Annotated in this window: 181 protein-coding genes, 3 tRNA genes and 1 pseudogene (2 of these 185 running past the window's edge); 149 read left to right on the forward strand and 36 right to left on the reverse strand. The window is 44.1% G+C overall.

The genetic code is table 11. The features are described from left to right. From CI595_RS13115 to CI595_RS26920, 14 genes are all read left to right on the forward strand, one after another. Positions 1 to 172, forward strand: partial view of an NAD-dependent protein deacylase gene (locus tag CI595_RS13115; RefSeq protein ID WP_095173790.1) — the end only. The gene continues 554 nt to the left of window position 1, outside the view; 172 of the gene's 726 nt are visible here — the last part of the coding sequence; its start codon lies off the left edge, out of view; its stop codon occupies positions 170 to 172. Positions 173 to 204: 32 nt separating this feature from the next. Further along, positions 205 to 393: a DUF951 domain-containing protein gene (locus tag CI595_RS13120; RefSeq protein WP_018598535.1), complete on the forward strand. Its 189-nt coding sequence runs from the start codon at positions 205 to 207 to the stop codon at positions 391 to 393. A 101-nt stretch (positions 394 to 494) separates the two neighbouring features. After that, a complete protein-coding gene (gene rpsF, locus CI595_RS13125) occupies positions 495 to 782 on the forward strand; it encodes a 30S ribosomal protein S6 (RefSeq protein WP_018598534.1) in 288 nt (95 codons plus the stop codon). 100 nt (positions 783 to 882) lie between these two features. Continuing rightward, the gene (locus CI595_RS13130; protein ID WP_095173792.1) at positions 883 to 1,347 is read left to right on the forward strand and encodes a single-stranded DNA-binding protein; all 465 of its coding nucleotides are present in this window, start codon (positions 883 to 885) and stop codon (positions 1,345 to 1,347) included. A gap of 34 nt (positions 1,348 to 1,381) precedes the next feature. Then, positions 1,382 to 1,645 (forward strand): 30S ribosomal protein S18, encoded by a 264-nt coding sequence (gene rpsR, locus CI595_RS13135; RefSeq protein ID WP_065540893.1) that lies wholly within the window; start codon positions 1,382 to 1,384, stop codon positions 1,643 to 1,645. A 177-nt stretch (positions 1,646 to 1,822) separates the two neighbouring features. Further along, entirely contained in the window at positions 1,823 to 2,524 is a 702-nt protein-coding gene (locus tag CI595_RS13140) for a response regulator transcription factor (RefSeq protein ID WP_095173794.1), read from the forward strand. Next, positions 2,511 to 4,115, forward strand: coding sequence for a sensor histidine kinase (locus CI595_RS13145; RefSeq protein WP_095173797.1), 1,605 nt, complete (start codon positions 2,511 to 2,513; stop codon positions 4,113 to 4,115). The genes CI595_RS13140 and CI595_RS13145 overlap by 14 nt, the downstream gene beginning before the upstream one ends. A gap of 206 nt (positions 4,116 to 4,321) precedes the next feature. Continuing rightward, entirely contained in the window at positions 4,322 to 6,367 is a 2,046-nt protein-coding gene (locus CI595_RS13150) for a DHH family phosphoesterase (protein WP_095173799.1), read from the forward strand. Continuing rightward, the gene (gene rplI / locus CI595_RS13155; RefSeq protein WP_095173802.1) at positions 6,364 to 6,810 is read left to right on the forward strand and encodes a 50S ribosomal protein L9; all 447 of its coding nucleotides are present in this window, start codon (positions 6,364 to 6,366) and stop codon (positions 6,808 to 6,810) included. Before CI595_RS13150 ends, rplI begins: the two co-directional genes overlap by 4 nt. A gap of 31 nt (positions 6,811 to 6,841) precedes the next feature. Continuing rightward, the gene (dnaB, locus tag CI595_RS13160) at positions 6,842 to 8,170 is read left to right on the forward strand and encodes a replicative DNA helicase (protein ID WP_095173804.1); all 1,329 of its coding nucleotides are present in this window, start codon (positions 6,842 to 6,844) and stop codon (positions 8,168 to 8,170) included. A gap of 429 nt (positions 8,171 to 8,599) precedes the next feature. Next, positions 8,600 to 9,241: a DUF3796 domain-containing protein gene (locus tag CI595_RS13170; protein ID WP_095173809.1), complete on the forward strand. Its 642-nt coding sequence runs from the start codon at positions 8,600 to 8,602 to the stop codon at positions 9,239 to 9,241. A 1-nt stretch (position 9,242) separates the two neighbouring features. After that, positions 9,243 to 9,449, forward strand: coding sequence for a helix-turn-helix transcriptional regulator (locus CI595_RS13175; protein ID WP_330397280.1), 207 nt, complete (start codon positions 9,243 to 9,245; stop codon positions 9,447 to 9,449). Between the two features lie 155 nt (positions 9,450 to 9,604). After that, positions 9,605 to 10,225, forward strand: a complete 621-nt coding sequence (locus CI595_RS13180; RefSeq protein WP_162291876.1) for an L-2-amino-thiazoline-4-carboxylic acid hydrolase — start codon at positions 9,605 to 9,607, stop codon at positions 10,223 to 10,225. A gap of 256 nt (positions 10,226 to 10,481) precedes the next feature. Further along, positions 10,482 to 10,565: a hypothetical protein gene (locus tag CI595_RS26920; protein ID WP_334293488.1), complete on the forward strand. Its 84-nt coding sequence runs from the start codon at positions 10,482 to 10,484 to the stop codon at positions 10,563 to 10,565. Between the two features lie 376 nt (positions 10,566 to 10,941). On the opposite strand, the gene CI595_RS13190 is transcribed toward CI595_RS26920, so the two are convergent. Genes CI595_RS13190 through CI595_RS13220 form a run of 7 tightly spaced genes read right to left on the reverse strand, consistent with a single transcriptional unit; the run spans position 10,942 to position 15,831 of the window. Next, positions 10,942 to 11,997: a type IV pilus twitching motility protein PilT gene (locus CI595_RS13190; protein ID WP_095173813.1), complete on the reverse strand. Its 1,056-nt coding sequence runs from the start codon at positions 11,995 to 11,997 to the stop codon at positions 10,942 to 10,944. A 19-nt stretch (positions 11,998 to 12,016) separates the two neighbouring features. Continuing rightward, on the reverse strand, positions 12,017 to 12,502 hold the full coding sequence (locus CI595_RS13195; protein ID WP_095173815.1) for a hypothetical protein: 486 nt from the start codon (positions 12,500 to 12,502) through the stop codon (positions 12,017 to 12,019). An 18-nt stretch (positions 12,503 to 12,520) separates the two neighbouring features. Then, positions 12,521 to 12,961: a hypothetical protein gene (locus CI595_RS13200; RefSeq protein WP_095173817.1), complete on the reverse strand. Its 441-nt coding sequence runs from the start codon at positions 12,959 to 12,961 to the stop codon at positions 12,521 to 12,523. Between the two features lie 21 nt (positions 12,962 to 12,982). Continuing rightward, a complete protein-coding gene (locus CI595_RS13205) occupies positions 12,983 to 13,465 on the reverse strand; it encodes a DUF4860 domain-containing protein (RefSeq protein ID WP_095173819.1) in 483 nt (160 codons plus the stop codon). Beyond that, positions 13,462 to 13,803 carry a hypothetical protein gene (locus tag CI595_RS13210; protein ID WP_095173821.1) on the reverse strand — a complete coding sequence of 114 codons (342 nt, stop codon included), beginning with the start codon at positions 13,801 to 13,803 and terminating at the stop codon, positions 13,462 to 13,464. Before CI595_RS13210 ends, CI595_RS13205 begins: the two co-directional genes overlap by 4 nt. A 13-nt stretch (positions 13,804 to 13,816) precedes the next feature. Further along, the gene (locus tag CI595_RS13215) at positions 13,817 to 14,854 is read right to left on the reverse strand and encodes a type II secretion system F family protein (protein WP_095173823.1); all 1,038 of its coding nucleotides are present in this window, start codon (positions 14,852 to 14,854) and stop codon (positions 13,817 to 13,819) included. An 11-nt stretch (positions 14,855 to 14,865) separates the two neighbouring features. Then, the gene (locus tag CI595_RS13220; RefSeq protein WP_095173825.1) at positions 14,866 to 15,831 is read right to left on the reverse strand and encodes a transglutaminase-like domain-containing protein; all 966 of its coding nucleotides are present in this window, start codon (positions 15,829 to 15,831) and stop codon (positions 14,866 to 14,868) included. A 196-nt stretch (positions 15,832 to 16,027) separates the two neighbouring features. Between CI595_RS13220 and CI595_RS13225 the strand changes: the two genes are divergently transcribed. From CI595_RS13225 to holA, 6 genes are all read left to right on the forward strand, one after another. After that, complete coding sequence (locus tag CI595_RS13225) at positions 16,028 to 16,714, forward strand: ComEA family DNA-binding protein (protein ID WP_095173826.1); 687 nt, start codon at positions 16,028 to 16,030, stop codon at positions 16,712 to 16,714. 48 nt (positions 16,715 to 16,762) lie between these two features. Continuing rightward, positions 16,763 to 17,452, forward strand: coding sequence for a response regulator transcription factor (locus tag CI595_RS13230; RefSeq protein ID WP_095173827.1), 690 nt, complete (start codon positions 16,763 to 16,765; stop codon positions 17,450 to 17,452). Positions 17,453 to 17,473: 21 nt separating this feature from the next. After that, a complete protein-coding gene (locus tag CI595_RS13235) occupies positions 17,474 to 18,907 on the forward strand; it encodes a sensor histidine kinase (RefSeq protein WP_095173828.1) in 1,434 nt (477 codons plus the stop codon). A 6-nt stretch (positions 18,908 to 18,913) separates the two neighbouring features. Then, complete coding sequence (locus CI595_RS13240; protein ID WP_243135162.1) at positions 18,914 to 19,864, forward strand: GerMN domain-containing protein; 951 nt, start codon at positions 18,914 to 18,916, stop codon at positions 19,862 to 19,864. After that, positions 19,857 to 22,070 carry a DNA internalization-related competence protein ComEC/Rec2 gene (locus CI595_RS13245; protein WP_162291877.1) on the forward strand — a complete coding sequence of 738 codons (2,214 nt, stop codon included), beginning with the start codon at positions 19,857 to 19,859 and terminating at the stop codon, positions 22,068 to 22,070. The genes CI595_RS13240 and CI595_RS13245 overlap by 8 nt, the downstream gene beginning before the upstream one ends. A gap of 194 nt (positions 22,071 to 22,264) precedes the next feature. Further along, positions 22,265 to 23,242, forward strand: a complete 978-nt coding sequence (gene holA, locus CI595_RS13250) for a DNA polymerase III subunit delta (protein ID WP_095173830.1) — start codon at positions 22,265 to 22,267, stop codon at positions 23,240 to 23,242. 216 nt (positions 23,243 to 23,458) lie between these two features. On the opposite strand, the gene rpsT is transcribed toward holA, so the two are convergent. Next, on the reverse strand, positions 23,459 to 23,719 hold the full coding sequence (rpsT, locus tag CI595_RS13255; protein WP_095173831.1) for a 30S ribosomal protein S20: 261 nt from the start codon (positions 23,717 to 23,719) through the stop codon (positions 23,459 to 23,461). Between the two features lie 403 nt (positions 23,720 to 24,122). On the opposite strand from rpsT, the gene gpr reads away from it, so the two are divergent. The 17 genes from gpr (at position 24,123) to CI595_RS26645 (ending at position 46,545) form a co-directional block, all read left to right on the forward strand. Continuing rightward, on the forward strand, positions 24,123 to 25,028 hold the full coding sequence (gene gpr, locus CI595_RS13260) for a GPR endopeptidase (protein WP_095173832.1): 906 nt from the start codon (positions 24,123 to 24,125) through the stop codon (positions 25,026 to 25,028). Between the two features lie 149 nt (positions 25,029 to 25,177). Continuing rightward, entirely contained in the window at positions 25,178 to 26,500 is a 1,323-nt protein-coding gene (locus tag CI595_RS13265; RefSeq protein ID WP_095173834.1) for a stage II sporulation protein P, read from the forward strand. A 145-nt stretch (positions 26,501 to 26,645) separates the two neighbouring features. Next, on the forward strand, positions 26,646 to 28,460 hold the full coding sequence (lepA, locus tag CI595_RS13270) for a translation elongation factor 4 (protein WP_095173836.1): 1,815 nt from the start codon (positions 26,646 to 26,648) through the stop codon (positions 28,458 to 28,460). A gap of 28 nt (positions 28,461 to 28,488) precedes the next feature. Continuing rightward, complete coding sequence (hemW, locus tag CI595_RS13275; protein ID WP_095173838.1) at positions 28,489 to 29,631, forward strand: radical SAM family heme chaperone HemW; 1,143 nt, start codon at positions 28,489 to 28,491, stop codon at positions 29,629 to 29,631. Positions 29,632 to 29,959: 328 nt separating this feature from the next. Beyond that, the gene (locus CI595_RS13280; RefSeq protein WP_095173840.1) at positions 29,960 to 30,409 is read left to right on the forward strand and encodes a CBS domain-containing protein; all 450 of its coding nucleotides are present in this window, start codon (positions 29,960 to 29,962) and stop codon (positions 30,407 to 30,409) included. Between the two features lie 570 nt (positions 30,410 to 30,979). Next, positions 30,980 to 33,820 carry an excinuclease ABC subunit UvrA gene (gene uvrA / locus CI595_RS13285; RefSeq protein ID WP_095173842.1) on the forward strand — a complete coding sequence of 947 codons (2,841 nt, stop codon included), beginning with the start codon at positions 30,980 to 30,982 and terminating at the stop codon, positions 33,818 to 33,820. 109 nt (positions 33,821 to 33,929) lie between these two features. After that, positions 33,930 to 34,922 (forward strand): rod shape-determining protein, encoded by a 993-nt coding sequence (gene mreB, locus CI595_RS13290; protein ID WP_095174341.1) that lies wholly within the window; start codon positions 33,930 to 33,932, stop codon positions 34,920 to 34,922. 160 nt (positions 34,923 to 35,082) lie between these two features. Beyond that, positions 35,083 to 37,317, forward strand: a complete 2,235-nt coding sequence (gene recD2, locus CI595_RS13295) for an SF1B family DNA helicase RecD2 (protein WP_095173844.1) — start codon at positions 35,083 to 35,085, stop codon at positions 37,315 to 37,317. 17 nt (positions 37,318 to 37,334) lie between these two features. Then, a complete protein-coding gene (locus CI595_RS13300) occupies positions 37,335 to 38,024 on the forward strand; it encodes a ComF family protein (RefSeq protein ID WP_095174342.1) in 690 nt (229 codons plus the stop codon). A gap of 196 nt (positions 38,025 to 38,220) precedes the next feature. Continuing rightward, positions 38,221 to 38,652: a hypothetical protein gene (locus tag CI595_RS13305; RefSeq protein ID WP_095173847.1), complete on the forward strand. Its 432-nt coding sequence runs from the start codon at positions 38,221 to 38,223 to the stop codon at positions 38,650 to 38,652. Further along, entirely contained in the window at positions 38,649 to 39,707 is a 1,059-nt protein-coding gene (locus CI595_RS13310) for a hypothetical protein (RefSeq protein WP_095173849.1), read from the forward strand. The genes CI595_RS13305 and CI595_RS13310 overlap by 4 nt, the downstream gene beginning before the upstream one ends. Positions 39,708 to 39,752: 45 nt before the next feature. Continuing rightward, positions 39,753 to 40,637 carry a diadenylate cyclase CdaA gene (cdaA, locus tag CI595_RS13315; RefSeq protein ID WP_095173851.1) on the forward strand — a complete coding sequence of 295 codons (885 nt, stop codon included), beginning with the start codon at positions 39,753 to 39,755 and terminating at the stop codon, positions 40,635 to 40,637. Continuing rightward, positions 40,615 to 41,934: a CdaR family protein gene (locus CI595_RS13320; protein WP_095173853.1), complete on the forward strand. Its 1,320-nt coding sequence runs from the start codon at positions 40,615 to 40,617 to the stop codon at positions 41,932 to 41,934. The genes cdaA and CI595_RS13320 overlap by 23 nt, the downstream gene beginning before the upstream one ends. 25 nt (positions 41,935 to 41,959) lie before the next feature. Further along, positions 41,960 to 42,223, forward strand: coding sequence for an HPr family phosphocarrier protein (locus tag CI595_RS13325; protein WP_065540924.1), 264 nt, complete (start codon positions 41,960 to 41,962; stop codon positions 42,221 to 42,223). A gap of 201 nt (positions 42,224 to 42,424) precedes the next feature. Then, entirely contained in the window at positions 42,425 to 43,129 is a 705-nt protein-coding gene (locus tag CI595_RS13330) for an AzlC family ABC transporter permease (RefSeq protein WP_095173855.1), read from the forward strand. Next, complete coding sequence (locus CI595_RS13335) at positions 43,126 to 43,431, forward strand: AzlD domain-containing protein (RefSeq protein ID WP_095173858.1); 306 nt, start codon at positions 43,126 to 43,128, stop codon at positions 43,429 to 43,431. The genes CI595_RS13330 and CI595_RS13335 overlap by 4 nt, the downstream gene beginning before the upstream one ends. A 174-nt stretch (positions 43,432 to 43,605) precedes the next feature. Further along, positions 43,606 to 46,545, forward strand: a complete 2,940-nt coding sequence (locus CI595_RS26645; protein ID WP_095173860.1) for a L,D-transpeptidase family protein — start codon at positions 43,606 to 43,608, stop codon at positions 46,543 to 46,545. Positions 46,546 to 46,610: 65 nt separating this feature from the next. On the opposite strand, the gene CI595_RS13345 is transcribed toward CI595_RS26645, so the two are convergent. The 3 genes from CI595_RS13345 to CI595_RS13355 are packed head-to-tail and all read right to left on the reverse strand — an operon-like array spanning position 46,611 to position 49,806. Then, a complete protein-coding gene (locus CI595_RS13345) occupies positions 46,611 to 47,870 on the reverse strand; it encodes an ATP-grasp domain-containing protein (RefSeq protein WP_243135163.1) in 1,260 nt (419 codons plus the stop codon). Continuing rightward, entirely contained in the window at positions 47,867 to 48,847 is a 981-nt protein-coding gene (locus CI595_RS13350) for a hypothetical protein (protein WP_095173862.1), read from the reverse strand. Before CI595_RS13350 ends, CI595_RS13345 begins: the two co-directional genes overlap by 4 nt. A 29-nt stretch (positions 48,848 to 48,876) precedes the next feature. Then, complete coding sequence (locus CI595_RS13355) at positions 48,877 to 49,806, reverse strand: glycosyltransferase family 2 protein (protein WP_095173864.1); 930 nt, start codon at positions 49,804 to 49,806, stop codon at positions 48,877 to 48,879. Positions 49,807 to 49,997: 191 nt separating this feature from the next. Between CI595_RS13355 and CI595_RS13360 the strand changes: the two genes are divergently transcribed. Continuing rightward, complete coding sequence (locus tag CI595_RS13360; RefSeq protein WP_095173867.1) at positions 49,998 to 50,363, forward strand: EamA-like transporter family protein; 366 nt, start codon at positions 49,998 to 50,000, stop codon at positions 50,361 to 50,363. Next, positions 50,356 to 50,694, forward strand: a complete 339-nt coding sequence (locus CI595_RS13365; protein ID WP_095173869.1) for an EamA family transporter — start codon at positions 50,356 to 50,358, stop codon at positions 50,692 to 50,694. The genes CI595_RS13360 and CI595_RS13365 overlap by 8 nt, the downstream gene beginning before the upstream one ends. 39 nt (positions 50,695 to 50,733) lie before the next feature. Here the strand turns inward: CI595_RS13365 and rffA are convergent, their stop codons facing one another. Then, complete coding sequence (gene rffA / locus CI595_RS13370; RefSeq protein WP_095173872.1) at positions 50,734 to 51,870, reverse strand: dTDP-4-amino-4,6-dideoxygalactose transaminase; 1,137 nt, start codon at positions 51,868 to 51,870, stop codon at positions 50,734 to 50,736. A 191-nt stretch (positions 51,871 to 52,061) separates the two neighbouring features. On the opposite strand from rffA, the gene CI595_RS13375 reads away from it, so the two are divergent. Beyond that, positions 52,062 to 55,601 carry an N-acetylmuramoyl-L-alanine amidase gene (locus tag CI595_RS13375; RefSeq protein ID WP_095173874.1) on the forward strand — a complete coding sequence of 1,180 codons (3,540 nt, stop codon included), beginning with the start codon at positions 52,062 to 52,064 and terminating at the stop codon, positions 55,599 to 55,601. Positions 55,602 to 55,650: 49 nt separating this feature from the next. Here CI595_RS13375 and CI595_RS13380 read toward each other — a convergent pair whose 3' ends face one another. Further along, a complete protein-coding gene (locus tag CI595_RS13380; protein ID WP_095173876.1) occupies positions 55,651 to 59,364 on the reverse strand; it encodes a hypothetical protein in 3,714 nt (1,237 codons plus the stop codon). 162 nt (positions 59,365 to 59,526) lie between these two features. Here CI595_RS13380 and CI595_RS13385 point away from each other — a divergent pair, with 162 nt between their 5' ends. The 16 genes from CI595_RS13385 to CI595_RS13460 all read left to right on the forward strand — a co-directional run bounded on the left by CI595_RS13385 (position 59,527) and on the right by CI595_RS13460 (position 82,993). Next, the gene (locus CI595_RS13385) at positions 59,527 to 60,393 is read left to right on the forward strand and encodes a LicD family protein (RefSeq protein WP_162291878.1); all 867 of its coding nucleotides are present in this window, start codon (positions 59,527 to 59,529) and stop codon (positions 60,391 to 60,393) included. A gap of 11 nt (positions 60,394 to 60,404) precedes the next feature. Beyond that, on the forward strand, positions 60,405 to 61,397 hold the full coding sequence (locus tag CI595_RS13390) for a glycosyltransferase family 2 protein (protein ID WP_095173880.1): 993 nt from the start codon (positions 60,405 to 60,407) through the stop codon (positions 61,395 to 61,397). Positions 61,398 to 61,419: 22 nt separating this feature from the next. Then, on the forward strand, positions 61,420 to 62,649 hold the full coding sequence (locus CI595_RS13395) for a lipopolysaccharide biosynthesis protein (RefSeq protein WP_147737722.1): 1,230 nt from the start codon (positions 61,420 to 61,422) through the stop codon (positions 62,647 to 62,649). 12 nt (positions 62,650 to 62,661) lie between these two features. Next, complete coding sequence (locus CI595_RS13400; RefSeq protein WP_095173885.1) at positions 62,662 to 63,450, forward strand: glycosyltransferase family 2 protein; 789 nt, start codon at positions 62,662 to 62,664, stop codon at positions 63,448 to 63,450. Between the two features lie 16 nt (positions 63,451 to 63,466). Beyond that, entirely contained in the window at positions 63,467 to 64,153 is a 687-nt protein-coding gene (locus CI595_RS13405; RefSeq protein WP_095173887.1) for a glycosyltransferase family 2 protein, read from the forward strand. A 10-nt stretch (positions 64,154 to 64,163) separates the two neighbouring features. Continuing rightward, positions 64,164 to 64,523: a DUF2304 domain-containing protein gene (locus CI595_RS13410; RefSeq protein WP_095173889.1), complete on the forward strand. Its 360-nt coding sequence runs from the start codon at positions 64,164 to 64,166 to the stop codon at positions 64,521 to 64,523. Between the two features lie 5 nt (positions 64,524 to 64,528). Continuing rightward, positions 64,529 to 65,647, forward strand: a complete 1,119-nt coding sequence (locus CI595_RS13415) for an acyltransferase family protein (RefSeq protein ID WP_095173891.1) — start codon at positions 64,529 to 64,531, stop codon at positions 65,645 to 65,647. Then, positions 65,640 to 68,009 (forward strand): DUF2142 domain-containing protein, encoded by a 2,370-nt coding sequence (locus CI595_RS13420; protein WP_095173894.1) that lies wholly within the window; start codon positions 65,640 to 65,642, stop codon positions 68,007 to 68,009. The genes CI595_RS13415 and CI595_RS13420 overlap by 8 nt, the downstream gene beginning before the upstream one ends. A 59-nt stretch (positions 68,010 to 68,068) precedes the next feature. Next, positions 68,069 to 69,169, forward strand: a complete 1,101-nt coding sequence (gene glf, locus CI595_RS13425) for a UDP-galactopyranose mutase (protein ID WP_095173896.1) — start codon at positions 68,069 to 68,071, stop codon at positions 69,167 to 69,169. A gap of 259 nt (positions 69,170 to 69,428) precedes the next feature. Beyond that, on the forward strand, positions 69,429 to 70,739 hold the full coding sequence (locus CI595_RS13430; RefSeq protein WP_095173898.1) for a D-alanyl-D-alanine carboxypeptidase family protein: 1,311 nt from the start codon (positions 69,429 to 69,431) through the stop codon (positions 70,737 to 70,739). Positions 70,740 to 70,770: 31 nt separating this feature from the next. Then, a complete protein-coding gene (rfbC, locus tag CI595_RS13435) occupies positions 70,771 to 71,337 on the forward strand; it encodes a dTDP-4-dehydrorhamnose 3,5-epimerase (RefSeq protein WP_095173900.1) in 567 nt (188 codons plus the stop codon). Positions 71,338 to 71,350: 13 nt separating this feature from the next. Next, positions 71,351 to 72,160: an ABC transporter permease gene (locus CI595_RS13440; RefSeq protein WP_095173902.1), complete on the forward strand. Its 810-nt coding sequence runs from the start codon at positions 71,351 to 71,353 to the stop codon at positions 72,158 to 72,160. 13 nt (positions 72,161 to 72,173) lie between these two features. Then, positions 72,174 to 73,442: an ABC transporter ATP-binding protein gene (locus CI595_RS13445; RefSeq protein ID WP_095173904.1), complete on the forward strand. Its 1,269-nt coding sequence runs from the start codon at positions 72,174 to 72,176 to the stop codon at positions 73,440 to 73,442. A gap of 22 nt (positions 73,443 to 73,464) precedes the next feature. Continuing rightward, positions 73,465 to 79,044 carry a glycosyltransferase gene (locus tag CI595_RS13450; RefSeq protein WP_095173907.1) on the forward strand — a complete coding sequence of 1,860 codons (5,580 nt, stop codon included), beginning with the start codon at positions 73,465 to 73,467 and terminating at the stop codon, positions 79,042 to 79,044. A 15-nt stretch (positions 79,045 to 79,059) separates the two neighbouring features. Then, positions 79,060 to 81,513: a glycosyltransferase family 2 protein gene (locus tag CI595_RS13455; RefSeq protein WP_095173909.1), complete on the forward strand. Its 2,454-nt coding sequence runs from the start codon at positions 79,060 to 79,062 to the stop codon at positions 81,511 to 81,513. A 55-nt stretch (positions 81,514 to 81,568) separates the two neighbouring features. Then, entirely contained in the window at positions 81,569 to 82,993 is a 1,425-nt protein-coding gene (locus CI595_RS13460; RefSeq protein ID WP_095173912.1) for an ArnT family glycosyltransferase, read from the forward strand. Positions 82,994 to 83,066: 73 nt separating this feature from the next. Here CI595_RS13460 and CI595_RS13465 read toward each other — a convergent pair whose 3' ends face one another. Further along, positions 83,067 to 84,017: a glycosyltransferase family 2 protein gene (locus CI595_RS13465; protein ID WP_095173914.1), complete on the reverse strand. Its 951-nt coding sequence runs from the start codon at positions 84,015 to 84,017 to the stop codon at positions 83,067 to 83,069. Between the two features lie 303 nt (positions 84,018 to 84,320). On the opposite strand from CI595_RS13465, the gene CI595_RS13470 reads away from it, so the two are divergent. The 7 genes from CI595_RS13470 (at position 84,321) to CI595_RS13500 (ending at position 91,978) form a co-directional block, all read left to right on the forward strand. After that, complete coding sequence (locus tag CI595_RS13470) at positions 84,321 to 86,147, forward strand: glycosyltransferase family 2 protein (RefSeq protein WP_187144022.1); 1,827 nt, start codon at positions 84,321 to 84,323, stop codon at positions 86,145 to 86,147. A 54-nt stretch (positions 86,148 to 86,201) separates the two neighbouring features. Beyond that, positions 86,202 to 87,152 (forward strand): glycosyltransferase family 2 protein, encoded by a 951-nt coding sequence (locus tag CI595_RS13475; protein WP_095173919.1) that lies wholly within the window; start codon positions 86,202 to 86,204, stop codon positions 87,150 to 87,152. A gap of 82 nt (positions 87,153 to 87,234) precedes the next feature. Next, positions 87,235 to 88,641: an exopolysaccharide biosynthesis polyprenyl glycosylphosphotransferase gene (locus tag CI595_RS13480; protein ID WP_095173922.1), complete on the forward strand. Its 1,407-nt coding sequence runs from the start codon at positions 87,235 to 87,237 to the stop codon at positions 88,639 to 88,641. Between the two features lie 11 nt (positions 88,642 to 88,652). Next, complete coding sequence (locus CI595_RS13485) at positions 88,653 to 89,411, forward strand: glycosyltransferase family 2 protein (RefSeq protein WP_095173924.1); 759 nt, start codon at positions 88,653 to 88,655, stop codon at positions 89,409 to 89,411. Beyond that, positions 89,412 to 90,410: a glycosyltransferase family 2 protein gene (locus tag CI595_RS13490; RefSeq protein ID WP_095173926.1), complete on the forward strand. Its 999-nt coding sequence runs from the start codon at positions 89,412 to 89,414 to the stop codon at positions 90,408 to 90,410. It begins immediately after the preceding gene. Position 90,411: 1 nt separating this feature from the next. Next, a complete protein-coding gene (locus CI595_RS13495; RefSeq protein ID WP_095173928.1) occupies positions 90,412 to 91,209 on the forward strand; it encodes an ABC transporter permease in 798 nt (265 codons plus the stop codon). Between the two features lie 13 nt (positions 91,210 to 91,222). After that, entirely contained in the window at positions 91,223 to 91,978 is a 756-nt protein-coding gene (locus CI595_RS13500; RefSeq protein ID WP_095174344.1) for an ABC transporter ATP-binding protein, read from the forward strand. Positions 91,979 to 91,980: 2 nt separating this feature from the next. On the opposite strand, the pseudogene CI595_RS13505 reads toward CI595_RS13500, so the two are convergent. Next, positions 91,981 to 92,349, reverse strand: a pseudogene (locus CI595_RS13505) (IS110 family transposase); the annotation flags it as partial. Positions 92,350 to 92,560: 211 nt separating this feature from the next. On the opposite strand from CI595_RS13505, the gene CI595_RS13515 reads away from it, so the two are divergent. From CI595_RS13515 to glf (CI595_RS13530), 4 genes are read left to right on the forward strand one after another with little or no spacing between them, the layout of a single operon-like run. Continuing rightward, complete coding sequence (locus CI595_RS13515) at positions 92,561 to 94,420, forward strand: glycosyltransferase family protein (protein WP_095173932.1); 1,860 nt, start codon at positions 92,561 to 92,563, stop codon at positions 94,418 to 94,420. Between the two features lie 14 nt (positions 94,421 to 94,434). Next, positions 94,435 to 97,617, forward strand: a complete 3,183-nt coding sequence (locus CI595_RS13520) for a polysaccharide pyruvyl transferase family protein (RefSeq protein WP_095173934.1) — start codon at positions 94,435 to 94,437, stop codon at positions 97,615 to 97,617. Positions 97,618 to 97,626: 9 nt separating this feature from the next. Then, a complete protein-coding gene (locus tag CI595_RS13525; RefSeq protein ID WP_162291879.1) occupies positions 97,627 to 98,817 on the forward strand; it encodes a polysaccharide pyruvyl transferase family protein in 1,191 nt (396 codons plus the stop codon). After that, on the forward strand, positions 98,814 to 99,911 hold the full coding sequence (gene glf / locus CI595_RS13530; RefSeq protein ID WP_095173938.1) for a UDP-galactopyranose mutase: 1,098 nt from the start codon (positions 98,814 to 98,816) through the stop codon (positions 99,909 to 99,911). Before CI595_RS13525 ends, glf (CI595_RS13530) begins: the two co-directional genes overlap by 4 nt. 222 nt (positions 99,912 to 100,133) lie before the next feature. Here the strand turns inward: glf (CI595_RS13530) and CI595_RS13535 are convergent, their stop codons facing one another. Next, a complete protein-coding gene (locus CI595_RS13535) occupies positions 100,134 to 100,910 on the reverse strand; it encodes a hypothetical protein (protein ID WP_095173940.1) in 777 nt (258 codons plus the stop codon). After that, complete coding sequence (locus CI595_RS13540) at positions 100,907 to 101,962, reverse strand: DUF6077 domain-containing protein (RefSeq protein WP_095173942.1); 1,056 nt, start codon at positions 101,960 to 101,962, stop codon at positions 100,907 to 100,909. Before CI595_RS13540 ends, CI595_RS13535 begins: the two co-directional genes overlap by 4 nt. Positions 101,963 to 102,329: 367 nt before the next feature. Between CI595_RS13540 and CI595_RS13545 the strand changes: the two genes are divergently transcribed. Both CI595_RS13545 and CI595_RS13550 read left to right on the forward strand, forming a co-directional pair. Continuing rightward, positions 102,330 to 111,035: an Ig-like domain-containing protein gene (locus CI595_RS13545; RefSeq protein WP_095173945.1), complete on the forward strand. Its 8,706-nt coding sequence runs from the start codon at positions 102,330 to 102,332 to the stop codon at positions 111,033 to 111,035. A gap of 230 nt (positions 111,036 to 111,265) precedes the next feature. Continuing rightward, entirely contained in the window at positions 111,266 to 113,182 is a 1,917-nt protein-coding gene (locus CI595_RS13550) for a GBS Bsp-like repeat-containing protein (RefSeq protein WP_095173947.1), read from the forward strand. A gap of 64 nt (positions 113,183 to 113,246) precedes the next feature. Here the strand turns inward: CI595_RS13550 and CI595_RS13555 are convergent. After that, positions 113,247 to 113,330 (reverse strand) — tRNA-Leu (locus tag CI595_RS13555). A 170-nt stretch (positions 113,331 to 113,500) separates the two neighbouring features. After that, positions 113,501 to 113,584 (reverse strand) — tRNA-Leu (locus tag CI595_RS13560). Positions 113,585 to 114,046: 462 nt separating this feature from the next. Between CI595_RS13560 and CI595_RS13565 the strand changes: the two genes are divergently transcribed. The 3 genes from CI595_RS13565 (at position 114,047) to CI595_RS13575 (ending at position 119,550) form a co-directional block, all read left to right on the forward strand. Next, positions 114,047 to 115,120 carry a carbamoyl phosphate synthase small subunit gene (locus CI595_RS13565; RefSeq protein ID WP_095173949.1) on the forward strand — a complete coding sequence of 358 codons (1,074 nt, stop codon included), beginning with the start codon at positions 114,047 to 114,049 and terminating at the stop codon, positions 115,118 to 115,120. Continuing rightward, entirely contained in the window at positions 115,120 to 118,317 is a 3,198-nt protein-coding gene (gene carB / locus CI595_RS13570) for a carbamoyl-phosphate synthase large subunit (RefSeq protein ID WP_095173951.1), read from the forward strand. The genes CI595_RS13565 and carB overlap by 1 nt, the downstream gene beginning before the upstream one ends. A gap of 360 nt (positions 118,318 to 118,677) precedes the next feature. Continuing rightward, a complete protein-coding gene (locus CI595_RS13575; RefSeq protein WP_095173953.1) occupies positions 118,678 to 119,550 on the forward strand; it encodes an undecaprenyl-diphosphate phosphatase in 873 nt (290 codons plus the stop codon). Positions 119,551 to 119,660: 110 nt separating this feature from the next. On the opposite strand, the gene CI595_RS13580 is transcribed toward CI595_RS13575, so the two are convergent. Continuing rightward, on the reverse strand, positions 119,661 to 121,640 hold the full coding sequence (locus CI595_RS13580) for an oxidoreductase (RefSeq protein WP_095173955.1): 1,980 nt from the start codon (positions 121,638 to 121,640) through the stop codon (positions 119,661 to 119,663). A gap of 206 nt (positions 121,641 to 121,846) precedes the next feature. Between CI595_RS13580 and CI595_RS13585 the strand changes: the two genes are divergently transcribed. The 33 genes from CI595_RS13585 to CI595_RS13755 all read left to right on the forward strand — a co-directional run bounded on the left by CI595_RS13585 (position 121,847) and on the right by CI595_RS13755 (position 158,932). Further along, positions 121,847 to 123,388, forward strand: a complete 1,542-nt coding sequence (locus tag CI595_RS13585) for a helix-turn-helix domain-containing protein (RefSeq protein ID WP_158661417.1) — start codon at positions 121,847 to 121,849, stop codon at positions 123,386 to 123,388. Positions 123,389 to 123,442: 54 nt separating this feature from the next. Next, positions 123,443 to 124,228 carry a threonine/serine exporter family protein gene (locus tag CI595_RS13590; RefSeq protein WP_095173959.1) on the forward strand — a complete coding sequence of 262 codons (786 nt, stop codon included), beginning with the start codon at positions 123,443 to 123,445 and terminating at the stop codon, positions 124,226 to 124,228. Further along, positions 124,225 to 124,692, forward strand: coding sequence for a threonine/serine exporter family protein (locus CI595_RS13595; RefSeq protein ID WP_095173962.1), 468 nt, complete (start codon positions 124,225 to 124,227; stop codon positions 124,690 to 124,692). The genes CI595_RS13590 and CI595_RS13595 overlap by 4 nt, the downstream gene beginning before the upstream one ends. A 320-nt stretch (positions 124,693 to 125,012) precedes the next feature. Beyond that, complete coding sequence (gene arcC / locus CI595_RS13600; RefSeq protein WP_095173964.1) at positions 125,013 to 125,942, forward strand: carbamate kinase; 930 nt, start codon at positions 125,013 to 125,015, stop codon at positions 125,940 to 125,942. Positions 125,943 to 126,755: 813 nt separating this feature from the next. Further along, the gene (locus CI595_RS13610) at positions 126,756 to 128,219 is read left to right on the forward strand and encodes a UDP-N-acetylmuramoyl-L-alanyl-D-glutamate--2,6-diaminopimelate ligase (protein ID WP_095173969.1); all 1,464 of its coding nucleotides are present in this window, start codon (positions 126,756 to 126,758) and stop codon (positions 128,217 to 128,219) included. A gap of 26 nt (positions 128,220 to 128,245) precedes the next feature. Further along, complete coding sequence (priA, locus tag CI595_RS13615) at positions 128,246 to 130,471, forward strand: replication restart helicase PriA (RefSeq protein ID WP_095173971.1); 2,226 nt, start codon at positions 128,246 to 128,248, stop codon at positions 130,469 to 130,471. An 18-nt stretch (positions 130,472 to 130,489) separates the two neighbouring features. Continuing rightward, the gene (gene def, locus CI595_RS13620; protein ID WP_095173973.1) at positions 130,490 to 130,969 is read left to right on the forward strand and encodes a peptide deformylase; all 480 of its coding nucleotides are present in this window, start codon (positions 130,490 to 130,492) and stop codon (positions 130,967 to 130,969) included. Continuing rightward, entirely contained in the window at positions 130,966 to 131,901 is a 936-nt protein-coding gene (gene fmt, locus CI595_RS13625) for a methionyl-tRNA formyltransferase (protein ID WP_095173975.1), read from the forward strand. The genes def and fmt overlap by 4 nt, the downstream gene beginning before the upstream one ends. Positions 131,902 to 131,913: 12 nt before the next feature. Further along, positions 131,914 to 133,266 (forward strand): 16S rRNA (cytosine(967)-C(5))-methyltransferase RsmB, encoded by a 1,353-nt coding sequence (gene rsmB / locus CI595_RS13630; protein WP_095173978.1) that lies wholly within the window; start codon positions 131,914 to 131,916, stop codon positions 133,264 to 133,266. A gap of 1 nt (position 133,267) precedes the next feature. Beyond that, positions 133,268 to 134,311: a dual-specificity RNA methyltransferase RlmN gene (rlmN, locus tag CI595_RS13635; protein WP_095173980.1), complete on the forward strand. Its 1,044-nt coding sequence runs from the start codon at positions 133,268 to 133,270 to the stop codon at positions 134,309 to 134,311. A gap of 17 nt (positions 134,312 to 134,328) precedes the next feature. After that, positions 134,329 to 135,075, forward strand: coding sequence for a Stp1/IreP family PP2C-type Ser/Thr phosphatase (locus CI595_RS13640; RefSeq protein ID WP_095173984.1), 747 nt, complete (start codon positions 134,329 to 134,331; stop codon positions 135,073 to 135,075). Further along, positions 135,069 to 137,198 (forward strand): Stk1 family PASTA domain-containing Ser/Thr kinase, encoded by a 2,130-nt coding sequence (pknB, locus tag CI595_RS13645; protein ID WP_095173987.1) that lies wholly within the window; start codon positions 135,069 to 135,071, stop codon positions 137,196 to 137,198. The genes CI595_RS13640 and pknB overlap by 7 nt, the downstream gene beginning before the upstream one ends. After that, positions 137,198 to 138,076: a ribosome small subunit-dependent GTPase A gene (gene rsgA / locus CI595_RS13650; RefSeq protein ID WP_095173989.1), complete on the forward strand. Its 879-nt coding sequence runs from the start codon at positions 137,198 to 137,200 to the stop codon at positions 138,074 to 138,076. The genes pknB and rsgA overlap by 1 nt, the downstream gene beginning before the upstream one ends. A 2-nt stretch (positions 138,077 to 138,078) precedes the next feature. After that, positions 138,079 to 138,750: a ribulose-phosphate 3-epimerase gene (gene rpe / locus CI595_RS13655; RefSeq protein ID WP_095173992.1), complete on the forward strand. Its 672-nt coding sequence runs from the start codon at positions 138,079 to 138,081 to the stop codon at positions 138,748 to 138,750. A gap of 172 nt (positions 138,751 to 138,922) precedes the next feature. Further along, positions 138,923 to 139,573, forward strand: coding sequence for a thiamine diphosphokinase (locus CI595_RS13665; protein WP_095173994.1), 651 nt, complete (start codon positions 138,923 to 138,925; stop codon positions 139,571 to 139,573). Positions 139,574 to 139,704: 131 nt separating this feature from the next. After that, positions 139,705 to 140,802 carry a redox-regulated ATPase YchF gene (gene ychF, locus CI595_RS13670; RefSeq protein WP_095173995.1) on the forward strand — a complete coding sequence of 366 codons (1,098 nt, stop codon included), beginning with the start codon at positions 139,705 to 139,707 and terminating at the stop codon, positions 140,800 to 140,802. Positions 140,803 to 140,817: 15 nt separating this feature from the next. Then, positions 140,818 to 141,684: a prolipoprotein diacylglyceryl transferase gene (gene lgt / locus CI595_RS13675; RefSeq protein WP_095173996.1), complete on the forward strand. Its 867-nt coding sequence runs from the start codon at positions 140,818 to 140,820 to the stop codon at positions 141,682 to 141,684. 2 nt (positions 141,685 to 141,686) lie between these two features. After that, the gene (locus CI595_RS26100) at positions 141,687 to 141,857 is read left to right on the forward strand and encodes a Spo0E family sporulation regulatory protein-aspartic acid phosphatase (protein WP_147737723.1); all 171 of its coding nucleotides are present in this window, start codon (positions 141,687 to 141,689) and stop codon (positions 141,855 to 141,857) included. 311 nt (positions 141,858 to 142,168) lie between these two features. Beyond that, positions 142,169 to 142,600 (forward strand): division/cell wall cluster transcriptional repressor MraZ, encoded by a 432-nt coding sequence (gene mraZ / locus CI595_RS13680; RefSeq protein ID WP_065540982.1) that lies wholly within the window; start codon positions 142,169 to 142,171, stop codon positions 142,598 to 142,600. Positions 142,601 to 142,622: 22 nt separating this feature from the next. After that, positions 142,623 to 143,561, forward strand: coding sequence for a 16S rRNA (cytosine(1402)-N(4))-methyltransferase RsmH (rsmH, locus tag CI595_RS13685; RefSeq protein ID WP_095173997.1), 939 nt, complete (start codon positions 142,623 to 142,625; stop codon positions 143,559 to 143,561). A 177-nt stretch (positions 143,562 to 143,738) separates the two neighbouring features. Beyond that, complete coding sequence (locus tag CI595_RS13690; RefSeq protein ID WP_095173998.1) at positions 143,739 to 144,221, forward strand: hypothetical protein; 483 nt, start codon at positions 143,739 to 143,741, stop codon at positions 144,219 to 144,221. A 28-nt stretch (positions 144,222 to 144,249) separates the two neighbouring features. Continuing rightward, positions 144,250 to 146,373 carry a peptidoglycan D,D-transpeptidase FtsI family protein gene (locus CI595_RS13695; protein WP_095173999.1) on the forward strand — a complete coding sequence of 708 codons (2,124 nt, stop codon included), beginning with the start codon at positions 144,250 to 144,252 and terminating at the stop codon, positions 146,371 to 146,373. Between the two features lie 132 nt (positions 146,374 to 146,505). Beyond that, positions 146,506 to 148,230 carry a peptidoglycan D,D-transpeptidase FtsI family protein gene (locus CI595_RS13700; protein WP_095174000.1) on the forward strand — a complete coding sequence of 575 codons (1,725 nt, stop codon included), beginning with the start codon at positions 146,506 to 146,508 and terminating at the stop codon, positions 148,228 to 148,230. 135 nt (positions 148,231 to 148,365) lie between these two features. After that, the gene (mraY, locus tag CI595_RS13705; RefSeq protein ID WP_065544602.1) at positions 148,366 to 149,325 is read left to right on the forward strand and encodes a phospho-N-acetylmuramoyl-pentapeptide-transferase; all 960 of its coding nucleotides are present in this window, start codon (positions 148,366 to 148,368) and stop codon (positions 149,323 to 149,325) included. A gap of 16 nt (positions 149,326 to 149,341) precedes the next feature. Then, positions 149,342 to 150,712: a UDP-N-acetylmuramoyl-L-alanine--D-glutamate ligase gene (murD, locus tag CI595_RS13710; RefSeq protein ID WP_095174001.1), complete on the forward strand. Its 1,371-nt coding sequence runs from the start codon at positions 149,342 to 149,344 to the stop codon at positions 150,710 to 150,712. Positions 150,713 to 150,740: 28 nt separating this feature from the next. Beyond that, positions 150,741 to 151,859, forward strand: a complete 1,119-nt coding sequence (locus CI595_RS13715) for an FtsW/RodA/SpoVE family cell cycle protein (protein WP_330397286.1) — start codon at positions 150,741 to 150,743, stop codon at positions 151,857 to 151,859. 75 nt (positions 151,860 to 151,934) lie between these two features. Continuing rightward, positions 151,935 to 153,182 (forward strand): UDP-N-acetylglucosamine 1-carboxyvinyltransferase, encoded by a 1,248-nt coding sequence (gene murA, locus CI595_RS13720; protein WP_095174005.1) that lies wholly within the window; start codon positions 151,935 to 151,937, stop codon positions 153,180 to 153,182. Positions 153,183 to 153,194: 12 nt separating this feature from the next. Beyond that, positions 153,195 to 154,184 carry a cell division protein FtsQ/DivIB gene (locus tag CI595_RS13725; protein WP_095174007.1) on the forward strand — a complete coding sequence of 330 codons (990 nt, stop codon included), beginning with the start codon at positions 153,195 to 153,197 and terminating at the stop codon, positions 154,182 to 154,184. A 370-nt stretch (positions 154,185 to 154,554) separates the two neighbouring features. After that, the gene (ftsZ, locus tag CI595_RS13730) at positions 154,555 to 155,742 is read left to right on the forward strand and encodes a cell division protein FtsZ (RefSeq protein WP_033139078.1); all 1,188 of its coding nucleotides are present in this window, start codon (positions 154,555 to 154,557) and stop codon (positions 155,740 to 155,742) included. A 117-nt stretch (positions 155,743 to 155,859) separates the two neighbouring features. Beyond that, positions 155,860 to 156,357: a cyclic pyranopterin monophosphate synthase MoaC gene (gene moaC / locus CI595_RS13735; protein WP_095174009.1), complete on the forward strand. Its 498-nt coding sequence runs from the start codon at positions 155,860 to 155,862 to the stop codon at positions 156,355 to 156,357. A 25-nt stretch (positions 156,358 to 156,382) separates the two neighbouring features. Continuing rightward, positions 156,383 to 156,874 (forward strand): MogA/MoaB family molybdenum cofactor biosynthesis protein, encoded by a 492-nt coding sequence (locus CI595_RS13740; protein WP_095174345.1) that lies wholly within the window; start codon positions 156,383 to 156,385, stop codon positions 156,872 to 156,874. A gap of 402 nt (positions 156,875 to 157,276) precedes the next feature. Beyond that, positions 157,277 to 157,771, forward strand: coding sequence for an RNA polymerase sigma factor (locus CI595_RS13750; RefSeq protein ID WP_242986856.1), 495 nt, complete (start codon positions 157,277 to 157,279; stop codon positions 157,769 to 157,771). A gap of 12 nt (positions 157,772 to 157,783) precedes the next feature. Then, positions 157,784 to 158,932, forward strand: coding sequence for a DUF4179 domain-containing protein (locus tag CI595_RS13755; protein ID WP_095174016.1), 1,149 nt, complete (start codon positions 157,784 to 157,786; stop codon positions 158,930 to 158,932). 541 nt (positions 158,933 to 159,473) lie between these two features. On the opposite strand, the gene CI595_RS13760 is transcribed toward CI595_RS13755, so the two are convergent. Continuing rightward, positions 159,474 to 160,340, reverse strand: coding sequence for a shikimate dehydrogenase (locus tag CI595_RS13760; RefSeq protein ID WP_095174346.1), 867 nt, complete (start codon positions 160,338 to 160,340; stop codon positions 159,474 to 159,476). A 158-nt stretch (positions 160,341 to 160,498) separates the two neighbouring features. Here CI595_RS13760 and aroD point away from each other — a divergent pair, with 158 nt between their 5' ends. From aroD to sigE, 3 genes are all read left to right on the forward strand, one after another. After that, positions 160,499 to 161,260 carry a type I 3-dehydroquinate dehydratase gene (gene aroD / locus CI595_RS13765; protein WP_095174018.1) on the forward strand — a complete coding sequence of 254 codons (762 nt, stop codon included), beginning with the start codon at positions 160,499 to 160,501 and terminating at the stop codon, positions 161,258 to 161,260. A 227-nt stretch (positions 161,261 to 161,487) separates the two neighbouring features. After that, positions 161,488 to 162,375 (forward strand): sigma-E processing peptidase SpoIIGA, encoded by an 888-nt coding sequence (locus CI595_RS13770; RefSeq protein WP_162291880.1) that lies wholly within the window; start codon positions 161,488 to 161,490, stop codon positions 162,373 to 162,375. A gap of 87 nt (positions 162,376 to 162,462) precedes the next feature. After that, positions 162,463 to 163,167 carry an RNA polymerase sporulation sigma factor SigE gene (sigE, locus tag CI595_RS13775; protein WP_225305410.1) on the forward strand — a complete coding sequence of 235 codons (705 nt, stop codon included), beginning with the start codon at positions 162,463 to 162,465 and terminating at the stop codon, positions 163,165 to 163,167. Between the two features lie 295 nt (positions 163,168 to 163,462). Here the strand turns inward: sigE and CI595_RS13780 are convergent, their stop codons facing one another. After that, a complete protein-coding gene (locus tag CI595_RS13780) occupies positions 163,463 to 164,218 on the reverse strand; it encodes an IclR family transcriptional regulator (RefSeq protein WP_095174022.1) in 756 nt (251 codons plus the stop codon). Positions 164,219 to 164,508: 290 nt separating this feature from the next. On the opposite strand from CI595_RS13780, the gene eda reads away from it, so the two are divergent. The 5 genes from eda to CI595_RS13805 all read left to right on the forward strand — a co-directional run bounded on the left by eda (position 164,509) and on the right by CI595_RS13805 (position 170,579). Further along, the gene (gene eda, locus CI595_RS13785) at positions 164,509 to 165,144 is read left to right on the forward strand and encodes a bifunctional 4-hydroxy-2-oxoglutarate aldolase/2-dehydro-3-deoxy-phosphogluconate aldolase (RefSeq protein WP_065540998.1); all 636 of its coding nucleotides are present in this window, start codon (positions 164,509 to 164,511) and stop codon (positions 165,142 to 165,144) included. Positions 165,145 to 165,416: 272 nt separating this feature from the next. Next, positions 165,417 to 166,442, forward strand: a complete 1,026-nt coding sequence (locus tag CI595_RS13790; protein WP_095174024.1) for a sugar kinase — start codon at positions 165,417 to 165,419, stop codon at positions 166,440 to 166,442. Positions 166,443 to 166,675: 233 nt separating this feature from the next. Then, entirely contained in the window at positions 166,676 to 167,698 is a 1,023-nt protein-coding gene (locus tag CI595_RS13795; protein WP_095174027.1) for a sugar kinase, read from the forward strand. A 752-nt stretch (positions 167,699 to 168,450) separates the two neighbouring features. Next, positions 168,451 to 168,705, forward strand: a complete 255-nt coding sequence (locus tag CI595_RS13800; protein ID WP_065544604.1) for a YlmC/YmxH family sporulation protein — start codon at positions 168,451 to 168,453, stop codon at positions 168,703 to 168,705. Positions 168,706 to 169,076: 371 nt separating this feature from the next. Continuing rightward, the gene (locus CI595_RS13805; protein WP_095174029.1) at positions 169,077 to 170,579 is read left to right on the forward strand and encodes an alpha-N-arabinofuranosidase; all 1,503 of its coding nucleotides are present in this window, start codon (positions 169,077 to 169,079) and stop codon (positions 170,577 to 170,579) included. 72 nt (positions 170,580 to 170,651) lie between these two features. Here CI595_RS13805 and CI595_RS13810 read toward each other — a convergent pair whose 3' ends face one another. The 4 genes from CI595_RS13810 to CI595_RS13825 form a co-directional block, all read right to left on the reverse strand. After that, on the reverse strand, positions 170,652 to 171,479 hold the full coding sequence (locus CI595_RS13810) for an undecaprenyl-diphosphate phosphatase (protein WP_095174031.1): 828 nt from the start codon (positions 171,477 to 171,479) through the stop codon (positions 170,652 to 170,654). Between the two features lie 69 nt (positions 171,480 to 171,548). Further along, positions 171,549 to 173,510: a threonine--tRNA ligase gene (gene thrS / locus CI595_RS13815; protein ID WP_095174033.1), complete on the reverse strand. Its 1,962-nt coding sequence runs from the start codon at positions 173,508 to 173,510 to the stop codon at positions 171,549 to 171,551. 385 nt (positions 173,511 to 173,895) lie between these two features. Next, a complete protein-coding gene (sigG, locus tag CI595_RS13820; protein WP_095174035.1) occupies positions 173,896 to 174,675 on the reverse strand; it encodes an RNA polymerase sporulation sigma factor SigG in 780 nt (259 codons plus the stop codon). Between the two features lie 211 nt (positions 174,676 to 174,886). Further along, a complete protein-coding gene (locus tag CI595_RS13825; RefSeq protein WP_095174038.1) occupies positions 174,887 to 176,062 on the reverse strand; it encodes a Gfo/Idh/MocA family protein in 1,176 nt (391 codons plus the stop codon). A 369-nt stretch (positions 176,063 to 176,431) separates the two neighbouring features. Here CI595_RS13825 and CI595_RS13830 point away from each other — a divergent pair, with 369 nt between their 5' ends. From CI595_RS13830 to CI595_RS13850, 5 genes are all read left to right on the forward strand, one after another. Then, a complete protein-coding gene (locus tag CI595_RS13830) occupies positions 176,432 to 177,763 on the forward strand; it encodes an ABC transporter substrate-binding protein (protein ID WP_095174040.1) in 1,332 nt (443 codons plus the stop codon). Between the two features lie 73 nt (positions 177,764 to 177,836). Next, a complete protein-coding gene (locus CI595_RS13835; protein WP_095174042.1) occupies positions 177,837 to 178,745 on the forward strand; it encodes a carbohydrate ABC transporter permease in 909 nt (302 codons plus the stop codon). Between the two features lie 11 nt (positions 178,746 to 178,756). Continuing rightward, positions 178,757 to 179,596, forward strand: a complete 840-nt coding sequence (locus tag CI595_RS13840) for a carbohydrate ABC transporter permease (protein WP_095174044.1) — start codon at positions 178,757 to 178,759, stop codon at positions 179,594 to 179,596. 152 nt (positions 179,597 to 179,748) lie between these two features. After that, positions 179,749 to 181,587, forward strand: a complete 1,839-nt coding sequence (locus tag CI595_RS13845) for a cache domain-containing sensor histidine kinase (RefSeq protein ID WP_095174047.1) — start codon at positions 179,749 to 179,751, stop codon at positions 181,585 to 181,587. Next, the gene (locus CI595_RS13850) at positions 181,584 to 183,086 is read left to right on the forward strand and encodes a response regulator (protein ID WP_243135164.1); all 1,503 of its coding nucleotides are present in this window, start codon (positions 181,584 to 181,586) and stop codon (positions 183,084 to 183,086) included. The genes CI595_RS13845 and CI595_RS13850 overlap by 4 nt, the downstream gene beginning before the upstream one ends. Positions 183,087 to 183,607: 521 nt before the next feature. Here the strand turns inward: CI595_RS13850 and CI595_RS13860 are convergent. Next, positions 183,608 to 184,003 carry an HIT family protein gene (locus CI595_RS13860; protein ID WP_095174053.1) on the reverse strand — a complete coding sequence of 132 codons (396 nt, stop codon included), beginning with the start codon at positions 184,001 to 184,003 and terminating at the stop codon, positions 183,608 to 183,610. Positions 184,004 to 184,262: 259 nt separating this feature from the next. On the opposite strand from CI595_RS13860, the gene CI595_RS13865 reads away from it, so the two are divergent. Next, positions 184,263 to 184,772 (forward strand): L-2-amino-thiazoline-4-carboxylic acid hydrolase, encoded by a 510-nt coding sequence (locus CI595_RS13865; protein ID WP_095174055.1) that lies wholly within the window; start codon positions 184,263 to 184,265, stop codon positions 184,770 to 184,772. Between the two features lie 140 nt (positions 184,773 to 184,912). Beyond that, entirely contained in the window at positions 184,913 to 185,863 is a 951-nt protein-coding gene (locus CI595_RS13870) for a GNAT family N-acetyltransferase (protein WP_095174058.1), read from the forward strand. A 124-nt stretch (positions 185,864 to 185,987) separates the two neighbouring features. Here the strand turns inward: CI595_RS13870 and CI595_RS13875 are convergent, their stop codons facing one another. The 3 genes from CI595_RS13875 to CI595_RS13885 form a co-directional block, all read right to left on the reverse strand. Continuing rightward, complete coding sequence (locus CI595_RS13875; protein WP_095174061.1) at positions 185,988 to 187,019, reverse strand: M42 family metallopeptidase; 1,032 nt, start codon at positions 187,017 to 187,019, stop codon at positions 185,988 to 185,990. Positions 187,020 to 187,086: 67 nt separating this feature from the next. Next, positions 187,087 to 187,821: a queuosine precursor transporter gene (locus CI595_RS13880; protein ID WP_095174063.1), complete on the reverse strand. Its 735-nt coding sequence runs from the start codon at positions 187,819 to 187,821 to the stop codon at positions 187,087 to 187,089. Then, complete coding sequence (locus CI595_RS13885) at positions 187,814 to 188,542, reverse strand: radical SAM protein (protein WP_095174066.1); 729 nt, start codon at positions 188,540 to 188,542, stop codon at positions 187,814 to 187,816. The genes CI595_RS13880 and CI595_RS13885 overlap by 8 nt, the downstream gene beginning before the upstream one ends. A 344-nt stretch (positions 188,543 to 188,886) precedes the next feature. On the opposite strand from CI595_RS13885, the gene nrdR reads away from it, so the two are divergent. The 13 genes from nrdR (at position 188,887) to CI595_RS13950 (ending at position 206,507) form a co-directional block, all read left to right on the forward strand. Then, entirely contained in the window at positions 188,887 to 189,336 is a 450-nt protein-coding gene (nrdR, locus tag CI595_RS13890) for a transcriptional regulator NrdR (protein ID WP_095174068.1), read from the forward strand. A gap of 467 nt (positions 189,337 to 189,803) precedes the next feature. Next, the gene (locus CI595_RS13895; RefSeq protein ID WP_242986851.1) at positions 189,804 to 191,375 is read left to right on the forward strand and encodes an ABC transporter substrate-binding protein; all 1,572 of its coding nucleotides are present in this window, start codon (positions 189,804 to 189,806) and stop codon (positions 191,373 to 191,375) included. 31 nt (positions 191,376 to 191,406) lie between these two features. After that, on the forward strand, positions 191,407 to 192,351 hold the full coding sequence (locus tag CI595_RS13900; RefSeq protein WP_095174073.1) for an ABC transporter permease: 945 nt from the start codon (positions 191,407 to 191,409) through the stop codon (positions 192,349 to 192,351). 15 nt (positions 192,352 to 192,366) lie between these two features. Beyond that, a complete protein-coding gene (locus CI595_RS13905; protein ID WP_095174075.1) occupies positions 192,367 to 193,179 on the forward strand; it encodes an ABC transporter permease in 813 nt (270 codons plus the stop codon). A gap of 1 nt (position 193,180) precedes the next feature. Next, complete coding sequence (locus tag CI595_RS13910) at positions 193,181 to 194,014, forward strand: ABC transporter ATP-binding protein (RefSeq protein ID WP_095174077.1); 834 nt, start codon at positions 193,181 to 193,183, stop codon at positions 194,012 to 194,014. Continuing rightward, complete coding sequence (locus CI595_RS13915) at positions 194,014 to 194,739, forward strand: ABC transporter ATP-binding protein (RefSeq protein ID WP_243135165.1); 726 nt, start codon at positions 194,014 to 194,016, stop codon at positions 194,737 to 194,739. Before CI595_RS13910 ends, CI595_RS13915 begins: the two co-directional genes overlap by 1 nt. 613 nt (positions 194,740 to 195,352) lie before the next feature. Then, positions 195,353 to 196,573, forward strand: a complete 1,221-nt coding sequence (locus tag CI595_RS13920; RefSeq protein ID WP_095174081.1) for an aminotransferase class I/II-fold pyridoxal phosphate-dependent enzyme — start codon at positions 195,353 to 195,355, stop codon at positions 196,571 to 196,573. Between the two features lie 48 nt (positions 196,574 to 196,621). Further along, positions 196,622 to 198,010, forward strand: a complete 1,389-nt coding sequence (locus CI595_RS13925) for an MATE family efflux transporter (protein WP_095174083.1) — start codon at positions 196,622 to 196,624, stop codon at positions 198,008 to 198,010. Between the two features lie 240 nt (positions 198,011 to 198,250). Beyond that, positions 198,251 to 198,685 (forward strand): MarR family winged helix-turn-helix transcriptional regulator, encoded by a 435-nt coding sequence (locus tag CI595_RS13930; protein ID WP_065541015.1) that lies wholly within the window; start codon positions 198,251 to 198,253, stop codon positions 198,683 to 198,685. An 18-nt stretch (positions 198,686 to 198,703) separates the two neighbouring features. Beyond that, positions 198,704 to 200,869: an ABC transporter ATP-binding protein gene (locus CI595_RS13935; RefSeq protein ID WP_095174086.1), complete on the forward strand. Its 2,166-nt coding sequence runs from the start codon at positions 198,704 to 198,706 to the stop codon at positions 200,867 to 200,869. After that, a complete protein-coding gene (locus CI595_RS13940) occupies positions 200,862 to 202,706 on the forward strand; it encodes an ABC transporter ATP-binding protein (protein WP_095174088.1) in 1,845 nt (614 codons plus the stop codon). Before CI595_RS13935 ends, CI595_RS13940 begins: the two co-directional genes overlap by 8 nt. Before the next feature lie 578 nt (positions 202,707 to 203,284). Then, a complete protein-coding gene (gene aroF / locus CI595_RS13945) occupies positions 203,285 to 204,295 on the forward strand; it encodes a 3-deoxy-7-phosphoheptulonate synthase (protein ID WP_095174090.1) in 1,011 nt (336 codons plus the stop codon). A gap of 4 nt (positions 204,296 to 204,299) precedes the next feature. After that, entirely contained in the window at positions 204,300 to 206,507 is a 2,208-nt protein-coding gene (locus tag CI595_RS13950; protein WP_095174092.1) for a DNA topoisomerase III, read from the forward strand. Positions 206,508 to 206,891: 384 nt separating this feature from the next. Here the strand turns inward: CI595_RS13950 and CI595_RS13955 are convergent, their stop codons facing one another. Then, positions 206,892 to 207,245, reverse strand: a complete 354-nt coding sequence (locus tag CI595_RS13955) for an ArsR/SmtB family transcription factor (RefSeq protein WP_065541021.1) — start codon at positions 207,243 to 207,245, stop codon at positions 206,892 to 206,894. 196 nt (positions 207,246 to 207,441) lie between these two features. Here CI595_RS13955 and CI595_RS13960 point away from each other — a divergent pair, with 196 nt between their 5' ends. The 3 genes from CI595_RS13960 to efp all read left to right on the forward strand — a co-directional run bounded on the left by CI595_RS13960 (position 207,442) and on the right by efp (position 210,120). Then, positions 207,442 to 208,800: a citrate/2-methylcitrate synthase gene (locus CI595_RS13960; RefSeq protein WP_095174094.1), complete on the forward strand. Its 1,359-nt coding sequence runs from the start codon at positions 207,442 to 207,444 to the stop codon at positions 208,798 to 208,800. 164 nt (positions 208,801 to 208,964) lie between these two features. Continuing rightward, positions 208,965 to 209,477: a YqeG family HAD IIIA-type phosphatase gene (locus tag CI595_RS13965; protein ID WP_095174096.1), complete on the forward strand. Its 513-nt coding sequence runs from the start codon at positions 208,965 to 208,967 to the stop codon at positions 209,475 to 209,477. Positions 209,478 to 209,562: 85 nt separating this feature from the next. Then, on the forward strand, positions 209,563 to 210,120 hold the full coding sequence (efp, locus tag CI595_RS13970) for an elongation factor P (RefSeq protein ID WP_065541024.1): 558 nt from the start codon (positions 209,563 to 209,565) through the stop codon (positions 210,118 to 210,120). A gap of 172 nt (positions 210,121 to 210,292) precedes the next feature. Here efp and CI595_RS13975 read toward each other — a convergent pair whose 3' ends face one another. Beyond that, entirely contained in the window at positions 210,293 to 210,973 is a 681-nt protein-coding gene (locus tag CI595_RS13975; protein WP_095174098.1) for an ImmA/IrrE family metallo-endopeptidase, read from the reverse strand. A gap of 17 nt (positions 210,974 to 210,990) precedes the next feature. Then, complete coding sequence (locus tag CI595_RS13980) at positions 210,991 to 211,311, reverse strand: helix-turn-helix domain-containing protein (protein WP_095174100.1); 321 nt, start codon at positions 211,309 to 211,311, stop codon at positions 210,991 to 210,993. Between the two features lie 549 nt (positions 211,312 to 211,860). Between CI595_RS13980 and CI595_RS13985 the strand changes: the two genes are divergently transcribed. From CI595_RS13985 to CI595_RS14000, 4 genes are all read left to right on the forward strand, one after another. Beyond that, positions 211,861 to 212,094 (forward strand): hypothetical protein, encoded by a 234-nt coding sequence (locus CI595_RS13985; protein ID WP_147737724.1) that lies wholly within the window; start codon positions 211,861 to 211,863, stop codon positions 212,092 to 212,094. Positions 212,095 to 212,411: 317 nt separating this feature from the next. Then, entirely contained in the window at positions 212,412 to 213,302 is an 891-nt protein-coding gene (locus CI595_RS13990; RefSeq protein WP_095174104.1) for a DUF5688 family protein, read from the forward strand. 125 nt (positions 213,303 to 213,427) lie between these two features. After that, positions 213,428 to 213,500 (forward strand) — tRNA-Arg (locus CI595_RS13995). Positions 213,501 to 213,567: 67 nt separating this feature from the next. Beyond that, entirely contained in the window at positions 213,568 to 214,488 is a 921-nt protein-coding gene (locus tag CI595_RS14000) for an SH3 domain-containing protein (protein WP_095174106.1), read from the forward strand. Between the two features lie 92 nt (positions 214,489 to 214,580). On the opposite strand, the gene CI595_RS14005 is transcribed toward CI595_RS14000, so the two are convergent. Further along, the gene (locus CI595_RS14005; protein ID WP_162291881.1) at positions 214,581 to 216,209 is read right to left on the reverse strand and encodes a polysaccharide deacetylase family protein; all 1,629 of its coding nucleotides are present in this window, start codon (positions 216,207 to 216,209) and stop codon (positions 214,581 to 214,583) included. A gap of 228 nt (positions 216,210 to 216,437) precedes the next feature. Between CI595_RS14005 and CI595_RS14010 the strand changes: the two genes are divergently transcribed. The 5 genes from CI595_RS14010 to CI595_RS14030 all read left to right on the forward strand — a co-directional run bounded on the left by CI595_RS14010 (position 216,438) and on the right by CI595_RS14030 (position 223,589). Then, complete coding sequence (locus tag CI595_RS14010) at positions 216,438 to 217,175, forward strand: pseudouridine synthase (RefSeq protein ID WP_095174111.1); 738 nt, start codon at positions 216,438 to 216,440, stop codon at positions 217,173 to 217,175. Between the two features lies 1 nt (position 217,176). Next, positions 217,177 to 219,132 (forward strand): NAD-dependent DNA ligase LigA, encoded by a 1,956-nt coding sequence (gene ligA / locus CI595_RS14015; RefSeq protein ID WP_095174114.1) that lies wholly within the window; start codon positions 217,177 to 217,179, stop codon positions 219,130 to 219,132. A gap of 17 nt (positions 219,133 to 219,149) precedes the next feature. Further along, positions 219,150 to 220,709 (forward strand): cardiolipin synthase, encoded by a 1,560-nt coding sequence (gene cls / locus CI595_RS14020; RefSeq protein ID WP_330397290.1) that lies wholly within the window; start codon positions 219,150 to 219,152, stop codon positions 220,707 to 220,709. Positions 220,710 to 220,740: 31 nt separating this feature from the next. After that, positions 220,741 to 221,661 (forward strand): homoserine O-acetyltransferase MetA, encoded by a 921-nt coding sequence (gene metA, locus CI595_RS14025; RefSeq protein ID WP_095174116.1) that lies wholly within the window; start codon positions 220,741 to 220,743, stop codon positions 221,659 to 221,661. A 251-nt stretch (positions 221,662 to 221,912) separates the two neighbouring features. Beyond that, positions 221,913 to 223,589: a S8 family peptidase gene (locus CI595_RS14030; protein WP_187144023.1), complete on the forward strand. Its 1,677-nt coding sequence runs from the start codon at positions 221,913 to 221,915 to the stop codon at positions 223,587 to 223,589. A 158-nt stretch (positions 223,590 to 223,747) separates the two neighbouring features. Here the strand turns inward: CI595_RS14030 and CI595_RS14035 are convergent, their stop codons facing one another. Then, positions 223,748 to 224,095 carry a sporulation initiation factor Spo0A C-terminal domain-containing protein gene (locus tag CI595_RS14035; protein ID WP_095174118.1) on the reverse strand — a complete coding sequence of 116 codons (348 nt, stop codon included), beginning with the start codon at positions 224,093 to 224,095 and terminating at the stop codon, positions 223,748 to 223,750. Between the two features lie 476 nt (positions 224,096 to 224,571). Between CI595_RS14035 and CI595_RS27155 the strand changes: the two genes are divergently transcribed. Further along, positions 224,572 to 224,655: a hypothetical protein gene (locus tag CI595_RS27155; protein ID WP_334293490.1), complete on the forward strand. Its 84-nt coding sequence runs from the start codon at positions 224,572 to 224,574 to the stop codon at positions 224,653 to 224,655. A 584-nt stretch (positions 224,656 to 225,239) separates the two neighbouring features. On the opposite strand, the gene CI595_RS14040 is transcribed toward CI595_RS27155, so the two are convergent. Continuing rightward, positions 225,240 to 225,557, reverse strand: a complete 318-nt coding sequence (locus CI595_RS14040; RefSeq protein ID WP_243135166.1) for a DUF6061 family protein — start codon at positions 225,555 to 225,557, stop codon at positions 225,240 to 225,242. A 364-nt stretch (positions 225,558 to 225,921) separates the two neighbouring features. Between CI595_RS14040 and CI595_RS14045 the strand changes: the two genes are divergently transcribed. The 3 genes from CI595_RS14045 to CI595_RS14055 all read left to right on the forward strand — a co-directional run. After that, positions 225,922 to 226,341, forward strand: a complete 420-nt coding sequence (locus CI595_RS14045; protein WP_095174120.1) for a YjdF family protein — start codon at positions 225,922 to 225,924, stop codon at positions 226,339 to 226,341. 300 nt (positions 226,342 to 226,641) lie between these two features. Beyond that, positions 226,642 to 228,150, forward strand: a complete 1,509-nt coding sequence (locus CI595_RS14050) for a catalase (RefSeq protein WP_095174123.1) — start codon at positions 226,642 to 226,644, stop codon at positions 228,148 to 228,150. 310 nt (positions 228,151 to 228,460) lie between these two features. After that, positions 228,461 to 230,686, forward strand: the 5' portion of a protein-coding gene (locus tag CI595_RS14055) for a pyruvate carboxylase (RefSeq protein ID WP_095174125.1). 1,218 nt of this gene lie beyond the right edge of the window; only the first 2,226 of its 3,444 coding nucleotides appear in the window; its start codon is at positions 228,461 to 228,463; its stop codon lies off the right edge, out of view.

A 230,686-nucleotide genomic window follows, 5' to 3' on the forward strand; every position in this document is an offset into this window, starting at 1 on the left:
GATCATCGGGGGAACGTCCCTGGCAGTCTATCCGGCAGCATCCCTGATCGATTATTTCACCGGGGAGTATCTGGTGGTCATCAACCGGGATGCCACACCTAGGGATAAAATGGCGGATCTTGTGATCAACGCGCCCATTGGCCAGGTGTTCTCACAGATCCGTGCGGAATAAACCAGAATAGACAGACAGAAAGGAAACCGGATATGGGTTACAATTATGAAGTTGGAGATATTGTAAAACTGAAAAAACAGCACCCCTGCGGAAGCCAGGAATGGGAAATCCTCCGGGTGGGTGCTGATTTTCGACTGAAATGCACAGGATGTGGTCATCAGATCATGCTGGCGAGGAGAATTGTGGAGAAAAATACCAAAGATTTGAAAAAAAAGGCTTGAATATCCAGGTGTGATGTGTTAGAATAAATCCTTGTGATATATTATTTATCCTTGCTCTCTGCTTAACAGAGGGCCAGAAGACCATAAGGAGGTAAAACAGCATGAACAAATATGAATTAGCATTAGTCGTTAATGCGAAAATTGAAGATGAAGCTCGTGCAGCAGTTGTGGAAAAAGCGAAAGGCTACATCACCCGTTACAACGGAGTTATTTCCGAAGTAGAAGAATGGGGCAAAAAAAGATTAGCTTACGAGATCCAGAAAATGCGCGAAGGATACTACTACTTCATCCAGTTTGAATCTGATGCAGCATGCCCTGCAGAAGTAGAACGCCACGTTCGCATCATGGACAATGTATTAAGATATTTAGTTGTCAGAAAAGACGCTTAATTTTTTCTGAAGGCACAAAACGCGGATCCATTTAGAGTTATGAAAGTAGATTTCTGATTCCCGATACTATGTGCAAGGTAAGAAATGATGAGGTAGAGATATGAACAAAGTAATTTTAATGGGTCGTTTAACCAGAGATCCTGAGGTGAGATATTCCGCAGGAGAAAACTCTATGGCAATTGCCAGATATACAATCGCTGTTGACCGCCGTTTCAAGAGAGACGGGGAAGCTACCGCAGACTTTATCGGATGCGTGGCTTTTGGAAGACAGGCTGAATTTGCAGAAAAATACTTCCGTCAGGGTATCAAGATCGCCATCAGCGGCAGGATCCAGACAGGCAGCTATGTGAACAAGGACGGCGTAAAAGTCTATACCACAGACGTTGTGGTTGAGGACCAGGAGTTCGCCGAGAGCAAAGCAGTCAGCGACAGCCATGCGGGACAGGCTGGCGGACAGGGAATGCAGGGCATGGGAATGCCTTCACCGACACCTGGTGCAGCATCCTCTGCAGACGGATTCATGAATATTCCGGACGGAATTGACGAAGAGTTACCGTTCAACTGATAAAGGACGGAATTTGATTAGGAGGTAAAAAATCATGGCTTACGAAAAAGGTAACAGACCGGATTCTCCGATGAAGAGAAGAGGCGGACGCAGAAGAAAAAAAGTTTGCGTGTTCTGTGGAAAAGAAAATAACGAGATCAACTACAAAGATGCAAATAAATTAAAAAGATATGTCTCTGAGAGAGGAAAAATCCTTCCGAGAAGGATCACAGGAAACTGTGCAAAACATCAGAGAGCTTTAACTGTTGAGATTAAGAAAGCAAGACATTTGGCTATCATGCCTTATGTTCAGGACTGATCTGCATACAGAAGCATAGAGAAGGAAGCGCCGCTGCGTTGTGCAGCGGCGTTTTTTGCCGTATAAAAAGCTTTGCGTCTGGGAGAGAGGCGCTTTTTGGTTTCATCGCACCTAAAAACGTGTTATAATGGGCACATCGGATGAGTTCGGTTATACAAAGGAAAGTGAGGCAGGTACATGGATTACAAGATTTTAATTGCTGAGGATGAACAGGACATTGCGGAACTTTTAAAACTCTATCTTGAGAATGAGGGCTACCGTGTCTTTTGGGCCGGCAATGGATTGGAAGCACTGAAGATCGTGGAGAGGGAAGATATCAGTCTGGCTGTGCTCGACGTTATGATGCCTAAGATGGATGGATATGAGCTTACCAGACGTATCCGGGAGATCAGCAATATTCCTATTTTGATTCTTTCCGCCAGAGATAAGAGCAATGACAAGATCCTGGGACTGAATCTGGGGGCTGACGATTACATGGCAAAGCCTTTTGACCCTCTTGAGATCGTGGCAAGGGTGAATTCCAATCTCCGACGGTTTTATCAGCTAAACGCAGAGAAGCCCAAACATGAGGAGACCTATATTTTGAAGGTGGGAGATTTGAGCCTGGACACGCAGACGCTGGTTCTGAAGAAAAAGGGCGAGGAGGTTCTCCTGACACCAATGGAATATAAAATCCTGGCTCTTCTTATGAAAAAGCCGGGTGCTATTTATACAAAGGTACAGATTTACGAGAGTACCAGCGGAGAATATTTTGAGAGCGATGACAACACGATCATGGTCCACATCTCTAATCTCAGGGATAAAATAGAAGATAACCCCAAAAATCCACGTTACATAAAAACCATAAGGGGAGTAGGCTATAAGATTGAAGACAGATAAGAGAAAAACGGGAAGCTTTCTGGCCCTTCTCATACAAAACTATGTGGGATTTACCTTGACCATACTCTGTATCCTGGCATTGATCTCTGCGATTATCAACAAAGGATTTGAAAGGCGGCTTGATCTGCCCAGTGTCGATGCCCTGGAAGCAAACGAGGGACTGCTGGAGGAAGGAAACTATGATGCGTTTCCATGCCGGAAAGTCCTGGGGCCAAAGGGGGATTTTGTGGTATTGGACGAGAACCTGCATACGGTTTATAAGAGCAGTGAGAAGATGGAGGAATCCTTCACTGCCACGGAATTATACTGTATTCCGGAAATGACACTGTGGGAATATACGGAGACCACCACATTTACGAATCAGGAGGGAAAAAAACAGATCCTGGTGAAACGGTATGGGGAAGTGATGTCAAAAGACGAGGAAACATATGAAGAGACAGAGAGCTTCATGATCTTGGATGAGAACTACAGAGTGCTGACCAATACCATGGATTTCCCGGCGCAGCAGCTTGGAGAGCGGGAACTGCAGTATATGACGGACTCCGTCTCCGCGTCCTACGGATATCAGAAACATGCTTTCACAGGGGAGGACGGCAGGAAATATACGGCAGTCTTCAAATACAAAAAAATAGATGATCCCAGTTACCGTCACATTGTCTCTGCTCTGGAACGGCTCTGGCTTCTGACAATTCCGCTGTATATTATTGTTGTGGCAGTCTTTGTGCTGAAGCTGAACCGGAAAGTAAAGGTTCCGCTCACATCCCTGAGCAGGACCATCACCCAGTACCAGCAGGGGGAGAAACCCAGCACAGAGTACAGAGGACCAAATGAGTTTGTGGAGATTGGAGATGATTTTGTCAGGCTTGCCGCCCGCCTCAACGAGAGTGAGGAGAAACGTCTGAAAGCAGATATGGACAAGCAGAAGATGCTGGCCGATATATCCCATGATCTAAAAACGCCTATTACCGTCATCCAGGGATATGCCCGGGCTATCTGTGACGGCATGATACCGGAGGACAGGAGGGAGCAGTATCTCAGAACCATCTATCTAAAATCCTCGGCGCTCAATGAACTCATCAATACCTTTTATGAGTACAGTAAGCTGGAGCATCCGGATTTCAGCCCGGTATTGAAAAGAGAGAATATCTGTGAATTTGCCAGAGAATACCTGGCGTCCAAGTACAATGAGATCGCGCTTGCCGGATTTGAACTGGAGGCGGATATTCCTGAAACGCCCCTGTACTGTCATATTGATTCCCAGCAGTTCAGCCGTGTCTTTGAAAACATCATTGCCAACGCGCTGAAGCATAATTCGGAGGGGACGGTACTGCGCTTTGCCATTGCTGCTGAGGGCAATAGTGTAAAGATCAGTATATCCGACAACGGGAAAGGGGTTCCGCCGGAGATCGCAGATGTTATCTTTGAACCTTTTACTGTGGGGGACGAGTCCCGCAACAGCAGGCAGGGAACCGGTCTGGGACTTGCCATCGCAAAAAAAATCGTGGAATCCCACAAAGGGTACATCAGCCTTTCCAAGCATCCGGAAGAAGGGATGTCCACGGAATTTATTATATGGATGAAATCGTCATAAGGTTTTCTCTGTTTTGAATGCAGCCTGTTTTTATTGGAACAGGCTGTTTTTTGTCTTATTTTCTGTTGTCAATTTGCACAAAAATGACGGCTGCAATTTAAAGTTGTGCATCCCCGCATTTGATGGTATAATGTTAAAGTACATTTTCATCCGGCAAGGCATAATAGGAGACCGGACAAAGTAGAGAAATTGGCAGGTAAGAGGATATGAATGGGAAAATTAAGATTAAAGGTCAGTTGAAGCTGTACATGCAGTGGCCGGTAATTCTGGCAGTCCTTCTGATTCTCATGGATATTAGTGTGTTCCGCATCAACAGGCGGGCTGGCGCTGTTGCCAGTGGATTTTTGGCTGTTTATTTGCTGATAGTTATTTTCTTATATCACCACAGCCGTGCCATCATCATGAATGAGCTGATCTCTTTTGCTACCCAGTACGGGCAGGTGCAGAGAAGCCTGCTGAAGGAATTTATCGTTCCTTATGCACTGCTGGACAGCAAGGGAAAGCTGATGTGGATGAATGATGCATTTTCCGCCTTGTGTGAAAAGCCACGGAAGTATAGAAAATCAATCACCACCCTGTTTCCTGAGATCACAGTGGACACTCTGCCGAAGGAGGATGCGTCTGAGGTAGTGTTCCAGTTCGCTGAGAAGGATTACCGTGCATCCATGCGCAGAATTTCCATCCAGAAACTTCTGGAAGATTCAGGCCTGGTGGAGGCGGAGGACGAGAATTTCCTCACAGCACTTTATCTCTTTGATGAGACGGAGATCAACCGTTACATCCGCAGGACAGAGGACGAAAAACTGGTTACAGGGCTTCTGTATCTGGACAATTACGACGAGGCACTGAATAGTGTGGAAGAAGTGCGCCGTTCGCTTTTGGTTGCCCTGATAGAGAGGAAGCTGAACAAGTATTTCAGTGAGGTGGACTGTCTTGTGAAAAAGCTGGAAAAGGACAAGTTTATTCTTGTTATGCGCCAGCGCTCTCTGGAGGAACTGAAGAAGAAGCGGTTCAATATCCTGGAGGATGTAAAGACGGTCAACATCGGAAACGATATGGCTGTGACGATCAGTATCGGTATCGGCATCAATGCGCCCAGCTATGCACAGAATTATGAGTATTCCAGGATCGCCATTGACCTTGCCCTTGGACGCGGCGGCGACCAGGTGGTCATCAAGGACAAAGAGAGCATGACATATTTTGGCGGGAAATCCCAGCAGATGGGCAAGAATACCCGCGTAAAGGCCCGCGTAAAAGCCCATGCACTGAAGGAGTTCATGGTTGCCAAGGATAAAGTGGTGGTCATGGGACACAAGATTTCGGATGTGGACTCCATCGGCGCCGGAATTGGTATCTACAGGGCAGCAAAATCCCTGAATAAGAGGGCACATATTGTTGTAAATAATCCGACCATGTCTGTGCGTCCGATCATTGAGAATTTTATTAATAATCCGGATTATGATGAGCATATGTTTGTGGACAGTGCAGAAGCACTTGACATTGTTGACAACAACACCGTTGTGGTCGTGGTGGATACCAACAAGCCAAGTTATACGGAGTGTGAGGAGCTGCTTTCCAAGACTAAGACGATCGTGGTTCTGGATCATCACCGCCAGGGTGCGGAGGTGATTTCCAACGCGGTGCTTTCTTATATTGAGCCTTTTGCGTCTTCGGCCTGTGAAATGGTTGCGGAGATTCTGCAGTATTTCTCTGACGATATCAGAATTTACAACATAGAGGCAGATGCTCTTTACTCCGGCATCATTATTGATACCAATAATTTCACGGCCAAAACCGGGGTGAGGACTTTTGAGGCTGCTGCGTTTTTGCGCCGCTGCGGCGCGGATGTGACCCGGGTGCGCAAGATGTTCCGGGATGATGTGGCTTCCTACAGGGCGAAGGCTGAGGCAATCCGTCATGTGGAGACTTACCGGAATTATTTTGCCATTGCAGTCTGCCCAAGCCAGGGCTTGGACAGCCCTACCATCGTGGCGTCCCAGGCAGCCAATGAACTTTTGAATATCAGCAGTGTGCGGGCATCTTTTGTGCTCACAGACTACAACCATACGATTTATTTCAGTGCCCGCGCCATTGATGAGGTGAATGTACAGCTTATCATGGAACGCCTGGGCGGCGGAGGTCATATTAATATGGCCGGAGCACAGTTAAAGGATGAGGAGATGGAGATCGCCATCATCAAACTGAAAGAGACCATTGACCAGATGATCAAGGAAGGAGACATAGAGATATGAAAGTGATTTTAGTAGAAGACGTAAAATCCTTGGGTAAAAAGGGTGACATTGTAAATGTAAGCGACGGATATGCCAGGAACATGCTGTTTCCCAAGAAACTGGGCCTGGAGGCTACATCCAAGAACATTAATGATTTAAAACTCCAGAGAGCCCATGAGGACAAAGTGGCAAAAGAGCAGCTTGACGCGGCACAGGCTTTCAAGGCAGAGCTGGAGACAAAAGAAGTGACGGTATCCATAAAAGTAGGGGAAAACGGCCGTACTTTTGGTTCTGTCTCAACAAAAGAGCTGGCTGAAGCGGCAAAAGAGCAGCTTGGATATGACATTGATAAGAAGAAAATGCAGCTTTCTTCCCCCATCAAAGAGCTGGGTACCACAAAAGTGCCCATCCGTCTGCATCCTAAAGTGACAGCAGAGCTGAAAGTCGTTGTGAAGGAAGCGTAAGCCTTCCAAAGGAAAGGAGCCATAACCTGTCATGGATGAAGCACTTATAAAGAGGATCATGCCCCACAGCATTGAAGCGGAGCAGTCGGTTATCGGTTCCATGATCACCAACAAAGATGCCATTGTGACCGCATCAGAGATCATTACAGGTGATGATTTTTATCAGCAGCAGTACGGCATTGTTTTTGAGGCCATGGTGGAGCTCTACAATGAGAACAAACCTGTGGATCTGGTCACACTCCAGAACAGGCTGAAGGAACTGGATGTGCCGCCTGAGATTTCCAGCATGGAATTTGTAGGGGAACTGGTGGCAGCAGTGCCCACCTCTGTGAACGTAAAGTATTATGCGGAGATTGTGTCTGAAAAGGCAATGCTGCGCAAACTGATCAAGACCACAGAGGAGATCGCCAATACCTGTTATCTTGGCAATGAGCGGACACAGGATATTCTTGAGATCACGGAAAAGAAGATTTTTGACCTGGTACAGAGGAAGAGCAGTGATGAATTTGTACCTATAAAAGATGTGGTCCTGAATGCCATTGAGAAGATTGAGAAGGCATCCAGGACAAAGGGGAGTGTTACCGGTATCCCCACAGGATTTATTGACCTGGATTACAAGATGTCCGGTTTTCAGCCATCAGACCTGATTCTGGTAGCGGCCAGGCCGTCCATGGGTAAAACGGCGTTCGTACTGAATATTGCCCAGTATATGGCATTTAAGAGTGGTGTTACCACGGCGATCTTCAGTCTGGAGATGTCAAAGGAACAGCTTGTAAACCGTCTGCTGTCATTGGAGTCAAAAGTGGATTCCCAGAGTATCCGTACAGGTAATCTGGAGGATGAGGACTGGGCAAAGCTGATCGAGGGTGCTAATATTATTGGGTCTTCCAATATGATCATTGATGATACACCGGGTATTTCCATTTCGGAGCTGCGGTCAAAGTGCAGGAAGTATAAGCTGGAGCAGAATCTGGGAGTTATTTTTATTGACTACCTGCAGCTGATGTCAGGAAGCGGCAGGAGCGAGTCCCGGCAGCAGGAGATTTCTGATATTTCCAGGTCCCTGAAGGCGCTGGCAAGGGAACTGAGCGTGCCGGTGGTGGCGCTGTCCCAGTTAAGCCGTGCCGTGGAACAGAGGCCGGACCACAGACCTATGCTTTCTGACCTTCGAGAATCAGGGGCGATTGAGCAGGATGCCGATGTTGTTATGTTCATTTACAGGGATGATTATTATAATAAGGATTCTGAGAATAAGAATATTGCGGAGATTATTATTGCTAAACAGAGGAATGGTCCGATTGGGACGGTGAATTTGGTTTGGCTGCCGAATTATACGAAGTTTGTGAATATGAAGAAATAGATGGGAAAGGTTCTGTGGCTGAGGCGGCCATGGGGCCTTTTTTGTGTAGGGGGAGTTGAGGGCGGACGGGAAATGAGAAGAGGGCCGGGAGGGTCCGGAGTGGGTTTGAGGTGAGCGAAGCGTTCCGCTGCCCCGGAGCTAACCTGCTCCCATTTACTAAATTCATCGGCAGTGGCCTCTTCATTAAGTAACTGGGGCAGGTGGATCTCCGTGACGCTCCACTGAAACATCGCTCACCTCAAACCCACTCCGGACCCTCCCGGCCCTCTTCCCATTTCCCTGGTGTTCATTGACCGCAGGGGTGTGGAGGGGATATTATATACTCTATTTGTCTATGATGTTTATTAGGTTAGGGTTGACAGGGGGAAGGTAAAGTGATATATTTGTCTTATTAAGAGATAAATATATCACTTTTAGGAGGATGGGATCATGAAGAGAAATTGGAGAGAGATTGTGTTGATGGGGTTTATATTGGCGGAGTTTTTGGCTGTGGGGTTTGATGTGGTTTTTAATGGGAGCAGGATAGTGAAACCTATTGATTTGGGGAGTTATGTGTTCCGATGGACGGATCTGCCTTTGATGGCTGTAACGGTGGGATTTGTTTGTTATGTGGTGTATTTGGTGGTTCGTATGGTGACTGCAAATTTTAGAAAAGACGGGTCGGCTGTTAAGGGGGTGACCAGGAAACTGAATCCAAGATATGGGTGGTTTGGTTTTTTTGGATTTGTCGGGTTTGTTGGGATCCCGGCCTATATGATACAGGGACAGGTTTGGCCGTTTTTCTTCTTTGTGTTTTTTGGGTTCTTTGGATTTTTTTATGAGGCAAAGATGAGCTGTACGTTGATGGATGAAAGATTTAAGGAGGAACAGACAAGAGCACAACTGGTTTCTTATAAGACTGGTTTTGGACTTCTGTGGGCGGTGGCCTGGTTTATAGGAATGGCGGGAAGCCATATTGGAATTACCTATGTGGCACTTATTTTTACAGTGTCCTCTTCCCTGATCATTGCCCTGGTTCTCTTTCTGAACAGCTATCTTCTGTACAAATATGATACGGAGGAAGCAGAGTAATATGGGCATAGAAGGATTTTCGTGTAACCTGAAAAAATACCGTCTGCAAAAGGACATGACTCAGGAACAATTGGCAAACGCCGTAGGCGTCCGCCGCGAAACTATCATGCGGCTGGAAAAAGCCCAGTATAACCCGTCTTTAAAACTGGCAATTGATATATCAAGAGTCGTAGAGACTCCCATAGAAGAACTCTTTATTTTTGATTGACCAGCCCCAATAAAGCCATTGATCTAATACAAAGTACGCTTATGGTTGTTGAGGGTCTTATAAAATTTCGTTTTATCTTGACAATTATTTTATCATTTAATATAATGAAACGTATGAGCAATTATTCATATGTTTCTGGCGAAAGGGTGATAAAAATGAAATACGATGTTTATGCAAAAGCCATTTGGTTTATCTTTTCTAAAGATTGTTCTAATGGTTTAGCAGAGAAAAATATTTTAATCAATCGACAATTCAAACACAGTTGTAAAAACGAATATAAAAATATGATCGAGAACACACCATCAATCGGTAGTATGAAAGAAAATACAATGTCTTTAATCTTATTGTTTGCATGTATGATTTTTTCAATTTATAAAACTTGTGATAATGATTTAACTTCAAATGATGTTAGAAATATGTTTCAAAAAATTGAACAAAATCCAATTATGATTAAATTTTCAAAGAAATCTGTGTTTACTGAAAAATGGCAATCTCGCAGACAAGCTATGGCAAAAAGGTCATTAAAGAATAAGTTTGAATATGACTGGCAATCTGAACTCATACAAGGTACTAGTATAAACGAATTTGAACTACGATTTTTCACATGCGGTATCTGCAAATTAGCTAGAAGAGAAAATGCTAATGACATTGTAAAAGAACTATGCAGATTTGATTATTGGATGGCTGAAAAAATGGGAGCAACACTGGTAAGAAATCAAACCATAGCAGATGGAAGTCCAACTTGCGAATTTAATTATCACAAAACGGAAATATAATTATTCTATTAGTGAACAACTTTTAATTTGTGTTATTTATCACTAGACATACAAATATATGGTGATCATATTTTGAGTTTATATGACAAAAGTAGTCAGAGGTTAATTGTTGTGGCTAAATTACAAAGAGGTATACAGTGAAACAACGACCACTTAGAGGAGGTGGTATTATGGGAATATATGACAGCGTACTGGGCTATGATCATGCTTTAGATGGAAAAAATCCGACCTCGTTTATACGGAAGTTAAGAAAAAAATTAAACCAGACCCAGACAATCCACAGTACATAATTACTGTTTGGGGTGTAGGTTACAAGTTCAGTAATGAAAAACGTAATTAAAAGAGAAGCTCAAAACTTTTTACAAGAAAAAGGTTGGACTTCTCTTTGCTTTGACAATACTTCATCATATGAAGGCTCATTCATTTGTGGTAAATTCGTGGTAAAACAAGTATCTTTTGTCTTTTATCTTTGATCTTTTATTTTTTGCTTTTTCTTTTCAACATTATCCGCAGAGAAAACCAGGGGAAGGGAGGGCGGGAGGGAAACTGGGGAGCGATGTTTTAGTGGAGCGTTCGGGAGATCCACCTGCCCCAGGCACTTAATGAAGAGGCCATTGCCGATGAATTTAGTGCCTGGGAGCAGGTTAGCTCCCGGACAGCGGAACGCTTCGCTCCCCAGTTTCCCTCGCGCCCTCTCTTCCCCGTCCGTCTCTCCATTATATCCTCTTCCCTAACATCTCCGGATTAGAAGCATGTCCCAAAGCCTCATGTCTGCTGATCCTGCCTTCTTTCACCAGCCGCTGCAGACTGGCATCCATAGAGATCATATCTCCCCCGGCCGAAGAATAAATAAGCCCATCAATCTGATGTACCTTATTCTCCCGGATCATATTTTTAATAGCCGGAGTAGTCTTCATGATCTCAAATGCGGGGATCAGCGTCTCATTTACATCAGGTACCAACTGCTGTGATACGACAGCCCGCAGCACGGAGGAGAGCTGCACAGCGATCTGACGCTGCTGATTGGGCGGAAAGACATCAATAATACGGTCTATGGTATTTGCAGCCCCCAGGGTATGCAGGGTGGACAGCACCAAATGCCCGGTTTCGGCGGCTGTCATAGCGACGGCCATCGTCTCATAATCTCTCATTTCCCCCAAAAGGATCACATCCGGACTCTGCCGCAGGGAGGCTCTTAAAGCCATAATATAACTTTCTGTATCCGTGTTGATCTCACGCTGGCTCACAATACTCTTTTTATGGCTGTGCAGGAACTCCAGAGGATCCTCCAGCGTGATAATATGCTTTTCCTGTGTCTTATTTATAGCGTCAATGATACATGCCAGCGTGGTGGACTTTCCGCTGCCGGCAGGACCTGTAACAAGGACAAGCCCTTTATTCATATTCCCCAGCTCAATGATGGAATCCGGAATCCCTAAATCCGATGGATTGGGAAGCTGGAATGTGATGACGCGGATGACAGCAGCCATGGAACCTCTCTGTTTGTAAGTGCTCACCCGGTAACGGGAAAGCCCTCTGACAGCGAAGGAAAAATCGTCATCCCCTGTCTCCAGAAAGCGATTGATATCCCTGTTGTCTGCCAATTGGTAGATCTCACGTATCATGGATTCCGACTGGGCCGGCATGATCTTGTCAGTTCCCATGGTGATAAGGGAGCCGTTCTTTTTGTATGAGAGCGGCAGACCTGCTACGATAAAAAGGTCTGAGGCACCGGTATTGGTGGTTTCAGTTAAAAATGTTAGTGCATCCATTGCTGTTTCCTTTCCTGAGTTATGTGTCGCTTCCGTATACAGGCAGTGTTTCATCCGGCTGCCATGTCTCTGTATTTACAAGCTTCCAGCGCTTGATTTGATAATAACTGTCCCCCTCCTTTAAATCTTCGGGCAGGAGAAGGGCTACAGACAATTCCTGTTTTGTTCCTGCAGGCACATGATATTCTATTTCCCTCTGGGAAGAAAATACGATTCCATCGGTATCTTCCAGAGCCGTTTTTACATGCTGCAGGTACGCCTCCGTATTTCCGTAAAGCGTATACTGTTCCTCCAGACATTTGTCAATGGTCATGAGGATTTCATTTGCCCTGCTTTCCGCTTCGTAGTAATCTTTGGTATGCTCCGCATTTTTTTGGCTCAAACGGTAATCCGAGCGGGCGCTGACAAGAGAGAGTACAGCAAAAGTTATCATGCAGAGCAGGACAAAGATCAGCAGGATAGAGGATGTGCCTACCCCCAGTATGGGTTTTCTGCTTTTTTCCATTTTGCGGACTCCTTTCTGTTAAGCTGTCCCGGCTTTGCGGGCTACGGGGATTTTGATAGACAGATGGTAAAGACTGTCACCGTCTAAGTCTGTAAAGTCAATCCGGGCTTCTCTGCTGTGTGGGGAGGCGGTCTGCTCGATATAGAGATAATAGGCTGCGTCCTTCTGGGCACAGGTTTCCCCGTTTTTGTCGTAACATAGGTAAATGATCCCGTCCGTTTCCATTGCTTCAGGCAGAAGTGCTTTCACTGCCTCATAGGAGCCGTCTGTGTGGGCCAGTACCTCAGCAGCACTGGAGGCATAGCTGGAGCCAAGGGTCAGTTCCTTTGCCGATTGACTCATAAAATGCGCTTTTACAAAAACCTGGATACACACAGCGCTGGCCAGGGAAAAGAATAATATTGCAAGGATCAGTTCGATCAAAAACAGACTGGACCTTGTATTTTGCCGTTCTCTCACTGGAATCTCCTTTCTGACAGATCACTCACTTTGTACATGGATCAGCAGGGACAGGGAATGTTTCTGCCTGTCTGCTGCCGTGAACCGAAAAAGGCCCTTGGATGCCTCCTGGATAGTAAAATCCGTTACTTCCAGTATGGATTCCCCCTGGGATTTCTTTGGCTCTTTCTCTTTTTGGGTAAAAAGTTCTTTTAAATATCCCTTATCCTCGTAGATGTAGGTGGCATATTCCTTATCTTCTATGGTCTCCAGAAAGATCAGGGCATCCCTGTCCTCGACTTTTCCCAGAAAAATGCTGCCGGATTCATCGTGCTGGCGTACTTTTTCGGCTATATAGGAGAGGGACGTGCGTGTGGTGTAATTGGCATCCATATCGGCGGCTGTGGTTTTGTATACATGTGCTCCTATGAGCACTACAGCCAGCGCAGAGGCGGCAAATACGCAGAGCAGCCCAAGGGTGAAAAGGACATCTATAAAATGTTTCTGGTTCCGGCTGGGATTCATGGTGCCACCTCCCTGTTGTTTAATGGTATGACATCCACATCCGGCATCAGGTTGGAGCCAACCACCTCATATGTGACCAGGTATTTGTCATGGTCATAAGTGATCCCGTAATGCTCTTCCAGGTAAGTGAGGCTCTCCGGGTAACTCCCCTCCACGGCGTAGCAGTGCACAGCGCTTTTGATGACAGCCTGTTTCAGGCTTCGTTCCTCCTCCTTTTGTGTGGCGGAGGAGACAGAGGACATGCCGTAGAACAGAAAACACATCAGACATAGGAATACGAGGGCGGGCAGAAGCAGTCTGTGTAAGGGACGGCGCTTTTCAGTTTGAAATCGGTTCATATGACGGCCCCCTTTATCCGATGCTGGACATGATTCCCATGAGCGGGAGCATGACAGACAGAAGGATCATGCCAACCACCACAGACAGAACAGCAACCAGAGTCGGCTCCAGTTTGGAGACGATACCGGATATCCGTTCATTTACTTCCTCGTCGTACTGGACGGCAATCTGACGCATCACATCATCCATGGCACCTGTGCGGAACCCGATATTGACCATGCGCGCATAAAGCCCGGAGAAGATCCCGGCATTGGAAAGTGCTTCCGAAAATCCAGTGCCCTCCGAGATCAGGTCCCTGGCCGTTTGGATCTTTTCCTGCATGACAGGGTGGTCCGTGAGGCGCGATACCATTTCAAGACTCTGGTCTGTATCCAGGCCGCTGCTAAGAGCCAGGGACATGCCGCTTGCAAAACGCGCAGCCGCTATTTTTTCCGAAAGGCCTTTGGTCAGGAAAAATCGTCCGGCAAAATTTTTAAGAGACTGCCGCCCTTTGCTGGTGCAGGAAAAATAGAAAAACAGCACGATCACTACAGCGGCAAGCAATAGGAAAACCAGAGCATACCGGTTCAAAACCTGCCCCAATCCCATAACGCTTCTGGAGATGCCGGTAAGGCCGGTTCCAAGCTGTTCAAATACCTGTTCAAAGATAGGCATGACCTTTGTGACCAGCACCAGTACAACGGCCAGCATCATGAGGATCATAACCAGAGGGTAGGTGACAGCGCTTTTAATATTTTTAGAAATGGCATCCTCCCGCTCATAATGTTCGGAAAGGGCTGACATGACATCATCCAGACGGCCTGCCTGCTCTCCAATCTCTACCATATCGCACAGATATTTGGGGAAGACCTGCGCTTCCTTAAGGGAGGACCAGAGACAGCCTGTCTGTTCTATCTGCTCCAGGACTGTTTTGAGGATCTGCTGCCCTTCCTCCTGGGGTGCATCCTCCAGCATAATGGTAAGCCCCTCAGTGGAGGAGATGCCGGAGCGGAGAATGAGAGCCATCTGGCTGCAGAAGGTTGAGAGTTCATTGTTGGATAAAACTTTCATGCTGCTCCTTTCTAACGGGTATACCGTACGGTATAATTAGTTCCGTCACCAATGTATTTTAATATCTTTTTGCTGTTCTTATTGCTGGAGGCAAAGGTGGGATCCATGCGCTTCCAGCTCTTTCCGTCAAATTCAATGATATTGTCGATCCATCCCACATCCTTGATGTATACACTGATCCACGCGTGATATACCTTGCCGGAATAGCCGATCTCCAGCTTTGTGGGAATATCCTGGGAGCGCAGCATTGCGGTCATCAGGGAGGCATAGTCAAAGCAGATGCCTTTGCAGGAGGAAAGGGTTTCGTCCAAATCCGGCAGATATCCGTTTGGGACGGTCTTGGCTTTCTCCTCGTCGTAGGATATGGTCTCTATGACATAATTGTAGATATCCGCCACAGCATCCAGATCGGAGGAGGCTGTCTTGACCTGTTCCTGAGCGGTTTTCACAGCCTGGCTGTCCGGGGTGAAATCCACATACTGGTTAGGATACAGGTAGGGAATAAAGTCGCTCTCCAGCTTTACATCAATGGTTTCGCTGTAGAGTGTTGCATATTTGTCACCTGTTATATTTTCATATGTGCTTATGGTGTATGAACCGTCCCCGGAAGTGAGGGGCATGGTCACATAGGGACCGGAGGTTATGAAATATTTGTAATTAATGCCGTCAGGGCCGTCTATCTGGATATTGGCCTTGGCTGCATCCCCTGTATACCGGGCCATAATGTAGCCCTGGTCTGTGTGGGAAACGTCGATGATCAGGGGTTCTGCCCCAAGTACGGCGGTTCCTGACGCCTCGGGCACATGGACATTCGGCGTATTGGGGCGTACCGTTTCTTTTTTCTCTGCTTGGGAAGTGCTGGATTTTTTTGTGGAGCCGGACGATGCGCTGGCCGCGGAACAGGAGGCCAGGATCAGTACGGGACACAGAACAGCTAAAATGCCGCATAGCAGATGGAATATACGGTTGTGAGTCATACGGGACCCTCCTCGTGTCTGCTGCTTCTTTCGTTCTGAATAATTGTTTTAATCATATCATTTTTTCCTTCATAAAGCAATATGAGGGAAAAGTTATGGAATTTGATATTGTAATATGGGACTAAATTCGATAAAATAGAAATAGTTATGCATACTGGGAACCTTTTAGCCTACTGCTGAGAGGAGATATGCTGTAATGAATAAGAAGATATGTTTCGGACTGCTTGTGCTGTCCGTGTTGTTTATGTCATCCTGTCAAAAACAGGAGGAAACACTTCTGCTGTCCGGGGACCGGCCGGAGCAGGAGGAAAGTGTACCGAAGGAGTCTGCAGAGCCAAAAGGAAAGGAAGATTCCGAAAAAGAACCGGATGTTCCCAAAGAGGAGGCGGCTCCACAGCAGATCTGTGTATTCCTGTGCGGCGCTGTAAACCAGCCGGGTGTGTATTACCTGAAAGAAGGAGCACGGCTCTATGAAGGGATCGCTGCTGCCGGAGGTTTTGCTGAGGCGGCAGATGAGGACTGGTGGAACCAGGCGGCTGTCCTGTCGGATGGCAGCCGGGTTCAGATCTATACCAGGGAGGAGACAGAGGCATTCCGGCAGGCCGGACAAGACCCGGGAAGAGACGGGGGAGATATGGATCTGCCGGCAAACGGTGCAGCGCCCGATGCAGCGGATTCAGCGGAAGCCCAAGGCACAGTAAATATCAACACAGCAACCCAGGAGGAACTGCAGACAGTTCCCGGCATCGGGGAGGTAAAGGCAAAAGCAATTCTCGCCTACCGGGAAGAACACGGGGAGTTTTCATCTGCGGAGGATATCCAGCAGGTGCCCGGCATCAAAGGCAAGACCTACGAAAAAATAAAAAACTATATTTCTTACTGAGATATAGTCCGGCATAACGGGCAAACTTAAGGATGAGGAGATAATTAAATGAGTAAAAGAGTTTTAGTTGTGGATGATGAGAAATTGATCGTAAAGGGAATCCGTTTCAGCCTGGAGCAGGATAATATGGAAGTGGACTGCGCGTACGATGGGGAGGAAGCGCTGGAGAAAGCCAGGGAGAACAATTATGATATGATCCTTCTGGATATTATGCTTCCCAAGATGACCGGCCTGGAGGTCTGCCAGCAGATCCGTGAATTTTCCCAGGTACCCATCATTATGCTGACTGCCAAGGGCGAGGACATGGATAAGATACTGGGGCTTGAATATGGTGCGGATGACTATATTACCAAGCCGTTTAATATTCTGGAGGTGAAGGCCCGCATCAAGGCCATTATGCGCCGGACCAAAAAGGACGAGAAGCAGGCAGAGCGCACCGGTTCCATCACAGTGGGAGACCTGCGTCTGGACTGCGAGAGCCGCAGGGTTTTCATAAGCGATAAGGAAGTCAATCTGACTGCAAAGGAATTTGACGTTCTGGAACTTCTTGTAAAGAATCCAAACAAGGTTTACAGCAGGGAGAATCTGCTGAATCTGGTGTGGGGTTACGAATATCCGGGGGATGTGCGCACGGTTGACGTCCATATCCGTCGTCTGAGAGAGAAGATCGAGGAGACTCCCAGTGAGCCAAAGTATGTACATACCAAGTGGGGTGTGGGATATTATTTTCAGGTATAAGGAAAAAGGGAGTCTGTGAAGTTGTTTGGAAAAAAAATAAAACATACATTTTTTAAGAGTCTGCGGTTTCGGATCCTGCTGATCCTCATTGTCATCGGCATTGTTCCCAGTATCATTGTGGAAAATGTCATTGTGAACAGTTATGAGAACCGGGCTGTGGATATCAGGATCGTCAATGTAAAGAACCAGTGCGATATTCTGGGGAACCAGCTCATGAAGGAGGACTATCTGAATCATCCGGAATCGGAGGTGATCAATAATGAGCTATCCATGCTGTCTGCTATTTACAATGGCAGGATCCTGATCATCAATGAGGATTTCAAAGTCGTCAAAGATACGTTTGATATCGACGTGGGAAGATATGTGCTCTCAGAGGAGGTGATCCGGTCCTTTGAGGGGGAGAAAAATACACCGCATTATGATAAGAAGAACTCTTATATTGAACTTACAAGCCCTCTGACCGTACCGGGAAAGAAAAAAGTCAAGGGTGTAATGCTCATGAGTATTTCCACCAGCGAGATCGCAGACAGTGTTGATATGCTGGAACAGAGGGGGAATCTCCTTCTCATTGCCATCTGTCTGCTTGTGGTGGTGTTCGGATACTTTCTTGCCGGTGTTTTAGTGAAGCCATTCTCCAGGGTCACCAAATCCATTGAGGATTTGACGGACGGATATCTGGATGAGGAGATCTCGGTTCCTGATTATACAGAGACAGAGCTGATAACCAATGCCTTCAACAAGATGTTAAGCCGTATGAAGGTTCTGGATGAATCCAGGCAGGAGTTTGTATCTAATGTGTCCCACGAGCTGAAGACGCCCATGACTTCCATGAAGGTTCTGGCGGATTCCCTGGTAGGGCAGGAGAATGTACCTGTGGAGTTGTATCAGGAATTTATGCAGGATATCGCTGTGGAGATAGACAGGGAGAATAAGATCATTACAGACCTTCTTTCCCTGGTGAAGATGGACAAAAAAGCCTCTGACTTAAACATTGCCGAGGTCAACATCAACCAGCTTCTGGAGAATATCCTGAAGCGGTTAAAGCCGATTGCTGAGGCAAAACAGGTGGAACTGATCCTGGAGAGTTACCGGCCGGTAGTGGCTGAGGTGGATGAGGTGAAACTGAGTCTGGCCCTGTCCAACCTGGTGGAGAATGGGATCAAATACAATACGGAGGACGGCTGGGTACGAGTGACGCTGAATGCTGACCATAAATATTTTTATGTATCTGTTGCGGACTCCGGCATTGGTATTCCTGAGGAGAGTATTGACAGGATATTTGAGCGCTTTTACCGGGTGGACAAATCCCACTCCAGAGAGATCGGCGGCACAGGCCTTGGTCTTGCCATCACCAGAAATGCCATTGTTATGCACAGGGGCGCCGTAAAAGTAAAAAGTGAAGAGCATAAAGGAACCACCTTCTCTGTGAGAATTCCTTTGACCTATATTGCTTAAAAGGAGGTGGCAGCATTGAGAAAAATAGGATTGATGGGAATTCTTCTGCTGGCAGTATGCGCTCTGGCAGGGTGCGGGAAGCAGAAGATGCCGGATAATACAGAGAAAGCTGAATACAGGATGTATTACCTATCCCCCACAGAGGAAGCTCTGGTTGAGGATGACTATGTACCGGAAGAGCGGGTGACTGCCAGCATGGTGAGCGAGATGGCAAAAAAGCTGACGGAGCCTGTGGACAGCGATGATTATATAAAACTGCTTCCGGATGATGTAAAGATTCAGGAGTATGAATTTGACGGACGAGGTGTCGTGCTGAATTTTAATGAAGCCTATACCAAGATGAAGAATACCAGGGAGATCCTTGTGCGGGCGGGGATCGTAAAATCCTTCACCCAGATTCCGGGAGTCATCAATGTGACTTTCCTGGTGGGCGGTGAGCCGGTGACAGATTCAAGCGGCAATGCCTACGGTGCCATGGACAAGGACACCTTTGTGGAAAATGAAGGTGAGAACCCCAATTCGTATGTCTATGCGGATGTGAATCTGTACTTTGCCAATAAGGCCGGTGACAAGCTGGTGAAGGTGACAAACGGCGGCGGGTATTACAGCATAAATGTGCCGCTGGAGAAAAAAATCGTGGAGTTACTGATAAAAGGTCCGCCCAGCGATTCGGATGCCCAGCCCACCATTGCAAAGGATACCAAGATTTTGGGAGTATCTATTGTGGAGGGGGTGTGCTATGTGAACCTGGACAAGACCTTTATGAACCAGAGTATGAATGTACAGCAGGAGCTGCCTGTTTATTCCATTGTCAATTCCCTGATGGATGCGTGCAAGATACACGGCGTGCAGATTTCCGTGGAGGGGGAGACAAAGGTCACGTTCCGGGAGAGCATGAGCCTGGATAAACTTTATAAGGCAGATTACAGCTTAGTGGAGGATGCATCAGATGAGTAAACGGCCTCTGTGTGCCTTTGCCCTGCTTTTTATGGCAGTCATCTGGTGTCTGAACCTGGCGGGAGTTCCCTTTTTCGGGAATGCTCCCCCGGTTCTGCCAAACGGCTGCAGCCCGGACCATGCGGTGCTTGAGGGCAGGGTTTATGAGACAAAAAGCAATTCTTTTTATACCACTCTATATATCAGACAAGTAAAAATTCTAAGTGATCCTAACAAATATTCCATAGAACAGGTAAAAGTAAATATCAAAAATGATCTGGCAGACAATACCGTCAGGCCGGGCAGAAAAGTGCGCCTTACCGGAGATCTGCAGCAGATTCCTCTTCCTTTTAATCCGGGGCAGTTTAATGAAAGGAGCTATTATTATGCCAGGAAGATCAAATGGTATCTGGAGGGCAGCAGTATGAAAGCATTTCCCCCGGATGCCTGGTCTTTTGAAGCACTGCGCTGCCAGGTGAAGAGTTTCCTGAGTGACAAGATACTGGAGCTGGCACCTTTTGACACAGGAGGGATTTTCTGCGCGATGCTGCTGGGGGAAAAGCAGGAGATCGGTAAGGAGGACCAGCTGCTGCTGAAGCTGGACGGAGTTCTTCATATTGCTGCCATCAGTGGTACCCATCTCTCTTTTCTGGGATGGGGGTTGTTCCGGTTGCTGCGGAAACTGCGTGTGCCGGTGGCGGCTGCAGGGGGGATCTCTGTCATGCTGATGATGCAGTACGGGATATTTACAGGGAGCAGTGCCTCTGCGATGCGCGCGGTGATCATGTTTTCTCTTGCAGTGGGGGCCATGGCGGCAGGCCGGACATACGATCTGCTCTCCGCTCTGTCGCTGTCGGCAGTGCTGCTGCTTCTGGAAAGTCCGGGATATCTGTATGACAGCGGGTTCCTATTGTCCTTTGGGGCTATTCTGGGGCTGGCTGTGGTCTATCCGGCGTTTTCGGAAAAGAAAGAAAAAAGAAAGACGGCAATGGCACTGAAATCCGGCCTGGCTGTGCAGCTTGCCACAATTCCTATACAGATGTATTTCTTCTATGAACTGCCTGTATTTGGGATTCTGGTGAACCTGCTGGTGCTGCCTACAGTGGGGATCGTGCTGGGTTCCGGGGTATTCGGGTGTCTGGCAGGTCTGGCAGTTCCGTTTTTGGGAGAGCTTTTCATGCTGCCCGGAGCCTTTTTCCTAAAGATGTATCTTTTTATGGGACAGATTTTGAGACAGATCCCTTTTGCTTCCGTGATAACAGGCAGGCCCGCAATGTGGAAAATTCTGCTGTATTATATTTTATTGGCAGTGTGGGCGGCGCGGGGGAGAAAGGAGGAGAAAAAGCGGCATATTCTGCTGCGGTATCTTCCCCTGATTCTGGGGGTTTTTCTGCTCTTCGTAAGGATACCGGACAAAAAACTGAGGATCACCTTTTTAGATGTGGGCCAGGGGGATTGCTCTGTGGTTATGTATGAGGGAAAAACCTATGTCGTCGACGGCGGGAGCAGCAGTGTGTCCGGTGTGGGGAATTACAGGATCCTGCCTTTTTTTAAATGCATGGGAATCCGGAAGGTTGACGCTATTTTTCTTTCCCATATGGATGATGACCACATAAATGGTATCGGAGAGCTGCTGAAGGCCATCAGAAACCGGGAGACAACTCTGCGGATAGAAAAGCTTTTTTTATCAGAGTGCAATGACAAACAGGAGAAGCGTAAAGTAATAGAGAAGACCGGGCGTGAGGCAGGATGTCGGATTTTATATCTCTATGGAGGGGATAGGATCAAAAGCGGAGAGTTGGAACTGCGCTGTCTTTATCCCTATGAAAATACAGAGGGAGACAGCAACGAAGCCTCCCAGGTCCTTCTTCTGTCTCTGGGGGATTTTAGGGCGCTTTTTACCGGGGATATGGAGGGCGCAGGGGAAACAGCAGTCACAGAGGCTCTGGAGCAGAAACAGATAAAGGCGCAGGTACTGAAAGTGGCGCATCACGGCTCAAAGAATTCCACATCCCTGCGTTTTTTGGAGGCGCTGAAGCCTGCTGCAGGCATCATATCCTGCGGGGAAGATAACCGCTACGGACATCCCCACAGAGAGCTGACCGAAAGGCTTTTAGAGGAAAAGGTGAAAATATTTCAGACAAAAGAACTGGGAGCCGTGTTTCTGGTCACGGACGGAAAAAGATCAGAAGTATCTTTTCAGCATAAAAAATCCATGGTAAACTAGAGGGTATCTAATCGTAACAATTCAGACAGGTCTGCGCATTTACTGCGCTGACCGTATGAAAAAGTAGTGCCGGCAGGCATCCGGCCCATGGCGAAGCGATTTTTAATGGCTGGATGCGTAACGGTTCAGCTTGTCTGAACTGTTACATCTAATCTGCACGGGAGTTTGAAAGCGCAGCAAAAGGAGTAACTATAATGGAAAGTTTACAGGAAGACATAAAAAACCAGGATTTCAAAAAGGTCTATCTTTTCTGCGGGGAGGAGGCCTATCTGAAACAGCAGTATAAACATAGAATGAAGGCAGCCCTGCTGCCGGAAGATGACAGCATGAATTTCTCCCTGTTCGAGGGCAAAAAGACAGAGCCTAAAAGTGTGATTGACCTGGCGGAGACCATGCCCTTTTTTGCTGACCGCAGAGTGATCATGCTGGAAGACACGGGATTTTTCAAAAGTCAGTGTACGGATCTGCCGGAGTACATGGCGGAACTGCCGGATTACCTTTGTATGATCTTTGTGGAGGATGAAGTAGATAAGCGCAGCCGGATGTACAAGGCAGTAAAGAAGTACGGAAGAGTCGTGGAATTTGCAAAACAGGATTCCCAAACCTTGATCCGGTGGGTGTTAAATATGATGAAGCGGGAAGGAAAGAAGATAACCCAGGGGGATATGGAACTTTTTCTGACAAAGACAGGGACAGATATGGGGAACATAGAAAAGGAGCTGGAAAAGCTTCTCTGTTACACCATGGGTCGGGATGTCATCACTGCAGGGGATATAGAGGCTGTGTGCACCACACAGATCACCAATCATATTTTTGACATGATCAAAGCCGTGACGGAGAAAAGGCAGAAGAGAGCGCTGGATCTGTATTATGACCTGCTGTCCTTAAAAGAGCCGCCCATGAGGATCCTATTTCTGCTTGCCCGCCAGTTTAATCTGATCATGCAGGTGAAAGAGCTTTCCAAAGAAGGATATGACCAGTCAGCCATCGCCAAGAGAACAGGACTCCAGCCTTTTGTAGTGAGAAATTATGCCGGTTATGCAAACAGGTACAGCACAGAGGATCTGCGGGCCACGGTGGAGGAATGTGTACAGACAGAGGCGAAAGTAAAGACAGGCTATATGAATGATGTGATGAGCGTGGAACTTCTGCTGGTGAAATTCAGCAGCTAATACAGCGCTGCATAAGTCTTGCAGTAAACAGTGCCTGATATCCGCGTCAGGCGTGCACCCGGAGTGGATAGCGGGAACTGGTGCTCCATCCCGGCAGAATCACACGGCAGAGGCGTGTATCTGAAAATAGTGTTCGGTATTTGGAGACCGAAAAGGGGTATAAAAAGATCCCGGCTGATGACGGGCAGCCGGGATCTGTAAATTCTGTCTATAGGATTAGAGTGCGTTTACAGCTTTGGATAATCTGGAAACTTTTCTTGCTGCATTGTTTTTGTGGTAAACACCTTTGGATGCAGCTTTGTCGATTGTAGAGATAGCATTCAGCAGTGCTGCTGCAGCTGCCTCTTTATCTTTTGCTGTAACTGCTGCTTCTACCTTTTTGATAGAAGTTTTCACTGCTGATTTGATAGATTTATTTCTATCAGCCTTTGTTTTGTTCACTAAAATTCTTTTTTTTGCGGATTTAATATTTGCCAAACCGTACACCTCCAAAATTAATTTCTTCTATAATTATTTTTATTCGTTACAATAAAAAGCCTGCGAACCCTGCTTTCTACCGTTTGTTATGGTTTTGTACCGGTTAGACACGGACACGCCGGTACCACATGCTTTTTTATTCTAGTTGATTTAAATGTAAATGTCAATACATAAAATCCCCCAAAATGCAAAAAATAGGCATAAATGTTACTGTTCACAGCTCTGTCAGGACAGAACTGCGGACAGCAGCAGGCTTCGCGGTGCACAGTTCTGCCCTTAAGGGTGCAAAATGCAATAACTTGCATTTGGGCGCTGGCTAACCCGGGATTTTGCTTTGCAAAACACTTCCCGGGACAGTACCTGTGAATAGCAGCATATAAATATCTGGAAAGGAAAGATTGATATGGCTTTAGGAAGAATACGCACGGACCTGGCACTGGAGACGAAAGAGAAATTCGAGGAGGACAATGTGGAGATCCGAGGTGTGATCATCGAGGAGGACTACAATGAGGAGAAAGATATCCGCACCACTACGGTGAAGATAGAGACAGAAAACGGAGCGAAAGCTATGGGACGTCCTCAGGGAGTTTATATTACGCTGGAGGCACCCAACATGTCTGTGCCGGATGAGGATTATCACAGGGAGATTTCAAAAGAACTGGCAAAGCACATTAAAAAGCTGGTACCTGTGGAAAAAGAACTGACTGCACTGGTGGTAGGGCTTGGCAACCGGGATGTGACGCCGGATGCCCTGGGTCCTGATGTGGTCTCCAATCTGCACATCACCAGACATGTCATCCAGGAATACGGTGTGCAGAGCATGGGGAAAGAGTATGCCAACAGTATCAGCGGTCTGGTTCCCGGCGTTATGGCCCAGACCGGTATGGAAACTCTGGAGATCATCCGCGGGGTGGTGGATGAGACAAAGCCGGACGTGGTGTTTGCCGTGGATGCCCTGGCGGCGCGCAGTACAAAGCGCCTGAACCGGACCATCCAGATCACAGACACGGGCATCAATCCCGGCTCCGGCGTGGGAAATCACAGAAACGGGCTGAGTGAGGAAACCCTGGGGGTGAAAGTGATCGGCATCGGTGTGCCCACCGTGGTGGATGCCGCCACGATCGTGCAGGACTCCATGGCTCACCTGCTGGATACACTGGAAGAATCAGAGAAAAAAGAATTTCTTGAAGAAATGATCTCCCCTTCCTTGCACAGTATGTTTGTGACCCCAAAGGATGTGGATGAGACCGTAAAACGCCTGTCTTATACTATTTCCGAGGGGCTGAACATGGCATTCGAGCAGGCTTGACAACATCCTGCACTCCATCCGTCCCATGATCCCACTGATACACGAAAGTGGGATCGTAAGGGGACAGCAGCCGGAAACACGTCCTTGTTTTTTTCTTCCGGACGCATAATTCATGTAAGTTGTCTCATATATAGATATGAGGTGATAGGGTGAAGAAGATGGATGATGGAAAGCTTCTGCGGATCGTGTTGTGGCTGCTCTTATGTGCTGTTGGAGCATATATTCTCATAAAAGGAATGTCATTAGATAAAAAAACGCTGGTGAATATGTGCAGGGACGCCCAGGAGAAAGCCATCGAAGCGTATCTGCCGGGAATCCTGGAGACGGAGGGGGTGAAGACCCAGACGCCTGTGGAGTGGCTCTGCAGCAAGGTGGAGGAACAGCTTCCGTTTCTGGGGACTATCCAGGCAAAAGAAATGGAAGAGACGGAGAAAGACCAGGAGACAGACAAGAAGATCATGGAGGAGAATTCCGATTTTCTGGAAGCGAAGCTGCTGGAGGAAAACCAGGAGGCAGGACCGGTCGGTTCCGGTGAGGAAAATACAGGAGGCGTGGATGCCCAGAGTGAGAACGGGGAAAGCGCCGGGAACACAGAGGGCGGGAGCCAGCAGGAGGCCGGGACAGGCAAAGACAATACACAGACAGCAGACGCGGGAGACGCAGGGCAGCAGGAGGCCTCTGCCGCCAATGCTATAGTGAATCCTATTTCACTTGATATGTTCCAGGATTTTGACTATGTGATAAGCAACTTTTATACGATAGATAAGACGACCAGCATCAACAGTGACCAGCTCAATGCCCCGGCACTTGTGTCGGAGGATTTAAAAATGACAACAGGCAGCGACCAGCCTCAGATCCTGGTGTACCACAGCCACTCCCAGGAGGAATTTATTGATTCCAATCCCGGCGATCCCAGTACCAGCATTGTGGGAGTCGGGGAGTATCTGGTTACGCTGCTGCGGGATACATACGGCTACAATGTGCTTCATGTGACGGATACCTTTGACATTGTGGACGGAAAACTGGACAGAAACAAAGCATATAATTATGCACAGGACAAAATCAGCCAGGTGCTGGAGGAGAACCCCAGCGTGGAGGTAGTCATTGATTTACATAGAGACGGCGTGCCGGACGATAAACACCTGGTCACAGACGTGAACGGCAAGCCAACTGCGAAGATCATGTTTTTCAACGGATTGAGCCGTACCAACCAAAACGGGGATATTGAGTATTTGCCAAACCCTTACATTCAGGATAACCTGGCATTTTCCCTGCAGCTCGCTCTCCAGGCAAAGCAGTATTACCCGGAATGGCTGCGCACCATATATCTGAGAGGATACCGCTATAACCTGCATCTGCGGCCAAAAGCCCTCCTGGTGGAATGCGGTGCCCAGACCAATACCGTGGAGGAGGAAATGAATGCCATGGAACCCTTGGCGGATGTGTTAAATAAAGTTTTAAAAGGGGAGTGATCATCATAAGAAATGCTTGATTCCCCCCAAACCTTCGTGCTATACTAACATGGGCTTGCTGTAAAATGCAGGAAGCCCATTTAAAATGTAAAAAGAACTGATAATTTGAGAAAAGATAGAGATAAACAACAGGAGGAATCAAGCAGTGGCAGGAGTTGACCAGAGCAAAATCCGTAATTTTTGTATCATCGCACATATAGACCATGGAAAATCCACCCTGGCGGACCGGATCATTGAAAAGACCGGTCTTTTGACTGAGAGGGAAATGCAGTCACAGGTCTTAGACAACATGGATCTGGAGAGGGAGAGAGGCATCACCATCAAGTCCCAGGCTGTCCGTATTGTCTACCAGGCAAAGGACGGGGAGGAATATATTTTTAATTTGATCGACACGCCGGGCCATGTGGACTTTAATTATGAGGTGTCCAGAAGCCTGGCCGCCTGTGACGGCGCCATTTTGGTGGTGGATGCTGCACAGGGGATCGAGGCCCAGACCCTTGCAAATGTCTATCTGGCGTTGGACCATGACCTGGATGTATTTCCGGTCATCAATAAAATCGACCTTCCCAGCGCGGAACCGGACCGGGTGAAGAACGAGATCGAGGACGTTATAGGCATAGAAGCCCAGGATGCGCCGTTGATCTCTGCAAAAATGGGACTGAATATTGAGGAGGTTCTGGAGAAGATTGTGGAGAAGATACCTGCTCCAAAAGGAGAAGCCCAGGCGCCTCTGCAGGCTCTTATTTTTGACTCTGTCTATGATTCTTATAAAGGGGTCATTGTATTTTGCAGGATCAAAGAGGGTACCGTGAAAAAGGGAACGAAAATCCGCATGATGGCAACAGGCGCTGTGGAGGAAGCGGTGGAAGTGGGATATTTCGGGGCAGGACAGTTTTTGCCTTGTGAGGAGTTGTCTGCCGGCATGGTAGGCTACATCACTGCAAGTATTAAAAACGTGAAGGATACCCGGGTGGGTGATACCATAACCGACGACGAGAATCCCTGTGCAGAACCCCTTCCGGGCTACAAAAAGGTAAATCCCATGGTATACTGCGGCGTATATCCTGCAGATGGTTCAAAATATCAGGATTTGAGAGATGCCCTGGACAAGCTTCAGTTAAATGACGCCTCCCTGCAGTTTGAGCCGGAGACCTCGGTGGCGCTGGGATTTGGATACCGCTGCGGCTTTCTGGGTCTGCTTCATCTGGAAATCATTCAGGAACGTCTGGAACGGGAGTACAATCTGGATCTGATCACAACTGCGCCGGGCGTTGTCTACAAGGTACACAAAACAAACGGTGAGATGATAGAGCTGACAAATCCCTCCAATCTTCCGGACCCCTCTGAGATTGAGTACATGGAAGAACCGATGGTGAAAGCGGAGATTATGGTGACCACAGAGTTCATCGGTCCGATCATGGATCTGTGCCAGGAGCGCCGCGGGCAGTATCAGGGAATGGAATATATGGAGACTACCCGTGCGCTGCTGAAATACCACCTGCCGCTGAATGAAATAATCTATGATTTCTTTGATGCCCTGAAATCCCGTTCCAGAGGGTATGCGTCCTTTGATTATGAGATGCTGGGTTACGAGCGCAGTGACCTTGTAAAACTGGATATCCTGGTGAATAAAGAGGAAGTGGATGCACTGTCATTCATTGTGTTTGCAGGGTCCGCCTATGAGCGCGGCAGGAAAATGTGTGAGAAGCTGAAAGAAGAGATTCCGCGCCAGCTCTTTGAAATTCCCATCCAGGCAGCCATCGGCAGCAAAATCATTGCACGTGAGACCGTGAAGGCCATGAGAAAAGATGTACTTGCCAAATGTTACGGCGGTGATATTTCCCGTAAGAGAAAACTTCTGGAGAAACAGAAGGAAGGAAAGAAGCGTATGCGCCAGGTCGGAAATGTAGAGATTCCGCAGAAGGCCTTCATGAGTGTCCTGAAGCTGGACGATAAATAGGATTTGGGAGATTACAGGAGAAGATAAGATGAAAAAAGATTTGGGGCTGTACCTTCATATCCCCTTCTGCATGCAAAAATGCGGATACTGTGACTTTTTATCCGCAGCAGGCAGCGGGGAGGAGAAAGAGAATTATGTACAGGCTTTGGAAAAAGAGATCCGAAGCTACGGTGATTTTGCGAAAGGATACAGGGTTTCCACTGTTTTTGTGGGAGGGGGAACCCCTTCCTGTCTGGAAGCAGACCAGACAGAGCGGATATTTGGGGCGATCAGGGATACCTTTGAAATAGAAAAAATGCCGGAGATTTCCATGGAGATGAATCCCGGCACCGTAACGGCCGGGAAACTGCAGGCATACAAAAACTGCGGCATCAACCGACTGAGCATGGGACTGCAGTCAGTCAGAAACAGCAATTTAAAGTTGCTTGGAAGGATCCACACGTTTGAGGAGTTCCTGGAAAGCTTCCGTCTGGCAAGAGAGGCCGGTTTTCAAAACATCAACCTGGATTTGATCTCCTCCCTGCCGGGGCAGACAAAAGAGTCCTGGGCAGAGGAACTGGAAACAGCAGCAAAACTCTCCCCGGAACATATCTCCGTATACCAGCTGATCCTGGAGGAAGGCACCCCGTTTTATGAAGCGTATGCAGGACATCCTGAACTGCTTCCGGACGAGGAGATGAGCAGAGCTATCTATGAGACGACGGAAGAGGTGCTGGGAGAGTACGGATTTCACCAGTATGAGATCTCAAATTATGCGAAGGAAGGCAGAGAATGCCGGCATAATCTGAAATACTGGGAAAGGGGGGACTATCTGGGGCTTGGCCTCGGCGCTGCATCCATGGTGAGGAACATGCGTATGAGCAATACCAGGGATATGAATACATATCTGGAAAAATGCAAAGAGCCGAAGACCATGCGCACAGATGTACAGTTTTTGGAGGAACCGCAGCAGATAGAAGAATTTATGTTCTTAGGGCTTCGCAAAACAAGGGGTATATCCAAAAAAGAATTCCGCCGTATTTTTGGCAGAGATATAGAACTGGTCTATGAAAAAGCTCTGGAAAAACTTTTGTCAAATGGAATGCTCCTGGAGAAAAAGGACAGGCTGTATCTGTCAGAAGAAGGGGTGCTCCTCAGCAATACAGTCCTCTCCGAGTTCCTATTTGACTGACCTGTACAGATTTCTGCAGGCAGTGACTTTTAATGGTTACTGTTTACAGGCCACTGTACCGGGAGGCGTTTTCATGCCGGAAGCATGAAAATCCTGAGGCAGGCAGCGCGATATGGGGTAGAATGCTCCATATCTGTGCGTCGTGAAGCGTGTTACCGGACACGGAGTGAACAGTAATATTTTATGAACATAGGTTATAGAAATTTAATAAAGTTTTACAGTTTATCTCTGGAAAATTAATATAGAATGTGTCAGAATAAAGGAAGGTAATATATGATGAAACGGCGGGGATCTCTGACCGTTTTGCATGACATTTTGGGAGGGTATAATGAATATTTTATTTTTTCTCACTCCGAAGAGTGATGTGGCCTATATCTATGACACCTACAGTTTAAGGCAGGTCTTGGAAAAGATGGAATATCACCGGTATTCGTGCATTCCGATTATCGGGGAGAATGGTAAATATGTGGGGACAATTACAGAAGGGGATTTACTTTGGGGACTAAAGAACCGCGGCGACCTGAATCTGAAAGCTGCGGAGGAGATTCCCATCACAGCATTCAAGCGCCGGGCTAACTATACACCCGTTCGCGTGGATTCCGATATGGAAGATTTGCTGGACAAGGCCATGCGGCAGAATTTCGTACCGGTTATTGATGACCAGAAGAATTTTATAGGTATTGTCACAAGAAGAGACATCATGCAGTATATCTGTTCTGAGCATCAGAATAAAAATAAAGAAGAATGCAGAACCTATGTACAGCATGCGTCTGTATGATAAAAAGTAAAAAGGCTTGCCGCGTTTGCGGGGGCCTTTTTTGTACGCAATTGGTTTAGACAGGGGTCCTGCATGTAGAATGTAGTTTGCTTTTAGTCTTTCTAAAAGCAGAACCTATGCATTTTATATCTGTCGGAAGAGAAAACCAGGGATGTTGGGGGAGTCTGCGGGCCTCCTCTGGCAGACATTGCGGTAGAGAGCCTGAAAATCCAGCGCTTATGGAGACTTGGCGCGAAGCCTTTGCTGAGCGTCTTAGTCGGAGTTAGCGCTTAGTTGAAGGGGAACGAAGCTGGCTGCCAGAGGAGGCCCGCAGACTTCCCCAACATCCCGTCCCCCTTGCCGTAACCCGGCCCAGAAAATCCCTGTTTTCCCCCAACATTTCCTAAAAATCTCTCTGAACATATGTTTGCAAATACACATAGCCTGTGATATAATGGCAGATAGCATAAAAACAAACATACATTCCCCGAAAACCGCATCCCCAATCTGCCGAAAGGCAGAAGCTATGGTGCTTTTCGGAATGAGAATCCTATAGAAACTGTTGCGCTGATCAAAAATAAGGAGATAGAAATGGCAGTAAGAACACACGACAACCAATTTATCAAAATACGCGGAGCAAACGAGAACAATCTGAAAAATCTGGATGTGGACATCCCCCGCAATGAGCTGGTGGTTTTAACCGGGCTGAGCGGTTCAGGAAAAAGTTCCCTTGCATTCGACACCATATATGCGGAAGGACAGAGAAGATATATGGAATCCCTGTCATCCTACGCAAGGCAGTTCCTGGGACAGATGGAGAAACCGGACGTGGAAAGTATTGAAGGCCTTTCCCCGGCTATCTCCATTGACCAGAAATCCACCAACCGGAACCCGCGTTCCACAGTTGGCACCGTTACGGAGATATACGATTATTTCCGTCTTCTTTACGCAAGGATCGGTATCCCCCACTGTCCGAAATGCGGAAAAGAGATTAAAAAGCAGACCGTTGACCAGATGGTTGACCAGATCATGAGCCTGCCCCAGCGGACAAAACTGCAGCTTTTGGCACCTGTGGTCAGAGGCCGGAAAGGTACCCATGCAAAGCTTCTGGATCAGGCAAAGCGCAGCGGTTATGTGAGAGTGCAGATTGACGGCAATCTCTATGAACTCAGTGAAGAGATAAAACTGGATAAGAACATTAAGCACAATATTGAAATCGTTGTGGACCGTCTTGTGGTGAAAGAGGGGATTGAAAAACGACTTACAGATTCCATCGAAAACGTTCTGAATCTGGCTGACGGACTTCTCATTGTGGACACTATGGATGGAAACCAGATGAATTTCAGCCAGAGCTTTTCCTGTCCGGACTGTGGTGTCAGCATTGACGAGATTGAGCCTCGGATTTTTTCCTTTAACAATCCCTTCGGTGCCTGCCCTGCCTGCTTTGGACTGGGGTATAAGATGGAGTTTGACGTGGATCTGATGATACCGGACCAAAGCCTGAGTATTGCAAAGGGAGCCATTGTGGTTCTTGGCTGGCAGTCCTGCACGGATAAAGGCAGCTTTACAAGGGCCATTTTGGATGCCCTTGCTGAGGAATACCATTTTGAACTGGATACACCGTTTCAGGATTATCCTGACAAGATCAAGGACGTGATCATCAACGGAACCCGCGGCAAAGAGATAAAGGTACACTATAAAGGCCAGCGCGGCGAGGGTATATACGACGTGGCTTTTGAGGGGCTTGTTAAAAATGTGGAGCGCCGCTACAGAGAGACCGGTTCGGAGTCCAGCAAACAGGAATATGAATCCTTTATGCGCATCACACCATGTCCTACCTGTAAGGGCCAGCGTCTGAAAAAGGAAGCCCTAGCCGTCACTGTGGGAGACAAAAATATACATGAGGTTACGTCCATGTCTATCCGTAAACTGCAGGTGTTTTTGCATGAACTGCAGCTCACTCCCACCCAGCAGATGATTGGCGAACAGGTATTAAAAGAAATCCGTGCCAGAGTGGGCTTTCTGATGAATGTGGGACTGGAGTACCTGACACTATCCCGTGCAACAGGTACCCTGTCCGGCGGGGAAGCACAGAGGATCCGTCTGGCAACCCAGATCGGCTCAGGTCTTGTGGGAGTTGCCTATATATTGGATGAGCCAAGTATCGGCCTGCACCAGCGTGACAACGATAAACTGCTTGCCACATTGAAACACCTTAGAGATTTGGGCAACACCCTGATCGTCGTGGAGCATGACGAGGACACCATGCGGGAAGCAGATTGTATTGTGGATATCGGTCCCGGCGCAGGGGAGCACGGCGGCCAGTTAGTGGCGATCGGTACGGCGGATGACTTGATGAAAAATAAAGATTCCATCACCGGCCAGTATTTAAGCGGTGCCATGAAAATCCCTGTACCAAAGGAGAGAAGAAAACCCACAGGTTTTCTCACCATCCGGGGAGCTTCGGAAAACAATCTGAAAAACATTGATGTGAAAATACCCCTGGGAATTATGACCTGCGTTACCGGTGTTTCCGGCTCGGGCAAGAGTTCCCTGATCAATGAGATCTTATACAAAAGCCTGGCAAGAAAGCTGAACCGGGCCAGAGTGATTCCCGGAAAACATAAAGGGATTGACGGTGTGGAGCAGCTTGACAAAGTCATTGACATTGACCAGTCTCCCATTGGCAGAACACCCCGTTCCAATCCGGCCACCTACACGGGAGTCTTTGACCAGATCCGTGACCTTTTTGCAACCACTGCGGACGCAAAGGCCAGGGGGTATAAAAAAGGAAGATTCAGCTTCAATGTAAAAGGCGGAAGATGTGAGGCCTGCAGCGGTGACGGAATTCTGAAGATAGAGATGCACTTTCTTCCCGATGTGTACGTCCCCTGTGAGGTCTGCCAGGGAAAACGATATAACAGAGAGACTCTGGAAGTGAAATATAAAGGAAAGAGTATATACGATGTGCTGAATATGACCGTTGAGGAGGCGCTGACCTTTTTTGAACACCTTCCTTCCATCAAGAGAAAGATCCAGACCCTTTACGATGTGGGACTTTCTTATATCCGTCTGGGACAGCCATCTACGGAATTGTCAGGCGGTGAGGCACAGAGGATCAAGCTGGCAACAGAATTGAGTAAGAGAAGTACGGGAAAGACCATCTACATTCTGGATGAGCCTACCACAGGTCTGCATTTTGCGGATGTGCATAAGCTCATTGAGATCCTCCGCCGTTTGGCAGAGGGAGGGAACACAGTGGTTGTCATTGAGCACAACCTGGATGTGATAAAAACTGCGGATCATATCATAGATATCGGCCCGGAAGGCGGCGATAAAGGGGGAACCGTGATAGCTACCGGTACACCGGAGGATGTGGCGGCGAATCCTGTCTCCTACACAGGTCGTTACGTGTCAAAATATTTGAATTGATTGCCCCTTTTCATTTCGGGACAAGTTGGGTATAATGAAGGATATCAGTGGGCCCGGGACTAAAGTGCCGGGCAGAAGACTGATATCCAAAAATAGAAAGGGGTATTCTATGGCAGCGACAGATATTGGAATCGACTTGGGAACGGCCAGTATACTGGTTTACGCAAAAGGAAAAGGCATTGTACTGAAGGAACCATCCGTAGTTGCATACGATAAAGATAATAATAAAATAAGAGCGGTAGGAGAAGAGGCAAGACAGATGATCGGCAGGACCCCCGGCAACATTGTGGCAGTCCGCCCCCTGCGCCAGGGTGTCATTTCAGACTATGAGGTGACAGAAAAAATGCTGAAATACTTCATCTCTAAAGCTATGGGAAAGAAAGCTTTCCGAAAACCCCGCATCAGCATCTGCGTACCCAGCGGTGTGACAGAGGTAGAAAAGAAAGCAGTGGAGGAAGCCACTTACCAGGCAGGAGCCAGAGAGGTAAATATCATCGAGGAGCCCATAGCGGCAGCCATCGGGGCGGGTATTGATATCACAAGACCTTTTGGCAACATGATCGTGGATATCGGCGGAGGCACCACTGATGTGGCGGTGATTTCCCTCGGAGGAACTGTTGTCTCCACTTCCATCAAAGTGGCAGGAGACAATTTTGACGAGGCAATCATGCGTTATGTGAGAAAAAAACATAATCTGATGATCGGGGAACGTTCTGCGGAGGATGCAAAGATCCAGATAGGAACTGTCTATCCTCATCCCCAGCCTAAGACCATGGATGTGAAAGGGCGGGATACGATCACAGGACTCCCCAAAAGCGTTACTCTGACCTCAGAGGAGATCAGGGAAGCCTTAAAAGATGCGACTGTACAGATTATGGAGACCATACACGGAATTCTGGAGAAAACACCTCCGGAACTGGCGGCTGATGTTGCTGACAGAGGCATTGTTCTCACCGGCGGCGGTGCGCTCTTAGGAGGCCTGGAGACACTCATCGAGGAGGAGACAGGCATCAACACCGTGGTTGCTGAGGAGCCGGCCATGGCTGTGGCCATCGGCACAGGCCAGTACATGGAGCTTATGAGCAAGATAAACGGTAAATAAATCGGGAACTATTCAGCAGGTCTGCGCATACATTGTGCTGACTGTAAGAAAGCATTCCACAGCCAAGCAAAAATGCTGTCGCCAAAGGTGATCTTGCATGGATTTTTGCCTGTAACTGTGTGGGTACTGAACAGTGACAATAAAACAAAAGAGGTAAGATATGGAAGAAACCATAGAAGGATATGTGGACCATATTATCTTCCGGAATGAGGACAATGGGTACACGGTTATGGTTGTGATCGCTGAGGAGGAAGAGCTGACCTGCGTGGGCAGTTTCCAGTATCTGAGTGAAGGGGAAACCATCAAAGCCTATGGACATTATACGGAGCATCCGTCCTATGGCAGACAGTTCTCCGTCACCTCCTATGAGACCGTAGTGCCCCAGGACTCCATGGCTATGGAACGTTACCTGGGTTCCGGTGCCATCAAGGGAATTGGTGCAGCTCTGGCAGCCAGGATCGTCAGACGCTTCAAGGATGACACACTGCGTATTGTGGAGGAGGAGCCGGAGCGGCTGGCAGAAATAAAAGGGATCAGTGAAAAAAAGGCCAGAGAGATCGCAGCACAGGTATCTGAGAAAGCAGACATGCGCAAGGCCATGATGTTTCTCCAGCAATACGGCATATCCCTGTCACTGGGAGCTAAGATATTCAATCAATACGGACAAGAGATGTACGGCATATTAAGGGAGAATCCCTATAAGATGGCTGAGGATATAGACGGAGTGGGATTTAAGATGGCAGATGAGATCGCTGCCAGGATTGGAATCCACACAGATTCCGACTACCGTATCCGAAGCGGTCTTCTATACATATTACTGCAGGCAACTGCAGAAGGGCATGTGTTCCTTCCACAGCGCATACTGCTGGAACGGGCATCTGCCCTTTTGGGCGTTGCAGCCCCTTATATGGAAAAACATATTATGGATCTGGCCATAGACAGAAAGATTGTGATGAAAGAAACCCCACTCAGAGAGGGTGTGCAGCCCGAGCCTGTTATCTATGCCAGCCAGTATTATCAGCTTGAGCTGCATGTGGCTCAGATGCTGAAAGAACTGGCATTGGAGGATACTGTGGATGAGGCCGGGATGGAAGCAAAGCTTGCCAGACTTGAAAAGAACGGAAACGTCCAGCTGGATGAAAAACAGCGCCAGGCAGTCATAGAGGCTGTGAGAAACGGCCTCCTGGTCATCACCGGCGGTCCCGGTACCGGAAAGACCACCACGATCAATGCGATCATCCGCTACTATGAGCTGGAAGGTCTGGATATCTGTCTGGCGGCCCCTACGGGAAGGGCAGCAAAGCGCATGACAGAGACCACAGGTTATGAGGCCAGAACCATACACAGGCTCTTGGAACTGAGCGGAATGCCGGATGATTCCTCAGCCAGTATCCATTTTGAAAGAAACGCACAGAATCCGCTGGAAGCGGATGTTGTTATCATTGACGAAATGTCCATGGTGGACATTTTTCTTATGCACGCGCTGCTCCTGGCTATTACGCCGGGTACACGCCTGATCCTGGTGGGAGATGTAAACCAGCTTCCAAGCGTAGGACCGGGAAGTGTACTCAAAGACATCATCCGTTCCGGAAAATTTCCGGTTGTAGAGCTGGTTAAGATTTTCCGTCAGGCTTCCCAGAGTGATATTGTAGTGAACGCACACAAGATCAACCGGGGTGTCCCTGTTGTCCTGGATAACAAGAGTATGGATTTCTTCTTTCTGAAGCGGTATGATGCAAATGTGATCATCAGTGTTGTCATTACCCTGATCCAGAAGAAGCTGCCAAAGTTTGTGGATGCCACTCCCTATGACATTCAGGTCCTGACTCCTATGCGGAAAGGTCTTCTGGGTGTTGAACGGCTCAATGGTATCCTGCAGCAGTATCTGAATCCCCCATCCCCTGATAAAAAAGAAAAAGAACACGGCAATGGCCTGTTCCGTGAGGGGGATAAGGTCATGCAGATCAAGAATAATTACCAGACCGAGTGGGAAGTCCGGGGTAAATACGGCATTCCCGTGGAAAAAGGCGTAGGTGTCTTTAACGGAGATACGGGAATCCTGCGGGAGATCAATACCTTTGCAGAGACCTTGACCGTAGAGTTTGATGAGGGGCGTTTTGTGGAGTATGCCTTTAAACAGTTAGATGAGCTGGAACTGGCGTATGCGATCACTATCCACAAATCACAGGGAAGCGAATATCCTGCAGTGGTCATACCGCTGCTCGGAGGCCCCAGGATGCTGATGAACAGAAATCTACTCTACACGGCAGTGACCAGGGCCAGAAAGTGCGTGACACTGGTAGGAGATGAAAATACTTTTTGGGAAATGGAAAAAAACCAGATGGAACAAAGCCGTTATACCACTCTGGATCTGCGGATAAAGGAAAGCTTCTAGCTTCCTTTGTCCTTGATCTGGTCTATCCCAGGCGCTGCCCAGTCTGCCATGACATTGCAGTCCCCCGGGGAAGGGCCATATGCCGGGAATGCCTGGATAAACTTGTGCCCATACATGGGCCGCGCTGTTTCAAGTGCTCTAAGCCTCTTTCTGACCGTGAGGCGGAGTTCTGCTATGACTGTGCATCAAAAAAACATTCTTATGACCGTGGAATCAGTATTTTTCCTTACGGCTCCGTTCTTTCACAATCCCTGTATCAGTTAAAATATCACCAAAGGCAGGAATACGGACGTTTTTACGGACGCTATGCCGCAGCCTGTGCAGGGGAACAGATCCGCCTGTGGGGCCCGGAGGTGTTGATCCCTGTTCCGCTCCATCCAAAAAGGATGGAAAAGAGAGGATATAACCAGGCAGAAATAATCGCAGGGGAGATTGGCAGGATACTGCAGTTACCTGTAGACACAAAAACGGTTGTCAGGAGAGTCAACACAAAACCACAGAAAGAACTGAATGACAAGGAGAGGAGAAGCAATCTGCGCAGTGCATTTGCTGTGAGGCAGGCAAAGCTTCCGTGGAAAAAAATACTGATCATTGATGACATCTACACCACAGGAAGCACTGTGGACGGTGTAAGCCTTGCACTGAAAGCTGCCGGCGCAGAGCAGGTATATTTTTTAACCATAGCCATAGGCACAGGTTTCTGTTGATAAGGCTTGATTCGCCTGCTTTATTTATGCTATAATGCAAGTTGTATACATTGGATGCCATTTAAGAGATGTAGTAAGTGGCACATTTGTTGTGTCAAAAATGCAGGAGACTTTTTGGGCATAACGATAGGAAACGCTGCATAATTACACTGTGAAGACATCTAAATCCTTGTTTCACAGGAAGTAGAGGAAGCTTATGTTAAATGAACAAAAAATCAAGAAAATGAGAAAATTAGCTGCTTACGAATCCGGTAAGGGAAGAGAAGATCTGTCGATCAGCAATTACTACAGAAGTGATTACATAGGCCTTGCGCTGATCAAAAACTTTTTTATCACTACCATTGCCTATGCGTTGCTGCTGGCTGTCTATTTTGGATATAAGAGCGAATATATGATGGATAATCTCCATAAGATGGATTTGTTTTCATTGGGGCTTAAGATTATCATTATATATATCGTACTGCTGGTGGCCTACAGCATATTGACGTATATTTACTGCTCTGTCAAATACAGGAGTGCCCAGAAAGGTGTGGAAGAGTATTACAGAGAGCTGGGACAGCTGAAAAAAATATATGACAGAGAAGAAAAGAGAGCCGGGAGACTGACCGGAAGGAGGAAAGGCGCATGACAGCGTTACTGATATTGAAACAGAAAATCAAAGAATTTTACGGGGAGCATGACACCTGGATTCTTCCGATCCTGAAGTTTATTTTAGCATTCGGCCTTTTCAAAGGCATTAACACTACACTGGGTTTTATGGGAAAACTGGATAACATTTTTGTTGTCCTGATCCTTGCTCTTCTGTGTTCTGTTATGCCAATCAATGCCATGACGATCCTGGGTTGTATCCTGATCATCGGCCATTGCTATGCGGTGGGGATTGAAGTCGCAGGTTTTGCATTGCTATTAATGATCCTGCTGATGATATTATTTCTGCGGTTTACATCCAAGGATAATGTGGCACTGGTGCTTACACCGGTTTCCTTTGCCTTTCATATCCCGGCAGCGGTACCCATTGGCTGTGGCCTTCTCAGGGGACCCGCAAGCGCAGTACCTGCCGGCTGTGGTGTGGTCCTGTACTACTTTATGCGCCTGGTAAAAGACAAGGCGGGAGTGCTTCAGGGAAAAGAGACAGAAGCTGTCCAGAAACTACAGATCTTACTGGACGGACTGGTAAAAAACCAGGAAATGTGGCTGGCAATCATTGCTTTTGCCACAGTGACCCTTCTGGTATATCTTATCCGCCGCTCCTCCTTTGACTACTCCTGGAGGATTGCAGTGGTCACGGGTTCTGTGGTATATATCGTCCTGATGTTGTTCGGAAGTATGTTCATGAGTATCAGCATGGAGATGGGCAGCGTTATCATTGCCGGTGTGGTTTCCGCAGTGATTGGCCTTGTCATCGAATTTTTTGTACTGGGAGTGGACTACTCAAGAAGTGAAGTGGCGCAGTTTGAGGATGACGAATATGTATATTATGTAAAAGCAGTTCCGAAATCACTGGTGTCACAGACTAAGAAGAGTGTGAAAAAGTTTTCATCTAATAAGAAATCTGATGACAGAGATTTGGATGAAGAAGATATAGAGGAAGATCTGGTGCAGGATGCAGCTCCTGTGGAGCATGTTTCTGAAGAGGATTTTGATTTTGAGAAACAGCTGGAAGAATCGCTGAAAGACTTATAAAGACAATCCCATAGGGGAATTATACATAATTAAGGGGGTGGAGATATGGGGAATTTTACAGTAATTTTAAAAGAGTATTTGGGTAAGATGACACTTCCCCGTATAGCCTGGATCGATATTATTGAGATTCTGCTGATAGCTGTTTTTGTTTATCAGTTCATGCTGTGGGTGAGAAATACCCGGGCGTATTCTCTGCTGAAAGGAATCCTGATTGTCCTGGCGTTTATCTTCATCGCATTCCTTTTAAAGATGAATACCATTCTCTGGCTGGTCTATAATGCAGGTGGTTATGCAATCACAGCCATATTGGTTATTTTTCAGCCGGAACTGCGTAAGGCTTTGGAGGAGTTAGGACATAAGAAGATCGTAAGCAACATTCTTCCGTTTGACAACGGGAAAAAAGAGGACAGCGGAAGATTCAGTGACCGTACATTAAATGAAATTGTGCGTGCCAGCTTTGAAATGGGGGAGGTCAAGACCGGGGCCTTGATCGTGATCGAGGAGGAGACAGGATTAAACGAGTTTGCCAGAACGGGTATTTATCTGGATTCTCTGGTGACAAGTCAGCTCCTGATCAATATCTTTGAGCATAATACGCCTCTTCATGATGGCGCTGTTATAATCAGAGGGGACCGTGTAGTTGCAGCCACCTGTTATCTGCCGCTTTCAGATAATATGGAACTGAATAAAAATCTTGGGACCAGACATCGCGCAGGTGTGGGGATCAGTGAGGTCAGTGACTCTATCACGATCATTGTCTCAGAAGAAACCGGCCGGGTATCCGTAGCCCATCATGGCAAACTTATTGTAGGGGTAAACAGAGATGAACTCAAAGCAATCTTGTTAAAGGAGCAGAATGCCAACGCAGAGAAACAGAAACGCAAAATATGGAAGGGATGGGTGAAGAATGAAGAAAAGTCTGATGAATAAATTTACCTTGAAAATCCTTTCTCTGCTGATAGCCATATTGATCTGGCTGCTGGTCATGAATATAGAGAACCCTTCCATCACCCAGACATACATGGATATACCGGTTACATTTGTCAATGAGTCTTATATAGAAAGTATGAATAACATTGCACTTATGGTGGATGGAAAAGACTCTGTAAATGTCCGTATCCGGGCTGCAAGTGAAACCATCAAGAAACTGAGCAAAGAGAATATTACAGCCGTGGCTGATCTGACACAGATCATTGATATGGATTCTGATCCTATTATGGTGCCGGTCACGGTTACCTGTGCGGGAGTCGATGATGAGGATATAGAAGTGACACCTAAAAATATTCCCATCAAAATAGATGAACGAAAAAGTCTTGACCGTATCATCAGTACGGAACTCATAGGGGAATCTAAGCCCGACAATAATTACGAGGTTGGAAAGATAACTGCCAATCCGGAAAAGATCAATATTGTAGGGCCAAAATCTATTATAGAAAAAATAGACAGTGTGACAGCCCAGGTAAATGTGGACGGTATGGGCGCAAGTGGTGAGCGGGAAGCTACATTAAAGATATATGATAAAAACCACGATGAATTAAGTGAAAAGCAGATGTCTTATCTTAAATTCGATGTGCCCAGCACTACAGTCCAGGTTTATGTTGAATTATGGAGAATGTTGAAGGATGTTACAATTGATGTCTCCAATGCGTACGTGGGAAGCCCGCAGAGTGGGTATCAGGTAGATTCGGTGTCATCGACACCAAGCGAGATCAGTATAGTGGGTTCGGAAGAGGCGCTGCAGAAATTCACGGTAAACGGAAACAAACTGACAATCCCTCAATCGGATGAGAGGGATATTTCGGGTAAGTCCTCTGATTGTGAATTCTCAGTTGATCTGACAGAACTTTTGCCAAAAGATATAAAACTTGCAACAGGCGTAAATGATACAGCTCTTTTAACAGTAAAGATACTTCCGCTGAATAGTAAAGAGTATAATATTTCCACAAATGAAATGAAAGTTGAAAATAGTCCTGCCAATATGAATGTGGTTATGGACAAAGTGGAAGTTCTGGTTCGGGTTGAGGGAAAAGAAGAAGATTTAGATAAACTGGATAAGAGTCAAATACATCTCAGTATTGATCTGAAATCTTATACAGCAGCCGGCGAATACGAGGTACCAGTTAAAATTGAAGTGCCGGATGGATATCAGGTGGTTGATGAGATCAATGTGAAGGTCACTTTGACAGATGCCAACGCAAATGTTGTAACTCAGAGATCGGAACCATAAAATAGAAGCAGGGGAGTGATGAATAATGGTAAGTCAGAAAGTAAAAGTAAATAATTTGATCGGACTGCATTTAAGACCGGCAGGCCGTCTCTGCAGTGAAGCCATGCAGTTCAAATCACTGATTACCTTCAGTTATAATAATGTAACCGCAAATGCAAAGAGTGTCCTCAGTGTTCTTGGCGCATGTGTGAAAGGCGGAGATGAAATTGAACTGGTATGCGAAGGGGAAGACGAGGAAGAGGCATTAAAACATCTGGTATATATTCTGGAGGAAGGTTTACAGGAATAATTGTTTTATTATGATCCTGAGCAGGAAAATTCCGGGGATGGGACAGTCAAGGCTGTCTCATCCCTCGATTTTTGCCTGCCGGGAATCTCAAGGACAAGAATGTTACGAATTATAGCCCTGCAAAAACAATCCCATCCTCCCGGGACAGAGGTTGTGAATCGTAACGCAAGAATACTAATATTACTTAAGGAGAAAGCAATCATGCATAATAACATGAAAGAAGGCCTGAAAGATGGTATCCCTATCGCACTGGGGTATTTTTCCGTCAGTTTCACATTTGGCATGCTGGCAGTGAACAGCGGTATGGCTCCTCTTCACGCGGTGCTGATTTCCCTTTTTAATCTCACATCCGCAGGGCAGTTTGCCGGTCTGAATGTGATCCTTTCGGGGGCATCGCTGCTGGAAATGGCATTGACGCAGTTTGTAATCAACATGAGGTATGCACTTATGTCCCTTTCTTTATCCCAAAAGTTTGACAAGTGTGTCAAGACGCGCCACAGGCTTCTCATCGCATATGGAAATACGGATGAGATATTCGCAGTGGCGAGTTCAAAGAGGGGAAGTGTGGGGCAGTATTATATGTACGGCCTGATCTGCCTGCCGGTACTTGGATGGGTAGGGGGAACGCTTACAGGAGCCATAGCGAGCACGGTTATGCCCGCATTTGTGCGCAGCGCTTTGGGGGTGGCACTCTACGGAATGTTTATCGCCATTGTTGTGCCTCCGGCAAAAAAGGAATCCACTGTGAGGACTGTTGTATTTATTGCCCTGGCCCTGAGCAGTATGTTTTACTACCTTCCGGTATTAAAACAAATTTCCAGCGGCTTTATGATCATTATCTGCACCCTGCTGGCAGCAGGTATCGGTGCTGTTTTATTTCCGATCAAGGAGGAGGTGGAGGCATGATTTATGCATATATTTTAGTTATGGCAGGTGTGACATATCTGATCCGTATGCTGCCTCTGACATTGATCCAGAAAAAAATCTCTAATGTTTACATACGTTCTTTCCTATATTATGTTCCTTATGCATGCCTGACAGCCATGACCTTTCCTGCTATTTTATATGCAACGGAGTCACCGGTATCTGCTTTTGCCGGTCTGGCCGTGGCAGTATTTTTCGCTATGAAAGAGAAAAGCCTTGTGATGGTTGCGTGTTTTTCCTGTATCGGTGTATTTATCACAGAGCGGATTTTGGAATTATTATAAGTATAGTTCATGAGACTGTAAAACAAATTTAATATTACATTTCCCCTGTTTGGTTGTAATAACCTGTAAAAAATGGTAAAATAGTGATATCTCTAGAGGGAGAGTATACCTGGTTGATACGAAAGTATCCGGGAGATAAATAAGAGCGTAAAGCTGGAAAGTAGAGGGAATAGTATGAAGAAGCGTAGGATGAAGCTGTTGGCGCTGATGCTTACGGCAGCGGTCACGATCACTTCTGTCCTTCCGGTAGGAGCAGCAGCTACGGATGGAAGTGAAGTACCGCAGCAGGTTACAAGCCTTACGGATCCGCTGGATGAAGGGAGCGGAGCAACGGATAACGGTTTGGGGGATGCAGAAGGAGATGGACAGATTGGCGACAGCCAAACGGATGACGGCCAAATAGATGGCGAGACAAAACAAGTAAGCCATGAGGCGGAAGCGGTCCAGGATGACCATTGGACGCTGGAACGAACTGAGAATGAAATGATTTTCAGATATTATGATTCCGTAGATAGATTTACGGGATATCAGAGGAAATGGGTGCTGGATAAGCAGAGCGGTATCTGGATGTATTATGAAGTTCAGGAGGACGGGACGGAGATGTCTGTGGATCCTCTTCCGGATGCAACAGTTACAGTAGGCGGAAAGGCCATTGGATTTTATGGAACCGCTGTTTACAAGGATGCAGATTATGGCCCGATGAACCTTACATACGCCTTTGAAAAAGTGGAGGGCGGTTTAAAAGGTGTCGGAGATTGGTGGTATCAGGAAGCAGATGGTTCTTTTCAGTATTATCTGGGTGAGGCAGACCCGGCAGAAAATCCGGATGCGGCACTTGCAGCAGGAATGGCGGTGCCAAAAAGTGAGATGGAAGGCGCATTCGTTATTCCGGGGGATGACGGCGTGGAGCATTGCTACTGGCTGGATGCCAACGGAATGCCTTTAAAGGATATCTGGAAATTCATTACGGATGAGGATGGAAGTAAGTTGGCCGGCTATTTTGGTCCGGATGGCAAAATGCTGACCGAAGGCATGCCGACAGGACTTCAGAATATTGAAGGCGCCAATTACTGGATTGGGGAAGACGGACAGCCTGAGACGAATGTATGGAAAGAAGCAGACGGCAAATATTATTATTTTGACAGCAATGGTGTGCAGGCACAGGGAAAATCCGGTCTTCAGAAAATTGACGGCAGCAATTACTGGATGAATGAAGACGGAAGCTATGCCAAATCCAAGTGGATAGTAGATGGCAAGAAATATTACTATTTTGGTGCGGATGGAAAGCAGACAACGAAAACTGGACTGCAGACGATCAACGGCAAGAAATATTACGTGAACAAGGACGGCACGGTTAAGAAAAATACATCTGTGATTGTAAAGGGTGTAAAATATTTCTTTGGGAAAGACGGTATATGTACCAAATCATACAAGGTTTATCCTGAGGGATGGCAATATAATGCCAGTGGAAAATGGTATCAAAAGGAAGATGGTACCTGGCCCAAAAATTGCTGGTATAAAGTAGATGGAAAAAAATACTATTTTAATAATAATGGTTATACGCAAGTCGGGTGGTTAAATCTTGGGACTAAGTGGTATTATCTGGACAGTAATGGTGCAATGACTACCGGATGGATAAAACTTGATAAAACCTGGTATTATTTGACACCAGGAAGTGGCATTATGAATACCGGCTGGTATAAAGTAGGAAAAACATGGTACTACAGCAATGGAAGCGGAGCAATGCAGACTGGCTGGGTGAATCTTGGAGGAACCTGGTATTATTTGAATGTGGATGGTTCAATGGCACAGGGCTGGGCAATGCTTGGAAACACTTGGTATTACCTGAAACCGGGAAGTGGAGCAATGCAGACTGGCTGGTATAAGGTTGGACAAACGTGGTATTACAGTAATGGAAGCGGAGCAATGCAGACTGGTTGGATAAATCTTGGCGGAGTCTGGTACTATTTGACGGGAAGTGGAGCAATGCAGACCGGCTGGATAAATCCGAGCGGAACCTGGTATTATATGGCAGCGAACGGAGCGATGCAGACTGGCTGGGTGAATCTAGGGGGAACCTGGTATTATTTATCAGGAAACGGAGCAATGCAGACTGGCTGGTTAAATTTGGGTGGAACCTGGTACTATCTTAACAGTAATGGCTCTATGGCTCAAGGCTGGGGATACCTGGGGGCCTGGTATTATTTTACTCCTGGTAGTGGTTCAATGAGAACAGGCTGGTATCAGGTTGGAAAAGAATGGTATTATTCTTACGGGAATGGTGTAATGGCCACTAATACATGGATTGATACATATTACTATGTAGGCAGTAATGGTGCTATGCTGAAGGACACCAATATTGGAGGCTATTATGTAGATAAGAATGGTCGATGGGTTCCGGGCTATGGAACAGTCAATGTGAATACAAATGGAGCCTGGGAGAATAGTAACGGAACGTTCTATTTCAAAAAAAGTAATGGGGCTTATGCTAAGGATGAATATGTAGCATGGAATGGCAACTGGTATTACTTGGACGGAAACGGTGTTATGGCAACCGGGTGGAAGTATGTAAAAGGATATAAAATGTACTTTGGCACTAATGGCGCAATGCAGCAGGATGTCAGTGGTATGATAGGTGGTCCTTATAGAATTCGGGTAAATCGTACCAAATGCCAGATTACGGTACTTGCAAAAGATGGAAGTAATGGCTGGACTATTCCCGTAAAATCCATGACGTGTTCTGTGGGTAATCCGATTACTCTGACACCTGCGGGAACATTCTATATTGGTGATCAGGATAGATGGCATATCTTAATGGGTCCATCGTGGGGACAGTGGACATCACATGTAGTGAATGGAATCTTTATCCATTCTGTGGCAGGTTCCTCCACAAGTCAGTATAATCTGTCATCATGGGATTACAATATGCTTGGTCAGCCTGCATCACATGGGTGTATCCGTGTATGTGTCAGAGATGCAAAATGGATTTATGATAACTGTGGCAGAGGAACGCAGGTAACGATTGGGGATGGTTACTATGAACCATTCGATAAACCGGCAACTATAAAACTTGCACCGGGAGTTAATCTGAAAGATCCAACAGATATCTGGTAAAAAGATAATTTAATAGGCCGGCAGATTATATTCTTTAATATATAATCTGCCGGCTCTTTTTAAAATTACTCAGGATATTTTGGTATTTTATTTTCATATAATACATTTTCTCCTTCAGGAGATAATATAGAAATATGCTCGTATATATATTTTGTTATACGGTCAATTTCAGTTCTGCTTCCGTCTGATATATAGTAGCGGACTGCATAGGGGTTTACCCCATGAGGTATAATTCTCTCACCAGATCTATAAAACAGCCAAGCATCTTTAACTCCTTTTATAGATGAAATTTTACGGGCGGTATCTTGATTATCAACCATTAGACCGCTTTTTCCATGAAAATAAAGAACAGCACTGTTTTTGGCGAAAAAAGGGGAGTGAACCTTAAGATTTTTTCTAAGGGACATCTCGTCATAAAGATAATCGAGTAATAAATCCTCCACCTTTAATCCGCAGCAATAATCAACAAGTTCATGTTCATAACCGAAAAATCTTCCGGCAACTTCACACACAGATATGGTTTCACCCGGTGACCAGAAAAATTGCATAGACAGCGCACCGCTGGTTTGCCCAGTATAGTTTGCAACCTTTTGTAATATACCCTTAGCTTCTTCATATACATAGTTGATCAAACGGGATGGATAAACGTTACGAGAGCTTATAGGGATTTCGTTTGTACAGACAGGTGTCTTTTCACGGTCGGCAATGCTGATTACATGAACTTTACCATCTAGAATCCAGCTCATCATATTAAATTCATATCCCTCATTATATTCCTCAACCAAAATCTCTTTTATTTCAGAAGTTGCACAGATAAAATTAAAATATTTTCTGATTTCCTCAATGGAATATAAGACAAGAACACCTCTGGAACCATATTTATCAATAGGTTTCACTACTACCGGGAATTCAAGATTGTTTAGATCATTGTCTGTAAAACCATAGGGCAAACGAACATATTTTGCGGTTGGAATAGATAATTCATGAAACATCTGTTTCATAACATCTTTGTTTCGATAATAGTCCAATTTTTCCGGTGAAAAGTAGCATTTAAGACCAGCTTTATTTGCAATTTTAATCATGCATTCAAATAAATAATCAGAAAATGATGTGATAATTCCATCTACTCTTTCCAGTTGGCAGATGGAGACGATTCGGTCGGTATCTCCAACATCGATATCGTAAGCTTTATCAGCATACCGTTTTCCGATACTGTCAGGATATCCATCACATACTATGGTATAGATTCCACGGGATTTAGCTAACTGTATGAGTTGGACGAATTCTCTTAGGGAACCTAGAATTAATAATCGCTGTTTCATCATTTGTCATTTTTGCCTTTCATCAATTGGTTCAAGACAGATACTATACGCTTCATGTCTTCCGCGTTATATCGCTGGTCACATGGGAGAGGAAGTATATTTGCTGCATAGTTATATTCCAGACTTTCTTTTGGAAATTGTTCTATTACATTGCTCCAATAAGTAGGAACAAATATTTTTTTATCTGCCAGTTTTTTTCGTATCTGAATACCATCCGTGCAATAGAATGGATACACGAAAGGACCTTTTTGGGTACGCAGCAGCAAATGATTTTGAGTTTGCAGGGACTGTTCTAATATAGCATAATTTTCATTTCGACTTCTGCATACCTGCGTATAATCTATCCCTCTAAGAAGATTTTGCGTTAAGCGAGACATGCTTTTTACCGGTTCATCATAAAAACCATGGGCTGTTTCTAGCATGGTTGAGTAATAGGCAGATGCTGGAGACTCATATCGACCAAGTATATGCGTCATTCTATAGGCTGACTTATCTATAGGAAGGAAGAAAGTCTCTGTATTAGGAGTATTATCCAAATATAGATAAGCACCATCGGGTAATCCGAAAAATTTTCTACATGAGTAAAGGGTCGGGATTGTTTCCAACGGTTCCTGGAAGAATGCGTGGGTATTATCAAGAATAATATTTTTATATTTCTTTTTTAAATCCAAGAGACATTCAGGAGACAATTGACCATAATAGTTGACGAGGTATAAATATTCATTCTCATCGAATTTTTTTTCCGGCAGTACAGGAGTAAAGTCATCCAAAATAGAATACCATGAAATCTCTATACCACATTTTCTACATACATGGGTCACAGAATCACACAGTAGTAGAGGAAGCCATAATTTTTTGATTCGTAGTTTATTTATTGCAAAGATAAGTGCTGTACGTCCAAGATTCAGTTTCAGCAAGTTCGGATAAAATTCTTTTCCTGACAACTCCTCTAATTCCATATACCCGCCAATTTCTTTCATATTATCATTCCTTTTGTATCTAATAGAATCTACAATTCTTTTTTTCGTATTACATAATTAGGGATTTTTTTTGCTTCATTCAATATATTCATTAAATATTGGCCAATAATACCGATTGCCAATAGAATGATTCCGTTATAAGCCAATATGAGTAAAACAAGTGTTGTCCATCCTTCTACAGAAACACCATATATGAAATACCTTATCAGGTAAAAGAGTCCCAATATAATACTGATTACAAAACTAAAAATGCCCAAATCCCTCACCAAAATCAATGGAAGTGCAGAATTTGATGTAATATCATAAATCAGATCTTTCGCTAATCTACGAAAAGTATAATTACTCTGTCCTACTTTACGGGCATCATGCTGAACAGGGACATTAATAATTCTATTACTGCTCTGTACAAGAAGATTTCCAATTTGAGGAAGATGTGTATTGGTATTTAAAATAGCCTCTACTATAAACCTGCGCATGAGCCGAAAACTTGTTATTTCCAGATTTGGATCTTTGTTTAACATTTTTGATGTAGCGTAAATCGATATTTTAGTACCAATCTTTCTTATAATATTGTGTTTTCTGTTTTCATATTTGGCGATAATTACATCTACGTCTTGCCTTTCTTTTATAACCGCAGCCATTTTAGGGATTTCTTCTGGACGATGCTGCAAGTCATCATCCATGGTGATAACAAAATCGCCTTTAGCAAATGAAAAACCACAAAGTAGGGCAGGATGCTGACCAAAATTTTTTGCCATTTGAATGATTTTAACTCGGGAATCGGCCTTATGAAGCTGTTCCATAACTGCATAAGAGTTGTCACGGGAACTGTCATCTACCAGTATTAATTCAAAATCTTCTTGCATAATCTGCTCAAATACATAACGAATCCTGTTGTAAAGTTCTTCTAATGTATGTTCAGAATTATATACAGGAACGACGATAGAATATAGACTCATTTTTATACCTCCAGGGCTGTCTATCGTTCTTTAATAATAAGGTGTTAACAGCCGCTTGGCCTATTATAACATTTTACGACAAGGGTTTCAATAGACTTGTTCCGGGAGAAGAAGGGTGATATAATAAAAAAAGCTGTGCAATACAAAAAAGTCTGTTGCTCAAATATTATGCAGAGAAAGAAGGGGAATTCATGGCTGTTTCTAGAAAAAGTAAGGTAAAAGACTATATCTTTTTACATATCAGTATTATGATATTTTCATTTACCCCTGTGTTTACAAAAATGGCATCGATGGAATTTAACAAGAATGGAATTTGGGGGATTCGATTATATTTTTTCTTTTTCCTTATGCTTTTAGATTGTTTTATCTATGCGCTGGCGTGGCAGAAGATCATTCAGAGATTTGAACTCAGTATAGCATATGCAAATAAAAGTGTATATTTGGTATGGTCCCAGATATGGGCGGTATTGATTTTTCATGAGGTTTTAACCATAAAAAATATTGTTGGGTTGTTAGTTGTATTATTCGGAGTATTGGTGGTGCAAAAATATGAATAAATATATGTTTATCCTTTTTATTGGTACATTTTTTACGGCGTTTTCACAACTACTTCTGAAACAAAGTGCGAACAGAAAATACAGTCATCCGATTTATGAATATTTAAATTGGAGAGTCATTATTGCGTATGGTATTTTTGGCGGCGTTCTGCTTTTGAATACTTATGCGTTTACAAAAGTGGAAATGAAATATGGTTCTGTGATTGATACCTTTAGCTATGTATTTGTTATGTTGTTATCATATTTTGTATTGAAGGAGAAATTTACCAAGGGAAAAGTGATTGGAAATCTGATTATTATTACAGGTATTTTCATTTATACACTGGGATAAAAATAGGTATGGATTCTTGTAGGAATCCATACCTTATTTTTATCTGTTTTTTCCGAAATATTTAAAAATTGTGTCAACAATGTAATCTTTATCTTCTTGTGTTAAATGATAATACATAGGTAGCCTTACCAGACGTTCACTTTCCTTTGTAGTATATTTGTCCTCACCAACAAAACGACCGAATTTAACTCCGGCAGGTGCTGAATGGAGTGGAATATAGTGGAAGACACTTAGTATGCCATTCTTTTTTAAATAGGATATGAAGTTCGTTCGTTCTTTTAAATCGGGCAGTTTTATGTAATACATATGAGCATTATGCTGGCACTCTTCAGGAACGTAAGGTTGTTCCAGATAACCCATCTCTGCCAGTGATTTCAGTTCCTGATCATAAAATGCATAGCTTTCTATTCGGTCTTTCTGGATTTCATCGGCCATTTCTAACTGAGCCCACAGATAGGCGGCATTCATATCACTGGGAAGATAGGAGGAACCATAATCCTGCCAAGTATATTTATCAATCTGCCCCCTAAAAAATTTACTTCTGTCTGTACCTTTTTCTCTAAGAATCTCAGCTTTTTCCTGATATGCCGCATCATCAAAGAGAAGAGCGCCACCTTCTCCCATACTGAGATTTTTTGTTTCATGAAAGCTCAGACATCCAAAATCACCAATTGTACCTAGACTTTTGCCTTTATAATAGGAGGAGAATCCTTGGGCCGCGTCTTCGACTACTTTGAGGTTGTGATGTTTGGCGATATACATGATAGTATCCATTTCACAGGAAACACCTGCATAATGGACCGGGACTATTACTTTTGTTTTTGGTGTTATGGCAGTTTCAATTAGTGTTTCATCTATGTTCATGGTGTCAGGGCGGATATCAACAAATACCAGGGATGCACCTCTTTGGACAAAGGCATTGGCAGTAGAAACAAAAGTATAAGAAGGAAGAATCACTTCGTCCCCTGGTTTTATATCTGTAAGCACAGCAGCCATTTCCAGGGCATGTGTACAGGATGTTGTAAGAAAAACCTGGTTTACATCAAACTTATTTTTCATCCACTTACTGCATCGTTTCGTAAAAGTACCATCTCCGCAAATCTTTCTGTTTATAACTGCTTCCTTTATGTATTCCATTTCTTTTCCTACATATGGCGGTATATTAAAATCTATCATAAAGACTCCTTTAATCCTTGAAAAAATTCTGATTTATTAAAAAACACTATCATTGTAGCACAAACTAAAAAAAAAGAAAACAATAAACTGGTATTCCATTGATTTCTTAAGAGTAGTATTGTATAATATTTAATACTTACTTAATAAATTTAATAAGTTTGCAAGAAACACTAACAGAAAAGGGGTAGAATATGAAAAAAACAGGGAAAAAAATCCTGTCGTATTTGCTGGTTCTAGCTATGCTGATGAGTATGTATACACCAGTACTCGGTGCAGAACCTTCAGAGACAACGGGATCAGACACACAGAAGATGGAAGAAAACGTACAAGACAAATCATTGGAGGATGATTCTTTAGCCGGGGAGGAAAAGAATAAACAGGAAGATGATCAAGTTTCTCCTGAACCGGAAAATAATCCGGAACAAGACATGTTAAATGGCGGGAATGAAGAAGAAACGCCTGATAGCAGCGGGGAGACCAAGGAAAAAGAAAAGGATCAAGAAAATGACCATGAAAAAGCTATAGATGATGGAGTGTCGGAAGGGGAGAAAGAAGAAGAGACTCTGTCCATGGCATGTAATTATATTTTTACGCAGGAAAATGACTCCCTTCAGTCGGTTATTGTTGAAGTAGGAGATCAAAACTCCACAGTATTGGAGAGTGCGGAAATTACATACAGAGATGGAGAGGGAGAAGTACAAACAGCAGCAGCTGACGAGGTAGTACAAAACGTTGCAGCCTTTCTGCTGGAGTTACCTGTGCAGGAGCAAAATAGAGAATTCATTTCTATGAAAGCAATTGCTGGTGGACAGGAATATAATGTGTCTCTGGACCAGGGTGAAGGAGATATGACTCAGGTGGAAATAGATGCAGATGAAGCCGCCAAAGCTGTTACTGAGAGTCAGGGGGAAGAAACGAATGTTGAAACCCAGGCAGATGAGCAGAGAGAAAAAGGTGTTATATCTGCAGATGAAAACGGTATTTCTTCTGAGGATATAAAAGAGGCTATAGCAGAAAGTAATGAGTTGGCGGAAAGTTCTGATGGAATAGCAGCGTATTCGCTGGATGGTGAAGCAGAAGTACCGGCTGCTATATCAGCCGAACCAAAGAAGAAAGAACATTATATTGTAGTGCTGGACCCAGGTCATGGAACTATTGATACGAATGGCTATGACCCGGGTGCTGATCACAAATTCAGTGACGGAACGAAATTTATTGAAGCGGATTTGACCATGAAAATTGCCAATTATGTGAAAAAGGAACTGGAGAGGTATCCTGACATCACCGTATATTTGACGCATGATACCGTCGGAGCATCTAAAGCAATAAAAATGACGCTAGGCCAAAGAGTAGATTATGCAGCGAATAAACATGCTGATTTACTGGTAAGTCTTCATTTGAATGCGTTTGATTATGAGACAGCGCATGGTGCAGAAGTATTAGTACCGCGAACTGGCAGATATAATTCAGAAGTTGCAGAGAATGCGCATAAAGTGGCAAATAATATATTAAAACGTTTAGTATCGCTGGGATTATATGACAGAGGATTAAAAGAGAGTGATTCCAATGATTACGAATATCCGGATGGAAGCAAAGCTGATAAAATGGCCATTATTCGTGGCGGTCAGGAAGCAGGAATACCTGCAATTATTGTAGAACATGCGTTTTTGACAGGAGCTGCTGATAAAAAATATCTTGATAACGAAGCTTCTATTAAGAATTTAGCAAAAGCCGATGCATATGGTATAGCGCAATACTTTGGTATTGAAACAGGTGGTGAGATATATGAACCGGTACCTGAATCCAAAGGAGAATGGAAAAAGATTGGCGGAAAATATTACTATTATGTAGGGGGGAAAAAGCAGACAGGCTGGCAGAAAGTTGATAATTTTTGGTATTATCTTAATGGAAGCGGCGTTATGCAGACAGGCTGGCTGAATCTTAACGGGACATGGTATTACCTGAATGGCAGTGGACAAATGCAGACAGGCTGGCAGAAGATCAATGGTAGTTACTATTACCTCAATTCATCTGGTACTATGCAGACAGGCTGGCAAAAGATTGGTGGAAAACGTTATTATCTTCAGAGTAACGGAGCTATGCTGGGAGGCGGTTGGCATAAAATTGGAAGCTCATGGTATTACATGGCTGGTGATGGAGCTGCTGCTGAAGGCTGGGGATCTGTTGGTGGGACTTGGTACTATTTTAAACCGGGCAGTGGAAAAATGTGCACGGGTTGGTATAAAGTAGGTAAAAAATGGTACTATAGTAATGAAAGTGGAGCAATGCAAACAGGCTGGCTTAACCTTGGAGGAGCATGGTATTATCTGGCTGGAAACGGAGCCATGGCAGAAGGCTGGGCAAATATTGGAGGCCAATGGTATTATTTAAATCCGGGAAATGGTGTAATGTGTACCGGCTGGTATAAAGTAGGGAAGACCTGGTATTATAGCAATGGCAGTGGAGTGATGCAGACAGGCTGGCTCAATCAGGCAGGAACCTGGTACTACCTGACTGGTAGTGGGGCCATGGCAGAAGGATGGATCAACCTTGGTGGTCAATGGTACTATATGAATCCGTTTAATGGAAAGATGTGTACCGGATGGTATAAGGACGGCAAGAAGTGGTATTATAGTGACGGAAGCGGAGTTATGCGGACTGGTTGGTTGAATTTAGGCAATGTATGGTACTTCCTGGCTGGTAATGGAGCTATGGCAGAAGGCTGGAACTATATTGGAAATGCCTGGTATTATTTAAACCCGGGAAACGGAGCAATGCGCGTTGGATGGTTTAAAGCGAATGGCAGATGGTATTATTGTAATGGAAGCGGAGCCATGCAGACAGGTTGGCTGAATCTAGGCAATTTCTGGTATTATTTGACTGGAAGCGGAGCCATGGCAGAAGGCTGGACAAATGTAGGGGGAACTAAATATTATTTAGCTCCCGGAAGCGGAGTCATGCAGGTTGGCTGGTTTAAAGTAGGAAACAAATGGTATTATTGTAATGGAAGTGGAGCCATGCAGACAGGATGGATGGCCATAAATGGAAATTGGTACTATTGCAATAAAAGTGGAGTGATGCAGACTGGTTGGATAACAGTTAATGGAAAAGAATATTACTTAAATAATTCCGGTGTTTGGATACCAGACGCAAAAAAAAACAATAATACAGAAAATGGATCAAACACCAATACAAAAAACCTCTATAAAATTAGCGGCAGCAGTGGTGCATCTGTAGAGCAGATGGTTAGTTATTTTAAATCCTCCAAATGTACATATCCTACTAAAGCGCTTTCCAAAGGCGGTGCTAAAGATATTAAGGCATTTTCCAAAATCATACTTGATGAGGCGAATGCAGAGGGAATAAAAGCAGAGGTGGTTTTTTGTCAGGTAATGAAAGAAACCGGCTGGCTTCAGTTTGGTGGAGATGTATCAATTGAACAGTTTAATTTTGCAGGATTAGGGGCAACGGGAGGAGGAGAAAAGGGGAATTCTTTTAAAGATGTCAGAACAGGTATACGAGCACAAGTACAGCATCTAAAGGCGTATGCTTCTACGGAGAAGTTGAATAATAAATGCGTTGATCAAAGATTTGACTACGTGGAAAGAAATTCGGCGCCTTATGTTGAGTGGCTTGGTATTCCGGATAATCCCAGTGGTGGTGGCTGGGCAGCTTCTGCCGGATATGGAAAAGATTTAGTCTCAATGATAAAGGTATTGAAGAAGATTTGAAAAATGGGTGCATGGCAGTATAATGAATAATCTGCCATGCACCCATTTCTTATCTTCTTTGTCCCGTCCATGCACCGCTGCTATTGACATAATATCCATCGGGAGTCCAAGCATTTGCGTACATTTGATTGTTTTTGGGATTTAAATAATACCAATTACCGTTAATATACTTCCAGCCGGAGACTGCTGAACCATCTTCCAGGAAGTAATACCATTTACCATTTAAATATTGCCAGCCTGTTCGCATAGCTCCGGAACTATCCAGGTAATATTTCTGTCCATTAATATTCTGTAATCCGGTGAGCATAATTCCGGAGGAGTTTAAATAATACCAGGTATTGTTAATATTGGCCCATCCTACAGCAACGCCATTTTCTGTGAAATAATACCAGCTATTATTTACAATTCCCCATCCGGTATACAGCGCTCCGGAGCCAGTAAGAAAATATTTTTGTCCATTTATAGATCTGAAACCAGTAAGCATAGCTCCACTTCCATTTAAATAGTACCAGGTATTTCCTAAATGCAGCCATCCGACGTACATTTCACCGGATGGATTTAAGTAATACCATGTGTTCCCAAGAAATAGCCAGCCAGTTGCCATAGCACCCGAGGGGGTTAGGTAATAATAAGTATTGCCTAAACGCAGCCATCCGGTCTGCATCACTCCGGCGCTGTTAGAATAGTACCAGGTTTGTCCTATCTGATACCAGCCAACGGCAGCAGAGCCATTACCAGTGAAATAGTACCATTTATTTTTTATATTATACCACCCTGTGAGCATTGTTCCGGAATTATTAAAATAATACTTTTGACCACCGATATTTTGTAGTCCGGTAACCATAACCCCTGCACTGTTGGAGTAGTACCATGTTTGTCCTAGCTGATACCAGCCCACAGCAGCAGAGCCGCTGCCAGTGAAATAATACCATTTATTATTAATTTTATACCAACCTGTAAGCATAGCGCCGGAAATATTAAAATAATATTTTTGACCACCGATATTCTGCAAGCCGGTAAGCATTACGCCTGAACTGTTAAAGTAATACCACACATTATTAACAGGGAACCATCCAATTTTCATTCCTCCATCGGATCCTAGATAATACCAATCGTTGTTTTGTTTTAGCCAGCCGGTGGCCATGTAACCTGAAGCATAGAAATAATACCATGTTCCATGAATACGCATCCAGGTATTTCTAGGGTAGTTTCCGTTGGAAAAACGGTACCAGTAACCATTTGCATCATGCATCCAATTTGAATCGGAAAAATCCGGCTGCCATTTGCCGGCTGTATTGTAATATTGCCCATCAATATACTCATCATCTGCCATAGCGCCAGTGGAAGAGAAGTAGTAATAATCCATTCCAATCCTCTGTCGTCCTGTAAGCATTTGACCGGAAGAATTCATATAATACCATTTATCACCGATTTTTTGCCAGCCCGTTGTCATAACACCCTTTTGATCCATATAGTACCAATAACCATTTACAAAAACCCAGCCGGTAGCCATAGTACCATTGCCTCTGACGTAATAATATTGTCCGGAGGCATTTTTTATCCAGCTGTCTGCAAGTGAGTTATAGGAATTGTCAAAATAATACCAATTACCATCCTGAGATTCTTTCCAGCCGCTAAAAGCTGTGGGATATCCATCTCGATAATATATTTGCGTGGAAGGTGTCGTAAAACTGGAGACAGCAACAAAAGACTTGTTTTTGGGAATATTATTCTTCAACTTATTATCCAAATTAATGACAAGTGCTTTTGTATATGGCGCATACCAGGCAGTAGGGTAAATCGGCATACCATTTTGGGCCATTTTGAGTAATGTATCAAGTGTTCCAATTTCTTTTCCCATTTTGTTGTTGGTGACATAATCAAATTTGCCAGTCATAATGGCAATTTCCGGTGATAATTTCTTTAAATAGGTATATGTATTGGAGCCATATGAGCCATGGTGGCCAAGTTTTAATACATTTACATGACCCAGTGTTTTAGCTAACTGAGTTTCTGTACCAAGATAATTGTTAATGTCGCCAGCTAAAAATGCAGTTTTTCCTGTTGCAACAGAAGTAGTCTTGACACCAAGACTGAAATAATTGGCGTCAGATTGGGGACGTTGGACACCGTAGTTCATAATTTCAATCTTCATGCCCTGATTTCCCCCGAGATAGAAAATAGGAGTTGATTCTGCGCCAACTTCCCCCTCATAGATACCGCTTTTTGCTGGTTCTGCACCTGAAAAGGCTCTCCGGTTTAAGGGGTCATCTGGGTAGTTAGGATCCACCTGATCTGTATCGGGAATATCATTGGTTGTCATATTATCTGATTGTACAGTATCTGACGGTTCTGCTTCTTCATCAATTGTTCCACTAGCTTCCTGAGATTCCTCATATATTGAAGAAACCGATTCCGAAATATTGTTGCTATTTAAAGATGGACTTAAATTTTCTGTTGTAAGAGATTCACAACTAAAATCATAGGGTGACGATGCATCTAACACAGAAAAACTATATCCATCTGCTTGAGGGGTGATAGAGTAATCAAATTCTGTCTTAGTATTATCATATTTTTGAAGCCCATTAAATTCATAGGTCCATAAATTATCACCTATTTTAGTTATTTTACCTGATACTGAACTTGCGGCAGTTGAAATTGTGACAGGTTTAGGAACAACAGTATCCTTATCTGTAGTAACATATTGCAATGTGATAGAAAGAGATTCGGGTGCTGTAGTCTGCATTTCAGAATCAGGGGTCTGGGCAGAATCATCAATCTCAGAATCGGGCGCATTTTGAGAAGGCGGTTCCTCTTCTGGGGGAGTTTGTTCTGGTGGTGTATTTTGGGGGACTTCATCTGGCTGGGGAGTATCAGTTGGGCTTTCGCTGTTACTGGTTTCCTGGCCAAAGGTATCTTCTTCAGAAGGTAATGAAATATTATCAGGGTTCTCAACGGATGCAGCCGTATCCAGTGGAGTTGTATCAAGCGCAGAATCTTCCTGAGAAGTATCCTTGGGTTCTTCACTATAACCGGACTCTGTGGGAGGAGTCTGGGTATAGTTTTCCTGTTCCTCTGACTGATCCGGTTCTGATAAGTTTTCATCCGTTGATTCATCTGCGCTCTGATTATCATCAGAAGGTTCATCAGTAGGAGGAGCCTCGGAAGGCACTTTATAGAGAATAGTTCCGCGCAAGGTTACTGTTTCCGGATAAAGCGGAGCGTTTTTATCGAACGTTTGAATTAAAGTTGCTCCAGTATTTTTAGCTGCTGTGATCATATGGTCATAAACATATAGATTGTCCCATAGACGTGAACTATCAGTGATATCACTGTCAGAATAGGCTTCTATATAGACCCTTTTAGGATGAAACTCATAGATAACCTCGTCAGCTGAACCTATGTGATCACTATGAGGATGTGTACCTATGTAAAATTCAAAATTATTTTTTGTTACTCCAACAGAATGCATATAGGAAAGGACTTCTCCCTCAAAACCCCTCCCCTTTACAATCCCGGCACGTAACGGATATCTGGAATCTTTACCTGATGGATAGTCAGTATCCTCACCTGAATCTACCATGCCAAATTTGCCATTACACTCTAGTAATATGGCATCTGTATTGTCTTTTAAGGTGAGAAAATGAATTTTACATTCATTATTTGCCGCCTGTACAGCTTTTGTTTGTTGTGGCATTGCAGTATTGATGCTGAAAAACAGAAAAAAAGCAATCAGACAGCAAATGACTTTTCTTTTTCGCATTAGTTTTATACCCCCTTTTTTTGTATAAGTTCATTATATCAAAATTACACTAAATTACAAGTTTCTAAAACTATGAAGCTAAATAAGTTGTGAATATAGGATGGACAAATAATTTAGAACAGGATATAATAAAAAAATTAGGGAGAAAGGGAGAACATAATTGTGTACAGAGAATATGATGAGAAGATACTGACTCGGATAAAAAATACAGAAAAAGACATCCTCCTATTTTTTCAGGAAATATGTGATAAACATCAATTGAAGTATTTTGTTGCATTTGGAACGTTGCTTGGCACAATACGCCACAACGGATTTATACCATGGGATGATGATATCGATGTGGCTATGCCTAGAAAAGATTACACTCGATTTTTAGAAATTATGCAACAGGGAAAATACGATAAATATTTTCTGCAGATTCCAGAGACTGATGATAAATATCATTTGACCTTTGCAAAACTTCGTATGAAAGAGACTCGTTTTTTGGAAGAGCGCTTAGTAAATGCTGGTGCTCATGAAGGTTTTTATATAGATATTTTCCCGTATGATAATATTCCAGATGATGATTTTGAAGCTACAAAATTAATGAAGAAATGTGCCATATGGATACGGCTTTTTAGTGTAAGCAGAATAAAAGAGCCGCAGATAGGAAATCGTGGTACTCTCAATTTTCTGGTAAAACTAATATGGTATATTTTGTATTATATCCTTAAATTAATTCCTTCTGCAGACAAATATATATGGAATAAGTGTAATCAATACTTTACCGCATATCAAAATGTAAATACTGCTAGAATGACATTGTTAGTCAGTGAACCGGAAAAGTGGATTGTTTATGGAAATGAAATAGAGCAAACGGATCATCTTCGCTTTGAGGATATTACTGTTGCGGTACCACGTGGATTTGATGCTATATTAAATCGGAATTATGGAAACTATATGGAACTCCCTCCAAAAGAACAGAGAGTAAACCATGTACCAGTGGAAGTACAGTTTCCAGATGAAGAAGTAATTATTTTAAAGAAATAAGGAGTAGTTAAATGCAGCCTGCAGTATCATTTATTGTACCAGTCTATAATGCGGAAAAATATTTGAAAGAGTGTTTGGATTCTCTTGTCAATCAATCTCTACAGAATATAGAAGTTTTATTGGTAAACGATGGAAGCAGAGATAACTCACAGAATATAATTGATGAATATAGTGAAAAATATACTTTTGTAAAAGGAATCCAGAAAAAAAATGGAGGCAGTTCTTCAGCGCGAAATCTTGGTCTGCAGGAAGCTAGGGGAGAATTTGTTATCTTTGTGGACAGTGATGACTATGTGGACAGATGTTATGCTGAGGTTTTATTCAATACTGCTCTCCAAGAAAAATCCGATATGGTAATTTGTGACTTTGTTAGAACGACAGATGAAGGGCAAACAATCCGAGATTATAATCTTGATTTAGGTAAAGACAATATAAGGGTATTAACATTTTTATCCTGTAATAGGATTATACGGAAAGAGCTTTTTCAGGTCTATGATATCAGGTATGCTGAAGGAATTACATGTGAGGATATTCCCTTAATATTGCAGCTTGAAGCAGTGGCATCTAACGTGAAAGTTATTCCATATGTTGGATATTACTATCGAATGAATCCGGAATCAGCTACATCAGGTTTTAAACGAAAGGGAATCAGTAAAGAAAAGATACCTTTTAGGGCACTTCACGAGTGTCTGGTGTTCTGTAAGAGTAGAGGGACTAATTTTAGTGAGGAACAATTAGAGTTCTATTTTTGCAGAATTGTAACCAGTATGATTTTTGAAGTCGCTAAGGGCGGGGAAAAAGATGTGATTGTATATATGTGTAGACGATTTAAAAAAATGATAGAAAAGTATTTTCCTTTTTATTATAAAAACAGGTATATTAAAATAAATTCCTTACCTCATATTCCGCTTGCACAAAGAGCTGGGACATGGCTCTGCGTCCATTTGATGCGATGGGACTGGCTGATTCCTTTTGCGTGTATGTATGCTAAAATCAGTAGATGATAAATGAAAGAATGGTGCAGTAATGGGGAGTAAAAAGCTAACAATTCAAGAAAGTATTGTATGGAATTCCGTAGGCAGTTTGGTATATTTGGCTACCCAATGGTTAACTACGATTTTAGTTGTAAGATTAGCTGGTGTCGATGCTGCGGGAAACTTAACTCTTGCTATGTCCATAGGAAATTTAGTATATAGCATTGCATTGTTTGGAATGAGGAATTTCCAGGTTTCTGATATATCGGAGGAATACAGGAATGGTATATACATTGCCAGTAGATTATTGACATGTGTATTTTCTGTAGTTTCTGGAATTGGATATATCCTTATTATGTCATATACAGTAGAACAGAGATGGTGTATAGGATTTTATTGTATTTTTAAAGCCTCAGAAGCATTATATGATGTATATGCTGGAGTTAGCCAGAAAGAATGGCGTATGGATTATATCGGGAAATCCTGGGTTTTAAAAGGAATCTGCACATTTGTTGTATTTTGTGGTGTGCTCTATGCTACTCAGAATATCGTGCTGGCAGTGTTAGCAATGGCTTTAATATCTTTTAGTGTGATTCTGTTTTATGATGTTCCGAACAATAGAAAATTTGCAGATATTGACATTATTTGGGAACCAGTGGAAATACTGCGCCTTTTGCGCAAATGCCTGCCGCTTTTAATTTATTCGATACTTACAACCGCCATTGCAACTGTGCCGCGTTTGGTATTGGAAAAGGTCAGTGGAAGTTATGCACTTGGAATCTATGGATCTGTAGCAGCACCGGCTATGATCGTTCAGATGGGGGCATCCTATATTTATTCTCCGTTTATTACCCTATTTGCAGAAAGATATCATATAAAAGATAAAAAAGGGTTCTGGCATGCGTTTAGGAATTGTTTTCTTGGTATTGCAGCGCTTTCTGTCTGTGCACTTATTGGTGGAAAAGTATTAGGATATTGGGGACTCCTTCTTTTATATGGAAAGGAGATAGCTTCTTATGAATATTTACTTCTGCCCTTAATTGGAGCCACAATTTTAACCGCCATATTATGGCTGTTTTGTGGAATACTCACTGCCGTCAGAGAATTTAAAGGATTGATAATTGGCAATGTTGCAGCAGTTTTGTTTAGTGTTTTGGGAAGTATCATATTAATACCTAAAGTTGGAATGCAAGGTGCAACAGCCGCTTTATGTATTGCTTTAATTGTGTCCTGCTTTATTTTATTTTGTTATTTATGTAAATCCTGGAAAGAAAATGATTAGATTGGAGAAAATATGAGGAAAGAACATATTTTTGCAATTTGTGCATATAAAGAAAGTCCGTATTTGGAGGAATGTATTCAATCGTTAAAAAAACAGACCAGAAAAAGTCAAATTATTCTGGTTACTTCTACACCAAATGAGTACATAAAAGGTCTATGTGAAAAATATGGTATTTCAATGTTTATTAATAAAGGAGAGAAAGGTATTACACAGGACTGGAATTTTGCTTATCAATGTGCAGACAGTCATTATGTAACAATTGCACATCAGGATGATATATATCTTCCTGAGTATTGGGAAAAGGTTTATAGGCACATTAAGAATTCTAAGAAACCCCTTATTGCGTTCGGCGACTATGGGGAATTGAGGAATGGCAGCATAATAACAAATAATAAATTATTAAACATAAAGAGACTGATGTTAAGCCCATTAAGGATAAAAAGATTATGGACTTCAAAATTTATAAGGCGTAGAGTTTTATCTTTCGGATGTGCCATCTGCTGTCCTTCCGTTACTTTTAATAAAAGGTGTTTACCAGACCCGGTATTTAAAGATGGATTTCGGAGTGCAGAGGATTGGGAAGCTTGGGAAATGATATCAATGAAAAGTGGTAGTTTTGTTTATGTCAATGATGTAATCATGCTTCATAGAATTCATGATGGGTCTGAGACGAGTATAATATTAAAGGATAATGCCAGAAAAAGAGAAGACTATGCAATGTTTAAAAAGTTTTGGCCGGATCCAATTGCAAGAATGCTGGTAAAATTTTATAGCAGCAGTGAAAAATCAAATGAATTATAGCTGAGGGAAAAGACTTATGAAAAAGCTTATTATCATACCGGCATACAATGAGGCGGAAAATTTAGAAAACACAATAAAAAATATCGAGATGTATGCAACGACATTTGATTATGTGATTATAAATGATTGTTCCAGAGATAATACGAAAGAATTATGTCGGAATAAAAATTTTCATGTGATAAATCTTCCTGTTAATCTGGGAATAGGGGGTGCAGTGCAAACAGGATATCTATATGCACTGGAAAATAATTATGACTTAGCAGTGCAAGTTGATGGGGATGGTCAGCATGATGCAAAATTCTTGAATGTGATGGCAGATTATTTGCTGGAGCAAAAGGTAGATATGGTAATTGGCTCCAGATTTATTGAGAAAAAAGGGTTTCAATCATCTGGTATGCGAAGACTGGGAATAAAATTTTTTACTGGATTGATTCGTTGCCTTACAGGAAAAACGATTACGGACCCAACGTCGGGGCTGAGGATGGTTGACAAAGATATCATCAGAATGTTCGCAAATGATTACCCTAAAGATTACCCAGAACCAGAAACCGTTGTTTCTGTTATTAGAAAGGGGAAGAAAGTGGAAGAACTTCCGGTGGTAATGCATGAGCGTCAGGGGGGTGTTTCTTCAATTTCACCTAAAAAATCTGTATATTATATGATAAAAGTAAGTCTGGCAATTTTTATTGAATGTCTGAGATAAGAGGTGTAATATGAACATAAAAACGCAAATAGTGGTAGCAGTTATAGTTATAATTGCAATGATATATCTTGGTGCAATGGTCAGGAAAAATAAAATTGAAATCAGATACGCATTGCCATGGGGATTTATGGGATGTGTTATCTTGATACTTGACTTTTTTCCAGGAATCATAGAGGAAATCGCAAAATTAAGCGGGGTCGGAATACCAATTAACTTTATTTTCTTTTTGGGATTTTGTTTTCTGCTCGCACTGACATTTACATTAAGTGTTTTGGTATCAGATTTGTCACAAAAAACTAAAGCACTTTCACAAAAAATAGGTATCCTGGAGGAAAAAATAGACAAGCTGGAAGAATCAAAGGATGAGTGAATAATATGAAAAGAAATAGAACTATAGATGTTTTTCGTACTATTGCTATACTATCTGTATTAATCTACCATTTTTATGTACTATGTAATTATCCATATGCAGAGTATAAATTATTAAACAGAATTATTTCAACAGGAGGAGAAACTGGTGTCACTCTGTTTTTTATTATAAGTGGCTTTGGCATTTTTGTTTCTCTACAAAGAATGGATACTGACGGAAGTCTGACGTATAGAAGCTTTCTTAAAAAGAGATTTTTGCGGATACTTCCGCAGTATTATCTTGGATTGGGTGTTTTGCTCTTAATAACATCAAATGCACAATACTTAAACAGAAAAGGGTTATTTGATATTATCACTCATGCGATATTTCTACATAATTGGTTTCCCTCTACACATGGTTCGATCAATGGTGTACTTTGGTCGTTGGGAACGATATTTCAGTTTTATTTTATAGCATTATTCATTTATAAACTGATTAAGAAGTCAAATGGTATATTAGTTTATATTTGCAGTATTTCCCTGGTGATTATATTAAAATATTTTATTTACCATTATGTTTTTAAGTATTTTGCAATTGAACCGTCCTACTACTTTATTTATGGCAGACAAATTTATACAGCACTTGATAACTTTATTGCAGGTATGATCATTGCGGATCTTTTGATAAATAAAAAATTTGACAATATTAAATCAAGAATATATGGTACAGTTTTTATTGCCTCCAGTATTTTTGCGGTTTTTTGGCTATGGCAGACGGAAACAAAGTCGCCATATGTTGATAGTTTATTTGGATATTCCTGGCACAGTGTGCTTTGTATAATCCTTTCTGTGATAATATTCAGTGCATGTAATATTAAAGTTAATTTTAAAGGTATAATTAGCAGGATATGTTTTATAATAGCTAAATATCAATATGGAACTTATATCTGGCACTTTGTGATTGCATCAACATTGATATCTTCCAGTTCGTGGTTTAATAAAATTTCGGGATCACATTTTATAGTTTTTACTGTGATTATGCTAGGGATTTGTAATGTTGCAGGCTATTTTTCTACAATTGTGCTAGAAGGAATAGATTATGTAAAGGCATTTAAAGGATTGAAGGAGCAGCTGCTGCATGAATAAGATGAAAAGAAAAAGATTGCTGGTTTCGATTGGGATATTTTTATTTTTAGGTATTGCCTTTAGTTTTTACATGAACAAAAGCGGTAAAGTCATATATGGATATCGGGAAGAAATATATTCTAGTACAGAGGGCTATTTTGCTCAGGAAACAGTAGCGCTTAGCAGTGATACGGAGATTGTTGAGAAATTTACATGTACAGATAATAACCTCACATCTTTTAGCATAAAATTTGAATTGCAAAAAGATGCGGAGGGTTATATATATGTAAGTCTTTTTGAAGAAGACAGTAAAAATACAATACAGGAATGGCGGGTTCCCGCAGATGAGATAATTAGCGGAGAAAGTTATTTGTTCCAGCTGAAAGAAAAATTATCAGATCCTTACGGAAAGGATTATAAGATAACAGTCAAGGCAGAAGCAGCTGGTGTTAATGTTTGGGTTACAAAAGGACCTGCTCTAAGTGGTGGAAACTTTTTCGTAAACGGAGAAAAACAGGATAATGATTTATCTATGAGTCTTCTGAAAGAAAAGTATGTCTTGGCAACCAGGGTGTATTCCATCATTATATGCTTCCTTTTATCAGTGGGAGTAGCCTGCATTTTTTATTTTCAAATATGGAAGTATATACGGACATGGGGAACTGCATTTATACGGTCATTAGAGAAAAATAGAATCTATTATTTGAAAATAATTATAGCCTGTTGTTTGTCGGCTCTGGCAGCATTTGTTTTTGAAAGATACATATATATTGATAAAAGTCTGGATGGAAATATTGCAGACAGCTTTAACAGATATATATTTACTTTCGTGCTGATTTCATGTCTAGCCGGTTTTATGATTTTTATATTAAGGAAATATTTAAAATACAAACCAGAAAATGTGTTTTTGGTTGTAATGTTGCTCATTGGTTTTCTATATATATTTGCGCTTCCGGCAGAGGCGGAAATATCATGGGATGAGAGTATTCATTATTGGCGGGCGGTTGGCCTGTCTCATCCGACAACAGGATATGCTAATGCTGCGGAAGGATGGCTTTATTGGCATTCGGGGATACCATTTGGAATGCCAAATGAAATAAAAAATTTGGATACTCTGCATGAAATGGTGCAGGGCATTTACGATACAGGCAAAATTATCCCGGCAGATACGGATGTTTTAGGAAAGATTTATTTTATTGCTTATATACCTTCAGCTATAGCGCTTAAATTAGGCAGGGCATTACATTTACCTTTTGAAGACATTTTTAGGGCTGGTGCAGGTGCGAATATGATTGTATATATTTCCACGATTTATTTTGCAATGAAACGTTTGAAGTCCGGGAAAATGATTTTGGCTGTAATATCAGCTTCTGTTACATCCGTGTTTCTTGCATCGGTATACAGCACAGATACTTGGATAATTGGATTTACTATATTGGGCTTTTCCTACTTCCTAGGTTGTATGCAGGATAATAGGAAAATAAAAAATCATGATTTGATTATTATGTTGTTTTCTTTTGGTGTTGCATTCATGCCAAAAAGTATTTACTTCCCATTGTTTTTGTTGTTTTTATTTTTGCCTCCAAAGTTTTTTACATCAAAGAGACAATATAGATATTTTGTGTCAGGATGCTTTGCTTTCATGGGTGCTTTGGCTGGCAGTATGATTTTTCCGTTAGTATTTTTAATACCCATAGGAGGGATTATTTTTGTTATCGCTGATTTAGTAGGTATATTTCTGCAGAGGTGTTCATTTAAAGGAAAAATTCTTTTCTTTTCTGTGTCGTTTTTATGCGTTTTATGTCTAGGATTTTTTCTGCTAAAAATGGTCATGCCTGAGGTTGTAGGCGTTGGAGATTTAAGAGGAGGTGAAGGTGTAAATTCTGCAAAACAGATTGCATATATTCTGGAGAATCCACTAGAATTTATAAGAATGCTGTTACGTTTTCTGAAGAATCATTATCTGTCTTTCACTGTCAATTGGAAGACGGTCTTTACAACATTTGGCTATATCGGAAGTACTAAGATGGAAGTTATAGCGTTGGTATTACTTTTAATTGTTGCAGTGACAGATAAAAATAAAGAGGACAGTTGGTATAGTTATAGACTCGTCAGTTTAACGACTATATTTGTTGTATTAAGCATTATAGTTCTCATGGCAACAGCGCTCTATATCTCTTATACACCGGTGGGTTTGAATACGGTGCTGGGATTGCAGCCGCGTTACTTATTACCGCTGGGATATCCTTTATTTATTATGCTGGGATCAGGAAATATAAGAAATTATATAAACAGAAGGCTATATAATGGGTGTGTGATCGGAATATCCGGATTTGTGTTGTTATACAGTCTGTGGGAAATAGTTATACTGGGATATCATTAAACGATGTGCGATGGTATTGAGATTAGGTTATTTCATTATGAGTTAGGCTAGGAGTATAAATGAAAAAATATGATTATGTGATTGTGGGCAGTGGCCTTTTTGCTGGTACATTTTCTTATCTGGCTTCCAAAAAAGGAAAAAAGTGTCTGGTAGTGGAAAAAAGAGATATAATGGGTGGAAATTTATATTGCCAGGAAATAGAAGGTATTCATGTGCATAAATACGGTGCTCATATTTTTCACACGAGTAATAAAAAAATATGGGATTTTGTGAACTCATTAGTAGAGTTCAACCGTTATACAAATTCTCCTATCGCAAATTATAAAGGGGAAATTTATAATTTACCTTTTAACATGAATACGTTCCATTCATTGTGGGGAATAGAAACCCCGGAAGAGGCCAGGCAGATGATTGAGTCTCAAAAATCAGCATTTACTGGTGAACCTCAGAATTTGGAAGAGCAGGCCATACGGCTTGTGGGAACAGATATCTATCAAAAGCTGATCAAAGGGTATACAGAGAAGCAATGGGGGAGAGACTGCCGGGAATTACCTTCATTTATTATAAAAAGAATACCTGTACGGTACACATATGACAATAATTATTTTAATGATGCATATCAGGGTATCCCTCAGGGCGGCTATAATCCTTTGATTGAGAAACTTTATGAAGGCTGTGATGTGGAGTTGGGAGTTGACTTTAACCAATACAGACAAAGATATGAAAGCCTTGGTGAAAAAATATTGTATACGGGGACTCTTGATTCTTTTTATGGCTATCGGTATGGAGAGCTGGAATACAGAAGTCTAAGTTTTGAGGATATCATATTGGATACTGACAATTATCAGGGAGTGGCTGTCATGAATTTTACTGACAGGGATACGCCATATACCCGAATTATAGAGCATAAACATTTTGAATTCGGAACACAGAAAAAAACGGTGATCACCAAAGAGTACCCGCAGTCCTGGTATAGAGGAAAAGAACCCTATTATCCTGTTAATGATACAGTAAATCAGAAGTTATTTGAAAGGTATCTAAAGCTGGCTGAAAAAGAGAAAAATGTCTTGTTTGGCGGACGACTGGCAGAATATAAATATTATGACATGGACAAGGTAATAGAAGCTTCCTTTTCTTTGGCCGAACGGGAATTAGTATAAAAGATTGAAATTCATGCCGGAAAATGCTATAGTATATAAGATTTAAAAAGTTAACAGAGATCGATTGTAATAGTTGGAAGAGAGCAGTGGAAATAATTCTGACTTTTTATTACAATCCAAAACACAGATTAAAACAAGTACGGATAATCAGGGGGTATGTTTCCATGAGGACTTACTTGACAAGCAAATAAAAATAAGTCAGGCGGCAGTATCCCAGTGGGTACTGCTGGTTTACGTGTAAGGAGAAATAACAACGAATATGAGAAAAACACAGAAGCATAGGAGTTTGCGGTTTTTAGTGACAGTAGTAATGATAGGAATCTTTATGGCTACTGGAACTGTAGAGGCTGCAGTCAATAACGGCACTGTTTATTCCATTTCCACAAACGAAATTTCAGGGTGGCCCCAGGGGCCGGAAGTGGCCTGTGAGACTGCAGTCTTGATGGAGGCTGAGTCAGGTCTTGTTCTTTACGACAAAGGTATGGATGAACTCCGCTATCCTGCCAGTATTACAAAAATACTTACGGCACTTTTAGCAATTGAAAATTGTTCTTTGGATTCTCAGATTACTTTTTCTGAGACGGCAGTTGCAGCAGAATTGGTGGCAGGGAGTAGTACGATCAATATGCAGGTGGGCGAAGTCATAACCGTGGAAGATTGTCTATATGGCTTGATGGTTCAGTCTGCGAATGAAGTGGCAGTTCAGCTTGCCGAAACAGTTTCCGGTACTGAAGCGGCATTTGCGGAATTAATGAATCAGAGAGCAGCAGAGATTGGATGTAAAAATACTCACTTCACAAATGCCAGCGGCTTACCGGATGAGAATCATTATACGACTGCTTATGATATGGCATTAATATTTCGAGAAGCATTAAAAAATGATACATTTCGTGAGGTTATTGGGACACAGACCTATTATATTCCTCCTACAAATATGACAGCCACAGAACGAAGGCTTCATACCCACCACCCACTCTTTGCAGAGGAGAGCCCTGAACACTATGAAGGATGTATAGGAGGTAAATCCGGCAGTACGGAGGCGGCGGGAAAGACGTTGGTGACTGGAGCCGTACAAAATGGTGTTACTTACCTGGCTGTAGTAATGAAAGGTGCAGAAATGGCACCAAATTGTTTGGATACAACGAACCTATTTAACTATGGATTCCAGAACTTTGAGAAAAAACAGTTGAATGAGGGGAACGTTATTCTTCCGAAGGGTATGACCCTGGAACAATTGGAAAAAACTGAAGAACAACAAGAAGATGGAAGTACACTGATTAAATATAGTCTTGGTGCTCAATACTTGGGAAGTGAAAAAAAAGCAATACCCCAGACAGAGAAGAAAGAAACTAAGGAAGTGAAGAAGCAGGAGAGTATAGCGGGTGAACAATCCGCAGATACGAATTCCGGTGATAGTAAGGTAAGTAAGGAAGAAAAAATATCTTTGACCAGTATATTACTTATTCTTATGGCGGCGTTGATCATCCTGATGGTGGTACTTTTGGCGGCTTTGGTTCGTCATGATAGAAAGAAAAAGAGACGAAAGAAAAATAGGAAAAGAAAAATATAACACTAAAAAATAAAGAAAAGAGGACAAAACAATGGGTAAAATTACAGTAGAGACATGCGAAATTGAAGGATTAAAAATCATCACTCCGGCGGTATTTGGGGATGAGAGAGGATATTTTATGGAAACATATAATTATAATGATTATAAAGATGCAGGGATTGATATGGAATTCGTACAGGACAATCAGTCAAGCTCCAGAAAAGGTGTTTTAAGAGGCCTGCATTTTCAGATCAACTTTCCACAGGATAAACTGGTCCGGGTTGTAAGCGGAGAAGTTTTTGATGTGGCGGTGGACTTACGTCCAGGCTCCAAAACTTTTGGAAAATGGCATGGTGTTCTTCTTACAGCAGAAAACAAAAAACAGTTTTTCATACCTAAAAACTTTGCGCATGGTTTTGTCGTTTTGTCAGATTCCGCAGAGTTTGCATATAAATGCACAGACTTTTATCACCCCAATGATGAGGGTGGACTGAAATGGAATGACCCGGATATTGGTGTTGAATGGCCTATCCCGGAGGGGATGACAGAGAATGACCTGATTATCTCTGAAAAAGATCATAAGTGGGGCGGAATCAAAGCGTATACAGAAAACAGGTAAACAGGAGCAGAGTATGAAAGAAAAAATATTTGGATTACCATTGGAACTTTACCATAACAGGGGACTGATCCTGACCCTGGCTAAAAATGATTTTAAAACAAAATATGCAGGATCATACCTGGGTATTGTCTGGGCCTTTATCCAGCCAATTGTAACTATTATGGTGTATTGGTTTGTTTTCACGATTGGATTGAAAGCAGGAGATATGGCTGAATATCCTTTTGTGCTATACCTGATCTCGGGTATTGTACCATGGTTCTTTTTTCAGGATGCCCTGAATGCCGGAACAAACGGATTGATTGAGTACAATTATCTGGTTAAAAAGGTTGTTTTTAAGATCAGTATCCTTCCCATGGTAAAAGTGATCTCTGCTTTTTTTGTCCATGTGTTCTTTGTTGTGTTTGCCCTGGTTGTGTGTGCGGCCAACGGTTATCCGCCGACTGTACATACCATACAGATCATTTATTATACAGGATGTACTTTTGTGTTCTCTTTGGCGCTTGTATATATTACCAGTGCGGTGGTTATTTTTTTCAGGGATCTGACTCAGATCATCAGCATATTTTTGCAAGTGGGTATCTGGCTGACACCAATCATGTGGGATTTGGGACGTATGGCAGACCATCCCCTGTTTGTGAAAGCATTTAAGCTGAATCCAATGTATTATATTGTTTCCGGATATCGGGATTCCATTCTGGGCCGTGTATGGCTGACAGACCATCTGAAATGGGGATTATATTTCTGGGGTGTGACCATTGTACTGTTCATTCTGGGAACTGTGATATTCAAGCGATTAAAGCCGCATTTTGCAGATGTGCTATAAGAGAGGATTAAATATGTCAGAAATTGCAATTGCTGTAGATCATGTTAGTAAAATGTATAAATTATATGACAAGCCTATGGACAGGCTCAAGGAATCCCTTGGATTGTCAAAACAGAAGAAATATAAAGAGCATTATGCCCTTAATGATGTATCTTTTGAAGTGCATCAAGGTGAAACAGTCGGGATAATCGGGACAAATGGTTCCGGAAAGTCCACAATTTTAAAGATCATTACGGGTGTTCTGAATCCAACAGCAGGAAATCTGCGTGTAAATGGCCGTATCTCAGCCTTACTGGAATTAGGTGCAGGTTTTAACGGAGAGTATTCCGGCATTGAAAATGTTTATCTGAACGGAACTATGATTGGATTTTCCAGAGAAGAGATAGACAAGAAAATGGATGATATCCTAAATTTTGCAGATATTGGAGAGTTTGTCCATCAGCCTGTCAAGACATACTCCAGTGGTATGTTTGTACGTCTTGCCTTTGCTATTGCTATCAATATCGAACCTGAGATATTGATCGTTGATGAGGCGCTTTCAGTTGGTGACGTATTTTTTCAGGCAAAATGTTATAGGAAGTTTGAAGAGTTCAAAGAAATGGGGAAGACCATTTTATTCGTCAGCCATGATTTGAGCAGTATTGGAAAATACTGTGACAGAGTGGTGCTTTTGAATAGAGGGCAGAAATTGGCAGAGGGCGGCGCGAAAGAGATGGTGAATCTTTATCGTAAGGTTCTGGTCAATCAGTTGGATGATGAAGAAGCAGAAAACTCCGGAGATCATGAGAGCATTCAGGAGGAGACGGACAGCCTTCAAAAGGAAAAGTTAAATTTGAATCCGGAACTGCTGGAGTATGGAAGCAAGCTTGCAGAGATAGTAGACTTTGGTATTTATGATCATACAGGTCTGATAACAAATGCAGTAGATAAGGGACAGAAATTTTCAGTTAAAATGAAGGTTAAGTTCAATGAGGATATCAGCGAACCGATTTTTGCCTTTACGATCAAAGACCTTAAAGGGACAGAACTTACAGGTACAAATACCATGTATGAAAATTCACCGGTCACACCAAAAAAATCAGGAGATATCCAGGAAATTACATTCACCCAGATTATGAGTCTGGAGGCGGGAGAATATATGTTATGTCTTGGATGTACGGGATACAGAGACGGAGAGTTTACAGTTTTCCACAGACTTTATGATGTCTGCAACCTTACAGTCATTACAGATAAGAAGGCAGTCGGCTATTTTGATATGTTTTCTAAAGTTACGCTGAAATAAGCAGTTTGCGAAGGAGTTTTGTATGGCAGAGTTAAATTATGATTATGATACGCAGAATGGACAGTATTCTGACGGGGAAATAGAAGAGCGGATGCTGGAAATGGCCAGACAAGGGATTAGCTATGAGGAACTTCCGGAAGAGCAGGTTGAATTTCCCATGGTTTATCATTTTGCAGGGATAAGGGAAAATATTTTAAACTGGTACCCTTTCACAAAGCAGGACTCTGTATTGGAGATTGGGGCAGGATGTGGTGCCCTGACAGGAATGCTGTGTGAAAAAGCGGGCCAGGTGACAGCAGTGGAACTTTCCGGCAGACGTGCATCTATCAATTATGAGCGGCATAAGTCTTTTCATAATCTGACGATCATGGTTGGAAATTTAAATGACATGGCGCTGAAAAATGATTTTGACTACATTGTCCTGAATGGAGTTCTGGAATATGCAGCCAGCTTTACGGATGGAGAAACTCCCTATGAATCCTTTCTAAAAAAAATGGCATCCTTTTTAAAACCTGACGGAAAATTGTTAGTATCTATTGAAAACCGTCTGGGGCTGAAATATTTTGCCGGGGCGCCTGAGGATCATACGGATTTATATTTCCTGGGGCTTAACCGTTATTCAGGCAATAATTCTGTGCGTACATTTTCTAAGTCAGAGCTTACCAGGCTATTTGAGAAAAGTGGCCTTTGTCATATGAAGTATTATTATCCCTATCCGGATTATAAATTTCCGACAGAAATTTTTACAGATGAGACTTTAAAAGTGATCGGTTATGGAAAGCGATATCCAGTATTTACGGAGAACAGATTTCAATTGTTTAACGAGACGGATGTGGCACACAGTCTTTTGCGGGAAGAGGTCATGGATGATTTTGTGAACTCTTTTCTGGTGGAGGCATCCAGAGAAGAGATCATCCGGAATACGGAAATTCTATATGCTAAAATCAATAGTGAGAGAAAAGAAGAGTTCCGGGTCATGACTTTGATCATCAAAAAGGAGCATGAAATTTTTGTTCAAAAGCAGGCTATGAATGCAAAGGCAAAAGAATTTCTGCATCAGATGGAGGATTATGGGCGGACAGAGTTGCCCGGAACCTATAGAAATCTGCCGTCAGTGTACAAAGAAGGTGCTGTGTCATACGAATTTCTTACAGGAAGAACTTACTATAATGTGATAAAAGATTTTTTGAAAGAGGGGGATGGCAAAGGCATCGAACAGCTTTTCATGAATCTCTATGAAACTTATTTTGATGACAGTCAAATAGTCGAGGACTATCATACAGAAGAGTTTTCTGTTATGTTCGGTGCCACAAAGGGCAGGACTCCATTAAAGTGTATTGCCCCTGCCAATATTGATTTAATATGCCAGAATATTTTTCTTGAAGGAACGGAGCAGACCATTATAGATTACGAATGGGTAGCTGATTTCCCTGTGCCGGTTGATTTTATCATGTGGCGGCTTTTGAATGAAATCTATACAAAGATGCCGTCACTGGATGCTGTATGCCCGCGTCATAAGATTATAAAGAGAATGGGGATATCCTTGTCTGACCAGGAAGTTTATCTTCAGTGGGCATTGCATTTTGCATATACTTATGTTGGGTGTGACCAACTGTCAAGATACGAAAAACCGCCGGTTCCTGTTTCTTTGGAACAGATTGCAGAACAGGAAAACCTGAAGAAATATCTTGATAGCAAAATCTATTATGATTTGGGCAGCGGCTTAAGCGAAACACAGGTGGTGACAGCCAAAGTTCATTTAGAGCGTAATTACTTTAAAGCGGTTTATGATCTGCGGGGTATTACCGGTATAAAAGGCCTTAGGTGGGATCCTGAGAATGGATATTTCTGTAAATGCAGAATCGACAGAGTGGACTGTAACTGCCGGGTTGCGTTGGTGGCAAATGGTCTGCATCTGGAAGAGAAAGACAGCACAGTATTTATAACCGATGATCCCAATTATATTATCAGTACACCAAAACCGGAAAATGTTGAGTACCTGGTAATTGAAGGTAAATTCTGGTATCTGGATGAAGCGTATAAAACAAGGCTTCTGGAGAAAATGACACAAGAGAAATTATTTCCTCAGGCACCGGTGATCCAGCAGAAGGAATCAAATGAGGAACAGCCAGCGGATACAATAAAAAGCCGTGCAAAGAAGGTTCTTCGTCCTGTCGTCAGGAAGCTTAGGGGGGAAGAGAATCCGGACAAGCCGCATATTTTAATATGCCCGGGCAGTGTGGATCAGATTTCCTATGAAAATAAGCTCCTCTCTGTTATAGGTTGGGTGTTCGATCCGGCTCATGAAATGGGGAAACCGAGAATCGCATTTTATCACGGAAAAAATAAGGTCAGTGAAACCGGGTACCAGGTCATTTACAGAAAAGACGTTGCACAAAACATGGGAAATCCCGAGGCGGAAAGCAGTGGATTTTCTGTTGCCGCAAGCGTGTATTCACCGTTTGATCTGGATGTTTACTTTGAATTTGATACTATTGACGGTATTGGCGGAAGACTGCTGGGAACGGTCACAGGAGACAGGTCTCTGCCGGCGGATGCAGATGTTCAGGTGTTTTCAGCAGAAGATGAGACGAGTATTGGAGATATACGATATTTTAAAAAGTGTTATGTGGATAAGCCGATTTGTTTTCCGGAAGATTATCTTACCCATGAGGTAGATATTATTGTACCGGTTTATAATGGCCTGCAGTTTTTTGATGCACTCTTTTCGGGGGTGGAAAAGACCAGAATGAAGTACAGACTGATTCTTATTGATGACTGTAGTCCGGATAATAAGGTCAAGGAGTATCTGGAAGCGTATGCAAAGGACCGGCCGGAAGTTATACTTCTTAGAAATGAGCAGAATCTGGGATTTTTGAAGACAGTAAACAGAGGACTTAAACTGGCCCAGAACCACGTAGTGCTTCTCAATACGGATGTGGAAGTGCCCGAAGACTGGCTGGAACGTCTGATGTATCCTATTTTATGCGGTACCAAGGTGGCAACTACAACACCTTTTACTACTTGCGGTACACTCTGTAGTTTTCCTGATTTCTGTAAGGACAATGCAATCTTTGAAGGTATGAAGCTATGGCAGATTGATGACGTGTTCCGAAGTATGAAACCCCAATACCCATCCATGCCTACAGGAATCGGCTTTTGTATGGGGCTAAACCGTGACGCGCTCTTAGAGATCGGATACCTGGATGAAGAGAATTTTGGCAAAGGGTATGGGGAAGAAAATGACTGGTGCCAAAGAGCTTTGCGGGCAGGATACAGAAATGTCCATGTGGATAACCTGTATGTATATCACAAACACGGAGGCAGCTTTCTGTCAGAAGAGAAGATGATGCTTCTTGAGAAGCATTCTAAAAAACTGTTGGAAAAGCATCCGGATTATAATAAGGATGTAGCAGAGTTCTGTAGAATTGACCCTGCCAGAATGGTAAGGCTCTATGCCATTATGCAGCTGCTGAACCAGAAGACAGAGGTGAAAACCATAGTGGCTTTTGACCATAATCTGGGCGGGGGTGCAACAGAGTATCTGAATAAAAAGGTGAAAGAGGAGCTGCAAAAAGGCTGCCGTTTTATCATAATACGGTATGATATCTATACAAATAAATATCTGTTTTTATACCAGTACAAAGATTATAAAATACAGTTCTTCTCAGAGAACCTGGAGCTTCTGCTGGATATGGTAAGGCGTGTGGAAGAAATCTGGATCAATGAACTGGTGACATATCCGAAACTCTATGATTTTATAGAGAGGATAACTGCATGGAAAGAAGAGCATCAGGCTGTACTGCGTATGCTGCTTCACGATTTCTTCTGCATCTGCCCGGCAGTCAATTTGATGGATCATAGTGGGAAATACTGTAAGGCTGCATCAGATGATATTTGCAACAAATGTATACCCGATAACAAAAGCAATGCCTGTCTGGAATATGAAAGCGGCAGTATATGGCGCAAAAAATGGGAAGACTTTTTAAATCATTGTGACGAAATATTTGCATTTTCAGATGATTCGGCAGAACTTTTAAACAGAGCTTACCCTGCAGTATATAAAATCAGAGTGATTCCCCACGAACCACATTATCTTCCTCCGATCAGCAGAAAATATAAGACAACCCAAACCTTGAATATTGGACTGCTGGGTGTGCTGTGTTATAAAAAAGGTTTGGATGTAGTAAAAGAGATGGTACGTGAGATAGAAAAGCAAAACCTCAATATACGCATCCGTCTGATCGGTGTCAGTGACGAAGAGATCGACAGCCCTGTTTTCTCCTATACAGGAAGATATACAAGAGAAATGCTTCCTAAACTTACGTTGGAAGAAGACATTGATGTGTTTTTTATTCCGTCTGTCTGGCCGGAGACGTTTTCATATACAACCTCTGAGATTATGTCTATGAAAATGCCTATTGCTGTATTTCATATTGGTGCGCCGGTAGAAAGAGTGGCACGTTATGACAGAGGCATTATACTTGACAAAACGGATGCGGTATCTGTTTTGGCAGAAATATCCCGTTTCGCAAAAGAAGTCTGCCATTTTGGTGAGATGCCTGTACATGAAGAACGTATCCTGTTTTTGGGGGAGGAAATTTCCTTTGCGTCCAGATACCGTGTGGAGCATCTGAGGGAACAGCTTCTATGCCATGGCTATGCATCGGATTTTTTACAGATGGAAGAGATAGAGCAATGCAGATTGAAGGATTATAAAACGGTAGTATTTTATCGCTGTAGTGACGAGGAAGGTGTCAGCCGGATTGTTCATAAAGCGGAAGAATTGAAAATACCGGTTTACTATGATATTGATGACCTGATTTTCGATTATGATAAAATATCTTCCCTGCATTTTCTGGAGGGGGAAGAATATAAAGATTTTTCAAGCACTACCAATAAGATTCATACATGTATGGACCAGTGCAGGGGATATATTACCTCCACGGAAACCCTGGCAAAAGAAATTTCAGCAGAGTTTCCGGGCAGGCCGGTAGTGGTTAACAGAAATACTGCGAGTATGGAGATGCAGATTCTATCCCATGATGCGTTTACGAATAAAGTGCCGGAAAAGGAAAACGTGTATATCGGATATTTCAGCGGTTCCAAAACACATGACAGAGATTTCGCCATTATAGAGGATGCGCTGATCGAGATGATGGAAAAATATCCACAGGTTACGTTGAAACTGGTAGGTGTGCTTTCAGAGGATAAGATGAAACGATTCCAAAACCGTATTGAAAAACTGGGATTTATGGAATGGCAGAAGCTGCCGGAGGTTCTTGCAGGGATAGATATTAATTTAATGCCTCTTGAAAATACTGTGTTCCATTGCTGTAAATCCGAAAACAAATGGATGGAAGCTGCACTTGTAAAAGTGCCCAGTGTTATGAGCAGAAACAAAGAATTAGAGCCATTGATCGAAAATGGTGTGGAAGGATTTCTATGCAGCACCAAGGAAGAGTGGGCAGAAGCGCTGGAAACGCTGATCACAGACAGTGAACGCAGACAGAATATGGGAAAGGCAGCGAATAAAAAAGTGCTTGAAAAGTATGTTACACAGAAAACAGGGCAGGAGACTGTGGAGTTTCTGATGAAATAGCAGAAAGGATTTAGCATGTCCAGAGAAATATATGAAGTAAAAAGAGAACGGTTTCATCTTACAGACAGAAATTTGTATCTTCTGGAGGGTACTTGGCCAAAAGGATATGAGGCAGAAGCTGTTCTGGATGGGAAAAAGGTGGCTGTTGAGGCGAAGCCGCAGGAATATGTCAGTGCTATGGACCGGTTTCAGGACATGCAGATGACAAGTGGAATGCGTATTCAGATACAGGTTACACTGCCTGCGCATCTGGAGCGGTATAAAAAACTGACGATTTATAGTACAGATGGTAGCAGTAGGCAGAAATGGTTTTCTGTCTCTGCCGGGCAGCTCCAAAGGAAGCAGGGAAAACCTCAGTATTATCTGGAAGAAGCGGCTGTGGATAGAAAGGCCGGTACCTGCAGGCTGAGGGGATGGGCTGTCTATCAGAAACCGCTCAGTATATATTTGGAAGATGAAAATAAAAAGCGTTTAGCAGTTCAGGTGCAGAGAACAAAAAGACCTGATGTTCAGGCTCAGCACAGGGAAGCCCAAGTGGAGGATAATACTGGATTTTATGTGGAATTTCCATGTGGAAATAACCCGTACATTTATCTTATATTTGACGGTAAAAGTGCTAAAACCATAAGGAAGATACATTTAAAACCTTCAAGACTAATGGAGGAAAAATTAGTTAAATACTATCACAAGGGAACCCGTTATTTAAAAATGCATGGGGCAGGCGCTTTGCTGCAGAAAGTAGTCAGGAAAGCTACGAATCAGGAGCCTGGTCCCATTCCATACGAAAAATGGCTGCCGAAGCATGTACCTACACCGGGGCAGTTGGAAATGCAGAGGAAGACTCAATTTGAGTATTCTCCTAAAATAAGTGTAGTAGTACCGTTGTATAAAACTCCTGAAAAATATCTGAAGCAGATGATTGATTCCCTGAAAGGGCAGACATATGAAAATTGGGAATTATGCCTGTCAGACGGCAGCGGCAGTGGATCACCTTTAAAAAATATGCTGGAAGCTTGTCAAAAGGTAGACGGAAGGATTAAGATATGTTCTCATGATATGCCGATGCAGATATCGGAAAACACAAATGCGGCCATTCAGATGGCAGAAGGTGAATTGATAGCATTTGCAGATCATGATGATGTATTAACCCCGGATGCTCTTTATGAATGTGTAAGGGCACTCAACAGGAGAGATGATATATCCGTTTTATATTCAGATGAGGATAAGATGACTATGGATGGCAATAAATTCTTTCAGCCTCATTTTAAACCGGATTTCAATATTGATTTATTATGCACAGTAAATTACATCTGTCATCTTTTTGTGGTCAGAAAAGAAATTATCGAGCAGGTAGGAATGCTGAGGAAAGAGTTCGACGGCGCACAGGACTATGATTTTATTTTCCGCTGTGTTGAATATGCGGGAAGAGAGAAGATTTATCATATTCCGAAAGTATTGTATCACTGGCGTTGTCATGAGGATTCCACTGCGGAAAATCCTGAAAGTAAAAAATACGCTTTTGAAGCAGGAAAGAATGCCATTCTTGCTCATTATGACAGGATTGGAGTAAAGGCCAGAGTGGAAAATGGAGAATATCTGGGACTTTACAGAACACACTATCTTCGGGAATATGATCCGTTGATATCTATTATAATACCTAACAAGGACCATATTGATGATCTGGAACGATGTATCAGGGCGATTGAGGAAAAAAGCAGTTATAGGAATTATGAATATATAATTGTAGAGAACAACAGCACAGAACAGGCCACCTTTTCTTACTATCAAAAACTGGAAAAGGAAAATCCGAAAGCTCATGTAGTCTACTGGGAAGGAATGTTTAACTATTCAGCGATCAATAATTTTGGGATTTCCCATGCAAAAGGGGATTATCTGCTGCTTCTCAATAATGATACGGAGATCATTAATTCAGATTGTCTTGAGGAACTGCTTGGATACTGTATGCGCAGTGATGTAGGTGCGGTTGGAGCCAGATTATATTATGAAGATGAGACAATCCAGCATGCAGGGGTAGTGATCGGATTCGGAGGCATTGCGGGTCACTGTTTTGTACAGCAAAAAAGAGGAGAATCCGGTTATTGCCATAGAATTATCTGTGCACAGGATTACAGCGCAGTAACAGCAGCGTGTATGATGGTGAAACGAGAGGCTTACGATGCCGCAGGTGGACTGAGTGAGGAACTGGAAGTTGCATTTAATGATATTGATTTTTGTTTGAAACTTCAGAAAGAAGGATATCTGATCGTGTATAATCCGTATGCGGAGCTGTATCATTATGAGTCTAAGTCCAGAGGATTGGATGACACTCCGGAAAAAGTGGCCCGTTTTGCAAAGGAAATTGAAACGTTTGAAAAAAGATGGCCAGAGATACTCAAAAACGGAGATCCGTATTACAACCCAAATCTGACGTTGGAGAGCCAGGACTTTTCACTGAGACGTAACGGATGATGTATAAGTTTTACTGAGCCCTGAAAAATATGAAGGAGACTCGTGATAACCAAAGATGGAAAATGAAAAGATAAAAAAGATAGTGCCCGAAATACTGTTTCTGGCGGCAGTCTTTGTGTTTTTACTTTGCTGGGCAGTGATACAGCCCCTGAATGCATCCCCTGATGAGGGGATGCGTTATCAGATCGTGGAATATATTATGAAACATGGCAGCCTTCCTCACGGTGGGGATCCTGAAATCAGAAATGAATTCTGGGGAATATCCTATGCCTTTAACCCAATACTTCCATATATTTTAGGTGCTGTGTTGGGGAAAGCAGCGACACTGTTTTCGGCAGCAGAGATGGCGCCGGTGATTGCGGCAAGGCTGGTAGATGTGATTTTTGGTACAGCCACGGCACTTCTGACACTTAAAATAGGAAAACGGATGTTTAAAACAGAGGCTGCCGGTTTCTTTACGGTTCTTGTATGCTTTTTACCTGGTGCATTATTTATTCACTCCTATATAAATACGGATTCCGTAGCAGTATTTTCCACATCATGGATTATTTTGTGCTGGATAAAAGCTATGGATAAGGGCTGGACCAAAGGAGTTTGTATTGAGTTAGGTGCTGCATTGTCAGTATGTGCGTTGTCTTATTATAATGCATATGGATATATTTTGTGCAGCGTATTCTTTTTCTGTGGAAGTATTCTGTTCTGTGAAGGAAAGCGTTGGAATTATAAGAAAATGTTTTCTCTAGGAATATTGATTACATGCGTAATCATTATTTGTGCTGGCTGGTGGTTTATACGCAATGGTATTCTCTACCATGGAGATATATTGGGAATGAGTACCTCATCAGAATATGCAGAATTATATGCCAGGGAAGATTTAAAGCCCTCAAATCGTATGACACCTCAGAGGATGGGAATGAGAGTTTCGGATATGTTTTTCTGGATTCCCGGGGAATGGGAGTGTAACTGGCTTACAACCGTTGCAGTGAGCTTTGTTGGGACATTTGGATTTTTGGATATATTTATGCCGAAAATCTGGTCTGCAGCATATTGCCTGGTTTATGCGATAGGTATTTTTGGAATGTTTTTCTGTATAAGAAAGCAGTTTTTTGTAAGTGGTAAGGAAAAAGAAGTAAGACGCAGAAGAGATAAGTCGGCTACCACGCTGTTTATCACGATCCGGAAAGAGCGTAGATGGGATATGAAGAACTTATTTCATATCTGTATGCTCATATCTATGGTAATTCCATTTGTTCTATTGATAAAGTATGCGTATTCCAGTGAGTTTCAAGCGCAGGGGCGTTATCTTATGCCTATGCTGATACCGTTTATGTATTTTATTACACTGGGATATGAGAATATTATGGATAAGTTTCTGAAAAAGGCTGTATATAGAAAGTGGATTTACAGGGGATTAAGTGTGGGATATATTATTTCGGCTGTGGCTGTTTACTGTCTGGTGTTTGCACCTAATTATAGATAATAGATATGCAGGGAAATAAGCAGGCCTTGAAGGGGAGATCGTGACTCGCATGAGTCATTGTCTCCCCTTCTTTCTAGAGTTCTTCGCGTTTCTCCTGCCGGTACAACTGACGGACTACAAACTGCGGAGACTTATTCTGACTGATAAAGATTCTTCCAATATACTCTCCGAGTAATCCAAGCATAAGCATATTCAAACCGCTGACAATGAGCAGGGCACACATGAGGGAGGTCCAGCCAATGATTGGCTCCGGACAGATGAACTGGCGGACCACCATGATTATAGTGAGCAGAAATCCAAGAAATGCAAAAAAACCGCCCAAAAAGCTTGCAATCCTAAGTGGTTTCACAGAAAAGGAGGTAAAACCATTAAGCCAAAGCAGGATCAGTTTACCCAGTGTAAAGGTGGTTGTACCAACTTCACGTTTTTTGTGGTCAATAAAAACATTAGTAATGTGGTCCGTAGTGCGTAAAATAAGCCCCCATATATAAGGAAAAGCGCTGTCATAACGCAGCATTTCATCTTTTACAAAAGAATTCATAATAAAATAACTGCATAAGGTAAGGTCTTTGGGCTTTTTTAAAAGCATGGTGGCCATTTTATCATTTAGCCGGCTTCCCCAGTTTTTAAAGGCACTGTGCTGCTTTGTATGGTATTTTCCAAAAACAGCATCATAACCTTCTTCTATTTTGGTAATCAGCTTATGGGCTTCTGCAGGGGGATTTTGACAGTCATCATCCAGAGAAATGATATATTCTCCGGTAGCGTAGGTGTATCCGGCCATCAGAGCAGCATCCTGTCCAAAATTTTTGGCAAGGTTTACAGCTACAACCTGTGGAAATTTATCTGCCAGACCTTTGATCACGGAAAATGTATTATCTTTGGAACCGTCATTTACCAATATGATCTCGTATTGATAATCCTCTTTTGGAAATGCTTTAAAAATATCATCTACAACAAGAGAAATTGTTTTTTCGGAATAGTAGCAGGGGATAACAAAAGAGAGCTTTTTATCCAGTTTCAAAATATAACCTCCTCGCATCTTAAAGTTACTGTTCACTCCGTGTCCAGTAACACGCTTCGCGATGCACAGATATGGGGCAGAATGCTCCATATCGCGCTGGCTGCCTCGGGATTTTCATGCTTCGGGCATGAAAACGCCTCCCGGTACAGTGGCCTGTGAACAGTAACATCTTAAACTCAATCTTCTTTAGTATAGCACATTCGAGGTTCCCTTTAAACAGAAAATGTGGTAGAATGTACGGGTATATAAGTAAAAAGACGGGTAAATCTGCCCAAAAGAATGGAATTTGCAGAGGTAAAAGATATGTCTAAAGGAAAACTGGAGTGGGGAAGAATGCTGAAAAAGCTTTCTCCTTATACCATACAGAAGGGATACCGCTATTTAAAACATTATGGATGGAAGGAATTTTGGATTCGCCTGCATGAGCGATTTGAACCGGAAGAAGTTCCCTATGGTCCCTGGTATGAAGCATACCGTCCCACAGAAGAGATTTTAGATAAGCAGCGGAAAAGGACATGGAAATATAGCCCTAAAATCAGCATTGTGGTACCGGCATATAAAACACCTGAAAAATTTTTGCGGGAAATGATGGACTCTTTGAGAGCGCAGACCTACGGCAACTGGGAGCTGTGTATAGCCAATGCCAGTCCTGAAGATGCATCCATGGAATTTACCCTGAAAGAATATTCCTCTTTTGACAGCAGGATCATGTGGGAAAAATTGGACGATAATCTGGGGATTGCAGAAAATACAAATGCCGCTTTTGCCATGGCGACCGGGGATTACATTGGACTTCTGGACCATGACGATCTTCTTGCACCCAATGCTTTGTATGAAATCGCGTCAGCTTTGGAAAAAGAACGGGATATTGATGTGATTTATACAGATGAAGATAAGGTGAGGGCAGACTTGTCAGAGCATTTTCAGCCCCATCTAAAACCGGATTTTAACCTGGATCTGCTTCGGGCGAATAATTATATTTGTCATTTGTTTGTAGTGAAACGCGGGATTATGGAGAAGACAGGTGGTTTCCGCAGTGAATTTGATGGTGCGCAAGATTATGATTTTATATTCCGATGTGTTGAGAATGCTGAAAAAATACATCATATACCGGAAATATTATATCACTGGCGGACCCATCAGGCTTCCACCGCGGATAATCCGGCCAGCAAAATGTACGCCTTTGAAGCAGGAAAACGGGCTATTGAAGGCAATTTGAAGCGCAGCGGTCTGTGCGGAAAGGTGAGCCATACAAAAGATTATGGCTTTTATCGTGTGGAATATCAGGTGCAGGAGTCCCCTTTGGTTTCCATTATCATACCTAATAAAGACGAAAAAGAAGTTCTGAAAAAGTGTATTGATTCTATTTTTAAGAAATCAACATATCAGAATTTTGAGATTCTTATTGTGGAAAATAATAGTGAGACAGAGGAAATTTTTTCTTATTACCGTGAGCTGAGCAGGGAGGACAAGATACGTCTGTTAAAATGGGATAAACCATTTAATTACTCTGCCATTAATAATTATGCGGCAAAAAAAGCAAAGGGCGAATATCTTCTATTTTTAAATAATGACATGGAAGTGATCTCGCCTAGTTGGATAGAAGAAATGCTTGGACACTGTCAGAGACCGGATACCGGAATTGTGGGAGCAAAATTATATTATCCGGACGGAACCATCCAGCATGCAGGTACGATAATCGGTATTGGTGGAATTGCGGGGCATATGTTTGTTAATATGCCTGGAGAGCGTTCCGGTTATCTGCACAAGGCTTCCCTGCAGCAGGATTTAAGCGCAGTTACAGCTGCCTGTATGATGGTGAAACGGAAGGTGTTTTTTGAAGTCAGTGGATTTGAGGAGAAACTGACCGTTGCATTTAATGATGTGGATTTTTGTCTCCGCGTACGCCGGAAGGGATACTTGGTTGTATATGATCCCTTTGCAGAACTGTATCATTACGAATCAAAGAGCCGTGGAACAGAGGACAACAAGGAGAAAGTGCGCAGATTTCAAAGTGAAATTGAGTTCATGCGCTGCAGGTGGGAAACACTTTTAAAAGAAGGTGATCCCTACTATAATAAAAATCTTTCCCTTACCAAGTGGAACTATTCCCTGCGGCCAAATGAATAAAATCTCAGGACACAGATTTAACCGAATGCTGTGTCGGAAAGGTTTCCGGAAAACATGTATGAAGTATCAGTAATTATCCCTAATTTTAATGGGAAAAAATATCTTAAAGACTGTCTGGATGCACTGCTTAGGCAGGATTTTCCTTCTTTTGAAATTGTGGTGGTGGATAATGGGTCAAAAGACGGCAGCGTTCAGTATCTCGGCCGGAATTATCCCCAGGTGAGGCTTATTGCACTGGAGGAGAATACCGGATTCTGCGGAGCCGTCAATGTGGGAATCCGCACCTCGCAGGCAAAGTATATATTGCTTTTGAATAATGATACCATCGTTCAGAAGGGGTTTATTCAGGCTTTGGTTCGGGATATAAAAAGAAGTCCTGCTATTTTTTCATGTCAGGCGAAGATGCTGCAGATGCATGATAAAAGTAAAATAGATGATGCCGGAAATTATTATTGTGCTCTAGGGTGGGCTTTTGCTGATGGCAAAGGTAAGCCGGAAGAAAATTATAATAAGAGGAAAAAAATATTTGCTTCCTGTGCAGGGGCAGCTATCTATAGAAAAAGTATATTAAACGAGATCGGATGCTTTGATGAGGAGCATTTTGCCTATCTGGAGGACTTGGATATTGGATACCGGGCCAGGCTATATGGATATGAAAACTGGTTTTGTCCTGCGGCTCGTGTATACCATGTGGGAAGCGGAACCAGCGGTTCCAGATACAATCTTTTTAAGGTCAGATACTCTTCCAGGAATAATGTATATATGATATATAAAAACATGCCGCTTTGGCAGATTGTACTGAATTTTCCACTGTTTGCAGTAGGATTTGGGGTGAAGGCGGTATTTTTTGCGTGTAAGGGGTTTGGAAGGGAGTATGTTGCGGGGATTAAAAATGGGTTTGAGATTTCGAGGAAGAATAAAGATAAGGAGGTTAGGACATCTATAATAAATACATGTAAAGTGCAGATAGAATTATATAATGGCATTATTAAAAGATTCCTATAATCGGATTGATTGACACATATATTTCATAATGATATAATACAGATTGTTAAAGCGGTATCAATAAAACACGAAAGGTAAAAAAATGGAACGCAGAGAACAATATAAAAGAATTATTATGTTTTTAGCATCTGCATTTATTTTGATTGCTCAAACTGGTGTATTTGCCTATGTATGGTTTCATTTCTATGCACATTCAGGTGTTATAAGGATTACATTTTGGTATAGAGGAAATTATGTTGTAGTAGGCCAATATGCATTAATGCTATTTTTCTTTTATAAAATTTATGGCGGCTTTAAAGTCGGTTATCTTAGAGTCTTTGATGTATTGTATTCACAGATTTTGTCAGTTTTGTTTGTGAATGGGATTACTTATTTACAACTATGCTTGATTGGACGATGGAAATTTACAGAAAATTTAAAGCCCATTATAAAGATGACAGGAGTTGACTTATGTATTGTCATTGTCTGGGTGATATTTATGAGGTGGATATACACAAAGATATATCCACCGCGTCAAATGTTGTTGGTATATGGAGAATATAGTCCAGACTCTTTAATTAGTAAAATAGCTGCCAGAAAAGATAAGTATAATATTTGTGAAACTGTTTCTATATCAATAGAAATAGAAGAAATTAAAAAGAAAATAGAAGCTTATCACTCGGTTATTTTAGCGGATATTCCTTCTAAAAAGCGTAATTTATTACTAAAGTACTGTTTTGAAAAGAATATTCGTTGTTATAGTGTGCCGAAATTGTCTGATATTATGATTATGAGCGCAGAAAGCATTCATTTATTTGATACTTCTTTATTGTTGTTTAGGAACGGAGGACTAACAGCCGAACAAAAAATATTGAAACGTGCTTTCGACCTTATAGGTTCACTTTTATTTATAATTATAGCGTCTCCTATTATGCTTATTATAGCTTTTATGATTAAAGCTTATGATAAGGGGCCAATATTATACAAGCAAAAGCGTTTGACACAGAATGGAAGGGAATTTAATGTCTTAAAATTTAGAAGTATGCGTGTAAATTCAGAGAATCAAGGAACACAGTTGACGCGCAAAAACGACGAAAGAGTTACACCAGTAGGAAAAGTTTTGAGAAACATACATTTTGACGAAATACCTCAGGTGTTTAATATTTTAAAGGGAGATATGTCTTTTGTTGGTCCAAGGCCTGAGTGTCCACATATCGCTGAAAAGTATGCTGAGATCATACCTGAATTTGGTTATCGCTTAAAAGTAAAAGCCGGGCTGACTGGTTTTGCACAGGTATATGGAAAATATAATACCACCCCTTATGATAAACTAAAATTAGATTTAACTTATATAGAAAATTATACTTTCTGGTTGGATATTAAACTGATGCTCTTAACATTTAAAATACTTTTTCAGAAAGAGAACACGGAGGGGGTAGAACCCTGGCAGATGACTGCTGCAACCAAGGAAAATTTAAAAAAAATCGGTCAGGATACCCCTGATAAATAAAGGAAGAAAAAATGAAAAAGCCGCTGATATCTGTTATCATACCAGCATATAACTGTGCAGGATATATTTCACAAGCAATAGACTCTGTACTTTGTCAGAGAGTATCCCTGGAAATCATTGTAATTGATGATTGTTCCAGGGATAATTTAGATGAAGTAATGGAGAAATACAGAGATAGTCCTGTGCTTTTCTATGTTAAAAACCGGGTAAATATGGGGGCAGCACAATCCCGAAACAGAGGGATGTCTATGGCATCAGGTGAATATATTGCTTTTCTGGATGGGGATGATTATTGGGAACCTGATAAATTGGAAAAACAATTAAAGGTAATACAAAATAGTAATGCGGTATTATGCTGCACAGCAAGAGAACTGATCACAGGAGAGGGAAGGCCTACAGGCCGTACAATACCTGTCAAAGAAAAAATTATTTATACAGATCTTTTAAAACATAATTGTATAAATTGTTCATCTGTGTTAATAAAAACTCAGGTTGCGAGAGAATTCCCAATGTGTTATGAGGAGAGTCATGAGGATTATATTATGTGGCTGAGAATTCTAAAAAAGTATAATATGGCTTACGGCATAAATGAACCATTATTAAAATATAGAATAAGCAACAAAGGAAAGTCAGGAGATAAATTTCATTCTGCAAGAATGACTTTTAAGGTATATCGTTATATGGGTTTTGGGTATATAAAATCTATACTTTGTTTTATTAGTTATACGTTTCATGGTATTTGGAAATATTGTTTCGGAAGGATTAAATAGATGGATAAAATATTAACTGTTACAGTACCAGTATATAATGTTGAGAAGTATTTATCAAAGTGTCTGGAATCTTTTATTATTAATGATATGATGGATAAACTGGAGGTTTTGATAATTGATGATGGCTCTCCTGATCATTCAGCACAAATCGCTGAAAAATTTGTGAAGAATTATCCTGATGTTTTTCAGTTGATTAAAAAAGAAAATGGTGGACATGGTTCTGCGATTAACAGAGGCATAAAAGAGGCCACAGGGCGTTATTTTAAAGTGGTTGATAGTGACGATTGGGTTGATGAGAGGAGCTTTATTCAATTGATGCAGACACTTATTAAGAGTGACTCGGATATTATCTATTCTAATTACTATTGGGTCGATGACAATAGCGGTAAAAGAAGTGTTGAGTTCTCAAAACCCTTCGATCATGTTAAATATCATCATGAGTATAGGATAGATAATATAGAAGAAAATTATTTTTTGAAAATGCATGGTTATACTATAAAAACAGATATTCTTAGAAAAATTCCGAAAATTGATGAACACTGTTTTTATGTTGATATGGAGTTTGTTTTGTTTCCTCTGCCATATGTGGAAACAATTACTTTTATAAGTGATTTTGTATATATGTATCGTGTGGGAAATGCAAATCAAAGTATGAGTATAGAAAAACTAAGAAGAAATTCAGAAAATTATGATCGTGTTATAAAACGTCTATTCAAATTTTACGAGCAGCAGACAAATATGGATGTTAATAAGAAAAAATACATGGAGCATGTATTAGCCAGAATGGTAGTTAGCAGAATAAAAATATATTTGTGTTATTCATATGACAGAGGGATAAAGGTTAATATAAAAAAGCTGGATATTTCGGTAAAAAATAAATATCCTGCTGTTTATTACGCTGTAAATAATCAAGCAATATGGCTTTTGAGAAGGACAGATTATTGTATATATCCGATAGCAAGGCTTTTATATTACTTGAAGGAAAGGGTAAGCAAGTGAAATGGTAAATAAGACAAAAATCAGAATTAAAACATTTTACAAATATACAGAATTAATGAAACAATTAGTGGTCAGGGATTTAAAGTTGAAATATAGGAGGAGTTTCCTTGGATATTTATGGAGTATATTAAATCCGTTGCTGGTTATGATGGTTATGGTTGTGGTTTTTTCAAATTTATTTAATAGAGGGGATTCTATTCCATACTATCCTGTATACTTGATTGCGGGAAGAACAGTGTTTGAATTCATTACTGGTTCCACAAATGATGCAATGCGTTCTATATTAGGAAATTCATCACTTATCAAAAAGGTATATGTACCTAAATACATATTTACGTTGTCTAAAGTGACCAGTGGGGCCGTGAATATGGTTTTTTCTATGGGCGCGCTGCTGATTGTTATGATTTTTACCGGTATACCATTTACATGGTATTTCTTGTTATTCCCATTAGTAATTATCCAATTATATATTTTTTGCAGTGGAATTGGCTTTTTCCTTGCACAGGCAAATATATTTTTTAGAGATATTCAATACATTTACAAGGCGTTTACTACAGCATGGATGTATGCAACACCAATCTTTTATTCAGTTGAGCAAATGAGTGGAAAAGTGCGTTTTATTATAGAATATTTGAATCCGGCCTATTACTATGTCAAACAATTCAGATGTTTTATTTATGAAGGGTGTTTTCCAGATATGCGAATATTTGTTGGCGGCTGGGTTATTGCTTTAGTATCCCTATTTATTGGCCTGGTCACTTTTAAGAAAACACAGGATAAATTTATATTATATATTTAAAATGGTGAATAAAATGAATAAAAAATGCAGAATTGATGTTGAACATGTTACAATACGATTTAACAAATCCACTCAAAAGATAGATAATCTGAAAGATTATGCAATAAAATTAGTTAAGCGGGAATTAATGTTTCAGGAATTCCTGGCAGTAAAAGATGTTTCATTTAAAGTGATGAATGGTGAAGCGTGGGGATTGATTGGAACAAACGGTTCAGGTAAGAGTACGCTGTTAAAGGCTATTTCAGGCATTATGAAACCATATAAGGGAACGATAACCACATATGGCTCAATAGCACCTCTAATAGAACTTGGGGCTGGATTTGATGCGAATTTAACAGCACGTGAAAATATATATTTAAATGGTGCAGTTCTGGGGTATTCAAAGAAATTTATGCAGGAACATTTTCAGCAGATTGTTGACTTTGCAGAAATTGCAGATTTTCTAGATTCACCAATTAAAAATTATTCTTCCGGTATGAAGGCTAGGCTTGGTTTTTCGGTAGCTACAGTCGTAAATCCAGATATTTTAATTGTTGATGAAGTATTATCTGTTGGAGATGCGAAATTTAAGAAAAAATGTAATGCACGTATGCAGGAAATGTTGACATCCAATACAACATTATTATATGTTTCCCATAATATTAAGTCCGTTATGAAACTTTGTACCCATGCTTTATGGATTGAAAAAGGGAATATGATCATGAAGGGTGAAGTAAAAGAAGTATGTGAAAAATATATGGAAGCGCAAGGATTAACATTGGAGGATTAAGATTGAATATTGCGGATGTCAGCAGGAGGCATAAAGCTACCGGCAACAAGTTCATGCTTAAACAGGTCAGTAATCCATTTGGCATCTTTCTTGTCAGTTTTCTTTCCACGGATAGCCTTAACATATTTCGGATGAGCAAGGACGATCGAACATTCTTTTTCAAGAATGTTATAAATCAGGGTCCAATATTTACCAGTAGATTCCATGCAGACTTCTTTGCAATTGCGATCGAGTAGCCATTGTAACAAATCTTTCAGACCTTTCGTGTAGGTCGAAAAACGGTGGCTCTCGTAAGAAGTAATGCCCTGCTTGTCAGTAGAGGCAATACAGGCGACTACAAAAGTCTTGTGGACATCAATACCACAACAGATTTCGTGATTGGTATCACATTAATTGTGCCTGAAAAGACAGTCTACACATATAAATATACTGTCATCCGGCAAGCCGGACAGCCCACTCACCTCCCCGTGATTTGTAGTATACCGAGTTTCCTACAAAAAAGAATTATAACGAAAAATAGGCGCAGGTAAACATTTTCATTACGTTTTGTGCCTTAGCGAAGCGAAAGGAATGGATATAAATATGAAATTACAAAAGTTAATATTAAGAGACATTGCTAAAGAAGATATTTTAATGGAGATGTTTGATTCTGAAGAAAAAATTAAAGAGAATAAAATGTCAACAAGATCTTTATATGGGAGAATGGAGGGGGCCTCATTTTTAGGAAAAGGTATAGAAGGAGTAGGTTTTCATAAAAATGGGATTTTGTCATTAGATACCTTCCAAAATAGTTTTTCTACAGGTAAATGGGATAAATATACAGTCGTAAAGAATGTATATTTAAGTCTGGTTTTACAAGGTAAGTTTAAAGTTTCTTTAATACATGCAATTTATGAATGTAAAGACATTAAAGAAAAGATAATATCGTCATCCGTAATAAAATTAAAAGACAGAGAAGTGATAAAGCTGGACTTTGGCAGGTTAAAAGATAAAGGCATTTTTTATGCTAAATTAGAAGCTTTGGAAGAAAATTCAAAATTATTTTCTGGATATTATGGCACTGAAAAATGCACAGCAACACAAGAGGTAAAATTGGCTATAGATATTTGTACCTTTAAACGAGAAAAATATGTAGCACGGAATATGGAGATTTTGAAAAGGGATATTTTAAATAATGATTTATCACCGTGTTATAATAAAATTTGGATTCATATTTCTGATAATGGTTCATCATTGGAAGGTGTAGTGGATACACAAGAACATATCACTGTAAATGAAAATGCTAATCTAGGAGGTGTTGGTGGATTTACACGCGGTATTATAGAAACCAAAAAAAGGTGGCAGCAAGAAGGATATACACATGTATTGATCATGGATGATGATGCAACTATAAGTTCAGCAGCTATTGAAGTAACATATAATTTACTGTCTTATCTGAAACAAGAATATTTTAACTATACAGTTGGCGGAAAATTATTGGTTTTAGATGCACCATTTATTCAATACGAAGTCGGAGCCAAGTGGAATTCTGGTAATATTAAAGCATTAAAAAATGGTTGGGATATGAGGTATGCAGAAAAAGTAATCAAGAGTGAGATTGAAGATGAAGATATTGAATATCAGGGATGGTGGTATTGCTGTATCCCGTTAAGTGAAATTGGGGATGATAATTTGCCGTTGCCTATTTTTATTCATAGAGATGATATAGAATATGGACTTAGAACTGGGCGAAAAAGATTCATTTATATGAATCAAATATGTATTTGGCATGAAGCATTTGCTGGAAAAATGCCAGGAGTATTGGAGTATTATGATATCAGAAACCATTGCATCACTAATGCGATTCAATGTCCGGAATATACGAAGGAGGAGTTTAAGAAATTTTTGACTAAATGGGTTTGGAGAAATATTGCAAAATATCGGTACAAATATGTTGATTATAATATTAAAGCAGTAGAAGATTTTTGTGAAGGAATTGACTGGCTTCGACAGACAGATGCAATAGCATTGCATAAAGAATTAATTGCAATGAATTATAAAGCATTACCGGTAGAAGACTATATTGGCCATTATGGTTTTACAGAAGAGGACTCTAAAAAAGAGGAGAAAGGTTATTACAATCCTGTTCTGCCCGTTAGATATTTCCACAAAATTACCGCTAATGGATATTTTTTTCCGGCAAAATCTGAAAAGATAGTCGTAACAGCCCCATATGGAAGTGTACATCGTTTATACCGTAGAGATAAGACGATAGTTGTGGACAGTTTCGGCAAAGGTATATATCTGGAACGGGACCGTAAGCAGTTACGGGAGTGTAAACACAAACTGGATTACGCGCTAAAATTAATTGATCAAAAATATGAAGAAGCAGCAAAAAGCTATAGAGAAAGATATAAGGAACTAGTTAGCTTAGAATTCTGGAAAAAGTATCTCGGTATCTGAGAAAGGAGAGACAAATGGAATTCAGAGAGGAATTGTCGGCTTTAAAAGGAAAGCGTTATGATGTCGCAATATCTGGGGTATGGTACGGCGAAAATTATGGTAGTACGTTAACCTATTATGCTTTATATAAAGTTGTTAAAGAATTAGGTTATTCAATTTTGATGATTGACAAAGCTCGTATTATAGAAAATGATGCAGAGTTAGCACCTGGTTCCCATTCCAGAGTGTTTGCTGAAAAATACTATGATGCAATTGCACCATCATTGGATTCTACTGATATGAGACTGCTCAATCAGTATTGCGATACATTCTTAATGGGGTGTGATCAAGTATGGAATTATGGTATTGCGAAAAACCTTGGATTTAACCATTATTTTGATTTTGTACAGGATGATAAAAGGAAGATTTCTTACGCGTCATCATTCGGGCATGCAGTTTCTTTCACTCCTCCAGAAGCAATTTCTGAAGTGACACGATTGTTTCATCGTTTTGATGCAATTTCTGTACGTGAATATGATGCAGTACAGGTCTTAAAAAATGAGTTTGGAGTCGAAGCAGTACAAGTTTTGGATCCGGTTTTTTTAGTGGGCGCAAAAGAGTACGAGACTATTCTTGAAGAGGCAAATGTAAAAGAAAATGATAGATATTTGTTGGCTTATATCTTGGATCCAACACCTGAGATCAGAGAGAGTTTATTGTATGCAGCTCAAAAGAAAAATTTAAAGTTAATAGTCTTATTGGACGGTAGAGGCGATTTTAAAAAAAATAAAGAGATAATAAATTTACCTAATATAGTTGAAAATTTAAATGCTTTGGATTGGTTGTGGTATTTTAGAAACGCTGAGTTTGTTATTACGGATTCCTGCCACGGGGCCAGTTTTTCATTAATATTTAAAAAAACATTTATTTGCATAGCAAATAGAAGACGAGGCATTTCAAGATTTGAATCATTGGTTGACTTATTTAGAATTAGGGAGCGGCTGATTTATGATCCAATTCAGATTCAGAAAAGTGATTTGTTATCTATCGACATCGATTATAAACAGATAGAAAAAATACTTGAAATGGAATGCACACGTTCAAAAAAATGGCTTAAAGAGGCATTAAGTCTTGAAAAAAAGGAGATACAGAATATTTCATGTGTTTCAAAAAAAGAATGTTGTGGGTGCGGTGCATGTTATAATGTCTGTCCAGTTGAAGCAATTGACATGGTATATGATGATGAAGGATTTTTGTACCCGAAAATTAATGAGGAAAAGTGTATCCATTGCAAAAAGTGTATGAAAGCATGCCCTTCTATATCTCCTGTTTATGATAATAATTTAGAGCCAGCATGTTATGCTGCATATGGAAATGATGAAATAAGGGAAAAAAGTTCTTCAGGGGGGATTTTTTCTCTTGTGGCAGAAGAAATTTTAAAGCAGGGAGGAGCGATTTGTGGAGCAGCTTTTGATGAGGACTTCAGATTAGAACAAAAAGTAATTTATTCGCAAGAAGAGATGTCCGATCTAAGGGGATCTAAGTATATACAAAGTAATACGAAAAAGACATATTTGGAAATAAAAAAAGTGCTTAATAATGGACAGCCTGCACTATATGTAGGATGCCCATGCCAGGTGGCAGGGTTAAAGAGCTATCTTGGAAAAGATTATGAAAATTTGTTTACAATAGATTTATTATGCCATGGCGGTCCATCTCCTAAAGCATTTGAAAAATATTTGGATGAGGTGCATGGAAAGAAAAAAATAAAGAGTGTTGGTTTTAGAGATAAAGATTACTTTGGATGGTCGACAGAGATGACCGTTAAATATAGCAATGGAGATGTGTATAGAAAATTACGTTCAGAAGATCTGTTTTATAGGGCCTTTTTACCATGTTTATCGGTTCGTCCACATTGTCAGGTTTGCAATTATGCACAATTGCCTAGACAGGGAGATTTTACTTTGGGAGATTTTTGGGGAGTTGCCAAATATAATCCCGCTTTTACAGATGGAAAAGGAACTTCCATTGTGTCAGTAAATAGTCAAAAGGGTAGTTGCATGTTGGCAGAAATAAGAAATAAATTGCGTTTATTAGAGTCAATAGATCGTGAGTATATTTTAACGCATGGGCAACCCTATGCCAGGCCTTTCAGAAATAATCCAAGGCGATATCGTTTTCATCGTTTGTTAAAAAAATGTTCTTTTCAGAAAGCAGTGGAATGTTGTGAAAGAAATGAGTTTGATTTTGGGATTCTGGGAATGAACGCAGATTCATTTGGTGAGATTTTGTCATATTATGCTCTTTATCAGATAGTAAGTAACATGGGTTATTCTATACTAATGGTTAAGCGTCCTAGAGAATTAGAAAGAAAAATAACACCTCTTAAATATAGACTTACAGAATTTTCTAATCGTTATTATCCTATGGTCAGTAACCATGAAAGTCTGGAGAAGTTAAATTTATTGGATAAAACATGTGGTGGTTTTATTCTTGCCGATAGAAAAAATAATTCGCAGTATAATTTTATGAACAATATGAATGGAGTTTTAGACATCGATTTATTCTCTAAAAAGTATTGTGGATTATCTCCTGTTTTGCTTGCTGATGTATCTATATTTAATGAACTCATAAATAAAGTGGATGAATTAAAATGTAAAGATTATTATGTGTACTATTTATCTGACAACAATTGGGAAATACAAGAAGAATTTGATAAATATGCTTCGAATAATCATTGTGAACTTCTTAATCTGTCTAATGATATGTCTGTTGAGGAATGGTTGAAATATATAAAGTATGCGAAAGGTATTTTTACTGATTTAAAGGATGGTATTGATTTTTCTATAATATTTAAAAAGAAATATTTAGTAATACAAGATAATATCAATAAAGAATTACAGGAATATGTAAAGAAATTAAAAATAGAAGATCATTGTTGCAAATTCAATGAAATAAGTAATGCATTTGCAGTGTTGGATATGTTGAATGAAGACTTTATTATAATAACAGAACAAAAAAAAGAGTATTTAAGGAATCTGCAGTGCATATTAAAAAAGAAGATTAAACAAGGGAAAGGTAAAGGATCTTTATTAAAAAGAGGAACCAAGAAGACAGTTAGATTTATAAAGCATAAAATGCCACCGGCAATTAAAGAGAAGTTCTATCCGCTGCTAAAAAACAACAGACTATATAATAAGTATCTAAAACGTTTGTAGGAGATGAACATGCAAGAAAAATATGATGTTGCTATTTTAGGTGTATGGTATGGATGTAATTATGGAAGTGTTGCAACGTACTATTCTTTATATTCTGTTGTAACGAATCTGGGTAAGAGTGTATTAATGGTACACCGTCCCTGGATTACAGCATATGATGAAAAAGGCATGGAACGTCGGGAGTCTTTGAAATTTGCTAGAATGCATTATAATGTCAGTGAATCTTATAATATCAAAGAGATATATAAGTTAAACGAGATTTGTGACACATTTCTTTTAGGTTCAGATCAATTATGGAATTATGGGATAACAAAAATATTTGGGCATAGTTATTTTCTGGATTTTGTGACAAAAGAAAAAAAGAAGATAGCATATGCGACTTCATTTGGTTCCAGCCGTTTCCTGGCACCGTGGAATTATGCTTGGAAAGCATTGATATGTATGCGTAATATGAATTATGTCTCAGTAAGAGAGGAAATGAATGTGAAAATGTGCAGTAAGTTATTTGGAATTAATGCTGCACATACATTGGATCCGGTTCTTCTTTGTGATTCATCGTGTTTAGGAGCACTTGCCGACGAATCAAAACGTAAGATAAAAACCAATTATATAGCAGCTTATATTTTAGATCCCACCCCACAGAAAAAGGATGCATTACTGTATTTGGCAGATAAGATGGGGAAAGAATTAGTGATTATGTTAGATGGATGGCCCCATTTGTTTAAAGGTAATCAGGAGAAAATGGGATTACAAGAATTTGTTGTAAGTGATCTCAATGAATATGATTGGGTTTTTTATTTGAAGAATTCTGATTTTATTGTTACAGATTCTTTTCATGGAACGTGTATGGCAGTATTATTTGAAAAACAATTTATTTCATTTGCAAATCCAGGTAGAGGTTCTGATAGATTTGAATCCTTGATGAAGACGTTCGATCTGTTTGATAGATATTTTCGTAATCCGAATAAAGTAAAAGAATTTGATGATACAAATAAAATCGACTATCAAGCAATAAATCAAGTTCTTAATAGGGAAAGAGAGGCATCTATGAAATGGCTGGAGGAGGCTCTTTGTAATGGGACAGCAGAACAGTCTGTTATCAATGAGAATGAACATTTGTATCCCCTTCGTTTGGTTAAATCGATTTTGTTGTATTATAGAGCAAGAATAAAAAATAAATATAAAGGAAGAAAAAAATGATATATGATTATTTAATAGTGGGTTCAGGTCTTTTTGGTGCCGTATTTGCGCATGAGGCCCATAAGGTAGGTAAGAAATGTTTAGTGATTGATAAGAGCGACCATATAGCTGGGAATGTATACTGCGAAAAGATAGAGGGAATCAATGTGCATAAATATGGTGCTCATATTTTTCATACCAGTAACAAAGACGTATGGGATTATATAAATCAGTTTGCAGAATTTAATAATTATATTAATTCACCGGTAGCAATATATAAAGATGAGTTATATAATCTGCCATTCAATATGAACACGTTCAGTAAAATGTGGGGTATAAAGACACCGGCTGAAGCAAAAGAAATAATAGAAAAGCAAAGGTCGGAGTATAAAATTGGAGAGCCTAAAAATCTGGAAGAACAAGCGCTATCTTTAGCAGGCAAAGATGTCTATGAAAAGTTAATTAAAGGGTACACACAAAAACAATGGGGTAGACCTTGTACAGATTTGCCGTCGTTTATTATCAAAAGACTGCCTTTCAGATTTACTTTTAATAATAATTATTTTAATGATAGATATCAGGGCATTCCTATTGGAGGGTATACTAAAATTGTTGAGAAATTGCTGGATGGTGTCGATGTATCATTAAACACGGATTACTATGATTTTATTAAAATAAATCCTAATATTGCGCGTAAAACAGTATTTACAGGAATGATTGATGAATTTTTTGGGTATAAATTAGGAACTTTGGAATATCGCACGGTACGCTTTGAAACAGAAATTTTGGAATGTGATAATTACCAGGGAAATGCTGTGGTAAATTATACAGACTATGAAGTTCCATATACCAGAATTATTGAGCATAAGCATTTTGAGTTTGGAAATCAGGAAAAAACTGTAATATCCAGGGAGTACTCAACTGAATGGACGCCAGGTATGGAGCCGTATTATCCAGTAAATGATGAAAAGAATACACATCTCTATTCCAGATATAAAGAGTTGGCTGAGCAAGAAAAGAATATTATATTTGGCGGCAGACTTGGACAGTACAAATATTATGATATGGACAAAGTGATTGAGGCAGCTTTACACTTGGTAAGTGAAGAATTATAGTAATAAACTTGCATGATGAAAGTTATACTCAATTCTTTGGAAAACTTATAGAATTACTTGATTTATGCAATGCATCTAGCCAATGGAGAGAATTGCAGTCCAGCCATTACATCAGAGATTAGAATCCTGATGTAATGGCTTTTGAAAGGGATTTTGCTCAATGTGCGTAAATATTTCCATTCGTTTAGAGTGACCTTTTCACTAATCACTTACAGGATTATATTAACTGGCAGTATCGTAATAAATAATATAATTTCCAGAATCGGCAACAGCTTTGAAGTCACCATCTGAAAGAGTGTTATTAACTGCATCATTTTTACTGACCACTATATATTGGCATCCATTTTGTTTTGCCAGCTGTGCCAGCTCTTCTGCTGACTTATCTGTCTGATTCATTACGTTAAATAATTTTCGAGCATCGCTGGATGAACTGGTTTCTGTTTCAACCCACCTTCCATAAGGAAGATAGATATTTGCATCATATTGCCTGACATATGGTAAAAATTCGGTGGGAAAAACAGCTGTTATCCTTTTATTTTCCGCATGGTCTTCTATCATATCACACACTGGAAAGATATCTTCAGGAAGTTTATAAGCGTTCACACTTTTGGAAAATACATCCTTGTTGTACATAAAATTACCACTGAAAATCAGAAGCAGAACAACCATTAAGACAAACAAATTTTTATGCACTTTGTTGTTTATTTCTGAGGCAATAAAAGTTACGGAAAGTGCTACAACCATTGCCATTGGCAGAAGCCAAAACATTCTCCAGTACACAGATTTTCCTATACAATAATCCATGATGATTTTAGCTGTGACAGGACAGATATAAATAAAACCTATCCCTATCATATAATGGTTTAAAAATCTTATTTCAGGATGGTTTCTATTTTTGGAAATTAAATATCCTGCGCATACTAAAAAAATAAGAAAATACCAGCAATCACCAGTATATAGCCAAAGCATTTTTTCTGTTATTTCTATAATCTCACTCATGGGCTAAATCCCCCAAATTTCATTAATAAATATAACACCATTAAACAAATAGCAGGTGAACAACTGATTATACATTTAATCAATGGTTCAAAAGATTTATTATAGATACAAAATAAAATAGCAGATAAACCCAGAAGTGTGGGAATCAACATAATACCCATAGAGGAAACCAGGCTTGCTGCTAAAACTAAAGATAATGAAGAACTTAGCGGCCATTTATTTGGTGCTTTTGTCTGGCATTCTTTCATCAATAAGTATACAGCAGCGGGTATGAGGACTCCCGCAAGTACAGCTTTTCCCTGCCAGGACCGGATTAAAATAAAGGTGGATGAGGAGTAAACTGTAAAATATCCCCAAATTTGAAAGGTACATAAAACCAATAAAAAGATACCAATCCTGCCCTTTTTCTTTTTGAAAATATGAGACCCGACTAGATAATATACCAGATAAGCAAAGCCTGTCATAAGAGGAGCTAAAATAGTATGAGCTATAATAGTAGGGTGGATAAAAAACAGTTTACCTAAAAATGCCGTAAAAATAGGAAAAGGAGATAATACATATCGTGATGGCATGTTATTTAAAAGGATTCCGGTATCTGCGGCATATTGATACATGGTATCAGTGTTCAAAGTTGTAGCAGCAGTAGCAACGTACATAGCATCGTCAGCGTCAAGGTGCATATAGAAAGCAAGCATAAACATCTGAAATAAGATCATAATAATGGCAGCTATCATAGGAAGATCTAATGTGGAAATAAATTTGCAAATTTCCTTTCCAAGATATTTATAGCTGTATTTGGCGTATTTAAATATAGAAAAAATAAGTATAGCTATTAGTACAGAGCAATAAAAATAAAAAAAGTATGAAAATCTGGCCCGTAGAAAAATGAAAGGAAGAATAATCGCTTCAAAACTAGCAAATAATCTCAGCAGTCCGTGTAATAAAATCTCTGCCAAATTAAATCCATCACTTTTTTTTCTACCTAAAATCCCTAAAAAATATATTGATAAAGTGAAAATGAGAATAAGAAATAGTGCTTTAATGTAGTTCATGAATGCCTCCTGATAATTTATTGGGGGGACAGTTTATCTTGTTCTTTAATAGTATATAATTTCAAAGTTTAAGTCAAGATATTCGTTTGATTTCATTTGAAAGTTTGTTGCTGCTTTCTGATTCTCTAATTCAATATTAGAAGACGTTAAAAGTAAAGTACGAGAATTGCAGTTTACAGAAAACTATTTTAGGAAAGCGGTAATTAGTTACAGCTATTAAGCGTTTTATGGTAGAAAAGTCTTTGAATTGATGATAAACTATAATTAAAAGTTTTTAAATTATTGTATTATGGGCACTTGTTAAAAAGGAGGTTTGATAAGGGGGAATAGTTAGAAAATAAAAGAGGACTGAAAGGAGAAAAGAAAAATGAGAAAAAGATTTCAAAAAGCTATGGCATGGATACTTGTTATTTTGATGACAGTTACATATCTGCCTATGGATGTATTGGCGTCTCAGGAAGAGCAAGGAATTATACGGACAAACAATCCGAATATGGATGATGCCAAGGTCCGGAATACGGCAGAGGAAGGAGAAGCGGTTACAGAAGAAAAACAAGAACAAAAAGAATCACAACAGCAAATACAGGAAGATAATAACATGCAAAATAATGTTATGCCTGAAAGCCAGGAGGCAGATAGTAACAGTGAAGTTTCTGTTACATCCCTAAGTATAACAAGGATGCCGTATAGGCTGAGCTATTACTGTAACAGTGCGCTGGATAACAGTGTTAGCATTAAAGGGATAGAACTTCTTGCCTCATACAGTGATGGTCATACGGAGGTTTTGGATACACAGGATATATGGACGATCCAAGACAGTTATGGCAACATATTGGACTGGAAGTGGGAATATGAATGGCTGCAGACGCCTGGAGAATATGAAATTACTCTGCGCCTGGAGGATGCTGTGACAACGGTTCCTATCCGGACAAAAGCTGTATCGGAGGAAAATATTTCTTCGCTGACTGATTTGAAAACAGCGCTGGAATTTGAGCAAAATACAGAAGGGGACTGGTTTGCACCAGCTATTTTAAAAATCAAAGAGGCAGGAACCTATGTAGTCGAGAACAATATTGAAAATCAGCAGATAGATGTTTATACAGAGACAGGTGAATATATAGATAATGATTGGAGAAAAAGTACCAGATGGCATCTGAAAGCTGATACAACATATATATTTATCTTCAAAAATTGGGAATATGAGGAGGGGCAGGAATATGATGCATCAGCCTGGAAAAGTGCCAGTGTGGAAAAGGTTGAGATAATTAACCAGCCGTATACCTTAGAATATGTACAGTATCTGGATGCCAGTTGGTTTTCAGATGGATTACGTGTACAGGCAACCTATGATAATGGTGAAAAAACCGTGTTGGGGTATGCAGAAGATGGCGAGTATATTTATTATGATAAATACGGAAGCTATTTATCATATGATTTCGGAAATTATGCGTGGTGGGAAATTATTTCTGAGCCGGGAGAGTATAGCATTAATGTTTTTGTAGAGGAAATAGCAGCAGAGGAACCAGTCAGATTACGCGTGCTGCCTGTTGATGAGGCGGTTACTGCTATCAATGTGGATGAGGAATTCTTTTTTTCAACGGTTCCATCTAAAACTGTTTGGAAAAAATTTATTCCTGAAAAAAGTGGGAAATATAACTTGAGTGCATCATCATGGCTACATTTATATGTATATGACCAAGCATTTGAATGTGTGATCGATACTTACGATATAAAAACGCCTGTTGAATTAGAAGCAGGAGATACCTATTATATTGGGTTTCAAAGCAGCAGTTTTGATGAATTTACCGGAAAAATCAATGAGATTCCTAATATCAAAAATCTAACTATGATACAGGAGCCCGTTAAAAAAAGTTATATTGAACGTCTGGATAGGGGGTATTTTCTGGATGGCCTGGAATTAGAACTTACATACGAGGATGACAGCACATACATAATGTCATACGAAGACATCGGCTATGAGGAATGGGTAGATCCGTTTGGCAACACATTGCAGATTGAGATCAGGAATGAAAATGAGGAAGGGAATTGGTGGTCACAGGCAGGAAATTGTCAAATGATATTGTCCATTCAAGATAAGAGTGTGAGTGTGGACATTACAGTAGAAGAGATTAGCGGTGATAGTGTTCCTGTTTTAACAGATACAGATCAAATTATTTCGCTTAAGGAAACAGGGAGCACTTATGTACAGTTCACCCCGGAAGATGATGGAACATATGGTTTCAGATTTGACAGGGATATGAATTGCTATCTATGTGATCTGGATAGCGGTAATCGTGATGAGTATTATTTTGGTACACAGTTTAACCTGCAGCTTACCCAGGGGACTACCTGCTATATGGAGGTAAACAGCGCTTATAGTGAAGATGATACGGAATTTTCCGGAAAAGTTATCAGCATTCCATCTCTGGAGCAGGTGGAGATTATTTCGGGGCCTGATTTTACAGAATATGTTTCAGGGCTGACAGACGGTGATATTTCTATACACGGGCTGCAGCTGCGTCTTGTCTATAGTAATGGGGAAACGACATCTATAGAGTACCAGAGACATAACGAATCTATAGATAAATACGGAACACAGGTAATATATAGGGGCATCAAGGAATCAGATGCTGCAGTGCTGGAACCAGGTGTTTATACAGCGGTATTTGCGGCTGGTTCTATCATACAAGAGGTGCCTGTAACAATTAAAGCTTTTTCCGATGTAGAAGTTACGCATCTTGAAGAAAACAAGACAGTGGAGGGAAAGAGTGGGGTTGGCTATCAGTATTTTTCTTTTACTCCGCCGGAGGATGGCAGTTATCAGTTCCGTATAGAAGATGGAAAAGAAGTCTATTGGAAAGAGGAAGGCGGTCCGCAAGCTGAACAGATGTGGGTCGATAATACGTCCATAGAATTGAAGAAGGGCTGTACCTATGTGTTCGGGATTAAATCCACAGAAAAAAGCGTATATGAAATTACTTTGAATAGAATTCCAAAAGTGGAAAGCATAAAGATAAAAGAAATGTCTCCTACAGAGTTTTATTATGGTGCGGAGGACAGTGCTTTTAATATGCAGTATAGGTGTGAAATTATATACGAAAACGGTGAAAGGGAAATCTGCAGCAGATATGGTACTACGAAATATGGAATGAGTCTGCAGATCCAAAGTCCTTATGATAATGATAGCCTGAAGGACAAAAATGGGTTACTTCCTGTAGGAGAATACGACGTAAGTATTTGTCTGGGAGAAGCAAGTGCGATTGGCAGAATTACTGTGCTTCCATTGGATGGCGCCAAAAAAATTGAAAAAGATACTAATATTTTCCTGGATTCTTTTAATTTTTATAAATTCATTCCGGACGAAACCGGCAATTATCAATTCAAAGCAAATACAGCCATGAATGTAAGTGTATATGATTCCAATATGAGGTTGTATACCCGTGAATATTATGAAAAGGAAATGTTATTGAATAAACTGAAAGGCGGAAGTGTTTACTATATCCTGGCGGAAACCAATGAAGGCAAAAGTAATACATGGTTTCAGATCACAAGAAGTAAAGAAATATCAAGAATCCATGTAGATACTGCAGATATCAAAACAGAATATACGCAAAACTTGGATAGTGTAGATTTTGATCATTTACATGTAAATGTTTTCTACGAGGACGGCACACAGGAAACATTTAAATCTATAGGGACCAATAGTGAATTTTCCATTGATTATGAAAATATTGGAGAACCATTAGTTGAAGTGGGTACTTATCCTGTGACGGTTTCTTATAAAGGAGTAGAAGATACCTTTGACATTAGCTGCATTCCTATGGACACAACAGAGTTTGGGCAGTTAGAAGAGGGAAAATTAAATACGATTAAGTTTTCTTTTGGGGAAAGGACACAGATATTTAAATTTATACCTTCAGAAACAAGAAATTATATTTTTTCCTCCTATTATACTAATGGCTATGGGAATGGGGAAATCCAGGTATGGGATGACAGCGGAAACTGTATAATTGAGAAAAATCCAGATCTTCATAGTGGTGTTTTAGCTAACATGGAGGGAGGAAGGGAATATCTGGTACGTATTACAGGAGATAACAGAAACAGCCTTGACCTCAGGATTACAAAAGCGCAGTGGAATATTAAAAGTATGGAGTTCCAGGAATCATCTATAAAAGATTATTATTTATTTGATTCTTATAGCCCCGGGAGCGATGAATATGAGATCTCAGTGGATGTGGTGTATGAGGATGGCCACAAAGAAACGCTTAAAGATGGTGAATACGGAAGATATGGAAGAAAGATGGTTTTACGCACCAGGCTGGAAGGAAGAAATGATTCTACCATTAAAGCTGAATATATGGGAAAGACAATTTATGGAAACATAAATTTGTGTGGATACGACGAGGCACCGCTTAAAGAAGTCTTTTTAGGAGATAACATAGTAAAGCCGGACCGCAGAGTGAATGCTTTTAAATTTTTACCAGAAGAAGATGGAACTTATTATTATGAGTATGACGATGGTAATTCTTTCTACAAAGGCTGTTTCTTTGATACTAGAGGAAATCAGAAAAATACATTGGAGAAGGGCAAAGCTTATTATCTGACCCGCTATGTATATGATACAGCAGACAATGTGAAAATCACTGTTAAAAAAGCAAAAGAGATAAAAGAAATCAAAATTAAATCAAGGCCCGCAAAAACTGTTTATGTACTGGGGAGAGATAATAGTCTTAGTAACGAAGGATTAGTTCTTTCTGTTACATATACAGATGGCACTGCCAGAGACATGGATTTTACAGAATTTCGTTATGAGGGCATCGAATTAACATATCCGAATCTGGGAAGTGATTTGTATGGTCAGGAACCAGGGGAATATAAAGGAGTTGTAAGCAGTGGCCAGATAAAGGCATCCTTTGACATTCAAGTGCTTTCTTTAGAGGAAGGGGCGGAAAGCATAAAGATGGATGAGGTAAAAGTAAGTGACGCAGCTGGCAGCAAGTTATACCGATTTACTCCTGAAACAGACGGGTATTATTGGTATCCGATGATCAATGTTACGATGTATGATGGAAATGGCCAGTGGTATGACCCGGAGAATTATGCAAGTGGAGGTGAAAATAAGGCTTTAATTCATACGGAGGCACAAAAAGACTATTATTTTAAAGTGGATTATGATACATCTGGTCAGGAATTTCAGGTTACACATCAAAAGATGGTTTCTGATATCCAGATCAAAGACAATACTGTGTTTGTAATGGCAAACACGGATGCGTTTGAGATTTTACAGCCAGCGACCATTGTATATGAGGATGGTACAAAGGAGAGCTTGAATTTGGGCGAAGCCTCTAAACTTAATGGAGCGTCCCTGGAGATATCTGCTTTAATCGGAACTGGGGCACCAGGGATGCATGTTGCAGTGGTAAAATACCTTCATAAAAAAATAAATTGTAACCTCCAGGTAGTTACGCCACAGGAGTATGGAATACAGGAGCTGTCTTTAGGGAAAACGGTGAAAATAGAACAAGAAAATACTTTCCTAAAGTTTAAAACTTCGGATAAGACCTATTACAGGTTCCTTACAGATTCTAAGTCGGTTGGAGGATTGTATATTTATGAAAATGACTATTTTAACGATGAAGTCTCAATCCGGGCGACCATAACTGAAAAAACTTCTGGTCTTGTCCTGCTAAAACCAGACACGATATACTACTTAAAGGTCGTAGGTTTGAAAGGGGATTCTCTGGGGTATAAGGCGGTTTCCGGTATTAAGAAATTGGAACTGGAAAGGCAGGAGGAACTCTATGAAGGTGATTATATTAACAATGATGTTATCAGGGCTTTTTATTCAGGAACCCAATTTAAGATAACAGATACAGATGGCAATACATGGACTGAGGAATATGATTATGGCAGGTTGATAAATGCTATATTTGTTGAAATGGTTGAGCCTGGAGGAGTGGCATCTGAAGGTGGTTGCGAAGTATTGATAACATATGGTGACAAACAGATCATAGACACAATTCCTATTGTGAAGCCAGATAATTCTAAATACCTGATAGATTTGGGAGATGGAGGAAAAGGAGTATACCGCAATAACAGGTCACGGTGGAACCAGGTATTTAAAATAACACCATCTATGGACGGACTCTATAAAATCAATATAAGTGCATATGGTTTGCCATGGTATGTGAGATTCAGGCTTATAGATGAGAATGGAAAAACCTATTGGGCGAATAGCGAAAGCTTGTATGAGGGATTGGCGAGAGAATTCTCTTTAGAAAAAGGGAAAACGTATTATATTGTTCTTATGTCATATGCAAGTGAAGTAGAGCGTGCCGTAAATGTGGAAGTTGTTCCAAAATCTATTTTGGTGCCAGTAAAGGAATTAAAACTCAGTGCATCACAGATTGATTTTACAAAACCAGGAGATACAAAACAGCTTACTGCCTCTGTAACTCCATCAAATGCCACAAATAAAACCGTAATATGGGTTAGCAGTGATGAAACAGTGGCTAAAGTGTCAGGCGGCAAAGTAACAGCAGCAGGCCCAGGAACCTGTGTGATAACTGCCAGCGCCGGAGGGGTGACGGCAAGCTGCAAGGTGACGGTAAAGGCGCCGGCAGAGAAGATTTCACTAAACAAAACCTCCGCTACAGTTTACACTGGTAAGACCTATACTTTGTCACCTGAGCTGACGCCATCCAACAGCACAGATACCGTAACATGGACTTCGTCAAATACAAAAGTGGCAAAAGTTTCGTCTAAGGGTGTAGTGACCGGTGTGGCAAAAGGAACTGCCACGATAACTGCAAAAACAACCAGCGGAAAGGCGGCTGTCTGTAAGGTAACCGTGAAAACAGCAGCAACGAAAGTGACACTGTCCAAGACGTCAGTTACTGTGAACAAAGGAAAAACCTACACGCTGAAAGCAACCATGTCACCGTCAGGTGCAAATGACAGCTTGCAGTGGAGTAGCTCCAACAGCAAAGTGGTAAAGGTTTCCGCATCCGGTGTTGTGACAGGAGTTGCCAAAGGTTCTGCAACAATTACAGTAAAGACGGGAAGCGGAAAAACTGCATCATGCAAAGTGACAGTAAAAGTACCATCCACAAAGGTTTCTCTGAGCAAAACATCTATTTCTGTAAATAAAGGAAAAACTTATACTCTGAAAGGAACTTTATCACCAAGTGACAGTACGGATAGTCTGAAATGGAGCAGTTCCAATACGAAAATTGCGAAAGTATCCTCTTCGGGTATTGTTACAGGTATAGAGAAGGGCAGTGCAACTATTACAGTGAAAGCCACCAGTGGAAAAACTGCATCATGCAAAGTGACAGTAAAAATCCCATCCGCAAAAGTGACTATGAGTAAGACATCTGTTTCAGTTAATGTTGGAAAAACCTATACTTTAAAAGGCACCATGTCACCCAGCAACACAACGGATACCTTGAAATGGACCAGTTCCGATACCAAGATAGCTAAGGTATCTTCTGCAGGTGTAGTCACAGCAGTGGCAAAAGGAAATGCAACGATTACAGTCAAGACAACCAGCGGAAAGACTGCCACATGTAAAGTGACTGTGAAAGTGCCGTCCACCAAAGTGACAATGAACAAAACTTCAGTGTCTGTCAATGTAGGAAAGACATATACATTGAAAGGAACCATGTCTCCAAGCAACACAACGGATATTATGAAATGGAGCAGTTCCAATACAAAAGTGGCTAAAGTATCGTCTGCAGGCGTGGTGACAGCATTAGCAAAAGGAAGCGCAACGATTACAGTCAAAACAACCAGCGGAAAGACCGCTACATGTAAGGTCACGGTAAAAGTGCCGTCCACGAAAGTGGCCATGAGCAAGACGTCAGTGTCCATCAATGTGGGAAAAACTTATACCTTAAAAGGAACCATGTCACCTGGCAATACCACAGATACTCTGAAATGGAGTAGTTCTAATACCAAGATAGCAAAAGTTTCTTCTGCAGGTGTGGTCACAGCAGTGGCAAAAGGAAGTGCTACGATTACAGTAAAAACAACCAGCGGGAAGGCCGCCACATGTAAGGTCACAGTAAAAGTTCCGTCTACTAAAGTGGCTATGAATAAAACTTCAGCGTCCATCAACGTGGGAAAGACATACACCTTGAAAGGAACCATGTCACCGAGTAACACAACGGATACCATGAAATGGAGCAGCTCCAATACAAAAATAGCCAAGGTTTCTTCCGCAGGTGTAGTTACTGCAGTGGCAAAAGGAACAGCCATGATCACGGTTAAAACCACCAGCGGCAAGTCTGCCACCTGCAAAGTGACAGTGAAGGTACCGTCTACAAAAGTATCTGTGAGCAAGACATCTGTTTCCATAAATAAAGGAAAGACATACACATTAAAAGGTACTATGTCGCCAGGCAATACCACAGATACTCTGAAATGGAGCAGTTCAAACACAAAGGTGGCCAAGGTATCCTCATCAGGTGTGGTGACTGCAGTGGAAAAGGGAACAGCTACGATCACAGTAAAAGCCACCAGCGGAAAGTCTGCCACATGTAAAGTGACTGTGAAAATTCCTTCCACCAAAGTAGCACTCAGTAAAGCATCAATCAGTATCTATAAAGGAAAAACATATACGCTGAAAGGAACTCTGACGCCGGGGAATGCTACGGATACACTGAAATGGAGCAGTTCTAATACAAAATCAGCATCCGTATCAAGCAGTGGAGTGGTAAAAGGCATTAGTGCAGGGACGTCCACAATTACAGTGAAAACCAGTAGCGGAAAAACAGCCACCTGCAAAGTTACTGTAAAGGAAATAAAGGCTACGTCGGTTAAATTTGAGAGTGGAGAGATTAATTTGATTTCCGGTCAATCGGCAAAAGTTGGTATAACTGTTCTTCCAGCCAATACAACTGACGATATCACCTGGAGCAGTTCAGATGAAAGTATCGTGCGGGTATCGGCAGATGGTACCATATCGGCAGGAAAGGAGGGAGAAGCTTTTATTGAAGCAAAGGCTTCCGGTGGGAAGAAAAGCAGTTGTAAAGTCATTGTGTCTGCTTCAACGGAAGGTGTTGAAGAATAGATGGGATTTTTAATTTTTTACTGATAAGGTATAATAAAATAATTCCAGTAATTTGAAAAAGCGATCAGGCTGCAGAGTACTATTCTGCAGCCTGATCGCTTTTATAATATTTACCTAAAGATTCCTTAATGATTGTATTGCAAATACTTGTCTGAGTGTGTTATCTTGTATAAAGAAGGTTTTGTAAAGGCTGACAGCCAAAATAAATCTATATATAGTTGGAGCGTAATATGGACACAAAAGATGAAGCTAAAGAAGAATTAAAACAGGATTCCCCGGAAAATGAAAACATGAAGTATGCTGCACACAAGAAAATAATAAGGATCATAGTAATAGCAATAGGCTTTCTGGTTGCTTTTCTTTCCTTACTGGTAGCCACCAGCATATCCTGGATGTTCAGAACCTGGACAGGACTTACTATGAATGAGCTTATGTTTCACATACAGTCGCCTCTGCAGGGGACGGATAATGGTATTATTATCAGCTACATAGTATCATGTGTTCTTGTATCTATAGGTGTTATTCTTCTGGTAGGTATTATATATAAAATTGTGAAGAAAAAAAAGGGATTGATACTTTTAACTTCCGCGGTTATATCAGTCGCAGTTGCAGGGACTTCCATAAATTATATGTGGAGCAGACTGGATATAACGGCGTATGCCAGTAATAAAAGTACATACTCCACATTCATTGATGATAACTATGTAGATCCCAAATCGGTCAGTATTACTTTTCCAGAACAAAAGAGAAATTTAATTTACATCTATTTGGAATCTATGGAAAATACTTATGCAGACAAAAATCATGGAGGTGCATTTGAGAAAAATGTTATTCCGGAACTGACAGAGCTATCAAATAAAAATGAGAATTTTTCGGGCGATCATGAAACATTAAATGGTGGCGTTTCCCTAAATGGAACCGGGTGGACGGTTGCGGCTATGTTTGCGCAGAGTTCGGGACTTCCACTTTTGATTCCCATTGAAGGTAATTCCATGAATGAACAGGATACATTTCTGCCGGGACTGACTACAATCGGAGATATCTTAAAGGATGCAGGGTATTCCCAGAGCCTGGTTCTTGGGTCTGATGCAAATTTTGGTGGCAGAAAGCTGTTTTATACTCAGCATGGAACTTATGATATCTATGATTATTACTACAGCAAAGACCAAGGCCAAATACCAGAGGATTATCATGTTTTCTGGGGATACGAAGATATTAAATTGTTCGAGTTCGCAAAACAGCACCTGTTGGAAGTAAGTGCTTCTGAAGAACCATTTAATATGACTATTTTAACAGTAGATACTCACTTTGAAGATGGGTATGTTTGCGAAGACTGTCAGGAAACTTTTGGAGATGATCAATATGCGAATGTTATGGCCTGTTCCAGCAAACGTGTGGCTGAATTTGTAAATTGGATTCAGGAGCAGGATTTTTATGAAAATACAACCATAGTCATTTCCGGAGATCATCCGACTATGGACAGTGATTTTTGTGAAGATGTGGAAAATAGTTATGAGAGAAAAGTCTATACTACTTACATAAATTCCGCTGCTGATACAAAAAGTGATGCTTACAGACAATATACTACTTTTGATAATTTCCCAACTACGCTGGCAAGCTTAGGGGCAGAAATAGAAGGTAACCGATTAGGTTTGGGAACCAATTTGTTTTCGTCAGAAGCAACTTTACTTGAAAAATATGATAAAAACACAATAGAAACTGAACTTGACAAAAAGTCAAAACTAATGGATAAGCTTACGGAAGATATTGTAGTAGCAGAGCCGGAAGAAGACCTGACAGCCGAAGCAGATACGGAAGATGACTCACCGGAGCAGCCAGAAATAACATCAGCAGAAATTGAGGTGACATCATATGATTTCAGAACCGGAAAATATGAAATATTTGTGAGAAACCTGCCGGTTGATTCAAATGTCCAGGCCTTACGCTGTGCTGTATGGGCAGAGGAAGATCAGAGTGATCTAAAATGGTATGAGGCAGAGTTACAGCCAGACGGTTCCTATGTTGCAAAGGTATGGGCAGCAGATTTTGCGTTCAAGGTATCAGAATATAATATCCATATTTATTCATTAGATACGGAGGGGGAACCACATTTGCTTGCAGAGTCAATTGGTGAAATAACTAGATAAAAAAATCCCAGGTGCATTCAGCCGCCTGGGATATATTTTAATCTGATTTTAAACAAAAAAAGGATGCAGGAGATGGGACTTGAACCCACACGATATTGCTACCACAGGCACCTGAAGCCTGCGCGTCTGCCAATTCCGCCACTCCTGCATCTTCTATTAAATTCGTGTTCTCTCGAACACAAGTGATATATTACACGATTCGGACAAGAAAGTCAATACCTTTTTTGAAAAAATTAAAAACTCCTGATCACAAAAGATCACCGGCCCATATCAACCGCAGCCATCGCTATAAATCACCGTTAAAAAATAAAAAAAGGATGCAGGAGATGGGACTTGAACCCACACGATATTGCTACCACAGGCACCTGAAGCCTGCGCGTCTGCCAATTCCGCCACTCCTGCATCTTCTATTAAGTTCGTGCTCTCTCAAGCACAAGACATATATTACATGATTTTACAGGAAATGTCAACACTAATTTTCAAAGTTTTTAAAAAAATTAACGCAATTCACGTTCTCGACATTTTGTGCCTATTTTTCCTTACAAAGAATACCATTCTATGATCCTTCCATATTAAAAAATGACAAAAACCCTCCGTCATAAAATTATCCCATATTTCCGTCATAATAAGGAAATGCTAACTACATAATCTACATTCTCATCCCCAAATATTAAAACATTCCATCATACGGGATCCATACAGCCGGATATTTCAAAACCTTCTAAATCCAGGCTGTGAAAAAACCGCGAAAAAACAAGAAAAAAAGGTTGAAAAACACTACATGTTGTGATACACTTTTTACAATTTGGGGAAAATTTGGGGAACCATTAACAGTGCGCTATAGAAAGGAAGACAGGTGAAAGCATGAAAGCATTTTTAATACTGGAAGACGGCACCGTCTTTACCGGGACCAGCATAGGGTCGAAGAAAGAAATTATCAGTGAAATCGTCTTTAACACCTCGATGACAGGTTATCTTGAAGTTCTTACAGACCCTTCTTACGCCGGACAGGCAGTCTGCATGACATATCCTTTGATCGGTAATTATGGCATTTGCCATGAGGACCAGGAATCTTTAAGACCATGGCCGGACGGCTATATTGTCAGGGAAATATCCCGTATTCCAAGCAACTTCCGCTGTGAAGATACCATACAGAATTTCCTGAAAAGATATGACATTCCCGGAATCGCGGGGATTGATACCAGAGCCCTTACTAAAATCCTGAGGGAAAAGGGCACCATGAACGGCATGATCACCACCAATGCAGATTATAAACTGGAAGAGGTTCTTCCAAAATTAAAAGAATATACCACAGGCAGAGTCGTGGAACGGGTAACATGTGAGGAGAAAAAAGTGCTGAAGGGCAGCGGACCAAAGGTGGCTCTCATGGACTTTGGTGCAAAAGACAATATTGCCCGGTCTCTGAACCAGCGCGGATGCCAGGTCACTGTGTATCCGGCGTTTACCAAAGCGGAGGAGATCCTTAAAGATGATCCTGACGGCATTATGCTCTCAAATGGCCCTGGAGATCCGAAGGAGTGCACATCTATTATAGAAGAGATCAAAAAACTTTATGATTCCCAGGTGCCGATCTTTGCGATCTGTCTTGGACATCAGCTTATGGCGCTGGCAACAGGTGCGGATACCAGGAAGATGAAATACGGCCACAGAGGCGGAAATCACCCCGTAAAGGACCTGGAGACAGGCAGGGTATATATTTCATCACAGAACCATGGATATATGGTAGATACGGACACTCTGAACCCTCAGGTGGCGGTACCCGCATTCGAGAATGTCAATGACAAAACAAACGAGGGATTAAAATATACGGGTAAGAATATTTTTACCGTGCAGTTTCATCCGGAGGCTTGTCCAGGCCCCCAGGATTCCGGATATTTGTTTGACAGGTTTATGAAAATGATGGAGGTGAGCGAATAATGCCGAAAATTCAGGATATAAAAAAGGTGCTGGTGATCGGCTCCGGCCCGATCATTATCGGACAGGCAGCTGAGTTTGATTATGCGGGAACACAGGCGTGCCGCTCTCTGAAGGAAGAGGGCATAGAGGTTGTTCTTCTGAATTCCAATCCGGCTACCATTATGACCGATAAGGATATTGCGGACAAAGTTTATATCGAACCTCTGACTGTGGAGGTAGTGGAACAGCTTATCCTCAAAGAAAAACCGGACAGTGTTCTGCCTACCCTGGGCGGCCAGGCCGGACTGAATCTGGCTATGGAGCTGGAGGAGAGAGGTTTCTTAAAAGAACAGAATGTGCGCCTGATCGGAACCACATCGGAGACCATCAAAAAAGCTGAAGACCGCCAGGAATTTAAGGATACCATGGAAAAGATCGGTGAGCCGGTCGCTGCTTCCCTGGTTGTTAAGACCGTGAAGGATGGTATTGCCTTTACAAATGAAATCGGATACCCGGTGGTTCTGCGTCCGGCCTATACTCTGGGCGGAAGCGGCGGCGGCATAGCTTATGACGAGGCGCAGCTTGTGGAAATCCTGGAAAACGGCCTTCGTCTCTCCCGTGTAGGTGAGGTGTTGGTGGAGCGCTGTATTGCAGGATGGAAAGAGGTTGAATACGAGGTTATGCGCGACGGCGCAGGCAACTGCATCACAGTATGTAATATGGAGAATATTGACCCTGTGGGCGTGCATACGGGAGACAGTATCGTTGTGGCTCCTTCCCAGACACTGGGGGATAAGGAATACCAGATGCTGCGGACTTCTGCATTAAACATTATCACAGAGCTGGGGATCACCGGCGGTTGTAATGTACAGTATGCCCTGAATCCGGACAGCTTTGAATACTGTGTCATTGAGGTAAATCCCCGTGTATCCCGTTCCTCAGCCCTGGCATCCAAAGCTACAGGCTATCCGATTGCCAAGGTGGCAGCCAAGATTGCCCTGGGCTATACCCTGGATGAGATCCCGAATGCGATCACAGGTAAGACTTATGCCAGCTTTGAGCCTATGCTGGACTATTGTGTTGTAAAAATACCACGTCTGCCTTTCGATAAATTTATCAGTGCCAAGAGGACTCTGACCACACAGATGAAGGCTACCGGTGAGGTAATGAGCATTTGCAATAACTTTGAAGGTGCTCTTATGAAGGCCATCCGTTCCCTGGAACAGCATGTGGACAGTTTGATGTCCTATGATTTCACAAATCTTTCCGAGGAGGAATTGACAGAAGATCTGAAGCTTGTGGATGATATGAGGATCTGGAGGATTGCAGAGGCTGTCCGCAGGGGTATTTCCTATGAAATTATCCATGCAGTGACCAAGATCGATCTGTGGTTCATTGACAAGATTGCCATTCTTGTGGAAATGGAGCAGGCACTCTCATCACAGGAGCTTACCGAGGAACTGCTCCGTGAGGCAAAGAGGATTGAATTCCCGGATAACGTGATCGCACGCCTTACCGGTAAAAAAGAGGAAGAGATCAGGGACCTGCGCTATAACTGGGGAATCACGGCAGCTTATAAGATGGTGGATACCTGCGCGGCTGAATTCGCGGCTGCCACACCCTATTATTACTCTGTCTACGGCGGGGAAAATGAGGCGGATGGAAAATCAGAGAAGAAAAAGGTCCTGGTTCTTGGCTCCGGTCCCATCCGGATCGGTCAGGGTATTGAATTTGACTTCTGTTCCGTACACTGTACATGGGCGTTCAAGAAAGAAGGCTATGAGACCATTATCATCAATAACAACCCGGAAACCGTAAGTACAGACTTTGACATTGCAGATAAGCTGTATTTTGAACCGCTGACTCCGGAGGATGTGGAGAATGTGGTAAATATAGAGAAACCGGACGGTGCTGTCGTGCAGTTTGGCGGCCAGACCGCCATTAAGCTGACAGAAGCCCTGATGAAGATGGGGGTAAAAATCCTGGGAACATCCGCTGAGGACGTGGATGCTGCGGAGGACCGTGAGCTTTTTGATAAGATTCTGGAGGAATGTCATATTCCCAGACCTCAGGGGCATACAGTATATACGGCAGACGAAGCGATCCGCGTGGCGAATACACTGGGGTATCCCGTACTTGTTCGTCCCTCCTATGTGCTGGGCGGACAGGGAATGCAGATTGCCATCAATGATGAGGATGTGGACCAGTATATTGGCATCATCAACAGAATTGCTCAGGAACACCCCATTCTTGTAGATAAGTATCTCCAGGGCAAGGAGATTGAGGTGGATGCCATCTGCGACGGGCAGGATATTCTGATACCCGGGATCATGGAGCATATCGAGCGCGCGGGTATCCATTCCGGGGACAGTATTTCCGTATATCCGGCACGCACGATCAGTGAGACGGCCAAGAAGACCATCGAGGAGTACACCAGGAGGCTGGCAAAATCCCTGCATGTTATCGGTATGATCAACATTCAGTTCATCGTGTGCGGTGAGGACGTATATGTCATCGAGGTCAATCCCCGTTCCAGCCGTACCGTGCCGTATATCAGCAAAGTGACAGGTATTCCCATTGTACCGCTGGCCACAAAGATGATCCTGGGGTACAAATTAAGAGAACTGGGATATGAACCGGGTCTCCAGCCGGAGGCAAAGCATATTGCCATCAAGATGCCTGTGTTCTCCTTTGAGAAGATCCGCGGGGCTGATATCAGCCTGGGACCGGAGATGAAGTCCACAGGAGAGTGTCTGGGTATTGCGGAGTCCTTCAATGAAGCACTCTACAAGGCATTTTTAGGTGCCGGCATTAATCTGCCTAAGCACAAGAACATGATCATTACAGTCAGGGATGAGGATAAGCAGGATATTGTACCCATTGCCCGGCGTTTTGAGGCACTCGGATACCGTATCTACGCAACCAGAAGCACAGCTAAGGTTCTGAGTGAGAACGGCGTGAAGGCTGTCCGCACAAATAAAATTGAGCAGGCATCCCCAAACCTGATGGATTTGATCCTGGGACATAAGATCGATCTTGTCATTGATACACCGTCACAGGGTGTGGAAAAAGCAAAAGACGGATTTATCATCCGGCGCAATGCCATTGAGACTGGCGTCAATGTGCTGACAGCACTGGATACGGCAGAGGCGCTTGTGACCAGCCTGGAGAATACAGATATACAGAAATTGGAACTGATAGATATTGCAGCGTTATAATATAATATTGTGGTAACTGTTCAGTGCCCTCACAGCTACAGGCAAAAATCCATGCAAAATCGCCTTTGGCGATGGGATTTTTCCTTGGCCGTGGTACACTTTCTTACGGTCAGCGCAGTGAATGCGCAGACCTACTGAATAGTTACATATTGTGACAGAAGGAAAGACAACCGCCGTATGATTATTTTTGCGGCGGTTTCTTAAATGTTCAGTCAGATCTGAGGAGTTATTTCGCTGGCTGTGTCTGAGATTAGTGGCAGTTGGCATTCGCCCCATCGCAGAGTGATTTTAGTGGGCGAATATGCATGACGATTCAGTGGACGGAATGGTCATGTAGTTTTTTACATAAGGGAGGGTGTAATGGATTTTATTGAATTACTGAAGGTTATTTTTCTTGGGATCGTGGAGGGCATCACAGAATGGCTTCCCATCAGCAGCACCGGTCATCTGATTCTGGTTGAAGAATTTGTAAAACTGGATGTGAGCAAGCAGTTCTGGGAAATGTTTATGGTGGTGATCCAGCTGGGCGCCATTATGGCAGTGGTGGTGCTTTATTTTAAAGACCTCTGGCCATTTCACAACAGGAGGCCAAAGCATCATAACGTGACTAAGATTGAGAAAACAGCCGGTTTTATCTGCCGTTTTGTGCAGATAGACAAAATGATCATGTGGTTTAAGATTGTGGTGTCCTGTCTGCCCGCGATCATTATAGCACTTCCCTTCAATGATTTTATTGAAGAGAAGTTCAATAATTATTTCGTGGTAGCTGTCATGCTGATTGTGTACGGCGTGCTGTTTATCCTCATTGAGGATTACAACAAGAAAAGGGACCCGGCAGTAAATTCTATTGCTGAGATTTCCTGGAAGATGGCCCTTCTTATCGGCGTATTCCAGCTTTTGGCTGTGATTCCGGGAACATCCCGTTCAGGAGCTACCATCATCGGGGGGATCCTTCTGGGGGCCTCCAGAACGGTTGCAGCGGAATATACTTTTTTCCTGGCAATACCGACCATGTTCGGTGCCAGTCTGCTGAAACTGGTCAAGTTCGGCCTGCATTTTACAGGGGCGGAGCTGATGATACTGGTTGTGGGAATGGTGGTTTCCTTCGTGGTCTCTATTCTGGCGATCAAATTTCTTATGGGATATATTAAGAAGCATGATTTCAAAGTCTTTGGATGGTACAGGATCGTACTGGGTGTCATTGTGCTTCTCTACTTTACGATAGCGGGATAAGGAATGGATAAAGACATGATAAAAGGGCATTGCAGTTGCAATGCCCTTTTGTCGTCTGTAAAACAGGGGTAAGCTATTTTACAGACAATAGAGAAATGGGAAACAATATGTCAGTAATCCCTGCCTATATTTCTGGCTGTCATATAGGCAGTGGATGTAGCTGCCGTGATATTTTTCGGGGTTACACAATCCCCAAGCATGTAGAATTCCGGTGCGCAGCAGGCAAGAGCAGTTGTCTCTTCCCGAAGCGGCTTCTGACCGGCTGCATAGACAACCTGGTCTGCCTCATAAAATCTGTCACCCTGCGGTGTATGGCAGGCGACCCCTGTATCCGTGATCCGGACAGCCTGGGTATTAAAAAGGATCTTAAGTCCGCGCTTTCTGATTTCCGCATGTAGTCCGAGCATGTGGAGGAAATTTCCTCCGTCGCTCATGTGGTCTGTCATCTCCAGGATGGTAACATCCTTCCCATAGCGGATGAGATGCAGTCCAAGTTCGATTCCTACCAGGCCGGCTCCCAGAATGATCACTCCGGGACCCAGCTTTTCTGCCAGAGGGTAGGCCTCCTGGGCAGAAAATACTTCTTTTCTGTCTATACCTGGTACCTGCGGCCGGGCTGCTTGTGCACCCAGGGCTGCGATGATGACGTCCGCGTTTAAGTCCTCCGCATATTCTGGCGTCACTTTCGTCTGCAGGCGAAGTTCTATATTATCATCTTCCTCAACACATTTCGCCTGCTGGTTTAAATAGTAATCCAGGTTTTTCTTAAAGGCGACGTTTTCTTCACAGCGAAGTACACCGCCCAGCCGCTCATTTTTTTCACAGAGAATAACGTGATGTCCCATTTTGGAACATGTTAGAGCTGCCTGCATGCCGCCCACGCCTCCGCCGACTACCAGAACCTTTTTCTTTACCTGCGCACAAGTGGGCGCATGGCGAAGCTCCAGTTCACGGCCGGATTCCGGATTGATGGCACAGTAGGGTTCACCGTTGGTCAGCTCGCTGGAAAAACAGGAGAGACAGCGCATACATTTTCTCGCTTTGTCCTCGTGTCCCGCGCGGATCTTATTTGGGAAATCCGGGTCCGCCAGCAATTCTCTGCCCAGTTCCACAACATCGGCTTTTCCTGAGGCAAGGATATCTTCCATAAGCCCAGGGTCTGAGAGAGCGCCAATGGTGGCTACCGGGGTGTTTACGTGTTTTTTGATCTCTGCAGCCAGATGCACATTGCATCCGTCCTCCAGAAACATACTTGGATGGGTGACGGCAAAAACTTCCTCCACCTCATGATTGCCGGCGGAGACATGGATCAGATCCGCGTGTCCGTCAAGTTGTTTGGCAATGGCAATGCCATTTTCTATGTCATAGCCTCCATCATAGCATTCGGAACCGCTGATGCGGACCTCCACGGGGAAACCTGCCCCGCAGGCTTTGTGAATGCCGTCCACGATGGAGAGCAGAAGTCTGCTTCTGTTTTCGATTTCCGGTCCGCCCCATTTGTCTGTTCTGGTGTTGGTAATGGGGGACAGGAACTGGTGCAGCATCCATCCGTGTCCTGCATGTACCAGAACCATGCCGAAACCGCATTTCTTTGCAAGGAGTGCTGCGTCTATGTATTTTTGGATGGTGCGTTCAATGATCTCCTCTGTCATAGGGCGGATTTTCCTGCCTGCACATTGGCATTCCACCGGGCCATAGGCAATACCTTTGGCCTCTGCTCCGAAAAAGGACAGATCGCGGTTGGCAAACATGCCGGTGTGCTGTAATTCCAGAGTTGGTACAGCGCCGTACTGGCTGATGCCATAGGCAATTCTGGAAATTCCCCGGTCTATATTGGGCGTATCAAGCGCAATATGTGTAGCTCCGCCTCTTCCAAGCTCCCCGTCAACAATTCCCTCGAAGGTGGCAACGCTGGCAGCGCCTCCCATGGCTTTTCTGCCATAGTAGGCCGCAGCGCCGTCGTTTAGATAGCCGTCGCCATTCAGGTTTTGGTAACCGGTCGGGGAGGCGAAGATTCGGTTACGGAAAAGTACATTGCCAAGCTGAATGGGGGCAAACAGATGAGGGTATTTAAAATCTGATTTTTTCATTGGGATCCACTCCTTTCACAAGAGTGTCTGTATTGCTTTTGCATGGAGCCTGCCGGCACGAAGCCTGGGAGGCCGGCAGGTAGAGTTAAGTTGCTCTGTCTTAATATTAGCCTGGAAACTGCTCTGTGTAAATCCATGAATCTGATTGCTTTTTTTGTCGGATGGTGTACAATGTGTATGATGGGTTGAAAAAAGGAGAATGGGAAATGAGACTGAACAGTATTATGATATATTACCAGCTGGCAAAACACTTTGAAATAAATCATGCACAATATTCACAACAGTATTTTGTGGGACGCCCTGTTTTTTATGAGACATCTGTCCATACAGAGGGGAGAGCTGTCATTGCAGATAAGGAGAATATACTACACTGTGTCAATTATTTGAGCGGCTGTGTCATCCTGTGTATTGGCTCCCGGGTCAATGCCTGGGACAAGGGAAATAACGATGTGATTTTTCTGGAGGAGGGGATTTCAGAGAAGACCCTTTTTAACGTACTGACAGAAATATTTGATGTTTTTGACAATTGGGAGGGAAAACTAACCGGGATTGTAAACGGAAATATTGGATTTCAGGAGATTTTAGACTGCTGTCAGATGGTTCTGCCGGAGCCTGCTGCACTGATGGACGGGGACTTTAAATACATTGCCTACTCAAGCGATGAGGGGATCTGCGGGAAATTTGTGGACGATATGAATCAGCTTCCCCTGGAGGATGTAAACGATCTGACCAGTATGCCCGGGTTCAAGGAGCTGGAAGAACGAAAAGAGGCGTTTGTCTATACCGCAGGGGAAGTGGTGATCTACAAAAACATTTATCATGAAGGGAGATATGCGGGCCGTTTGTCCCTGCTGATCCAGGAGGGACAGGAGGACGCGAAGACCGAATATGAGAAAGCGGTCTTCAACCATCTTGCCAGGTATGTGGAACAGCTTTATGACCAATGCGGAGGTTTTGAACTGGGCCCCCAGCGTCTGGCGGACCTGCATCACATGTTGAAAAAGTGTCTGGAGACGGATGGGGCGGACGAGGGAGAACTTCTGCGGTTATTATGGGCAAATAAAAATCTGCCGGGTGACATTTATTATATGCTTACTATCCGCGAGAACATTCTCCAAAAAGGAAAAGCATATAATATGAGATATCTCTGCTCGCAGATGGAACGGATGTGGCCCGGAGCATACTGTGTAACACATGACGGGGATATTGCCATGCTGTTTAACCGGAATATGTTCTCAAAATCCACAGATTTGGAGTTCCACAAGGAAATGGTGTATTTTCTCCGGGAAAGTGTGCTGGCAGCCGGGTGCAGCCGGGAGTTTACAGATATCTCCTGTATCCGCAGCGCTTACCGGCAGGCCGAATTTGCCATGGAGATGGGACTTAGGAAAAATTTTACATACTGTTATCATAAATTTGATGATTATGCGTTAGATTTTCTGTTAAAATACGGTGTGGGAAATTTTTTGCCGGAACAGCTCTGCAGCAGGGAACTGCTCACCTTGTACCGGTATGACAGGGAAAATGAAACTTCCTATTATAAAACACTTTTCACGTATGTACGTCTGCAGTACAATGCAGTAGCATCCGCAAAGGCGCTGTATATACACCGCAGTTCTTTTATAAACAGAATGGAGCGGATTCGGGAACTGATACATTTGAATCTGGAGGACCCGGAGGAGAGACTGTATCTGCTGCTGTCTTTTAGGATCATGGAGGAATACAGTTCCAAGAGCGGGGAAAAATGAAAACAACAAGCAGCGGGAATAACATTCTGCGGCAAGCAAAAATGGAGTGCATTTATGGAGAGCAGAGATAAACAGATTCTGGATTTGGCAATGGAGGCTGGCAAGACCTTGCTGGATGCCGGAGCAGAGATCTTCCGCGCGGAGGAGACTATACAGAGAATAGCCAAAGCCTATGGAATAGAAAAAAGCAGTACATTTGTCATGAGTACAGGGATCTTTTTGACAGCCGAGAGCAAGGGGCAGGACATTTATGCCCAGGTTAAGCATATCCCGATCAATTCAGCCAGGCTTAACCGGGTGTCAGCCGTAAACCAGCTTTCCAGAGAGATCGTGGAGGGAAGATACACGGTGGAGGAGGCATGGGAACAACTGGAGGCCATTAAGCAAATGCCCGGCAAAAGAGATTTTACCAGGATTTTGGCATCCGGTGTAGGGTCTGCCAGTTTCTGCTATGTTTTGGGAGGCGGCATCTGGGATGCGGCGGCCGCTTTCCTGTCAGGCTTTTTGCTGTATGTATTATTAGTTGCGCTGGAAAAAAGAGAGAAGAAAACGTCAAAGATTGTATTAAATTTATTGGGAGGATTCTGGGGGTCATTTTTAGCTGTGGTTTTCTACAGGCTGGGAGTGGGGGAAAATTACGGAAGTATACTGGTTGGCTCCATTATGCCTCTGGTACCCGGCGTCTCTTTTGTAAATTCCATCCGGGATTTTGCGGACGGAGATTATATAGGGGGCGGTGTCAGGATGCTGGATACCCTTCTGGTAGCCCTGGGCATTGCCCTTGGCGTGGGGCTTATGTATATGCTTTACTATAAAGTGACAGGGGGGATTCTCTTATGATAGTGATACAAGGTGCAGCGCAGTTTGTTGCTGCGTTTTTGGGAACGGTGGCTTTTTCCGTACTGTTTTCCGTACCCAGGGAACAGTATCCCCTGTGCGGTACCATAGGCGGTTTCGGATGGCTGATCTGCTGGATCTGTACCAATCCTTTCCATATGAGTGCAGTGACGGGAAGCTTTATAGCCACGGTATTTATCGTGACAGCCTCACGTATTGGGAGCACCATAAGAAAATGTCCGGTCACATTGTTCCTGATCGCCGGCATTTTTCCTCTTGTGCCGGGCATCGGAATATACCGTACCCTTTACTATACCCTGATGCAGGAAAGCGCACAGAGCCTGTATTACGGAAGGCAGACCCTTGGGATAGCATTAGCCATGGTGCTGGGGATCGTGTTTGTATTCGAGATACCACAGAAGACCATCAACAGGATTTTCAGAAAGAAACACCATGGCAAAAACTGATTATTTCTAAATTCATTCACGATAATAGAAACCTCGCAAAGCGTGGCCTCTATTATTTAAATTTTCTTTAGAGATTTTCGTTTTATTTTAGAAAATCGTCATAGTTTCATCACATTTCTTCCCTATAATAGGTCTTGGATAGTTGATAAACCACTCACTATCTCCCCCCTCAAGTTGAAAAAGCCCGGTACGCGAGTATCGGGTTTTTTCTTTTTCCACGGTTGCTTTTTTTCAGCGCCCTGTTATAATAATAATCATCGTAACTCTTCATTATCTTCGCAGTTACTAAATTATTATACCGTTGAAAAGGGGTACTTTATATGACAAAAAAGAGAGTAGTAGTGGCATTGGGACACAGAGCATTAGGTACCACATTGCCTGAACAGAAAAATGCAACAAAAAGAACAGCAAAAATAATCGCCGACCTGGTGGAAGCAGGTGCCGATGTGATCATCACACACAGCAACGCGCCCCAAGTAGGGATGATCCATACAGCAATGAACGAATTTGGAAAAGTGCATCCGGACTACACTGCAGTCCCCATGTCTGTATGTGCAGCAATGAGCCAGGGCTACATCGGTTACGATGTGCAGAACGCCATCCGGGCTGAACTTTTAAGACGCGGCATTTACAAACCGGTGAGCACAATCCTCACACAGGTCACAGTCGACCCATACGATGACGCTTTCCACGAGCCGGTCAAAGTGATCGGAAGGACTCTGACCGAGGAGGAAGCAGAGGCCGAGGAGAAAAAAGGAAACTACGTGACAAAGACAGAAAACGGTTACCGCAGGATCGTAGCTGCACCAAAGCCACAGGACATTGTGGAGATTGACGCCATCCGTGCCTTGGCCGATGCAGGCCAGATCGTCATTGCCTGCGGCGGCGGCGGAATCCCTGTCCTGGAGCAGGGGGAGGAGCTTCACGGAGCCAGCGCGGTAATCGAAAAAGACCTCATAAGCGGAAAACTGGCAGAGATGCTGGATGCAGACGAACTCCTCATCCTCACCAGCGTAGAAAAAGTATCCATAAACTACAAATCCGACACAGAGCAATACCTGGACCACATAACCCCGGCCCAGGCCAGACAATACATGGAAGAGGACCAGTTCGAACCCTCCACCATGCGCCCCAAAATAGAAGCCTCCGTAAGCTTCATAGAAAAGAAAAAAGGCCGCAAAGCCATCATTACCTCCATTGACAAAGCCAAAGCCGCCTACCTGGGCAAAACAGGCACCATCATAGAATAGACACAACATCTGCCCGATGTCCTGCTGATACGGATAACCCATGCAGCAGCCTGTGACAAGAATCAGGTACTTTGCCCCTTGTCACAGCATACCCTAATACAAAAGAACTAAAGCCCCAACATTCCCGAACCGCCCCATCTCCAACTTGCGGCTGTCCCGAGAATCCCAGCTTTAGTTCTTTTCTTTTCCAACCGCCGGAAGTACGCCTGCATGCTGTCATCTACGGGAATCCCAGCTTTAGTTCTTTTCTTTTCCAACCGCCGGAAGTACGCCTGCATGCTGTCATCTACGAGAATCCCAGCTTTAGTTCTTTTCTTTTCCAACTGCCCAAAATGCAGACTATTCTTCCGCCAGAGAAAACCAGGTATGAGGGGTGGGGCGTGTATCTTTGTGGCAGCGAGGTTAAGTGGAAGGTTCTGTGAGATCCACCAATTACGGAGACTTAGGCGTGAGCCCCACTGGGCGAACGTCTTAGCCGCAGTTATTGGTTAGCTCACAGGTTCTGGAACGTCGAGCGGCCACAAAGATACACGCCCTGCCCCTCATACCGTTCCTCCCGCCAACACCCTCCCCCACCCCCCTAATCCCCTCTTTTCCCACAAAACCCTTGCCACCCTCCCAACCCCTATGTTATTCTATATTCCAAAGGGCACCCCGGAATCCCCGGGAAACCCAACCGGTCCCGGCGGCAGCAAAACCCCGCTTCCGGATTTCATGAAAGGGGCAGATACCTGTTGTAGCTGCTTTTATGCATGATAAGCGCAGGAAATGCGCAGATCTGATCGAACAATTATGAAAGGGGACAGATTGAGAATGAGACTGACGGAACTTTTAAAAAACCTTGAATATAAATGTGAACAGGGCAGCCTGGACACAGACGTGAGGAGTGTAGTCTTTGATTCCCGGAAAGCGGAAAAGGACTCTCTTTTTATTTGCATCAAAGGCGCTGTATCTGACGGCCACAAATACGCACAGGAGGTTGTAGAAAAAGGTACCTCCGTCCTGGTAGTACAGGATGATGTGACAGTCCCGGAACAGGTGACTGTGATCAAAGTACCGGACAGCCGGTACGCCATGGCCTGCATCTCCGCAGCATGGTTTGGCCATCCGGCAGAGAAGATGAAAGTGATCGGTATCACAGGCACAAAAGGAAAGACCACTACCACCTACCTTGTAAAATCCATCCTGGAAAATGCGGGGCACAAAGTGGGATTAATCGGAACCATTGAGGCCATCATCGGCGATAAAGTCATACCGGCAGCCAACACAACTCCGGAATCCTACATCGTGCAGCAATACTTTGCCCAGATGGTGGAGGCCGGATGTGACAGCGTGGTCATGGAGGTTTCCTCCCAGGGTCTGATGCTCCACAGAACGGCAGGTTTTCTTTTTGATCTGGGCATTTTTACCAATATTGAGCCGGACCATATCGGTCCTAATGAACACAAAGATTTCGATGACTATATCCATTGTAAAGGAATGTTGTTCAAACAGTGCAGGGTGGGTATCGTGAACGCGGATGATGAGCATTTGGAAAACGTGCTGGAGGGTCATACCTGTGAACTGGAAACCTTTGGATTCAGTGAAAAGGCGGACCTGCGTGCGAAAGATCTGCATCTCGTCACAGGAAAAGGAACCCTGGGAATCGCCTATCAGGCGGAAGGTCTTATGGATTTTCCGGTGGAGATCGACCTTCCCGGCAAATTCAGTGTTTATAATTCCCTTACCGCGATTGCCATCTGCCGCCATTTTGGAGTCAGTGTAGAGAATATCCAAAAGGCACTGAAAGCTGCCAAGGTAAAAGGCAGGATCGAGATGGTAAAAGTCTCCGATGCGTTTACCCTTATGATTGATTACGCCCACAATGCCATGAGTCTGGAGAGCCTTTTGACCACCCTGCGGGAGTACCGGCCCACACGTCTTGTATGTCTGTTTGGATGCGGGGGGAACCGCTCCAAGCTCCGCCGTTATGAGATGGGGGAGGTATCGGGACGTCTGGCTGATCTGACCATCATAACCTCAGATAACCCAAGGAATGAAGAACCACAGGCGATCATAGATGATATTAAGATCGGGATCGGCAGGACAGAGGGTGAGTACGTGGAGATCGCAGACAGAAAAGAGGCCATTGCCTATGCCATTCATCACGGACAGCCGGGGGACATTATCGTGCTTGCCGGCAAAGGACACGAGGATTACCAGGAAATCAAAGGAAAGAAATATCCCATGGATGAGAGGGATTTGATCAGGGAGATCCTGGCTGAGCAGCCCTTATAGGGCCGGCCGGAATACGGAGTGGATAAATGAGCAGATTATATGCAGATATTATAGTGGATATCTCCCAGGAAAAGCTGGATCGGACGTTCCAGTATGAGATTCCAGAGCATCTGCAGGACCACATTCAGATAGGAACAAAAGTGAGAGTCCCTTTTGGAAACGGCAGCAGGGAGATTACAGGCTACGTGATTGATATTACGGGACAGCCAAAGGTGGAGGCTGCCAGGATGAAACAGATCCTTGGGCCTGAAAGCCAGGGCATTCCCATAGAATCCCGGCTGATCTCCCTGGCAGCATGGATCGCAAAAAACTATGGTTCCACCATGAACCAGGCCCTGAAAACAGTGCTTCCGGTAAAAGAAAAAAAGAAAAAACAGGAGAAAAGATTCCTTGTTTTAAAAGCCTCCAAAGAAAATGCGCAGCAGTTTCTCGAGGCGTGCGAGCAGAAACACTTTAAGGCCAAAGCCCGTCTTATGAGAGGCATTCTGGAACAGAGTCCCATGCCCTATGAGCAGGCGGTCAATGTGTGGAAAGCAGCCCCGTCTGTGATCCACGGCCTGGAAGAAAAGGGAATGATCCTTGTGGAGAGTGAACGGGTGTGGAGAAATCCTGTGCATACAGGACAGCGGGAGCGTATAAAAAAAGAGCTGAATACCTGCCAGCAGGAAGCTGTAAAAAAAATCCTGGAAGAATGGAACAAAGACACCCCCCGGCCCACACTGCTCTACGGCGTCACAGGCAGCGGTAAGACAGAAGTTTACATGGAACTGATCGAGACAGTCCTTGCAAAAGGCAGACAGGTCATTGTCCTCATACCGGAGATTGCCCTTACCTATCAGACTGTGGAGCGCTTCAGTCAGAGGTTCGGCCAGGGTGTCTCCTTCATGCATTCCCGTCTTTCTGCAGGAGAGCGTTTTGACCAGTTTGAGCTGACCAGAAAAGGTGAGATCTCCATTGTTGTGGGACCCCGCTCGGCCTTATTTACCCCTTTTCCCAACCTGGGACTGATCGTTATTGACGAGGAACATGAGTCTTCCTATAAAAGTGAGAAAACCCCCTGTTATCACGCCAGGGAGGTGGCGGTCAGGAGGGGACAGGTGGAGAATGCCCGCATTGTCATGGGTTCGGCCACACCGTCCCTGGAAAGCTATGAAAAGGGGATGAACGGTTCCTATCAGCTTTTGACTCTGGAGCGCAGATATGAGAACCGAGCGCTTCCCAAAGTGTACACCGTGGATTTGAAAGAGGAGCTGAAGGCAGGAAACCGTTCTATCTTCAGCACGCTTCTTCAGGAAAAGATCAAAGACAGGCTTGAGAAAAGGGAACAGGTTATTTTGTTTTTAAACCGCAGGGGATATACTGGCTTTGTAAGCTGCCGTTCCTGCGGGCATGTGATGAAATGTCCCCACTGCGATGTCTCGCTGACCTCCCACAGAAACGGAAAGTTAATCTGTCACTACTGCGGATATACCATCCCGGATGTGCAGAAGTGTCCCTCCTGCGGTTCTCCCTTTATCGGAGGATTCAAAGCGGGAACCCAGCAGATTGAGGAGATGGTGTACCGTCTGTTTCCACAGGCCAGGGTGTTAAGGATGGATGCGGACACTACAAGAAAGAAGGATGACCATGAGAAAATCCTGGCCGCTTTTGCAAGGAAAGAGGCGGATGTGCTGGTGGGTACCCAGATGATCATAAAAGGCCACGATTTTCCGGATGTGACACTGGTTGGAGTCCTGGCAGCTGACCTTTCCCTGAACGGGGAGGATTTCCGGGCAGGGGAGAGAACCTTCCAGATATTGACCCAGGCTGTAGGCCGTGCGGGAAGAGGAAAAAAGCCTGGGGAGGCGGTCATACAGACCTACCAGCCGGAACATTACAGCATCAGGGCATCCGCAGAGCAGGATTATCCCGGATTTTACAAGGAGGAGATCGCCTACCGGATGCTTATGGGATACCCTCCCGCAAGAGCTATGGCAGCTGTGCGGGGAGCCTGCGCGGATGAAAATCTTTTGTATCAGGGGCTCTCTTATTGTAAAAAATATATAGAGAAGATATATCCGGGAGAAGATCTGATCCTCATCGGGCCCGCGCCTGAGAGTGTGGCAAAGGTCCAGGATATGTATAAAATGGTGATTTATATGAGACATCAAAACCGCAGGACCCTGGTGCAGATCAAAGACTGTCTGGAGCGGTATATTGCGGTAAATAAAGGATTTGATAAAATGTTTATCCAGTTTGATTTTAATATATAAAAAGGAGAAAAAAGAAATATGGCACTGAGAAATATCAGAACACAAGGCGACAGTATCTTAACAAAAAAATGCAGAAAAGTGGAGGCTATGACACCGAAACTGAGAGAACTCATAGAGGATATGTTTGAGACCATGTATGATGCTTACGGGGTGGGTCTGGCGGCTCCCCAGGTCGGCGTGTTGAAACAGATCGTGGTGATCGACACCACAGGGGAGGACCCTCATGTGCTGATCAATCCTGAGATCCTTGAGACATCCGGTTCCCAGACCGGAGATGAGGGCTGTCTGAGCCTTCCGGGAATGTCAGGTACTGTGACACGTCCGAATTATGTGAAGGTAAAGGCCCTTAATGAGAATATGGAAGAATATGAGCTGGAGGGAACCGAGCTGCTGGCAAGGGCGATCTGCCACGAGACAGATCATCTCCAGGGAAAAATGTATACGGAACTGGTGGAAGGTGAGCTTCGCCGGAACAATTACGAGGAGGACGAAGAATGAGAGTAGTCTTTATGGGAACCCCGGATTTTGCCGTGGGTACGCTTGAATCCTTGATTGAGGCCGGTCATCAGGTGGCAGCTGTGGTGACACAGCCGGATAAACCAAAAGGCAGGGGAAAAAGTCTGACCATGACACCTGTGAAGGAGGCAGCGCTTGCACACCGGATTCCGGTGTATCAGCCGAAAAAAGTGCGGGAACCGGAATTTGTGGATAATCTCCGTGCCATTGCACCGGATGTGATCGTGGTGGCGGCTTTTGGGCAGATCATCTCAAAAGAGATCCTGGAGATGCCCAGGTATGGATGCATCAACGTCCATGCGTCTCTGCTCCCTGCCTATAGGGGGGCAGCACCGATCCAATGGGCTGTCATCAACGGCGACAGAGAAACAGGCGTCACGATCATGCGCATGAACGAAGGCCTGGACACAGGGGATATGATAGAGAAAGTGGTTGTTAAGCTGGATGAAAAAGAGACCGGCGGAAGCCTGTTTGACAAACTGAGCAAGGCAGGAGCTAAGCTTTGTGTAAAGGCTCTGGAAAAGCTGGAAAACGGTACGGCTGTGTTTGAAAAACAGCCGGAAAGCAGCACCACAGCCTATGCATCCATGATTGACAAAAAAATGGGTAAAATTAACTGGGGGCGCTCCGCAAAAGAGATTGAGCAGCTTATCCGGGGATTGGATCCATGGCCCAGCGCATACACGTCCATAAATGGTAAGAACCTGAAGCTGTGGGTGGCAGATGTGGTCTGTGGGGACGGTGACGGTGTTCCGGGAGAGATCCTGGAGGCCGGAAAAGAAGGGATCCTGGTAAAAACAGGGAAGGATCTTCTGTTAATACGGGAACTGCAGCTGGAAGGAAAGAAAAGAATAGACACCGCAGCCTTTCTGCGGGGATATACAGTAGATAAAGGATGGATCCTTGGGGAGTAAAGAGGAAAACAAATGACAGGCAGAGTGAATATAAGGGAGTTAATATTAGGAATACTATTGGAAATAAACAAAGAGGGGCAGTACAGCCACATTGCCATCCGCGGTACGCTGGACAAATACCAATATCTGGAGAAAACAGAGCGGGCATTCATCACCAGAGTTTGCGAAGGGACCCAGGAGAACCGGATACGGATTGACTATATTATCAATTACTTCTCAAAAGTGAAGGTGGAGAAGATGAAGCCGTTGATTCGGGAGCTGCTGCGCAGCAGTGTCTACCAGCTTATCTATATGGATAATGTGCCGGACAGCGCAGTCTGCAATGAGGCAGTTAAGCTTGCCAGAAAAAAAGGATTTTACAATCTGACAGGATTTGTGAACGGAGTTCTGAGAGGGATCGCAAGGGATCATAAAAAGATTCCCTTTCCCGGCAAAGAGCATAAAGTGGAGTACCTTTCCGTCACATATTCCATGCCTGTATGGCTGGTGGTCCGTTTTATGGACCAATTCGGGTTTGAAAATACAGAAAAAATGCTTCAGGCATTCATAGAAGAGCGCCCTGTGACAGTCCGTATCAAAGAGTATCTCACAGACAGAGAGCAGGTGATACAGAGCCTGATAAAAGAGGGCGTGAAGGTGGAAAAGGCACCATATGTGGACAATGCCTATTATCTTAGCGGTTATGATTATCTGCCTGCACTCACTGCATTCCGCATGGGAAATATGCAGGTACAGGATGTAAGTTCCATGCTTGCGGGGGAAGCGGCTGCGCCCGGGAAAGGCAGCTATGTCATTGACCTGTGTGCAGCGCCGGGAGGAAAGACCATCTGTGTGGCAGACAAAATGCAGGGAACCGGACTGGTGGATTCCAGGGATGTAAGCGAGAAGAAAACAGATCTGATCCGTGAAAATGTAGAACGCATGGGCATGGGAAATATCAGCGTCACAGTCCGTGACGCCACAGAATTTGACCATGAATCTGTGGAAAAAGCAGACCTTGTCCTGGCGGATGTACCCTGTTCCGGCCTGGGCGTCATGGGGAAAAAGACAGATATCAAGTATAAGATCACACCGGGTAAACAGGAAGAACTGGTGGAGCTTCAGCGGAAGATCCTGGAGCAGGCAGCTTGTTATGTAAAACCCGGGGGCGTGCTCTTATACAGTACCTGCACGGTGTGCAGGGAGGAGAATCTGGAAAACGTGCTCTGGTTTACAAGGGAATACCCATACAAATTGGAGAGTATTGACGATCTTCTCTGTGAGGAACTGAGAAGCGATACTACAAAACAAGGATATTTACAGCTTCTGCCGGGGGTCCACAAGTGCGACGGATTTTTCCTGGCAAGGCTTAGAAGGATAGAGTAAAATGGAACTTACAGATATAAAATCCCAGACCTTGGAGGAATTAAAAAAGACTGTGGAAGCCCTGGGGGAGAAGCCCTTCCGGGCAAAACAGCTCTATGAGTGGATGCACGTGAAGCTGGCGGAGAGCTATGAGGAGATGACAAACCTTCCCAAAACGTTCCGTGAGAAATTAAGAGGATCCTGTATCCTCACTACGCTCACTGCCCTGGAGGTACAGACTTCCCAAATAGACGGTACACAGAAATACCTTTTTGCCCTCCATGACGGCAATGTGGTGGAGAGTGTGCTCATGCGCTATAAGCATGGGAACAGTGTGTGTATTTCCTCCCAGGTGGGTTGTAAAATGGGATGCAGATTCTGTGCATCCACCATAGGCGGATGGAACAGGAATCTTACCCCTGCGGAGATGCTGGAACAGATATACCGTATACAGAAAAACAGTGGGGAGAGGGTATCCAATGTGGTGGTCATGGGAACCGGTGAACCGCTTGACAATTATGATACCCTGCTTCGCTTTATACATATGATAAGCGATGAAAATGGGCTTCATATCAGCCAGAGGAACCTTACGGTTTCCACTTGCGGAATTGTTCCGAAGATGGAAGCGCTGGCGGAGGAAAAGCTGCAGATCACATTGGCTTTATCCCTCCATGCATCCAGCCAGGAGAAGCGGGAAGCGCTTATGCCCATCGCCAAAAAATATACCATCACACAGGTCCTGGATGCCTGCAGGAATTACTATGAAAAAACAGGACGGCGCATTACATTTGAGTATGCCCTGGTAGGCGGGGAAAACGATTCCCAGGAGGATGCAAGGCGTCTGGCCCAGCTTATAAAAGGCCTGAACTGCCACGTAAATCTCATACCTGTAAATCCCATAAAAGAGCGTAGTTACGTGCGTTCGGATAAAAAAGTTATCGAGAATTTTCAAAATAAACTTGAAAAATACCAAATTAATGTTACTATTAGAAGAGAAATGGGCCGGGATATTGATGGGGCCTGTGGACAATTAAGAAAGAGTTATATCGATGTAACAATTCGATAAGAAAGAGGATTCGTAGGATGAAGTCATATTCTATCACGGATGTGGGACAGAAGCGGACAGTGAATCAGGATTTTGTATTCACGTCTGAGACCCCAGTGGGCAATCTGCCAAACCTCTTCGTAGTTGCGGACGGCATGGGCGGACACAAGGCAGGAGATTTCGCTTCCAGTTATGCGGTAGAGATTCTGCTCTCTACCATCCGGGAAGATGAGAACAGCAATCCGGTGAAGATCATACGGGCTGCGATCGAGAATGCCAACACCCAGCTTCTTAGGGAAGCATCGGACAATGAGGCTATGAGCGGTATGGGTACCACCATGGTGCTGGTGACCATTGTAGGACATTATGCATATGTGGCCAACGTGGGAGACAGCAGGCTGTATCTGATTGATGAAGATAAGATATCGCAGATTACCAAAGACCATTCTCTTGTGGAAGAGATGGTCCGCATGGGAGAGATATCCAGGGATGACGCAAGAAATCACCCGGATAAAAATATTATTACCAGGGCACTTGGAGCAGGAAGAGATGTGGATGTGGATTTCTTTGACATCCGTCTGACTCCGGGTGATATTTTGCTGTTATGCTCAGACGGGCTGTCAAACATGGTACCGGATGAGGATATCAGGCAGGTGATACTGACCAGCGAAACGCTGGAGGAGACGGGCTGCAGGCTTGTTTCCATGGCAAATGACAACGGAGGCAGAGATAATATAGCAGTAGTTCTGGTAGAACCAGAGACAAAAGAGGTGGAAGTATGTTAAATGTGGGAGTTATCGTAGGAGAGCGGTACGAGATTGCCGGCAGGGTAGGCTCCGGCGGTATGGCCGATGTCTATAAGGCAAAGGATCATAAATTAAACCGTTTTGTAGCCATGAAAGTTCTGAAGCCGGAATTCAGCGCTGACACGAACTTCATCAAAAAGTTTCAGAGGGAGGCGCAGGCCGCAGCAGGACTTGCCCATCCCAATATTGTAAATGTATTTGACGTTGGAGAGGACCAGGGGATTAACTACATTGTTATGGAACTGGTGGAAGGTATTACCTTAAAAGAATACATCTCCAAAAAAGGAAAGCTGACAGTAAAAGAGGCAACCAGCATTGCCATTCAGGTGGCCATGGGACTGGAAGCTGCACACAACAGAAATATTGTGCATAGGGATATTAAACCCCAGAACATCATTATTTCTACAGACGGCAAGGTGAAGGTGACGGATTTCGGTATTGCCAGAGCTGCGTCCTCCAACACCATCAGTACCAATGCTATGGGCTCTGTACACTACAGCTCACCGGAGCAGGTGCGCGGCGGCTACAGTGATTACAAGAGTGACATCTATTCCCTGGGTATCACCATGTATGAGATGGTGACAGGAAAGGTTCCCTTTGACGGGGATACCACAGTGGCCATTGCCATTAAGCATCTGCAGGATGAGATGCTTCCTCCCTCCGAGTTTGTGCCGGAGCTTCCCCACAGCCTGGAGGAGATCATTTTAAAATGTACACAGAAAAGTCCGGACAGACGTTACAGCACTCTGGCAGAGCTGATCAACGATTTAAAGCATTCCCTGATAGATCCAAACGGAAGCTTTGTCAACCTGGCCCCTCTGAGCAATCATGCGCAGACGGTAGTCATCTCACCGGATGAGATGAAGGAGATCAAGAACGCGGCGTATGCACCGTCCGGTTCCAGCTCCGGCCGTTACAGTGGTAACGATGAGGATGAAGATGACGATGATTACGGCTATGATGATGACGATGACGAGGATGACGACGAGGGTGATGATGACAACGGCAAAGGAATCAGTACAAAGCTGGAAAAAGCCATGACCATCGGCGGCCTGATCGTGGGTGCCATCATCATCTGTATCCTGGTATATTTTATTGTGTTTGCATCCGGCGGCCTGAAATTTGGCGGCAAAGATAAAGATAATGATAAAAAAGTTGAAAATACGACAGACCCTGATGATAAAGAGAGCAGTGAAAAAGTAGAAGTCCCGGACCTGACGAACAGTACACCGGACGAAGCCCGTACCGCGCTTAACAACCTGAAGCTGGGCTACAAAAAAGGCGGCGAGGAACCGTCTGACACTGTGGAGGCCGGAAAAATCGTCCGTCAGGAGACAGAGGCGGGAACAAAAGTGGACCCCCATACGGAAATCGTATGTTATATCAGTACAGGAACCCAGGAAGTGGAAATCCCTGACCTGGAGAACGAAACCCAGACATCCGCAGAGGCAACTTTAAAAGAGCTGGGTCTGCAGACGCAGATCAATAAGGCAAACAGCAGCTCCGTGAGCATTGGAAATGTGATTTCCACAGATCCGGCAGCAGGAACCTCCGTTAAGTCAGGCACCACAGTGACACTGACCATCAGTATCGGTGAAGGGGATACGGCTGCAAGAGTACCGGATGTGCGCGGATGGGCAGAAGCAGATGCAAAAGCAGCACTTTCTGACGCAGGTCTTGTGCCTGTGGTTCAGACCGGTTCAGACCAGTCTGTGGATGTAGGCGATGTATATGACCAGAGCGTGGCAGCCGGAACCAGAGTGGATGCCGGAACTACGGTTACCATTTATGTGAGAAGTGAAGATACGCCTACAGATACTACTAATAGTGGAGAGGGTACTTGGAAGGCAGTAGGTCAGGCTTTGGATAAGCCGCTAGGCTACGAGGGTGGTAAAGTTAAGATTGAGCTGGTTCAGGTTGATGACCAAGAAAATGTCTATTCCGGCGGGTCTATGGAAATAGATGATCCTCAGTTTCCATTGTCTATTAGTGACTTGACGGGACATCCGGGAATCACAACTGGTACAGTAGGCCTTTATTTTGGTGAAAACTATGAGAATAGTGTCATGTACGAGGATGTAATATTCCAGAAGGTAGATTAATGCAGGGAAAGATTATCAAAGGAATTTCCGGATTCTACTACATAAAAGTAGTAGGATCCGGAATTTATGAATGTAAGGCAAAAGGAATATTCCGAAAGGAAAAAATAAAACCCCTTGTGGGTGACAATGTGGAGATCGAGGTCCTGAGTGAAGAGGAAAAACTGGGAAATGTGGTAGATATCCTTCCCAGAAAGAATGAGTTGATCCGGCCTGCAGTGGCTAATGTGGATCAGGCGCTGGTCATATTTGCAGCCAGGGAGCCGAAACCCAATTTCTCTTTGCTGGACCGCTTTTTGGTTATTATGGAGCGTCAGGAGATCCCGGTGGTCATCTGTTTTAACAAGCAGGATCTGGCAGATGCCAAGGAAGCACAAAGAATGCAGGAGGTTTATACTTCCTGCGGCTATGAAGTCCTTCTCACAAGTGCATCCCAGGGAGACGGTATGGAGGAACTGCGTAGTATCCTGAGAGGAAAGACCACAACCGTAGCCGGGCCTTCCGGAGTGGGAAAATCTTCTCTGACAAACCTTCTGCAGCAGGAAGTGGTGATGGAGACCGGAGAGATCAGCAGGAAGCTGGGAAGAGGACGCCACACCACCAGACATTCCCAGATGATTGAAGTGGAGCCTGACACGTATCTTCTGGATACGCCGGGATTTACTTCTTTTTATGTGGAAGAAATGGACAAGGAAGATCTGCGCCACTATTTCAGGGAGTTTTTAAAGTACGAGGGAACCTGCCGTTTCCAGGGCTGTACCCATACCCATGAACCGGGATGCAGCGTGAAAACGGCACTTGAGGCGGGAGAAATCCCAAAAGAACGATATGAAAGCTATCTGGAGCTTTATCAGGAGCTTGCAGATAAGAGGAGGTATTGAGGATGAGATATGAACTATCACCCTCCATTCTGGCAGCAGATTTTGCATGTCTGGGGGAACAGATCAGCCAGGTGGAACAGGCCGGGGTCAATTGGCTTCATATTGATGTTATGGACGGAAATTTTGTACCCAGCATTTCCCTGGGGATGCCGGTCATCACATCTATCAGAAAGAAAAGCAGCATGTTTTTTGATGTACACCTGATGGTGCAGGACCCGGAGCGTTATATTGAGGATTTCAAAAAGGCGGGAGCGGATATGCTGACTGTACATGCAGAAGCCTGCCCTCATCTGGACAGAACCCTGCACTGTATCCGTGAGGCCGGTATGAAGGCCGGTGTTGCCCTGAATCCAGCCACGCCGCTTGTGATGATCGAGCAGGTGCTGGAGCTGGTGGATATGGTCCTTCTGATGACGGTAAATCCGGGATTCGGCGGTCAGAAATACATCCCTTATTCCGGGGACAAGATCAGAAGACTGAGAAAAATGCTGGATGAGAGAGGTCTTTCCGCCGATATTGAGGTGGACGGAGGCATTTCCACAAAGACCATTGACCAGGTTCTGGAGGCTGGTGCCAATATCCTGGTGGCCGGTTCCGCTGTCTTTGGCGGGGATATCGCTGCCAATGCCAATGTACTGATGATCAAAATAGAAGAATTCAGGAAACATCAGTGATAAATGCACGGAGTTAACCGTTTTGACAGGCCGGTGTATTTCCTGCGCTGCCCGTATGGATCAGTGGCGGCAGTAAGCATCCGGCCCATGGCGGAGCGGTTTTTAATGGCCGGATGCCAGGAAGCCTTCCGTAGTCAGAACGGTTACACAGGAAGGGAGAGGGACAGCAGATATGGACACAATACTTTTGTGCGGCGGTCATATGGATGACCCATTCGTACGTGACTGCATAGAGGATATAAGCCCGGACTGCATCATTGGAATTGACAGAGGACTGGAATTCTGTTACAGGAACCGGATCGTGCCCAAGTATATCCTGGGGGATTTTGACAGTATAAGCCCTGAGGTGATCGCGTGGTACAGAGAGCAAACGGAAATCCCCATCCGGGAATACAAGCCGGAAAAAGATGCCACAGACACCCGCATGGGTCTGGAACTTGCCCTGAAGCTTGGCAGCGACAGGATTTTCCTGCTGGGGGCCACAGGAGGCCGCCTGGACCACTATATGGGAAATCTGCAGTCTCTGGTGGTCCCCGCGATGGCCGGGAAGGAGGCATGGATTCTGGATGAGCAGAATGCCATGACCGTTCTTTCCCGCAGCCGGACTATCAAAAAAGAGTGCGCTTTCGGCAAATATATCTCTTTTTTTTCCATGGGAGATGAAGTGCGCGGAATCACACTTTCGGGGTTTAAATACCCCCTGAAAGATTATGATATGACAAATTTCGACGGAATCGGAGTGAGCAATGAGCTGGCGGAAGATACAGCATTAGTGGAATTTCGACAGGGATTTCTGTTGATGGTCATGTCAAAAGACAAGTAAAAAGAACGAAAAAAGTCGATATTTTTTTAACAGTTGTCGAATAACAAGGCGGGTCAAAGGCTTGATTCGCCTTTTTAGGTGTGTTAGAATAATTCCATGTGAAGGAATACAGAAGAAAAGAGGACATAAAAATGAAGTTAGGTATTGTCGGTTTACCGAATGTAGGGAAGAGCACCCTTTTTAACTCTCTGACAAAAGCTGGGGCGGAGTCAGCAAATTATCCGTTCTGTACCATAGATCCAAATGTGGGCATTGTGGCTGTGCCGGACGAGCGACTGAAACTCTTAGGGGATTTTTATCATTCCAAAAAAGTGACGCCGGCGGTGATTGAATTTGTGGATATCGCAGGACTTGTGAAAGGGGCTTCTAAAGGAGAAGGCCTTGGCAACCAGTTCCTTGCCAATATCCGGGAGGTGGATGCCATTGTTCACGTTGTGAGATGCTTTGAAGATGAGAATGTAGTCCATGTGGACGGATGTATTGATCCGCTGCGGGACATTGAGACCATTAATCTGGAACTGATATTCTCAGATCTGGAGATACTGGAAAGAAGGATTGCCAAAACCACAAAGTCTGCCCGTATGGACAAAGAGGCAGCAAAAGAGCTGGAGCTTTTAAAGAAACTGAAAGCTCACCTGGAGGACGGAAAACCTGCCTCCACATTTGAACCTGATAACGAGGATGAGGAAGGGTTTATGAAGGAATATAACCTCCTCACCGGAAAACCGGTCATCTATGCGGCTAATGTATCCGAGGATGACCTGGCAGATGATGCGGCCTCCAATCCTCATGTACAAAAAGTAAGGGAATATGCTGAAGAAACAGGAAGTGAAGTGTTCGCTCTGTGTGCTCAGATAGAGCAGGAGATTGCAGAACTGGATGATGAAGAAAAGAAGGAATTCCTGGAGGATCTGGGAATAGAGAAGTCAGGACTGGAGAAACTAATCGTAGCCAGCTACAGACTGCTGGGACTTCTGAGCTTCCTCACATCCGGCGAGGATGAGACCAGGGCATGGACCATAAAAGTAGGTACCAAAGCGCCGCAGGCGGCCGGAAAGATACACACGGATTTTGAACGCGGCTTTATCAAAGCCGAGGTAGTGAACTACAAAGATCTGCTTGACTGTGGGTCCTATGCGAAAGCCAGGGAAAAAGGTCTGGTCCGCATGGAAGGAAAAGACTACGTTGTGCTGGACGGCGATGTGATTTTATTCCGCTTTAACGTTTAAAGGAGGCTTACTTGTATGGATATGTCCATTCGCTTTCCGCATCTGGGGATTTCTCTGCCCCATGTGGGAAAAACTATCACAATTTTTGGCTTTGATATCGCCTACTATGGTATGGTTATCGCTCTGGCTATGATTGTGGGAATCTCCATTGCCATGAAAGAGGCAAAGCGCACGGAACAAAACCCGGATACTTACCTGGATATGCTAATGATTACCATGGTAACTTCTGTAATCGGGGCAAGAGCCTTTTTTGTTATCTTCACTTGGGAAAACTATAAGGACGACCTGATACAGATATTCAATACCAGAAATGGCGGGCTGGCAATCTATGGGGGGATAATTGTCGGCGCGATCACGGTTTACATTTTCGGCAGAATAAAAAAGATGAATTTTCCGCTGGTAGCGGACACAGTGAGCATGGGACTTGTTGCAGGCCAGATCATTGGACGGTGGGGCAACTTTTTCAACCGGGAGGCCTTCGGCGGTTACACAGACGGGCTTCTTGCCATGCAGCTTCCTGTCTCCGCAGTCAGGGAAAAGGAGATCACATCTGCCATGTGGGACCATCTGGTAACGATAGGCGGTGTGGAATACATCCAGGTTCATCCTACGTTCCTCTATGAGGGACTGTGGAACCTGGGAGTCCTGCTGTTCCTCTTGTGGTTCCGTAAAAAGAAAAAATTCCAGGGAGAACTGTTTTTATGCTACCTGGCAGGCTACGGAGCCGGAAGGTTTTGGATAGAAGGACTTCGCACGGATCAGCTTTTGATCCCGGGGATAGGATTTCCGGTATCACAGGCATTATCCGCCGTTCTCGTGGTATGTTCCCTTTTGCTTATCGTACACAACAGGAGGAAGAGGTTGAAAGAACAAGGAGTGTAGCGATGAGAGATAAAGAGTTAGAAATACGAATAGAAGACGCACGGCAGAGACTGGACAGAGCGATTGCAGAGAATCGTGGTATGCAGACCATTATGGCACTCAGCCTGGTACTGGACCGTTTGATTGAAGAACATATTTGTATAAACCAGCAAAACGCAGAACTTGTGGGCTAGCAGCAGTTCAGACAAACTGAACGGTTACGTGGGCCGGCCCACCACCTCTGCCATATATTGGAAACTCTTAAAAAGAATCGGCAAAATGGCGTAAAATCATTGATTTTACGCCATTTTTCGATTCTTTTAATATTTCTAAAGAATATATGTTCCCCTTGCTTTTTTCCCGGTTGTGTTATAGAATGGGCATGTAAGTGGTAGAAAGTGGTGAAAAGTGGTGGCAAATGGGGGGCTAGTGGCAGAAGCGCCCGTTGTCCCATGGAGGGTGCGAAGGGGAGACTCGCATCTTCACGAAAGAAGGTGACATTCATATGTTCATGGGAGAGTATAGTCATACGATCGACGCAAAAGGGAGACTGATCATTCCGGCTAAGTTCCGCGAAGAATTAGGCGAAGATTTTGTGCTGACCAAAGGTCTGGATGGTTGTCTGTCTATCTACCCGAACAATGAATGGAAGGATTTCGAGGAAAAGCTGAAAGCTTTACCGCTTAATGATAAAAATGCAAGGGCCTTCGTACGTTTTTTTGTTTCCAGTGCAACACAATGTGAACTGGACAAGCAGGGGAGAATTCTCGTACCGGGAACGCTGCGGGAGTTTGCTGGTCTGTCGAAGGATGTTGTGCTCACAGGAAACCTCACCAGGATTGAAATCTGGAGCAAGGAAAAATGGATGGAGAACAGCAATTGTGAAGATATGGATGCCATTGCAGAAGGGATGCAGGCAATGGGTATCTTAATATAATTGCAGGAAGGTCGAGGAAACTATGGAATTTAAACACAAATCCGTATTGTTAGAAGAGACAATCCGGAATCTGAAGGTAAAACCGGATGGGATTTATGTTGACGGAACGTTAGGAGGCGGCGGCCACGCCTATGAGGTGTGCCGGCAATTATCTGCCAAGGGGAGCTTGATAGGTATAGATCAAGACGAAGCTGCAATCGAAGCTGCGGGTGAGCGGTTACAGGAATTTGGAGACATAGTTACGATCATCCGCAGCAACTATTGCAACATGAAAAAAGAACTGCAGAAAATAGACATCTCATCTGTGGATGGGATCGTGCTTGATCTGGGTGTTTCGTCCTACCAGCTTGACAACGCGGAGCGTGGGTTTACCTACAGGGAGGACGTGCCCCTGGATATGCGTATGGACCGAAGAGGAAGCCGTACTGCAAAAGACATTGTAAACACTTATACTGAAAACGAACTGTATCGTGTACTCCGAGACTATGGGGAAGAGAAATTTGCTAAGAAGATCGCCAGGAATATCTGTACGGCGAGGATGGACAAGCCCATAGAGACTACCGGGGAACTGATTGAACTAATAAAACAGTCCATTCCCATGAAAATGAGAGCAGTGGGAGGACATCCTGCGAAAAAAACATTTCAGGCAATTCGTATTGAGCTGAATCAGGAACTGGAAGTCTTGAGAAATTCCCTGGATGATATGATCAAACTATTAAATGACGGCGGACGTATCTGCATTATTACGTTCCATTCTTTAGAAGACCGCATAGTAAAGACTAATTTTAAGAGGAATGAGAACCCATGCACATGTCCGCCTGATTTTCCGGTCTGTGTGTGCGGGAAAAAGCCCATGGGGAAGGTCATAACCAGGAAACCAATACTTCCGGATGAGGAGGAGATTGCTGTAAATAAGCGTTCCAAGAGCGCGAAGCTGCGCGTCTTTGAACGGACCCGGTAATAGTTCAGTCAGGTCTGCGCATTCACTGTGCCGACCGTATGATTGTGTGGTGGCAGTAAGCATCCGGCCCATCGCGAAGCGATTTTTAATGGCTGGATGCATGTAACGGTTCAGTTGTCTGAACGGTTACCGGACAGAAAATGAATAGGCAAAGAAATCTGAATCGGGGTTGATTTCATGAAAAAAGTATCCGGGAGAGAGGGATATGACAGCAGAAAAGTAAATAGAGGCACTGGGTATTATGTGGATGGGAACACGGTCCGCCGTGTAGAGGAAGTACCCCAGCGTAAAAAGAAGCAGGTTAGCGCAGCCGCGCAGAAGAACAGAGCCAGGAACATGCAGATGAGCAGAGGGTATGTGATGTTTTTGGCAGTTATGTGTGTGGCGGTCTTGTTTGCCTGCGTACATTTTCTGAAACTGAAATCCGAACTGACAGAGCAGAAGAGCCAGCTTACCTCAGAGGAACTCAAGTACAGCCAGTTAAAGGCAGAAAATGATGCGTACTACAGTGAGACGATTTCCAGTGTGGATTTGGATGCCATCAGAAAAAAAGCCATTGAGGAGCTGGGAATGAAATTTCCCACCGAGGATCAGATCAAACATTATACACCGGGCGGCAGCAGCTATGTGAGACAGTATCAGGATGTACCAAAGGAGTGACGGTACATAGGACAAAGCAGGTGATAGATTGAATAAACAGGAATCAAAAAAAAGAAAAATGACAGGCACCATGAAGAAAAAGCTGGCGGGATTGTTTGTGTTGATTCTGCTGGCTTTCGTGTTTCTGGTCATTGGGATTACCATTATCAATGCCAAGAGCGGTGACAAATACACCAAACAGGTGCTGGCGCAGTCCCAGCAGCAGTATGACAGCACTACCATCCCTTACAAGCGGGGAGATATTCTGGACCGGAGCGGCAATATCCTGGCTACCAGCATTAAGGTATACAATGTGATCCTGGACTGTCAGGTGGTGAATTCCAATGAGAATTACAAGGAACCCACAAAACAGGCCTTGTCTGAATATCTGGGGATTGATGAGGATACCGTGGAGGAGCTGCTCACCGGTGAGGCGACAAAAGAAAGTCCCTATCAGATCCTGAAAAAGCAGATCTCCATGGATGAAAAAAAGAACTTTGAAAAGATGACAGAGATCCCGTCGGACGAGGAGGAGGCCAAGGCACTCTCCGAGGATGAGAGAGCACGCAGGAACAATACACAGGGTGTGTGGTTTGAGGAAGACTATAAGAGAACTTACCCCCTCAATGAACTGGCATGTGATGTGATTGGATTTACCTATTCCGGCAACACAGCGGACTGGGGACTGGAGGGTTACTACAACAGCACTCTGAATGGTACAGACGGCAGAAAGATCGGTTATTTCAACGATGACGCCTCCCTGGAACAAAATATTATTGACCCTGTCAACGGAAACAGCCTGGTTACCACCCTGGATGTGAATATCCAGAGTGTAGTGGATAAATATATCGAAGCCTTTATGGAGAACCTGAAGGACGGGCCAAATACAGATTACCGGGGGGCAAAGAATATAGGCGTGATCGTGGCAAACCCGCAGAATGGAGAAATCCTGGCAATGGGAAGCAATGATCCCTATGATCTGAACAAGCCCAGGGATTTGACCGCCCAGTATTCTGACAGTGAAATTGAGGCCATGAATGATGACCAGACAAAAGAGGCGCTTTATAAGATGTGGAGGAACTACTGCATTACAGATGCCTATGAACCGGGTTCTGTAGTGAAGCCTATCACTGTAGCCTCAGCTCTTGAATCCGGCAGCATTACGGAGGAAGATACTTTTGTGTGCGACGGCGGAGAGCAGGTGGCTGACCGGTATATCAACTGTGCGGTCTATCCGGATTCCCACGGAACAGAGACGGTTGGAGAAGCCATCCAGAACTCCTGCAATGATGCCCTGATGGCCATTGGAAGGAAAATGGGAAAAGAGACCTTGCTGGCTTATCAGGATAAATTCAATTTTGGTACAAGGACAGGGATCGACCTACCCGGAGAGGGTACGGGAATCCTGTTCAACTTAGACACTATGTTTGACACAGAGCTGGCGACTACCACTTTTGGACAGGGATTTACCTGTACTATGATACAGGAGATAGCAGCCATCAGCGCCTGTATTAACGGCGGCACGTATTACCAGCCCCACCTGGTGAAAGAGATCAGAGACCAGGACAACAACACCATAAAGAGCCTCAGCGGAAATGTTTTAAAAGAGGTGATCTCCCAGGAAGTCTCCGCGGATATCCGGAAATACATGGGTATGAGTGTAGAAAACGGTACCAGCCAGACGGCAAAGATCCCGGGTTATTCCATGGGCGGCAAGACAGGTACTGCCGAGAAGGTTCCCAGAGGAAATCATAAATACCTGGTATCCTTCGTTGGATTTGCACCTCTCGATAACCCACAGGTTGTGATTTACGTGGTTGTGGACGAGCCGAACGTGGAGGAACAGGCCAGCAGTACCTACGCACAGTATATAGCCCAGGCGATTCTCTCAGAGATTTTCCCGTATCTGAACATTTATCCGGACCAGGATACAGACCAGAAGCTTCAGCTCTGGGATGAATTTACGGGAACCACACGGATGGATGAGAGCGTGAACGGGGAGGACGGCAACGGTCCTTCAGGCGTAGTCATTGACGGTACGGAAAATCCGGACATGCCGGAACCGCCCGAGGATGACCAAGAAGAAGAACTTGATCATAACGATGCCCAGAGTGATGGCATTACAAATGAGGACGCCGGTTTTGACGATGAGGAATATGACGAGGAAGAATAAGCTTGACTGAAGGAAAGCTTGATGTGGGGAAAAGCGGAATGCGGTACAGATGAGAAATCTGTGCAGCATTCCCTTCTTTTTTTTGCGGGGCAGTGCATATATTTATAAGGATAAGCTGCAGGGGAACCGGGAATGAAAAAAAACAGGACGTACCACAAGAAGAAGACAGTGATCGTATTTGCCGCCTGTGTGCTGATGCTTGCAGGACTTATGGGCCGGATGGTCTATCTCATGGTGATAAAGTCTGATTACTATGCAAAAAAGGCAGAGCAGCTCCACGAGAGGGAGCGTGACATCAAGGCAGCCAGAGGCAGGATCATTGACGCAAAGGGGGAGATCCTGGCGGATAATAAAGCGGTGTGCACCATTTCCGTCATACACAGCCAAGTAAAGGAACCGGATAAGATCATCGCCATGCTGCAGAAAGAGCTGGGACTTACGGAGGAGACTGCCAGAAAAAGAGTGGAGAAGGTTTCTTCCATTGAAAAAGTGAAGACAAATGTGGAGAAAGAAGTGGGGGACAGGATTCGGGAATACGGTCTTGCAGGTGTCAAAGTGGATGAGGATTTCAAACGGTATTACCCCTGCAATGAGCTGGCCTCCAAAGTACTGGGATTTACAGGAGGAGACAACCAGGGCATCATTGGGCTGGAAGTATGGTACGACGACATTCTGAAAGGCATAGACGGCAAAATACTCACCACTACGGATGCCAGGGGAGTGGAAATCGATGAGCTGGGGGAAAGCCGCGTGGAACCGGTGGCAGGATATGACCTGCATATCAGCCTGGATAAAAATATCCAGATGTATGCACAGCAGGCAGCAGAGAAAGTTATGGAGGAAAAGCAGGCAGATGCGGTCTCCATTTTGTTCATAAATCCCCAGAACGGAGAAATCTACGCAGATGTAAATGTACCGGAATTTAATCTTAATGAACCGTTCACTCTGAACACGGATGCGGACACCTCGGGCATGACGGACAAGGAAAAACAGGATGCCTGTAACCAGATGTGGAGAAATCTGACCATCAACGATACCTATGAGCCGGGTTCCACCTTTAAGATCATCACCATGGCAGCAGGTCTTTCCGAGGGGGTGGTCAGCATGGAGGATACCTTTTCCTGTCCCGGATTTAAAATCGTGGAGGACAGAAGGATCCACTGCCATAAGAGGACAGGGCACGGGGCTGAAAACTTTGTACAGGGCGCTATGAACTCCTGCAACCCGGTATTTATCGAGGTGGGGCTTCGGCTGGGCGTGGATAATTACTATAAGTATTTCAAGCAATTTGGACTGCTCAAGAAGACCGGGATTGACCTTCCCGGGGAAGCTGCTACCATCATGCATAAAAAATCCAATATCGGGCAGGTGGAGCTTGCCACCATTTCCTTTGGCCAGTCTTTCCAGATCACCCCGATCCAGCTCGCCACCACAGTGAGTTCCATCATCAATGGCGGTAACCGGATCACCCCTCATTTTGGAGTCAAGGTGACAGATGAGGACGGAAATCTGGTGGAGACGCTTAAGTATCCCGTGGAGAAAGGTGTGGTAACGGAAGAGGTTTCTGAGGAGGTGCGCTATATTCTGGAAAAGGTAGTATCGGAAGGTTCCGGTAAGAATGCGGCCATTGAGGGCAGAACCATTGGAGGCAAGACAGCCACATCCCAAACCCTGCCCAGGAGTGCCAATCGGTATATTTCCTCCTTCCTGGGATTTACACCGGCTGAGACACCTCAGATACTGGGGATCTGCCTGATCCACGATCCGCAGGGGGTATATTACGGCGGAACCATAGCGGCTCCGGTCATCCGGGATATCTATGAAAATATTCTGCCTTATATGGGCATTGAAGGCTGATCGTAACCGGTGATGGAATAGTTACGGTTGATAATTGAGGACAAAAGCTTTATACTAATGGAAGTATGGCGGCAGCCCTGTCTGTTGGCAGGCTGCCGGGCATGGATAAAAAAATACATAAAAATGAGGTGTGTTATGACAGAGTATAAGATGGTACTGCCTGTACTGACAGCATTTATAGTCAGTGTGGTTCTGGGGCCTATCATTATCCCCTATTTACGAAAGCTGAAAATGGGACAGACTGAGCGGGAGAACGGTGTACAGTCTCATCTGAAAAAAGCGGGGACACCTACCATGGGAGGAATCATATTTCTGCTTTCCACAGTGGTCACATCCCTGTTTTATGTGAAGGATTATCCCAAGATCATCCCTGTACTGTTTCTGACGCTGGGATTTGGGCTGATCGGTTTTTGGGATGATTATTTAAAAGTGGTACTTCGGCGGTCAGACGGGCTTCTAGCCTGGCAGAAGATGCTGTGTCAGCTTGTGGTGACAGGGATATTTGCGTTCTATCTGATGAAATTCACGGATGTATCCATGACGATCAAGGTGCCGTTTGCGGCGGGCTATGAGATAAATCCGGGATTTTTGACCATTCCCCTTTTGTTTTTTGTGGTCATCGGTACGGTGAACGGTGTGAACTTTACAGACGGCCTGGATGGACTTGCCTCCTCGGTGACGATCATGGTTGCCACCTTCTTTTCGGTGGTTGCCATTGGGACAAAGAGTGGGATTGAGCCGATCACCTGTGCGGTAGTGGGGGCCCTCATGGGATTTCTGCTTTTCAATGTCTATCCCGCCAAGATTTTTATGGGGGATACAGGTTCCCTGGCTCTGGGCGGATTTGTGGCAGGTACGGCGTATATGCTGCAGATGCCTTTATTTTTGCTGATCGTGGGACTGATCTATGTGGTGGAGGTGCTCTCTGTAATGATACAGGTGACTTACTTTAAGATATCCCACGGCAAAAGGATCTTCAAAATGGCGCCCATCCACCATCATTTTGAGTTGTGCGGCTGGTCCGAAACCAGGGTGGTAGCCGTATTCTCCATTATTACGGCCATTCTGTGCCTGATCGCACTGCTGGCATTATAAGAAAGGAAGAAGAGAAATGGACAGAACAAATTTAAAAGGAAAACGTGTGCTTGTATTTGGTTCAGGGATCAGCGGTATCGGTGCGGTGCGCCTGCTGGAGGCAGTACAGGCTGAGGTGATATTATATGATGGAAACGAAAAACTGGACAAAGAGGAAATAAGAACACGTCTGCCGGAGCATTCCGCCTGCAGGATCATCCTGGGAGAACTGCCGAAAGAGCTGCCTGCCTCTCTTGATCTGGTGGTGATGAGCCCCGGTGTCCCGCTTGATATTCCGCCGGTGGAGGCATTAAAGAAAGCGGGAATCCCGGTGTGGGGGGAGGTGGAGCTTGCTTACCGTATGGGAGCCGGCACAGTGCTGGCCATAACAGGGACCAATGGTAAGACCACAACCACAGCTCTTCTGGGAGAGATCATGAAGGCCCATACCAAATCTGTTTTTGTGGTGGGGAATATTGGAAATGCCTATACAGACGCAGCGCTTTCCATGACGGAGGAAAGCTATACCGTTGCGGAGATCAGCAGCTTCCAGCTTGAGACAACCATGGAATTTCGCCCGAAGGTATCCGCTGTCCTGAATATTACGGAGGACCATTTAAACCGGCACCACACCATGGAGGAATATATCCGGGTGAAAGAACTGATCGCCCGCAACCAGACAAAAGAGGATTTCTGTGTCCTCAACTATGAGGATGAGGAGCTTCGCCGGTTTGCTTCTGAATGTCCGGCGCAGGTGGTCTTCTTCTCGAGCTTACATAAACTGGAACAGGGGATATTCCTGGACGGCGGGCAGATTGTCATGCGCACCGGGACAGAAGAGATTTTGGTGGCAGGAACAGAGGAACTGAAACTTCTGGGACGCCATAACCATGAAAATGTCATGGCAGCTGTGGCTATGGCTTACTGCGGAGGTGTCCCTATGGATACCATCCGGCAGGTGATCAAAAGATTTACAGCAGTGCCTCACAGGATCGAGTTTGTGGAGGAGATTGACAGTGTGGCATACTATAATGATTCCAAGGGGACCAATCCTGACGCGGCCATCAAAGGCATACAGGCAATGAACCGCCCCACGCTTCTGATCGGCGGCGGATATGACAAGGAGTCCTCCTATGAGGAGTGGATTCAGGCCTTTGACGGCAAGGTGCGGTATCTGGTCCTGATCGGACAGACAAAAGAGAAGATTGAAAAGGCAGCCCACGGCTGTGGGTTCATGAGCACAATACTGGCGGAAGACCTGGAGGAAGCCGTAAAAATCTGTGCAGAGAAGGCAAACCCGGGAGATGCCGTTCTCCTGTCACCTGCCTGCGCCAGCTGGGGACAGTTTGACAACTATGAGCAAAGAGGGGATAAATTCAAAGAATACGTGAGAAATCTCAAGGCATAAACCAATCCGGCAGACAATATAATGCAGTATGAGCAAAAAGGAAAGGGAAATGCGTGTGGAGAAGGAAAAAGAGCAGAAAAGACGCATGGATGGAACGCTTTTGATTCTCGTACTGCTGCTGGTAGTCTGCGGTCTGATTTTTCTATATAGCACGAGTGCATATAATGGCAGGGTGAAGTTTCATGACCCTGCCTATTATTTTAAAAAGCAGCTTTTCGCAACCTCCCTGGGAATGATGGGCATGTATCTGGTATCCTGTATGGACTACCATATCATTACAAGGATGGCACCTTTTCTCTATGTGGTGTCCATGGGGCTGTCTCTGGCAGTGCTTTTGTTCGGAGACGAATATAACGGCTCCAAGCGTTGGCTGTCCATTGGCCCTCTGTCCTTTCAGCCCTCTGAGTTTGCCAAGGTGGCGGTGATCCTGCTGCTCACCTATGTGATAACAAATTCCAAGAAGCGGCAGGACAGTCTTCTGCATATGGCAGGTACCATGGCTCTGCTTCTGCCCATTGTGGGTCTTGTGGGGACCAACAACCTGAGCACAGCCATTATTATCCTGGGTATTGGTGTTATCCTGATCTTCGTCTCCAATCCTAAATACCTTCCGTTCGTGGGAATCGGAGGGGTGGGCGTGCTGTTTATCGGAGTATTTCTGAGTATGGCCAGTTACCGCCTGGAGCGTATTGCCATCTGGAGGAATCCGGAAAAATATGAGAAGGGATTTCAGACTATCCAGGGATTGTATGCCATTGGAAGCGGGGGCATTTTCGGCAAAGGACTGGGCAGCAGCCTGCAGAAGCTGGGGTTTGTCCCGGAGGCGCAGAATGATATGATATTTTCCATTATCTGCGAGGAGACAGGTCTTATAGGCGCCTGCCTTTTGATCCTTATTTTCGCCCTGTTGATCTGGAGGCTCATGGTGATCGCCACCCATGCCAGAGATTTGTGCGGTGCTCTGATCGCGGCTGGGATCATGGGGCATATGGCAATTCAGGTGATCCTTAACATAGCGGTGGTGACCAACACCATCCCCAATACGGGAATCACCCTTCCCTTTGTCAGTTACGGCGGAACTTCAGTGCTGTTTCTGATGGGGGAGATGGGTCTGGCGCTGTCAGTGAGCAGGACTCGTTCCCCCTGAATGCTCCTGCAGGAACCCTTTTTCCCGCCCTGCATACAATAGTGTATAGCCAGGAGGCGGGAGGAAAGGTAAGACTTGAATGAAATTAGGATAGAAGGCGGAAATCCGCTCACAGGCGAAGTAAGGATACAAGGCTCTAAAAATGCGGCGTTGCCAATGATGGCGGCCGCTCTTTTGCATAAAGGGAAAAGTGTACTGCACCGTTGTCCAAAGATTGCGGATGTCTTTGTTATGGAAGAGATCCTGCGGGAACTTGGCATGCAGATTCAGCATGAGGGGGATACTCTGACTCTGGACCCCTCCCATGTCAGAAAGACAGAGATAGACTGCTGTGAGGGCCAGAAAATGCGCTCCTCCGTTATTTTACTGGGAAGTCTGCTGGGCAGATACCACAATGCCTCTGTGCCCCATCCAGGGGGCTGTGTCATAGGGGAACGCCCTATTGACCTGCACCTGTATGCCCTGGAACGGCTGGGAGCAGTATTTGAGGAAAAAGAGGGCGTTCTCACGGCCAGGACGGAGGGACTGGTTGGGAACACCATACATTTTCCAAAGGTAAGTGTGGGTGCAACCCAGAATGCTGTGCTTGCCTCCGTGCTTGCCAGCGGGATCACACGTCTGGAAGGATGCGCCAGGGAACCGGAAGTTGTATGGCTGTGCCGTTTTCTGAATGCATGCGGTGCCAGAATTGAAGGAACAGGCAGCAGCGTCCTTACCATCACTGGGGTGGAGGAGCTGCACGGAACAGAGTTCACCGTACCTGCGGACAGGATCGTGGCGGGAACCTATGTGTGCGCCTGTGCAGCCACCAGAGGGGAGCTTGTTCTGGAGGACGCGCCTGTGGAGGAAATGGAAGCCCTCATGAGAGTGTATGAGAAAATGGGTGGACAATATGAAGTAATCGGTGGTAAACTGTCTTTGTGCAGCAAGTGGGTGCAAGTTCCGCTGAAAAGACAGTGCACGGAAGTATATCCGGGATTTCCAACGGATCTGCAGTCTCCGCTCATGGCGGTGCTGTGCACCATACCGGGGGAGAGCTGCCTGGTGGAAACGATTTTTGAGGACAGATTTAAGACAGCATCACAGCTTCAGCACATGGGAGCAGATGTCCGGGTGGACGGCAGGAAGGCTGTTATCCGCGGCGGGACTTTACATGGGGCGGCTGTGGAGGCACAGGAACTGAGAGGCGGAGCAGCCCTTGTGATAGCAGGGCTGGCGGCGCAGGGGGAGACCCTTGTGAGGAACAGGCAGTATATTGAGCGGGGGTATGAGGACATATGCCGTGATCTATCACAGCTTGGCGCCGTAATTGAGAGAGATTAAAGGGGAACATGTATGGACAGGAAAAAACACAGGATATTCTGGGGCTGCCTGGCAGCGGCCGTATTAATAGCCATTGCGGTATTCTTTACCTGCTTTCAGATTACCAGTGTTAAAGTAGAAGGAAATCAGAATTATACGGAAGATGAAATCAAAAAGATGGTGCTGTCAGGCCCACTTTCGGGCAACTCAGTGCTTGTGAGATTTCTTAATCCTGATGAAAGAACAAAAGATGCGGAATTTATAAATAAAGTCTGGCTGGAGAGGACAAGCCGTCACAGCCTTGTGATCCATGTAAGAGAAAAAGAGCTGATCGGCTATGTGAAATTTCTGGACGGAAACCTATACTTTGACAGAAACGGGATCGTCCAGGTAAGCACCACGGATGAGTTGGAGAACATCCCCAATGTGGAAGGGCTTGTCCTTGACAAGGTGGGGGTGGGAGAGAAGATCCCCGGACTTGACAAAGGCAGCCTGAGCCTGATTTTAAGTGTGACAAAGATGATGGAGAAGGGTGATCAGAAACCAGACAGGCTGGTACTGGATGAGAAGGGACAGCTTGTGCTCTATTACGGCAAGGTGGAAGCCCGCATGGGTTCTGACCAGAATATGGATGAGAAAATGAGCCGGCTTCTGGGCATTATCCCACAGCTTGAAGGCATGGAAGGTGTCCTTCACCTGGAAAATGTGGATGAAACTTCAAAAAATGTTGTCTTTGACAAGGTGCTCAGCGAGGCGGAGCAAAAGGCACTTAAGGAGAAGGAAAACGAGAACGGTGAAGGAACAGACAGCTCAGATACCGGGGATGACGATGAGGACTCTGACAGTTCCGGTGATGAGGAATCCGGTTATGAGGATTCGGATGACGGGGATTTAGGCTACGAGGATTCGGGATACGATGATACCGGGGATGAGGATTCCGATTACAGCGGAGAGGATTCCGGCTATGAGGATGGTTCCGGATATGAAGACTATGGTTCTGATGATGGTTCCGGTGAGGAATAACAGCGGAATTTTGTTTTTTAGGAGACACAAATCGGGAAATTTTGATGATTTTTTTAAAATTTTTGTGAAAAAATAAATTTACCAGTTGATTAATTTTCCAAAAGACTATATTATATATCTATATGCATCATAAGGTACTTAGAATTAAAGTACCTGGGTTTTCGGGGAATTTATGATAAATACCTTTTGAGAACTTGAGCAAGAAACATAAGACAGATAAACCTGATTACAGAAAATCATACACGTCAGTGTACCCGAATGCGGATAAGATGCAGATATCTGTGTTCATGAAGAAGCAGCGAAGTGGAGTTAAAAAACCGCTTTACAACATACGAGGGAAGCTAAAGGAGGAAGTACTTTGTTAGAGATAATGACAAACGAAGCTGAATCATCTGCAAAAATTATAGTGATTGGTGTAGGTGGAGCTGGTAATAACGCAGTTAACAGAATGGTGGAAGAGGCTATCGGCGGAGTGGAATTCGTCGGAGTCAATACAGATAAACAGGCCTTGACCTTATGCAAGGCACCGACTGTAGTGCAGATCGGTGAGAAGCTGACAAAAGGGCTTGGTGCAGGCGCAAAACCGGAAATCGGTGAAAAAGCCGCTGAGGAGAGCATCGAGGAGATCAAACAGGTACTGCAGGGCGCAGATATGGTATTTGTCACCTGTGGTATGGGCGGCGGAACCGGAACAGGTGCCGCACCGATCGTGGCAGGCCTTGCAAAAGAAATGGGTATCCTGACCGTAGGCGTTGTCACAAAACCTTTCCGTTTTGAAGCTAAGACCCGTATGACAAACGCACTGACAGGTATTGAAAAGTTAAAAGAAAATGTGGACACACTGATCGTCATTCCAAATGACCGTCTGCTGGAGATCGTAGACCGCCGGACAACTATGCCGGAAGCGCTCAGAAAAGCAGATGAGGTACTGCAGCAGGCCGTACAGGGCATTACAGACCTTATCAACCTGCCGGCACTGATCAATCTGGACTTCGCAGATGTTCAGACTGTCATGATCGACAAAGGTATCGCACATATCGGTATTGGTGAAGGAAAGGGCGACGACAAGGCCATGGAAGCTGTACAGCAGGCCGTATCCAGTCCGCTTCTGGAGACCACTATCGAGGGTGCTTCCCACGTTATCATCAATGTATCCGGAGATATTTCTCTTATGGATGCCAACGATGCAGCCAGCTATGTACAGGATCTCACCGGAGAAGATACCAATATTATCTTTGGTGCCCTGTATGATGATAAAGAAGCTGATTATGTCAGAATTACTGTTATCGCTACCGGACTGGATGATGAGACAGCAAGAAAACCAAGCGTGAGCAGAGACAAAAAAGCAGCGAGACAGGAGGAACCGGTTCAGCAGCAGACACCGGTACAGCCGCAGCAGCAGGCACCGGCATACAGCCAGCCTCAGCAGCAGCCGGCATTCAAGATGCCGTCCTTCCAGCCGCAGCAGGGCTTCGGAAGTACACAGCAGGGTACATTCACAAGTAATGTGCCGAAAAAGGATATCCAGATTCCGGATTTCCTGAAGAACAGAAGATAAGCATTAAAATCACACAGGATAAAAGGGCAGTCCGGGAATTATTGCGGACTGCCTTTCGTGTATCAAAAGAGCCGTGTACCCTTACTTTCAGGGCGGGTGCGGCAGAGGAGAACAGCTATGGATAACAAGGGACTGACCCATTTTGACGGGGAAGGCAATGCGATCATGGTGGATGTGTCCGGCAAAAATGTGACAAGCCGCACAGCCACGGCCAAAGGCAGCATCCATGTAAACCGGGAAGTTATGGACGCTGTGGTGAATCACACAGCCAAAAAAGGCGACGTGCTGGGAGTGGCAAGAGTGGCCGGGATCATGGCGGTAAAGCAGACATCATCCCTGATTCCCATGTGCCATACACTGCTGATCAGCAAGTGCAGTGTGAACTTTGAGACAGACCGGGAGAACCTGACGATCACCGCCTTTTGTACCGTTCAGGTGGAGGGCAAGACAGGGGTAGAGATGGAAGCCCTCACAGGAGCCAGCGTGGCCCTTCTCACGATTTATGATATGTGCAAGGCCATTGACAAAAGCATGGTCCTGTCAGAAATCCATCTGGTGGAGAAAAAGGGCGGCAAAAGCGGGGATTTTTATTTTGGGTCTGATAAAAAGAAATGATATAAAAAAGATTGGGGGAATTTTTATGAGAAGAGCAGCAGTGATAACATCAAGCGACAGCGGTTATGCAGGAGAGAGAGAGGATATGAGTGCACCTGTCATCTGTGACATTCTGGAGAAGGCAGGCTATCAGATTACATATAAGATCCTCCTTCCTGATGAGAGAGGGATGTTAAGCCGTGAGATGGCAAGGCTGGCAGATGAAAACATCGCGGACCTGATCCTTACCACAGGCGGAACCGGCTTTTCACCCAGAGACTGCATGCCGGAAGCCACTATGGATATCTGTGAGAGACAGGTGCCCGGTATTCCGGAAGCCATGCGGGCATACAGTATGCAGATCACCAAACGCGCCATGCTGAGCCGCCAGGCAGCAGGCATCAGAAAACAGGCACTGATCATCAACCTTCCGGGAAGCCCTAAGGCAGTGAGAGAATGCCTGGAATATATCCTGCCGGAATTGGAACACGGCCTGGATATCCTTCAGGGAACTGCCCACAACTGCGCTAGAACTTGACCATGGAGGACAGGCGTCTGCACAGCGGCCAGAACAGAAAGTTATAATAGCTTGAAAATAGACAGGGATGTGATACGGCAGCCAGGACCAGCCGTAGGACATCCCTTTTTTTTATAAAAATCTTGTAACTGTTCAATACCCTCACAGTTACAGGCAAAAATCCATGCAGAATCGCCTTTGACCATGGATTTTTGCTTGGCGTGGTACACTTTCTTACGGTCAGCGCAGTGAATGCGCAGATCTACGGAATAGTTAAAAAATATTTCATATGTGCACCCAAACACCCTCCGGATCCGTCTAATGTATGTAAAAGACAATGAACCGGTTCAAAATATACAGCCAGTGTACCGCTCCCAAAAGGGAAATGCCTATGGGCAGGACGCTGACAGAGAGGAGACCAGCATGTGGCTTGTAAAAAAGGCCCAGAGAGGGGATGCCGATGCTTTTGTGGAGCTGATCGAGCAGAATAAACAGGCGATGTATAAAATAGCCAGAAGCTATCTGAGCTGTGAGGCGGATATTGCGGACGCTATGTCTGAGGCAGTGCTTTCGGCTTATGAGCATCTAGGAGAACTTAAATCTGCTGCGTATTTCAAAACCTGGCTCACCAGAATCCTGATCAACTGCTGCAAAGACATCCTGCGGCAGCAGGGCAGATGCACCGTAGTGGAACAGGTGCCTGAAGAAGGAGCGGTGGAAGAAATGAAAAGCGACAGCGGATTCACAGACCTGGTACAGGAGCTTCCGAAAGATTTCCGGATGATATTCGTCCTGTACTACGGGGAAGGCTTCTGCACCAGAGAGATAGCGGAGCTGCTTGACATCAGCGAAAATACAGTAAAGAGCCGTCTTAGAAGAGGACGGATGAAGTTGAGCGATATCTTACAGCATCAATAAAGGAGGCACACTATGAAGTATACAGAAAACGAAATGAAACAGATCCTGGAACAGGAGATAGAGATACCGAAAAAAGTGGATGAACGCCTGCAGGACACCTACAGCCGGATCCGTACCCAGAACAAAACAAGAACCACCCATGCCAAAAAATCCTGGCGGAAAATAACGGCAGCCGCGGCAGTGGCAGCCCTCACCTTGACTGTGACCGGCGGTACAGCGGCAGCGGCCTACATCTCCGAGCACACAGATTTCTTCCAGGGCATGTTTGGAAACACTACAAAATCCTCCCAGGAACACACCCAGGTCCTTGCTGACCCTGACAAAGATGACGGCATGATGGCGGACCTCCCCGGCAAAGAATACGTTCCGGTAGATGAGGAGAAAGCCGATGCACTCATAGGAGGCAATGTAACAGAGGTTAACATCACAAAAGAGATCGGTGGCCACACCCTCACCATTGAGAACATCGTCACAGACGGAAATGGCATGCTCATGTCTATGACACTGGAAAAACCGGGCGGAGTCACTGCACTGTACGCGGACGATGAGACAAACCGTACAAAAGGCGCCTATTTCTCCCCGGAGTCTAACTTCTCTTTCTTTATAGAGGACCAGAACGGAATCCCTTCCGGTGAATTTATGTATGTAGACACAGAAAAAAGCACACCTGACAAATACTACATTTACGATTATATGATATGGGGCAGCACAGAGAGCACCCCCATACAGCCCAGACTGCACATTTACACCTATCCCGTCACTTTGGGCGAGCTCCAGGAGATTAACGAGACAGACACGGAAAAGAGGGGTCAGATAGAAGTCACAGAAGATTACGTGGACCTTCCCCAGTGTGAAAACGTCCCCATGCAGTCACTGAATCAGGATGATACCTGGATATGCTCCTATTCCCCCATCTCCATGAGCATCAACATGTCCGCCCAAGCCCCCGAAGAAGAGGCCCAGGACCCATACTGCATCAAATACATCGAACTCAAATACAAAGACGGCACCAACTACACTATCTTTAAACAAGATGAACTGGACAACACCGGCTACATCTGCGGCGTAGACACTGAATTCCGCCTAACCTACAACCGCATCGTAAACCCCGACGACATCTCCCAGATCATCATCAATGACAATGTTTACGATATCAACTGATCGAATCACCCACACAAAAGAATTTAACAAAACAGCATCAATCAATATCAAAACCTAAAATACAAAGAGTTGATCTCCTTTTTCCGGAAATCAACTCTTTTTTAACAGCAAATTAAATTCATCAAATCAATAAAAGTAAATCAACCATCCCCAAAATCAAATAGATACCCTCAAAATAAATGTTCAAAAACACATTTCGCCAAATACATTCCTCCCGCCCAATACATTCTTTCCCTCATATGGAAGTACACTCCCCACCATACAGAAAACCATCCGTCGCCACTACCAGGAGAAAGGGAGGGCCAGGGGGCCGGGATGCCTCTTTAGTCAGGCGAGGTTAAGCGGAGTGAGTCGAAGATCCACCTGCCCCAGACACTTGGTGAGGAAGCCTTTGCTGACGAATCTAGTGACTGGGAGCAGGTTAGCTGAGACGCACGGAGCCTCGAGCAGGACTAAAGAGGCATCCCGGCCCCCTGGCCCTCCCTTTCTCCGTCCGTGAGCCACCAATGCAATGCAGCCCCCGCAATCCACGAATCAACTCTTACCTCCCCAATTTCTCCCGAACAACCTCCACCGGCATCTCCCTCCCCGTCCATATCCGAAACGCCTCCGCTCCCTGATACAACAGCATAGCATACCCATTAAACCCCTTACACCCAGCCTCTTTTGCCATCCGCAGCAGCCGCGTCTCCCACGGATTATACACAATATCCCCCACAGCCAGTCCTTCATGCAGGTAATCCTTTCCGGGCAGAATACACCCTTCCTCATCCGGTGCCATCCCCACGGAAGTAGCATTCACAAGCAGCACACTCTCCCTCAGACTTTTCTTGAGCCGGTCTTTATCCTCATTATCACAGAGCAGGATCTCACACCCCGTCTCCTTTTTTAGACGCCGGATCAGGTCTTTCATCCGGGGCAGATACTTGCTGGTCATTCTGGCAAATACATAAATCCTGCCGGCCCCGTCAAGCGCCGCCTGTGTACAGATAGCCGTGGCAGCCCCTCCAATCCCCATGAGCGTAATACATTTTCCCGCCACATCAATATCCTGTTCCCTCACGGCCCGCATAAATCCAATGCCGTCCGTGTTATGCCCAATCAGCTTTCCCTCCCGGTTCTCTACAGTATTGACTGCGCCGATCAGCCTTGCGGCAGGGGACAGCTCATCCAGATATTCCAATATCTTATTTTTATTGGGCATAGTCAGATTAAATCCCTTTACGTGGAGCGTACGAAGTCCTTTTACCGCATCTTCCAAAGTCTCCTCATTTACATCAAAACAAAGATAGACAAAATCAAGTCCCAGAGCCTGGAAACTGGTATTATGCATCATAGGGGAAATGCTGTGTTTCACCGGGCTTCCCAGTAGTCCGGTAAGCTGTGTATATCCTGTAATTGGTATCATCATTTTTCATCCTTTCCTGGTGTGTTTCTTTATGTTCTGTCGTTCGTTCCATACAGCAGATATCTGCATTAATTTAAAGTGTAAAAGGAAACTTCCATGGTGTCAAGAGAAAAAGTATGCTATAATAGCGGCAGAAATCACCAGGAGGAGAAAGAATCATGAAAACCGTAGAGATAAAAGGTATTAAGATCGGAGAAGGAATTCCAAAAATCTGTATTCCTCTTACAGGAAAAACAAAAGAAGAGCTCATAAAAGAAGCAGAAACCGTGAAAAATATGAAACCGGATTTGGTCGAATGGCGCGCAGATTGTTATGAGGAGGGAGAGAACAGCGAAAATAGTTTGGAAATGTTGAAAACGATTCGCGGTATTTTTGACACGATTCCCCTTCTTTTTACCTTCAGAACCGACAAAGAAGGAGGTGATCGTCCCATCACCTGTGCGGATTATGTAAATCTTCTGGAAAATGCCGCCAAAACCGGCTTTGTGGACCTGATTGACGTGGAGGCTTTTTTTGACACAGCTAAGACAAAAAAACTCATAGAAAGCCTCAAAGAGTGCGGTGTCTTTGTGGTTGCCTCCAACCATCATTTTCACAGGACTCCTTCTATAGAAGAGATGGTAAACAGGCTGGAGACTATGGATGGTTTCGGAGCTGATATTTTGAAGCTGGCTGTTATGCCAAAAAGTGAGGAGGACCTCATGTCTCTTTTGACAGCAACGGTCATGATGAAGAAAAGGACAGACAAACCGGTCATCACCATGTCCATGGGAAAAGCCGGAGTTCTAAGCCGTCTCTGCGGTGAGACAGCAGGGTCAGCCGTCACATTTGCAGCGGGTATGAAGGCTTCGGCACCGGGTCAGATTCCTGCTGACAGGATGCGCAGGACCCTTGCCCTTCTTCATGAAAGCTTTACATAAAAAGGATAACATAACAAGAAAAAACGGGACCAAAACTGTCGAAAAGATTTTTGATTCGTCCAAGCGGTTTTGACAAAATAAACACCCCCTATCGCCTATAATGAACATTACTTATTCCAGATAAGTATGCAGCGGAAAGAATCACTGCGCATGCAGAGTTACAAATTGCGCGTGTTGCAGTCTTTCTGCTGTCATGAATGAGTCATACAAGGTTTAGGGGGTGTTTTGTGTACTACGAATTTTACATTGACGTTTTTTTCGTAGTCAATCTGGTAATGGATTTTTTGCTGCTGCGTCTGATAAACCGGGTGCTGAAGGGGACTGCCACTCCTCTTCGTTCTCTGGCAGGTGCGGCGCTGGGAGCTGCCGGTATCTGTGTGATCACACTGCTGCCCTTATCGTCCCCCTACGTGCGGGTATTGCTTTCACATGGAATTTTGGGTGTCCTCATGGTGTGGGTGGGCTGCTGCTGCAGATCATGGAGAAAATTAGTAACAGGGCTTTTGCTGCTGTACGGTTTTTCCTTTCTCACAGGAGGAATCCTTACTGCCCTGCCGGGAAGCACAAAGGAAGGCTTACTTACGTTTTGTTTCATCACCACAGCCACTTACTGGATTCTCATCTTAGGAATGCGACTCTTGGAATACTTAAAAGGAAAAAGCTCCGCCATATGCGAAGTCACTATCTTCGCGGGCGGCAAATCAGTGAAAGTCAAAGGACTGTATGATACTGGCAACAGGCTGCGCGACACACTCACCAGAAAACCGGTGAGCGTGGTGGAATACGGGAGGTTTGAGGAGCTTCTTGGCGATGACCAAAAGGCTTCTTTTGAGAGGCTTCTTGGAGGGACCGGGAGCACAGAGGATATCTGTGCCCAATCGGTGCTGGCCTTTCATCCCCATTATATTTCATACCGCAGCGTGGGGCAGGATAATGGACTAATGCTTGCCGTCACTGTAGATGAACTATATGTATCAGCAGGAGAAGATGGCAGTGTGGTAAAACATGCAGTTTTAGGGCTTGCAGGGAACCAGCTTTCCACTGCCGGAAACTTTCAGATAATCGTCAATCCGTGCATCGTGAACGCAGAACAGTACGGGGTCCTGCATTCATGAGGGCACTGCAAAAGTCAGAAATCGCTTTGACAGTTTTAGGGAGGAGCATAAATGAATATGGAAGCAGCAGCAGAGAGAAAAGTACAGATGCCTGTTTTTTCGGGGTTTTCCAATATTATATTCAGAAGAGGGGAAGAAATTCATTATATCGGAGGGGCAGAGGTCCTTCCGGCGCCTTTGGACGCAGAGGCAGAGGCGGAAATGATAGGAAAATTACAGACAGAGGACAATGCGGATGCGAAATCCCGTCTGATTGAACATAACCTGCGTCTGGTTGTGTACATTGCCAAGAAATTTGATAACACCGGGGTAGGGGTGGAGGATTTGATCTCGATAGGAACTATAGGACTGATCAAGGCCATCAATACCTTTAACCCTACAAAAAAGATCAAGCTGGCAACATACGCGTCCAGATGTATTGAAAATGAGATTCTTATGTATCTCAGACGAAACAGCAAGACAAAGATGGAAGTTTCCATTGATGAACCGCTGAATGTGGACTGGGACGGCAATGAACTGCTCCTGTCCGATATTCTGGGAACCGATGAGGATGTCATTTACAGGGGAATAGAGAGTGAAGTAGAGCGCTCCCTTCTGGGGAAGGCCATTGGAAAGCTGACCAAAAGGGAACAGACCATTGTGCGCCTGCGTTTTGGCATCAATATGCCGGACGGCAGAGAAAAGACGCAGAAGGAAGTGGCAGATCTTCTGGGCATCTCCCAGTCTTACATATCCAGGCTGGAAAAGCGCATCATGAAGAGATTGAAAAAAGAGATTGTGAGATACGAATAAAATAGCATTATTTTGAAGGCTATGGCATAAAAGTATCTGCAGCAAGATTTTAGTGGATTTACAGAACAGCCGTCTATGATACGGAAAAGCAGATCTGTTGGGGTTTGCGTTTTCCATTCCTAGACGGCTGTTTTGTTTCATATGTTTTTGAAATGTAACTGTTCAGTACCCTCACAGTTACAGGCAAAAATCCATGCAGGATCGCCTTTGGCGATGGGATTTTTGCTTGGCTGCGGAATGCTTTCTTACGGTCAGCGCAGTGAATGCGCAGATCTACGGAATAGTTACTTTGAAATCACATATTCTGCTGGATCTCCCGTTTTTCTTTCAGTATGATTTCTGCAAGCTGGGCAATCCGTTCATCCGACATTCTGGCAGCCGGAGCGGAGATCGAGAAGGCATAGCGGGCCCGCCCTTTATAATCAGGAAGGCTGACTGCAATGCAGCGTACACCAAGTTCGTTTTCCTCATCATCCAGTGCATATCCTCTTTTTCTGACTTCCTCTATTTTTTCCTGAAACCGGGAGTAATCCGTAATGGTGTGTGGGGTCAGACGGATAATACTGCTTGCATTCCAGAAACGGTGTATTTGTTCCTCATCCATGTCTGCTGCCATGGCTTTTCCAACCCCTGAACAGTAGAGAGGGATCCGGTTGCCCACCTTGGATACCATGCGGACAGAGTTCTGATACGATTCTTCTTTATAGATATAGACAGCCTCCGCACCGTCAAGCTGGACAAAATGTACGGTTTCTCCTGTTTTTTCAGAGAGAATTTTCAAATGAGGGCGTACGATCTCCAGGATGTCCATGCGGCTTAACAGCCGGTTGGAAAGGCTTAATACTTTTAATGACAAATCATATTTCTGGGTGTCTGTGTCCTGTTTTACATATCCCATGTAAATAAGGGAGCAGAGCAGCCGGTGTACCGTGCTTTTGTTCAGGTCAAGCTGCCGGCTTAAATCTGCCAGCGCGATAGGACCGTCACATGCCAGGGTTTCCAGGACCAGAAAAAGCCTGTCAGCCACCTGAATGGGATTTTTTTCTTCCATAATATATTCCTGCCTTTGGTTATTTTTCACGAATAGGCTTTGGCGTTATTGTAACACTTTCCCATTCAGGAAACAACCGGAATTTTTTTTCATTTTTCTCTTGACAATCTGAGCCGGAGGAGTATAATTCAAGATAAAGATATCACAATACGAAACGGAGTTTCATAATGTGGAATCATAAAGGCGAATAGGTAAAAGTGATCCGAACGAATCGGATAAAGCAGCATAGCTGCAATTTCACGCAGGGCGGATGGAAAACCCTGTATGTGGATTGAAAAAAGGAGGAAATTATGAACGCGATCTTAGAACAGCTTTCAAAATTCGGTGTTGTTCCGGTAGTTGTATTAAATGAAGTGAAGGATGCGGAGCCGCTGGCAAAAGCATTATGTGAGGGAGGTCTTCCCTGTGCGGAGGTAACATTCCGTACTGCAGCGGCAGAGGAATCTATCCGTACCATGACAGAGAAATTTCCGGAAATGCTGGTTGGCGCAGGCACTGTATTGACTACAGAGCAGGTGGACCGTGCAGTGGCAGCTGGTGCAAAGTTCATCGTCAGCCCCGGATTTGACCCGGAGATCGTTGACTACTGCCTGGACAAAGATATTTTAGTCCTGCCCGGATGCGTAACGCCTTCCGAGGTGGCGCAGGGGGTTAAGCGCGGTTTGAAAGTGCTGAAATTCTTCCCGGCTGAACAGTACGGCGGTGTGTCTACCATCAAGGCTATGGCGGCAGCATATGTGGGAATCAAGTTTATGCCTACAGGCGGAATCAATCCTAAGAATGTAAAAGACTATCTGACTTGTGATAAGATCTTTGCATGCGGCGGAAGCTGGATGGTAAAAGGCGATTTGATCGCAGCAGGAGAATTTGATAAGATCAAAACCCTCACAGAGGAAGCCGTTGCTCTGGTGAAAGAAGTAAGATAGGGAAAAAGCCCGGAATCGTTATCATGCGGTCATTGACTGGCGTTACTGTACACTCCGTGTCCAGTAACACGCTTCGCGATGCACAGATATGGAGCATTCTGCCCTATATCGCGCTGGCTGCGTCGGGATTTTCATGCTTCCGGCATGAAAATGCCTCCCGGTACAGTGGCCTGTGTACAGTAACTGACTGGCTGCAGAATAGAAAAACTATGAAGAGCTGTGTGTTTTCACAGAGAAAATAATATAGGATTTATGGCAAAGGAGAAATAAAAATGGCAAAAAGAGTAATCACATTTGGTGAGATCATGTTGAGACTGGCTCCGGAAGGATACTATCGTTTTGTACAGGCAGATACCTTCGGCGCAACATACGGCGGAGGAGAGGCCAATGTGGCTGTTTCCCTTGCAAACTACGGGTTTGACGCAGCATTTGTCACGAAGCTGCCAAAACACGAGATCGGACAGGCAGCTGTCAATTCTTTGAGAAAATATGGTGTAGATACAACAAAGATCGCACGGGGCGGCGACCGCGTGGGAATTTATTTCCTGGAGAAAGGCGCATCTCAGAGACCCTCTAAGGTTATCTATGACCGTGCCGGCTCCTCGATCGCCACAGCAGAATCCTCTGATTTTGACTGGAAACATATTTTCGACGGCGCTGACTGGTTCCATTTTACAGGAATCACACCGGCCTTAAATGATGAAGTGGCAGCCATCTGTCTGGAAGCCTGCAAAGCCGCAAAAGAGGCAGGCGTGACCATTTCCTGTGACTTAAATTACAGAAATAAACTGTGGTCCAAGGAAAAAGCCGGACAGGTTATGGGTGAAATCTGTAAATATGTGGATGTCTGCATAGCTAACGAGGAAGATGCTGCCGATGTATTCGGCATTAAGGCTGCCAATACAGATGTTACAACCGGTACCGTAAACCATGAGGGCTACAAAGATGTTGCAAAGCAGCTGGCTGACCGGTTCGGTTTCTCAAAAGTTGCCATTACACTGAGAGAGTCCCTGTCTGCAAATGACAATAACTGGTCCGCTATGTTATATGACGGAAATGATTACTTCTTCAGCAAAAAATACAAAATGCACATCGTTGACCGTGTAGGCGGTGGTGACAGCTTTGGCGGCGGATTGATCTGCGCATGTTTAAACGGCTATGATGCACAGTCCACCATTGAGTTTGCAGTAGCTGCTTCCTGTCTGAAACATTCTATTGAGGGTGACTTCAATATGGTTTCCATGGATGAAGTATCCAAACTTGCAGGCGGAGACGGTTCAGGACGTGTCCAGAGATAAGGACAGATGAAATAGTTATAAATGATAGCCCTTTTGCCATGGGTGAACATTTAAATAAAAATGGGATGTTGTGAAAACAGCATCCCATTATTAATACAATGGAAAGCACATGCTGCGGACTTCCATTGCCCTAGGTGGTTGTGGATGGGTTCTGCCTGTAACTTTTTGGGTGCTGAGTCGTTACGCGGCGTTCTGTTAAGTAGAATCAAGGATGATTTAGGGAGGGTTTTAAGATGAAAAAAGATTTTGATTTGCTTTCATTGGGAGAGATTTTGCTGAGGCTGTCACCGCCGGATAATGAGAGGATTGTGCGCGGTGAGACATTTCAGAAGCAGGTGGGCGGTGCAGAGCTGAATGTAGTGTCCGGCGCTTCTCTTCTGGGTCTTAGGACGGGGATGATATCCAAGCTGCCGGATAATGCGCTTGGAGTCTACGCCAAGAATAGAGTCCGTTTCTGTGGGGTAAGTGATGATTATCTGGTGTATGATGAGGAGCCGGATGCAAGGCTGGGAATTTATTACTACGAAAACGGGGCTTATCCAAGAAAGCCCAGTGTGGTCTATGACAGGCGCCATGCATCTTTTTGCAAGATCAGGGTGGAGGAACTGCCGGAGGAGATGTTTGCGAGTACAAGGTGTTTCCACACCAGCGGCATTACCCTGGCTTTGGCGGAGAATACCAGGAATACTGCGGTGGAGATGATCAAGAGGTTTAAGGAGAACGGGGCGATCATTTCTTTTGATGTGAATTTCCGGGGGAATCTTTGGACTGGGCCTGAGGCGAAGGAATGTATTGAGAAGATTCTTCCTTATGTGGATATTTTCTTCTGTTCTGAGGATACGGCACGATTGACGTTTTTGAAGGATGGGGATGTGAAGTCTATTATGAAGAGTTTTACGGAGGAATATCCTATTTCTATTGTGGCGTCCACACAGAGGATCGTGCATAGCCCTAAGGTGCATACGTTTGGGTCTGTGATCTATAATGCGAAGGAAGACAGGTATTATGAGGAGGAGCCGTATCGGGATATTGAGGTTGTGGATAGGATTGGAAGCGGGGATGCTTATATATCGGGGGCGCTTTATGGGCTGCTGGCACATGGGTTTGACTGCCGGAAGGCGCTGGAGTATGGGGATGCGACCAGTTCGGTGAAGAATACTATTCCGGGGGATCTGCCTTCTTGTGATCTGAAGGAGATTGATAGGATCATACGGAATCATAAGGGGGTAGGGGGACAGGTGGAAATGGAGAGGTGATGGGTGAGAGGGGACGGTCAAAGGGAAAGGCCGCCAGGGGCAGCAGACCGGCAGGGTTCCTTCTGGCAGATGCCTCCGTCGGCAAGTCTTGCTAAGAAAAAAATGAAGCCCCGGACAAGGCACCGGGCAGAACCGCAGTCCAGCCTTTATGGCTGAACTGCTCAACTGCCCTGAAATTTCGGATGGTAACCGAAATTTCTCCTTGTCCGGGGCTTCATTTTTTCCTAAGCAAGTCTACGCCTCCTACGGAACATCTGCCAGAAGGAACCCTGCCGGTCTGCTGCCCCTGGCGGCCTTTCCCTTTGACCTGAGAGCGTAGAGGGGGGGATAAAGCTGAGAGCATAGTGCCATAGGTGACCCAGAGAGCGAAGAGAGGAAGATGAGGGTCAGAGCATAGTGCCATAGGTGACCAGAAATCGAAGAGGGGAAGATAAAGCTGAGAGCATAGTGCCATAGGTGACCAGAAATCGAAGGGGGGAAGATAAAGCTGAGAGCATAGTGCGATAGGTGACCCAGAGAGCGAAGAGAGAAAGATAAAGCTGAGAGCATAGTGCGATAGGTGACCCAGAGAGCGAGGAGAAGAAGATGAGGCTGAGAAGTAGTGCGGAGAGGGATGTTGAAAGTGTAGGATGGGTGGTAAGTCTGAGTGTGTAGGGTAAGGGGAGGAAGTGGATGGAGTGTTGGGAAGAAAGTGGAAAATGGACGAGGTGGAGGGCATAGGATAGGTAATAAGGGTGAAATTTGGTGGGATTATGCGGGTTTGTGATTTGAAGCAGAAGGAAGTTATTAATATTTGTACTTGTAAGAGTCTGGGGTGTCCATTGGATGTGGAGTTTGATCCTAAGACGGGGTGTTTGACGGCTATTATTGTGCCGGTGCCGGGGAAGCTTTGTGGGTTGTTTGGACCGGTCAGTGAGTATGTGATTCCTTGGCAGTGTATTAGACAGATTGGTGAGGATATTATTTTGGTGGAGATTAAGGAGGAGAAGTTTCTGAAGAAGGAATAAGGTAAAGTCTTTGTTTGTGTGGAAACGTGGATTCTGGCGAATCAGCCGTCGCTTTTGTGGGTTTTGCAGGGGAGGGTCTCGGTCTGGCTGTTTGACTTGAGCTTTACAAAAGAAGGGAATTTTGCGCTGTTTCTTTGGGATTTCCTGTGGGTGGTGTGATTCGCTGTGTAACAGTGCTTTTGTGATCAATGCGGTGTGTCTGTTTTTCAGGCGCAGGGGGAAAAGGAAAAGCTTGGCGTGTTTTTAATACGGCTTGGTGATAAAAAACAAATTGTATCAATGTGCATACAAGTGATATTCTATAGATAAGAAATTTATCAAAAAGGTAACTGTGCGGGGTTTTCGCAGTTACGAAAAGGAGAATATGCGATATGACAAAACTGGTGATCAACCCTAACGTAAAGAAGAGCAAAATACATAAGGAAATTTACGGGCACTTTTCTGAGCATCTGGGAAGGTGTATCTATGAAGGGCTTTATGTGGGAGAGCATTCCCCGATTCCCAATGTAAACGGTATGCGCACAGATGTGGTGGAAGCCCTGAAGGAAATGAAAATACCAGTGCTGCGCTGGCCGGGCGGATGTTTTGCGGATGAGTACCACTGGATGGATGGAATCGGACCGAAAGAAGACAGAAAGAAAATGATCAACACCCACTGGGGCGGTGTTGTGGAGGACAACAGTTTCGGAACCCATGAATTTTTTGAACTGTGCCGCCAGCTCGGCTGTGAAGCCTATGTGAACGGAAATGTTGGAAGCGGAACCGTACGGGAGATGTCAGAGTGGGTGGAATATATGACGTTCGACGGCGTTTCTCCCATGGCTGATTTGAGAAAGAAAAATGGGCATGAGGATTCCTGGGATGTGGCATTTTTTGGTGTGGGCAATGAGAACTGGGGCTGCGGCGGCAATATGACTCCGGAGTTTTACGGCAATGAGTACCGCCGCTACCAGACTTATGTGAGAGATTATAAGGCAGACAAAAAGATTTACAAAATTGCATGCGGAGCCAATGTGGATGACTATGAATGGACAGAGCGTGTCTTGCATACCTGCTTCCGTCACAGCCAGTCTTCTCAGCATGGATTTATGGATGGGCTTTCCCTGCATTATTATACACATCCGGAGGGATGGGAGATCAAGGGAAGTGCAACGGATTTTGATGACAAGGCCTGGTATAAGACTCTGAGCAAGACTCTTTATATGGAGGAGCTGATCAACCGGCACGGAGCCATTATGGACAAGTACGACCCGGAAAAGAAAATCGGTATGATCGTGGATGAGTGGGGTACCTGGTTTATCGTAGAACCGGGGACAAATCCTGGCTTCCTTTATCAGCAGAACACCATGAGGGACGCGCTGGTGGCTGGAATCAACCTGAATATCTTTAACAAGCACAGTGACCGTGTCCACATGGCAAATCTGGCTCAGCTTGTGAATGTCCTTCAGTCCGTCATTCTGACAGAAGGAGAGAAAATGCTGCTGACACCTACATATCATGTATTTAACATGTATAAATATCATCAGGATGCGGAACTTTTAGAGAGCCATTTGGATACAAAGACGATCGGTGTGGATGATGCGCATCAGGTTCCCAACATGACGGAATCGGTTTCTGTGGATACAGAGGGTGTGATGCACATTACCATCACAAATCTGTCTCTGGATGAGGCTTATGATGTGGACGCGCTGATTCTGGAAAGACCCGTGACAGAGGTAAAAGGAGAGATACTGGCAGAAGAAATGCATGCCATGAACACGTTCGAGGAGCCGGAAAATGTAAAGGTGAAAGAATTTAAGAATGTGAAGATCACAGACAAAGGAATCGCATTTACTGTACCTGCGTGCAGTGTACTGCATCTGGCAGTGAAATAACGGGCTGTCCGGACAGCTGAAGAATGGAAAAACAGGGCGCTTCCCGTAGGAAGGCGCCCTGTTTGTGCCTTATCATGCCAGAAGGCTGAAATATAGGATGACAATAATACCCAATATAATACGGTAGATACCGAATATCTTAAAATCGTGTTTTCTGATATAGCTCAGGAGCATTCGGATCGCAAATACGGATACAACAAAGGAAACCAATGTTCCGATCATCAAAAGGATCCACTCCGATCCGGAGAACATGCCTGTCTTTAAAAAATATTTCAGCAGCTTCAGACCGCTGGCGCCTGCCATGACCGGTATTGCCAGGAAAAAGGAAAATTCACTTGCCACATACCTGGAACAGCCCAGGATGACAGCGCCCAGAATGGTGGCACCGCTTCTTGAGGTTCCGGGTATTGCCGCTAAAACCTGGAAACAGCCGATAAAAAAAGCTGTCCGGTAGGTCAGTGCCTCCAGGGATTCCATTTTCGGCTGCTTTTTTCTGCTCTCGATGACAAGAAAGGCAATACCATACAGGATCAGGGTTGCAGCGATTATGTACACGCTGGACAGATAGTCCTCCAGTACCATGTCCAGCGGAAGACCGGCAGCCACGATGGGTATGCACCCTACCGCTACCTTTTTCCACAGAGTAAATGTCTCCTGCTTTTCGGATACACTTTTCTTTGGAGAAAAGGGGTTGAGTTTATGGAAAAACAGTACCAGTACAGCCAGTATGGAACCGAATTGAATGACAACCTTGAATACTTCAAAAAATTCCGGTGTGGAGGTCATGGGCCAGAGATTGTCAAATAAGATCAGATGTCCCGTGCTGCTTATGGGCAGCCATTCTGTGATACCCTGGATGATGCCCAGAATGACTGCTTTTATCATTTCTATAAAGTCCATGAAGTCTTTTCCTTTCTGTGATGCTTTGTGCGGTCAATATCTGTGTGCATGAGGCGGCTTTGCTGTCAATTACTTATCGTTCTGTACTTCAATTTTGCGGATCTCTTTTGTACGGATCTCTTTGCATATATCATCTATGAAATCCTGCAGGGGTTTCTGGCCTTCATCTCCCAGGAAGCGGCTTCTGACGGCCACTAATCCTTCAGCTTCTTCTTTTTCTCCCACAACGATCATGTAGGGAACCTTTGACAGCCTTGCTTCGCGGATCTTGTAGCCGATTTTTTCAGAGCGCTCATCAATGGTGCTAAGGATGCCGTTTTTCTTTAACTCGGTTTCTACCCGGACTGCGTAATCCTGGTATTTTTCAGAGATAGGAAGGATGCGGACCTGTTCCGGGCAGAGCCAGGTGGGGAACATGCCGGCATATTTTTCAATGAGCCATGCAAGGGTCCTCTCATAGCAGCCGATGGAGGTTCTGTGGATAATATACGGGCGGACTTTTTCACCGTTCTGGTCAATGTAGTACATATCAAACTGTTCAGCCAGCAGTGCATCCCACTGTACCGTGATCATAGTGTCCTCTTTGCCGTATACATTTTTGGCATTAATGTCTACTTTGGGGCCGTAGAAGGCGGCTTCCCCTGCATCCTCCACAAAAGGAACGTCCAGTTCCACTAAAATGTTTCGGATATGCTGTTCGGTCTGCTCCCATACCTTTGCATCACCGATATACTTTTCTGTGTTTTCTGGGTCCCACTTGGATAAATGATAGGTTACATCATCCTGCAGTCCCAGGGTGGTCAGACATTTCTTGGCAAGAGCCAGACAGCCTTTGAATTCCTCCACCATCTGATCCGGGCGGACGATCAAATGTCCCTCTGAGATGGTGAACTGGCGGACGCGTGTCAGGCCGTGCATTTCACCGGAGTCCTCATTTCTAAAGAGGGTGGAAGTCTCACTGTAGCGAAGGGGCAGATCGCGGTAGGAGCGCTGTTTGGATTTATACACATAATACTGGAAGGGGCAGGTCATGGGACGGAGGGCAAACACTTCTTTGTCGGTTTCCTCGTCCCCCAGCACAAACATGCCGTCTTTATAGTGGTCCCAGTGTCCCGAGATTTTGTATAAGTCACTTTTGGCCATCAGGGGCGTTTTGGTGCGGATGTATCCCCAGTTGTTATCCTCCTCATCTTCAATCCATCTCTGGAGTGTCTGGATGATTTTGGCACCTTTGGGCATCAGCAGGGGAAGACCCTGGCCGATCACATCAACGGTGGTGAATAACTCCATTTCACGGCCCAGTTTGTTGTGGTCGCGTTTCTTGATATCCTCCAAATGCTGCAGATATTCGTTCAGCTCATCTTTTGTGGAGAAGGCACTTCCGTAAATCCTCTGCAGCATGGGTTTGCTGGAATCGCCTCTCCAGTAAGCGCCAGAGGAGGAGGTAAGTTTAAATGCTTTGATGCCCTTTGTGTTCATGAGATGAGGCCCTGCGCACAGATCGACGAAATCCCCCTGGGAGTAGAAGGAGATCTCAGCATCTTTAGGAAGGTCGGTGATCAATTCCACTTTGTATGGTTCCTCTTTTTCCTGCATAAACAGTACAGCTTCCTCTCTGGGGAGGGTAAACCGTTCCAGTCTGCTTCCTTTTTTGATAATACGTTTCATCTCTTTTTCCAGCTTGTCCAGGTCTTCTCTTGAAAAGGGTTCAGCCTCAAAATCATAGTAGAAACCAGTGTCAATAGCAGGTCCGATTGCCAGTTTGGCGTCCGGGAACAGGCGTTTGACTGCTTCTGCCAGAACATGGGAGCAGGTATGGCGTACGACACGAAGCCCTTCCGGGTCCCTGGCTGTGAGGATATTCAGTGTACAGTCTTTGTCAAGAACTGTTCTGAGATCCACAATTTGGCCGTCCACCTCGCCTGCACAGGCAGCCCGTGCCAGTCCTTCGCTTATGTCAAAGGCAATGTCGATAACAGATTTGGACTCAGCATACTCTTTTACTGAGCCGTCTTTTAATTGGATTTTCATGCTTTTTTTCCTCCTGAATTATGTTTAAAATCAAAAAAACCCTGAACAATCCGAAGACTGTCCAGGGACGATAAACAAGATACCGCGGTTCCACCCTTGTTGTTCCTATAGTAACGGTTCCGTACCTTTTTCGTTACTATATACCACTCAAATTGACGATAACGGTGTCGGCCGGGCTCTGTTAAAGCCGCTCCAGGGTGGTCTTCAAATGCTTCTCCATAGAATGCTCACACCATATGCATCCCTCTCTGTATGGATATCCATTTTACTCTTCCTGTCTGCGCGTTGGCTGTATGGCAGAGTGTGATCTTTGATCCGGTCCGCCAGTCTGCGGACACACTCTGAATTGGTGTTTAGCATATCATTTATAGGGGAGAATGTCAAGTCAGGGACGCAGGTAGTTTTTCATATTTTTTAGTGCGTGCTTTTCCAAGCGGCTGACCTGGGCCTGGGAGATGCCGATTTCCTGCGCAACCTCCATCTGGGTCTTTCCTTCGTAGAAACGCATTTCAATGATGTGTTTTTCCCTGTCATCCAGGCGTTTCATGGCCTCCTTCAGGGATAGATCTTCAATCCAGTTTTCCTCCCTGTTTTTCTTGTCACTGATCTGGTCCATGACATACAGGGTGTCGCCTCCTTCTGTATACACCGGTTCATAGAGACTGACCGGGCTTTGGATGGCGTCCAGGGCATAGACGATATCCTCTTTTTCCATGCCGATCTCCTCGGCAATTTCGTTGATGGTGGGCTCTTTGAGATTTTTTTTGACGTAATTTTCTTTGGCATAGATGGCTTTGTATGCAGTATCGCGAAGAGAGCGGCTTACCCGGATAGAGTTGTTGTCCCGCAGATACCTGCGGATCTCACCGATGATCATGGGAACCGCGTAAGTAGAAAATTTCACGTTCAGTGTTGTATCGAAATTGTCAATTGCCTTCATCAGTCCGATGCAGCCAATCTGGAATAAATCATCCACATTTTCGTTGCTGGCGGAGAAACGTTTGATGATACTGAGCACCAGCCTCAAATTTCCCTTGATATATAATTCTCTGGCTTCTGTGTCTCCCTTTTTGATCCGCTCGAACAGAATATCCTTCTCTTCATTGGTAAGTACAGGGAGTTTAGAAGTGTTCACACCGCATATTTCAACTTTATTAAGTGCCATTGCAAGAATCCTCCTGGAAATTTTAATGTCTAGTAAAATGATTCTCACCTGGTGCGGACAATATACGACAACACGGAAAATTTAATAAAGTTTTAGCCCTTGACAATTCAGAAAAACAGATGGGATGAAAGAAAGACCAGAAGTTGATTTATACGAAAAAATCCCTTGTTTTCAACAAAAAAGTATTGAAAATAAGGGATTTTGACTATATTTAAAGTTGTTCAAACCGCGGGATCGTGATCACTTCTCCGCCCTTCATGGCAGATTCATGGGCACAGATTCCGGTTCCTGTCCAGTAGGCCCCCATAATATCATCCATGGCCGGTTTTCGTTCTTCGATGATAGAGCGGATGAATTCATGTACCAGGTGGGGATGGGAACCCCCGTGTCCGCCGCCCTGCTTAAAGGAGAGATGGGTGTTTTCATTGTTATATACCGTATTAGTAGTGAAGGATGCGATCTCATCAGGCAGAAGGTGGGCGTAATCCGGAATTTTGATACGCTCCTCCAGTATTTCACCGCCTCTGCTGGATTCTTCTTTTTCTTCATTGAGGATATCTACTTTCTGCAAGGCTCCTGTTCTGGTATAGAGGACAGGGTCCTCATCCGCCAGCTGCTGCCACTCAAAACTTTTATTTTCTCCATATATACGGAAACATTCCGAATAACTCCGGGCGACTCCATATAAAAAGCGTTCCATCTCAATGGTGATATCACTGTCCTGAAGTGTAATGAATGCAGCTTCAAAAGCGTAGGGGCATCCATATTGTTCTTCCAGTTCCTTTCTTACTTTACCGGAACCTCTTGCATATACTTTTTGGGGCAGATGTCCTGCAAGCATGAGGCACGGGGCAACAGCATGGGTAGGATGCATAAGGGGAGGGAAACCTTTCCAGTAATCAGGCCAGCCTTCCATATCCTGATAATGGGCACATGTCATATACTGGAGACGCCCCAGCTCACCTTTTTCATACAGCTCTTTCATATAGAGAAATTCCCTCTGAAAAATGGTGGTTTCCATGAACATATAATTTTTTTCCGCGGCCTGCCTTGCCAAAATGACCTGTTTTAACTCCTCCAGGCTCATGCCCATAGGGATGGTGCAGCCACAGTGCTTTCCTGCGTTCAGCACCCGTACGGAAAATGGGGCATGGGTGGATGGGGGTGTCACCAGATGTACCGCATCAATCTCCGGAATGTCCAGCACGTTCTGCAGATCCGTGAAGCACTGGCTTTTAGGGATGCTGTAACGTTCCCTGGCAATGTTTAAAAGTTTTTCATTTTTGTCCACAACATAGACTTTGCCGACATCAGGGTGTTTGCAGTAGATGGCGACAAACTCAAGTCCGAAGCTCAGTCCCACTAAAGCTACATTTAGTTTTTTCATGATCAAAGACCTCCTTATCTTCTGTATCTAAGATTTTAAATCAGATGTTTTCATCAGGGAATGAAGAGAATTTTTCAATTAAATGGGAATCAGCCAAAAAACAGGCAGACGCTCCTGCCTTTATCAGCACATTTTTCGGCAAATGCCCATGAAAAGGTTAAAAAAATTACAGCTTTGAGAATGACAAGAAATCTGAAATTTTTTTAAGGGAGAAGGGCAAAAAGTCAAATAATATATTTATTCTAAAAACAACAGAGATATGGTTTAATGTGCTTATAGCAATTCAGTAACAGCCGGCGTAATGAACTGCAATACGGAACAGGAAAAAAGAACAAGAAAAAGCGAATGAGGAAAAGAAGGTAAGAGAATATGAAGAGAAGAAAAGTAATAGCAATTCTGACGGCAGCGGCCATGATACTGGGAACAGCAGCATGCGGAGATTCCGGCGGCAGTCAGGAGGATAAAACAGGGGAAAAGAATACATCCGAAGAAAAGGAAAGCAGCCAGGAGACCGGTTCTAAAGAGCAATCAGGGGAGATCACGCTGCTTATGACAAATGACTGGGTGGATGAATCTACGGATCTGGGCACAGAGTTTACAAAAACCATCAGACAGTATGAGGAGGAACATCCGGGTACAAAGATCACACTTCAAGGTGCCTCCCAGCAGGATATCAAAGAATCTTTCCAGACGGCAGCGCTGGCAGGCGGCGGGGCGGATGTGGTGATCATGGATAACTCAGGGCATGCCATTGATCTGGCAGCTATGGGGCTTTTATATCCTTTAAGTGATCTGACCTCAGCAGAGGAGCTGGTGTCCCAGTATCAGGAAGGCCCCCTGAACTCCGGGAAATTCCAGGGGGAATATTACTCGGTTCCCTGGTATATGGACTGCTGCGGTCTGTATTATAACAAGGAACGTCTGGATGAACTGGGACTTGCTGTCCCCACCAATTGGGATGAACTTTCAGCTGCACTGGAAAAAGTAAAAGAAGCTGGTTATGGCGGAATCATTACCTATCAGAGCGCCTATGCCTTTTATTCCTTTTTCTATCAGAACGAATGTCCGGTGATCGACACAAGCGGTGAGACTCCGTCTGTGGTCATCGACAATGAACAGGGTACCGAGGCCTGGAATTATATCTGCGATATGATCACAAAAGGAGGCCTGGTGGAGTCATTTAAGGAGGCAACCACATGGGATAAGGTTTATGAAAGCTTTGCTAATGGGGAAGCTACATTCCTTCTGGGAGGAGACTGGTGCGCCACCGGTGTTGATGAAATTAATCCGGACTTGGATTATGGCATTGCCACAATGGTAGGAGGAAAAACGCAGGCAACCGTGCTTGGTGGATGGACCTGGAATATCAATGCCAACAGCAAAAACCCGGAATTGGCCTATGATCTGATCCAGTACATCAATTCCGAGAAAGGAGATCCGATCCTGGATGTGGAGGGAAAGATCTCTGCCCGTAAAGATTTTGATTATGGAAAAGCGCTGGAGGGGAAAGAACGCCTGAAAGTATTTACGGATGAATTCCCGTATACCTGTGCCCGTCCCGCGGTTATCAATGAGAAAGCCATTGATGAACTGATCACCAATGCAATTTTGGAGGTGGATTATGGAAAGGCAACAGCAGAAGAAGCGCTGGGATCTTTGACACAGAAACTGAACGAAAATATAGCATCCAATTACAAATAGTCAAGAAAGCGGGTTAACATTTCTCCGGCCGCAGCATGCGGCCGGAGAGAGCTGCCCGTCCTGAGGTGGGATTATGGCGAGAAAACAAAAAAGGGCGGGACTGGAACTGAAGAAAAACTGGCCCGGGTATCTGCTTCTGGCACCGGCAGTCATTGCTGTCCTGGCCCTCTCTATTTATCCGCTTCTGCGCGGTATTTATCTTAGCTTTGTCAATTATAATCTGGTACGTCCAAAAGACAGCATTTTTAATACCTTTGCAGGGCTTGAGAATTATAAAAACATATTTGCCAACAAGATATTTCTGCAGTCTATTGGAAATACGGTAAAATGGACGCTGGTGAATCTGATCGTACAGCTTGTGGCAGCTATGCTGCTGGCGTTGGCGCTGAATATGAAACTGAAAGGAAGGTCTGTTTACCGCACGTTGATCCTGGTGCCCTGGGCGGTACCCCATGCCATTGCGGCAATGACATTCACCTTTTTATATAATGCCAATGTGGGGATCATCAATATATTGGCAGTAAAATTAGGAGCGATCACAGAATCCGTCTCCTGGCTTGGCAATATAGGCTCTGCGTTCTGGTGTGTGGTCCTGGTGGCAATCTGGAAGGGGATTCCATTCCAGATGATATTTATCCTGGCTGCCCTGCAGGGGATACCGGGAGACGTTTATGAGAGCGCCGAGATTGACGGGGCCAGCCGTTTCCAGAGCTTTTGGCGGATCACACTGCCGATCATCAAGGAACCACTGGCAATTGCTACGATCCTGAATCTGATCGGCATTGTCTCATGCTTTAACACCATTTGGCTGATGACCGGAGGCGGGCCGCTGTACAGTACGGAAATACTCTATACCTTTGCCTATCGTGAGGCATTCATTAACCATAATTTTGGTACCGCAGCAGCAGCGTCTGTGATATTATTTGTTTTCATGGCAGTATTTTCCGGGATATATCTGCGCATGGTAAGCGAGAAAGAGTAGGAGGATGGCAAATGCTGGATAAAAAACAGAAACAAAAGATCAGAAAGGCAGTTGCTTATATTTTTACGGTTCTGATGGTATTTGCCGCTGTGGCCCCCTTTGTGTATGTGGTGCTGACAGCGATGAAAACAAAGGAGCAGATCTACGATCCCAATCAGATCATTCCTACATATGTGACTTTTGAAAATTTCCGCCATGTGATTTTTGAGTCCAATTTTGTAAGATACTTTATGAACAGCATATTTATTACAGTAGTGACCACAATGATCTGTATGGTACTGTCTGTCATGGCAGCATACGGGCTGACAAGATACCGTATTTTGGGAGCGGGAAAGATCAAGATGGCTGTGCTGATGACGCGGATGTTTCCGGGAATCCTATTGTGTATACCATATTATATAATCATGAAACATTTTCAGCTCATTGACAGCTATACCGGGCTGATACTTATGTATTGTTCCTTTACACTTCCTTTTGCGATCTGGAATACCTGTGCATTTTTTTCCACGATTCCCTGGGAACTGGAGGAATCCGCCATGATTGACGGGTGCAGCAGGCTGCGTTCCTTTTTCTCCGTCATATTTTATGTGGCAAAGCCGGGATTGTTTGTGACAGCGCTTTTCTGCTTCATGTCCTCCTGGGATGAATATATGTACGCGTCTATTTTTATAAATACAACATTGAAAAAGACGATTCAGGTGGGGATGCAGGATTTTATCGGGCAGTATTCCGTGGATTGGGGACTTTTGATGTCAGCGGTAGTGATCAGCCTGATACCTATACTGCTGTTCTTCGCCCTGGTACAGGAAAATCTGGTGGAGGGGCTGTCTGCCGGAGCGGTAAAAGGATAAGATATATTTGAGGGTTGGCACACAGATCTTGTGTGTCAGCCCTATTTGGCTGTAAAACCAAAGTGTACTTTCTTGGAAATTGCAGGAAGTATACCGGAAACATTGACAAAAAGGGATAAGATATTAGAATAATAAAAAAGGTCGGAGACAGAATGGAAAAGGAAAAACGCAGACATTTCAGTCTGAAAAATAAAAGTATCAGGACGCAGCTCATAGTGTATATGGGGTGTTTTGTGGTTCTGCCCCTGTGTCTGGCATTAATGTTTTTGAACATTTACCTGCAGAGGGTCACCACAGAAAACAAGACCGGCTATGACACTACCCTGTTGTCCCAGATTAAGGCAAACGGAGATCAGATGATCGAAGTGACAAATTATTCTACCAGCATGATGATGACCAGCAAGTCTGTGCTGGAGAATCTTCGCACCATGGCGCGGGCAGAGGACGGCTATGACCTGTATCAGGCAAAAACAGAACTCTCAGCCAGGCTGTCCGAGATGGAGAGTTCAGTGTTGAATGCAGTAGGCGGCAAGATAGCCATCCTTACAGAGTCCGGATATCTGATAGGTGCCCACAATCTAAGCCGTACTTCAGTGGAATATGAAGGGCAGGATTGGTATCAGCAGATTATAGACAATGGGCGGAAAACTACATTCTGCGCAGAGCTGCAGGACTTTTTTGCGGAGATGACCACATATCCCATACAGGACTACCGTTATCTTTATATTGGCAGAAGCGTGCTGGATTATTCCGGAAAAAATCTGGGTGTCCTCCTGATACAGCTGTCCGGTACAAAAATATGGGGGAAATTTACCCAGGCTATGGTGCCCTCCCATGAGGGGACCTTTTATATTTTTGACAACAGCAGAAAAATGCAGATGGAATACAATGGAGAGAAAGACGAACTGGTACAGTCTCTTACGGAGGAGGAGGCTGTATGGCAGGGAGAAACGGACACCATTACCCGGGGAACGCTGCATGACGGCTATCAATACATGGCTGTTTCTTTGGAGCACGGCGGAAATAGGTTAGTGTATGCGGTTCCCACTCTTGTTTATCTGGAGGGAAACCTACGGATATCTAGGAATATTCTTGGAATGGTACTGCTTTTGATCGCAGCTACGATTATAACCATGGTTTATTTTTCTAAAAAGCTGTCAAGTCCCCTCACAAATCTGGTGGAAAAACTGGAAAACTCTGAAAACGGAATCCTGACACTTCAGGAGCCGGAGCAGTCCTTTTTGGAAATACATAAATTTATTTCAAGCTATAACAGGGCGGGACATAGGATTGAGGAATTGATCGAGAAGGTAAAAACAGAAAGCCATCTGAAGGAGAAAGCCCATTATGAGATGCTGATGTCCCAGATTTCCCCGCACTTTATCTTTAATACGGTAAATTCCATCAGGATCATGGCAAAAGAGGAACAGGATGAGAGGACATCCTGTGCGCTGGAATCCCTGGGGGAAATACTGCACGGTGTGTATGACAACAGGAACGGCATGACAACAGTGGGGCAGGAGACGGCTCTGCTGGAAGCTTATGTGGACATCATGAAATTCAGGTTTGGAAACTCTTTTCAGTATTACAACGTGATCCCCACAGAATTATATTTTTGTGAGATTCCTGCGTTTACTATGCAGCCCATTGTGGAGAATGCCATTCTGCACGGCGTGAAGGACATCAGAGCAGGCCAGATCATTGTGTCTGCTGTGGAATATGAACAGGATTTTATGATCTCCATCTTCAATAATGGAAATTCGGCGGACAAAGATATGGTGGAAGAAATGCTGAAAAGCCCTCACAGGAACCGGAGCACTTTTACCGGAATGGGTCTTTACAATGTAAATTCCAGATTGAAAATGCTGTATGGGGATAATTATGGGTTGATCTTTAAGGAACAGGTAAAAGCGGGATTTGAAATATGGATCCGGATCCCAAAGAGGACAGATTATCAGGCGCGTTCCGAAGGCAGAAAGGATTGGAAATGAAAAATAAGGTATTGATCATAGAGGATGAGATACTGGCAAGAGTCGGCCTGCATCAGTTATTGGACTGGAAGGGACTGGGATTTACCCTGCTGGAAGATGCGAAAGACGGACAGGAAGCAATTCGTTCCATTGAAGAGAATCACCCGGACATTCTGCTTCTTGACCTGAATATACCGAAAAAGAACGGACTGCAGATCCTTGAATATTTACGAGAGAATAATCTGGACTGCAAAGTGATCGTGATAAGCTGCAACGAGGAGTTTGAGATGGTAAAAGAAGCCATGAAGCTGGGGGCTTATGATTATCTGAGAAAGTTAAACCTCTCCTCTGAAGAGTTGCAGCAAATCCTTCAGAAATGCAGGGCAGAAAAACACCAGCCTTTTCGTGTCCGGGAAATACGGTATGAGGAGATCATCAGCCATACGGGCAAAGACATTTTTCAGGATGTGGGGACCTACCGGACGCTTCTCTGCATACTGCCCCACATAGATAAACAGGAAGGGATATTTGCTGTCACGGAGCACTGCAGAAGGTGGCTTCAGAAGCGCGGGCAGGAATACCTGCAGATCCATAAAGGGGCCCAGTGCTGTTATTTTGTGTTTGACAGCAGGCTTCCAAAGGCATTTTATGAGGAACTTTACCGGGCATTGGCACAGCGGTTTCCCATCAAGCTTTATCTGGGGATTTATGAGGGGGTCATGAAAGAGGAATCGGATATGAATCAGGCGGTTGCGCTTGCGGAGCAGATCAACATGGTAAGTTATTACGATGAAGAACAGAGGATACATTATTTTACGGAGAAGATACCGGCGAAAGAACACAGCCCTAAGGGAATGCCGCATATGCAGGCCGCACTGAAGCAGGCGGCAGCCGAATTTGCCAGGGAGGAGACGGGGAATGCTATTTCAAATATATTTTCTTCTATCCGTCAGGAAAAATATATTAGCATGAATGTGCTGCGCCGGATTTTTATGGACATGCTGGGGGTGTTTTCTATGACAGCCCAGGGGCTGAATGGAGCCATTGAGGAAATTCAGGTGCGGGGGGATAACTGTCATTACCAATGTCTGTTGATGATAAGCAGTCTGTCAGAGATTGAAAAATGGTTTCAGGAATTTACGGATGCTTTTCATGAAAGGTTTTTGATCGAATATAAATGCAGCCGTTCCGAAATTCTGCGCAGTGCGTTCCATTACATTGACACCCACTTGAAAACACAGATACACCAGTCAGAGGCAGCAAAAGAAATCGGTGTTTCCAGTGCGTATCTGAGCACAGTATTTAAAAAAGAGATGGGACAGAATTTTATTGAATACGTGAATCTGAGGAAAGTGGAATTGGCCAAGGAAATGCTGGAGGAAGGTCTTTTGGTGTATGAGGTTTCTGAAATATTGGGGTTTGAAAATTGTACTTATTTTTCAAAAGTGTTCAAAAAATATACAGAAATGTCACCGGATACTTACAGGAAAAGAAATATGAACTTGATAAATGAAAAGTGATGGATTGCATAAAGAAAAAGAATATGATATAATCGACATATGGAACAAGCGTGTTACAGGGTGGATTGGCCTTCATTCCATGCAGGATGGAGGTGGTGCATATGAAGAACAAATTCAGTTTTAATGACTTGATGCAGTTCGGAATTTTTCTGATTGCACTACTGACCTTTATTTATTTGATGGGTCATTAGAATACATAGAAAAACCACCCTTAAACTTTGACCAGGAATAGGGTGGGTTTTCTAACACAACTAAGGTCAAACCACTTTGGGCGGTTGTTCCTTTCTAAACATAATATATCACGTTTATTGATTGATTTCAATAGAATTCAAAAAATATTTAAATATAAAAGTGACAAAATAATTTGCAAATACGATATTATATAGTGCTAACTTATTGATGTGGGAATGGCCTGTCTTTTCCGTTTGAAAGTATGTCTCTGTGTCTTTGTAAGGCCATAACTTTCCGCTGCACGGCAGCCTGAAATAATGATCATCAGGTAATACCATGTATATCATATTTTAGTTTAGCTGTTCTGCTAAACAGCGGGAGAGCTGCTCCAGCGGCAGTTCATGTTGTTTCACCGCCTGATTTTCCCAGAAACCGTCGTCAGCGTACCGGGGAATGATATGCACATGAAAGTGTGTGCCCTCATCCATAACTAAACCGTTATTCTGCATAACGGTCACTCCAAGTACATCAAAATTTTTTTCTATAATTTCTGCCACCTGCTGTTCCAGCCGGATCAATTCATATAAAACCGATTCCGGGACCTCCCGGATATTTCCATAATGCTGTTTGGTGATCATTAATAAATGGCCTTTCTGAATTGGATCAATATCATAAACTACAATAAAATTATCCGTCTCATAGAGTATTTGTGAGTCTTCTATACAATTGCAAAAAATACAGTTCATATGCCAGTTCCTCCTTATTGTTTGTTTTAAAGAAAATTAAATTTGCCGGAAAATCTCCCCCATGCTATACTTATTAAGACGTAACTGGGCAGTTTTTTTCGTCCAGGACTTCCCGGACAGGACTTTTTTGGTCAGTGCAATCGTTTTGCATACCTGCAGAGCAGTTACGTTAAAGTAATATATACCACAAAATGCTGCGGATTACAACGGCAGCAAAATTAGTAGTATGATAGAGAGAAAAAGATTGGGGGGATATAATATGTCAAATACTTGCACATCTCAAATCCACAACGAACCGAAGATAAAAAATAAACTCATTCAGGCTGTCCGGGGACAGCTTGAGCAGCGGGCGGCCTGGCTGTATCTATTGTGTGACGAGGCCGGAAAAAGAGGGCTTGCCTGGGAAGATTTCGGAAGCGAAGCCATTCGCCGCTGTGGTCTTTCACAAGGCGGGGAGCTGGTCAGACAAGGGGGGACCAGCAGTTTGAAAGGCCTCAGAAAACAACTTTTTACCAAACCCGCCCAGTGGGTATTTGAGATGAAGATCAGAAAGAGCACAGACAAAGAGCTGGCCATTGATTTTCATTATTGCCCATTAGTGAAAGCCTGGCAGAAAGCCGGCTGTTCTGACGAGGAAATACGGAAACTCTGCGACATTGCCATGTGCGGTGACCATGGTATAGGTGAGGCTTACGGGGGACGGCTGAAGCTTCTGAAATCCATAGCCAAAGGTGATGATGTATGCCGTTTATATTACCACAAAAAATAATCCCGCATTTAAGTGTGTCTGGAAATTCATCCCGGTAATCTGTACAACCCACAAAAGGTGGTGTACAGATTGCCAAAAACCGTTTCAGATACATGCAATGGCAAGCTGCAGACATATTTTAACATCAAAAAGGAGAGTACATGAGGACTATCAATTTTACACGTGAACATATGGCAGATGCCAGAGAACTTGCCCTGCTATGTTACCGGGAAGAACGCAGCAGGGTACCTGTTCTGCCGGGTGCAGCGGAACTGCCTGATCTGACATATTTTGCGGACAATGGTCTCGGGGTGGCAGCATACGAAGATGGAAAGATGCTGGGGTTTCTATGCTGCACGGAACCCTTTGACCATGCGTTTGGCTCCACGGATGCCAGGGGAGTCTTTTCCCCCATGGGAGCTAACGCGGCAGTAACGCAAGACAGAGATAAAATATATGCTGCCATGTACCAGCATGCCGCGCAGAAATGGGTAAAGGCCGGGGCAGTCAGCCATGGCATCTGTTTATATGCTCATGAGGAAGCTGCGCAGCAGCAGTTTTTCAGGTACGGTTTTGGCCTGCGCTGCATAGACGCCATCCGAACTATGGAACCGATCGCCTGTAATCTTAACGAAGGTTATGAAATGGAGGAACTAACCGGAGAGACCATTGATACAGCATATCCACTGGAGGTCATGTTGAACCGCCATTTTTACAACAGCCCGCTTTTTATGAACCGGCCTTTGGCTTCCCGTGAAGTATTCTGCAGTACATTTACAGCAGATCAGGGCAGGTGCTTTCTGACAAAATACAAAGGAAAACCATGTGCATATCTCATGATATCACAGTCAGGTGAAACCTGTATCACGGAAATTCCGGAATATCTGCATATTACAGGAGCATACTGCCTTCCGGAATACAGGGGCAGAGGCGTTTTCCGGAATCTACTGAGTTATGCGGTAAATCTATTAAAAAAAGAAGGCTATACCTGTCTGGGGGTAGACTACGAGAGCCTGAACCCGGCAGCGTATGCCTTCTGGCAGAAATATTTTGCTGCGTATACCCACGGCCTTGTACGCCGAATAGATGAACATATCCTGCAGGTATTATAAGGATTCTTGATTACCGCTTATGATTTTTGCGGGATATGGAAGGTTCATCTGCGGTAGTCACTGAATGAAAAGGCAGCTGCCATTGTATTCGTGACTGCCGCAATGTTCAGACAGATGCACCGCTTTATCTAAGATATCCTTTTAAGAGCAGGAATGTATTCAGAACGCCGTCCACATGGCTTCTCTCGTACCCGTGTGAAGCATATACCCCGGGACCGATCAATCCATGCCGCACATCATATCCTGCGGTAAGTGCCACATCTGCATCTGACCCATAATGAGGATACACATCTACCGCATACGAAAGCCCCATATCCCGGGCTGTTTTCACCAGTGATGTAACTAAATCATAATTATAAGGCCCCCTGCTGTCCTTGGCACAGATAGATACCTGCCGCTCTGTGCAGCTAAGCCCCTCACCGACACATCCCATATCCACAGAGATCACCTCCGTCACCCCATCCGGAACAGAGGCAGCTCCGCCGTGGCCCACCTCCTCAAATACGGTCATATGCTGATAGACTCTGTTTTCCAGCGTTATCTTTTCATCCTTCACATATTTTGCATAACCCAGTAAAACAGCTGCACTGAGTTTGTCATCCAGAAAACGGCTTTTAATATATCCCGATCTGGTTATCACTGTTCTGGGATCAAAACATACATAATCCCCTGTGGAGATCCCAAGTGCGGCTGCATCCTCCCTGTCAGCGATAGGTTCATCCGGCACGATCTCCAGGGTATCAAATGTTCTTCCGGTCTTATCATACTTCCCGTTTACATGGACCGAAGCATTGACAAGCTGGCAGGTTCCCTCATAAATACCGTCAAAACGGGTAATGATCCTGCAATTTTCCGCCTCTGCATTATTGGCGTTCATTCCGCCTATAGGTGTGATCTTCAGCCGTCCATTACTCTTGATCTCTGAGACCATAGCACCCAGGGTATCCACATGTGCTTCCAAAAGGACCCCGTTTGCCCTGTCACCGCTTTCCAGGTCCACCAGCACGCCCCCTTTGACGGTTTTTTCAGGGAGATATCCCAATCTTTTATATTCCTCCATCAGATAATCCGTAACTTCCTGTGTGTATCCCGACGGACTGTCAATTGCCAGAAGCATTTTCATCTGTTCCAGTATGTATTCTAAATATTTGTCCATAATAAATTCTCCTCCTGATCTAAAAACAGAGTGCATACTGTTTTCAACAGCAGGCACCCTGAACAAGTTACAATTCAAGCGCAGCATTTTTCTTTTTTGCCGCGGCTCCATCTTTTTTATGTTTCATCCAACGCGCTAAATATACAAACGGTGTGTCAAGCAGACTGGTGAATACAAAAATCACATAGCTGGAAACACAGATATGCAGAAGCACCGGGAGCGGATACATGCCCCAAAATGCACCAAAGGTATATAACACGGTATTCAAAAGCTGCGATACCAAGGTGGAACCGTTATTACGCAGCCATAAAAAACTTTCCGCATCTCCAAACCGTTTTGTGGTAAATGCCCACCATTTATGATAGGCCCACACATCAAATTTCTGAGACACCGCGTAAACCAGCAGACTGGCAAAAAGCAGGCGCGGTGTGTTGGAAAAGATCGTATGGAACGCGGGACTTGCCCAGTCGTTAGCTGAAGGTGTATATAAAAGCCACATCTGGGAAACCAGTATAAAACAGCAGGAGGTACAGATTCCCAGGTTGACGGCTTTCTGTGCCTGTTTCTTTCCGCCGACCTCACTGATAATATCGGTCACAAGAAAAGACGAGGCAAACAGTACATTTCCCAGGGTCTGCTCCATGCCAAAAGCCTTCACCATGAGCAACACTTCAATGTTGGCAGTGATGGTACAGAAAACAGTCCATCCATACAGGCCGGACACATCAAAAAAGTAATATGCCAGCAATACAAAACTATAGATCAGTACCAGGGATACAATTAACAAAATTTCATTACTCATATTTGTCACCTACCCCAAATTCCGTATTTTCCATCAGGATATCAACCCGCTCATTCCCTATATAAACAGGATAAAGAGTTTGGGCAAATATCCGTATCACATCCCTGTCCGGCTTCATTTTAGTGGAATTCTCCACCATAACATTGATACAGATCCTCTCAAAGAAAGAAAGCCCTGTCTCAATATCACTTTTCATAGAAGCATACGTCTGACCTGTAAGGCCGAACAACAGACATACTTCGTCTGCGTATTTGGCAATTTCCCGGGGAGAAGCGGCAGCAATTCCCTTTTGGAGAACCTTTTCACGAAATTCCTCATCAAAAGTCTCCACCCCCATCTTGATCTTCAGACAGATACCTTTTTCTGCGAAAAAATCACGTGCTGCCTGAATCGCATCCTTATGCATCCAGTGACATTCAAAATGCAGCTCCCGTATCCCTCTTTCCGCACAGACCTCACGAATCAGTTGTAAAGTCCTCTCATCCAGGTCACAAAAACTACCTGAGTTGATCACTTCCAGTCTGTGAAAACAGCCTGTGACCTTAGCAAGCTCGACCTGATTCAAATGAAAGTTAGCTTCCTCATCCCTGGAAAAATCCAGATGATAATCACAGAATGTACAGCGGCGCCATTTACAGCCGCTTCCCCGAAGGAGCAAAATCTCCCGGGGATTCTTTTCCCGTATGACACTATAACGGTTACTTGGTTCTTGAATACTCATTTTTTTCTCTCCTTAGTTTTATTTATAGACAGGATGGTTACGAACTGTCTTTTTGGAATCCACCAAAAAACAGGGGGTTCCATGAGGCACATTCTAGCAGAAAGCCTGCAAAAATACAAGGGAAAATCATTGACGTAAGACGTCTATCTGTACTATACTAAGCCATAGATAACTTTACGTAACTATTCAGGAGGTCTGCGCATTCACTGCGCTGACCGTAAGAAAGTGTACCACGGCCAAGCAAAAATCCCATCGCCAAGGCGATTTTGCATGGATTTTTGTCTGTAACTGTGAGGATACTGAACAGTTATAACTTTACATAACATATCAAGGAGGACTTTTAAATGAAATGTCCATTTTGCAATCAAGACAACACCCGTGTCATAGATTCCAGACCGGTTCCAGATAATAATTCCATCCGAAGAAGGAGACAATGTGACGAGTGCGGCAAGCGCTTCACCACCTACGAGAAAATAGAGACGATCCCTCTGGTGGTCATCAAAAAAGACCAGAGCCGGGAGCAATACGACCGCACCAAAATCCAGGACGGCATCATGCGTGCCTGCTACAAACGTCCAATCTCGGTGGAACAGATTGAGAAGATCATCGACGAGATCGAAACTGAAATCTTCAACAAAGAAGACCGTGAAATCCCCAGCACCCAGATCGGTGAGATCGTCATGGACAAACTAAAAGACCTAGACGCCGTAACCTACGTCCGTTTCGCCTCCGTCTACCGCGAATTCAAAGACGTAAACACCTTCATGGACGAACTAAAAAAAATCCTGAATTAATTTTAAACAAAGTGCGTTCATCATAAATTACGCAAAATAAATATCATCCTCACCTATTTACTAAGCCCACCCATCAAACCTTCCGAAGCCATCCCGCTGCACCCCGCCAACACTCTCCCCCGGCAACATTATTTTTTCAGCCAAAACCTACAGGATTTGGAGGGGATGCGGGGGCCTGGGTGCGGGGGAAAATTCAGTAGGTTTAGTGGAGCGGCTGGCAGATCCACCTGCGGCAGTCACTTAATGAAGAGGCCGCTGCCGATGAATTTAGTGAATGCCAGCAGGTTAGCTGCCTGCCAGCGGAACGTCGGATGAATCTTCCCCCGCACCCAGGCCCCCGCATCCCCTCCAAATCTCGTAACCCTCCCCATGTATCCTAAATAATACTTGCAATCCCCCCATCATTTCGATACAATAACCATGACAATTAAATAATGAGGGAACTTCTAATGTTTAAAGGAGAAACCATGAAAAGAGCAAGATTAATTTTAACACTTCTCTTTGCACTTACCCTGACTACTGTACTCGGCGGCTGCCAAGACAAAAAGGAAAGCGGTAAAGAGTCCAAAAACAACGAAAGTTCCACAGAAACAAAAGCGGAACCAACCATGGGAGGTTCCATTGTAGTAGGAATTCCTCAGGATATAGAGGATAGTCTTGACCCACACAAATCGGTAGCGGCAGGAACCAAAGAAGTCCTATTCAATATTTATGAAGGCTTAGTAAAGCCGGATGAAAAAGGCAATTACATGGATGCAGTAGCCCAGTCGCACACCATTTCAGAGGATGGCAGGACCTACACCTTTACACTGCGTGAAGGCGTAAAATTCCACAATGGAGCGGACGTTACCGTAGACGATGTGAAATATTCGATCGAGCGATGCGCCGGTATCACGGAAGGAACAGAACCGTTGATAGCGGCGTTTTCTAATGTGGAAAACGTTGAAACTCCCGATGACAAAACCATTGTCATCCATTTAAAAGAAGCCGACACAGAATTCCTGGCATACCTGATCGTGGCAGTTATCCCAAAAGATGTGCAGGACCTGGCAACCAATCCGGTGGGCACAGGCCCGTTTATGTATGAGTCCCGCTCCCCTCAGGAGAATATTAAGATCAAAAAATTCGCAGACTACTGGGATAGTGAGCATCAGGCATATCTGGATGAAGTCACCTTCAAAGTGGTAAGTGACAGCAATGCCATTGTGACGGGATTAAAAGGCGGCTCCCTGGATATGATGGCACGAATTGACTCCAACCAGTCTGCCCAGCTCAAAGGAGAGGATTTTACGATCTATGAAGGCGGCATGAATCTGGTACAGGCACTATATCTGAACAATGCGGAAGCCCCCTTTGATGATATAAAGGTACGTCAGGCTCTCTGTTATGCAGTGAACCGTCAGGATGTCCTGGATATGATCGCAGACGGAAAAGGAACCATAATCGGCAGCAGTATGTTCCCGGCTTTTGACAAATACTACATGCCTGAACTTGCAGACAAATACCCACAGGATGTGAAGAAAGCAAAAGAACTGCTGGCTGAAGCCGGATATCCGGATGGATTTGACATGACCATCACCGTACCGTCCAATTACCAGCAGCATGTGGACACGGCCCAGATTTTGGTGGAGCAGTTAAAACAGATCGGTGTCAACGCAGAGATCCAGCTTGTGGAATGGGACAGCTGGCTCAGTGATGTGTACGGTGACAGGAAATTCCAGTCCACTGTAGTTGGTGTGGATGCAGCTTATTTAAGCGGCCGGGCCCTGCTGGAGCGCTTTACCTCAGATGCTTCCAAAAACTTTATAAACTTCAGCAATGAAGAGTATGATAAACTCTATCAGCAGGTAAAGAAAAGCACAGATGACGAGGAACAGACAGAACTTTACAAAAAGATGGAAACCATTCTGGCGGATGATGCGGCAAATGTCTACATCCAGGATATGGCATCAGAGGTTGCACTGAGAAAGTCATACGGCGGCTTTACATTCTATCCTTTGTATGTGCTGGATATGGCAAAGATTTATAAGATAAAATAAAGAATGGGACACGGAAAAGGAGAAAGACAGAATGAAATATATTGTGAAAAAAATAGGTACTCTCATTATAACATTGTTAATTGTCTCTTTTCTGTCTTTTATGGCCTTTTCCGTGATTCCCGGTGACGCAGCAAAATCAAAACTGGGAACAGAGGCCACAAAAGAACAGGTAGAGGCATTACAGCATGAGATGGGGTTAGACAAACCGGTGCTTGTCCGTTACGGTCTGTGGCTAAAGGATTTTGTGACCGGCGATATGGGGGAATCCTACAGCTATTCCATGCCTGTCCGGGATATGCTGGCAGATAAAATACTGATCAATATCACTATGGTGCTGATAGGATTTTTAATTATCCTGCTGTTTTCCATTCCGCTCGGTATTTTTACTGCACAGCATGAGGGCGGCAGGCTTGACCGCCTTCTCATGACCTGTAATCAGGTGATCATGTCAGTACCCGGATTTTTTCTGGGTATCTTGATCACGTATTTGTTCGGACTGGTGCTCAGGTGGTTTACGCCCGGCGCGTATGTATCCCCCTCAGAAAGCTTCGGGGGATTTCTGGCATACCTCATAGCACCCAGTATAGCCATCGCACTCCCCAAAAGCGCAATGGCAGTGAAGATGCTGCGCAGTTCTGTGATCACACAGCTTCGTATGGACTATGTGCGGACTGCCTACAGTCGGGGAAACAGGGCAGGACGGGTCCTCTACAGGCATGTCTTGAAAAATGCACTGATCCCGGTGCTCACTTTCTGGGCTATGACCATTGCCGATATTATGGCAAACAGTATCATTCTGGAACAGGTATTTACCATTCCCGGTATGGGCAGTCTGTTGATCACTTCCATATCCAACAGGGATTACCCGGTTGTCCAGGGAATCATTGTGCTGATTGCGGCTATGGTGGTTATCATAAATTTCGCAGTGGATATTTTATATGGAAAAATAGACCCACGGATCCGCATGGATGCATAGGCAGGAGGAGAGAAGATGAGAAAAGACAGAAAAAAAATGCCGGGCAATTTGTTCGTCGGCGCTTCCCTTGCAGGATTCATGCTGTTGTTTTTATTGATCGGACTTTTGTATACCCCTTATGATCCGGATGCCATGAGCGGCGGAGCAAAATTTGCGGCACCTTCTTTGGCCCACCTGTTTGGATGTGACCAGTTTGGGCGGGATATTTTAAGCCGTGTCATGAAGGGGACGGGAACCACCTTTTTTGTGGGTGCGGCAACGGTCCTGATCGGAGGCGGGGCCGGACTTTTGGTGGGTGCGTTTACCGGATATTTTGGCGGGTGGCTGGACGAGGTGCTGATGCGTTTCAATGACGCTGTGGTTTCGTTTCCCAGCATTTTGCTGGCACTGGTATTTATCAGTATTTTAGGACCGGGAAAATATAACGTGATCCTGGCCCTTGGCGTGGTATTTATCCCAAGCTTTGCCCGTATGACCAGAAGTGAATTTATTTCCCAGAGGGAAATGGATTATGTAAAAAGTGCGAGACTGATGGGTGCATCCCATCTGCGGATCATTTTTGTGCATATTCTTCCCAATACGCTTCCCACAATTCTGGCAACGGCTGCCATTGGATTTAATAACGCTGTTTTGGCTGAGGCGGGGATGAGTTATCTGGGGATCGGCGTGCAGCCGCCGGATGCCAGCCTTGGAAGAATGCTGTCGGAATCCCAGGCGTATCTGGCAACAGCCCCCTGGTGTGCCCTGTTTCCGGGGGTGGCAGTTATCCTCCTGGCACTGGGATTTTCTTTGCTGAGTGATGGTCTGCAGAAGAAAGGCGGGAAGTGATATGGCGTTATTGGAAATAAAAAATCTGGCAATTGAATTTCATGATACAATCCCGCCTACGAAAATTGTGGAGGACATTTCTTTTTCTATGATGGAAGGAGAAATACTGGGGATTGTAGGAGAATCGGGTTCCGGAAAAACACAGACAGCTCTGTCTGTCATGGGACTTTTGGGGGAACACGCAAGAATGCCCAGGGGAGAGATCCTGTTTCAGGGCAGGGATATTCTGAAAATGCCAAAAGAAGAACTCTGGAGTATCCGGGGAAAAGAAATAGGCATTGTTTTTCAGGAACCCATGACTTCCTTAAACCCGGTAATGACAATCGGTGAACAGGTGGAAGAATCCATGGGCATCCACAGCTCTTACAGCGCACAGGAGCGAAAAGCAAGGGCTCTGGCGATGATGAAAAATGTGGAGCTTCCCAATCCGGAACTGTTGTACGGAAAGTATCCCCATCAGCTCTCAGGCGGTATGCGGCAGCGGGTCATGATCGCGGCAGCGCTTGTGATGGAACCTAAACTTTTGATCGCGGATGAGCCAACCACAGCATTGGATGTGACCATACAGGCACAGATCTTAAAACTCCTTCAGAGAATCAATAAAGAACAGGGTACGGCAATCCTCTTTATCTCCCATGATCTGGGAGTTATCCGCCACCTCTGCAGCCGTGTCATTGTGATGAACCGGGGGGAGGCCGTGGAACAGGGGAATGTGCAGGATATATTTGAACATCCTTCCATGGAATATACCAGGAAGCTTCTGGCTGCCATACCAAACCGAAGGACCTCGCTTAGAAAACGGGCGGCAGTGAAACAGGAAAGGAGTGATGGGTGATGGGACCTGTACTGGAAGTGAAGCATGTAAGCGCATCTTACCGGGAAGGCAGGATAGAGCAGCAGGTTTTAAAGGATGTTGATCTTATTGTCCGGGAGAATGAGATCCTGGGGCTTGTGGGGGAGAGCGGATGCGGAAAAACCACGCTTTCCAAAGCAATCTTAGGATTTGTGAATGTGCAGGAAGGTGAGATCATACATCACACGAAACATCCGCAGATGATATTCCAGGACCCATATTCTTCCCTCAATCCGGGAAAACGAGTGGAGTGGATTCTGGAGGAACCGCTGCGCATGCAGAAAGTTCCAAAAGAGGAGCGCCGAAGAAGAGTCCTGGCTATGGCAGAAAAGACGGGGCTTTCCAAGGAACATCTGAAGCGGCATCCCCGGGAATTGTCCGGCGGTCAGCGCCAGAGGGTGAGTATAGCGGTTTCCCTACTCCAGGGGGCACGGTTTATTATAGCGGACGAACCGGTATCCGCATTGGATGTGACGATTCAGAGGCAGATCATGGAACTGATCATAAAGCTTCAGGAGGAGATGAAGTTCTCTGTTCTTTTTATTTCCCATGATCTGAATGTGATCTACCAGATGTGCGACAGGGTTCTGGTGATGAAGGATGGAAGGATTGTGGAGGAAGGGGATGTGGAGGAGGTCTTTTTAAATCCCAAAGCTGCATATACAAAAGAGTTGATGGCAGCAACATTGGATGTGGAAGGAATGTGACATTTGGCGGACGCCGGGTCTGGTCATAAGCCTGCCTGAAACGCCCGTACAGGCAGGCTTTATGACCAGACCCGGCTGTTTTTCTAAGAAGCCAGCGTAATTTATAGGCCCTTCTGTCCGCGTTTTATCCATTTATTTGATGACTAGCGATTGCCAACTGTTCCACATTCAAAGTCAGCCGAACCCGGCCGCAGGCTTCCCCGCACGGGCGTTTAGGAGCGTTTAGAGAAGCTTACAAGATCCATGCGTTAGCAAGCACTTAGTGAAGAGCCCTAAGGCGATGAACTTAGTGCGGCTTACGCATTAGCTTGGAAGTTCTCTGCTCCCGCCCGTGCAGGGAAGCCTGCGGCCGGGTTCGGCGTCCGGGATGCATTCCCTAACCGTTACAAACATAGCACTTTTTAACATATAAAAAGCATCATGCCGCTTGCGTTTTCCACGGCGAAGTGATAAAATTTTCAACATGATCAGCAAAAATTTTCCATTTGATACAGATAGGAAAGAAATTGTCTGAGTAGACTTCACGGCAGCCGCGTGAAAAAAGATATGCCTGAAAGGGCATATATAATGCTCCCAGAGGAATATATTGGGAAAAATGGAGAGGAGAGCTAACATGAGAACTTTTGATAAATCTTCAAAATTGGACAACGTTTGCTATGATGTCCGGGGACCGGTGCTGGATGAGGCGAACCGGATGCAGGAGAGTGGCATTGATGTTTTAAAATTAAACATCGGCAATCCGGCACCTTTTGGTTTCAATGCGCCGGAGGAAGTGATCCTGGATATGATCTACACACTCCGGGATTCTCAGGGATATTCAGATTCCCACGGGATATTTGCTGCCAGAAAAGCAATTATGCAGTATTGCCAGATCAAAAAAATAAAAGATGTTGCCCTGGAGGATATCTATACGGGTAACGGCGTCAGTGAACTCATCAATATGGTAACCCAGGGGCTTATTGATGACGGGGATGAGATCCTGGTACCTTCCCCGGACTATCCGCTGTGGACCGGCTGTGTGACACTGGCCGGAGGAAAGGCTGTGCATTATATCTGTGATGAGCAGTCGGACTGGTATCCGGATATAGAAGATATGCGCAGCAAGATCACGGATAAGACGAAAGCCATTGTGATCATCAATCCCAATAACCCCACGGGGGCTGTTTATCCGAAAGAGGTGTTGGAGGAGATCGCCGCCCTTGCCAGAGAGCATGATCTGATGATTTTCTCTGATGAGATCTATGACCGTTTGACCATGGACGGTGTGGTCCACCATTCCATCGCTGCCCTGGCTCCGGATGTGTTCTGTGTCACCATGAACGGCCTTTCCAAATCCCACATGGTGGCAGGTTTCCGCTGCGGATGGATGGTTCTGAGCGGACCGAAGGAGAGGGCAAAAGGGTATATTGAAGGGCTGAACATGCTGTCCAATATGCGCCTCTGCTCCAATGTTCCGGCACAGTCTATTGTGCAGACAGCCCTGGGTGGGTTTCAGAGTGTCCAGGAATACCTGCAGCCGGGGGGACGTATCTACGAACAGCGGGAATATATCTACAAAGCAGTCAATGATATTCCCGGACTGTCAGCTGTGAAGCCAAAAGCGGCTTTTTACATCTTCCCGAAGATAGATACAAAACGTTTTCATATTCTGGATGATGAGAAGTTTGTCCTGGACTTTTTGAAAGAGAAGAAGGTGCTCCTCACCCACGGCAAAGGATTTAACTGGGGGGAGCCGGACCATTTCCGCATTGTCTATCTGCCTAATCTGGAACAGCTGAAAAGCGCGGCAGACAAGCTGGCTGATTTCCTGAGCGATTATCAGCAGAAGCTTTAAACATGGCACGCTCTGGGCCGGTCTTGTTGAAAGGAAGTGTAGTAATTAATGCAATGGATGAAAAAACTGCATGAGGCCCATAAGGAGGAGCATGATTTTTCCCAGGGAAATATCCCTGGGAATATTTTAAGGCTTTCGCTGCCGCTTATGGCAGGGCAGTTTATCAATGTGCTTTACAGTATTGTGGACAGAATGTACATAGGACGTATTCCGGGGGCAGACTCCTCTGCTCTGACCGGCGTGGGGGTCTCGTTTCCCATTATCACGGTGGTCATGGCGTTTGCTTTCCTGATCGGAACAGGGGGGCCTCCACTCTGCTCCATCGCAAGGGGAAAACAGGAGGATGACAAGGCAGAGACGATCATGGGAAATGCTTTTGCCCTGGTGGTGATCGCCGGTGTTCTGATCATTATCCTGGGTCTTTTAGTGAAACGGCCTCTGTTGTATGCGCTGGGCGCAAGTGATGCCACATTTCCCTATGCAAATGATTATATCAGCATTTATCTGCTGGGCAGTGTGTTTGTTATGATCAGTATGGGGATGAATGGATTTATAAACTGCCAGGGGTTTGCGGGAATCGGTATGCTGACGGTACTGATCGGGGCTGTTATCAATATTGTGCTGGACCCTGTATTTATTTTCCTGTTTCATATGGGAGTCCGGGGAGCGGCAATTGCCACAGTCATCTCCCAGGCGGTATCAGCCCTGTGGATCGTGCGGTTCCTGACAGGCAGACGGACCCTTCTCAGACTCAGGGCAGGGTGTATGAAGCTGAAGATCACATATGTGAAAGACATTCTGGCTCTTGGGCTTTCCGGGTTTATCATGCAGGCCACCAACTGTATGGTACAGATTGTCTGCAACGTTACGCTGCAGAGCTTTGGCGGGGATGTCTATGTGGGTGTCATGACCATCATCAACTCTGTGCGGGAAGTTCTGAGTGTCCCTGTCAATGGTTTTACGCAGGGGGCACAGCCGATCATAGGCTATAATTATGGTGCGGGTAAATATGATCGGGTAAAACAGGGAATTAAATTTATGTCTGTCATCTGTATTGGATATACCACGGTGGTCTGGATCCTGACCATGCTGGTACCCGGCGCCTTTATCGCCATTTTCAATGGAAGCGGGGAACTGATGGAGGCAGGCGTCCATGCCATGAGGATCTATTTCTTCGGATTCTGCTTTATGTCCCTGCAGTTTTCCGGGCAGACGGTCTTTACAGGCCTTGGAAAAGCTAAACAGGCAATTTTCTTTTCCCTGCTCAGGAAGGCTGTGATCGTGGTGCCGCTCACCCTCATCCTGCCCCACATGGCCGGTCTTGGAGTAAACGGCGTGTTTTTGGCAGAGCCAATCTCGAATTTTATCGGCGGCATTGCCTGTTTTGTTACTATGCTGTGTATTATGTGGCCTGCGCTTTCCAGGAAAAAAGCATGACGAAAAAAAGAATAGTGATCATGGATATGCATCGTGCGATTGACGAAATTATCGTCTGCACGGTGCTTTTTTTTGGCTGTTTTTTCGTTAGCCGGGTGTAACAAAAAGATTAGACGGCTAATAAAATAAGATAAAGAAAATATAAAAAAAGGATAAAATGTAGAGGATTATATTGAAATATGATAAATATTGGGATAAACTAAGTTAGTCGACTAACTAATGAGAAGGGAGGCGGTAGAGATGATATGCAAAAATGATGACAGTCTGCAAAGTCTGTTTTTAAAAACAACCCATATGTATTTTGGCAGGGCCTATGATGCGCTGCGGGAGATGGATGTGCATCCCAGGCAGGTGCCCATGCTTCATCTGCTGGGGAAAAAAGAGGGATTGAGTCAGCGGGAAATATCACAGGAGATGAAAATAAAACCTCCCACAGTAGCGGTCTCAATTAAAAGAATGGAGAAATCGGGTCTGATCATCCGCAGGACGGACGAGAAAGATCAGCGCATGAGCCGTATTTATCTGAGTCCCAAAGGACGCGAGCTTACCGAAAATGTCCAAAAAATGGTGGAAGACAGTGAAAATGCCATTTTCCGCGGCTTTTCTGAGAGCGAAATCTGTCTCATGAAACGGTTTTTCAAACAGATGATCGAGAACCTGGAACAGACCAAATAAACTAAAAGGAGTGACACCATGATAAAAATGTTTCATTACATGAAAGAGCGCTGGTACTATATTGTGCTGATCATTGCTCTTTTATTCCTGCAGGCCAATTGTGACCTGGCTCTGCCGGATTACACATCAAAAATCGTCAACATAGGAATCCAGCAGAAGGGGATCGAGGATGGAGTTCCGGAAAAGATCCGGAAAGAGTCCATGGAAAAGCTGTTTCTGTTTATGGAAGAAAAAGATGTTGATACTGTAAAGGATGCCTATACATTAAAAGGTGATACTTATGAATTAAAGGAAATGCATACAGACAAGAGAGAAAAGCTGAACAGCATTTTCGGCATGCCCATGATGGCTGTGGAAGGGCTGGAAGAAGGCGGAGACCAGGTGGAGCAGATCAAAGAAAAGATGCAGCTTCCCAAGGACGCAGATCTTTTCCAGGTATTTTCACAGATGCCAAAAGAACAGCTTCTGGAAATGATGGATGCCATGACCTCAAATATGAAAGATATGCCGGACTCCATTGTGACACAGGCGGCTGTGCAGTATGTGCAGCAGGAGTACGAAGGACAGGGGATTGATGTGGATCAGATGCAGATCCGCTATATTCTGATGTCCGGTCTTAAAATGCTGGGGCTGGCACTTGTCATCATGCTGGCAGCCATAACCGTTACATTTTTATCGGCAAAGGTAGCGGCAATCCTGGGACGGAATCTGAGAAACGGCGTGTACCGGAAGGTTATATCCTTTTCCGGTGAGGAGCTGAATCATTTTTCCACAGCGTCCCTGATCACCAGAAGCACCAATGATATCCAGCAGGTACAGCAGGTATTTGCCATGATTTTCAGGATCGTGCTCTATGCGCCTATTCTGGGTATCGGCGGTGTCTTAAAAGTTCTGCAGACTGACGCCTCCATGACCTGGATCCTGGGTGTGGCTGTTGTGGCAATACTGATCCTGGTGGGACTGCTCTTTAAGATTGCAATGCCCAAGTTCACCAAACTGCAGTATATGATTGATGAATTGAATCTGGTTTCCAGGGAGATACTGACCGGTATTCCGGTCATCCGGGCGTTCAGCCGTGAGAAACACGAGGAGGCGCGTTTTGAGGATGCCAATGACAGACTGACAAAGACCAACCTGTTTGTCAACCGCTGTATGACATTTATGATGCCGGCTATGATGCTGATCATGAATGGTATTACCATTTTGATCGTCTACAACGGAGCTCATGCAGTGGATAACGGAACCATGCAGGTTGGAAATATGATGGCATTTATGCAGTATGCCATGCAGATCATCATGTCCTTTTTGATGATCACCATGATGTCTATTATGCTTCCTAGGGCAAGCGTTGCAGCTAAGCGTATCAATGAAGTTATGAATACAGAGATTTCCATTCTGGATGGTGAGGCCGGTGCACTGCCGGACAAAGGATCCAAAGGAGAAGTGCGCTTTGAACATGTGGGATTCTCCTATCCGGGGGCTGATGAGGAGACACTTACTGATATTGATTTCTCAGCACATAAAGGTGAGACCGTGGCATTTATCGGAAGTACCGGAAGCGGAAAAAGCACCCTGGTGAACCTGATTCCGAGATTTTTTGACGTAACATCAGGGCGGATCCTGGTAGACGGAGTGGATATCCGGGATATGAAGCTCACGGATCTTAGAGACCGTGTCGGTTATGTTCCGCAGAAGGGTGTGCTCTTCTCCGGAACCATTGATTCCAATATCCGTTACGGAAAAGAGGATGCAACGGACGCAGAGGTACAGCGTGCAGCTGAAGTAGCCCAGGCTTGGGATTTCATCCAGGAGAAGGAAGAGAAGATGGAATCTGAAATATCCCAGGGAGGCACCAACGTATCCGGTGGTCAGAAACAGCGCCTCTCCATTGCCAGAGCCATTGCGAAACGTCCGGAGATCTATATCTTTGATGACAGTTTTTCTGCCCTTGACTACAAGACAGATGTGGTGCTCCGCCGTGCGCTGAAAAAAGAGACCAAGGATGCCACGACCCTGATAGTCGCACAGCGTATCAGCACAATTTTACATGCAGACCGTATTCTTGTTCTGGATGAAGGACGCGTGGTCGGTCAGGGAACCCATAAAGAGCTTTTGAAATCCTGTGAGGTATATCGTCAGATTGCCATGTCACAGCTGTCGGAGGAGGAATTGGCTAATGAGTAATACTGCGAGAAGACCGAGAGGGCCGATGGGTGGTCACGGAAAAGGAATGCCGGGGGAGAAGGCAAAAGATTTTAAGGGAGCCATGAAACGCCTGGTGAAATACATGGAACGGTATAAGTTCCGTTTGATGCTGATGATCCTGTTTGCTGTGGGAGGCACGGTATTTAATATTGTGGGACCTAAGATTTTAGGCAAGGCCACCACAGAGCTGTTTAACGGACTGGTGTCCAAGATAAACGGCGGCAGCGGGATCAATTTTGACAAGATTGTTCAGATCCTTTTGGGATGCCTCTGCCTGTACCTGGTCAGCGCCCTGCTGTCCTTTATCCAGGGATTTATCATGACCGGGATATCCAATGATGTGACGTACAGCCTGAGAAAAGATATTTCCCAGAAGATCAACAGAATTCCTATGAAATATTTTGAGAGCAGGACCCACGGTGAGATCCTTTCACGTATCACCAATGATGTGGATACTCTGCAGATGGGAATCAACCAGAGTGTGACCCAGCTCATCACCTCCTGCACTACATTGATCGGTGTGCTTGTGATGATGCTGAGCATCAATGTATGGATGACACTGGCTGCACTGCTGATCCTGCCTATATCCATGGCGATCATCAGTAAAGTCATGAAACATTCTCAGAAATATTTCCAGGCACAGCAGAAATATCTGGGTGAAGTAAACGGGCAGGTGGAGGAAATCTACAGCGGACACAACGTGGTTAAGGCCTTCAACAAGGAAGAGTCCGTGATCGGTGAATTTGAAAAGACAAATGAAAAGCTGTACAGCTCTGCATGGCGTTCCCAGTTTTTCTCAGGCATGATGATGCCTATCATGCAGTTTGTGGGAAATCTGGGGTATGTGATGGTTGCCCTTCTGGGCGGATTTATGGTAATTAAAAGTAAGATTGAAGTGGGTGATGTGCAGGCATTTTTCCAGTATATCAGAAACTTTACGCAGCCTATCCAGCAGATCGCCCAGGTGACAAATATGCTGCAGTCTTCAGCCGCTGCATCTGAGAGGGTGTTTGAATTTCTGGATGTTGAGGAGGAAGTGCAGACTGTGGAAAATCCCGCAGATGTAAGCCATATTGACGGCAATGTGGAAATCTGCCATACATCTTTTGGCTATGACCCGAATAAGATCATTATCCACGATTTCTCTGCTTCCGTAAAAGCAGGGCAGAAAGTGGCAATCGTAGGACCGACGGGTGCCGGCAAGACGACTATGATCAAGCTGCTGATGCGGTTCTATGATGTGAACACAGGAGAGATCCTCATTGACGGTCATAATATTAAAGACTTTAACAGAAGTGAGCTGCGGGAACTGTTCGGTATGGTACTGCAGGATACCTGGCTGTTCCACGGGACCATTATGGAAAATATCCGCTATGGACGGCTGGATGCCACAGACGAAGAGGTGATCGCAGCGGCGAAAGCAGCACACGCACATCATTTCATTATGTCACAGCCGGGCGGTTACCAGATGGTGCTGAATGAGGAGACAAACAATATTTCCCAGGGACAGAAACAGCTTCTGACCATTGCCAGGGCCATCCTGGCGGATAACAGGATCCTGATCCTGGATGAGGCTACTTCCTCTGTGGATACCAGAACAGAAGAACGGATTCAGAAGGCCATGGATAACCTGATGAAGGGCAGGACCAGCTTTGTGATTGCCCATCGTCTTTCTACGATCCGGGATGCGGATTTGATTCTGGTCATGAAAGACGGAGATATCATTGAACAGGGTACCCATGAAGCACTGCTTGAGGCAGGCGGATTTTATGCGAATCTGTATAACAGCCAGTTTGAGAGGGCTGAGGCGATGTAAATGCATTTCGACATTCTGCACGCCATGCTTTGCGGTATGTTTGCTCCCAATTCGGACAGCGCAGCCCGCTGTGCCTTCCTTTTGGATGTCAAAAACACAGGACAAAGGTCAAAACGCCGGACCTTTGTCCTTTTTTTGATTTAATCCTTCTGCCGAATAGTTCCAAAGAGGAAGATAAGACAGGCAAAATTACCGTACTGCCGCTCTTGGTCTCCTGAGCGTGTGTGGCAAAGGGGATGGAAACTGTCTTTTGTGACTTGTGATTTAAAGCGTAACAGTTTAAAGCGATAAATAAAATAACCATAAAGTTATTGACAAAGTAAGGGCGGGGGAGTATTATGAGGGATATCAAAGTGAGATTGAGGTTTTATTATGTCAGCAGAAATGAACGTATGGACAAAAGCATATTATTTTGGCTTTCTGGGTTATTTTTATAACGCAGGTTCTTTTTGCTACGGTAAAACATCTGTTTCATAAAGTCTTTTAGATTATAAAAGATAGTGAAAGCTGACCGGTGTTTGCGCGTAGCAGACATCGGTTTTTTATGTTTAAAATTTATTATATGGAGGATTAGGAATATGATCATTGTATTGAAAAAAGGCGCGGATGACAGAAAAGTGGAGGAACTGAAAAAGAGTCTGCTGGATAGAGGTCTGAAGCTTCACTTGTCAGAAGGACTGGATACCACGCTGATCGGATTGATCGGAGATACCACAGAGCTGCAGGAAGACCAGTTTGAGGCTCTGGAAGTAGTGGAGTCTGTCAAGAGGATCAAGGAGCCTTACAAGAAGGCAAACAGAAGCATGCATCCTGCAGATACAGTGATCGACGTGTGCGGAAGGAAGATCGGGGGCGGGAATTTTCAGGTGATCGCAGGTCCCTGTTCTGTGGAGACAAGAGAGCAGATGATTGAAGTGGCGGAGGATGTGAAAAGGTCCGGTGCAGGGCTTTTGAGAGGAGGGGCATTCAAACCCAGAACATCCCCGTACTCTTTCCAGGGTCTGGGGGATGAAGGGCTGAAGCTGCTGCTGGAGGCTAAGAAACAGACCGGGCTTCCCATTGTCACTGAGATCATGCGTCTGGGACATTTGGATTTATTTGAGGATGTGGATGTCATTCAGGTGGGTACCAGAAATATGCAGAACTTTGAACTGTTGAAGGAACTGGGAAAACTGAAAAAACCCATTCTTCTCAAACGCGGCATGGCCAACACTCTGGACGAACTGCTTATGAGTGCGGAATACATAATGGCAGGCGGCAATGAGAACGTGATCCTCTGTGAGCGGGGTATCCGTACCTTTGAAACTTCCATGCGGAACACACTGGATATCTCCGCAATCCCTATGCTGAAGAAAAAGACACATCTGCCTGTCATAATCGACCCAAGCCATGCGGCAGGGATCCGTTTCATGGTAGAACCTCTTACTATGGCGGCTATCGCGGCGGGAGCTGACGGAGTGATGATCGAAGTGCACAATAATCCGGAAAAAGCACTGTGTGATGGAATGCAGTCTTTGACACCAGCCATGTTTGACGATATAATGCAGAAAGTGAAGAAGACAACAGAATTTTTTGGAAAGGTAATGTAATTGCATGAAATCATTAGTTATAGCAGAAAAACCATCCGTTGCCCGGGATATAGCCAGGGTACTGGGATGCGGAAAAAAAATAAACGGCGCCATGGAGGGCGGCAGATATATTGTGACCTGGGCTCTGGGCCATCTGGTCACCTTAGATGACCCGGAAGGCTATGACAAAAAGTACAGAGAGTGGAAAATGGAGCACCTCCCTATGATCCCAAAGAAAATGGAGCTTGTAGTGATCAAACAGACGGCCAAACAGTACAATGCTGTCAAAACACAGCTCTACAGAAACGATGTGGGAGAGATCATCATTGCCACCGATGCCGGACGGGAGGGAGAACTGGTAGCCCGATGGATCCTGGAAAAAGCAAACTGCCGGAAACCCATCAAGCGTCTGTGGATATCCTCAGTCACTGACAAGGCGATCCGGGACGGGTTTGCCCACTTAAAAGACGGAAGAGACTACAATAACCTTTATGCTGCCGCCGTCTCCCGCGCAGAAGCTGACTGGCTGGTAGGAATCAATGCCACAAGAGCTCTGACCTGTAAATACAATGCCCAGCTCTCCTGCGGCCGTGTCCAGACACCAACCCTTGCCATGATAGCAAAACGCGAAGAGGAGATCAGAAACTTCAGACCCGTTGATTTCTATGGTATGACGGTTCTCTCCGGAGGCATTCAGTTTACCTGGCAGGACAAAAAGAGCGGTTCCTGCCGTTCCTTCCAGCAGGAGAAGATGGAATCCCTGTTAAAAGAGGTAAGCGCAGGCTCCCTGACCATAGAATCCATTGACAAAACGGCAAAAAAGACCTTTTCACCGGGCCTTTACGATTTGACAGAACTCCAGAGAGATGCCAACAAAAAATTCGGTTTCTCCGCAAAAGAGACACTGAACATTATGCAGCGCCTTTACGAAAACCATAAAGTCCTCACCTATCCCAGGACAGACTCCCGCTATATAGGAAGCGACGTGGTGGGAACCCTGAAAGAAAGACTGAAAGCCTGTGCAGTAGGCCCCTACCGCAAACTGGCGGGCAGCCTCTCCATGAAACCCATAAAAGCCAGCAAATCCTTTGTGGACGATAAAAAGGTAAGCGATCATCACGCCATCATCCCCACAGAACAATTTGTTCAGCTGGACCACATGACAAACGAAGAACGCAAAATATACGATCTGGTGGTACGTCGTTTCTTAAGTGTTCTCATGCCGCCCTTTGAATACGAGCAGACAACAGTAAAAGCCCAGGCAGCAGGAGAAATCTTCCTGGCAAAAGGAAAAATAGTAAAAAGTCCAGGCTGGAAAGAAGCCTACGACAGCGGCTGGTCCGACGACGATGACGAGGAAGAATACGGCACAAACCGGGAACCGGCCTTAAAAGACCAGACCCTGCCAGCCGTGAAAAAAGGTGATACTTTCCCCGCCTCTAAAGCAGAGCTGACCACAGGGAAAACAAAACCTCCGGCCCATTTTAACGAGGCAACCCTGCTTTCCGCCATGGAAAATCCCATAAAATTCATGGAGAGCCATGATGCAAAAGCAGCCAAAACACTGGGAGAGACAGGGGGCCTTGGCACAGTAGCCACCCGTGCAGACATCATTGACAAACTTTTTAATACCTTCCTGATGGAGAAACGCGGCAAAGACATCTACATCACCTCCAAAGCCAAACAACTTCTGGAGCTAGTACCGGAGGACCTGAGAAAACCGGAGCTGACTGCAGATTGGGAGATGAAACTCTCCAAGATCGCAGACGGAAGACTCAAAAAAGAAGCCTTCCTCTCAGACATCAAAGATTACACCCAGGACATCATCCAGGAGATCAAAACCGGAGACGGCACCTTCCGCCACGACAACCTGACCAACACAAAATGTCCTGTCTGCGGCAAACGTATGCTCTCCGTTAACGGCAAAAACAGCAAACTCCTGGTCTGCCAGGACCGTGAGTGCGGTCACCGGGAAACCATCTCCCGCACCAGCAACGCCCGCTGCCCCAAATGCCACAAACGCATGGAGCTCTACGTCAAAGGCAAGGAGGAGACCTTCATATGCCCCTGCGGCTACAAAGAAAAACTCTCCTCCTTCCAGTCCCGCCGCGAAAAAGAAGGTGCCGGCGTCTCCAAAAAAGACGTCCAGAAATACCTATCCAAACAAAAAAAAGAAGCCGCCGAACCCTTAAACAATGCCTTCGCCGACGCCTTCGCAAAACTAAAACTATAATCATCAAAAATAGAATCCTGTCAGGGGCTTTCCAAAACACAACAACCAAGAAAGCCCCCGGCATCTATAAAATCAATCATAATTCACAACAAGCCTTTATCTTAGCCTTAGAAATCTTTATCCTTTTCTAATCTGGCCTTTATAAATATGGCTTTTATAAATATGACCTTTATATATATGACCTTTTATATATAACCTTCGGCATTACCACCATCACAACCATCCGCCCACAACAGTCAGATACACCCCTGGGATACGGGCCATGGAATATTGGGAGCGAGTGGATAATTTTCCGTTAGAAAATTACCACAAGCGGACTATTCCGTGGCCCGTATCCCAGGGGTGTATCGTCCGTGAGCCATATCCCATGAGCCACATCTTCATCTACTCCTGCACATGCTCCAACCCCTGACTAAGTATAGTCTCCACATGTGCATCCGCCAAAGAATAATAAACCGTCTTCCCCTCCCGTCGAAACTTCACCAGCTTAATCTGCTTCAACACCCTAAGCTGATGCGAGATCGCACTCTGCGTCATATTCAGCACCGACGCAATATCACACACACACAATTCCCCGGCTGACAAAGCATACAAAATCCGAATTCTGGTAGGATCCCCAAAAACTTTAAACAGATCTGCCAGACCATACAGCGTATTGTCATCCGGTATTACCTTTTTTTGTATATGTTCATGCTTATGCACACAATCACACACATCTACCGTTTCATCCATTTTCATAAACAAATCATTCCTTTCATTCCTTTAGTTTATAGGAAAAAAACCTTTTCTGCAAGTATATCCAATGCAAAAACACGGTCATGTCTGATAAATTTATAGAATGTTTAGAAAAATTTTTCTTGTTACCTGCCTTTTCTTATGGTAAAATATCGTTATGCTAAAGCGATGAAGATAAAAGAACAAGGGGGAATCTAAAATGGGATTTAATATGAAAGTAACACCTGAAATCGAAGCCCTTACAAAGATTTGCGAGGATCACAGCAAGATGGACGTGTCCCTCTATGCGAAGTATGATGTAAAGCGAGGCCTGCGTGATATCAATGGAAAGGGCGTTCTTGCCGGACTGACCCAGATATCCAACATAGTCTCGAACAAAGAAGAAGACGGTAAATCAGTTCCCTGTGACGGAGAGCTGTACTACAGAGGCATCAACATTGAAGAACTGACCAAAGGCTTTTTACAGGAAAAGCGTTTTGGATTTGAAGAAGCTACATACCTGCTGTTATTCGGAACGCTGCCAACACAGGAGCAGCTGGACGATTTCTGCAAGATTCTTGGAGATCAGAGATGCCTGCCGCGGAATTTTGTCCGCGATGTTATTATGAAGGCTCCCAGCAGGGACATGATGAATACCCTTTCAAGGAGTGTTCTCACCTTATATTCCTACGATACGAACCCGGAGGACATATCACTTCCCAATGTACTCCGTCAATGCATCAATCTTATCAGTATTTTTCCGATGCTGTCCGTTTACGGATATCAGGCGCACCGCCATTATAACCAGAACAAGAGTTTATATATCCATCATCCGAAAAAAGAGTTGTCCACAGCAGAGAACATTCTCTTAATGCTGCGGCCGGATAAGAAATATACGCCGTTTGAAGCTACGATTCTGGATTTGGCTCTGGTACTGCATATGGAACACGGTGGTGGTAACAACTCTACATTTACCACACATGTAGTTTCTTCCTCAGGAACAGATACTTACTCTGCCATTGCGGCAGCTCTCGGTTCCTTAAAAGGACCGAAACACGGCGGAGCCAACATAAAGGTTGTCCGTATGTTTGACGATATGAAGAAGCATGTAAAAGACTGGAAGGATGAGGGAGAAGTGTCCGATTACCTCAGAAAACTGCTCCATAAGGAAGCCTTTGATAAGAGAGGCCTGATCTATGGTATGGGGCATGCGGTATATTCCATTTCAGATCCCCGTGCGCAGATCTTTAAAAAGTTTGTAAAACAGCTTGCAGAAGAAAAAGGAAGGCAGAAAGACTATCAGCTTTATGAGATGGTAGAGCGTCTGGCTCCTCAGATCATCGGACAGGAACGCCATATCTACAAAGGTGTCAGTGCTAATGTGGACTTCTACAGCGGATTCGTTTACAGTATGCTGGAGCTTCCGCTTGAATTATATACACCGATGTTCGCCATTGCCAGAATTGTGGGATGGAGTGCACACCGTATGGAAGAGTTGATCAACACAGACAAGATTATCCGTCCGGCTTACAAAAATGTGCTGGAGACACAGCAGTATACAACTCTCACGGAAAGATAATACAAAAAGAATTGACAAACACCAGGGAAAACTGTTACCATCACGGTATACCACAGCACATTAAAATGCGGAAGCCGTGATGAAGATACGATTTTCAGGGAACGCGGCAGGGGATAGAAGCCATGCCGCGTTTTATTGTGCATACAGATAGGAGAGAATTAGAAATGTTTCGCACCTTTTTTCCGGATGAATATCTGGACTCCACATACGTCATAGATTTTGAAAAATTATATGCACAGGGGTACAGGGGCCTGATCTTTGATATTGACAATACCCTGGTGCCTCACGGGGCCCCTGCAGATGAGCGGGCAAAAGAATTGTTTATAAGACTTCAAAAAATCGGATTTCAGTGCTGCCTGCTGTCAAATAACCGGTATGAACGGGTTTCTTCCTTTAACAAGGATGTGCAGGTGCATTTTATCGAGGATGCCCATAAGCCTTCCAGGAAAAATTACAGAAGGGCCATGGAGCTCATGGGAACTGATCTGAACACCACCGCATTTATTGGGGATCAGCTTTTCACAGATGTTTACGGTGCCAAAAGAACCGGCATGCACAATATTTTAGTGAAACCAATTCATCCAAAAGAGGAAATTCAAATTGTTTTAAAACGGAAACTGGAAAAAATTGTTCTTTATTTTTACAGGAAAGACCAAAGAAAGCGAAAAAACAGTTGAAAAATCGGATGAGGTATTATACAATGGAGTACAGTGGAAAAAGAGATGCTTTTCCAATGGAAGAATTTAAGGAGGAATATTCATTATGATATCAGCAGGAGATTTTAAAAATGGTCTCACTCTGGAAGTTGATGGCAATGTAGTACAGATTATGGAATTCCAGCACGTAAAACCTGGAAAGGGTGCTGCTTTCGTTAGAACAAAATTAAAAAATGTTATCAACGGCGGAGTTGTGGAGAAGACATTCAGACCTACTGAAAAATTCCCGCAGGCACGTATTGACCGTGTGGACATGCAGTATTTATATAATGATGGTGATTTATATTACTTTATGAACAATGAGACATATGATCAGATTGCCATTGACAATCAGACAGTAGGCGATGCTCTGAAGTTTGTAAAAGAAAATGAAACGGTAAAGATTTGTTCCTATAACGGAAATGTGTTCGCGATCGAAGCACCATTATTCGTTGAACTGGATATCATTGATACAGAACCTGGATTCAAAGGCGATACAGCTCAGGGCGCTACAAAGCCGGCTACGGTTGAGACTGGCGCGGTTGTATATGTACCGTTATTCGTTGATCAGGGCGATAAGATCAAAATTGATACAAGAACAGGGGAATACCTGTCCAGAGTATAATTAAAACTGGTAAAACCAAGGCCTGGAAAGCTAAATTTCCGGGCCTTTGCTGATTTATTCGGTCTTCTGATCATAGGGGCTGCCTTCATGGCGGCCGCGTTGCCTATACGGCTATGAGTCTAAGCATTTTAGCTGCAGCCATTGTTATCTCAATGATATTATAGAAAAAATGTCAGCGGGATGTGGAGAAAAAATGATATTCTTCTCCCTGCGCCCAAACGTCATCCAGATGGTTTTCTCTAAGAAAAGACAGTTTTTGGTCGTATTGTTTCATCTGCAGCTTCCGTCTTTGCTGCTGTCTGCGGAGACGACGCAGGAAGTTTCGATGAAATTCATCCAGGGGAAACAACCAGTCATCCAGTTCTCTATCAACTTTTATGGTATCTCTCTGCTTCCAGGTATTATACGCCTGTACCGCTTTGTTGGAAGCCGCATATGACAAGCCGAAACGGAAGTGGATATCTTCTGCATTTTTACAGCCATAATGGCGGATGGCAACCCGGGGAGCCAGTATATTACTGGCAAAGCAGTCAGCGGTGTCCTCATTTTCCGGATTTTCACCTGTGTGCTGAAAGACACAGTGAGCCAGTTCGTGCATGAGGGAGAAGCGTATACGGCCTTGGACTGCTTTTTCGTTATAGGCTATAATACGGTTCCTCTGGTCACAAAATGCGTCATTAGAGGCTGAGATACAGAGGGCATAGATTTCCGTATTCAATTCTTTTAATCTTGAATATGTAATGGTTCTGAATTCATAATGCTTCAGGATGTCAACACAGGGAATGGGAAACTCCTTAATGCCGCATTCTCTGTAGACTTCCAGAATCATTTCTGCTATATAAACATAATCCAAAATAAACCGCTCCTAAATTACTCATCTATTTCGGACAAAAGCTGTATCAGGCGAAGTTTCTGTTCTTTTGACATTTTCTTTCCGTTTCTGGCTATGAGAAGTTCCACGTCATCGTAAGTTGGAGCGGGTTTCTCAGGTTCCCTGTGCACATCGTCAAAGTCATCCAGTGTAAGTCCAAGAACCCGGGCAATGGCTTTGAGGGTTTCCAGCTTTGGATCCCTTGTAACTCCGCTTAATATTTTGTCGAGTGTTCCTTTGGGAACACCGGATCTCTCGGAAAGCTCTGCAGTAGTCATTCCTAATTTCTTTTTATATTCCTCGATTTTTTCAAGACCCATTTCAGTATCCTCCTGTTAATCAGAGTTTACAGCCGTCAACGGAAAAAATCAAGAAAAAACAGTTGACTATAGTAATTAACGGTGATAATATAAAGAAATAGATAACCGTTAACGGAAAAATACAGTAGATACAAACATATGTTCGATAAAGGCATTATACCTCAAAGGTGCAGCAATGTCAATAAGAACTGATAAACCATCCAGTGAACATGATCTTAGTGTGGAATCTTTTACATGTCTGCACGGCGAGGGAAGAAAGCGGAGTGGTTTGACTGATGAAATGGGGGATATGGCATAATAGGCACTGATCACTGCCCGGACAGAGTTCAAGGGGGGATAAAAAGGAGGGCCGGGTACGCAATGACCCGGCAGTATGAAAAAGAAAAGATATATGAAAAAGGTTCTTGGCCTTTGTTAGCTATAACTATAAAGGAGAAATGTGAAGAAACTGTGGTGAAAAATTAAAAGAAGTGTGAAAGAAATGAAAAGAATTATGATAGCGCGAAGATACAGTATAAAGTTTAAAAAGGAATAGGAGAGATGACCGTTTTGGAATATTTAAAAAATATAGGTGTTGAGGAAAATAATATGGGTATTAAAGTAAATGACCTTCCTAATTACATAGAGCACCCTGTATGGGACAGTCGTACCGGACGATGGCTGATCATCAAGTCCGTAGTATATGAGCAGGAGACGGCAAAGGTATATGCCACAGACGGAAGCTGCCGGGAAGTGCCTGTCGGTATGAGAGAGACCTGGCTTTGGAGAACCGAGGGACAGTAACTGTCCCTGGTCCTTGGGGCTTATAGATACTGAAGCATAATAAAATAAAAAATAGCAAAAAATGGCTTGAAAAAGCCAATGAATTCCTGTATAATAATATTTACATTTTTACAAAGATATAGCAATCCTATATCATCTTTCCTGCACGTTCGTGCAGTATTTTCCAATTGCAGAAAACAGAATATTTTTGGACTGTCAAAGGGAAGAGTCTGTCCATTTGCAGTCCTTAAATAGAAAGGACAGTATTGCTCACTGTCTGTTACACCTACACGGCAAAAAGCCTGCAGGCAGTAAAATGAAGAAAGAGAGGTTTACAGATGGACTACAACACATTCAAACAGGAGATACTCACCAGCCTGAAAAAAGAGGCAGGGGAAAAGATGGTCACTCTCCACAGAATCGAGAAAAATAACGGAAAGATTCTGGATGCTGTCACCATCATGGAGAGCGGCACACACATTGCGCCTACCATATATCTGGCAGATTTTTATGATTTTTTCAGTCATGGCATGTCTCTGGAGGAGGTGACACTCAAGATCCTGGAGCTTAACACAGAAAGGCAGGTGGAGGAAACAGAATTTCAGAATGCCGGATTTGAGGATTACAAAAGAGCCAGGAGCCATATCTGCTACAAACTGATCAACTTGGATATGAACAGGAAGCTTTTGAAAAATGTACCCTACATTCCATACCTGGACCTGGCTATTGTGTTTTACTACAGGCTTGAGGAAGAAGTTTTAAACGGGGCGAATTTTCTGGTTCATAACTGCAATCTGGAGTCCTGGGGGATTACGCTGCAGGACATATATGAGGATGCACATAAAAATACAAGCCGCAGACTGCCCTTTACACTTCAGGGAATGGAAGCGCTGATCCGGGAGATGACAGGGGAAGAAGAACTTCTATCCTTTGGCTTTCAAAAAAGAGAGCAGATGTATATCCTTACCAATGAAGAAAAATATTTTGGCGCTGCGGCGCTGCTCTATCCTCATGTACTTTCTCACATCAGCAGGCTTCTGCACTGTAATTTCTATGTGCTGCCCAGCAGCATTCACGAATGTATTCTTGTGCCCGATTCCGGGCAGTTTTCCAAAAAAGAATTGGAGACAATGGTCAGAGAGGTCAATGAGACCCAGGTGGAGGACGAGGAAGTCCTTTCCCAAAATGTTTATTATTATGACGGTAAAAAGGGAGCATTAATCCTGTAAAAGTGGGGGATAACCGCCGAAAACTGCTGGTTTTCGGCGGTGTATGCCCAAATTTCCGTGTAAGGCTTTACAATTTCAGAAATATGTGGTAATATACTAGGGATGTCATTTCTAGGAAGGCATATGCACTCGTAGCTCAGGGGATAGAGCAGTGGTTTCCGGTACCACGTGTCGGGGGTTCGAATCCCTCCGGGTGTGTTTGGTGCTTTGGGGAAAAGCATTGGAATAAGGGAATGAAGGGTAACAGTCTTGAAGGAGGACAAGGATGTTAGACAATTTCAGAGAATGGCTTTCAGACAATCTGAGGTATATTCTTCTGGGTCTGGCTATTTTGGTCGTTCTGGTGGTTCTGTTTTTCGGTATTAGGGCCCTGACGGGCGGTTCTTCAGAGAAAGAGAAGAAGCCGGATGCACAGACAGAGCAGCAGAAAGGGTCTGACGATACCAAGAAATCGAAAGATTCTGATGCTGATGCAAAAGCACAGGACGAAAAAAAAGAGGATGAAAACTCTTTGGAGAAAAATGCATACCCTGAAGTAAATTCTTTGATTGATGCATTTTATACAGCTTGGGGTGAAAAGAATGTTGACCGTATGAAAGAACTTGCGGACAGTTTTGACGCCACAGATGAAGCAAAAGTATTAAATGCAGCTTATATTGAAAGTTACAGTAATATCAATGTATATACAAAAAAAGGCCTTGCAGAGGACAGCTATGTAGTATTTGTTTCCTATGATTTGAAGTTTACGGATGTAGCCACACCGGCGCCGGGACTTGCACAGCTTTATGTGATCAAAAAGGACGACAAGTATATTATCCATAATGACAAGAATGATACGGAAGTCAATGAATATATTGACAAGACCAATCAGGATGAGGATGTGAAAAAGCTGATCAGTGAGGTGGAGACCAATCTGAACAAAGCTATGGAATCAGATGCAGATTTGAAAGCATTTGAGGAGCAGCTGGGAAAGGAAACCAGTTTGGCTTCCATGGCGGATAATGGTGCTGAATTGACCACACAGGATGTCTGTAATATGCGTGATGAAGCAGGGACAGACGGAGAGATTCTCCAGGAACTGCAGGCAGGAACAAAAGTAACAAAGATTGATAATGCAGAAGACAATTGGATTAAAGTGGAGTATAACGGACAGACCGGATATATTTACGGAGATTTATTACAGTAAATAATAGAAAGCACCCTTTTAAAAATTCTTATTCACATGAATGAAAACTGCTGTACAGTGAAATGAATCGCTGTACAGCAGTTTTTGTGTTTCTATCTTATAGCGCCGTATGCAATGCCGCCGTCAAGCGTGATTCCTTTGGCTGCTGCCAGTTCGCTGACAGTGACCATCTGGAAACCTTTGGCTTTTAGCGCCGGTACAATCATATCTACTGCGTCGGCAGTTGGACCGTGAATATCATGCATGAGGATCACATCCCCGTCCTGAGCTGCCATCACTGCGTCGTACGTGCTCTGCGCGTCTCTGGTCTTCCAGTCCAGCGTATCTACAGACCACAGGACCATGGGAAGGCCCACGTTTGCTTTGGTAGTGGAATTGTAAGCACCGTAGGGAGGACGCACCAGGGTAGCACCACGGCCCACGATGTCTGCTATATTACTGTTAGTAGAATTTACCTCATCCTGTACACCTGAGGCGTCCAGGGAAGCCAGACTTACGTGGTCATATGTGTGGTTGGCCAGCTCACAACCCATACGGTCCATCTTTTTGACTGCGTCAGGATAATTCGGAACATTTTTTCCCAGCATGAAGAACGTTGCTTTTGCCCCATTGGCCTGCAGGGTATCTAAAATCCGTTCCGTGTATTGTCCGGGACCATCATCAAAAGTCAGGGCAACCATAGGGCCGGAACCGGCAGCGGCAGTTTTTGCCGCTGCTTTGCTGTCCCAGACACCATTGTCCTTCAGGAAATAGGCTTTGCCGTCAACTGTGATCCATCCGGTAGCCATACTGCCGTCTTTGTTCAGATAGTACCAGTCTTTTCCTATCTGCAGCCAGCCCGTCTTTGCAGTACCGTCACTCTTCAGGTAATACCATTTTCCGTTGTCTTTCACCCAGCCTTTACCTGCCAGTGTACCATCTTCGTTCAGATAGTATCGCTTGTCATCCACTGTCACCCAGCCGGTCTGAGGCTTGCCGTCCTCACCCAGGTAATACTTCTTGCCGTCTTTTTCTTCCCAGGCGTTTGTGACCATCTTTCCGTCACTGTCAAGGAAGAAGCTGGTGCCGTCAGAGGTGATCCATCCAATCATCATGGCACCGTCCTCGTCACGGAAGTAATACCAGGCATCTTCAATTTCCTTCCAGCCGGTGCTGATGGTTCCGCTGCTGTCCAGATAATAACGGTTGCCGTCACGCTCTGCCCAGCCGGAGGCCATGGAACCGTCCTCCTGCAGATAATAGCTTTTGCCGTCCACGTCTATCCATCCGGTAGACATGGTCCCGTCATCCTTCAGATAGTACCACTTTTCGTCATTTTTGACCCAGCCGGTCTTAGGAACTCCGTTTTCATCCAGAAAATACCAGGATTCTCCTTCGGGTTGTACCCATCCGGACGCAGGAGTGCCATTTTCCTTCAGGTAATACCGCTTACCCTTATCGGTAACCCATCCGGTTTTTACATACCCTTCATCATCGAAATAATAACGGGTACCGTCAACCTCACGCCAGGTGCTCTTAATGACAACACCGTCGTGATAGACGAATTTCCTGCCGGAGTCATTATAGACCCAGTGGTCTTCCTTCAGGGCTTCCTTCTTGTTGCTGTAGGTGTCCATGCTGGTCTTTACCGCAGTAAAAATATACTTGGGTACAAAAATCAGCACGGCTCCCAAAATGCAGGTTAGCAGAAGGATGCCCGCGGTTTTCTTTTTGTTTTTCATTACATTAACCCCTTTGTATTTGATATGTCCGGCTGTCATGAAACCGGGCACATTCATAAGTACACGTTCTCATTATACTATCGCAGTGGAAGGGTTGGCAAGGCGCAAACCGAAAAATTGTCGAAATAACTGCTTAAGATATCTTAAAGGCAGGAAAAGCGGACGCTTTACTTGCGGGCAGAACTTGTGATATACTCTTTATCATAAATATATAAAGGAACTGAAAGTATGCGTCTGAATAAATATTTGAGTGATGCCGGCATCTGTTCCAGGCGGGAAGCAGACCGTCTGGTTCAGGAGGGAAAAATCCTGGTGGACGGGAAGGCTGCTGTTCTCGGGATGCAGATTGAAGAGGGGCAGGAAATTCTGGTGAATGGAAAAGCGGTTCGCCGTGAAGAAAAAAAAGTGCTGCTCCTCTTTCACAAGCCAAGAGGTATCGAGTGTACAGCCAATCCAAAAATAAAAAACAACGTGATCTCTTATATAGATTACCCAATTCGGATATATTATATAGGCAGGCTGGATAAAGATTCTGAAGGCTTACTGCTCCTGACAAACCAAGGTGAACTGGTGAATAAAATGATGCGGGCCGGAAACTGCCATGAGAAAGAGTATCTGGTGACTGTAGATAAACCTGTGACAGAAGATTTTATTAAAAAAATGTCAAAAGGTGTTCCTGTTTTAGGAACTGTGACGAGAAAATGCCGGGTAGAAAAGACCGGTGAGAAAACGTTCCGCATTATCCTGACGCAGGGGCTGAACCGCCAGATCCGGCGAATGTGTGAATATCTGGGATACAGAGTAAAACGGCTGAAACGGATCCGTGTCATGAATCTGGAGCTGGGGGACCTGCCGGTTGGACAGTACCGGGAGGCTGAGAAAAAGGAACTGGAGGATTTGAAAAGTCTCATTCAGGATTCTTCGGAGACAACTGTCATAAGGAAAAATGAACGGAGGAAAAGGTAACATGGATAAGACAGCGAGGATGAAAGAGCTGATTCCTCTTTTGAATGAAGCGGCAAAGGCGTATTATCAGGAAGACAGAGAGATCATGAGCAATTTTGAATATGATAAACGCTATGATGAGCTGGTGGAACTGGAGCGGGAGACAGGGATAACCCTCACCGGAAGTCCAACGGTATCAGTGGGATACGAGGCTATGGATGAACTGCAGAAGGAAGCGCATGAAAGCCCCATGCTCTCTTTGGACAAGACTAAGGACGTGGAATCCCTGCGGGAGTTTATCGGAGCGCAGAAGGTGCTGCTGTCCTGGAAATTGGACGGGCTGACCATTGTACTCACTTATAGGGACGGCAGGCTTTTCAAAGCGGTAACCAGGGGAAATGGCGTAGTGGGAGAAGTGATCACCAACAATGCCAAAGTGTTTAAAAATATTCCGCTGCAGATTGCCCACAAAGGCGAGCTGATCCTCCGCGGTGAGGCCATTATCACGTATTCTGATTTTGAAAAGATCAATGAACAGATCGAGGATGTGGATGCCCGATACAAAAATCCGAGAAACCTATGCAGCGGCTCTGTACGTCAGTTGAACAATGAGATCACAGCGAAGAGAAATGTACAGTTTTACGCATTTTCACTGGTCCGTGCAGAGGGTGTGGATTTTGAAAATTCTACCCGAAAGCAGTTTGAATGGCTGGCCGCGCAGGGATTTGATGTGGTGGAGTACAGGATGGTGACCGCAGATACCCTGGATGATGCTATCGCATATTTTTCAGATAAGATTGTCCACAATGATTTTCCGTCGGACGGTCTGGTTGCTCTTTATGATGATATTGCTTACGGCGATTCTCTGGGCAGCACTGCAAAATTTCCGAGAAATGCCTTTGCATTTAAGTGGAAGGATGAGATCCGGGAGACTACCCTGAAAGAGATAGAGTGGAGTCCTTCAAGGACTGGCTTGATCAATCCGGTGGCAATCTTTGAGCCTGTGGAACTGGAAGGAACCACTGTGAGCAGGGCCAGTGTACACAATATCAGTATCCTGAAGGATTTGGAGTTGGGGATTGGGGACAAGATTCAGGTTTATAAGGCAAATATGATCATTCCCCAGATCGCAGAGAATTTGACAAGAAGCGGAGACCTTGAGATCCCTCACGTCTGTCCTGTCTGCGGGGAGGAAGCCAGAGTGCTGAAGACCAACGATGTGGAATCCCTGTACTGCATGAATGCGGAGTGTCAGGCAAAGAAAATAAAATCTTTTACCCTGTTTGTAAGCAGGGATGCCATGAATATTGACGGGCTTTCAGAGGCAACACTGGAAAAATTTATCCTAAAAGGATTTATAAAAGATTTTGGAGATATATTTGAAATTGAAAAATATAAAGATGAGATTGTTTCCATGGAGGGGTTTGGCCAGAAGTCATATGACAATCTGATCGCCAGTATTGAAAAAGCTTCCCACACCACACTTCCCAGATTGATATACAGCCTGGGAATCTCCAATGTAGGCATTGCCAATGCGAAAGTTATCTGTAAGGAATTTCAATATGACCTGGATAAGATCATACATGCAACACCGGAGGAAATCAGCAGCATTGAGGGCATCGGTCCGGTCATTGCAGGTACCTTTACAGAATATTTTGCAGATGAGGAGAATATAGCAAAGCTGGAGCACTTGCTGTCCCATCTGGCCTTTGAGGAGATGAGAACAGAGAGCGCACAAAGCCTGGAAGGAAAACAATTTGTTATCACGGGAAGTGTGGAACATTTTGCAAACAGGGCACAGCTCAAAGAATATATTGAAGAGAGGGGCGGTAAGGTCACGGGAAGCGTGACTTCAAAGACAGATTACCTGATCAACAATGATACCACATCCTCCTCCTCCAAGAATAAGAAGGCAAAGGATTTGGGAATCCCCATTCTGTCAGAGGAGGATTTCCTGAAGCTTGCAGGGGAAGCGTGACAGAAAGAAGGTAGGAAATGCAGTCTGAGGAGATGAAAAAGAAAGGGCTGAAAGGTGTTAAGACCATTATTTTCGGCAGAACGCTGATCGTGGTCTTTGCCTTTTTGATTCAGTTTGCACTGATCATCGCCAGTTTTATCTGGCTGAGAGATTACAGTTTTTATGTATATGTAGGATTTGTGGTCCTGGGTGTGCTTGTACTTCTGCATCTTTTCAACAGCCGGGGAAACCCTGATTTTAAGCTGGTCTGGATGATTCCGGTGACAGTAGTTCCTGTATTTGGGGCCTTGCTCTATCTTTATATCAACAGCCAGCCGGGAACCAGGATGATTTACCAGAGGCTTCAGCACCTGGGAAAATTCACAAAACAGTTTGTGACCCAGAAAGAAAAGGTGAAAAAGGATCTGGAGCGGAAGAGCCCTCAGATGGGGCATCTGGCTTCGTATTTGATGGAGTACGGTACCTGTCCGGTCTATGAACACACGCTTGTGACTTATTTTCCGCTGGGTGATGAGCAGTTCCCAGCCATGCTGAGAGAATTAGAGAAGGCGGAAACCTTTATCTTCATGGAGTATTTTATCCTGGAAGAGGGATATATGTGGAACACTGTGCTGGAGATTTTGAAAAAGAAAGTCAAAGAAGGTGTGGAAGTCAGAGTCATGTATGACGGCATGTGTGTGCTGGCACTGCTGCCTTCTTTTTATCCGAGGATACTGGAGAAAGAGGGGATACAGTGTAAGATGTTTGCACCGATCAAACCATTTTTCTCACCGCATTATAATAACAGAGATCACAGGAAGATCCTTGTGATCGACGGTAAAACGGCATTTACCGGCGGGACTAATCTGGCGGATGAGTATATTAATAAGAAGGAACGTTTCGGCCACTGGAAGGACACGGCAGTCATGCTGAAGGGCGAGGCAGTGGAACGCTTTACCTTCATGTTTCTGGAAATGTGGGGCGTGTCAGAGCGTGGGGACCTGGAGTATGAGCCATACCGGACCCCCGCCAATCTGCAGATGCCCAATGACGGATATGTCATCCCTTATGATGTGATGCCATATGGTTATGAGCGGACAGGAAAACAGGTATATCTGGATATATTGAATACGGCACAGAATTATGTACATATCATGACACCGTACCTGATCCTGGACCATGAGATGATTCTGGCTCTGACCTATGCCGCAAAACGTGGTGTGGAAGTCTGCATCATCATGCCCCATATTCCGGATAAAAAAACTGCTTTTGCCCTTGCGAAGACCTACTACAATGAGCTTTTGGAGGCCGGTGTGGAAATCTATGAATACACGCCCGGATTTGTCCACGCTAAAGTTTTTACTTCGGATGATGAGAAGGCTGTTGTGGGTACTGTGAATATGGATTACAGAAGCTTTTATCATCATTTTGAGGATGGAGTTCTCTTTTATCGGAATTCCCAGATCCCCTATGTGGAGCGGGACTTTCAGAATACGAAAAAGAAATGTGTGAAGATTTCAGTGGCAGACTATAAACGCCTGAGTCTTTTTACCAGGATCATGGGAAAAGTGCTGCGTATCTTTGCGCCCCTGATGTAAAGAAAAAATAATATAGAAAGAAGGAAGAAAAATGCCCATTAAAATACAAAGCGACTTGCCGGTTAAGGAAATACTGGAAAAAGAAAATATATTCGTCATGGATGAGGGACGTGCAGTCCATCAGGATATCCGTCCTATCCGAATCCTGATTTTAAATCTGATGCCGCTCAAGGAGGAGACAGAACTGCAGCTTCTGCGTTCTTTGTCCAATACGCCTCTGCAGGTGGATGTGTCCTTTATGATGGTTGCAACCCATGAATCAAAGAATACGGCCACCAGTCATCTAAATAAATTTTATGAGACTTTTGACCAGGTTAAGGCTCATAAGTTTGACGGAATGATCATTACAGGCGCACCGGTGGAACAGATGGAGTTCGAGGAAGTGGACTACTGGGAAGAGTTAAAAGAAATCATGGAGTGGACGAAAACCAATGTCACTTCCACGATCTATCTGTGCTGGGCTGCCCAGGCAGGACTTTACTATCATTATGGGCTGGAGAAGAAAATGATGGACCACAAGGTGTTCGGTCTTTTCAGCCATAAAGTGAAAAACCGTAAGGTGCCGCTTGTGCGTGGATTTGATGATGAATTTTTAGCTCCCCATTCCCGTCATACAGAAGTGACGGCGGAGGATATCCATGCCTGTGAGGCTCTGACTGTGCTGGCTGAATCGGAGGAAGCCGGGGTATTCCTCTGCATGGCAATGGATGGGCGCCAGATCTTTGTTATGGGGCATCCGGAATATGACCGCGTGACTTTGGACGGGGAATATAAGAGGGATAAAGGGAAAGGGATGGATATAAAGCTTCCGAAGAATTATTATCCTGAAAATGATCCGGATAATAAGCCTCTTTTGTTGTGGAGAGCTCATGCGAATAATTTGTATACGAATTGGTTGAATTACTATGTTTATCAGATTACGCCTTATGATTTGGAGGGGACGCCGTTCTAAATCTTTCTTAAGTTTTTACCGGAAACGTAAAGCCGCTGAATATTACGGATCACAGTGTTGATTTGTGATTCATAGTAGTAAGCAAATATTTTTTAGTATGGTTAGACCCTGGCACTTGCCGGGGTCTTTACTGTACTCAGAAATCATATAATATATTGGGAGCGGGAGTAATAAGGAAACAAACTTATAATTTAGCATGAAACAGCTAAAATTTTCGTATATATTGATAAGGAATCATAGAGGTTTTAAATGTGAATAAAATCGTAGATGAAAACTATATGGACTTGATTTTTGATAATTATTTGCTGAAAACTTATAGTACAGATAATAGTATCACACAATTGAATGACAGATATTCTATAAGCCATGTACCGGTAGATAAAATGGATTATTGTGACTTGGGTAAAAAGAATCTATATTATAGCTATCCGGGATTGTTTACACTTATGTCTGAGGTGAGTCTGGAAGAAGCAGGTGTAACTGTGATTCAGAATAACCCGCACCTTGCGCTTTACGGAAATAATATTTTAATCGGTATTATTGATACTGGTATTGATTATCAGCATCCGGCTTTTATGACCAGTAACGATACATCGCGTATAGTTAGAATATGGGACCAGTCAATCCAGGACGGTCCTGCGCCGAAAGGGTATTCGTATGGTACAGAATATACTAATGAGATTATTAATACGGCACTTAACAGCAGTGATCCGTTATCTGTGGTGCCTTCAAGGGATGAAAATGGTCACGGAACGGCTATAGCAAGTATTGCAGCAGGAAGTTCGGACGGTATTTCTACTTTTAGAGGTGTGGTACCAAAAGCACAGCTTGTTGTAGTGAAGTTAAAAAAGCCCAAAAAGAAATTGCTCCAAATTTCGTTTGTTCCTGATAATGTGGAATGCTATCAGGAGACGGATATTATTTTGGGACTAAAATATCTACAGGAGACAGCAGAACGTTTGAAACGCCCTATGGCAGTTTGCTTCACTCTTGGAAGCAGCCAGGGAAGCCATACAGGCCTGGGAACGTTAAGTGAATACATATCCGGTCTTTCACTGCTTCCAAGGTTTAATATTGCGATTGCTGCAGGAAATGAAGGGAGCCGAAACCGGCACTATTATAGTTCAGTTGACAAAGCTCCGTACGAACACATGTTTGAATTGAAGGTGAGTGAAAAGGATAAGTTATTTGCAGTCGAAATATGGGCACAGGTACCTGCAAGGCTTACAATTGAGATCATTACTCCTGTGGGTGAGAGTACCAGGTTAAACTATCCTCAACTAGGAAGCTGCAATCAATTTAGCTTTGTTTTTGAAGACAGTCAATTATGGGTCAATAATATTGTGCTGGAAAAGGAGACAGGTGACCAGTTGATTGTAGTGAGGTTCAAAAATCCGAATAGTGGGATTTGGCGTTTTCGTCTGGTTAATTTGGAAACAGAAGCCTTTTCTTTTGACGCATGGCTTCCTTCCGGTGATTTAATATCAAAGGATACTTATTTTTTGGGGGCATCTCCCTATACAACGGTTACAATACCGGGGAATTCTGAAAATGCTTTGACGGTCACAGCGTATGATCCGCTGACAGACCGTATTTTAACCAATGCAGGCCGCGGGTATACCAGGATTAATCAGATAACACCGGATGTAGCAGCACCGGGATATCAGACATCCTGTGCTTTTCCGGATAAACGGTACGGAGCTATGACAGGGACAGGGGCGGCGGCGGCCTTTACTGCTGGTGTTATTGCTATGGTACTTGAATGGGCAGTACGTGAAGGGAATTATCCGGCGATTACAGGATATGAGATAAACAGATTGATTATCCGTGGTGCAAACAGAAACATTTCAACTAATAAATACCCAAATCCAATCTGGGGATATGGTATTCTGGATATTTATAATTTATTTTTAAAACTTAGTCTTTAGAAATATACAGAATAAAATGATCCCAAGGTTTTAAAAGATAAAGTGAAGCGGACTTTTCAGAGCTGCAGCTGTCTGTGGCTCTGAAAAGCCTTAAGTCGGGCCTTCAGTTATTACCGAGGAGTAGAGATGAGAGCGACAGAAAATTCTGATAAATCAGCCTATACAAATGGAGGATTATTTTCATTTTTATTGTTGAGCAGCCAATAAGCCATGAAATCAAGAAATTCTCCATTACTCGGAGGAACCTCTAATTCCTTTCCGGCTATCTTTTCCATAAGAGCGCGATTATTTTCCCAACACTTTTCAATTACAGTACGGATATTGCGTTCTATTCTCTTGTCCGGAATTCTGTGTCGCTGAGCAAGTACTGGATAGATATCTTTGGTTATTTTAATGCAACTACCATAATTATCTTTTGCAATTTCTATTGCTTCTGGTAAAAGATAATATCCATTATAGCGTGATGTAATGTTGAATTTCCTAATGATTTCAATTTCCATGTTCATAAAAAGTTCTCCTCCTTAGTTTAATACCTCATTATCATAAAACATTTAGGAGGGTTTGTACGAAAAATTACAAAAAATTACAATTTACGACTTAATGTTAAGATAATGTTACATATTATTGCAATATTATTAAACACTCAATTTTTATGAGTGAAATATACGATAAGGTATTATTATGTAAAATTATAATGTATTATATATAAAGTTGTCAATAGAAAAATATTTAAGTTTTCGGGGTACGTAGTCCATCAAAAGGATGAGCCTTACTCAACAACCAAACTGCACCAAAGATTGATTGTTACCCATTCTCCCCAATATGCAGCATATTGATCAGATAAGGTGTTTATATCTTTAACCTTTCCATAAGTAGATTCCGCATAATTTTCAGATATATCTGTTGTGATATCTTCTGTTTCAGTTGAACAGCTTCCCATCTCCATTCATTAATTATATGGTCATTTTATACTTAACATCTCTTGCTCTTTTGGTTGGTTTTACAAGGAGTATATCTTAAAATCCGGTGTTATCTGAAAGGTTGGTTGGAAGCAAGGGGATATTAATATTTATTCCAAAGCTATGTACGAAATCATTATAGAGCGAGTTCCCATATCCAAATGATATTGTAGTTTCATATCATAAATTCAAGTATGGTTTTTACATGTATTTTACAGTATTATGATAGCGTTTTTTACAGCAATGCCGTATTCTATAAAAAAGAAAAATCAACTTAATGGAAAGGGAAAACTTAATGAAATCAAAGAAATGCAGAAGTATACTAAATGGACTTGCATTTGTAGCAATTGAGATAGTTTTTTTATCATATATCCCCTTTTTAAGTTCGATTCGTAGGGAAATGATTACTGTAGCAACATTTCTTATAATTAGTGATCTTATTTTTGGATTTATTTTTTTACGGTGTCCGTACTGCAAAAAATTATTAAATTTTCGATGGTCGTCACAAAGCATTTGTCATAACTGTGGGGAGAGATTAGATGATTATAACTTGAAATAATAGGTGCGAAGTTTGCAAAGCATTGTTTCTTCAAGTAAATCTACTGTTTAAGTACTTTAGAATTTATTTCACAAAAAGGAGAGGGGGCGAAAATAAAATATAAAAATTTCAATGAATTAGTACCAAGGACTGTCAACAAAAATATGAAGGAGGGGCTGAGTTATCCAAGATAGCCTCCTCCATCATATTTCTAAAACTCCCACTTCTTACTAAAAAAAGTGCTAACGAATCTTCCGCATCTACCCACATCTGCAAATTACCATCAAGATATAGTCTTGCATATTCTAGTGGTTCGTCTATCCCTAATGAAGTCAGCGCATACTCTGTTCCGGGTGTGGTTTTTAAATTTTTCTCAGCTTTCAAACAATCAATGCGAAGCATATATCCTGCACTGGTGTAAATATCAATGCTATTGCGATGAATATTGTATTCTGCATATATTGTTCTCATCGTATTTTATCTCCATAATCTTTTTAATCAGGTCAAAAATAGAAGAGACTGGGATACTATGGGAAATGCGAGTAAAATCCTTCCAGAAGTTGCTTGTTAAATATCAGGATTTTGAGTGACAACATGCCGTGAAAGGTGGCACAATTTATATAAATACGTTATACTATAAACGCAAAGATAAAAACACAACGTATGGCAAAGCCATACAGACCCGGCCGGTAGTCCGGGCGCAGTCAGAGCTGGTAAATGGCTCAGTCTGTAAGTAACCTTCCTCCTTAGGTCGTCCCTTCTTTGCCGGACATGTGCAGCGATACACGGAAGGTATTCCTCACAGTCCATTAAAACATTTCAAGGAGGAACGATTATGGACAGAATTTCGATAACAGTGAAGGTGTTTTTTCAGGACCCCTTTTGGATTGGCCTGTGTGAACGAGCAGACAACGGAGGCCGCTCCGTATGTAAAGTCACATTTGGGCCGGAGCCAAAGGAGTATGAGGTACAGGAATTTATCAGTCAGAACTGGTATCGTTTAAGTTTCAGTCCGGCTGTTGCCGAAGCGGAGAGAAGAACAGAGCACAGGAATCCGAAAAGGATGCTGCGTGAGGTGAAAAAGCAGATGAACCGGACAGGCATTGGCACAAAAGCCCAGCAGGCTCTGAAGCTCCAGCATGAGGAAAACAAAGAGAAACGCAAATCCTTTACCAAAGAGAAAAGGGAAGAGGAGGAGCAGAGAAAATTTGCTCTTAGGCAGCAGAAAAGAAAGGAAAAGCACAGAGGAAGATAATCTCTTGTGCATTTCAAAAAGGCTTGAAACGGGGATCCGTTTCAGGTCTTTTTGTGTATTGGGTGATACATGTATGAAATGTATGATACTTGAAAAATTTAAAAATATAATGTATATTATGACCAAACGTGATATGATGAAAGAATGACAATATGTGATAGAGTTACAGAAAAACAACTAAATATATGTTATAAATATATAAATAGCACAAAATGTTAAGGGGCATAATAAAAACATTTACCACGATACACTAGTTACCTTATTGATCACGGAGGTGTCTGAAGAAAAGGAGATTGAAGCATGGAAGAAAACAAATGGAAACTTACGAATGAGGCAGGTGCGCCTGTGGCAGAAAATGAGCATTCTCTGACAGCCGGCTCAAGAGGTCCGGTAGTTATGCAGGATGTGTGGCTGATGGAGAAACTGGCGCATTTTGACCGGGAAGTCATTCCTGAGCGAAGAATGCATGCAAAAGGCTGGGGTGCCTATGGAAAGCTGACGGTTACCCATGATATTTCCCGGTTTACAAAAGCGAAGGTTCTGCAGCCGGGAGCAGAAACAGAGCTTTTTATCCGTTTTTCTACGGTAGCCGGAGAGCGCGGAGCAGCGGACGCAGAACGTGATATCCGTGGTGTGGCTGTGAAATTTTACACGGAAGAGGGAAACTGGGATTTGGTTGGAAACAACACCCCCACGTTTTTCCTGCGTGATGTACATAATTTTCCGGATTTAAACCGGGCAGTAAAGCGGGACCCCAGGACAGGCATGCGTTCTGCGCAGAACAATTGGGATTTCTGGACACTGCTTCCGGAGACATTCCATCAGACTACCATTGTGATGTCTGACAGGGGAATCCCGGCATCCTTCAGGAATATGCATTTTTATGGTGAGCATACATATTCTTTTTATAATGAAAAAAATGAACGGTTCTGGTGTAAATTTCATTTCCATACACAGCAGGGAATCAAAAACCTGACAGATGATGAGGCAGAGAAAATATGCGGTATGGATCGGGAGAGCCATGGACGTGACCTCTTTGAGGCCATTGAGCAGGGCGATTACCCCAAGTGGACCATGTATGTACAGATCATGACAGAGGAACAAGCGAGAAACCATTATGAGAACCCCTTTGATATTACAAAAATTTGGAGGCACAGAGAATATCCCCTTATAGAAGTCGGCGAGCTGGAGCTGAACAGAAATCCGGAAAATTATTTTGCGGAGGTTGAACAGGCCGCTTTTACACCGGCCCACGTGGTGCCGGGTATTGGATTTTCACCGGATAAGTTTCTGCAGGGACGGTTGTTTGTATATGGGGATGCCCACAGATACCGCCTGGGAGTCAATTACAATGAGATTCCGGTAAATCGTGCAAAATGTCAGGTCAATGATTATCACCGGGATGGCGCCATGCGTGTGGACGGTAACTATGGAAGAGCACCGTCATATTCCCCCAACAGTGCAGGGATATGGTCCTCGCAGCCGGAAGTGATGGAGCCGCCCCTGGATTTAGAGGGAGCCATGTATGCCTATGATCCCACGGATGATCCTACAGATGACTGCTTCAGGGCGGGAGGGGATTTGTGGCGTATCATGGAGGAGGAGAAAAAGGCTCTTCTGATTGAAAACACGGCGCGCAATATTGCACCGGTGACTGAAAATATAAAATATCGTCATGCAGTACATTGTTTCTGGGCGGACGCAGAATATGGTGAATGGATCACAGAGGCCATGCATTTGGATCTTGACAAAGTAAAGGAACTTGCAAAAGGGAACCATGACAGGTTAATACAGGCAACCTTAAGGTAATGGAAACCAGCCATATGAAGCAGTTAGAAATAGAAGAGTGGAGGAAACAACAGCATAGGATAAAACAGCAGGTCATATCAGGAGGCGCAGAGGGAGATTCCCTTTGCGCTTCCTGTGTTATTGAGACTGGGGCAACTGTAATCCTCCTGTTTTGCTGCATATAAAATATGAATTTTGTTCTTGCTTTTTTATTTTAAATAGAGTATAGTGGATATAAATATTTTTGTCTTTCGGAAAAAGACAAATGACTTTTTCTGAAAGACAAAACAGAAACAAATCACATTATGGTCAAAGAAACAGGAGGAAAGGTATGGTTAATGAAAGGTGCAGCAAAAACTTTAAGAAAGTGATGGCAGCCAACAGGGGGGAAATCGCCATCCGTATTTTTAGGGCGTGCTGCGATTTGGGGCGCAGTACGGTAGCAATCTATTCTAAGGAAGACGAATACAATGTCTTTCGGACAAAGGCGGATGAATCCTATATGATAGGAGAAAATAAAAGTCCGCTGGGGGCATATCTGGATATAGGCATGATTATAGATATTGCTTTGAAACACAAGGTGGATGCCATTCATCCGGGTTATGGTTTTCTTTCAGAAAATGCAGATTTTGCCAGGGCCTGTGAGGAGAGCGGCATTACCTTTATCGGACCGCCTTCCCATGTACTGGAGAAGATGGGTGACAAACTCAGTGCAAAAGAAATCGCTAAACGATGTGGTGTTCCCACAGTTCCAGGCTCCACCATGCCGATTCAGGATGCGGATGAGGCTGTGGAACTTGCGGTGTCTTATGGATTTCCGGTGATACTGAAAGCCTCTGCAGGCGGTGGCGGAAGAGGGATGCGCCGATGTGCGGATGAGCAGGAAGTGAGGGATACCTTTCCGTTGGTACAGAGCGAAGCTTTAAAGGCTTTCGGATGTGGAGACATTTTCATTGAAAAATTCCTGGAGGAGCCAAAACATATTGAAGTGCAGATATTGGCAGACCGGTACGGGAATATTGTCCATCTCTTTGAGAGGGACTGTTCTCTGCAGCGGCGCTATCAGAAAGTAGTGGAATTTACGCCTGCATTTGCTATTTCACAGGATGTGCGGGAAAAAATCTGTGAGGATGCAGTAAAAATAGCAAAAGAAGTTGGGTATGTAAATGCCGGGACTGTTGAGTTTCTGGTTGACAGGAAGGGCGGATATTATTTTATTGAAATGAATCCCAGGATTCAGGTAGAGCATACGGTGACGGAGATGGTCACAGATATTGATATAGTTCGTGCCCAGATTCTCATTGCAGAAGGGAAGACCCTGGCAGCACCGGAAATCGGTATTGAAAAACAGGAGGATGTAAAGCGTCATGGATATGCGATCCAGTGCCGGGTAACTACGGAGGATCCGCAGAATAATTTTGCACCGGATACGGGTAAAGTGACTGCATACAGGACCGGAGGCGGTTTTGGAGTTCGGCTTGATGGCGGAAATACCTACGCGGGGGCAGAAATCTCACCTTACTATGACAGCCTTCTTGTAAAGGTGACTACCCATGACAATACCTTTGAGGGAGCCTGCAACAAATCTCTCCGGGCACTCAGCGAGACAAGGGTGCGCGGTGTGAAAACAAACATAGGATTTATTGAAAACATTTTAATGCATCCCATGTTCCGTACCGGCAGATGTCATACAAAATTTATAGATGAGACACCGGAATTGTTTTCAATCAAAAGTTCCCAGGACAGAGCTACAAAAATGCTGAAATACATAGGGAATATTGTGGTAAATGACCCCACTGCCGGGAAATACCGCTATGAACCTCCGCGTTTCCCCGGCGTGACAGGAACGAGAAGTGACGGTGTGAAACAGATATTGGATTCCCAGGGACCTGAAGCGGTAAAACGGTGGGTATTGGAGCAGAAGAAGCTGCTCATCACAGACACGACGATGCGGGATGCACACCAGTCTCTTCTTGCGACCAGAGTGAGGACCCGTGATATGGTAAAAGGCGCAGAAGGTACTGCAGAGATACTGGCAGATGCTTTTTCACTGGAAATGTGGGGCGGCGCCACTTTTGATGTGGCCTACCGTTTTTTGAAGGAATCGCCTTGGGAGCGCCTTGACCTGCTCAGGGAAAAGATACCGAATGTTCCGTTCCAGATGCTGCTCCGGGGCGCTAATGCGGTGGGATATACTAACTATCCGGATAATCTTATACGGGAGTTTGTGAAAGAGGCCGCCAGAAGTGGGATTGATGTGTTCCGCGTCTTCGACTCTCTGAACTGGATACCGGGAATGGAAATCGCGCTGGATGAGGTCCTGAATCAAAATAAGATCGCAGAGGCAACACTGTGTTACACAGGGGATGTATCTGACCCCAAGGAGGACAAATACACCTTGGGATACTACACAAAGATGGCAAAAGAACTGGAGCACCGCGGCGCCCATATTCTCTGTATCAAAGATATGTCAGGGCTTCTCAAGCCTTATGCTGCGCATAAACTGGTAAAGGCGCTGAAAGAAGAAACAGGTCTTCCCATACATCTTCACACCCAT

The organism is Blautia hominis (assembly GCA_002270465.1).
Classification (GTDB): domain Bacteria; phylum Bacillota; class Clostridia; order Lachnospirales; family Lachnospiraceae; genus Blautia; species Blautia hominis.

Coding starts and splice junctions, on each gene's coding strand:
- CI595_RS13120 (WP_018598535.1), top strand. CDS start 205: ATGGGTTACAATTATGAAGTTGGAGATATTGTAAAACTGAAAAAACAG.
- rpsF (WP_018598534.1), top strand. CDS start 495: ATGAACAAATATGAATTAGCATTAGTCGTTAATGCGAAAATTGAAGAT.
- CI595_RS13130 (WP_095173792.1), top strand. CDS start 883: ATGAACAAAGTAATTTTAATGGGTCGTTTAACCAGAGATCCTGAGGTG.
- rpsR (WP_065540893.1), top strand. CDS start 1,382: ATGGCTTACGAAAAAGGTAACAGACCGGATTCTCCGATGAAGAGAAGA.
- CI595_RS13140 (WP_095173794.1), top strand. CDS start 1,823: ATGGATTACAAGATTTTAATTGCTGAGGATGAACAGGACATTGCGGAA.
- CI595_RS13150 (WP_095173799.1), top strand. CDS start 4,322: ATGAATGGGAAAATTAAGATTAAAGGTCAGTTGAAGCTGTACATGCAG.
- rplI (WP_095173802.1), top strand. CDS start 6,364: ATGAAAGTGATTTTAGTAGAAGACGTAAAATCCTTGGGTAAAAAGGGT.
- dnaB (WP_095173804.1), top strand. CDS start 6,842: ATGGATGAAGCACTTATAAAGAGGATCATGCCCCACAGCATTGAAGCG.
- CI595_RS13170 (WP_095173809.1), top strand. CDS start 8,600: ATGAAGAGAAATTGGAGAGAGATTGTGTTGATGGGGTTTATATTGGCG.
- CI595_RS13175 (WP_330397280.1), top strand. CDS start 9,243: ATGGGCATAGAAGGATTTTCGTGTAACCTGAAAAAATACCGTCTGCAA.
- CI595_RS13180 (WP_162291876.1), top strand. CDS start 9,605: ATGAAATACGATGTTTATGCAAAAGCCATTTGGTTTATCTTTTCTAAA.
- CI595_RS13190 (WP_095173813.1), bottom strand. CDS start 11,997: ATGGATGCACTAACATTTTTAACTGAAACCACCAATACCGGTGCCTCA.
- CI595_RS13195 (WP_095173815.1), bottom strand. CDS start 12,502: ATGGAAAAAAGCAGAAAACCCATACTGGGGGTAGGCACATCCTCTATC.
- CI595_RS13205 (WP_095173819.1), bottom strand. CDS start 13,465: ATGAATCCCAGCCGGAACCAGAAACATTTTATAGATGTCCTTTTCACC.
- CI595_RS13210 (WP_095173821.1), bottom strand. CDS start 13,803: ATGAACCGATTTCAAACTGAAAAGCGCCGTCCCTTACACAGACTGCTT.
- CI595_RS13215 (WP_095173823.1), bottom strand. CDS start 14,854: ATGAAAGTTTTATCCAACAATGAACTCTCAACCTTCTGCAGCCAGATG.
- CI595_RS13220 (WP_095173825.1), bottom strand. CDS start 15,831: ATGACTCACAACCGTATATTCCATCTGCTATGCGGCATTTTAGCTGTT.
- CI595_RS13225 (WP_095173826.1), top strand. CDS start 16,028: ATGAATAAGAAGATATGTTTCGGACTGCTTGTGCTGTCCGTGTTGTTT.
- CI595_RS13230 (WP_095173827.1), top strand. CDS start 16,763: ATGAGTAAAAGAGTTTTAGTTGTGGATGATGAGAAATTGATCGTAAAG.
- CI595_RS13245 (WP_162291877.1), top strand. CDS start 19,857: ATGAGTAAACGGCCTCTGTGTGCCTTTGCCCTGCTTTTTATGGCAGTC.
- holA (WP_095173830.1), top strand. CDS start 22,265: ATGGAAAGTTTACAGGAAGACATAAAAAACCAGGATTTCAAAAAGGTC.
- gpr (WP_095173832.1), top strand. CDS start 24,123: ATGGCTTTAGGAAGAATACGCACGGACCTGGCACTGGAGACGAAAGAG.
- hemW (WP_095173838.1), top strand. CDS start 28,489: ATGAAAAAAGATTTGGGGCTGTACCTTCATATCCCCTTCTGCATGCAA.
- CI595_RS13280 (WP_095173840.1), top strand. CDS start 29,960: ATGAATATTTTATTTTTTCTCACTCCGAAGAGTGATGTGGCCTATATC.
- uvrA (WP_095173842.1), top strand. CDS start 30,980: ATGGCAGTAAGAACACACGACAACCAATTTATCAAAATACGCGGAGCA.
- mreB (WP_095174341.1), top strand. CDS start 33,930: ATGGCAGCGACAGATATTGGAATCGACTTGGGAACGGCCAGTATACTG.
- recD2 (WP_095173844.1), top strand. CDS start 35,083: ATGGAAGAAACCATAGAAGGATATGTGGACCATATTATCTTCCGGAAT.
- CI595_RS13305 (WP_095173847.1), top strand. CDS start 38,221: ATGTTAAATGAACAAAAAATCAAGAAAATGAGAAAATTAGCTGCTTAC.
- CI595_RS13310 (WP_095173849.1), top strand. CDS start 38,649: ATGACAGCGTTACTGATATTGAAACAGAAAATCAAAGAATTTTACGGG.
- cdaA (WP_095173851.1), top strand. CDS start 39,753: ATGGGGAATTTTACAGTAATTTTAAAAGAGTATTTGGGTAAGATGACA.
- CI595_RS13320 (WP_095173853.1), top strand. CDS start 40,615: ATGAAGAAAAGTCTGATGAATAAATTTACCTTGAAAATCCTTTCTCTG.
- CI595_RS13325 (WP_065540924.1), top strand. CDS start 41,960: ATGGTAAGTCAGAAAGTAAAAGTAAATAATTTGATCGGACTGCATTTA.
- CI595_RS13330 (WP_095173855.1), top strand. CDS start 42,425: ATGCATAATAACATGAAAGAAGGCCTGAAAGATGGTATCCCTATCGCA.
- CI595_RS13335 (WP_095173858.1), top strand. CDS start 43,126: ATGATTTATGCATATATTTTAGTTATGGCAGGTGTGACATATCTGATC.
- CI595_RS26645 (WP_095173860.1), top strand. CDS start 43,606: ATGAAGAAGCGTAGGATGAAGCTGTTGGCGCTGATGCTTACGGCAGCG.
- CI595_RS13345 (WP_243135163.1), bottom strand. CDS start 47,870: ATGATGAAACAGCGATTATTAATTCTAGGTTCCCTAAGAGAATTCGTC.
- CI595_RS13350 (WP_095173862.1), bottom strand. CDS start 48,847: ATGAAAGAAATTGGCGGGTATATGGAATTAGAGGAGTTGTCAGGAAAA.
- CI595_RS13355 (WP_095173864.1), bottom strand. CDS start 49,806: ATGAGTCTATATTCTATCGTCGTTCCTGTATATAATTCTGAACATACA.
- CI595_RS13360 (WP_095173867.1), top strand. CDS start 49,998: ATGGCTGTTTCTAGAAAAAGTAAGGTAAAAGACTATATCTTTTTACAT.
- CI595_RS13365 (WP_095173869.1), top strand. CDS start 50,356: ATGAATAAATATATGTTTATCCTTTTTATTGGTACATTTTTTACGGCG.
- rffA (WP_095173872.1), bottom strand. CDS start 51,870: ATGATAGATTTTAATATACCGCCATATGTAGGAAAAGAAATGGAATAC.
- CI595_RS13375 (WP_095173874.1), top strand. CDS start 52,062: ATGAAAAAAACAGGGAAAAAAATCCTGTCGTATTTGCTGGTTCTAGCT.
- CI595_RS13380 (WP_095173876.1), bottom strand. CDS start 59,364: ATGCGAAAAAGAAAAGTCATTTGCTGTCTGATTGCTTTTTTTCTGTTT.
- CI595_RS13390 (WP_095173880.1), top strand. CDS start 60,405: ATGCAGCCTGCAGTATCATTTATTGTACCAGTCTATAATGCGGAAAAA.
- CI595_RS13395 (WP_147737722.1), top strand. CDS start 61,420: ATGGGGAGTAAAAAGCTAACAATTCAAGAAAGTATTGTATGGAATTCC.
- CI595_RS13400 (WP_095173885.1), top strand. CDS start 62,662: ATGAGGAAAGAACATATTTTTGCAATTTGTGCATATAAAGAAAGTCCG.
- CI595_RS13405 (WP_095173887.1), top strand. CDS start 63,467: ATGAAAAAGCTTATTATCATACCGGCATACAATGAGGCGGAAAATTTA.
- CI595_RS13410 (WP_095173889.1), top strand. CDS start 64,164: ATGAACATAAAAACGCAAATAGTGGTAGCAGTTATAGTTATAATTGCA.
- CI595_RS13415 (WP_095173891.1), top strand. CDS start 64,529: ATGAAAAGAAATAGAACTATAGATGTTTTTCGTACTATTGCTATACTA.
- CI595_RS13420 (WP_095173894.1), top strand. CDS start 65,640: ATGAATAAGATGAAAAGAAAAAGATTGCTGGTTTCGATTGGGATATTT.
- glf (WP_095173896.1), top strand. CDS start 68,069: ATGAAAAAATATGATTATGTGATTGTGGGCAGTGGCCTTTTTGCTGGT.
- CI595_RS13430 (WP_095173898.1), top strand. CDS start 69,429: ATGAGAAAAACACAGAAGCATAGGAGTTTGCGGTTTTTAGTGACAGTA.
- rfbC (WP_095173900.1), top strand. CDS start 70,771: ATGGGTAAAATTACAGTAGAGACATGCGAAATTGAAGGATTAAAAATC.
- CI595_RS13440 (WP_095173902.1), top strand. CDS start 71,351: ATGAAAGAAAAAATATTTGGATTACCATTGGAACTTTACCATAACAGG.
- CI595_RS13445 (WP_095173904.1), top strand. CDS start 72,174: ATGTCAGAAATTGCAATTGCTGTAGATCATGTTAGTAAAATGTATAAA.
- CI595_RS13450 (WP_095173907.1), top strand. CDS start 73,465: ATGGCAGAGTTAAATTATGATTATGATACGCAGAATGGACAGTATTCT.
- CI595_RS13455 (WP_095173909.1), top strand. CDS start 79,060: ATGTCCAGAGAAATATATGAAGTAAAAAGAGAACGGTTTCATCTTACA.
- CI595_RS13460 (WP_095173912.1), top strand. CDS start 81,569: ATGGAAAATGAAAAGATAAAAAAGATAGTGCCCGAAATACTGTTTCTG.
- CI595_RS13470 (WP_187144022.1), top strand. CDS start 84,321: ATGTCTAAAGGAAAACTGGAGTGGGGAAGAATGCTGAAAAAGCTTTCT.
- CI595_RS13475 (WP_095173919.1), top strand. CDS start 86,202: ATGTATGAAGTATCAGTAATTATCCCTAATTTTAATGGGAAAAAATAT.
- CI595_RS13480 (WP_095173922.1), top strand. CDS start 87,235: ATGGAACGCAGAGAACAATATAAAAGAATTATTATGTTTTTAGCATCT.
- CI595_RS13485 (WP_095173924.1), top strand. CDS start 88,653: ATGAAAAAGCCGCTGATATCTGTTATCATACCAGCATATAACTGTGCA.
- CI595_RS13490 (WP_095173926.1), top strand. CDS start 89,412: ATGGATAAAATATTAACTGTTACAGTACCAGTATATAATGTTGAGAAG.
- CI595_RS13495 (WP_095173928.1), top strand. CDS start 90,412: ATGGTAAATAAGACAAAAATCAGAATTAAAACATTTTACAAATATACA.
- CI595_RS13500 (WP_095174344.1), top strand. CDS start 91,223: ATGAATAAAAAATGCAGAATTGATGTTGAACATGTTACAATACGATTT.
- CI595_RS13515 (WP_095173932.1), top strand. CDS start 92,561: ATGAAATTACAAAAGTTAATATTAAGAGACATTGCTAAAGAAGATATT.
- CI595_RS13520 (WP_095173934.1), top strand. CDS start 94,435: ATGGAATTCAGAGAGGAATTGTCGGCTTTAAAAGGAAAGCGTTATGAT.
- CI595_RS13525 (WP_162291879.1), top strand. CDS start 97,627: ATGCAAGAAAAATATGATGTTGCTATTTTAGGTGTATGGTATGGATGT.
- glf (WP_095173938.1), top strand. CDS start 98,814: ATGATATATGATTATTTAATAGTGGGTTCAGGTCTTTTTGGTGCCGTA.
- CI595_RS13535 (WP_095173940.1), bottom strand. CDS start 100,910: ATGAGTGAGATTATAGAAATAACAGAAAAAATGCTTTGGCTATATACT.
- CI595_RS13540 (WP_095173942.1), bottom strand. CDS start 101,962: ATGAACTACATTAAAGCACTATTTCTTATTCTCATTTTCACTTTATCA.
- CI595_RS13545 (WP_095173945.1), top strand. CDS start 102,330: ATGAGAAAAAGATTTCAAAAAGCTATGGCATGGATACTTGTTATTTTG.
- CI595_RS13550 (WP_095173947.1), top strand. CDS start 111,266: ATGGACACAAAAGATGAAGCTAAAGAAGAATTAAAACAGGATTCCCCG.
- CI595_RS13565 (WP_095173949.1), top strand. CDS start 114,047: ATGAAAGCATTTTTAATACTGGAAGACGGCACCGTCTTTACCGGGACC.
- carB (WP_095173951.1), top strand. CDS start 115,120: ATGCCGAAAATTCAGGATATAAAAAAGGTGCTGGTGATCGGCTCCGGC.
- CI595_RS13575 (WP_095173953.1), top strand. CDS start 118,678: ATGGATTTTATTGAATTACTGAAGGTTATTTTTCTTGGGATCGTGGAG.
- CI595_RS13580 (WP_095173955.1), bottom strand. CDS start 121,640: ATGAAAAAATCAGATTTTAAATACCCTCATCTGTTTGCCCCCATTCAG.
- CI595_RS13585 (WP_158661417.1), top strand. CDS start 121,847: ATGAGACTGAACAGTATTATGATATATTACCAGCTGGCAAAACACTTT.
- CI595_RS13590 (WP_095173959.1), top strand. CDS start 123,443: ATGGAGAGCAGAGATAAACAGATTCTGGATTTGGCAATGGAGGCTGGC.
- CI595_RS13595 (WP_095173962.1), top strand. CDS start 124,225: ATGATAGTGATACAAGGTGCAGCGCAGTTTGTTGCTGCGTTTTTGGGA.
- arcC (WP_095173964.1), top strand. CDS start 125,013: ATGACAAAAAAGAGAGTAGTAGTGGCATTGGGACACAGAGCATTAGGT.
- CI595_RS13610 (WP_095173969.1), top strand. CDS start 126,756: ATGAGACTGACGGAACTTTTAAAAAACCTTGAATATAAATGTGAACAG.
- priA (WP_095173971.1), top strand. CDS start 128,246: ATGAGCAGATTATATGCAGATATTATAGTGGATATCTCCCAGGAAAAG.
- def (WP_095173973.1), top strand. CDS start 130,490: ATGGCACTGAGAAATATCAGAACACAAGGCGACAGTATCTTAACAAAA.
- fmt (WP_095173975.1), top strand. CDS start 130,966: ATGAGAGTAGTCTTTATGGGAACCCCGGATTTTGCCGTGGGTACGCTT.
- rsmB (WP_095173978.1), top strand. CDS start 131,914: ATGACAGGCAGAGTGAATATAAGGGAGTTAATATTAGGAATACTATTG.
- rlmN (WP_095173980.1), top strand. CDS start 133,268: ATGGAACTTACAGATATAAAATCCCAGACCTTGGAGGAATTAAAAAAG.
- CI595_RS13640 (WP_095173984.1), top strand. CDS start 134,329: ATGAAGTCATATTCTATCACGGATGTGGGACAGAAGCGGACAGTGAAT.
- pknB (WP_095173987.1), top strand. CDS start 135,069: ATGTTAAATGTGGGAGTTATCGTAGGAGAGCGGTACGAGATTGCCGGC.
- rsgA (WP_095173989.1), top strand. CDS start 137,198: ATGCAGGGAAAGATTATCAAAGGAATTTCCGGATTCTACTACATAAAA.
- rpe (WP_095173992.1), top strand. CDS start 138,079: ATGAGATATGAACTATCACCCTCCATTCTGGCAGCAGATTTTGCATGT.
- CI595_RS13665 (WP_095173994.1), top strand. CDS start 138,923: ATGGACACAATACTTTTGTGCGGCGGTCATATGGATGACCCATTCGTA.
- ychF (WP_095173995.1), top strand. CDS start 139,705: ATGAAGTTAGGTATTGTCGGTTTACCGAATGTAGGGAAGAGCACCCTT.
- lgt (WP_095173996.1), top strand. CDS start 140,818: ATGGATATGTCCATTCGCTTTCCGCATCTGGGGATTTCTCTGCCCCAT.
- CI595_RS26100 (WP_147737723.1), top strand. CDS start 141,687: ATGAGAGATAAAGAGTTAGAAATACGAATAGAAGACGCACGGCAGAGA.
- mraZ (WP_065540982.1), top strand. CDS start 142,169: ATGTTCATGGGAGAGTATAGTCATACGATCGACGCAAAAGGGAGACTG.
- rsmH (WP_095173997.1), top strand. CDS start 142,623: ATGGAATTTAAACACAAATCCGTATTGTTAGAAGAGACAATCCGGAAT.
- CI595_RS13690 (WP_095173998.1), top strand. CDS start 143,739: ATGAAAAAAGTATCCGGGAGAGAGGGATATGACAGCAGAAAAGTAAAT.
- CI595_RS13700 (WP_095174000.1), top strand. CDS start 146,506: ATGAAAAAAAACAGGACGTACCACAAGAAGAAGACAGTGATCGTATTT.
- mraY (WP_065544602.1), top strand. CDS start 148,366: ATGACAGAGTATAAGATGGTACTGCCTGTACTGACAGCATTTATAGTC.
- murD (WP_095174001.1), top strand. CDS start 149,342: ATGGACAGAACAAATTTAAAAGGAAAACGTGTGCTTGTATTTGGTTCA.
- CI595_RS13715 (WP_330397286.1), top strand. CDS start 150,741: ATGAGCAAAAAGGAAAGGGAAATGCGTGTGGAGAAGGAAAAAGAGCAG.
- CI595_RS13725 (WP_095174007.1), top strand. CDS start 153,195: ATGGACAGGAAAAAACACAGGATATTCTGGGGCTGCCTGGCAGCGGCC.
- ftsZ (WP_033139078.1), top strand. CDS start 154,555: ATGACAAACGAAGCTGAATCATCTGCAAAAATTATAGTGATTGGTGTA.
- moaC (WP_095174009.1), top strand. CDS start 155,860: ATGGATAACAAGGGACTGACCCATTTTGACGGGGAAGGCAATGCGATC.
- CI595_RS13740 (WP_095174345.1), top strand. CDS start 156,383: ATGAGAAGAGCAGCAGTGATAACATCAAGCGACAGCGGTTATGCAGGA.
- CI595_RS13750 (WP_242986856.1), top strand. CDS start 157,277: ATGTGGCTTGTAAAAAAGGCCCAGAGAGGGGATGCCGATGCTTTTGTG.
- CI595_RS13755 (WP_095174016.1), top strand. CDS start 157,784: ATGAAGTATACAGAAAACGAAATGAAACAGATCCTGGAACAGGAGATA.
- CI595_RS13760 (WP_095174346.1), bottom strand. CDS start 160,340: ATGATACCAATTACAGGATATACACAGCTTACCGGACTACTGGGAAGC.
- aroD (WP_095174018.1), top strand. CDS start 160,499: ATGAAAACCGTAGAGATAAAAGGTATTAAGATCGGAGAAGGAATTCCA.
- sigE (WP_225305410.1), top strand. CDS start 162,463: ATGCCTGTTTTTTCGGGGTTTTCCAATATTATATTCAGAAGAGGGGAA.
- CI595_RS13780 (WP_095174022.1), bottom strand. CDS start 164,218: ATGGAAGAAAAAAATCCCATTCAGGTGGCTGACAGGCTTTTTCTGGTC.
- eda (WP_065540998.1), top strand. CDS start 164,509: ATGAACGCGATCTTAGAACAGCTTTCAAAATTCGGTGTTGTTCCGGTA.
- CI595_RS13790 (WP_095174024.1), top strand. CDS start 165,417: ATGGCAAAAAGAGTAATCACATTTGGTGAGATCATGTTGAGACTGGCT.
- CI595_RS13795 (WP_095174027.1), top strand. CDS start 166,676: ATGAAAAAAGATTTTGATTTGCTTTCATTGGGAGAGATTTTGCTGAGG.
- CI595_RS13800 (WP_065544604.1), top strand. CDS start 168,451: ATGCGGGTTTGTGATTTGAAGCAGAAGGAAGTTATTAATATTTGTACT.
- CI595_RS13805 (WP_095174029.1), top strand. CDS start 169,077: ATGACAAAACTGGTGATCAACCCTAACGTAAAGAAGAGCAAAATACAT.
- CI595_RS13810 (WP_095174031.1), bottom strand. CDS start 171,479: ATGGACTTTATAGAAATGATAAAAGCAGTCATTCTGGGCATCATCCAG.
- thrS (WP_095174033.1), bottom strand. CDS start 173,510: ATGAAAATCCAATTAAAAGACGGCTCAGTAAAAGAGTATGCTGAGTCC.
- sigG (WP_095174035.1), bottom strand. CDS start 174,675: ATGGCACTTAATAAAGTTGAAATATGCGGTGTGAACACTTCTAAACTC.
- CI595_RS13825 (WP_095174038.1), bottom strand. CDS start 176,062: ATGAAAAAACTAAATGTAGCTTTAGTGGGACTGAGCTTCGGACTTGAG.
- CI595_RS13830 (WP_095174040.1), top strand. CDS start 176,432: ATGAAGAGAAGAAAAGTAATAGCAATTCTGACGGCAGCGGCCATGATA.
- CI595_RS13835 (WP_095174042.1), top strand. CDS start 177,837: ATGGCGAGAAAACAAAAAAGGGCGGGACTGGAACTGAAGAAAAACTGG.
- CI595_RS13840 (WP_095174044.1), top strand. CDS start 178,757: ATGCTGGATAAAAAACAGAAACAAAAGATCAGAAAGGCAGTTGCTTAT.
- CI595_RS13845 (WP_095174047.1), top strand. CDS start 179,749: ATGGAAAAGGAAAAACGCAGACATTTCAGTCTGAAAAATAAAAGTATC.
- CI595_RS13850 (WP_243135164.1), top strand. CDS start 181,584: ATGAAAAATAAGGTATTGATCATAGAGGATGAGATACTGGCAAGAGTC.
- CI595_RS13860 (WP_095174053.1), bottom strand. CDS start 184,003: ATGAACTGTATTTTTTGCAATTGTATAGAAGACTCACAAATACTCTAT.
- CI595_RS13865 (WP_095174055.1), top strand. CDS start 184,263: ATGTCAAATACTTGCACATCTCAAATCCACAACGAACCGAAGATAAAA.
- CI595_RS13870 (WP_095174058.1), top strand. CDS start 184,913: ATGAGGACTATCAATTTTACACGTGAACATATGGCAGATGCCAGAGAA.
- CI595_RS13875 (WP_095174061.1), bottom strand. CDS start 187,019: ATGGACAAATATTTAGAATACATACTGGAACAGATGAAAATGCTTCTG.
- CI595_RS13880 (WP_095174063.1), bottom strand. CDS start 187,821: ATGAGTAATGAAATTTTGTTAATTGTATCCCTGGTACTGATCTATAGT.
- CI595_RS13885 (WP_095174066.1), bottom strand. CDS start 188,542: ATGAGTATTCAAGAACCAAGTAACCGTTATAGTGTCATACGGGAAAAG.
- nrdR (WP_095174068.1), top strand. CDS start 188,887: ATGAAATGTCCATTTTGCAATCAAGACAACACCCGTGTCATAGATTCC.
- CI595_RS13895 (WP_242986851.1), top strand. CDS start 189,804: ATGAAAAGAGCAAGATTAATTTTAACACTTCTCTTTGCACTTACCCTG.
- CI595_RS13900 (WP_095174073.1), top strand. CDS start 191,407: ATGAAATATATTGTGAAAAAAATAGGTACTCTCATTATAACATTGTTA.
- CI595_RS13905 (WP_095174075.1), top strand. CDS start 192,367: ATGAGAAAAGACAGAAAAAAAATGCCGGGCAATTTGTTCGTCGGCGCT.
- CI595_RS13910 (WP_095174077.1), top strand. CDS start 193,181: ATGGCGTTATTGGAAATAAAAAATCTGGCAATTGAATTTCATGATACA.
- CI595_RS13915 (WP_243135165.1), top strand. CDS start 194,014: ATGGGACCTGTACTGGAAGTGAAGCATGTAAGCGCATCTTACCGGGAA.
- CI595_RS13920 (WP_095174081.1), top strand. CDS start 195,353: ATGAGAACTTTTGATAAATCTTCAAAATTGGACAACGTTTGCTATGAT.
- CI595_RS13925 (WP_095174083.1), top strand. CDS start 196,622: ATGCAATGGATGAAAAAACTGCATGAGGCCCATAAGGAGGAGCATGAT.
- CI595_RS13930 (WP_065541015.1), top strand. CDS start 198,251: ATGATATGCAAAAATGATGACAGTCTGCAAAGTCTGTTTTTAAAAACA.
- CI595_RS13935 (WP_095174086.1), top strand. CDS start 198,704: ATGATAAAAATGTTTCATTACATGAAAGAGCGCTGGTACTATATTGTG.
- CI595_RS13940 (WP_095174088.1), top strand. CDS start 200,862: ATGAGTAATACTGCGAGAAGACCGAGAGGGCCGATGGGTGGTCACGGA.
- aroF (WP_095174090.1), top strand. CDS start 203,285: ATGATCATTGTATTGAAAAAAGGCGCGGATGACAGAAAAGTGGAGGAA.
- CI595_RS13950 (WP_095174092.1), top strand. CDS start 204,300: ATGAAATCATTAGTTATAGCAGAAAAACCATCCGTTGCCCGGGATATA.
- CI595_RS13955 (WP_065541021.1), bottom strand. CDS start 207,245: ATGAAAATGGATGAAACGGTAGATGTGTGTGATTGTGTGCATAAGCAT.
- CI595_RS13960 (WP_095174094.1), top strand. CDS start 207,442: ATGGGATTTAATATGAAAGTAACACCTGAAATCGAAGCCCTTACAAAG.
- CI595_RS13965 (WP_095174096.1), top strand. CDS start 208,965: ATGTTTCGCACCTTTTTTCCGGATGAATATCTGGACTCCACATACGTC.
- efp (WP_065541024.1), top strand. CDS start 209,563: ATGATATCAGCAGGAGATTTTAAAAATGGTCTCACTCTGGAAGTTGAT.
- CI595_RS13980 (WP_095174100.1), bottom strand. CDS start 211,311: ATGGGTCTTGAAAAAATCGAGGAATATAAAAAGAAATTAGGAATGACT.
- CI595_RS13990 (WP_095174104.1), top strand. CDS start 212,412: ATGGACTACAACACATTCAAACAGGAGATACTCACCAGCCTGAAAAAA.
- CI595_RS14000 (WP_095174106.1), top strand. CDS start 213,568: ATGTTAGACAATTTCAGAGAATGGCTTTCAGACAATCTGAGGTATATT.
- CI595_RS14005 (WP_162291881.1), bottom strand. CDS start 216,209: ATGAAAAACAAAAAGAAAACCGCGGGCATCCTTCTGCTAACCTGCATT.
- CI595_RS14010 (WP_095174111.1), top strand. CDS start 216,438: ATGCGTCTGAATAAATATTTGAGTGATGCCGGCATCTGTTCCAGGCGG.
- ligA (WP_095174114.1), top strand. CDS start 217,177: ATGGATAAGACAGCGAGGATGAAAGAGCTGATTCCTCTTTTGAATGAA.
- cls (WP_330397290.1), top strand. CDS start 219,150: ATGCAGTCTGAGGAGATGAAAAAGAAAGGGCTGAAAGGTGTTAAGACC.
- metA (WP_095174116.1), top strand. CDS start 220,741: ATGCCCATTAAAATACAAAGCGACTTGCCGGTTAAGGAAATACTGGAA.
- CI595_RS14035 (WP_095174118.1), bottom strand. CDS start 224,095: ATGAACATGGAAATTGAAATCATTAGGAAATTCAACATTACATCACGC.
- CI595_RS14040 (WP_243135166.1), bottom strand. CDS start 225,557: ATGAGAACAATATATGCAGAATACAATATTCATCGCAATAGCATTGAT.
- CI595_RS14045 (WP_095174120.1), top strand. CDS start 225,922: ATGGACAGAATTTCGATAACAGTGAAGGTGTTTTTTCAGGACCCCTTT.
- CI595_RS14050 (WP_095174123.1), top strand. CDS start 226,642: ATGGAAGAAAACAAATGGAAACTTACGAATGAGGCAGGTGCGCCTGTG.